Below are 226,934 nucleotides of genomic sequence, written 5' to 3' on the forward strand. Positions count from 1 at the left end.
GTCGCCCGGAGATCAAAACAGCTCTCGTGGAACGACTCAGCGGATACTGAGTACGCACGGTTGTACTCGATTACGCTGGGGCTCATGACCAGTGGAGAACCAGTACTCATCCCGGCCGGAACCGTGTTCACGCCGGAGGACCTGACGTTCTATGCCGATCGCGACTCCCGCAGTCTCGACGACGCCATCGCCGAAGCCGACCTTCTTGTCAGTTGCCCACACTCGGGTTCCGCGATTCCAGCAGAACTCTCACGTTTTCTCGCACCCGAGTTCACACAGCGGCTGCAATTCGACTTCACCGACATGTCCACCAGTCCCATCGTGCGCCGTTGGGCCGAAATCGATTCGCGCATCGTATACGTGGAGAATCCGCACCCTCGCATGATTCGCGATCCCAACCGTGCGAAGCCCGAAAACCTGGAAGCGTCACTGCGCGAAGCATTCGCCCGCGTCCACAAGGCCGGTGCAGGCAACAAAGCAGACCTCACCGGCGTCGACGCAGTTCGCCCTGTCACCTTCTCGTTCTACCCCCTGCTGCTCGAGCCGACCGACGACGCGGGTTGGAAGGACCTCGCCGAGACCTTCACCGAGACAGCTGAACACGGTTTGGGCGTCTACGAGAGAACTCGCGACGCACTGATCGAAGCCATGGTGGCGAAGAGCTTCGAACTCGGTCGATCGTTCACGACCTTGTCGTTCCACGACACGATGAACCACACCACCCGGCAGGACGGCGCCGTCAATGTCGAACGGCCGGAAGCAGATCGGCTCCCCGACGTCGTCGCGCTCTCCAATCGTGGCGACCACGACGGCAATCGACGCGGCGACAATCCCGTGACGATGGATCCGGAGCTCATTCGCACACTTGCGATCTCACATCGCAAGGGATTTCAGGTCGACGATCCGGATGCCGTCGCTCTCAATCAGCCGTACCTCGGCAGTTTCGAAATCATTCGAGCCGGAGCCAGATTCGCCGAATTGAGCGCCCGCGCCGCCGAAGCCGGGATCACGTTGAGCGCGGTTCAGGCCGAATTCAAACGAGAATTCCTACTGGGAGACGAACTGGCCGCCTACATCATGGAACCCGGCGTCGACTGGCCTACACCCGACGCCGAACGGGTGGACCAGCTCGCCCACGCGTGCAAGGCGAGCTGGGACCACTACCGCAACAGCTGACTCAGCGCTGTCACTCAGGGCTGACTCAGTCGCAATACTCAACCGAGCACCACTCCGAACAACGCGCCGGCCGCAATCGTCGTGACGGCCAAGATGATGGTCGGCAGGAAGAACGAGTGGTCGACGAGCTTGGAACCGAGCTTCGTGCTGCCCGAGAGGTCGAAGTTCGCAGCCGCGATCTGCGAACCGTTTGTCGGCAACAGATAGACGCCGGCAAACGCTCCGGCCCACATTCCGCTCACCAGACCGGGTGCAATCCCGGCAGCGAGACCGATCGGCACGATGGTCCTCGTAGCGGTCGACTGACTGGTCGTCAGTACACAGACCAGGAAGACACCGAGCGCGAAGATCCACGGCGCGGCGTTGACCCAGTCGCCGACGGTGCTCGTGATCAGCTCGGAATGGGCGCTGATGAACGTGTCCGTCAGCCATGCCAGACCGAACAGCGCGATGGCCGAGACCATACCGGCACGGAACACCGTCGACGACGGCACGTCGGCGACATTCGGGCGGCACACCAGCAGGATCAACGTACCCACGACGAACATCAGCATTTCGATGATCGGTGTCATCCCCATCGGAGTACCGTCGGCAGCTTCGGGACGAATCCCCTTGAACAGGCCGAAGATCACGATAGCCAGGACGCCGGCGAGGAAGATCAGTGCCGCGTTTCGTCCGGTCTTCGTCGAGACGAGTTCGGTCTTGGAGGCTGCACCAGGTCCGGCCAATTCGCCCGACTTCATCTTCGCCTGTATCTCCGGGTCGTCGTCGAGATCTTTGCCGAGTCGGTTGACCGCGATGGAGGAAAGGACGATGCCGACAACAGCGGCCGGGAAGGTGATCTTGATGATGTCGATGAGTTCGAAATCGTAGGGCGGCACGTCGGTCAGCGTGACCATTGCCGCCATTGCCGCGGACACCGGACTACACGCGAGCGCCACACCGGTCGAGACAACTGACAGCGACAGCGGTCGTGACGGCCGCACACCGTTCTTGTACGAGACGTCGTAGATGACGGGGAGCAGTGGGTAGAGGATGTTGGACGTGCCGGCACCGACCGAGAACAGGAATGACACCAACGGCGCGATCAGCGTGATCTGTTTCGGGCGAGATTCGATCAACTTGGCCGCGATGGTGACCATCCAGTCGATACCACCGGCCGCCTGCATCATCGACGACGCGAGGACGACGGACAGGACGATGAGGAGAGCGTCGACCGGCGGACTGCCGACGTCCTCTCCGAAGACGAACACGAGGACGGCAACACCTGCGCCGCCCCACAGACCGAGAGCGACACCGCTCGATCTGGTACCCATGACAATCGCCCCGAGCACTACCGCCAGCTCGAGGACAATCTTGACTGCTTCCATCAGGCACTCGCCTTCTCGATAACAAGAGAATCGCTATAACAGGGCAAATAGTATGCTCTGCGCTTCGGCTGCAGGCACGAACACGCTGTCGGTGGGAAGGGGCAATATGGTGGTCGTGACCAACGTCCTCGGTAGGTTCTCGCCCGCCACACGCGAGTGGTTCGGCGGGGCTTTCAGCGCGCCGACTGCTGCGCAGCTCGGTGCCTGGGAATCCATCGCGAGTGGCTCTCACACTCTTGTCGTCGCACCCACCGGCTCCGGCAAGACATTGTCGGCGTTCCTGTGGGCGCTCGATCAACTCGCCGCCAAGGACGAAGGCGAACGCGCCACCAAAGTCCTCTACATTTCGCCGCTCAAAGCGCTGGGTGTGGACGTCGAGCGGAACCTTCGCGCGCCGCTGGTCGGCATCACGCAGACGGCGAAGCGTCTGGGCCTCACCCCGCCCGAGATCACCGTCGGTGTCCGTTCCGGCGATACGTCCCAGGCCGATCGACGCTCGTTGATCAAACGTCCTCCGGACATCCTGATCACCACGCCTGAGTCGTTGTTCCTGATGCTCACCTCCGCTGCCCGGGAAACACTGGTCGGTGTCGACACCGTGATCGTCGACGAGGTTCACGCGGTGGCGGGTACCAAGCGTGGCTCGCACCTTGCGCTCTCACTGGAACGCCTGGACGGCTTGCTCGAGCGTCCGGCGCAACGCATCGGATTGTCGGCCACTGTCCGTCCGCACGAGGAGATCGGGCGGTTCCTCGCCGGTTCGGCACCGATCCGAATCGTGGCACCGCCTGCCGCCAAGACATTCGACCTCACGGTCCGTGTTCCCGTCGAGGACATGACCGAACTGGGGATCGCGACGCCGGACGACGGTTCCGAATCTCCCACCCCGCAAGCCGGTTCGATCTGGCCCCACGTCGAGGAACAGATCGTCGACCTCGTTCTCGACCACCGATCGTCCATCGTGTTCGCCAACTCTCGCCGCCTCGCCGAACGATTGACAGCCAGGCTCAACGAGATTCATGCAGAACGCATCGGTCTGGCCGTCGAGAAAACATCTCGCCCGCCCGCGCAGATCGGGGCTCCCACCGAGGTCAACTACGGCGCAGAACCCCTCCTTGCTCGCGCCCACCACGGATCGGTCAGCAAAGACCAGCGAGCCCTCATCGAAGACGACCTCAAATCGGGTCGATTGCGATGCGTCGTCGCCACCAGCAGTCTCGAACTCGGAATCGACATGGGCGCCGTCGACTTGGTCATCCAGGTGGAGGCACCGCCTTCTGTTGCCAGCGGCCTGCAACGTGTCGGTCGCGCCGGCCACCAGGTCGGCGAGATATCGCGAGGCGTCGTCTTCCCCAAGCATCGCACCGACCTGATTCATTGCGCGGTGACCGTCGAGCGCATGGTCGAAGGCAAGATCGAAGCGATGGCCGTTCCGGCCAATCCCCTCGACATCCTCGCTCAGCAAACTGTTGCGGCCACCGCTCTCGAACCGATCGACGTCGACGACTGGTTCGAGACGGTGCGCCGAAGCGGTTCCTTTGCAACGCTTCCCCGTTCGGCGTACGAATCGACTCTGGACTTGCTGGCGGGGCGGTACCCCTCGGACGAGTTCGCCGAGTTACGTCCTCGCCTTGTCTGGGATCGTGAGTCCAACACGCTCACGGGCCGCCCGGGTTCGCAGCGTTTGGCCGTCACTTCCGGCGGCGCAATCCCCGACCGCGGCCTCTTCACCGTCTACATGGTTGGCGAGAAAGCGTCCCGCGTCGGCGAACTCGACGAGGAAATGGTCTACGAATCCCGGGTCGGCGACGTCTTTGCGCTCGGCGCCACCAGTTGGCGGATCGAGGAGATCACCTTCGATCGGGTTCTGGTCAGCCCCGCCTACGGCATGCCGGGTCGTTTGCCCTTCTGGCACGGCGACGGACTCGGTCGCCCCGCCGAACTCGGACAGGCGTTGGGGCAGTTCGTCCGCGAAACGGCTCTCGGCAACGAAGCCGACGTCGTCGAGCGTTGCCGCGTGGGCGGGCTCGATCACAACGCGACTACCAACCTGATCCAACTCGTCGGTGAGCAGAAAAATGCCACCGGGCAGGTGCCGTCGGATCGAACCCTGGTGGTCGAACGCTTCCGCGACGAACTCGGTGACTGGCGTCTGGTGCTGCATTCCCCGTACGGCCAACGGGTTCACGCACCGTGGGCCCTCGCCATCGGGGCGCGCCTGCAGGAACGATACGGCGTCGATTCCAGCCCGACGGCCTCCGACGACGGCATCATCATCCGACTCCCCGACACCGAGAACGAACCTCCCGGCGCCGAACTGTTCACCTTCGACGTCGAGGACATCGAAGATCTGGTCACCCAAGAGGTGGGCGGCTCCGCGCTCTTCGCTTCCCGATTTCGCGAATGTGCCGCCCGCGCACTGCTTCTCCCCCGCCGCAATCCCGGAAAACGTGCACCACTGTGGCAGCAGCGTCAGCGGTCGGCGCAACTGCTGGACGTCGCCCGCAAGTTCCCGACCTTCCCGATCCTGCTCGAGACCGTACGCGAGTGCTTGCAGGACGTTTACGACCTGCCTGCACTGAAGGAATTGTTCGGCAAGATCGAGAAAAGGCAGATTCGAATCGTCGAGGTGGAGACGGCCTCTCCGTCTCCGTTCGCCAGTGCGCTCCTGTTCAACTACGTGGGTGCGTTCATGTACGAGGGCGACAGCCCCCTCGCCGAGCGACGCGCCGCCGCTTTGTCCTTGGACTCCACGCTGTTGGCCGAACTCCTCGGCCGCGTCGAACTACGCGAGCTCCTCGACGCCGGAGTGATCGAGCAGGCCGAACGTGAACTGCAACGGCTCGTCCCTGACCGAAAGGCCAAGGACCTCGAGGGTGTTGCCGACCTCCTCCGCATGCTCGGCCCGCTGACCACCGAAGAAGTCACCGAACGCTGTCTCGAGGACCCGGTCTCATGGCTCGAGAAGTTGGTTACGGACAAACGCGCCCTCCACGTCTCGTATGCGGGCGAGAGCTGGTGGACCGTCGTCGAAGATGCAGCGCGGCTTCGCGATGGACTCGGCGTTCCCCTACCCATCGGCGTTCCGGCCGCGTTCATCGAGCCGGTCGATCAACCACTCGACGACCTCCTGAGCCGGTACGCCCGCACCCACGGTCCCTTCACTCTCGCCGACGCGGCTGCACGCTTCGGTCTCGGAGTATCAGTCGCGCGTGACGTTCTCGGTCGGCTCGCGCTCGAAAAGCGGGTGCTGGAAGGTGAATTCCGCCCGTCTGCAACCGGGAGCGAATGGTGCGACGCCGAGGTCCTGCGTCGCTTGCGGCGTCGCTCGCTCGCCGCGGCACGGCAGGAGGTCGAGCCGGTCAGCACCGCGACGCTCGGACGATTCCTTCCCAGTTGGCAGCACGTGGGCGGCACGCTGCGAGGAATCGACGGTGTTGCAACGGTGGTCGATCAACTTGCCGGCGTTCCGATTCCGGCGTCCGCTCTCGAATCGTTGATCCTGCCGAGCCGAGTTGCCGACTACTCTCCCGCGATGTTGGACGAACTCACGTCGACGGGTGAAGTCCTGTGGTCCGGATCGGGAGCTATCTCGGGCAAAGACGGGTGGGTAGTGCTGCACCCCGCCGATCTGGCACCGATCACGCTCAATTCGCCCGCCGACACCGACGTCTTGGAATTGCAGAAGCGCATCCTCGACCTGCTGTCCGGCGGCGGTGCCTACTTCTTCCGCCAGTTGGTCGACGCGTTGCGAACTACGGAGTCGGCTGCGGACACGGTCGACAGTGCGGTGACGACGGCACTGTGGGAGTTGGTGTGGCTCGGACACATCGGTAACGACACCGTTGCACCGCTGCGCGCACTTCTCTCCGACACCACCAGAACAACAACCAGTCACCGATCACCTCGCCGTGTTCCGCGGGCCCGTCCGTACCGCGGAATGGCCCGCGCTTCCACGCCCGCGCGCACGGGACCGGCAACTGCCTCCGGTCGGTGGTTCCAGCTGCCAGGTATCGAACCTGACCCCACTATCCGGGCGCACGCCACGGCTGATCTGCTGCTCGAACGATACGGCGTCGTCACCCGCGGTTCGGTGATGAGCGAGAACGTGCCGGGCGGTTTCGCGTTGATCTACAAGGTACTGAGCACGTTCGAGGACAACGGGCGCGCTCGACGCGGATACTTCGTGGACACCCTGGGCGGCGCTCAATTCTCCACGCCTCCCGTGGTGGACCGCTTGCGGATGTTCGGTGATTCCATCGAGGGGCGCCACACCTCCTCGGCTGCAGTCACTCTCGCGGCGTGCGACCCGGCAAACCCGTACGGCGCGGCGCTGCCGTGGCCGGCGTCGAGGGGCGAAGAGTCACCAGGACACCGACCCGGAAGAAAAGCCGGCGCACTGGTAGTTCTGGTGGAGGGTGAGTTGGTTCTGTTCGTCGAGCGCGGCGGTCGCACGATCCTGACATTCACCGACGACGGCGGAACGTTGCGCCTGGCAGCACTGTCACTTGCTCAGAAGGTGACTTCTCGCGCCATCGACAAGTTGGTAGTGGAGAAGGTCGACGGAGAGACCATCCACGGCAACGATTTTGCTCCGGTCCTGGTCGAAGCCGGCTTCGCGGCCACCCCTCGCGGATTCCGGTTGCGGTCATGAGGATTGGGGTCATGATGATTGAGATCGTGGAAGTTGAGATCCTGAAGTGTGGGTGCGGCGACCATGCCTGAGGGCGATACCGTGTGGCGGGCCGCCAATGAACTGCGCGCTGCCCTGGCCGAGAAGGTACTCACCACCTGCGACGTCCGCGTTCCTCGTTACGCCACGGTTGATCTGTCGGGCCATCGCGTGGATTCCGTCGCCAGCCGCGGAAAACATCTCCTGATCCGAGTGGGCGAAGCGTCCATTCACACGCATCTGAAGATGGAAGGTCAGTGGCAGATTTATCGCCCCGGCGAGCGCTGGCGCCGACCCGCCCATCAAGCGCGCATCATCTTGGCCACCGAAGACTCTGTAGCAGTTGGCTTTTCACTGGGAATCACCGAGATCCTCGAACTCGGGCAGGAACAGGAGGCCGTCGGACATCTCGGACCGGATCTGCTCGGGACCGATTGGGACAGTTCCGTGGCCGCCCGAAATCTTCGGGCCGCCGACTCCGTACCGATCGGAATCGCGCTCCTGGATCAGCGGGTGATGGCCGGACTGGGCAACGTGTACCGAAACGAGATCTGCTTCCTACGAGGTATTCACCCGAAAACGCCGACACATCTCGCGGGGAATCTCGACGCGATAGTGGATCTGTCTTTTCGCACCATCAACGTCAACAAGTCGCGTCGCATCCGGGTCACCACCGGCGACACCCGCCCCGGCAGGCAGACATGGGTGTACGGCAGACGCGGAAAACCATGCCGCCGTTGCGGAACTCGCATCAGAGAAGACACCCTCGGACCGGATCAGCTCACCGAGCGAAATATCTTCTTCTGCCCGGCCTGCCAGCCCTTCACGCCTGATTGGCGTTGATCAGCAGCCTGACGCAGTGGCGGACAAATCGATCACGGTCCACGACGATCGTGCCGTCCAGATAACCGATGAACAGTGTGAACAATGCCCCGACCAGCCCGACTGCCACCAGCTGCTTGTCCACCGGATCAGCAATCTCGGACAACTGGTCGTACACCAGGTCCACGAACGCCGGCATCGATTCGATACCGCGTCCGCTCAGCACCGGCTCCGAGAGCGGAGCGATCAGAAGCACTCGCCCCATTGCCGGGTCGTCGACCATCAGCTTGACGAAAGCGTCGACCGCAGCGGTGGCGACTGCCTCGGATGTCGTCTCGGACTCCACTGCTGTGGCGAGCGCCGACTGCGCGCGCTCGGCGACAAACGTGTGGACCGCGACAACGTACTGATCGCGATCGGTGAAGCTTTCGTAGAAGTACCGCTCGGTCAGACCAGCGGCCTTGCAGACCGCTCGCACATTGACGGCCGGACCGTCGACCGCACCGAGCAGTGTCACTCCGACGTCGAACAACGTCGCCTTTCGAGTGGCCCTGCGTTCTTCGATGCTCACAACTTCCCCACTTCGCCGACACTTGTTCTTCAATGCACCCGGTATTCGATCCTTGACTACCGCTGTTGTCGATCCTAATCTGACAACATGCGTAGTCAACTTGACGACAGCAGCACCCCGGTTCCCCTCGGTCCGGATTCCCTGACGTGGAAGTATTTCGGCGACTGGCGCGGGATGCTGCAAGGCGTCTGGGCCGGTTCGATGCAGAACATGCACCCCGGCCTCGGCGCCGGAGTCGAGGAGCATTCACAATTCTTCGACGAGCGGTGGGAACGGCTGTACCGCTCGCTGTATCCCATTGCAGGCGTGGTCTTCGACGGCGATCGCGCGCAGCAGACAGCCGAAGAAGTCCGCGGCTATCACACACGAATCAAGGGCGTCGACAAGTTGGGGCGTCGGTATCATGCACTCGATCCCGATACTTTCTACTGGGCGCACGCAACGTTCTTCATGGGCACCATCGTCACTGCCGAGAACTTCTCCGGTGGCTTGACCGAGGCCCAGAAATGTCAGCTCTTCACCGAGCACATTCAGTGGTACCGCCTGTACGGGATGAGCATGCGCCCTGTTCCCGAGACCTGGGAAGCATTTCAGGAGTACTGGGACCACATGTGCCGCAACGTACTCGAAGACAACAAGGCGACCCGCGACGTCCTCGACCTGTCGGGACTCGGCAAGCCCCCGTACATGACGTGGCTACCCGATCCGTTGTGGCGGCTCGCCCGAATCCCCCTCGCCCGCGGATTCGTGTGGCTGACGGTCGGAATGTACGACCAACCGGTTCGAGACCTACTCGGCTACTCGTGGACCAGTCGCGATCAGAAAATTCACAACGCTGTCGGCCGCACCGTCAACGCCGTCTTCCGTCTGGTGCCGTGGCGATACCGGTATCAGCCACGTGCTCGCGCGGGATGGGATCGAGCTGACGGCCGAATCCCCGCCGATGCACCACTGGTCCACACACCGGCGCGCAACCTGCCCCCGCTCGAGCAGCGAGATAACCCGATGCACTACAGCCCCAGGGTCTGATCTGCCATGCTCTGAACATGGAGTGGGACCTGCGAACCCTGCTGAACCGTCCGATCACATCTCACGGTGCGCCGCTGGGACAAGAACGTGTGGCGGCGAGGACCACCGCGTACATCTACGGCAACATTCTTGTCCTCGCCGCACTCATACCGGTGACGAAATCTCAGGAATCGCTCGGCGCCGCGATTGTGGTCGGCACGGCATTGTCGACATACATCGCCCACACATTTGCCGAGGGCGTCGGCGAGAGCATTCGCAACGATCGCCGACTGACGACCGCGGAGAGAATCGACTCGCTTCGCGATTCCGTCCCGATCCTCACCTCTGCGGTTGTTCCTGTCGTCATTCTCGCGACGGCGTGGTTCAACTTCCTGGAACCACGGACGGCGCAGTTGATCGCGGAAATCGTCTTGATCCTGCGGATCGGTTCCACCAGTTACGTGATCAGCCGACTGCACGGCGAGAAAGTCAGTACGAACACCCATCTGGCAGCCTTCGGCCTCGCCGCCGTCGCCACTCTCATAGTCGGGTTGAAGATAGTGCTCACTCATTGACGAGCCACAAGTGCAAAAGAAGTCAGACCGGTCGTATATAACTAAGACGGGCAATTCGCAGAAACCTGACAATCGGTAATTTCGATGTGCGGTGATCGACGACTAACTCGGCCCACTTCTATCAAGTAGGCAGAGGAGCAGCCCGCAATGACAACACCACAGTCGCCGTATCCCTGGAACAACGACCCCAACCACACGACACCTCTCCCTCCGCCCCCTCCTCCGCCGCCGGGCATCACACCCGGTCAGGCTCCGTACTCGGGACATCAGCCTGCTTACACCCCGCCCCGGCCCCCATACGGTCAAGGCACTGGATATTCGCCGATGCCTCCCCGCCCACCGAAATCGTATGCATGGCTGTGGGTCCTACTGGGAGTTGTCACAGTCGCACTCGTCGCCGTCGTGGTCTACGTATGGGTTCTCCCTCTCGTCTTGAACGACAATTCCGACGAGAACACCGCACGCACGGAAACCGTGGTGATCACCTCACCTGCGGCCGCGCCGCAGAACGGCGTCGTCACACCCGCGCCCAACGAGTCGGTCCCTGCCAGCGCAGCGCGTTGTGGATCGGTGTTCTCGAACAACGAATTCACGACGTCCGCCGTCGGCACCAGCGTGACGTCCTGTGAGTTCGCCGAAGAAGTGCGCTACCAGTACGTGAGCCAGGGTCGACGCGGCGGCCCGGTCTCCATCAGCGCGGTCAGTCCGGTCACGGGAACTCGGTACTCGATGAACTGCGCCGGCAACAAAGTCGTCACGTGTACCGGCGGAAACAACGCGGTGGTCTATGTCTATTGAGCAGTGCGTCGAGGCTCGTAGCGGGACCCGCCGACGACTCCTGGCGGTTGCACTCGCCACTGCTTCTGCAGCAGCCCTCGCGGGCTGCACGATTCCGACGCGAGACGAGTCGTCGGAGAAGGTCGAGACGATCACCGAGATCGTCGTCGTTCCACCGGAGCCGACAGAGACTCCTGCCGCCCCGGGCAACGGTGTCGGCCCGCTCGCCGGATTCGAGGCCCTGGGCAACACCCTCGGCGGCGCCGTGGGTATCGCACTCGTGCCCGTCGGCGGAGGTCAGTCACTCGTTGCCGGCGAGTGGCAGAACGGAGTCGCCTGGTCCACCATCAAAGTCCCACTGTCCATCGCAGCCCTCCACGAAACCGACAACACAGAACTCACAACGGTCAAGCAGGCGATCACCACCTCCGACAACGAATCAGCCGAAGAACTGTGGCGAGGCCTCGGCGATCCGACCACTGCCGCAGCGAAGGTCGAGTCAGTCCTCGTGGCCTCCGGCGATATGTCCACCACCGTGGAATCACGCACGCTACGACCAGAATTCAGCTCGTTCGGTCAAACACAATGGCCACTTGCCGTCCAAGCGCAATTCGCCGCCACCCTGCCATGCCGGAGCGACGCCACCGAAGTCTTCGGGCTCATGGGCAGCATCAGCCCCGACCAACAGTGGGGCCTGGGAGTGATCCCAGCCGCTCGATTCAAAGGTGGGTGGGGGCCGGACGACGACGGCGGCTATCTGGTCCGCCAATTCGGGATCATCAGCAGCGGCACCGGACAACTCGCTGTCGCCATCGCAGCCAAGCCGGACTCGGGCACTTTCGCCGACGGTACTGCGATGCTCAGCGACATCGGCCGCTGGGTAGGCGAACGAGCGCAGGCTTTACCCATCGGCGGCACCTGCCAACCGAGCTGAAGTACTGCCGGTCGAGGGAGGTACTGCCGTTACCCGGCTGAGCAGTCACTCCCGCCGAACCACCGGCCGCCGCTACCGTGGACGACATGAGCATCCCGAGTCTGAAACTGAACAACGGCGTCGACATCCCCGCACTTGGCTTCGGCGTGTACCAGACGCCGCCGGACGAAACACTCGCCGCCGTCGAGTCCGCGCTGTCGACGGGTTATCGCCATATCGACACTGCCGCGGCCTACGGCAACGAGAAGGGCGTCGGTGAGGCGATCCGGCGATCCGGACTCGATCGCGCGGACATCTTCGTCGAGACGAAGGTCTGGATCACCGACTACGGATACGACGAGACTCTGCATGCCTTCGACAAGAGCGCAGGCAAACTCGGTGTCGAACAACTCGACCTCCTGATCCTCCACCAGGCGTTGCCGAGCGAGTTCGAGCGCACGATCGACGCGTACAGGGCGTTGGAAACGCTTCTGGACGACGGCAAGGTCCGCGCCATCGGAGTCAGTAACTTCATGCCGGATCACCTCACCCGACTCCTGGACGCAACGTCCGTGGTGCCGGCGGTCAACCAGATCGAGGTTCATCCGTACTTCAGGCAGTCGACTCTGCTCGAGGCCGACGCCGATCGCGGGATTCTGTCTCAGGCATGGTCACCGATCGGCGGAATCACGTTCTACCGCGACGGCTCCCACGGCTCGACCCTCGAGGACGCCACCATCGGCGCCATCGCGACCGCTCACGGCAAGTCGCCTGCACAGGTGATGCTGCGCTGGCACCTCCAGCAGGGCCGCCAGGTGATCCCCAAGTCGGTGACTCCCTCGCGGATCGCGGAGAACTTCGACGTGTTCGACTTCGAACTCACCGCCGAAGAACTCTCCGCAATCGACGCACTCGACACCGGAGTTCGCGGCGGTCCCGAACCCGAGGTCATCACCCGCGAGAAGTTCGGAATCGAGATTCCCGAAGCCTGAACCCGGCAGCTTGAACAACACAGCAGCCCCGTGATCTAGCTGGCGCTCCACCCGCCGTCGATGGTGTACGAAGCCCCCGTCACCATCGACGCCTCGGGCGATGCCAGCCACCCCACCAGCGATGCCACTTCTGCGGGCTCGACCATCCGTTTGATCGCGCTCTCGGTGAGCATCACCTTCTCGACAACCTCGGATTCACTGATTCCGTGAACCTTTGCCTGGTCGGAGATCTGGGATCGCACGAGTGGTGTCAGGACGTAGCCCGGATTGACACAGTTACTGGTGACACCGTGTGGGGCACCCTCGAGCGCAACAACTTTCGACAGGCCTTCGAGTCCGTGCTTTGCCGTGACGTACGCACTCTTGAATGCCGAAGCGCGGAGCCCGTGGACCGAGGAAATGTTGACGATGCGCCCGAATCCTTTGCGGTACATGTACGGCAGGGCAGCTCTGACCAGGAGGAACGGCGCTTCGACCATGAGGCGTTGAATCTTCCGGAAGTCCTCGACGTCGAAATCCTCGATGGGACTGACCCGTTGAATGCCGGCGTTGTTGACAAGTATGTCCGTCTCGAGTGCCAGATCCACGAGTTGGTCGGTGTCGAGGAGATCGACGGCCCACGCAGTGCCGTCGATCTCGTCGGCCAGCGCCTTCGCGGCGACGTCGTCGAGATCAGCGACGGTGACGTGGGCGCCGCGGGCGGCAAAGAGTCGAGCACACGCCTCGCCGATACCGCTGGCACCACCGGTGACCAGTGCCGTTTTGCCGGAGAGCATCATGCGGAAACACCGGCCCGCTCGTCGGCGAGCACTCGTGCGTCGGCAGCATCGACGGACTCGAGCGAGATTCCCTTGGTCTCCCGCGCGAAAACGACTGCGACGATAGTGACCAGGGATGCCAGCAGGAGATAGATCGCGATGGGGACCGAGGAGTCGAACTTGCTCAGCAGTCCGGTCGCGATGATCGGAGCCAGTGAACCTGCCACGATCGACGTGACCTGATATCCCAGGGAGACACCGGAATAGCGCATCCGGGTCGGGAACATCTCGGCCATGATCGCGGGTTGGCCGGCGTACATGAACGCGTGGAACACAAGCCCGATGATGATTGCCGACAAGATGACTGCATTGTGCCCGCTGTTCATCATCGGAAAGGCGAAGAATCCCCATGTTCCAGCGGTGACGGCGCCGATCATGTACACCGGACGTCGACCGATCGTGTCGGACAGTTTGCCTACCAACGGAATCACTGTGAAGTGCACGGCATGTGCCATCAGCATCCACCAGAGGATGTGCGCCGTGTCCGCATGAACGACGACCTTGAGGTAGGTGATCGAGAAGGTCACCACGAGGTAGTACATGACGTTTTCGGCGAAACGCAGGCCCATCGCGGTCAACACTCCGCGCGGGTAACGCTTGACCACCTCGAAAACGCTGTACGAGGTTGCCTTGACCAGTTCTGCTTCCTTCTGCGCCGCAATGAAAATGGGAGCGTCGGTGACCTTGGTCCGAACGTAGTACCCGACCAGAACGATCACCGCGGAGAGCCAGAAGGCAACGCGCCAGCCCCAACTCATGAAGGATTCGTCCGAGAGCGTCGACGTCAGGATCAACAGCACGACAGTGGCCACCAGGTTGCCCATGGGTACGCCGGCCTGAGGCCAGGACGACCAGAACCCACGAGATCGATTCGGGCTGTGCTCGGCGACAAGGAGTACCGCCCCACCCCATTCGCCGCCGACAGCAAATCCTTGGATGAAGCGCAGCGTGACCAGCAGTGCCGGCGCCCAGTAGCCGATCTGACCGTAGGTCGGTAGGCAGCCCATCAAGAACGTTGCGGCGCCGACCAGCAGCAAACTGAACTGCAACAACTGCTTCCGGCCGAACTTGTCTCCGAAATATCCGAAGACGATTCCGCCGAGTGGCCGGGCGGCGAATCCGACGGCGTAGGTGATGAAAGCCGCGATGATCGCATCCAGTTCGTTGCCGCCGCCAGGAAAGAAGACTTTGCTGAAGACCAGAGTGGCCGCCGTGCCGTACAGAAAGAACTCGTACCACTCGACCACGGTGCCCGCCATCGAGGCGCCGACCACCTTCTTCAGCCCCGATGGTGGGGCTTGGCTCTCGGGTTTCGGCATGTTGTCGACGCTCATCGTGGACTCCCTCGTCTTCAGTTCGCGATTCGCCTGCTCTTCACGATCAGGAATGTGACCGCTCGCACATTTTTTGTGACTCGATGAGTATCGGTGCAGATTCTTGGCACGACAATGACAAATCTCGCACCATACAGGTGCAAAAATGCAGATATGACACTCGGACTGAGCCCGGACGACCTACTGGTGCTTCTCGCGGTCGGTCGCACCGGCCGCTTCAACACCGCCGCCGACGACCTGGGCCTCAACCACACCACCATTTCGCGCCGCATCGCCTCGCTCGAGAAGAGCCTCGGCGGCCGTGTACTGGTCCGCTCGTCCGGCGGCTGGGAGTTGACCGACCTGGGCAGACAAGCCCTCAGCGCGGCCGAGCGCATCGAGGCCGCGGTGAACGAACTGGCACTCGACTCCACCGGTCAGCAGCAACTCGACGGCGTCGTGCGGGTCTCGGCCACCGACGGCTTCAGCGCATACATCGCGGCCCCCGCCGGCGCAGCGGTTCGCAGACGCCATCCTCGCGTGAGCGTGGAGATAGTCGTCGCGACCAGAAAGGCGTCGCAGATACGCTCGGGGCTCGACATCGAGGTTGTTGTCGGCAAACCTCAAGTTCACCGCGCCGAGGCCGTCCATCTGGCCGACTACGCGCTGGGTTTGTACGCCTCCCGAGAGTATCTACGTCAGAATTCAGTTCCCGAAAGTGCCGAAGATCTGGCCGAACACTCGCTCGTGTATTTCATCGACTCGATGCTGCAGGTCGACGAACTCGATCTGGCCCGCAAGCTCACGGTTTCCATGCGCGAGGCCGTCACGTCCACCAACGTGTTCGTCCACATCGAGGCAACGCGCGCGGGTGCCGGCATCGGCCTGCTCCCCTGCTTCATGGCTGAGCAGCACGACGATCTGATTCGCGTGCTGCCCGCTCACATCGAAGTCAGACTTTCGTACTGGTTGGTGGCTCGTTCTGAATCCTTGCGCCGCCCGGAAGTCGCAGCGGTGGTGACAGCTCTTCGAGAGACGGTGGATCGCAAGCGATCTCAACTCCTCGGCTCCCCCGGGGCGAACGAAGCGCTCAGTCCAGAGTCGAACGATGCTGGACGATGACCTTGCGCGCCAACTCGGCGATCTTGACGTTCATGTTCTGCGAGGTTCGCACCAGAATGTCGAAGGCCTCGTCGTCGGACACCCGATGCAATGCCATCAGCAGACCGACGGCCTGACCGATTTCGCGACTGCTCGCCAGGCCTCGCCGCAGCGAGTCGGCATCCTCTCCTCGGTTCAGTGCGGTGACGGCCACGGATGCAAACGATGCCAACATGATCGCGTGGTCGGCAACAGTTTCCGTGAATGCTCCCGGAGTGTCGGAGAAGAGGTTGAGGGCACCGAACTTCTGACGATCGACCATCAGTCGGAACCCCATCGAGCCACGAATGGGTGTCTCTGCCACTACTTTCCGAGCGAACTCGGGCCACTGATTCGGAGTGCGAAGATCTGACTCGAGCTGCGGCGCCTCCGTGTCGAGGGCGTCGATGCACGGCCCCTCACCAGTCGCACGTTCGAGATCGTCTGCATGCTCGGCGATCTCATCGCTTGCCGCTACCGTGACGTTGGTGTTTCCCCGTCGCAGCATCAGGCTTGCGTGATCGCAACCGGGAATCAACTCGACAGCCGCCGAACAGATCGCGGAGTACACCTCGGCGCTGTCTGCGGCGGAGTAGAGGATCTCCGCCAACGCCGCGAACACTGCCGTGGGTTCTGTCAGTGCTTGGTCGCGCTCAGCCATCTCCATACACCTCGGGGTCTACCGTTCATCGAATTCTTCACCGAACGGTACAAACCTTACTTACTCGAGCGGATGGGGTCGCCGCCGCTCGCCGATTCCCGCCCGTCCGTCCCCTGAAAAGCTTCCGTGGCCGCGCGGTGATGCAGAGCCGTGACGGTGGTGATCTGCTTGGACACCAGGTCGTTGAGCTCGCGGTACTGCTCCTCCGTCTCCCCGGCCGGAATGTCTCTCAGGACCTCCCACATCGCACTCTTGCCGCACAGAGCGGTCCGCATGATCTCGAGAGTTGCCAGCTTCACGAGACGGTTGCGCCAGATGGCGTCGACATGGACGAGGCGCCTGATCCGATTGACCGTCGCGTCGATCTTGGAGTACCGCGGCAGAGATATGCCCTGGGTGTCCTCGATCAGTTGCAGCAGCTGCTCGATCTCGTACTCGAGCTCACCCGGCAACGAGTCCAGCTCACCGTCGGCCCACGCGCCGTACGAGTCCGAGAGTGACCGCGAGAGTTGCAGCCCTACCATCGCTCCGCACAGGTGAGTGACCAGATAAGCGGTGGCTATGTGTTCCTCAGCAGATCTCGACCGACTACCGAACATTGGGATCCTCCTGGGCGACGCTCGACCGGTCTGTGCTGACACGGGTGGTGATTCGACATCCGCCTACCCGCGACAGACCGAGAACAAACGACGGGCGACTCAGACCCGATCCGGCACCACGACGACGGGTTCGAGGATCTCGGCCCGAGACTCCGGCGCTGCGGCGCGCAAGGCGTCGGCCGACTCGTCGTCCGGCTGGGTCTGCGACTCGATCTCCGCTTCGACGCGCGCTCGGTACGTGTCGACCTCGCGCTCGACGGTGGCGGCATCCCAACCGAGAATCGGAGCAACCAATCCGGCGACCTGTTGCGCACAGTTGACACCACGATGCGGGTACTCGATTGCGATGCGCATGCGACGAGCCAGGATGTCGTCGAGGTGCAATGCACCCTCGGCCGCGGCGGCGTACACAGCCTCGACCTGAAGGTAATCGGGGGCATCTGTGATGGGCTGCAACAACTCCGGCGTCTGTCGGCCGAGTTCGAGGACCTCCGTGATGAGTGAACCGTAGCGGTCGAGCAAGTGCTTGACGCGATACGGATGCAAGCCGTACTGCTCGCCCAGTTGCACAGTCTGATTGATCAACGCGAAGTATCCGTCGGCGCCGACGAGCGGCACCTTCTCCGTGATCGACGACGCCACTCGCGCCGGAATGTCTTCTGCTGCGACATCGACGGCGTCTTCCGCCATGACCCGATACGTCGTGTACTTTCCACCGGCGATGGCGACCAGGCCTGGAGCCACACGGGCAACGGCGTGCTCGCGCGAGAGCTTCGACGTCTCGTCGCTCTCACCGGCAAGCAGCGGACGCAGGCCTGCGTAGACACCGTCGATGTCGGCGTGCGTCAGCGGCGTGACCAGAACGGAGTTCACGTGGCCGAGGATGTAGTCGATATCTGCTTTGGTTGCCGCTGGGTGAGCGAGATCCAAGTTCCAGTCGGTGTCCGTGGTCCCGATGATCCAGTGACTGCCCCACGGAATGACGAACAGCACCGACTTCTCGGTACGCAGGATGATGGCGGCTTCACTGACGATGCGATCGCGCGGGACGACGATGTGTACGCCCTTCGACGCTCGCACCCGGAACCGTCCGCGCTGACGTGAGAGGGCCTGGATTTCGTCCGTCCAGACACCGGTTGCATTGATGACGACGTGACCCTTGACCTCCGCGGTACGGCCGTCTTCGCAGTCGCGAACACGAACTCCCGAGACCCGGTCCGCTTCACGCAGAAATCCCACGACCTGCGTCGATGTTCGGACGACCGCGCCGTAGTGCGCGGCGGTCCGTGCAACGGTCATGGTGTGCCGAGCGTCGTCGACGACGGTGTCGTAGTACTGGATGCCACCGGTCAGTGAACTGCGCTTGAGGCTCGGCGACATGCGCAGTGCGCCCGCCCGCGTCAAGTGCTTCTGGGAGGGGACCGATTTGGCGCCGCCCATCCGGTCGTAGAGGAAGATTCCCGCGGCCATGTACGGGCGTTCCCACACTCGGTGAGCCAAGGGGAACAGAAACTTCAGCGGCTTGACCAGGTGCGGAGCGAGCGTGGTCAGCGAGAGTTCGCGCTCACGCAACGCCTCACGAACGAGGCCGAATTCGAGTTGCTCGAGATAGCGGAGACCGCCGTGGAACATCTTCGACGAACGACTGGACGTGCCGGATGCGTAGTCACGGGCCTCGACCAACGCAACCTTGAGCCCGCGGGTGGCCGCATCGAGGGCCGCTCCGACACCGACAACACCGCCGCCCACCACGACGACGTCGAATTGCTCGGTCTGAAGTTGTTCCCAAGCAGCTTCGCGCTGCTGCGGGCCGAGAAACTGCGCACCTTGCTGCTTACTCAACCCGGTCTCCTGTAAGTCGACGACGAATCCGTTTACAGGCTAGTAGCTTGATCCACATACTGCGACAGCGCACGGATTACTGCGAACACGCCCGAACCTAGGAGCACAGTGAATCAATACATCGCCGCCATCGACCAAGGCACGACGTCGAGCCGCTGCATGATCTTCGATCACGACGGCGCCGTGGTGAGCGTTGCGCAGAAAGAACACGAGCAGATTTTCCCGCGAGCAGGTTGGGTCGAGCACGATCCGGTGGCGCTGTGGATCAACACTCGGGAGGTGGTGGCCGGCGCTCTCGCGAAGGTCGATCTCACGCGGGCCGACATCGCTGCCGTCGGAATCACGAATCAGCGTGAGACGACCGTCGTTTGGGAACGTTCGACGGGTAAGCCGATCTACAACGCGATCGTGTGGCAGGACACGCGCACGGATCAACTGTGTGTCGAACTGGGCGGCGACGAGGGTCCGGACAAGTATCGAGACAAGACCGGACTACCACTCTCGACCTACTTCGCCGGGCCGAAGATCCGCTGGATTCTCGACAACGTCGACGGTGCGAAAGCAAAAGCGGAGGCCGGCGAATTGTGCTTCGGCACTGTCGACACGTGGATCGTGTGGAACCTGACCGAGGGCGTCCACGTGACAGATGTCACCAATGCGTCACGCACGATGCTGATGGATCTCGAGACCCTCCAGTGGGACGAATCGATCTGTGCGGACTTCGGAATCCCGATGTCGATGCTCCCGGAAATCCGTAGTTCCTCAGAGGTCTACGGCACAGGACGTCCACGCGGCAATCTCGCCGGTGTGCCGGTCGCCGGAATCCTCGGTGACCAGCAGGCAGCCACATTCGGCCAGGCCTGCCTCTCCGAGGGTGAAGCCAAGAACACCTACGGCACCGGCAATTTCATGCTTCTCAATACTGGCACGAAGCCGGTGCACAGCAAGCACGGACTACTGACGACCGTCTGCTACAAACTCGGCGAAGCCCCTGCCGTGTACGCACTCGAAGGTTCCGTCGCCGTGACGGGTTCCTTGGTCCAGTGGCTTCGAGACAATCTCGGAATCATTCAGAACGCCAAGGACATCGAGCCGCTCGCCGCAAGTGTCGACGACAACGGCGGCGCCTACTTCGTGCCCGCGTTCTCCGGGCTGTTCGCACCTCGGTGGCGACCGGATGCCCGGGGTGTCATCGTCGGTCTGACGCGCTTCGTCAACAAGGGACACCTGGCCCGCGCAGCGCTCGAGGCGACGGCATACCAGACCCGCGAGGTCATCGACGCCATGCGAGCGGATTCGGGAGTCGAACTGTCCGCACTGAAGGTCGACGGCGGCATGGTGGTCAACGAAACCCTGATGCAGTTCCAGTCGGACATCCTCGGAGTTCCCGTCATCCGCCCGGTGGTCAACGAAACGACAGCTCTCGGTGCTGCATACGCAGCGGGCCTCGCCATCGGTTATTGGGCCGACACCGAAGACATCCGCAACAACTGGGCCGTCGGCCAAACCTGGGAACCGGCGATGGACGAGTCCGAAAGGTCACGGCTGTACGCGGAGTGGAACAAGGCCGTCGAGCGGACGTACAACTGGTCCGAGTAATCACCCCGATCCTTCCATACCGGAAGAGCTGATCATGGTCGCCCATTGATACTCCTGAGGTATCAATAGGCGACCAAGTTGGTATTGGACGTGACCTACACCACTCTGCGAATCTCATTCAGGCACGCCACGTTTCGGCGCCGCGAATGTTGCAGAGAAAGGTCGCCACGCATGAGTTCACCCACTCGCAGTTCCGAGGAGATCAACGCCAAGGCGCGAAGAGCCGGTATCGCTTCGTTCATCGGAACCACTATCGAGTGGTACGACTTCTACATCTACGGCACTGCCGCTGCCCTGGTATTCGGCGACATCTTCTTCTCCGACACTCTCCCGAACGGAGTCGGAACTCTCCTCGCCTTCATCACACTCTGGGCAGGCTTCCTCGCCAGGCCGATCGGCGGGATCATCTTCGGTCACCTCGGCGACCGGATCGGACGCAAGAACACTCTCGTCATCACCTTGATGATGATGGGTGTCGCCACGGTAGGCATCGGACTCCTCCCCACCTACGCACAGGTCGGGATCTGGGCGCCGATCGGTCTGGTCACCCTTCGCGTCATCCAAGGAGTCGCGGTCGGTGGCGAGTGGGGCGGCGCAGTGCTCATTGCCAGCGAGAATGCACCGAAGGGCAAGAGCATCCTCTACTCCGCGTTCGCCCAACAGGGCTCACCCGCCGGAAATCTGTTGGCCACCATCGCGTTCTTCCTTCTGTCCTCGATGCCGACGCCGTCGTTCCTCCTGTACGGATGGCGCATCCCGTTCATCATCTCGGCGGTGCTGGTCATTCTCGGGATGATCATTCGCCTCAAACTCGAAGAGTCGGACGAGATGAAGGCCGTTCTCGCACGCAAGAAGGTCGTCAAGCTTCCGCTCGCCGAAGTCTTGCGCAAGCACTGGGTACTGGTTCTCCTCGGCGCCGGCGCACTCCCCCTCGCCCAGGTCACCTATTTCAAGAACACCTTCGCATTGTCCTGGGCTACAAAAGAACTCGGATACGATCGAGGAACCTTCCTGGCCGCCATCGCGATCGCGCTCGTCGTGCAGTTCATCGTCCAACCTTTCGGTGCCGTCCTGGTCTCCAAGATCGACATGCGAAAAGCCATGTGCCTGATGGTGATACCGGAGTTCGTCCTCATGCCCGCCATGTTCTTCGCGATCCGAACCGGGAACTTCACCATCGCAGTCGTCGCGATGTGTCTGGCCACGATCCCGCACTCGATGTTCTACGGCGCCATCGCCGGCGTTCTCGCTCGGGCCTTCCCCGCCAACATCCGTTACACCGGTCTGTCGACGGCGTACCAATTGTGTTCCCTTGTCGTCGGCGGCGGAACTCCCGTACTGGCGCAGTGGATGCTCAACACGTCAGGCAATATCGTCGGGGTCGCGATCGTATCCGGGCTGTACGCCCTTGTCTCGCTGATCTGCACCCTGCTCCTGCTCCGACGTACCGGCTACAACGCGGGCGAACTCTCGACGGCCGAACAAGCGGACTACGACGAACTCGAACTCGAAAACACTCTTGTCGATATTGCGAACTCGCCGAAGTCCGAAGCGGGTGAGATTCCTACCGGTCGGGCAACCGTCTAGGCCAGGGACGGCAGCGCCTGCTCGGACAATTTCAACACTTCGAGAAGTGCAGGTCTGTCGTCTCCCTCTCGCCAGGCGATACGCAGTTGAAGAGGAGGAGGTGGGTCCATGACCGGAACAAAGACAACATCAGGATTCACGATGCTCTGGGCCACCGAGGAAATGGTCAACGAGCATCCGATTTCCGCGGACACCAGCGCGATCAACGACATCGAATCCGGTGCCGTCTGCACGATGCGAGCCAGGAACCCTGCGTTCTTCGAGGCAGTGAGCAGAGACTCCCGCAGAATCGAACCTGGCTCCGCCGGAAGCGTCACCCAATTCTCGGACTCCAATTCGATCAACCGAACCGAGTCCCTCGACGCCAACGGGTGGTCTTTGGACATGGCCACCAGAAAGTTCTCCTCGGCGATCAATCTCGACGTGATCCCGAGCGGCGGTACGGTCCACCGCACCATCCCGATGTCGAGTCGTCGATCGAGCAGCATCAACAACGCCTCGTTCGCGAAAGCAGAACTGTCGAGCACGAATTCGATACCGGGATTGGTCTTTCTCACCAATTTCGCCCACCGCCCGACGAGCAGATGCGAAGAAGTCCCCGCGAAACCCAGGCGAACGCGACCTGTCGTTCCCTTGCCTGCCGCAGACACCGCGATCTCGGCCATCCGGCACGCGTCCAGAATCTCGCGCGCCGGAAGCAGCAGCGCTTCACCGGCAGCAGTGAGCCGCACAGTTCGAGTGCTCCGATCGAACAACGGCGAACCGAGCTGTTTCTCGAATTGCCTGATCGTTCGACTCAGCGGCGGTTGCGCAATCCGAAGCCGCTGCGCCGCACGGCCGAAATGTAGCTCCTCAGCCACCGCGAGAAAAGCGTTGATCTGATGAATTTCCACCCGACATTGTTGCGCCACACCGGCCGAACATGTCAAGTTCCGAAACCGACCGAGTGCGCGAAAGAACAAGAAGAGGTACACACGTGGACAAGACCCTCTCGATGAAAGAGGCCGTCGGCCGATACGTCGAAGACGGGATGACCGTTGCGCTGGAGGGATTTTCGCATCTCATTCCTTTTGCCGCGGCACACGAGATCATCCGGCAGGGCAGAAAGGACCTCACGCTCTGCCGGATGACGCCGGACATCGTTTCCGATCAACTCGTCGCCGCCGGCTGCGTCCGAAAGCTGGTTGCCTCGTTCTTCGCCAGCGGCTCCGCAGGTTCTCTGTACGAGTTACGCAGACGCATCGAGAACCAGGACCCGCTCCCCCTCGAAGTCGAGGAATACAGCCATTACGGCATGGTGTGCCGGTATCAGGCGGGAGCGGCCAGACTTCCCTTCTTCCCGCTGCGGTCGTACGCCGGTAGTGATCTACCCGCACTCAACCCACAACTGAGACTCGTCGAGGATCCGTACGGAGGCGGGAGCGTCTACGTTGTGCCGCCGTTGAATCCGGATGTGACGATCATCGGCGCACAGCGAGCGGACACGTCCGGGAACGCACAGATCTGGGGCATCGCCGGGGTGCAGCAAGAAGCCGTTTACGCCGCGAAGAAGGCGATCGTCGTTGTGGAAGAGCTTGTCGACGACGAGGTCATCAGGTCAGATCCGAGCCGAACTCTGATTCCCTCGCACGCCGTCGACGCGGTTGTCGTCTGCCCGCGCGGCGCGCACCCGTCGTACGCACAGGGATACTACGACCGCGATTGCGGCTTCTACCGACGCTGGACCGAGATTTCCAAAGACCCTTCGTTGCTGAGAAATTGGCTCGACGAATGGGTGTACACACTCGGCGATCACGACGAATATCTCGCCAAGCTCGGAGCCGACTACTGGTCGGATCTCGAGGTCGGATCAAAACTCTCCACACCTGCCGACTACGGGAGCAGACTGTGACCACCACGATTGTCAGCGGTAACACCACCTCCACCGAAACGATCGTCGCCGTCGCGGCACGCGAGTTGGCGGGTAAGCGCCGGGTCTTCGCCGGAGTCGGGCTCCCCACGCTCGCAGTCGATCTCGCGCGCCACACGTCGAATCCGGACGTAGAACTGATCTACGAATCCGGAGTGTGCGGCGCGCATCCGTCGGCGATGGCCGAAGGTATTGCCGACTCCGTCGTGGTCTCCGGCGCCGAATCCGTGCTCAGTATGGCCGCACTCTTCGGTTATGTCCTGCAAGGTGGCAACGTCGACGTCGGTTTTCTCGGGGCCGCTCAAATCGATCGAACGGGAAGCCTGAACACAAGTTTCATCGGTGACTGGAAGAACCCGACGGTCAGACTGCCCGGAGCAGGCGGGGCCGTCGAGATCATCGCGAACGCGGCCGAGATCTTCGTCGTGATGCGTCGCCACGACCTCAGTTCCTTTCCGGCCGCGCTCGACTTCTGCACCTCACCCAGCCCCGCCCGCGCCCACGCCAGCGGAAAGGGCATCATGCCGGCAGGTGCAGGAGTGACAAAGGTGTTCACCAACCTCGGTGTCCTGACACACCAGGGCCCCGGCGGCGAGTTGGAGCTCACCAGTGTCCACGAAGGCATCTCGGTCGATCAGGTGCGAGAGGCGACGGGATGGGATCTGGCCGTCGCCGACCACGTCACCGTCACCACCCCGCCGTCCGGTACGGAGATCGATCTGCTCCGCAACACTATCGACAAAGTCAGGCTGTACCTGCGGTGACACTGTCCCGGAGCCTGCCGACGGCGTCGACCAGCACGGCTTCGGGATACGTCGCGAAACACAGTCGAGCGCTTCGACCAAGGTCCGCTTCGACCGCGAAGGCCGAACCTGGGACAAATGCCACGCCATGCGCGAGCGCGGCACCCAGGAGTTCGGTGGTGTCGACGTCGTCGAGGAAATCCATCCAACAGAACATCCCGCCGCGGACCTCGGAAAAGCGTGCACGCCCACTCAATTCCGTCTCGGCGGCCGTGACCAACGCCTTCGCCCTCGCGCCGTACCCCGCTCGAAGCACGTCGAGATGCGCGTCGAACCATTCGACGTCGGAGAAGAGGTCTGCGGCGATCTGCTGGGTGAGCGAAGACCCGCACAGGTCAGCGCCTTGCTTGATCAGTTCGACCGCCTCGCAGACCTTTCGGTCGCCGTGCAGCCAGCCGACGCGCAGCGCCGGTGCCAGCACCTTGGACGCACTGGACAGCCGAATCACCCTGTCCGACAACGCCGCCAGCGGTGCGGGCGGTTTCTCGCCGAAGTACAGTTCGCCGTACGGGTCGTCCTCGAGAACCCAGAACCCGTATCGGTCCGCCAGTGCCGCCAAGTGCGCTCGCCGCTGCGCCGAAAGCACCGCGCCGCGCGGGTTGTGGAAATTGCTCACGGTGTGAACAACTTTGGGCCGAAGACCGGCGTCGAGTTTCGTCTCGAGCGCGTCGGTGTCCATTCCGTCCTCGTCGAGCTGGACGGGAACGAGACGGGCCTGCGCCGTTCGAAAGACCTGCAGCGCACCGGTATATGCCGGTTCCTCCACGACCACGACGTCACCGGCGTCGAGGAGGACCTGCGCGAGCAAGCTCAAACCTTGCTGAGAACCGTGTGTGATCACAACTTCGGACACGTCGAGTGTCCGCCCGATCTTGGAGGATTCGTGCTCGGCGATCACCTCACGGAGGCGCAGCAGGCCGGAGGTCTCGCCGTACTGAACGGACGAGGGGTCACCGAGTGCGTCGTGGGCTGCCTTCGAGATTCGCTCCCGCGGAATGAAATCGGGATCGGGCAGTCCGCCGGCCAAGCTGATGACGTCGGGCCGGGCAGTCAGGGTGAGCAGATCGCGAATTGCAGAACTACGGAGTCCGTCCATGCGAGCGGACAGCGCGGCGTGTGTCATATGAAGCTCCCAGGCACGCAGAATGAAGGTCAGAGGAAAAACACCCTGAGCCGTCCTGGGTCAACGGGGCGGGAGAGCGCCGAGATACCGACCCTTGATTCGGTCGGTATCTCGACTATCCCACCAATACTTCAGTATGTGAAACAGAGTTCCCACATTGTAAGAAGACTCTGGTCGGTTGTCAGTCCAGGTCGTCGTGACGCATGAGCTGACGAGCAGCCTCGGTGATCGATCCGGTCAGCGACGGGTACACCGAGAACGTCTGCGCCAGGTCGTTGACCGTCAGGTTGTTCTGTACGGCGATCGCGATCGGCAGGATCAATTCCGAAGCAGTGGGTGCGACCACAACACCGCCGATGACCACGCCGGTAGCCGGGCGGCAGAAAATCTTCACGAATCCGCGACGCAAACCGGACATCTTGGCGCGCGGGTTGGTGTTGAGCGGCAACATGACGGTGCGCGCAGGCACCTCTCCGTTGTCGATCGCTGCCTGCGAAACACCCACCGTTGCAATTTCGGGGCGTGTGAAGACGGCCGACGCGACGGTCTTCAACTTGATCGGGCTGACGCCTTCACCCAGTGCGTGGTACATCGCGATACGTCCCTGCATCGCAGCCACCGACGCGAGCGGGAGCAGTCCGGTGCAGTCACCGGCAGCGTAGATACCGGAAACCGTGGTGCGCGAGACCCGGTCGACACGCAGGTATCCACCCTTGTCCAACTCGATGCCGACCCGCTCCAGGCCGAGACCGTTGGTGTTGGGGACGGAACCGACGGTCATCAGAGCGTGGCTTCCTTCGACCGTGCGGCCGTCGGAGAGCTTGACGACGATGCCCTTCTCGGTGCGCTCGACGGCGTCCGCGCGGGCGTGCTTGACGAGGGTGACACCGCGCTCGGCGAGGGCGTCCTCGAGCACGAGCGCCGCATCGGCATCCTCGCCGGGCAGAACACGGTCGCGACTGGACACGAGCGTGACCTTGACGCCCATCTCGGTGTACGCGGAGACGAACTCGGCACCGGTGACACCGGAACCGACCACGACCAGGTGCTCGGGAAGCTCGTCCAAGTCGTAGAGCTGGCGCCACGTCATGATTCGCTCACCGTCGGGCTCGGCTCCCGGGATGATGCGGGGGCTGGCGCCGGTGGCGATCAACACGACGTCTGCGTCGATGGTCTTCTGCTCGCCGCTTCCGAGCGTCGCGCGAACCTGGTGTGCTGCCATGCCGAGGAGTGGATCGGTCAGTTCGGCGGTGCCGGAGAGAACCTCGACGCCTACCGTCTGCAACCGTGCGCGAATGTCCGAGGACTGGGACAACGCGAGACTCTTGACTCGGGAGTGGATCTTCGGCAGTGACACCGAAGCCTGCTCCGGATCCAGAGTGATGCCGAGGTCGGATGCACGACGCATGTCGGTGCGGATTCCGGTGGACGCGATGAACGTCTTCGACGGGACACAGTCGAACAGCACACACGCACCGCCGACGCCGTCCGAATCGACCAGGGTGACCGTGGCCCCGTGCTGCGCGGCTACCAGTGCCGCCTCGTAGCCGGCGGGTCCGCCACCGATGATCACGATCCGGGTCATGTGTCCTCCAAGTCCTCGCGTGGCCGGCAGGGGTCTCCCGTCGACCAGTGTCACGCTATTCGAGCACCACGTGTCGCGCAGTGCTTGTACCAGATTACTTGCGTCCGGTGGTCCGCTTCGCCACACCCTCGGACCACGGTTTAGGCTTGCGCCCGTGTCGATTTATGCCGCCTACGGTTCCAACATGCATCCCGAGCAGATGTTGTTGCGCTGCCCACACTCCCCCATGTCCGGGACAGGGTGGCTGCGAGGCTGGCGCCTGACCTTCAGCGGCGAGGACCTCGGCTGGGAGGGTGCTCTCGCCACCGTGGTCGAAGATCCCGATTCCAGTGTTTTCGTGGTGCTCTACGACGTCCCGGAAGAGGACGAAGTGAGTCTGGACCGCTGGGAAGGTGCCGAACTGGGTCTGCACCGCAAGATCCGCGTGCGGGTCGACACCGCCGGCGACGCGGTACTTGCGTGGCTCTACGTCATGGATGCGTACGAAGGCGGGCTGCCGTCGGCCCGCTACATCGGTGTGATGGCCGACGCTGCCGAGATTGCCGGAGCGCCGGCCGAGTACGTACGAGAGTTGCGGACGAGAAACAGCCGCAATGTCGGTCCGGGTAACGGTGTTACCGATTAGATAGCTGCCCTGCTCAAAGCAGCAGGAAATACGCGAGCACTGCCAGTGCTGCGAGCACCACCACAACCGTCACGCCGATGAGCACACGCTTGGAACCGCGCGACTCCGATTCGCCTGCGACAACTGCAGTTTCCGGCTCGGCGGTCGCCACCCCGGCAGCGGTTTCTGCCGCCACCTTCTCGCGTCCCAGGGTGTCGAACACCTCGGTCACGTCGTGTGAAGGCGGCAATCCGATCGGCACGATAGTGTGCGACGTCGAGGTGAATCCGGCAGCCAGAATTGCGGCTCCCAGCGCAGCCGACTGCTCAGGTCCGGGACCGAGTTCACATCTGACACCGAGCTTTTCGGCAATCCCGGCCGCTATGGACATCATGGCCGCTTTGTCTGTCGCCGGTTCGCCGTCACCGGTGACGACTACGGCGTCCAGGTTCTCCGGCATCCAACCGAACGCACCCAGAGCCGTCGCGAGGCGTGAACTCGGCGAACTCCCGTCGCCGGCAAAGCCGAATGCACGGCCGGCCGCGACACCAGAACGCACGAGGGTGACCGCTGCCCCGGTGTCGTCCACGTGATAGATGCCGATGAGCGTGCCGGCGAGTGCCGCGATTTCCGACTCGAACCACGCCGACACGGCCTCGGCATCCGAGACGAGTGTGACCCGTTCGAGGCCCGCGTAGACCAGCGAATCCTGCATGAGGGCCGCCGTCGACGAGTCCCAGCGTGACGGGTAGGTCGCGACGATGTCGGGCGCTCCCCCGCTTCGACCACCACGATCGGGCAGCGGCTCGCATTCCTGCAACAGACAGCGAATCGAGGTCGCCACCAAATCCTCGGCGCGGTAACGAGTATCGGCAGTTCCCGCGACGCCACTCGGGTCCCCGACGCGACCGACAAAGCCCGACCAGCTCTCGGCGAACTCACGGCCGGCACCCAGTTGCTCGGTGCCACCGAGCACCGTCGTTCCGTCCTTGCGTTGATTGAGGATCGTGTCCCGAACCAATACCACCGGATCGGCCGAACCCGGATCGTTCGACGCAACGACAGCCGTCGACACCAATGTGCCGATTCGCACTCCCACACCTATGGACATGCCCGTACCTTCACTCGAACGACACGAAAAACGGTACCCCCGACGGGAACCGGAACTATCCCAGAACCAGGCTCGTCAGAACCTTCACACCGACGCCGAGTGCTCGCTCGTCGAGATCGAAAGTGGGTTGGTGGATGTCGAGCTGATCGCCCTCACCCGACCACACGCCGAGCCGCGCCATGGCACCCGGCACGGTTTCGAGGTACCACGAAAAGTCTTCGCCACCACCGGATTGCGGGGTGTCCGCCAAAGCATCTTGTCCGACGGTCGCGATGGCGTCCTCGAACATCCGAGTGGACACCTCGTCGTTGACGACCGGAGGCACTCCGCGACGATAGTTGAGTTGGTAGCGAACTCCGGTGGGTGCGAGTAGTCCGTGGACGATTTCTTCCACGAGCGGTTCGAGCAACTCCCAGGTGTCGTGATCGCCGGTACGTACCGTGCCCGTCATCATGCCGGTCTGCGGAATCGCGTTGGGCGCCTGACCTGCGCTGACCGCGCCCCACACCATGACGGTTCCGGTACGCGGATCGATACGACGGCTGAGCATTCCCGGCAGCCCGGTCACGACGGTGCCGAGCGCGTAGATCAGATCCGTGGTCAAATGCGGCCGCGACGTGTGCCCACCCGGAGAGTCGAGGACGACCTCGATCGTGTCGGCAGCAGAGGTGATCGCGCCCAGGCGCATTCCGACCTGGCCTGCCTCGAGTCGCGGATCGCAGTGCAGAGCAAAGATTCTGGACACACCGTCGAGCGCGCCCGCGGCGATGACGTCGAGTGCTCCGCCAGGCATGACTTCCTCGGCGGGCTGGAATATCAGCCGAACCCCGACGGGAAGTTCGGGCAGCGTGGCCAGAGCCAGTCCGGCGCCGAGCAAGATGGTGGTGTGGGCGTCGTGCCCGCATGCATGGGACACACCGGGGACCGTGGACGAGTACGTCGCCCCGGTCGCTTCCTGCATCGGCAAAGCGTCCATGTCGGCGCGCAGTGCGATTCGTGGACCCTCCGGTCCGATATCGCACGTGAGACCGGTGCCACCGGGAAGGATCTTCGGCGACAATCCAGCGGCAGTGAGGCGGGTGGCGACGAATTCGGTGGTCGCGTATTCGCGGCGAGCCAACTCCGGGTTGGCATGGATGTGTCGACGCCACGCGACGAGGTCGTCGGTGTGCGCGTGAATCCACGTGTCGATTGCCGCGTTCACCGGCGATCTACCCCTTCCAACAGACGGGCGCGTTGTTCTGGATCGGACGCTACCCGGACAGCAGTGCGGGCCAACGCAATTGCACCGTCGACTACCGCTCGATCTGCGGAGGTGGTGATACACGCAGCCGCGAACTCCGGCTGATGTGTCACTGCCCCCGATGAATCCAAGCCTATGACCGGGTGAATTCCCGGAATCACATTGGTCACATTACCCATATCCGTACTACCCAGTGGACGGGAGCGCTCCCATTCCGCTGCCAGTGGCACCCGCCCGAGATCGACGATCTGTTCACGGTACGCCGCCGCCAGCCACGGATCGGGGGTCAACTCGGTGTAAGTAGGCGATACCGTGCGGATTTCGTGGGTGCACCCGGTGCCGAGTGCACCCGAGGCGAAGCACGCGTCGGCACGCTCGGACAGATTGGCCAACGACGCGGCCGTTTCGGCACGCAGGTAGTAGAGCAATTCGGACCGAGCCGGAACGATGTTGGGAGCCGTGCCGCCGTCACTGACGATTCCGTGAATCTGCTGACCTGGCTGCAGGTGCTGACGCAACAGTCCGACCGCCACCTGAGCGAGCGTCGCTGCGTCGGCGGCGTTACGCCCGAATTCCGGCGCAGCAGACGCATGCGCCTCGCGACCGTGATAGCTCACGGCGATGTCCGCCAAGGCCAGCGAGGTCGCACCGATGATGTCGATCGGCCCTGGATGAACCATCATGGCGGCGCCGACGCCGTCGAAGGCACCACGCTCGAGCATCAGGACCTTGCCGCCACCGGTTTCCTCAGCCGGAGTACCGATCACTCGGATGGTGATCCCCAGTTCGTCGGCCACGGTAGCCAACGCGATGCCGGCCCCGACCGCGGCGGCGGCAATGATGTTGTGCCCACAGGCATGACCGATCTCGGGCAGCGCGTCGTACTCGGCGCAGATCGCGATGACCAACTCTCCGCTGCCGTAGGTGGCATCGAAAGCTGTCGGCAGATCGACGATCCCGCGAGTGACCGCGAAACCGTGCTGCGCCAGCAGGTCCGACACTTTGGCAGCGCTGCGGAACTCCTCGAAGGCGAGTTCCGGGTCGCTGTGAATCGAATGCGACAGCGCGATCAGATCGGCCTCTACGGACCTGACTGCGCTGTCGACATTCTGGTTCACGCGATCATTGTCTCACCCGAAGGAGAAGTTGCTCTTGTCAGTCACCTGAGCGAGGTCTGCAAGAGCATCGCGGTGGATGCCTGCCTTGATTCCCGCCAAGTTCTTGCCGTGAGTCGACGTCAGTGCCGACGCCTTGGCCACAGCAGCGGCGAGTACTCCGTCGCCGTCGACCGTTTCCTGCACGATGCCGGCAGCGAGTGCGTCGGCGCCGCCGAAGCGACGCCCCGTCGTCATGGCATCGACTGCCGTCTGCTTGGGCAGACGACTGTTCAGCAGTGCAGACATCCCGACAGTGAACGGCATGTTCAGTCCCACCTCGGGCAGGCAGTAGAAGCCGCGGTCCGCGCGCATGATCTGGAAATCGTGCGAGGACGCGAGCATGGCGCCGGCGCCGAACGCGTGCCCCTGCACGGCCGCGACCGTGGCCATCGGGAAGGTCAGCAAACGGCTGTAGATGGTGTGGACCTTGTCCAGGTAGCCGGGGAGACCGTCGAGATTGCCGAAGATCCACGTCGTGTCCAGGCCGTTCGTGTAGAACTTGCCCGTCGCCGTCGTCACCAGGGCTGCGGGCCCCTCGTGCGCTTCGACCTCGTCCAACTTGCTGTGAACAGCGTCGATCCACTCAGGGCCGAAGCGGTTCTCGTTGTCCGTTTCGCCCTCGTTGCCGAGGTACAGGATGAATACGTCGCCGTCGCGTTCGAGATAAGGCATGGATGGGAGAGTAACGCCCGCCAACTCACCCGGCGAACCGACCCGACTCCTCAGTAGGGTTGCTCACATGGGAACGATCGCCGAGGCCGCCGCCGCTGCTCTGTCCGCCATGACTGGCTCTTCGTCACCGTCAGTCGCCATCGTGCTCGGGTCGGGGTGGACCGATGCCGCAGACGTGTTCGGCGACGCCGGTGCGGACGTGACAGCCGAAGTCTCGATGGCGGATCTTCCTGGCTTCGCCCCACCGTCCGCTCTCGGCCATGCGGGCACCATTCGTTCGGTGCGCGTCGGAAACACCGAAGTCCTGCTGCTGCTCGGGCGCGCGCACGCATACGAGGGCCACGATCTCGCCACCGTCGTCCACCCGGTCCGGACAGCCATTGCTGCCGGCGCCGACACCGTCATCCTCACCAATGCGGCCGGCGGTATCCGCGAGGACTACGCAGTGGGACAACCAGTGCTGATCAGTGACCACCTGAACCTGACGGCCCGCTCTCCCCTCGTCGGCGCAGAGTTCGTCGACCTGGTCGACGCCTACTCGCCGGAACTGCGTGCGCTGGCTCGCTCGATCGACCCGGACCTTGCCGAGGGTGTTTACGCCGGGCTTCCCGGTCCGCATTACGAGACTCCGGCCGAGATTCGAATGCTTCGTACACTCGGCGCCGATCTGGTCGGCATGTCGACGGTTCACGAGACCATCGCGGCCCGCGCGCTCGGCGCCCGCGTTCTCGGCATCTCCATGGTCACCAATCTGGCCGCCGGAATCACGGGCGCCCCACTGGACCATCAGGAGGTGCTGGCGGCAGGCAAAGCCTCGGCGGCCCGGATGGGAGTGCTGCTGCGTCAACTGGTCGAGCAGCTGTGACACCACTGAACGTCACAGAGTGGATCGACGCCGATCCGGACCCGGTTACCCGCGCAGAATTAGCAGCCCTTTCGGAACATGAACTGACCGAACGCTTTTCCGCACCACTGACGTTCGGCACTGCTGGGCTTCGCGGGCCGGTGCGCGGCGGACCCAACGGAATGAACCTCGCGGTCGTCATCCGGACCACGGCCGGTCTGGCGGCCTGGCTGACAGCTCGCTGCCAGGGCGGGTCCCGCGTTGTGGTCGGCCGCGACGCCCGGCTCGGTTCAGAGGCATTTGCTCTGGCCGCCGCCGAGGTCATGGCAGCCGCCGGGTTCGAAGTGACCCTGCTCCCCCGCCCACTGCCGACACCGCTGGTGGCGTTCGCGGTGCGCAGGCTCGGGGCAGCGGCAGGTATCCAGATCACCGCCTCCCACAATCCTGCCGCCGACAACGGTTACAAGGTGTATCTCTCGGGCGGAGCGCAACTCGTCTCCCCCGCCGATCGTGAAATCGAGAGCGAGATCGCTCGCATCGGTAGTGCCGCCGACGTCGCGCGAGCATCGGTGATTCCGGCCGACGATTCTCTGGTCGAGCAGTACATCGCCCGCATCGCGACCCTCCCTCACGGCGACGCCCGCTCGATCCGGATTGCGCTCACGGCAATGCACGGCGTCGGGGGTGAGACTGCGACCGCGGCTCTGCGAGCAGCAGGATTCGAGGACCTGCACGTCGTGGCGGAGCAGTTCGATCCCGACCCCACGTTTCCGACCGTCGAGTTCCCCAATCCCGAAGAGCCCGGCGCCGCAGACCGCCTGCTCGCCCTTGCCCGACGTGTCGACGCGGATCTGGCGATCGCACTCGACCCGGATGCCGACCGCTGCGCCGTCGGAGTTCGCGACGGTGATCAGTGGCGCATGTTGCGCGGCGACGAAACCGGGGTGCTCCTGGCCGACCACGTACTGAGCACGGCGCCCGAAGATTCGTTGGTGGCGACGACGATCGTCTCCTCGACCCTGCTCTCGAAGTTGGCGAAAGCCCGCGGAGCCAGGTTTGCGCAGACACTCACCGGTTTCAAGTGGCTCACGCGTGCCGGCGACGGACTCGTCTACGCCTACGAGGAAGCGATCGGGCACTGCGTCGATCCGGATGTGGTGCGGGACAAGGACGGAATCTCGGCTGCCGTGCTGGTGGCCGACTTGGCTGCCACCCTCGCGGTCAGCAACAGAACCCTGCTGGACGTTCTGGGCGACTATGCCGTCGAATTCGGACTGCATCGTGGGGACCAAGTATCCCGCCGCGTCGAGGATTCGAGCGACATCGCCGAAATGATGAAACGACTACGCGCCGATCCGCCAAGCCAACTCGCGGGCGAGCCGGTCACCGTCGAGGACTTGGCCGAGGTTCGCGGTGGTATGCGCACGGACGCAGTGATATTCGACGGACCGTCGATCCGCGTGGTGGTGCGACCGTCCGGAACCGAGCCCAAGCTCAAGTGCTATCTCGAAGTTGTCGTCCCGGTGGCGAACCGCGACGACCTCGCGAACGCAGTAGAGCCGGCGAAGGCCCGGCTCGCCGAACTCCGAACCTTCGCCCTTTCGCTCTAGCGGGGTCCGAACTGCCGATCGCCGGCGTCACCGAGACCGGGGACGATGAAAGCGTTCTCGTCGAGTCCGTCATCGATGCTCGCGATGACCAGACGAACCGGGTGGCCGGACGCTGCCAGCGCGTCGACGCCGGCCGGAGCGGCCACGACGCACACTGCCGTGACATCCGTCGCGCCACGCGCAACCAGCAAGTCGATGGTGTGCACCATCGAACCACCGGTGGCGAGCATCGGATCGAGCACGAACACCGGGATCCCGGACAGATCCGCCGGCAGGGATTCGAGGTACGGAACCGGCTGATGAGTCTCTTCGTCACGTGCCATTCCGACAAAGCCGACGCCGGCCGACGGAATCAGCGCACTCGCCTGTTCGACCATGCCCAGACCGGCCCGCAGCACCGGTACCAACAACGGCGGCTTCGCGAGCCGGATGCCCGTCGTCGCTGCTACCGGGGTGTCGACCGGAAATTCCTCGACCTCCGCGTCACGCATGGCCTCGTAGACCAGCATGTGCGTGAGCCTGCGAAGTGCGGAACGAAAAGTTGCGTTCTCACTGCGTGCATCACGCATTGTCGTCAAGAGGGCCGCCGCGAGCGGATGGTCGACTACGTGCGTTTGCATGACCATCAGAATAGTTCCTCGGGAACCGGAGCACCCCGCGCGGCGTCCAAGAAGGAGTAAGCGCAACGGGGGGAAGACAAGTTGACAAATCTGGATCTGGACGCTGAAAGCATCGCGGAGTTCGCCAGGCGGTTGGGCACTGTTGCCGACAACGTCGCGCAAGCTCGACAGGACGCAGCGGGTGGCGATCACATGGCTCTGTCCGCTGTGCTCGGGCTGATCGGCGGCGACTTCGTCGGCGTCGCGGGCCGGGCACAACAAGCGCACATCGACGACATCGATCGACTGTCCACTGTTATTTCCAGTGTCCGGTCGGCCGCCCTCGACGCTCATGCCGTCTATCTCGACTCCGAGGAATCGGTACGAAGGGCTCTCACCGAAGCCGCACGCTCATGATCGACGTCGACGCACTCGCACGACCGATCATCGATCTGGTCGACACTGTCGGGACTGGTGTCCCCAGCACAAATGGACCCGACGTCGGCATCCGAATCGCCACGGACGCCCTCGAGATCGCCTACCAACTGGGAAGCGCGGCACTGAGCGAACTGGCGTCCTCTCAGAGTTCGTCGACTGCCCTCACTGCTGCGGTGACCAAAACCGAGCAGACGCAGACGTCGACGCGAAACCTCGCCGATCGCGGAAGCGACATCGCCGGCGTCGTGGACGAAGCGACAACGTCCGTGTACGCGGGAATGACCGAACTCGGTGAGATTCTCCAGTCCTTTCTGACACTCGCGATCAAGGCCGGGCCGACGCTGATGACACCGACGGGCCAATTGATGTTGTTGTCGGCCGCGTTGGAGCACCTCGGACGCGCGGTATCGGTTATCGAGCGGGTACGCGGTGAGTTGGCCGGGTCGACCGACAAGATGTCCGCACTCGTCCCGTCCGTCCCGATACCCGATCCCGCACCTGGGGTCTCCGAGTCGGCGGGTGGTTCCGGTTCCGCAAGTGGTTCCGGTTCCGCAAGTGGTTCCGGTTCCGTCGGTGGCGTTGAGGTCGAACTTCCCGACGGCTCGATTGCCACCGCACCGAACGCCGAGGCCGCTGCTGCCGTACGCAACGCGCTCACTCAACAGGGTGTCCCGTACGCCTGGGGAGGCACGACACCCGGAGTCGGTCTGGACTGCAGTGGTCTGACGCAATGGGCGTACGGCCAGGCCGGAGTCGATATTCCGAGGTTGGCTCAGGAACAGGGAATCGGGAACCAGGTCGATCAGAACAATCTGATGCCGGGCGACCTCGCGGTCTGGGACGGACACGTCGCCATGGTGATCGGCAACGGTCAGATGGTCGAAGCCGGCGATCCTGTCGAGATCAGCGCCATCCGAACCACGAACAGCGGCATGGGCTTTCACGGCTTCTACCGTCCGACGGAATGACAGGGAATCATGCCCGAGAACAAGCGCGAATCACCGCCGATCATCACAGCCGTAGCCGTCAACCGCAACGGAACCATCGCGGTCCGTGCCACGGAGCACGCCGTGCCCGTGGACCTGAGGATCAGCCAGGACGAACTGCGGTACGGCGGGCAGCGGTTGGCGCAGCAGATACTCACGCTGTGCTCACATGCAGCAATCGAAGCCGGCGCCCGCCATCGTGTGGAGCTCGAGGAGACCGGAGTCCCGGCAGCGATCCTCGATCGGCTCGGTCTCCCGACCCGAGACGAACTGGCCGATGTCGACGCCGCCGAGGGCCAGAACCTTCCGTCGAGCTGGATGCGTTCGATATGAGCGAGATTGATCGAATCATGGAGCTGGCGAAACACCGGACGGGACTCTTGCAGGACGCCGTCGACGGGGTCGGCGCTCTGCGGGTAGTCGTCTCGAGCGAGGGTGGGATAGTCACGGCGACTGTCGACGGGCTGGGCGCTCTGGTCGACCTACGGATCACCGACGCAATCACCGCGATGAATTCTCAGACGGTGGCCGCATTGACGGTGGCCACGATTCACCAGGCAGTTCAACAGTCCAACGACGAACGCGAGCGACTGGTCAGTGAGCTCCGAGTAGCCCTGAAACAAACGTGACGAACCCCCGCTATGCCTTTCGCGCTGCGGTGGATAGGCTTCCGCCCATGGCTGGAGACATCGTCCCTATCGAAATCGGACTCACCGACGGAGACCTCGTCACTTTGTGGGCACCCCGCTGGCGCGAGGGCGACGACGAGTGGGAAGCGTTTCTCGGCCATGAGGAAGACCTCTACGGGTTCTCCTCCGTCGCGGAACTCGCGGCCTTCATCCGAACGGACTCCGACAACGACCTGGTCGAGCATCCGGCGTGGGCCGTCGTCTCCGGACTGTCGGCAGCCGAGTTGGAACCGGAAGAGAACTTCACGTTCGACTTCGTCGGCGTGCCGGAACTGGCCGCAGGTGACCCTGAGGCACTGGTGGTCTCGGAACTCGAAGACACCCTGAACATGGCTCGCAACATCGGTGAGGTGTGCGAACTCGACGCGGTCATCCGCTTCTTCAGCGGCCATCCGGTACTCGGCGCGCTTGCCACCGGCGCCGGCACCTTCGAAGGCCGCGAAGGCCTGGAGCTGTGGGACCAGGTCGGCGCTGCGATCGTCAAGGACTGGGACGCCGTTCTCGACGCCATCGACAAGGTGGTCACCTCCCCGAAGGTCGATGCAGCTGCTGTGGCGGTCGCCGAAGCTGAACTGCTCGCTGCCGCCGAGAACACCGTCGACGCCGACGATGTCGCCGAGGAGGGCGAGGACGAGGAATTCGACGAAGACGACCTCGAAGAGGACGAAGACGAAGTCGAGACCTTCTGGGGTGAGGTCGGTGTCGACCCGATCCGCATCATCACCTCGGCCGAGACGTTCTACACTCTGCGCTGCTACATGGGAGATCAGGCGATCTTCCTCGGCAAGGACGGACTGATCACCGTCTTCCGTAGCGAGCGCGCACTCGCTCGCTACCTCGCCGACAACCACGAACACGATCTCTCGCAGGTCAGTACGTACGGCGAAATTCAGAATGCGGCCGTCGACGGTTCACTCGAAATCGAGGTCACGGACGAGAACGTCTACGTTCTGCCCGGTATCGCCGACGACCTCGCCCAGGGCCCGGACGTCGTAGATGCCGAGCAGCTGGAACTCGCAGTCGAATTGTTCACCGATGCAGCAGATTTCGCCGACGACGACTCCACCGAGGAGGCTCTGTCCGCGTCGAACGAGCTGGGTTGGTACGTCTCGTACCTCCTCAACCCCGATCCGTCGCGGATGGCTCCGAGTGCGCCGTTCACCAAGGAATCCGAGGCCTGGCGCGAACTCGAACGCGAGTTCGAGGCCCGGCTTCGATCTGAGTAGTCGGGCGCACGTCATCTAGCCGATGAGCACGGCGTAGCCCGGCTTGATGACGTCGTCGATCAACGCGAGGCGCTCGTCGAACGGGATGAAGGCCGACTTCATCGCGTTGATGGTGAAGCGTTCGAGATCGGTCCATCCGTAACCGAAGGTCTCGACCAACGCGGCCATTTCCCGACTCATGGTGGTGTCGCTCATCAGCCTGTTGTCGGTGTTGACGGTCACTCGGAAGCGCAAGTCCGCCAAGAGTCCGAACGGATGGTCCGCCAGGGCGGCTACGGCCCCGGTCTGCACGTTCGAACTCGGGCACAGTTCCAGGGGAATGCGCATGTCACGGACGTAGTTCGCGAGCCGACCCAACTCTGCCCCACCTTGCACTCCTACGTCGATGTCGTCCACGATCCGCACGCCGTGGCCCAACCGATCCGCTCCGCAGAAGGCGATGGCTTCGTGGATCGACGGCAACCCGAAAGCCTCACCCGCGTGAATCGTGAAGTGAGCGTTCGCATCACGCATGTACTCGAAAGCATCGAGGTGCCGGCTCGGTGGGTTACCGGCCTCGGCACCGGCGATGTCGAACCCGACAACCCCGCGGTCCCGGAATCGCACCGCGAGTTCGGCGATCTCCCGCGACCGCGCGGCATGCCTCATCGCCGTGAGAAGACAGCCGATGCGGATCTCCCGTCCCGCGACCCTGGCAGCGGATTCGCCGGCCCGGAAACCTTCGAGAACGTGCTCGACGACCTCGTCCAAACTCAGGCCTTGTTCCAGGTGCTGCTCGGGCGCAAAACGGACCTCGGCATAGACGACGTTGTCGTCGGCCAGATCCTCGGCACACTCACGTGCCACCCGTGCAAGCCCTTCGGGGGTCTGCATCACGGCGACTGTGTGCGCGAACGTTTCGAGGTAGAGCTCGAGCGATCCACTGTCAGCGGCAGTTCGGAACCATTGCGCCAGTTCGGATGCCGTATTCGCCGGCAGCTCGTCGTAGCCACATTGCTCGGCCAGTTCGAGAACGGTCTCGGGTCGGAGTCCTCCGTCGAGATGATCGTGGAGAAGAACTTTGGGTGCGCTGCGGATCGTGGTCAACTCCGGTGCGTTCATTCGCCAACGCTAACGCGAATCACCCACAATTCGCTCGATGAGCAACGGTCGCGAAACGGTGTCGGAATCGGTCCCGATCGACCATCCACCGCCGAGGCTTCGTCGCGCTGCATCAAATCTCTCGGGAGTGTCGGTGTGCAGTGTCATCAGCTTCTGCCCGGCACGGACCACGTCGCCAGGCTTTGCATGCATCTCGATGCCGGCACCGGCCTGAACGGCTTCGCCCTGCCGTTCGCGTCCGGCTCCCAGTTTCCAGGCCGCGATGCCCACCGCCATGGCGTCGAGTCGGGTCAGTACGCCGTCTCGGTCCGCGGTGACGACGTCGCTGTGCCGGGCCACCGGCAGCGTCGCGTGTGGGTCCCCACCTTGGGCGGCGATCATCGCGCGCCACCGGTCCATTGCCGTGCCGTCGGCCAGTTTGTCGGCGGGGTCGATACCGTCGATCCCAGCCGCTGACAGCATCTCCCGAGCCAGGACCAGGGTCAGCTCGACGACGTCCGACGGCCCGCCGCCTGCCAGCACCTCGACGGATTCACGTACCTCGAGGGCGTTGCCCGCCGTCAATCCGAGCGGGGTGTCCATCCCGGTGATGAGAGCGCTTGTACGCACGCCGGCGTCGTTGCCAAGCTCGACCATCGTGCGTGCCAACTCTCGCGCGTCGCCGAGGTCCTTCATGAACGCTCCGGAACCGACCTTGACGTCGAGCACCAGGGCGCCGGTTCCCTCGGCAATCTTCTTGCTCATGATCGAACTTGCGATCAGCGGAATGGATTCCACCGTTCCGGTCACGTCGCGCAGCGCGTAGAGCTTCTTGTCCGCGGGGGCCAGATTCGCTCCGGCAGCGCAGATCACCGCGCCGATTTTCGGGTCCGAGAGAATGTCGACCATCTCCGTCGCCGTGAGCTCGGCTCGCCAACCTGGAATGGCCTCGAGCTTGTCGAGAGTTCCACCGGTGTGGCCGAGTCCGCGGCCCGACAACTGCGGGACTGCAAGACCACAGGCAGCGACGAGGGGTGCAAGCGGAAGGGTGATCTTGTCCCCCACTCCACCGGTCGAATGCTTGTCGACGGTGGGCAGCGGCAAGTCCGAAAAGTCCATCCTCCCGCCGGATTCGATCATCGCCTCGGTCCATCGACCGGTCTCTGCTCGCGACATTCCGCGGAAGTAGATCGCCATCGCGAGCGCCGACATCTGCTCGTCACCGACGATCCCCTGTGTGAACGCCTGAACTATCCAGTCGATCTCGGTTCCCGACAGCTCGCGGCCGTCACGCTTGGCGCCGATGATGGAAACTGCGTCAAACATGGCGGAGCCCCTCTGCTTGTTCCGGCCCGAAAGCATCAGGCAACAGCTCGCTCAGCGGCTTGAACCCACTGCTCGTGTCGACAAGCATCTCACCCCCGCCGTGCTCGAGGAGAAGCTGTCTGCACCGGCCGCACGGCATCAGAATCGAGCCCTTCGCGTCGCAGCACGTGAAGGCAATCAGCCGCCCGCCCCCGGTGGCGGCCAAGTTACCGACGAGTCCACATTCGGCACACAGGCTCAAACCGTATGAGACATTTTCCACATTGCATCCTGAGACGATCCGACCATCGTCTACCAGGGCAGCTGCACCCACTGCATAGCCCGAGTACGGTGCATAAGCCTGCCGCATGACCACTTGCGCGTTGTGCCGCAACAACTTCCAGTCGATGTCGCCCATGGTTCGTTATCCAATCACGCCGACTGAATGGATGCAGAAACCACGCCGAAACAGTCTCGGCGAGATTGGAAAGGCAAACCTTACAAAGAGTTTGGTACGCGTACGAATCCCGCATCTGATTAGTTCCCGGTTTCACATAGGTTTAGAGTCTGAGTCAAGTCGGTTCAGGATCCCGTCGAGCCCGGGCTGAGGTACATCGAAGCTCTCTGCAGGCTCGACGCGTCCACCAATGACGTTGGAGGCACAGCACTCGATGAGTACTACGACTGAAGCCGCTCCTCAGAAGGAGCGCACGAGGTCGCTTTACCGGGGCGACCCCGGAATGTGGTCCTGGGTTCTACACCGGATCACAGGCGTCGCTACTTTCTTCTTCCTATTCGTACACGTTCTCGATACGGCACTCGTTCGGGTCAATCCCGATACGTACGACGCCGTCATCGACACGTACAAGAACCCCCTCGTCGGCCTCATGGAGATCGGCCTCGTCGGCGTAGTCCTCTACCACGCCCTCAACGGCGTGCGCGTGATGTTGGTGGACTTCTGGTCGAAGGGCCCGAAGTACCAGCGCGTCATGCTCTGGACCATTCTGACGATCTGGTTCCTGGTGATGATCCCAGGCGCCGGACGCATCCTCATCAACATGTTTGCGGAGCACTGACATGGCGACTACTCACGGACCCGAAGCCAAGAGCCTGGGCACCTCATACGACCGTCCCGCAAGCCTGGACAACCCGCGGTCCCCGCGCGCGAAGGCTCGGAACAACTTCGAGTTGTACGCATGGCTGTTCATGCGCTTCTCCGGCGTCGCCCTGATCGTTCTGGTCCTGGGCCACATGTTCATCATGCTGATGCTCGACGGTGGCGTTCACCGTCTGAACTTCGCGTTCGTCGCAGGTCGCTGGTCCAGCCCGTTCTGGCAGTTCTGGGATCTGACGATGTTGTGGCTGGCACAGCTGCACGGCGGTAACGGTCTGCGCACGGTCATCGCGGACTACTCCCGCAAGGACTCCACGCGCTTCTGGCTGACCACGATCCTCGTTCTCTCGATGATCCTGATCATGGGCCTGGGCACGTACGTCATCTTCACCTTCGACCCCAATATCTCGGCGAGCTAGGGGAGCACAGACTTCATGCAGGAACATCGTTATGACGTGGTCATCGTCGGCGCCGGTGGCGCAGGCATGCGTGCGGCAATCGAAGCTGGCCCCCGTGCCCGCACGGCCGTACTGACCAAGCTCTACCCCACCCGCAGCCACACCGGCGCGGCCCAGGGCGGCATGTGTGCCGCACTGGCGAACGTGGAGGAAGACAACTGGGAGTGGCACACCTTCGACACCGTCAAGGGCGGCGACTACCTCGCCGACCAGGACGCCGTCGAGATCATGGCCAAGGAGGCCATCGATGCGGTGCTCGACCTCGAGAAGATGGGTCTGCCGTTCAACCGCACGCCCGAAGGCAAGATCGACCAGCGTCGATTCGGTGGCCACACACGCGACCACGGCAAGGCACCCGTCCGCCGTGCGTGTTACGCCGCCGACCGCACCGGTCACATGATCCTGCAGACGCTCTACCAGAACTGCGTCAAGCACGACGTCGAGTTCTTCAACGAGTTCTACGCCCTCGACATCGCCATCACCGAGACCGAGGACGGCCCGGTTGCCACCGGTGTCATCTGCTACGAGCTCTCGACCGGCGAGCTGCACATCTTCCACGCCAAGTCGATCGTCTTCGCGACCGGCGGCTCGGGACGCATGTACAAGACGACGTCCAACGCGCACACCCTCACCGGTGACGGCATGGGCATCATCTTCCGCAAGGGCCTGCCCCTCGAGGACATGGAGTTCCACCAGTTCCACCCGACAGGACTCGCCGGTCTCGGCATCCTGATCTCGGAAGCCGTCCGCGGTGAAGGTGGCATTCTCCGTAATGCCGATGGTGAACGCTTCATGGAGCGTTACGCACCCACCATCAAGGACCTCGCTCCTCGTGACATCGTGGCGCGTTCGATGGTCCTCGAGGTTCTCGAAGGCCGCGGCGCCGGCCCGAACAAGGACTACGTCTACATCGACGTGACGCACATCCCCGAGGAAGTTCTCGACGAGAAGCTCCCCGACATCATGGAGTTCTCGCGCACCTACCTCGGCGTGGACCCCGTCAAGGAGCCCGTGCCCGTCTACCCGACGTGCCACTACGTCATGGGCGGTATCCCCACCAAGATCAACGGTGAGGTGCTGCGCAACAACGACGAGATCGTCAAGGGTCTGTACGCGGCCGGCGAATGCGCCTGTGTCTCCGTACACGGTGCAAACCGTCTCGGTACCAACTCGCTCCTCGACATCAACGTGTTCGGCCGTCGCGCCGGCATCGCTGCCGCCGAGTACGCGAACTCCACCGAGTTCGTCGACATGCCGGAAACCCCGGCCGCGATGGTCGAAGACTGGGTCGGCGTCATCCTGTCCGATCACGGCCACGAGCGCGTTGCGGACATCCGCACCGAGCTGCAGCAGTCGATGGACAACAACGCCTCCGTCTTCCGCACCGAAGAGCGCCTCACCCAGGCTCTCAAGGATGTGCGTGCTCTCAAGGAGCGCTACAACCACATCACGGTCCAGGACAAGGGCAAGCGCTACAACAGCGACCTGCTCGAGGCCATCGAGCTGGGCTTCCTCCTCGAAATGGCAGAGGTCACCGTCGTCGGCGCCCTCAACCGCAAGGAATCGCGCGGCGGCCACGCTCGCGAGGACTTCCCGGATCGCAACGACGCCGAGTACATGAAGCACACGATGGCGTACAAGGAGGGTGACGGCCTGCTCTCCGACATCCGTCTGGACTACAAGCCGGTGATCCAGACCCGCTACGAGCCGATGGAGCGTAAGTACTGATGTCTGCGCCTGCTGTAGATGCACCCAAACTCCCCGCTGTTCCCGAGGGGGCCGTCATGGTCACTCTCAAGATCGCGCGGATGAATCCCGAATCGGGCGAGGGCCAGCACTGGGACAGTTTCCAGGTCCCGGCACTGCCCACCGACCGTCTGCTCAACCTGCTGCTGTACGTAAAGGGTTACCTCGACGGCACCCTCACGTTCCGTCGCAGCTGCGCACACGGTGTCTGTGGATCGGACGCCATGCGGATCAACGGTGTGAACCGTCTGGCCTGCAAGCTGCTGATGAAGGACATGCTGCCCAAGGACGGCAAGCCGGTCACCATCACGGTCGAGCCCATCAAGGGCCTGCCCGTCGAGAAGGACCTGGTTGTCGACATGGAGCCCTTCTTCGACGCATTCCGCGCCGTGAAGCCGTTCCTCATCACCAGTGGCAACGAGCCCACTCGTGAGCGCATCCAGAGCCAGCACGACCGTGCTCGTTTCGACGACACCACCAAGTGCATCCTCTGCGCATGCTGCACCACGTCGTGCCCCGTGTACTGGAGCGACGGCAGCTACTTCGGTCCCGCTGCCATCGTGAACGCACACCGGTTCATCTTCGACAGCCGTGACGAGGCCGCTTCCGAGCGTCTCGACATCCTGAACGACAAGGACGGCGTGTGGCGTTGCCGCACCACGTTCAACTGCACCGACGCGTGCCCCCGCGGCATCCAGGTGACAAAGGCTATTCAGGAAGTCAAGCGAGCACTGCTCTTCGCTCGATAGTCAGGCCTTCGGCCCTGTGCGCGGTTAGGGAGTCTCCGGACTCCTTAACCGCGCACAGCTATGTCGGGGGCATGTTGAGCGGTGTCACGACTTGAACCGGTGACGTCGTAAAGCCGAAGTGAGCGCCCATGGCGCCGTGTTCCTTCATGACCACCTGACAGGCAGTGCGAACATCCGCCCGCAGATCGTGGTGGAGCACCGCTGATATTCGCCTCTCCCCCAGCAACTTTCGATTGTCACCGTCGAGATCGTGGGCGATGAAGACACTGCACTCCCGGTTCAGTTCGTCGAACGCGTCGACCGTGGCCAGGTTGCCACCACCGATCGAATACACGGCACGGATCTGCGGATCGGATTCGAGTGCCGCTCGCACCAGTTTCCTACTCGTCTGATCCAGACCGTCACTGTTCGGAATGTCGATCAACCGTCGATGCGGAGCTGAGACTCGCATGGCGGAGCGAAATCCCATCTCCCGTTCTTCCTCCCCGCGGAAGAACCCGCTGCTCATGCTGACCAGCACGTTGCCTTCCCGATCCCCCAGCCACTGATCTATCAAGTACGCGGCGGTGGCCCCGGCGGCTCGGTTGTCGATGCCGATGTAGGCGGCTCGCCTGCTGCCGGCAACGTCGGTCACCAACGTGACGACCGGAATCCTTGCCGCCACCAACCGGTCGATCGCCGACACGACTTCCGGAGTGTCGGGAGCCTTGACGATGACTCCGTGGGAGCCGCGCCGGCGAATCTTGTCGAGCGTCGACGTCATCGCTTCTACCGAACCGGTTTCACGAAAGTGAAACCTGGAACGAACAACAGCGGGTGCAAGGGTGGGCAGTTCGGCCTCGAGCGCGTCACGGACGGCGTCGGAAAACCGTGCAGGAGTTTGCAACACGACGTCGACGATGAACGTGCGACCGACCAGTTTCAGTTGCGAGCGTTGACGTTCCAGGTCCGTGATCGCCTGGCGAACCTCCGATCGTGTGCCGTCGCGAACTCCAGGACGGTCGTTGAGCACCCGGTCGACGGTGGCCTCACTCAGGCCCGACTGCTGAGCGATCTCCCGTACTTTGAATCGATGCGCCACAACTACCTCACGATGATGGATATTTGATGGTTTTTTGCTGTTGCTCGAGGTCTTCGTCACAGCCAGACTAAACCCATGACTTCTACGCCGGGCGTAACCAGGCCCGCACTCCTGGCCGACACCGTCTTACTGGTCAGTGGCGGCTCGCAAGGCGTCGGCGCCGGAATCGTACGCGCCGCAGTCCGTGAGGGCGCTCAGGTGGCTTTCACCGGCCGACGCCCGGACGTCGGAAAGGCTCTCGAGACAGAACTTCCGGGAACTCACTTCATCGAAGCCGATGTGGCACAAACGGATTCCGCGCTCGACAGCGTGGCCGAGACGATCTCTCACTTCGGCCGCGTGGATGCTCTGGTCAATTCCGCCGGGCTCACTTCACGCGGAACGCTGCTCGACACCACCGAAGAACTCTTCGACCAGCACATCGCGGTGAACCTTCGCGGTCCGTTCTTCACGATGCAGGCAGCAGCCAAAGACATGCGCGAGCGTGCGGTCCCCGGGTCCATCGTCAACATCATCTCCACGTCCGAACTCGGCGGGCAGCCGTATCTCGCGCCGTACGTGGCAGCGAAGGCCGGGCTGGCGGGGCTGACCCGCAACGCCGCCCATGCGCATCGCTGGGATCGTATCCGGATCAACGGTCTCGACATCGGGTGGACACAGACCGAGGGTGAAGACCTCACGCAGAGAGCTTTTCACGACGCTGGTGACGACTGGCAGGAACGTGCGGGCAGCACCCTCCCCATGGGCAAGCTCGGACAGGTCGACGAAATCGCCGACTTCGTCGTCTTCCTGCTCTCCGATCGCAGCGGAGTCGTGACGGGTTCGATCATCGACTGGGACCAGAACGTCTTCGGAGGGCTGGACTGATGGGCGCTCGCATCGGAGTCGTCGGCCTCGGACGAATCGGCAGCTACCACGCCCGAAATCTACTGACACTAAACGGCGTCGACGCACTGGTTGTCACCGATGTCGACGCACGTCGAACCTCGGACGTGGCAAGCGAACTCGACGTGGAGTCCGCTGCCGATCCCGACGCGCTTCTAGCGTCGGGCATCGACGGCGTTCTGATCGCCGCGTCGTCGAGTTCACATGCCGATTTGATCGAAGCCGCTGTCCGCCGAGACATCCCGACGTTCTGCGAAAAGCCGGTAGCAGACTCCATCGAATCCTCCGTTCGTGTACTCGCGACTGCCGAGCAGACGTCGGTGCCAGTCCAGATCGGATTTCAGCGCCGATTCGACCCGTCATTTGTGGCGGCGTACGACGCGGTTCGATCTGGAGAACTCGGTTGGATCCACACTCTCCGATCGACCACCCTCGACCCCGCTCCCCCGCCGATCTCGTACATCGAACACTCCGGCGGCATCTTCCGCGACTGCTCGATCCACGACTTCGACATCGTCCGGTGGATCAGCGGCCGCGAAGTCACCACTGTTTTTGCCACCGGCTCGAATCAGGGTGATCGCGGGATCGCCGATGCCGGTGACGTCGACACCGCCGCAACGGTTCTCACTTTCGAAGGCGGAACCATCGCGGTCGTGTCGAATACCCGCTACAACGGCCGCGGCTACGACTGCCGACTCGAGGTACTCGGCTCGGCGGACTCCGTCGTTGCCGGGCTGGACGACCGCTTGCCACTCCGCTCTCTCGACCCCGAAACATCGTTCCCCTCGAAGGAGCCGTACACGTTCTTCATGGACCGCTTCACGTCCGCCTACCGTGCGGAACTCGAAGCATTCCTCGGCGTTGTCGCCGGGCGTCGGGAATCACCGTGCACGCCCGCAGATGCGGTCGAGTCGGCCTGGATCTCCGAAGCTGCAACGCACTCTCTGCGCGAGGGTCGGCCCGTCACGATCACCGAAGTCAAAGATCTGTTCCTTCACGACAAGAATGAGGCACACACATGAGCACTCCTCGCATCGCCGGCGCACCGATCTCCTGGGGCGTGTGCGAAGTCCCGGGCTGGGGCTACCAGCTCGACCCTGCGCAAGTCCTCCGGGAAATGCGCGAAGTCGGTCTGGCGGCAACGGAAATCGGACCGGAGGGCTTTCTGCCGACTGCACCCGCCGAAATGGCCAAGGTGCTCGCGGATCACGATCTGAGCGCAGTCGGCGGGTTCGCACCGGTACTGCTGCATGATCGCGATCATGATCCGGTTCCCGGCATCTCCCCCATCCTCGATGGTTTCGTCGCCTCGGGTGCCGAAGTTTTGGTCCTGGCCGCCGCGACGGGTTCCGACGGCTACGATTCACGCCCGGAACTGGACGAGCAGAGTTGGAAAACCCTGCTGCACAATCTCGATCGCCTCACCGACGCCGCGGCCGAGCGCGGAATCAGGGCAGTTGTCCACCCTCACGTCGGAACGATGATCGAGCAGCGCGACGAGGTCCTGCGAGTGCTCGACGGCTCGGCCATCCCCCTGTGCCTGGACACCGGCCACCTGTTGATCGGCGGCACCGATCCGGTCGACCTGGCGCGTCAAGCTCCCGAGCGCATCACCCACGTGCATCTCAAGGACGTCGACGATGCCCTCGCATCACGCGTTCGCAGAGGTGAGCTCACCTACACCGACGGCGTGAAGGCGGGAATGTACCGTCCACTCGGCGGCGGCGACGTCGACATCGCCGGTGTCACAGCCATATTGCAGCGCCACGGTTTCGACGGGTGGTACGTGCTCGAGCAGGACACCATTCTGGCCGAAGCGCCGTCGGACGAGGGACCGGTGCGCGATGTGCGAGCGAGCGTCGAGTATCTGCGGTCGGTTCTGTGACACCTCCTACCCCGCTGCGGATAGGCATTCTGGGAGCCTCACGCATCGCCGAGAACGCGATGATCAAACCTGCAACGGCCACCGGGCACCGCCTGGTGGCCGTTGCCGCACGCGACCCCGAGCGTGCCAGAGCCTATGCGGCCCAGCATGGGATCGAACGGGTGGTCGGTTCGTACGCGGAACTGATCTCGGATCCGGAGGTGGACGTCGTCTACAACGCGCTGCCCAACAGCCTGCACGGACCATGGAATCTCGCCGCCGTTCAGGCCGGCAAGCACGTGCTGACGGAGAAACCGTTTTCGAGCAATGCGGTGGAAGCGCGTGCTGTAGGCGAGGCAGCGCGCGTGAGCGGAGTGACGCTCCTCGAGGGGTTCCACTACCTCTTTCATCCGGTGAACCGGCGCCTGCTGGATGTGGTTCGGAGCGGCACAGTCGGCGCGGTCACTCGGGTGGAAACCGTACTGCGGATGCCCACACCATCCGAGAACGACCCGCGGTGGGAGCTCGCATTGGCAGGCGGGTCACTGATGGACCTGGGCTGCTACGGGTTACATGCCTCCCGGACGCTGAGTGACGTCTGTGGCGGTGCGCCAGTGGTGACCGGGACCCGCCACGAGGAATACGCTCCGGGGGTCGATTCGTGGTTCGACATCGAACTCGAATACCCCAGCGGCGCCACGGCATCCGTGGTGACCACGATGTTGGACGAGCGGTATCACTTCACCTTCCGAGTATTCGGCACTGAAGGAGACGTCCTGGTGCACAACTTCCTGCAGCCGGACATCGACGACCGTGTCTCCGTCACGGCCGGTGGGCGCACGAGCGTCGAGCATCTGGGCACGAAGTCGTCGTACACCTATCAACTCGAAGCGTTCGCCGATCATCTGTCCGGGGTCTCGGCGCTGCCGATCGGCCCGGGCGACGCGGTAGCCAACATGACGATGATCGACGAGGCGTACATGCATTCCGGCCTCGGGGTTCGGCCGACGACCATCCTGTGACGAAACGACTACAGCCTCGGTTCGATTCGAACCGAGGCTGTAGTCGCGAGGTTTTGATCTAGCGGCGAAGCTCGTGGGTCAGCGTCTCGAGCTCGTCACCGCCCGCCATCTCCTTGGTCAGTTCTTCGAGTGAGATGTCGTCGTACTTGGCGTCGAGCTTCTGCCTGCCTCGGTTGAGGAGCACGAAGTGATCGCCGACCATGTACGCGTGGTGCGGATTGTGCGTGATGAAGATGACGCCGAATCCCTGTTCCTTGGCAGCGGTGATGTAGCGCAACACCATTCCCGACTGCTTGACGCCGAGCGCTGCTGTCGGCTCGTCGAGAATCAGCACGCGCGCGCCGAAGAAGATGGCGCGGGCGATGGCAACACACTGACGCTGACCGCCCGAGAGACTACCGATCGGTGCGTCGACGTCAGGTAGTTCGATGCCCATCTTCGACAGTTCCGAAAGAGTCGTCGCGCGCATGGCGTTGGCGTCGAGCGACTTGATCAGACCACCCTTGCGCAGTTCCTGCCCGAGGAAGAAGTTGCGCCACACCGGCATCAACGCAACGACGGCGAGGTCCTGATAGACCGTCGCGATGCCTTTGCCGAGAGCTTCTTTCGGCGAGTGGAACGTTGTCGGTTCGCCGTCGACGAGTAGTTCACCTTCGCTCTGCTGGTGCAGACCCGCGATGATCTTGATCAGCGTGGACTTGCCTGCGCCGTTGTCACCGAGCACGCCCGTTACTTCACCCGCACCGACGCGCAGGTTGATTCCCTTGAGCGCGATGATGTTTCCGTATTGCTTACCGACGTCCTTGAGCTCGATCAGTGGCACGTTGCCGCCCGAGTTCGAGAGAGCGGGAACTTCAGCTGTGGTACTCATGTGTCACCTTTTCGCAGCGTAGTTGCGGAATGCGTTGTTGGCGATGACCGCGAAGAGCAGCATGGCGCCGAGGAAGAACTTGAACCAGTCCGGGTTCCAGCCTGCGTAGACGATGCCCTGGTTGGTCATACCGAAGATGAATGCACCGATCGCAGCGCCGATCGCGGTTCCGTAACCACCGGTGAGCAGGCAACCGCCGATGACTGCGGCGATGATGTACAGGAACTCGTTACCGACACCCTGACCGGACTGAACGGTGTTGAACGAGAACAGCAGATGCATGCCCACGAACCAGGCAGCAAAGCCGACGGTCATGAACAAGCCGATCTTGACTGCGGTCACCGGCACACCGATCGCGCGGGCACTGTCCTGATTGCCGCCGACCGCGAAGATCCAGTTGCCGATCTTGGTCTTGAACAAAACAAATGTTGCAATCGCGGTGAACAGCAGCCACCACACGACCGTGATCTTGACGGACACCCCGAAGACCGAGAACGACGACGCGAATACCTTTTTGGCGGAATCGAATCCAGCCATGTCGGAGACGCTGGGTGTGGCCACCTGACCACTCACGAGCTTGGTGACGGCCAGGTTGATACCGGTCAACATCAGGAAAGAACTCAAGGTGATGAGGAAGCTGGGAATTTTCGTCTTCATGACGAGGTAGCCGTTGAAGAATCCGACGGCGAGCGAGACGACCAGCGCCAGAATCGCGCCCACCCACAGGTTGAGGTGCAGGTTGTAGGCGATCATCGACGCGGCGAGCGAGGACGTGGTGACTGCGACGCCGGCGGAGAGGTCGAACTCGCCGCCGATCATGAGCAGGGCGACCGCGCAAGCCATGATGCCGATCGTGGAGCTGGAGTAGAGCACTGTCGCAAGCGCTTCCGGCGTACGGAACGGTGCCGCGACGATACAGAAGAAGATGAAGATGGCGATGGCGCCGACAAGTGAACCCATCTCCGGGCGGAGCAGCAGACGCTGAATGCGCTTTTGCTCCTTCACCCGTTCATCGGTCACGACTTTATGGGCGGCAAGGTCGAGATCTGCCTGAGTGGACATGATTTCCCTTCCGTGCTGGACAGGCGCACGGAGGGCGGACTCTCAGCCCTCCGTGCGCCCGGATCAGCGAGTTCCGTTCTTGGCGTACTCGGCGACCGAGTCGATGTTGGTGTTGTCGATGAACGCGGGTCCGGTCAGGGTGGGCAAGCCACCACCGATCACGTTGCCGTTGTTGAGGTAAAGCCACAGCGAATCGATGGCGAGGTAGCCCTGCAGGAAGGGTTGCTGGTCCACTGCCCACTGCACGTCACCGGATTTGATAGCGTCGACGAGCGCCGCGTTGGTGTCGAAGGTGACGACCTTCGCCTTGCTGCCCGCATTGCCGACCGACGTCACGGACGTCAATGCGAACGGCGCACCGAGCGCGAGAACTCGATCGATTGCCGGGTCCTGTTGAAGTTTCGCGGTGATGGTCGACTCCACCGACGGCATGTCCTTGCCGTTGACGTTGAGAATCTCCGTCGTTCCCTTGAACGACTTCTTCACACCGGCGCACCGTGATTCGAGGCTCACGTTGCCCTGCTCCTGAATCACGCACAGCACCTTGGTGGCACCTTCGGTGTTGAGTCGCTCGCCGGCAGCTTCACCGGCAATCGACTCGTCCTGACCGAAGTACTCCTTGACGCCCATGTCCTTCCAGGTTTCGAGGCCCGAGTTGAGGGCGACCACCGGAATGCCCGCGGCGGTGGCACTTTGGACCGCTGCAACCATGGCGTCGGGCTTCGCGAGCGTGACGGCGATCCCGTCGACCTTGCTGTCGATCGCACTCTGAACCAAGTTGGCCTGGTTCGGTGCCTCGGGATCGGCGGAGTACCGAAGTTCGATGTTGTCCTTGGCCGCTGCGGTTTCGGCGCCCTTGCGCACCAGATCCCAGAACGTGTCACCGGGAACTTCATGGGTGATCATCGCAATGGTGGCGCGGGGCGTGTCCGCCGTACCCGCGCCCATTCCGGATCCGGAAGAATCCGGCTTACCGCCGGTGCTGGAACAGGCGGCCAGACCCAAGACCACGACTGAGGCTCCGGCCAGTACGGCAACGCTCTTGCGTCCCGTGAGAAACGACATGTGAACTCCCTCTCGACATCAACCAACGGCCCGCGAACGGATGGTGCTCGGTTGTATGTGAAAGATGTAATACCCGTCACAGTCGAATGTCAATAGTTTGTTCTGACATTAGGACTGCTTATCAAAGACCGGACAACCTAGTTTAGGTCGAAACGCCAGGTCAACGCCCTACGAGTCCAGTTGAACCTCGAACTACAAGTTGTGGTTGCGCGACTATGTCCCTGCCCAAGAGTCCACTTCCGGCGTCGAGACGTTCGGAGATTCGCTCCACCGCGGCGCCACCCAGAAACGCCGTGTCCTGCCCGACACTGGTCAGATCGATGTGCGCCAAACCTGCCAATGCACTGTTGTCGAATCCGATCACGGAGACGTCGCCGGGCACCGAGACTCCCGCACGCAAGAAGACGTCCAGGACTCCTAGCGCGCAACGATCGTTGAAAGCGAAGACCGCACCGGGAATCCCTTGTTCGACCATCGACCGCGCGGCGTCCGCGCCGAACTCCTCCGTGAGGCCGCCGGGAAGTATCCGCGATTCCAGTCCGGCCGCCCGCATGGCCTTCCGGTAGCCCTGACGCCTCTCCTGGGCGCCCGGACCGCGTCCGCCGTCGACATGGACAATCGAGCGGTGCCCGAGTCCGACGAGATGATTCACGGCCATCACGGCGCCCGCCTCGTCGTCCGTGCGGACAACGTCCACATGTACTGAGGGCATCTTCCGGGCGAGCACGACGACGGGAACCTTGGCCGCCAGGTCGACGATCTCCGATTCCGGCGCCTGCGAACCCAACAGCAAGATCGCCTCGCATCGGTCGTCGAGCAGGGTGCGCACGGCGCGCGAGCCAGGCCTGCGGTCCGAGACGGCACTGAGAACGACGTCGTAGCGCAAGCGTTCGGCTGCGTCGTAGATCTCGTCGAGCAGCTCCGCGTGAAAGGTTTGCGCGGCAACATAACTGACACCGATCAGGCGGCTGCGATGCTGGCGCAGCAGTCGCGCCGCGTTGTCGGGTCGATAGCCGAGTTCGTCCGCGGCCGCCTTGACCCGTACCCGCGTCGCATCGCTGGCACCCGGGACATCACGAATGACGATGGACACCAGTGCGCGTGACACACCGGCCAGGTCTGCTACGTCTTGCAAGGTGGGGCGTCGACTGTTCACCTCCACAGACTAGATCGTTCCAGCGAATACACGCCGAAACGTTGACGCACGAGGCAACCAGCGCTTTACTGACACGACTAGAACGATCTAGTTCCTCATCCTCACTCCGAACGGAGCCCCCATGTCTGCCTCTGTTGCAGTCGGTCTGATCGGCGCTGGATGGATCGGCCGTTTCCACGGCGAGTCCGTCGCGCTGCGTATCCCCGGCACCCGTCTCGTCGCCGTCGCCGATCCTGCGCCCGGCGCTGCGGCGTCGTTGATCGAACGTGTCAGTCCCGACGCCCGCGCGTACACCGACGCCCTTGAGCTGATTGCCGATCCGACCGTCGAAGCGGTGCTCATCAGTACGCCCGCATCAACTCACACCGATCTCGTGGTAGCAGCAGCGGAGGCCGGCAAGCATGTCTTCTGCGAAAAGCCGATGGCTTTGACACTCGAGGACGCCGATCGCGCAATCGGCGCATGCGCCGCGAACAATGTTGCGCTGCAGGTCGGTTTCAACCGGCGCTTCGCCGCCGACTTCGCCGCGGCACACGACGTGATCACCTCCGGTGGGATCGGGACACCGCAGCTACTTCGCTCTCTGACTCGCGATCCGGGAATCACCGCCGACGTCGCCTCTCGAGTCAAGCCGTGGACGATCTTCAACGAGACACTGATTCACGACTTCGACGCCCTGCTCTGGCTCAACCCGGGGGCACGCGTCGTCGAGGTGTTCGCGCAGGCCGATGCTCTCGTCCATCCGCAGTACAAGGAGCAGGGGTACCTCGATACGTCGATGGTTCAGTTGCGGTTCGACAACGGCGCCTTCGCGTCGGCCGAGGCCAACTTCCAGGCCACCTACGGTTACGACGTTCGCGGCGAGGTTTTCGGTTCCGGTGGAATGGTGAGTGCAGGCGAGGTCACGCGGACCGCGATGAGTCATTACAGCTCACCGGGCGTTCGGGCCGACACACCTCGGGTGAACATCGAACTGTTTCACGACGCCTATGTTGCCCAGCTAGCGCACTTCGCAGACTGCATCCGCTCCGGCAGCGCGCCGTCGGTCGACGGTCTCGATGCTCGCAACGCCCTGGAAATCGCACTGGCTGCAAAAGAATCCGTGGAAACCGGACTGCCCGTATCGCTGCTGTCGGTGCCGCAGTGAGCCCCTTCGATTTGGCAGTCTCTGCCGAGATGACGTTCACCGAACTCCCTGTCGTCGAACGCATTCGGCGGATCTCGGAGGCGGGGTTCGCAGCCGAGATCTGGAGTTGGCAAGACAAGGACCTCGATGCTCTGGTCGCCACCGGGGCTCGGTTCTCCTCGATGACCGGCTATCTTCACGGCGATTTGTTCGACGAAGCGGGCAGCGCCGAACTCGTACGTACAGCGGCGCTATGCCTCACGCCGGCAGCGAAACTCGGCGTTCCTCGGCTGAACTTCCATACCGGCGAGCTGATCGACGGACAGGCCGCGCGCCCGCAGTATCGAACTACGGGAGCGATGTGGCTGACGGCCCAACGCGCTCTCGAGAAGATCGCGCGACTGGGTGAAGACGCCGGAGTCGTCTTCTGCCTCGAGAATCTCAATACGATCGTCGATCACCCTGGCGTACCGATGGCCAGAGCCAAAGACACTCTGGCACTGGTGGAATCCGTCTCACACCCCAACCTCAAGATGATGCTCGACCTCTACCACGCACAGATCGGCGAAGGAAACCTCATCGAACTCGTGCGGCGTTGTGGTGACAACATCGGCGAGATTCAGGTGGCCGACGTACCCGGCCGATGCGAACCCGGAACCGGCGAGATCAACTACCCAGCCATCGCACGCGTTCTCGCCGAGCAGGGTTACACCGGCACGATCGGATTGGAGGGCTGGGCATCCGGAGACAGTGACACCGCACTCACTGCTTTCCGGAACGCCTTCACTCTCTAACTCTCACCCAGGAACGTGATCCCGTCGTAGCGCGCAGATCTTCCGTCACCGGTCGAGTCCACGGGGAGCGCTTCCTGAGGTCTTTTTGATGGATTTCAGGGGTAGTTTCGATGGCTTTTCCTTGGCAGTCTTTGAGTCACAGCACATCGTGAACTCCGCAGGAAGGCCCCCGAATGACTCCAGCACTGACCGACCACACCGTGCCGTTCGCGGGTAGGTTGCACCGAGAAGACTGCAACATCGACGACCTCGCCGCTTTGGTCGCGCACCGCACAGACCTCGCCGAATACCCATACGCCCATTCAGTGGCCGACGGGGTTCTTCTGTACCACTCGGCAGCATTGGTCGACAAATTGTCGAATCCAGAAATCCGGGCCGAGATCCAAGACGAGATCGCCCGGGCGTTACTCACCGGCCCCGGCATCACAGTCTTTCAGGGCGCGTTCGACGCGGAGATACTGGATCGCGCCAGCGAGATCTTCCGGCAACTCATTGCGCGCCAACACGAAGCCGGCGCGGTGTCCGGAGATCACTTCGCCAAACCCGGTGCCAATGACCGAATCTGGGGCGCACAACTGAAGTTGGCGCTCGAAGATCCCAAGACCTACGTCGACTACTACGCAAACAGCATTGTCGCTTTGGCTTCGGAAGCGTGGCTTGGCCCCATGTATCAGGTGACGTCGGACGTCAACGTCGTCAATCCCGGTGGCGCCGCACAGAATCCACATCGCGACTACCACCTCGGCTTCATGTCGAGCAACGTAGCCGCGAAGTTTCGGGCGCATGTGCACCGCTTGACCCCTGCCCTCACCTTGCAAGGTGCAGTCGCCCATGTGGACATGCCGGTCGAGACGGGCCCGACGAAATATCTGCCGTACTCCCAACAATTCGAATCCGGATACCTCGCGTTCGAGCGTCCCGAGTTCAAGGAGTTCTTCGAGGCCCATTACGTCCAATTACCTTTGGAGAAGGGAGATGCCGTCTTCTTCAACCCTGCACTGTTCCACGCCGCCGGCCACAACAAATCCGCCGACGTCCTGCGCATGGCAAATCTTCTTCAGGTGTCGTCAGCCTTCGGTCGCGCCCTCGGAACCATTGACCGGGACGCGCTCGTCAACGCGATCTATCCGGCACTGCTCGCCCTCAGCGAAGCAGGTTCCGACGAGTCCGTTCGCTGTGCCGTCGCCGCTTCCGCTGAGGGCTACGCCTTCCCGACCAATCTGGACCGAGACCAACCGATCGACGGCCTCGCGCCTCAGACGCAGGCCGAACTAGTGATGGAGGCGGTTCGCGAGCGGATCTCGCCTGACCATCTGGCCGAGTTGCTGAAGGCACAGTCCGAGAGACGAATGGCCTGAGGGACGACAGCGCTGACGAGACTTGGACCGCCCAATGCCGGTCAGTCGGTACGCTCGTGGCATGGGGTGGGACTTGTTAGTGCTGTTCGCCATGATCGGCCCGTTGGCGGTGTTCGGGTGGGCGGCTGTTCGGGCAAGGCGCCGCGGGCTTGGGGGGTCGTTCGTCGGGCCGTTTCAGGAGATGTTCGATCCCGGTGCGGCGCGAGCACAGACTGTCATCGAACAGATCGCGGAACTTCCGGATCCTGCGGACTCCGGCGACCCGGACAACGACGACGATGTGCCGTACACAGTCGCCTACGAGGGTGTTCGGCTCCACATCAACCCCGGTAAGGCTCGACAGCGCGGAGGCGACGGGACCACCAAGCGAGCTCAGTGAAAGTCGGACCGGATACAACGCGAGGGAGAACTGGTTCAGTCAGGGCCGGCGAAGTTGATAGGTGACACCGTTCTCCAACTCATCTGAGCTGAAGGACTCCGGAGAGAAGTGGCCCAAGCTCACCTCATAGTTTCTCTGGTTTGCGGGGACGGCATCAAAATGTGCGGTGTAGGAGCAGGTGCTCATTCCGTCGGGAAGTTGATCGATTGCCTCGACCTCGAGTGCCGACCTTGTGGATGCAGCGCCGCTGCCCCCGAAAATATCGATTTGGTCGTTCGGAGCGACACGGATCGAGTCGATCACGCACTCTCCGGAGCCCGTCTCGACCTGCTCTGCCTGACCGGTCACCGTTATCGTGGCGGCAAAGGTTTTCGGTACATCGACATTGGTTGCGCAGCTTGTCAGCAGCAGCGCTCCCGCACAGCTCGCAGCCGCAACCTGTGCTGACCTTCGCCTCATAGTCGTCAACGGTAGTGCGTCCGAGACGTCTCGGTGCTCGGTTGCCGAATCCGAAGAGTCACACGGGGCCCGTCGCCGGCCGACCGAACCACGTGGACAGCTGAGTATCCAACTCCGCCTGTGTATCCCCGACCCATGCCACGTGACCGTCCGGTCGAAGCAGGACAGCCGGTGCGTCCAATTCAGTGCTGGTGTCGACCACGTGGTCGACTCGATCGCTCCAACCATCTACCGCCAGTTGGCTACCCTGGTCGAGAAGAAGTCCGCGGCCGGATCGCATCAGGTCGTACAGGTTGCCGCGGGTCAACGCGATGTTCCGCAGCCGCCGACCGAGTAAGTCGTCGCCTTCGCCGAAATCGTAGCGAATCGAGATCGCAGTGATCTTCTCGGTCAGATAGCGCTTGACGTCTTCGAATTCCATCAGCTCGGAGATCAAGCGCCGCACGGCTTGTGGACCGGCTGCGGTGGAGATCAGCTCCGCCTGCGCGCGCGTGTTGTCGAGGACGTCGGCAGCCACCGGACGCCGTTCCGATTCGTAAGTGTCGAGCAGGCTCTCCGGCGCCCAACCGTTGATCTCTGCGGCGAGCTTCCAGCCGAGGTTGAAGGCATCTTGGACACCGAGATTGAGGCCTTGTCCGCCCATCGGTGGGTGGATGTGTGCGGCATCGCCGGCGAGGAACACCCGGTCGCGCCGGTAGTGCTCCGCCAGACGGGTGGCGTCACCGAAGCGCGAGAGCCACCGCGGTGAGTGCACACCGAAGTCGGTGCCCGCAATGGCCAGTAGCTGTTGCTTGATGTCGTCGAGGGTGGTGGGAACCGCGCGACCGTCGGCAACTTCGGCCGCGGGGACCACGACGCGAAAAGCACCATTGCCGGCGGGACCGACTCCGAATCGTTTGTGCGTTTCCCGGATTTCGGCGACAACGGCGGCCAGTTCATCAGCGGGCATGGTCACGTCCATTTCGCCGATCAACGTGTCGGCGCTCGACGGCTCGCCGGGAAACCCGACGTCGATCAGCTTCCGAACAGTGCTGCGGCCGCCGTCGCAGCCCACGAGATAACGCGCGTGAAGTGTTGTGCCGTCGGACAATTCCGCTGTGACGCTATTGGTATCTTGACGGATCGCGACGACGCGCTTCCCTCGCTGAATGTCCGCACCGACTTCGGTGGCATGTTCGGCAAGAATCCTGTCGATCTCGGGCTGAGGTATTCCCAGTACGTACCCGTGGGCAGTATCGAGGTGCGCGGGTGCCGGTTTGCTGATCCCCGCGAAGAATCCACCGAGCGGATACTTGCGGCCGTGCGCGAGGAACTTGTCCAGCAACCCGCGCTGCTCCATGATTTCGATGCTGCGCACATGGATGCCGAGGGCACGGACGAACTGAGTCGGCTCCTCGTCCTTGTCCACGACGACGACATCGACGCCCTGCAGCCGGAGCTCACCTGCCAGCATCAATCCAGTTGGTCCAGCACCGACAATGATGACGTCACTCATGCGATCCCCTCCTTCGGGCAAGGCTTTTGCTTGCTCGCAGCAGAGGAGTGTGCACCATCACCGGGGCCTTGCCGCAAGCCCCGGGTCCCGCGTTATGATGAAGGTGGCGGAAGACGCTTCATCATCGGCGCACCAACACCACAGCACCTGTATCGCGTGGGAGCCGCCAACTCTCGATCACCGTCGGCACCAGCATGGCCCCGAGAACACCCAGCGTCAGAGAAAACGGCACTCCGCCGCTCAGATCCCCCGACACCGCCAACGGTGTGCAGAGCGTGATCACCAACGCGGACAGTGCAATACCTAGACCGGATGCCAACTCTTGCAGCGTTGCATGCAGAGTATTTGCATCGGTCAGCTCACCCGAGTCGACGTCGGCGAACGCCAAGCTGTTGTACGCGGTGAACCCGATGGATCGCAACGCGCCACTGACAAACAGTGCGACAGCGATAACGACGTCCGGTGTCGTCGACGAGATCAGTACCAGCGCACCGAAGCACACCACCGACAGAACTCCGTTTCCCACCAGAACTAGTCTGATCCCGAATCTGCGCATGAGCGGAGTGGTGAGCGGTTTGATGGCGATATTCCCCGCGAACAGGGCCATCACCAGCAGACCGGCCTTGAACGCCGACATTTCGAATCCCACTTGGAACAACAACGGCAGCACAAACGGCACGCCCATGATCACGAGCCGGTACAGCGAGCCGCTCGACGCGACGAGCCGAAACGATCGAAGTCGGAGGACGCCGAGCGCGATGAGCGGATGATCCGACCGGACGAGGTGAATGACGTTCAAGCTCAACAAGATCAGAGCCGCAACGATCCCGAGGCCCACTCGTAGCCAGTCGGTTCCGGCACTGTGCACGTTGTCGAGCGCCACGACAAGCACTGCGACGCCTGCTCCGATCACCACCAATCCCAGCCAATCGAGGCTCCGTTTCTGCGCCTCCCGAATGTCGGGCACCATGCGCAACGCCAGCAGAAACCCGACGATCCCGATCGGAACGTTGATCAGAAAGATCCAGCGCCACGAAGCGATCGACACGATGGCTCCACCCACAGCGGGCGCAAGAACCGGCGCTGTGAGCGCCGGCCACGTCAAGTAGGCGATAGCCCGTACGAGTTCCGCCTTCGACGTCACCCGCAATACTGCGAGCCACCCCACCGGCACCATCATGGCGCCGCCTACCCCTTGTAAAGCACGCATTCCCACCAGCATCGGGAGGGAGGTGCTCAGTGCACATCCCACCGACGCCACCGTGAAAACGGCTATGGCAGAGATGAAGACACGTCGCGTTCCGAATCTGTCGGCCATCCATCCGCTCGCCGGGATCAGGACGGCCAACACCAGGAGGTACGAAGAAACGGCGACATTGACGTCGACGGCATCAACTCCGAAAGATTGGGCGATCGACGGCAGTGCCGTTGCGAGAATCGTCGCGTCCAGCATCTCCATGAACAGCGCTGCTGCCACGAGCAGCGCCAGTCCGCGGGGAAATGTCACTGCACCAGAGCCTTTCGGAGGAGCTGTCGATCAGCCGAGAGAAATCCAGCTGCCGGAGATCACCGAGGCGACCATCGCGTCCAGAGCCTGTGCGGACGCGACTGCATCAGCGATGGTCGCGCCCTGCGGCGCTCCGTCCACGATCGAGGCGATGAAATTGCGAGCCTCGATCACTTTCAGGTCGTCGTAACCCATCGCGTTGGCCGCGCCAGGCTGGAAGCGGCCGAACTCACCGGACTCGGGGCCGACCAGAACCGTCGTGACGGATTGGTCCTGGTACTTCGAGCCGAGGCTGGTGCCCAGTTCACCCATCCGGCGGTAGTCCCAGAACACGGCACCTTTCGTGCCGTGAATCTCGAATCCGTAATTGTTCTGCTCTCCCACGGCGACGCGGCATGCTTCGAGGGTGCACCGGCCACCCGAGCCGAGGCGCAGCAGTGCGCTGACGAAGTCTTCGTTCTCGACAGCCCCCATCTCCCCACCGCTGGCCCGCGCATGTCCACTGGTAGCGGCGGACGGACGCGCACGCTCCGGGATGAAGATCGCAGTATCCGCAACGAGAGCGTCGACGTCACCGAGAAGATGACGAATCAGATCGATGCCGTGCGAAGCCAAGTCGCCCAGGACGCCGGCGCCGCCGCGCTCACGCTCGTATCGCCAACTCAAAGCACCTTCAGGGTGGGCCGCATAGTCGCTGAGGAAACGAAAACGCGAGTGCGTGATCGTGCCCAACTCCCCTGAGTCGATCAGGCTCTTTGCCAGGGCCACAGCCGGCGCGTTTCGGTAGTTGAAGCCGACGGTCGACTGCACACCGGCCTTCGAGACTGCTACGGCAACAGCTTTGGCGTCTTCCGTGGACAAGCCGACGGGCTTCTCGATCCAGATGTGTTTGCCGGCCTCTGCCATTGCGACGCCGATTTCACGGTGCAAGAAGTTCGGGGCCGTGATGCTCACCGCGTCGATGGCCGGATCGGCTGCGATATCACGCCAATCCTGGGTGAAAGCTTCGAAACCGAACTGGTCCGCTGCTTCCTCCCCTCGGCCCGGCACCTCGTCGGCGACGGCGGCCAGGCGGATCACGGGAAGCTGCGGATAGTGCTGCCGCAGACGCAGATACGCCTGCGTGTGGACGCGGCCCATCCATCCGAATCCGGCAACTGCTACTGAAATGCCTGTCATGAGGCTCCGTTCGGGTCAAATGATCGAAGGATCGCAGAAATGCTGGGATCACAAATCACCCCCACTGACTCGGTCAGGCGGGTACTCGTGTCACCGGGATCGAGATCTAGCGGTCGACCACGGTGGTGTCGAAGTAGTAACGCGACGCTCGGTAGCAGTGGCTGCCGTACTCGACGGCGCTACCTGAATCGTCAAATGCAGTGCGGCTCATGGTCAAGAGGGCAGCACCCACTTTCTCGTCGAGCAATCCTGCTTCTTCGCGAGTCGCCGCCCGAGCGCCGATTCGCTGCCGCGCGACACGGATGTGAACGCCGCGAGTTCGCAAGGTTTGGTACAGCCCCTGCGTCTCCAACTCCTCGGGATCGGGTGCGATGTCCACCGGAATGTAATTGGTCATCACGGCAAGCGGTTCGCCGTTGGTGCTTCGCAGACGCCTGATGGTGGCCACTTCGGCGTCAGGTTCGAGGTTGAGTTCCGCGGCAACGTCCTCGGCGGGAACTCCCACCGTGAACTCGAGCAGCTTGGTCGTCGGCGCCTGGCCGGCCCTCGCAAGGTCGTCGAACAGGCTGGTGAGCTCGACCGGGCGGTGCACCGGACTTTGCACCACCTGAGTTCCGACTCCCCGCTTACGAACAAGTAGTCCCTTGTCCACCAGTTCCTGGATCGCACGTCGAGTGGTCGGACGTGAGAGATTGAGCCGCTTGGCCAACGCCAGTTCGTTCTCGAAGCGATCACCTGGGGCAAGTTCGCCACCGAGAATAGCGCCCTCGATTGCCTGGGCCAGCTGAAAATACAGCGGCACCGGGCTCGAGCGGTCCAACTCGACGGCGAGTGCTGCGACCACGGCCAACTCCGATCTGTCTTGGGAAGGCGCCGTATCGACGCTACTTCTCTCGGCAGTGTATGCGAACACTAACATTCACTTGACCGCAAGTCATAATGTCCAGACAAACTATTGACAATCGCTGTGTCGCGGCGCACAGTTTCAGTCATACAACGGTGCCCTGCGCGGGCAGCCCACCACGAACTCTCGGGAGTCAGTCTTGACAAGCATCAACACTCACCAGAGCGGGTCACACATCCCTGACGCACCATTCGACGTGCTTGCCATCGGCCGATCAGGGGTAGACATCTACCCACTTCAAACCGGTGTCGGACTCGAAGACGTCGAGACGTTCGGCAAGTTCCTCGGCGGCAGCGCAGCCAATGTCTCGGTGGCGGCCGCGCGCCTCGGTCGGCGAGCAGCATTGATCTCCGGCGTCGGCAACGATCCCTTCGGGAAGTTCGTCACACGCGAATTGGCACGTCTCGGTGTCGACAACAGGTTTGTCGTCACCAATTCCGAGTACCCGACACCGGTGACGTTCTGCGAGATCTTCCCCCCGGACGACTTTCCTCTGTACTTCTATCGCAAGCCGCATGCGCCTGATCTTCGGATCACCCCGCAAGACATCGACCTCGACGCCGTTCGAACAGCGTCCCTCTACTGGTCGACTGTGACGGGGCTGTCCGAAGAACCTAGCCGCAGCGCACACTTCGCCGCTTGGAAAGCCCGCGAACGCCGCCCGCTGACCGTTCTAGACCTGGACTACCGCCCGATGTTCTGGTCGACGCCGCAGGACGCGACCACGCAGGTACAGCGCGCCCTCGCACACGTGACGGTAGCCGTGGGGAATCGTGAAGAGTGCGAAATCGCTGTCGGTGAGACCAACCCGAACAAGGCCGCGGACGCGCTTCTCGACCTCGGAGTCGAACTGGCCATCGTGAAGCAGGGCCCGAAGGGTGTACTCGGCAAAACACGAAAGCAATCGATCACCGTGCCGCCCAACGCCGTCGACGTGGTCAACGGGCTGGGAGCAGGCGACAGCTTCGGGGGATCACTGTGCCACGGACTGTTGGCCGGGTGGCCGCTGGAGAAGGTACTGCGGTACGCCAACGCGGCCGGCGCGATAGTCGCATCTCGGCTCGAATGCTCCACTGCGATGCCGACCGCCGAAGAAGTCCACGATCTCGCCGAAGCCACAGCCACGGAGGCAGTCAATGTCTGACAAGCTCGCCGCCCGCCCCCTCGCCACCACCTACGCCGAAGTGACGGAACTGCGTGCGAGCGATCCGCAGATCATCGAAAAGGCCTGGGCAGCGCGAACTCCTCGCGCCACTGTTCGAGGCAATGGTCGACTGATGATCGTCGCTGCCGATCACCCGGCCCGTGGGGCACTGTCTGTCGGTGGCAAGCCGACAGCGATGAACAGTCGTACCGATCTGCTCGACAGATTACGCACTGCGCTCGACAATCCCGGAGTCGACGGCGTTCTCGGCACCGCGGACATTCTCGACGATCTGCTCCTCCTCGGCGCCCTCGACGACAAGGTCGTCTTCTCGTCGATGAACCGCGGCGGCCTGGCAGGCGCGAGCTTCGAACTCGACGACCGCATGACGGGATACACCGCGGCGGGCACCGCGAAGTTCGGAATGAACGGCGGAAAGATGCTGCTACGCATCGCACTCGACGACGCGGGCACACTGCCCACCATGACGGCATGTGCCGAAGCCGTGGACGAACTGGCCGCGGCCGGACTGATCGCGATGCTCGAGCCGTTTCTCTCCAGTCGCGTAAACGGCAAGGTGGTCAACGATCTCAGCCCTGACGCCGTCATCAAATCCATCCACATCTCCCAAGGTCTCGGCTCCACCTCGGCGTACACGTGGATGAAACTGCCGGTCGTCGACGAGATGGAACGCGTCATGGATGCGACCACCCTCCCGACGCTCCTCCTGGGGGGAGATCCGCAGATCGCGCCGGAAGAAACGTACGCAAAGTGGGACGCTGCACTTCAGCTGCCGTCTGTGCGCGGACTGATCGTCGGACGCGCGCTGCTCTACCCACCCGACGGCGACGTCACCGCGGCCGTCGACACCGCAGTCAAGCTCGTCCACTAGAAGCGACCTGGCAGGAGCAAGATGTTCAGCAAGTACTACGTCCCCGCCGGATCGTCCGCCGACGGTGATTTCACGACAGTGGTCACGCCGGAGTCCGCCGGGTGGACCGAATCCAGCTTGTGGACACTCGAACTCGCCCCTGGCGCTGACGTCCACCTGCAGTCCGGCGATAACGAGATCATCGTCGTTCCACTGGCGGGTTCGGCCGTGGTTGTTGCCGAGGGGACGGAGATTCCCCTCACTGGCCGCGCATCGGTTTTCGACGGCCCGAGCGATTTCGCGTACGTCGGTCGCGACGCCGACTACTCGGTCAGCAGCGCTGACGGGGGCCGCTTCGCTCTGTGCGGAGCACGCGCCGGCGCAAAGCTCCCCCATCGATACGGTCCCGCATCAGGAGTTGCGGTCGAGCTCCGCGGTGCCGGGAACTGCAGCCGACAGGTTCACAACTTCGCCACCGCAGACACCTTCGAGGCCGACTCCATCATCGCGTGTGAGGTCATCACCCCCGGCGGGAACTGGTCGTCGTATCCCAGCCACAAGCACGACGAGAACAGCGACGTCGAATCGGCCCTGGAAGAGATCTACTACTTCGAGATCGACAGAAGCCCCACCGGGACCGAAGGTTTCGGCTACCACCGCGTGTACGGAACCGCCGAGAGACCTATCGAAGTGCTCGAGGAAGTCCGCTCGGGCGACGTCGTTCTCGTGCCGCACGGCTATCACGGCCCGTCCATCGCAGCGCCGGGCCACCACATGTACTACCTCAATGTCATGGCAGGTTCGGGCGAGATCCGGGCGTGGAACATCTGTGACGATCCGCAACACACCTGGCTACGTGGAAGCTGGGATCACCAGGACATCGACCCTCGACTGCCGTTGCAGTCCCACAACTGACGGAAGTGAAAGCTGTGGCACCCACCAATAACGCAACCGGCAATCGTCCACCTCGCGACGAGCCGACCGTATACCTCACCGTTTCTCAAGCTGTCGTCCGCTTCCTCGCCAACCAGTACACCGAACGCGACGGCCAGCGCACCAAGCTGTTCGCCGGCTGCTTCGGAATCTTCGGGCACGGCAACGTCGCCGGACTGGGGCAGGCACTCTTGCAGGCCGAGATCCAGGATCTCGACGCCGGCCGTGAGCCGACACTCCCCTACGTGCTCGGCCGCAATGAACAGGCGATGGTGCACTCGGCTGTCGCGCACGCCCGCATGAAGGACCGCCTGCAGACGTGGGCGGTCTCGTCCAGCGTCGGCCCCGGTGCCACCAATATGATCACCGGCGCGGCACTGGCCACCATCAATCGTCTACCTGTATTACTCCTTCCCGCAGACACTTTCGCGACCCGCGCCAGCGCCCCCGTCTTACAGGAACTCGAACTCCCGTCGAGCGGCGACGTCACAGTCAACGACGCGTTCAAACCGGTCTCACGATACTTCGATCGGGTATGGCGCCCGGAGCAGTTGCCGAGCGCTCTGCTCGCCGGGATGCGCGTTCTCACTGATCCCGTCGAGACCGGCGCAGTCACCATCGCCATCCCGCAGGACGTGCAGGCCGAGGCTTTCGACTGGCCCGAGTCCTTCTTCGCCGAGCGAGTCTGGCACGTGGCCCGCCCGCTCCCCGAACGATCGGTGATCGAACGCGCCGCCGCGATCATCCGCTCGGCTCGCAAGCCACTGATCGTCGCCGGCGGCGGCGTGATCTACAGCCAGGCCAGCGACTCTCTATCAGCGTTCTGTGCGCAAACCGGAATCCCCGTGGGGCAGAGCCAGGCGGGGAAGGGTTCATTGGTCTACGACCATCCACAATCCGTCGGGGCGGTGGGGTCCACCGGCACTACGGCTGCAAACGCACTGGCCACCGAGGCTGACGTCGTCATCGGTATCGGCACGCGGTACAGCGATTTCACGAGCGCGTCCCGCACCGCGTTCACCAATCCCGACGTTCGCTTCGTCAACATCAACGTCGCATCACTGGACTCCGTGAAGCAGGGCGGAGTCAGCGTTGTCGCCGACGCACGTGAGGCACTCGACGCGCTGGCACTTGCACTGAACGACTACCGGGTGGACGACGAATACGCGTCCAGGATCGGTGACCTCGCTCGCGATTGGGATGCGATCGTCGAATCCGTCTACAACCCAGCCGAACCCGCTGCCGACGGGTCACTGAATCAGAATCAGGTGATCGGCCTGGTCAACACACTGTCCGATCCACGTGACGTCGTGGTGTGCGCTGCCGGGTCCATGCCGGGTGACCTCCACAAGCTGTGGCGAACCCGTGATTCCAAGGGGTATCACGTCGAATACGGGTACTCGTGCATGGGATACGAAGTTGCCGGCGGTCTAGGCGTCCGCATGGCGTGCCCCGATCGCGACGTGTTCGTGATGGTCGGAGACGGTTCCTATCTGATGATGGCCACCGAATTGGTCACCGCCGTACAGGAACGCCTCAAGGTCATCGTCGTCCTGGTGCAGAATCACGGATTTGCCTCCATCGGTTCACTGTCCGAGTCGCTGGGTTCCCAGCGCTTCGGCACGCAGTACCGCTACCGCTCGAATGACGGACGTCTCGACGGAGGGGTTCTCCCGGTCGATCTGGCCGCGAACGCTGCCAGCCTCGGTGTCGACGTCATCCGCGCCAACACCGCTGCCGAGTTCGCCGACGCGATCAAGGTTGCCAAAGCAAGCGACACCAGCACCGTCATCCACGTCGAAACCGATCCGCTGATCGGCGCCCCGGACAGCGAATCCTGGTGGGATGTACCGGTATCGGCCACCTCCGAACTGGAGTCCACCAAGAAGGCACGGACAACTTACGAGTCCTGGAAGAAGATCCAGCGACCGTACCTCCGTCCATCCGAATGAAAATTCCGCACAACCACACCCCGTAAAGCTTGCCCGCGAAAGGAATCTAGACATGAGCGCAATTCGCGTCGGATCAGCCCCCGACTCCTGGGGCGTGTGGTTTCCGGACGATCCACAGCAGACCCCTTACACACGATTCCTCGACGAGGTATCCGCGTCGGGATACGAATGGATCGAACTCGGCCCGTTCGGATACCTTCCGACCGATCCAGCCAAGTTGACGGACGAACTCGGCGCCCGCGGCCTGAAGCTTTCGGCCGGTACCGTTTTCGAACACCTGCACCAGGACGATTCCTGGGATGCCGTCTGGAATCAGATCAAGGACGTCGCCAAGTTGACCGCAGCCGTCGGCGGCAAGCACGTGGTGGTCATCCCTGAGATGTGGCGCGACCCTTCCACCGGAGCGGTACTCGAAGACCGCAATCTGACGCCCGAGCAGTGGCGTAAGAAAACCGACGGCATGAACGCTCTCGGGAAGGCAATGCTCGAGGAGTACGGCGTCATGGCGCAGTACCATCCTCATGCCGACAGTCACGTCGACATCGAAGACAACGTCTACAAGTTCCTCGAAGGGACCGACGAGCGTTTCGTGAATCTGTGTCTCGACACCGGCCACATCAGCTACTGCGGCGGCGACAATCTCGCAATTATCAACAAACATCCGGAGCGCATCGGGTACCTACACCTCAAACAGGTGGATCCGGCGATAGTCGCCAAGGTTGAGGCGGAGGACCTGCCGTTCGGTGAGGCCGTCAAACTCGGTGCCATGATCGAACCGCCGCGCGGAATCCCCGACATGCCGCCGCTTCTGGAGGCCATCGAGAAGCTCGGCATCGACGTGTTCGCGATCGTCGAGCAGGACATGTATCCCTGCCATCCCGACACACCGCTGCCCATCGCAGCGCGCACTCAGAAATACCTGTCCACCTGTGGCGTCCCCGCCGTCCGTTTCAACTGAGCAACACAATCGAGGAGTACCACCGCATGTCTGACAACCAGGATCTCCGGATCGCAGTGCTCGGCGTCGGCATCATGGGGGCCGATCACGTCGACCGCATCACCAACAAAATCGGCGGTGCCCGCGTCACCGTCGTCAACGACTACTCTCTCGCCCGCGCCGAGGAAATCGCAGCACTGACGCCAGGGGCGCGCGTCGTCGTCGATCCGTTCGATGCCATCGCAGCCGAGGACGTCGACGCCGTTGTTCTCGCAACCCCGGGCCCGACCCATGAGAAGCAGGTTCTTGCCTGCCTCGAAGCGGGCAAGCCTGTTCTCTGCGAAAAGCCGCTGACCACCGACGCGGACAGTTCGCTCACGATCGTCAAAGCCGAAGCAGCGCTGGGAAAAAGACTGATCCAGGTTGGTTTCATGCGCCGGTTCGACCACGAATACACCCAGCTCAAGGATTTGATCGACAGCGGCGATCTCGGTCGCCCTCTCGTTGTGCACTGCGCTCACCGCAATCCTGCGGTTCCGAACGGCTTCGACAGTGCGATGATCGTCAAGGACTCACTCGTCCACGAGGTCGACGTGACACGATTCCTGCTCGACGAAGAGATCACCTCGGTGCAGATCATCCGACCGGCCGCGAATTCGCTTGCTCCCGAGGGCATTCAAGACCCACAGATCGCGATATTCGAGACCGAGTCCGGCAGACACGTCGACGCCGAGGTGTTTGTCACCACCGGAGTTGCCTACGAGGTGCGCACCGAAGTTGTCGGCGAACTCGGAAGCGCGATGATCGGACTCGACGTGGGACTGATCCGAAAGACCAAGCCCGGCAACTGGGGTGGGCAGATCACCCTAGGATTCCGCGAACGCTTCGGGCAGGCCTACGACACCGAGTTCGCCCGGTGGATCAAGGCAGTGAAGACGGGCGCCGGCACCGGCAACTACATCGACGGACCAGGTGCTTGGGACGGGTACGCCGCGGCCGCTGTCTGCGCCGCCGGCGTGAAGTCTCTGGAGACGGGTCAGCGCGTCGTCGTGGACATGGTTGCGCGCGACTCTGTGGCCGGAGCTTAGCGATGAAGGTCGCACTCGACCCCACACCTTTCCATCACGATTACTCACTACTCGAGCTACCCCGAGTTGTTGCCGATCTCGGGTACGAGTACCTGCAGCTCACACCGCACGTCGACATGATCCCGTTCTTCAATCACCCGAAAGCCGACGACGCGCTCGTCACCGAGTTCCGGAAGGCCTGCGCGAGTGCGGGAGTCGGCATCGCGTCGGTGCTCCCGGTCCTTCGGTGGTCCGGCCCGGACGAGGACGCTCGCGAAGCAGCCGTGCGCTACTGGAAGCGGGCCATCCAGATCACGGTCGATCTCGGTGTCAACGTCATGAACACCGAATTCTCCGGCCGCCCCGAAAAGGCCGAAGAGTCCGAGCGTGCGTTCTATCGTTCGATGGAGGAACTGGTTCCGATCATCGAACGCGAGGGAATCGACGTCCTGATCGACCCCCACCCGGACGATTTTGTCGAAGACGGACTAGCCGCGATCCGCACGATCCGTGGTGTGAACTCCAAGAACCTCGGCATGGTGATCGTGGCGTGCCACCAATTCCACATGGGTGGGGACCTTCCCGCCATCATGGAGGCCGCCGGCGACATGGTCCGACTCGTTCACGTGGCGGACACCATGGATCATCACCGTTCCCACGGACTGCGCTACATCACCAACCCGCCAGGCAATGCCGTTCGAGTGCATCAGCATCTCAAAATCGGTGACGGAGACGTCAACTGGGACGAATTCTTCGGCGGTCTCGGCAAACTCGGCTTCTACGAACGTGAGAACACCGTGATGGTGTCGAGCGTCTTCGCCGAGAACGAAAACGCGCACGAGGTTTCCCGGTACCAGCGCGAGACGATGAACGACTACGTCGCCAAGTACACCTCCCCGAACTCCTGAGTCACCAGACCACTAGGAAATACCATGACCAGCACTGATACTCGCGTCATCGCGCACTGGCTGGACGGCAAGCCGTTCGCCGGAACGTCCGAGGACACCGCCACCGTCACCAACCCCGCCACCGGACAGATCACCGGCCGACTGGCCCTGGCGAACCTCGAGGACGCCCGCGCTGTCATCGACGCGGCTGCGGCGGCCTTCCCCGCCTGGCGTGACACCTCACTGGCCCGGCGCACACAGGTACTGTTCAGCTTCCGCGAACTCCTCAATGCTCGCAAAGGTGAACTCGCCGAGATCATCACAGCCGAGCACGGCAAGGTTCTCTCCGACGCCCTCGGCGAAATCAGCCGCGGGCAGGAAGTTGTCGAATTCGCTTGCGGAATACCGCATCTCCTCAAGGGCGGATACACCGAGAATGCATCGACCAAGGTCGACGTCTACTCCATCCGCCAACCCCTCGGCCCCGTCGGCATCATCTCGCCCTTCAACTTTCCCGCGATGGTCCCCATGTGGTTCTTCCCGGTCGCCATCGCCGCCGGGAACACCGTGATTCTCAAGCCCTCGGAGAAGGACCCCACCGCGGCGATCTGGCTCGCCGAACTCTGGGCCGAAGCCGGTCTGCCCCCCGGCGTCTTCAACGTCCTCCAAGGTGACAAGCTCGCCGTCGACGAACTTCTGGAAAACAAAGCAGTCAAAGCGATTTCGTTTGTCGGATCCACCCCCATCGCCCAGTACGTCTATGCCACCGGCACCGCCAACGGCAAACGCGTGCAAGCACTCGGCGGCGCCAAGAACCACGCCATCGTTCTACCGGACGCCGACCTCGACCTCGCCGCCGACGCAATGGTCAACGCGGGATTCGGCTCCGCGGGCGAACGATGCATGGCGATCTCCGCCCTGGTCGCAGTCGGCGACATCGCCGACGAACTGGTTGCCAAGATCGTCGAACGCACCACTCCCCTCGTCACCGGTGACGGCACCAAGAACTCCGACATGGGTCCGCTCGTCACCAAGGCCCACCGCGACAAGGTCGCGTCCTATGTCGATGCCGGCGAGAAGGACGGTGCCACGATCGTGGTCGACGGACGCACAGTTCAGGCCGATGGTGGACCGGACGGCTTCTGGCTCGGGCCCACCCTCATCGACCACGTCACCACCGACATGTCGATCTACACCGACGAAATCTTCGGACCTGTCCTCTCCGTCGTGCGTGTCGATACCTACGACCAAGCCCTCGAACTGATCAACAACAACCCGTACGGAAACGGCACCGCCATCTTCACCAACGACGGCGGCGCTGCCCGACGCTTCCAGAACGAGGTGGAGGTCGGCATGATCGGCATCAACGTCCCCATCCCGGTTCCCATGGCCTACTACAGCTTCGGCGGCTGGAAGAACAGCCTCTTCGGTGACACCCACGCTCACGGGACAGAAGGTGTTCATTTCTTCACGCGAGGTAAAGCCGTCACCAGTCGCTGGCTCGACCCCAGCCACGGCGGAATCAACCTCGGATTCCCCGAGAACAGTTAGCCGGCAAGACATCTGTGGCCGAGACTCTCGAAGAGTCTCGGCCACAGATGTTTTCGAGAGGTCTACGCGACCGTGGGGTGGTACGTCAGTACCTGAACTCCGGATTCGTACCGACGATCGTCCTTCAACTCGAGGACGATCTTGTCGGCCGATTCGGGGAACACTCTCCCGCCGGACCCGAGAATGACCGGGAAGACCATCAGACGAAGCTCGTCGACCAGACCGGCCAGCAACAACGCGTGGACGAGCGTCCGACTTCCCGCGACCAAGATCTCGCCGTCGATCTGCTCCTTGAGCTTCGGGACAGATTCCTCGATGGGACCGTCGAGCGCCGTCGAGTTGTTCCATTCGAGCGGTTCGGTCGAACTCGTGACGACGTACTTGGGCATCTCGTTCATCTTGTCCGCAAAGCCTTGGTCGTCCTCGCGCTCGGGCCAGGCACCGGCGAAGCTCTCGTAGGTCCGCCGCCCGAGCAGAAGGACGTCCGCGGCGAGGGTTTCGTCGAGTTTGAACTTCATCTGATCGCCCTCCTGGTACGGAAAGACCCATCCAGTGTGCGCATAACCCGGTTCGCCACCGGGAGCTTCCATCACCATGTCCAAGGACACGAATTCTGTCACCACGATCTTGCCCATACCGATCCCCTGTCGTCAGTGCGTGTGCGCCATTCGAGTAGCCGACTACCCCACTGTTACAGACTCTGCGTGGTGGTGGAACTCATCGGCGGCGATCGTCCACTATGACCGATGTACAAACCGAATCGCCTGTTTTCGATCCCTCTGCTTGCGTGGCGATTCGGACGTTCCCTCAGGTTCGCATACCCTCGTATATCGATGATGTGGCGTCGAAAGTGTGCAGTGGCAGTAGCCGGAACAGTGCTCTCAGGGAGCATTGCGTTTACCGGTGTCGTAGGGACCTCGGGAGTGGCCGGCGCCCAACCGGCCCCGCCGCCGCCCACCACCACCGAAGCGCCGTTCACAACACCCAACACCGACAGCTGCCCTTTCACGAGTAGCCCGGCACCGGCGATCGATCTCTCCGAAGCACCCGCGCCCGGATCTACGGCCCCGACTGCTGTCCCGATTCCGGAAAGCCCTGTCGGTGGAGGCAAGCTCGGCGAGTGCGGTGTTGTACTCCCTGACGGCGCTCCCCCGCTCCCGGCGGATATCGCGGCATCCGGATGGGTACTCGCGGACGCCGAAACCGGTGAGGTCCTCGCCGCGAAAGATCCGCATGGTCGCTACCGACCGGCCAGCACCATCAAGATGCTCTTGGCTCTTGTCGCGCTCGACGAACTCGATCTCGACACCGAAATCACCGCAACGGCCGAAGACGCGGACGCTGAAGGTAGCGCTGTCGGCATCGGCAAGGGCGGCAAGTACACCAACCGGCAACTGATGCAGGGTCTGGTCATGGCGTCGGGAAACGATGCCGCGCATGCTCTTGCCCGCCAACTCGGCGGTGACGCTGCAGCCGTGTCGAAAATGAACGCGCTCGCGGCCGAACTCGGCGCCCTCGACACTCGCACGGCAACTCCATCCGGACTCGACGGCCCGGGGATGAGCAGCTCGCCGTACGACCTGGCCGTGATTTTCCATACCGCCCTGCAGAATCCGACGTTTGCCGGTCTGATCCATACCGAGACCGTCGAATTTCCCGGCTTCCCCAAGGATCCGACGATTCCCGACGATCAGGACCGCCCCGGATTCACTCTCGCCAACGACAATCAGCTGCTCTACAACTACGACGGCGCATTGGGCGGCAAGACCGGCTTCACCGACGACGCCCGCCACACGTATGTGGGTGGCGCGGAGCGTAACGGCCGGAAACTACTGGTGACATTGATGGGCGGCGAAGCCAAGCCGATCCGTCCGTGGGAACAAGCTGCCCGTCTACTCGACTACGGATATGCACTCCCCGCGAGCACAACCGTCGGCTCGTTGACGGACCGATCCACCGACGATGCCTCGCCCGAGGTCACTCGCACACCGTCTGCCGCTGCACCAGGCTCGATCTCGGCTGCACCCACCGCTACCGACGCCGAATCCGACACCACTGACCGCATACTCATCGGTGCGGTCGGCGGAGTAGTGGTGATCGCGCTGGTGGCGGGAGCCGTTGCCCTCAACCGTCGGAGGCGCTAGCGCGGCCGACGACGCATGAAGCCCGAAAGACCCAGGCCGGCAACCGCACCCGTGGCGATCAGCGCAGCCACGCGAGACGGTGAAGCACCGTCACTGACAACGATTCGCGGCGAGATCACGGCGGGATCCGGCGGCGGAACGAACGCCAGGGCCATACTTTCCTTGGTCGTCGCCGCCCACGCCGTGCAGAACAGCAGCATCCGTGACGCCGTGAACACGAACACGAGCAAACCGATGATCGGACCGAATGCCACGCCCGCTGGTCCGTTGGTGACGGCAGCGAGGTAGATCGCACCCACCTGCTTGAAGATCTCGAACACAACTGCGGCGATAAGCGCTGCCTGCGCAGCGCTACGCAGCGTGACAGGCTCGCGCGGCAGCCGGGCGATCACCCACAGGAACACCGCCCACGTCGCCAGGAGTGAGAGCAACAGTGAAATGACTCTGAGCCCCACGCCGACACCGGTGATGTTCTCGAGGTTGAGCCATTTCACGATCTGAGTCGCAACCGGCCCACTGCTCAGCGCCGACATTCCCAGTGAGACGACCATGGCGAGAGCCAGACCGACGAGGGCCCCCGCGTCACCAAGTTTGGTACGTACGAAACCCTTCGGCTCGCGCTTGCTCTCCCACATCGCCGTCAGCGCGTCGCGAACGTTTGCCATCCAACCGAGACCCGCGTACGCGGCACCCAGGAGACCGAAGATTCCGACGCTCGCGCGCGAGTCGATGGCCGAATCGATCAGCGTGTTGATGGTGTCACCCAAGCTGCCCGGAATGCTCTTGGTGATCTGCTCCTGAATCGACTCCAGGTACTCGGGATGCCCGGCCAATACGAAACCGGCCACTGCAAACGCGACCATCATGATCGGAATCAACGCGAGAACGCTGAAGTACGTGATACCAGCAGCGTAATAGTCGCCTTTTTGCTCTTGAAACCGTCCGGCCGCGCGAACCAGATGATCGAGCCAGGGTCGCGCTGCCCGTTGCTTCTCGAGAAAGCTCGGTGCGTCGTCGTCCGTGTCAGCCATTGCCGTCCCCCTCATGTTCGGTCAGGCGTCGTGAGTCCGAATTCGCGTAAGTCAGCCCTTCGGTGCCAGGAATCCGACCTTGTCATAGACAGCGGCGAGAGTGCGTGAAGACACCTCACGGGCGCGGTGCGCTCCAGCCGCGATGATGCGATCCAGCTCTGCCTCGTCGGCAAGGTAACCGTCGACCTTCGCCTTGAGTGGGGTGACGAACTCGGTCAGCACGTCAGCGGTATCGGTCTTGAGGTCGCCGTACCCCTTGCCCTCGTAACCGGCCACCAGAGTCTCGATCGGTACTCCCGAGAGAGCCGACTGAATGGTGAGCAGGTTGCTGACGCCCGGCTTGGCCTGCGGGTCGAAACGAATCTCGCGCTCGTTGTCGGTGACGGCCGACTTGATCTTCTTCGCCGACACCTTCGGATCGTCGAGCAGATTGATCAGTCCGGCCGCACTGGCAGCGGACTTGCTCATCTTCGCGGTCGGATCCTGCAGGTCGTAGATCTTTGCCGTGCCCTTGATGATCTGCGGCTCGGGAACGACGAACGCCTTGCCGTAGCGGGTGTTGAACCGTCCGGCCAGATCGCGTGCGAGTTCGAGGTGCTGACGCTGATCCTCACCCACCGGAACTCGCTGCGGGCGGTACAGAAGGATGTCCGCGGCCATCAGAACCGGATACGTGAACAAGCCGACACTGGCGTTGTCGCTGCCTTGCTTGGCGGACTTGTCCTTGAACTGCGTCATACGGCTGGCTTCACCGAAACCGGTGATGCAGTTCAGGACCCACGCCAACTGTGCGTGCTCGGGAACCTGACTCTGTACGAACAGCGTCGCCCGATCCGGATCGATCCCCACCGCAAGGAGCTGAGCCACCGCAACCTTGGTGCGACGACGCAATTCCTTCGGGTCCTGCGTCACCGTGATGGCGTGAAGATCCGGAATGAAGTAGAAAGCGTCGAAATCGTCCTGCAACGGAACCCACTGCTGCAGCGCACCCAGGTAGTTGCCGAGGTGGAAAGAATCCGACGTCGGCTGGATTCCGGAAAGCACGCGAGGCTTTGCGGTGGGCTTCTGTTCTGCAGGGGTCGACATGGTTCCGATCTTTTCACGAGTGGAAATCAGTGCAGTGGCGTGGTGCCCGGGTAGTCGAGTTCGACGAGGTCTTCACCGTGGGCGGTGAGGTCCTCCGCACCGAACTGGTAGACGGTCCGGAAAACGACGGGTTCCCATTCTTCGGCGTAGAAGTCCATCGTTTCGCAGAACCACTCCAACTGATCCTGTTGCTCGGACAGTAGAGAACCCGCGCCTCGGACCACAACTACATATCCGGCGCCGAGTCCGAGGACGTCGTCGAGATCGCGCATGACGTCGTCGAAAGCGTCTTTATTTCGCCCGAAGTGGGACGGAAACTGGAAGGCTGCCGCAAACTCGTCGAAGACCTGCGCCGTTGTCCGCATGTTCTCTCCGCGAACCACCCGAACGACAAAATTCTCGGCACGGAGTTGACGTGCAAGATCATCTGCAACGGCCGGGTCGCTCTGCAGCGCCACCGAAGCCACATCCGAAGACGGATCCAGCCACTGCGCCACGCTGACCGTAGACGAATCGGACATCAGCGAATCCTCACAAACGTGTCGTAGTGATCGAGGGTGTACCACGCCGAACCGTCGTTGCCGGTGACGATTCGCTCGGCGTCGCGTCCTTGGCCGTTCTTCTTCGGGTTCACGTCCCATTCCTGATAGACGACACGTCCGCCACCGGCACCGACAGCGGGTAGACGTCCTTCGCTGTTGCGGAAGGTGATGCCGCCCTTGGTGCCCGGCGCATTGGCGGAATCCGGCCACCTCCCGGCGTCGATCTCCACCAGCGTGGCGAGCACTCGCGCCGGCGCATCGCTGTTCGTCTGCTGCGTTGTCTTGACAGCGGAGCTCGAGGGCACGGAACTCGACGGCGCAGCCTTGGTGGTGGCGCCAGGCTTGGCTTGAACACTCGAGGACTGGGCACTCGAGGACTTCGTCACCGACGACGCCGAACTGTCGGAGTCACGTGAAGAAAGGGTGACCGCCAGCACGAGCGCAACCACCGCCACCACGACGGTGATGATGGCGTTGCGCGTCTTTGCGCTCGGCATTTTCAGACCTTCAGACATACGCGTCTCTATCGGTACGAGACGGTGACAGGCGCATGATCCGACCAACGGAGGTCGTAGGACTCAGCGCGTTCCACGAGCGCGACCTTGGCCCGCTCGGCGTATCCGCGAGTGGCAACCTGGTAATCGATACGCCAACCCGAATCGTTGTCGAATGCCTTTCCGCGGTACGACCACCACGAATACGGGCCGTCGACACCCGGATGGAGGGTGCGGAAGACGTCCACCCACGCGGAATCTTCGGCGAACAGCAGATCCATCCAGGCGCGCTCCTCGGGGAGGAATCCCGAAGACTTCTTGTTGGTCTTCCAGTTCTTGAGGTCGAGTTCGGTGTGCGCGATGTTCCAATCGCCGCTGACCACCACGTGACGATCGGCAGCCTCGGCCGCCGCAGCGGTGGTAGCGAGGTGAACTGCGAAGGACGCCATGAACCGCTCCTTCTCCTCCTGCTTCGGCGTGAGCGCCTCACCGGAGGGCAGGTACAGGCTCGCGACGGTCAGATCCGCGAAGTCGGCTTCGATGTATCGACCGGCGTCGAGAAACTCGTCGTCCCCGTGACCGATCCGCACCGCGTCAGGTTCCATGCGTGAGAGCACCGCGACTCCGTTGCGTCCCTTCGCGGACGGCTCGGCGGAGACCAGGAACCATCCGTTGCCGAGTGCCGGCTCGAGGGTCTCGCGAAGCTGGTCGTCCGACGCACGCGTTTCCTGAAGGCAGATGAAATCCGCCGACGTCTTCTCCAGCCAGTCGAGCATGCCCTTGCGGGCCGCTGCGCGAACGCCGTTGACGTTCACGGACGTGATGGTGTGGGGCGCAAGAATGTGGGAGTCAGCAGTTTGTGGCACGGCAAGCACCGTAGCCGATTCCACCGACGCGGATGGGCGCCCAGGTCAGCGCGCGGCCCTACGCTGCAGAATCACCGCTACCGACAGCACGACGAGACCCGCGACGGCCAGCAACGACCCCACCGCTGCCGGCGCGGTGTACCCGTAACCGGCTGCGATGACGACGCCGCCGATCCACGCTCCGAAGGCGTTGGCGATGTTGAGTGCGGCGTGATTGAGAGACGCGGCCAAGGTCTGAGCATCCTCGGCGACATCCATCAACCGTGTCTGGAGGCCAGGCACCATCGACGACCCGGCGAGCCCGATGAGGAAGACGAAGACGAGCGCCGTGTACGGATTGCGCACGGCGATAACGAAGATCGCGAGGATGACCACGAGGGATCCCATCGACAGGAACAAGCCCTTCATCAGTGCGCGATCCGCGAGGTATCCACCGACGAAGTTGCCGGCCACCATGCCCAGTCCGTACAGCATGAGTGCGAGGGGAATGAACGAAGCGCCAAGCCCGGACACGTCGGTGAGAGTCGTACTGATGTAGGTGTAGACGGCAAACATCCCGCCGAATCCGACCATGCCCACGATCAGGGTCATCCACACCTGAACGCGGCCCAGTGCCCCGAGTTCGGTGATCGGATTCGTCACCGGCATGCCGTCCAAACGCGGAATCCAGACGAAGAGCGAAGCAACGGTTGCCACTCCGATCACGGCGACCAAGGCGAAGGCGCTGCGCCAGCCGAGTGCCTGGCCGATCCAGGCCGCGACCGGTACCCCGATCACGTTGGCCACGGAAAGACCCATCATCACCATGGCGACGGCCTTCGCGCGTTTTCCCGGTTCGGCCAGGTGAGCTGCGACCAGTGCGGCGACTCCGAAATACGCGCCGTGCGGCAATCCGGCGACGAAGCGGGCCATCATCAGCGTCGTGTACGAGGGCGCGAAAACCGTGGCGGCATTGCCGACGGTGAACGCGACCATGAGTGCGATCAACAGGGTGCGGCGCGGTACTCGTGCGGTGAGTGCAGCGATCAGCGGAGCGCCGACGACAACCCCGAGCGCGTACGCCGAGATCACGTGACCCGCGACGGGTTCCGAGACACCGAGTCCGGATGCCATTTCCGGGAGCAACCCCATGGCGACGAACTCGGTTGTGCCGATACCGAAACCGCCGAGAGCGAGAGCGAGCATCGCCGGACCTCTGGCGGAACGAACCCCGGGTGTCGAGGTGTCAGAACGGGAGAGGGTAGACGAAGTCACTGATCAATTGTGGTCTCACATCTGGTTGAACTTCCAAGTGAGAGCGGGTGAGTTCACTCACGTGAGACCGCGAACACAAATGGGACGCCTGGTTTCCCAGACGTCCCATTTGACAGGTGAAGCGGTGAATCTACTTCGCGGCCATGGCCTTCTGCAGGTTCACGTCGAGCGCGCCGAGGAACTCCTCGGTGGTCAGGTAGCCCTGATCGCCGCCGACCAGCATCGAGAGGTCCTTGGTCATCTGGCCGCTTTCGACGGTCTTGATGACAACGTCTTCGAGCGCCTGCGCGAAGCCGATGACCTCAGGGGTGCTGTCGAGCTTGCCACGATGCTCGAGCCCGCGGGTCCACGCGAAGATGGACGCGATCGGGTTGGTCGAGGTGGGCTTGCCCTGCTGGTGCTGACGGTAGTGACGCGTCACGGTGCCGTGAGCAGCCTCTGCCTCACAGGTCTTTCCGTCCGGTGTCAGCAGAACCGACGTCATGAGGCCGAGCGAGCCGAAGCCCTGGGCCACGGTGTCGGACTGGACGTCGCCGTCGTAGTTCTTGCATGCCCAGACGTATCCGCCCTCCCACTTGAGTGCGGAAGCGACCATGTCGTCGATGAGGCGGTGCTCGTAGGTCAGACCTGCAGCATCGAACTCAGCCTTGAACTCGGTCTCGTAGACGTGCTGGAAGATGTCCTTGAAGGCACCGTCGTACGCCTTGAGAATGGTGTTCTTGGTGGACAGGTACACCGGGTAGTTCTGCTGCAGTCCGTAGGTGAGCGACGCGCGAGCGAAGTCACGGATGGACGTGGTGAAGTTGTACTGCCCCTGGACGACGCCGCCCTCTTCGGGGAAGTTGACCAGTTCGTGCTCGATCGGTGCGCTGCCGTCCTCAGGCGTGTAGGTGATCATCACCTTGCCGGGGCCGGGGACCTTGAAGTCTGTGGCGCGGTACTGGTCGCCGAATGCGTGACGGCCGATGATGATCGGCTTGGTCCAGCCCGGAACGAGTCGCGGAACGTTGGAGATGATGATCGGTGCGCGGAAGATCGTGCCGCCGAGAATGTTGCGGATCGTTCCGTTCGGGGAACGCCACATCTTCTTGAGACCGAATTCCTCGACACGTGCCTCGTCCGGCGTGATCGTGGCGCATTTGACGCCGACGCCGTGCTTCTGGATCGCGTGCGCTGCGTCGATGGTGACCTGGTCGTCGGTCTCGTCGCGGTACTCGATACCGAGGTCGTAGTACTCGAGGTTCACATCGAGATACGGATGGATCAACTTGTCTTTGATGAACTGCCAGATAATGCGCGTCATCTCATCGCCGTCGAGTTCGACGACGGTGCCCTCAACCTTGATTTTGGACATGGGTGCTTCGCGTCCTCCTAGGAAGTTTCCCTGGTTACACGGTTGCGGTCACACTTTGTGAGTGGGTCCGCGAACGGTTCGATTATCAAACCTAGACGGTGTGGACTGATCTCGGGAGATGAGTCCCAAACAAGACAAGCGTACTGCTAACCCGTGAGGCCGCAACCGGCAGGTCCACTCATCGGTCTCTACTCGCGAGTAACTTTTGCCTGCTAGTGGGCTGCGTCGCTCTGCCTCGCGTGCGGTTGCGGCTCACATTTCGCCCCGTGTCAGGACTGCGCTCACTTCCCGGTAGAATCCGACTTGGTCATGAGTGCCAGCGTCAAGCCCCGGCTCGCTGGACGGCAACCCTCCAACCGCGGTGGGGTGCCCCGGGTGATGACCAGGTTTCCCGACGTGGATCTGCTCGCGCAGTTCCACCGCAATTCGGGTGACAAGCGCGGGTCCGACAGGGACGGACCCCAGACCGGGCCGAGCCCCACGGAGGTATTTCAGTATGTGTCGCACTTGTAGATAGACCCCAGCACGGGGCGGCGATCATTCGCCCCCGTCCGACATCTATCCGTCAGACCACTGGAGTGAACAAATCATGACCGACAACACAGCCGACGCCGCAGCAACTTCGGATCCGACCGCGAACTGGTCGTTCGAGACCAAGCAGGTGCACGCCGGACAAACAGCGGACACCGCCACCAACGCGCGCGCTCTGCCGATCTACCAGACCACCAGCTACGTCTTCGACAGCACCGATCACGCTGCGGCACTGTTCGGCCTCGCCGAGCCGGGCAACATCTACACGCGGATCATGAATCCCACACAGGACGCCGTCGAGCAGCGCATCGCTGCCCTCGAAGGCGGAGTCGCCGCACTCCTCCTCTCCTCGGGTCAGGCCGCCGAGACCATCGCGATCCTCAACATCGCCGAGGCCGGCGACCACATCGTCTCCAGCCCGTACCTGTACGGCGGCACGTACAACCTCCTGCATTACACCCTTCGTAAGCTGGGCATCGAAGTCACGTTCGTCGAGGATCCCGACAATCTCGAGCAGTGGCGCGAAGCCATTCGCCCGAACACGAAGGCGTTCTACGGCGAAACGATCGCCAATCCGAAGAACCACATCCTCGACCTACCCGGTATCTCGTCACTGGCCCACGAGAACGGTCTTCCGTTGATCGTGGACAACACAGTCGCGACGCCGTACCTGCTTCGCCCACTCGAACACGGCGCCGACATCGTCGTTCACTCCGCCACCAAATACCTTGGTGGACACGGCACCGCGATCGCCGGCGTCATCGTCGACGGTGGCACTTTCGACTGGACGCAGGGTCGCCACACGAACTTCACGACGCCTGATCCCAGCTACCACGGCGTCACCTTCGCGGACCTCGGCGCGCCGGCGTTCGCACTCAAGGCCCGCGTCCAACTGCTGCGCGATCTCGGTTCCGCCGTGGCGCCGTTCAACGCGTTCCTCATCGCGCAGGGTATCGAAACCTTGAGCCTGCGCATCGAGCGCCACGTATCCAATGCACAGAAGGTCGCCGAATTCCTCGACGGTCACGTCGAGGTCGCCTCCGTTTCCTACGCGGGACTTCCCTCCTCGCCATGGTTCGAACGTGGAAAGCAGCTGACGCCCAAGGGAACCGGCGCAATCGTCACCTTCGAGCTGCCCGGCGGTATCGATGCGGGCAAGACGTTCGTCAACGCCCTGACGCTGCACAGCCACGTCGCCAACATCGGTGACGTTCGCTCACTCGTCATCCACCCCGCGTCGACGACACACTCGCAGCTCACCCCCGAAGAGCAGCTCGCCTCCGGTGTCACCCCCGGGCTCGTCCGCCTCGCGGTCGGCATCGAAGGAATCGACGACATCCTCGCCGATCTCACCGTCGGCCTGGCAGCGGTGGCAAACTCGTGACCGTGAACGAATTGGAGCCCAGGATCGACCTCCTGCCCCCACCCGACGGCCAGGTGGGGTTCGTCGACATCGGTGCCTTGGAACTCGAGAGCGGCGCGGCAATCCCATCGGTTTCGCTCGCCGTTCAGCGGTGGGGTGAGCTTTCCCCGAACCGCGACAACGTCGTACTCGTCGAGCACGCACTGACCGGAGACTCACACGTCACCGGACCGATCTCCGCGAATCAGCCCTCCCCCGGCTGGTGGAACGGGATGGTCGGCCCCGGCGAACCGATCGACACCGGCGAATGGTGCGTCATCGCAACCAATGTCCTCGGTGGTTGTCGCGGCACGACCGGTCCCAGTTCGCCGGCCGACGACGGCAAGCCGTGGGGCAGCAGGTTCCCGGAGATCTCCATCCGGGATCAGATCGCGGCGGAGAAGAAGCTCGTCGATCTCCTCGGGATCGACCAGTTGGCCTCGGTAGTCGGCGGATCCATGGGGGGCATGCGCACCCTCGAATGGGCAGTTACCTACCCGGACGGCATTCGCTCCGCGTTGGTTCTCGCAACCGGTTCACGGGCCACTGCAGATCAGATCGGCACCCAGACGACGCAGATCGCTGCCATCGTCTCCGATCCGGATTGGCAGGGCGGTGACTACCACGGAACGGGGCGGGCACCTCGCGCCGGACTCGGCATCGCCCGTCGCATCGCGCACCTCACGTACCGCACCGAGGCCGAACTTGACGCACGCTTCGAGAACTCCGCTCAGAACGACGAAAATCCTTGGAACGGTGGACGATACGCCGTACAGAGTTACCTGGAACATCAGGCAGACAAGCTGGTCGACCGCTTCGACCCGAGCACGTACGTCCTCCTGACCGAGGCCATGAACCGGCACGACATCGGTCGTGGACGCGGCGGTGTTGCGGCGGCGTTGGCATCGATCACGGCACCGGTCGTGGTGGGCGGCGTCGACTCGGATCGGCTGTATCCCCTTCGCTTGCAGGAGGAGATCGCCGACGGAATTTCCACGTGCAGCGGCCTCGAGATTCTCAAGTCCAAGGACGGCCACGACGGCTTCCTGACGGAGGCGGACGCCGTCGCCGGACTGCTTCGCCGAACGATGGAGTTCGCGCGTACGGCTCGCTGATTCGGCACAGAGCCACGTTTTCAGGATTCGTCAATGTCGGGAAAACCACAGCTGATCTGCGGGTTTTCCCGACATTCTCATTGGCGAACGTGAGCCGGCGCGGCTAGCATCGGCGAACGTGAATCAGCCATGCTCGACGCGCCTGCAGGCTACGTACATTCCCGAGCACATGTCCTTCGCGTTCTGGGGTGACGCAGACCCGGCAACGCGGCTGTCGGCACTGGGGATGCCGACCGGGTCGCCGGGCGTGTGCAGGCTTGCGATCCCGGTCGACGAGTCGATCACAGCAACCGACGTCGGAGCGCAACTGCTCGACCTCACCACCGCGATCGACGCGTTCCACAACCTCGATGCTGGTCGCGGCGACCTCGGATCGTCGCTGCTCGCGTGGAAGCGCGTCATCGACACCGGCGCACATGACATTCCGACCGCAGCGCATGCCGCTATCGAGCGCGACGACACGAAGATCCGAAGCGCCGCGTCCACGGTGCGGTTGTTCACGGAAGCGCGCGCAGCCATCGAGAGTCTTCGCCGAGCAAAGATTCAGGCGACTCTGCGCCCGTATCAAATGCAGGGAGTTGCCTGGCTGACGGCTCTGTCGGGTTCGGGCGGTGGGATCTTGGCCGATGAGATGGGTTTGGGTAAGACACTGCAAGCGATTTCGATGATCGCGATCCGCGCCGGCGACGGTCCGCATCTGGTTGTGTGTCCCACCTCGGTGATAGGAAACTGGCGCCGCGAGATCGAGCGATTCGCTCCGCATCTGCCACTGCACGTTCATCACGGGGCCGCCCGTGCACTTCCCACTCGTATCCCCGCCGGCACTACGGTTCTGACCAGCTACAGCGTCTTGCGTTCCGACGCAGCCCAATTGGCCCCGGTCCATTGGAGTTCAGTGGTCTTCGACGAGGCGCAACAGATCAAGAACCCCGCTTCCCTCGCCGCGAAAGCAGCAATGCAGTTGTCGGCGGACGTCAAGGTAGCGATGACCGGCACGCCGGTGGAGAACCGTCTCGAAGAATTGTGGTCGCTCTTTCGCGTCGCCAATCCCGACGTCCTCGGAACTCGCGCACGGTTTCGTCAACGCTTTGCCGTACCGATCGAATCCGGTCGATCGGCCACCGCGGCGACCAGGCTTGCCGCGGTCATCGATCCCTTCATTCTGCGCAGAACCAAAGACACAGTGGCAAAGGATCTTCCGCCCAAGCAGTTCTCCACGGTCTCGTGCACTCTGACGTCGGAACAGGCGCGCATCTACCGGTCGGCAGTTGCCGATGCGTTCGACTCCGGATTGGGCACGGGAATTGCCCGGCGTGGCAACATCCTTGCGCTTCTGACCACTCTCAAGCAGGTATGCAATCACCCGGCGCAGGTCACCGGCGATACGGACGACCTCTACGGAAGATCCGGAAAGCTCGACCGCGCAACGGAAATGATCGCCGAGATCGTCGACGACGGCGATCGCGCGCTGATATTCACGCAGTACCGGACGATGGGCGAGATGCTCTCGCGACACCTGGGAGCCGAACTGGGAATCGGCGCCGTGCCTTTCCTCCACGGCGGCCTGAACACCGACAAACGAGACGCGATGGTCGACGCGTTCCAGAACGAGACGGATTCACCACCGGTTCTGATTCTGAGCTTGCGCGCCGCCGGCTTCGGCCTCAACCTCACGCGCGCAAGTCATGTCGTGCACTACGACCGGTGGTGGAACCCAGCCGTCGAGGATCAAGCAACCGACCGGGCACACCGCATCGGCCAGAAACGCACCGTCAACGTCCACACCTTGGTGACGGGCGGTACCGTGGAGGATCACATAGCAGCGATGCACGAGTCCAAACGAGCTGTGGCCGATGCTGTCTCCGGGAACGTCGAGGCCGCGCTGGCCGATCTCCCCGACACCGAACTGCGTGAACTTCTCGAACTCGACGGCGCGGTGATCATCTGATGGCCAACGAATTCGGCGTCACCGCTTGGGGTCGAGCGTGGCTGCGCACGGTGGAGCGGACCGCGGCGTCCGGTCCGAACCCGTCCCTGCCGACGGCTCGCACCCTGGCACGCAACGGTTCCGTGGAGTTCACCGTCGTCTCGTCGGGGACCGTCGTCGCCGAGGTGAGCACCAAGGCAAAAACTTCGTCAGTGAGGATTGGTGTCCCGCTCTGGACCAAATCCGAGATCGCTGCAGTGAAGAGCCTTCTCCGTTCGGCTGGAAAGGCGAACAGATCCGTCTCCACCGGCGAACTGCCGGACAGCATCGTCACCGAACTGCAGGCTCGAAATATCGCAGTAGCCGTTGATCTTTCGGAGTGCACTGCCAGCTGCGACTGCTCAGGTAGACGCTCGCCGTGCGTTCACCATCTCGCCGCGATCTACGCCCTCGCCGGGCGAATCGACGAGGAACCTGCACTTGCGGTGACGTTACGGAGTGCAACGGTCAAGGCTGGAAAGAAGTCGACATCCGCACATTCACCGGAGTGGATCCCTTTGAGTGATATCGATATTCGCTCGTTCTACGGGGACTGATCTTCTCAGTCGGTACCGAGCGGATCGATGGTCAGGGCGAGCGTCGCGATCAGCACACCCATAACGCCCATCGCCGCAGTGTCGAAGACCCTTCCACGCACCGCGAGCAACCCCACACGGTTCTCGGGAACGAACCACCGAGCGGCAGCTCCGATGATGACGGCAACACCGAAGACGAGGGCGCCGCGGCGCCACCGGTCGGCCAGCACGAGAACCACGGCCGCCGCGATCACGGCGAGGACCGCGAGCATGGGCAGATTCTTCTTCGCGAGGCCGACCAGTGAGGACATCGGACTCAGACTCCGGCCAGAACCCGCTCGGCGCGCTCGACCACGTTGGTGATCAGGAACGCGCGGGTCAGCGGTCCGACACCACCGGGGTTGGGTGAGACGAAGCCGGCGACCTCGTTGACGTCGGCTGCGACGTCGCCGCGCAGGCCGTCGTCGGTGCGACTGACGCCGACGTCGAGGACCGCTGCCCCGGGCTTGACCATGTCTGCGGTGATGAGGCCGGGAACGCCGGCGGCAGCGACGATGATGTCGGCGCGGCGAACCTCGGCCGCGAGATCGCGGGTACCGGTGTGGCAGAGCGTGACCGTCGCGTTCTCGCTACGACGCGTCAGCAGCAATCCGATCGGGCGACCGACTGTGACGCCTCGTCCGACTACCACCACGTGTGCGCCTGCAATAGGGACCTCGTAGCGGCGCAGGAGATGCAGGATTCCGCGCGGGGTGCACGGCAGCGGGGCTTCCTTGCCCAACACCAGTCGACCGAGGTTGACCGGGTGCAAGCCGTCGGCGTCCTTGTCGGGGTCGATGCGCTCGAGGGCTGCGTTCTCGTCAAGGTGCTTGGGAAGCGGCAACTGCACGATGTAGCCGGTGCACTCGGGATTGGCATTGAGCTCGTCGATCGTCGCATTGAGCTGCTCCTGCGTGATGTCGGCAGGCAGGTCGCGTCGCAAAGAATTGATACCGACCTTGGCGCAGTCGTTGTGCTTGCCGCGCACGTAAGCCGCGGATCCGGGGTCGTCGCCCACCAGGATGGTGCCCAAGCCGGGTGTGATGCCCTCTGCCTTCAGAGCGCTCACCCGCACCTTCAGGTCTTCGAAGATTTCGTCGCGGGTAGCTTTGCCGTCGAGGATCGTTGCAGTCACGGCGACCATTGTTCCAGGTTAGGGTCGATGAGTGACAACGGCTCCGGAACTACGCGGCCCGAGGGTGCTCCTCTCCCCCGTCGCGCCCGATCATCACGCCCGTCTGCGAGCAATTCACCTGCACCCGGACGTCGTGCACTGGTGGCAAAATCCCGACGACGACTGGCCTGCAGCGCCGGAGGCTGGCACCACGCGCTACAGCATCTTCCACGGCGACCACCTGATCGGCTTCATCCAGTGGTATGAGGCGGAGGACAACCCCGACTTCCGCCACGCCGGGCTCGACTTGTTCCTCGATCCCGACTTCCACGGCCGAGGGTTCGGTCGCGAATCGATTCGCGTGCTGTGTGCCCACCTGATCGACGACCTCGCATTCCACCGTCTGGTCATCGACCCGGAAGTCGACAACTCCGTCGCCATCGCGTGCTACCGATCGGTGGGGTTCAAAGACGTCGGGGTGATGCGCGAGTATTCGCGAGATCGCCATGGTGTGTGGAAGGACGGGCTGCTGATGGATCTGCTCGCACGGGAATTCATCCGCTGATCGACTGGGACGAGTTCGAAAGGACCGACATCATGTTGCTGGACAAGGAATTCACGGCCTCCCTGCAGAAGAGCGACGCCAAGGGCGGGTGGACTTATGTGATCTGGCCGGAGTCCGCCGAGTTCTTCGGCACCCGCGGCCTGGTCAAGGTACGCGGGACGATCGACGGACATCCGTTCCAGAGTTCGTTCATGGCGTTGGGAGACGGTAACCACAAGCTGCCGGTCAAAGCCGATCTTCGCAAAGCCATCGGCAAGGAGACCGGCGAGCTGGTGACGGTGCGCCTCGAGGAGCGCTTGGAGAGCTAGGCGCTGCTACTTCATGTCGACGACAAGACCGTGCGCCGACGCGTACGCCACCGCCTGCATCAACTCGATCTGCGCGTTTCCGACGGACGCGGACGTCCACAGGCTCGGATCGATCCGTGCACCGCGCAGGTCTGCACCTTCGAGTTTGAGTCCACCCGTACGAGCACCGGACAGATCCGCCGACGCCAGCACCGCGCCCCGCATGTCGGCCCGAACCAGGTTCGCTTCACGGAAGCGGCATGAGGTGAAGTCGATCTTTCTCAGGTCCGCCCCGCCGAGTGAGGTCAACGAGAAGTCGACTTCGTCGAGCGTCAACGGCCGGATGCGGCAACCGTCGAACGTCGACCCGAGCAGACTGCAGTTTCGGAACGTGCTGTGCCACAGGCTGGTCCGGGCAAAATTGCACGAGCGGAACGCAGTTCCCGTGTGCACGGACTCCCCCAGATCGGTGCCGGTGAAATCACAATCCGTGAACACCACCGACTCCGTCGTGAGTCCGGTGAGGTCGGCGTCTCGGAAATTGCAGTTGGTGAAAGTGCGCTGACGCCACTTCTGCCCGGCCAGCCGCGCGTCTGAATAGTCTTCGCCGACGACATCGTCGGATTCTTCGGGGAGCATGCCGTCCATACTGCCCCGCCGCACCGACACCGGTTCGATCGCCTAGGTCTCGCAGGCCACGCCGTCACCGTCACGATCAAGCTTGGACGAATAGCCGGGATCGCCGCGGTAGATCGGGGCAGCACCGGCCGCTCGCACGGCTGCACAGTTGGCGTAATACACCCCCGCGTCGGGCACCTTGGCCGGCGGCGGAACGTACGCCGGTTCCGTTGTCTTCGGCGGTGTGTACGCCGGAGCGGGCGGAACATACGGCGTAGTCGTGGTCTCCGGGACCTGCGGAACCAGCGGCACTATTGCCACGGTGGTTGTCGTCGGTGGCGGCACGATCGTTGTCGTCGTCGGCAAGAGGGACGAAGTCGTGGTCTTCGTCGTCGACGGGACCGTGCTTTTGGTTGTCGTCGCTGCAGCTGTCGTCGAAGAGGTCGCAGCAGGCGTCGTCGATTCTTCCGACTTGCCCGCTCCCGTCGCCGCGGCGATGGCAACCAGCCCCACGACTGCCGCGCCGGCGATCCACGGCCACTTACGCCGCGTCTTGCCTTCCTCGGCGCTAGTGACCGGCACCGCCGATCCGGGTGCGCCGAAGACCTGCGTGGGAGTGCCGAAAGCCTGAGTGGGTGCGTCGACGCCCTTGGGCCGTGTCTGCGCGGTCCACTGCTGACCGTCCCAGTAACGGTCGATCGTGGGGTCGAAGGGGTCGGGGTTCCAACCGGCGGGAGGGTTCATCAAAATGTCCGTTCTGCGAAGAGTGCCGGAAATAGATTCGCACGGACTGGCCGGTTTGTTACCAATTCGCCCACACTTCCCGACCGGGTCTTCTCACGGACGTGGGCACCGATACGTCGCCCGGTACAGTTCCTCGAGTGTTCCGAGTGATGTTCCACGAGCCCCGCATCCCACCCAACACCGGAAACGCGATCCGCATGGTCGCGGGCACCGGTTGCGAACTCCACCTGGTCGGCCCTCTCGGGTTCGACTTGTCGGAGCCGAAGCTCAAGCGCGCAGGCTTGGACTACCACGACCTGGCGACTGTCACGGTCCACGAAAACCTGACCGCTGCCTGGGAAGCCGTCACCCCCGCTCGCGTATTCGCCTTCACCGCGCACGCGACCACGTCGTATGCCGATATCGCCTACCAACCCGGCGACGTCCTGCTGTTCGGGCCCGAACCCACCGGACTGTCCGAAGAAGTATTGGCGGATGAACACGTCACCGAGCGCCTGCGTATCCCGATGCTGCCCGGACGCCGGTCCCTCAACCTGTCCAACGCTGCCGCCCTCGTGACGTACGAGGCCTGGCGTCAGCACGGGTTCAAGGGCGCTGTCTGATCGACGTCAGTAGACGTCCCGGACATAGCGCTTCTCCGCCGAAAGAGCCTTCACGTACGCCTCGGCACTGCGAGGTGCCAGTTTTCCGTGCTGAGCGACCACCCCGTTGAGGGCACTGTCGACGTCCTTGGCCATCCGGTTGGCATCGCCGCAGACGTAGAAGTGCGCTCCCTTCTGCAACCACTCCCACAGCAGCGCACCCCGCTCACGCATCCGGTCCTGCACATAGACCTTGTCGGCTTGATCCCGGGAAAACGCGAGGTCGAGTTCGGTGAGGAATCCGTCTTTCCGCAATTCTTCGATTTCTTCGCGGTAGTAGAAGTCGGTCGCGGCGTGTTGTTCTCCGAAGAACAGCCAGTTCGGGCCCGTGTGCCCCAATGCCCGCCGCTCATGCAGGAAGGCACGGAACGGTGCAATGCCGGTCCCCGGACCGACCATGATCATCGGGGTCTCGGGATCGGAAGGTGGCCGGAAGTGGGTCGACTTCTGCACGTAGATACCGATGTCGTCATCGTGAGCGTGGTCGGCGAGGTAAGTCGAGCACACTCCACGCCGTGGGACACCCGCAACGTTGTATCGCACCGCGGACACCGTCAACTGCACTTCGCGTGGGTTCTCCTTCGGACTGGAAGATATCGAATACAGCCGCGGCTGAATCGGTTTGAGCAGCGAGAGCCATTCGTCTGTCGAGGCACGAACGGGCGACTGCGCGAGAATGTCGACGGACTGTCGTCCCCACGACCAGTCTTTGAACGTGGAGACATTCTCCGGCTTCAACAACTCGGCCAGGTCCGAATCGCGGGTTCGTTGATGCACGAATCGAATCATGTCGGTCGAGATTCGAGTGATCTCCAGGCGCTCGGTGAGCGCGGTACGCAGCGTCATTTCCCCGTACTGCCCCAGTTCGACGGTCTCGTCACCGTCGAGGCCAGTAAGGGTGAGCCACTCGTCGACAAACGGAGAGCTGTTTCGGGGCCAGACTCCGAGAGCGTCGCCGGCTTCGTAACTGACCGTGTCACCTGGAAGGTGAAAGCCCAACTGCCGCACGTCTTTGGAAGAACCCGGACGGTTGAGCACGACATTGCGCGTCAAGGCTGTGGTCAGTGGCGCCTTCTTGTTGTATCGCAGCGGCGGCGACATCGCCGGTGAAATCGGCTCGGCTGCAACGGTTGTCCCAGAATTCTTCTTTGCAACGAGAACGTCGGTCGTCTCGCCGGCCACCGAGCTCCGAAGCTCAGCCGTGACCGCCTCCAGCCATCCAGCAGCGGTGTCCTCGAAATCGGGCTCGCAGTCGGCGCGATCGACGATACGACTGGCCCCCAGTTCAGCAAGGCGGGCGTCGAGCTTTCGTCCGTGTCCACAGAAGTCGGCATAGTTCGAGTCGCCGAAAGCGATTACTGCATAACGTGTCTCGGACATGCGGGGCGCCGTGTCAGCAGACAACGCATCCCAGAAACCGCTGCCGTTGTCCGGAGATTCGCCGTCACCGGAGGTACTGGTGATCAGCAGGACCTCTCTGGTAGCTGCCAGGTCGGCGGCGGGAAACTCGTCCATCGCGTGCATCACCACGGGCAGGCCGATTCCCCCGAGACGAGTGGCGCACTCAGCAGCGAATTCTTCCGCGTTTCCGGTCTGGGATGCCCAGAGCACCACGATCGGCGCGCGCTCGGATCCAATACTCGGACTCGATGACAACGCAGGCCCGTCGGTGTCAGGAAGTGAGATCCGCGAGTACAGGCCGGCCAGAACACCGTCGACCCACATCCGCTTTTCGGCATCGAAGGGTGCCGTCGACGGCAAGGTAGGTACCCCGGCAGTGCGATCGGCGTCCGCACGCAACGCAGCGAGAAGGCCGGCCAGGTAGCTCTGCTGGAGCGCATCGAATACCACTGCAGGTGTTCCTGTTTGACCGAGGACATCTGCGAGGACATCGGTTCGCGACAAAGCCCGATCAGCTGGCGCGGGAGCCACCAGCGCCGCCTCGGCGAGCACTGTTTCAGGTGTGTTCACGACGACCTTCGTCATAGTGACAGCGCAGGCTTTGAACTCCGGTTGCTGCGAGGCAGGGTCGATGGCGTCGTTGGTGACGGCGTTGATGGACAGATATTCACCGAAGGCGTCGTTCCAGTGAAATGGGGCAAAGCAGTTCCCCGGACGCACTCGGTCGGTGACAACAGCCGGAAGCACAGCGCGACCGCGGCGTGAGGCAACCTCGATCGCATCCTGGTCGACGATGCCGAGCCTGGCGGCGTCGTCGGGATGGATCTCGACGAAGGGACCTGGGTTGAGCTTGTTCAACTTGGCCACCTTGCCGGTCTTGGTCATGGTGTGCCACTGGTGCGCGAGACGACCGGTGTTGAGCAGGAAGGGGTAGTCGTCGTCGGGCATTTCGGCGGGAAGCATGTGCGGCCGTGCGAAGAACATCGCACGGCCAGTGGCGGTGGGAAATGCGAGCCTCGGAGTGCTGCCGTCCTCGCGGATCAGGAGTCTTTGACTGACACCGTCATTGACGTATCGGATGGGATGACGGTCCTGATCACTGTCTGGCGGGCATGGCCACTGGATCGATGTCTTGCGGAGGCGCTCGTAGGTGACGCCGCGTAAGTCGTAGCCGGTCTTCGGATTCCAGAACTGCTTGATCTCTTCGAACACCTCTTCGGCACAGGTGTAGGTGAACGCTTCGGCGTACCCCATCTCGCAGGCGATCCGGGCGATGATCTGCCAATCAGGCAGCGCCTGCCCAACCGGATCCAGTGCCTGCTGAAAGAGCGTCAGGTTGCGTTCGGAATTGATCATCACTCCGTCGGACTCTGTCCACAGCGAAGCAGGCAGCAGAACATCGGCGTATTCGTTGGTCTCGGTGCCCAGGAAAGCATCCTGGGTGATGACGAGGTCGGCCTTCTCCAAGCCGTCGATGACGGTCTTGCGGTTGGCTACCGTCGCAACGGGATTGGTGCAGATGATCCAGCACGCTTTGATGTCACCCGCCGCCATTCGGGAGAACATGTCGATGGTGCCACCGCCGATGTCGGTGCGCAGCGAGCCCTGCGGGATCCCCCATCGGTCCTCGACGAAGTCGCGATCGGCGTCGACCATCACGGCGCGCTGACCTGGCAAACCTGGCCCCATGTAGCCCATTTCACGCCCACCCATGGCGTTCGGCTGACCGGTCAACGAGAACGGACCGCTGCCGGGCTTGCAGATCGCACCGGTCGCAAGGTGAAGGTTGCAGATGGCGTTGGTGTTCCACGTGCCGTGGGTGCTCTGGTTCAAACCCATTGTCCAACAGCTCATCCAGTTGACGGCCTCACCGATCCACTGCGCTGCCGTGTGGATGTCGGCTTCGGAGATACCGGTGATCTCGCTGACCTTCGCAGGCGTGTACTCCGCGAGGAAACTGGGCATGACCTCCCAGCCTTCGGTGAAGTCGGCGATGAAGTCCGGATCTGTGTGGCCGTTTACGACGAGCAGGTGGAGTAGTCCGTTGAGTAGCGCGAGATCGGTGCCGGGAGCGATCTGCAGGAACAAGTTCGCCTTGTCGGCGGTGGCGGTGCGTCGAGGATCGACGACGATCAGCTTCGCGCCTGCCTTGACCCGCTCCTGCATTCGGAGGAAGAGGATCGGATGGCAGTCCGCCATGTTCGCGCCGGTCACGAAGAACACGTCGGCATGTTCGAAGTCCTGATAGGAACCGGGCGGTCCGTCGGCCCCGAGCGATTGCTTGTATCCGGTGCCGGCACTTGCCATGCACAAACGGGAATTCGATTCGATCTGATTGGTCCCGATGAAGCCCTTGGCCAGTTTGTTCGACAGGTACTGAGCTTCGAGTGACATCTGCCCGGACACGTACAACGCAAACGCGTCGGGACCGTGCTCGTCGATGATTGCCCGCAGGCGCTGGGCGGTGTCAGTGATGACTGCGGCCATGTCCGCCGCTTCGATCGCATCACCTCGGCGCGGACGGCGATATGCAGATTCCATGCGCCCCGGGCCTGCGAGCATGTCTGCGGTCGTGGTGCCTTTGGTGCACAGACGCCCGAAGTTGGTGGGATGTGTCTTCAGACCGGAAGACTTCGCAGCCTTCCGACGTCCCGTCTCCGGATCGGTGATGATGTCGAGGACAAGACCACAGCCGACCCCGCAGTACGCGCAGAGTGTGTCGACACTGGTGGTGGTGAGTTGAGCGCCCATCGATTCATGCATCCCTTCGACCGAGGATCAAGGTCGACTTCTATCTTCGGATGCAGTTGTTTCGGGAGTTCATGCCCGATGTTGCGTATCAATCACTCTTTCCTCACCGCGACCTTCGGACCGATGTGCGGTCCCGGGACCAGCGGTCGTCGACGTGCAGCTGTACGCGAATGCCCAGTTCTACGCTCTGCCGCCGAATCGAGCGATGTAGTGCCAAACCTTCTTGACGTCCTGCGGATCGAAGGATGCACCCCGTGCGAGCCCCAGGACGGCAGGCGTCAGCCGCCTGCCGTGCGCAATTTCTCGGGCAAGGTCGATCACGGCCGCTCCCCGGTATTCGGGATGTTCGGCTATCTCGTCGACATCGACCGCGTATCCCTCGTGCCACAGCACCGGGCACGTGAGCGAGTGGGCGATCTCTTCGATCCGTGTGCCCCGGTAACTCGGATCCAGAACGAGCGCCTCGACGTCCGTCCCGATGTCGACGGCGCCGTGGACGTGCGCCTCGATGTAGTGGTCGAGCGGATCGTCGAGCTCGGCAGCCCGTGCGGCGTCGACCAAGCTCATCGCTTCGGCCGTTCCGAATAGATCAGGCTCGAAGACGCTGTCGGGAAAGCAGAAAGTGGTGCGGTCGAGCGTGTGCTCGGCAAGCCGGAAGTAGGACGAGCCGAACCGAGGGGATGCCCCGTAGGGATCGGCGGAGAAGTTCAACGATCCGTACTTCGGCCGTTCCGAGGGCTCTCGCTCGTCGTAAGCTCCGCCGAATATCCGACTCTCCCAACGCCAACGATCGCCGCCGTGATGCGCCGTCAGTCCGCCGTTGCTCGTTCGAGTCTCGAACTGGGTCACATAGGTGCCTTGACGTGCGATCGAGGCCAATGTCAGACCACGTTCAGACGGGAGGTCCGGATGAAAGTGCAACGTCACCCGGTGATTTCGATCCAACGGGCCGCCCTTCGAGAGACCGCTCACGTGCGCAATCGCGGCAGACCAAGGAGTGGAATCAACAGGCATTCGCCCATTATCCGGATATGGAAGCAGCGCCGGTGAAGAAATCGACCAGTGAATACGGTGTGCCTTCACCGAGGCAGAGATCAAGGATCACGTGCGAGTCCGCGGCCTCGGATGCGCTGCGCACGAACATCGCTTCTTCGTACTCGGCGAGTGCCCCTTCGATGTCGTCGGGGTGCGTGGCGATCGCCTTTCCCAGTTCGGCGCCGTCGAACATCGCCAAGTTCGCACCCTCACCGGACGGGGACATCAGGTGCGCCGCGTCACCGAGGAGCGTCACCCCAGGCACGCGATCCCATCGGTGCTCGTCGGGAAGTGCATGGATCGCGCGCGGAATCGGAGCGGTTTCGCCATCGGTGATCAGCGCCGTGAGTTCCGGTGCCCAACCGTCGAACTCGGCCGCGACCCGCGCTGTCGCAGCGGCGGCGTCGGTGAAATCGATACCGGCAAACCACTCCGCCGGACGGTTCAGCTGAACGTAGGTGTGCACGATGTCTCCCGCCTCTCGATGCGCGGCGATCGCATTTCCTGGTGCGGGCGCGTACATCGCCCCGTCCCCGACGGCTTCGGCTGCAGCCGAATGCTTCTCGTCGACGTCGTAGAGGTAGGTCTCGACGAACGTGGTGCCGACGTATTCCGGCTTCGCATCGGAGAGCAGCGGCCGGACCTTCGACCAGGCACCGTCTGCACCGACGAGAAAGTCGGTGGTCACTGTCGAACCGTCGACGAAGGTCAACTCGTGGCGATCATCTCCGAGCGAGCGCACAGTGTCGACTTTGCGTCCCCATTCGATCGTGTAGTCCGGAAGGGAATCAATCAGGATTCGACGGAGGTCGCCGCGCAGCACCTCGGGACGTGCTCCCGTGCCGTCGTCGGGTTCGTCGAGGAGCACGGCGGCGTGTTGATCGAGTACGCGCGACGCGGCGCCGCCCGCGTGGATGATCGCGCGGAACTCGTCGGTTAGGCCGGCAGCGTCGAGCGCGGCCTGACCGTTGTGTTCGTGGATGTCGAGTTGACCGCCCTGCGTGCGAGCTTCTGCCGACAGTTCCGCCTCGTAGATCTTCGACCGAATTCCATGAACGTGAAGGACACGCGCGAGGGTCAGACCGCCGAGGCCCGCCCCGATGATCGTTATCGAGTTGCTCATGTTTGTTTCCTTTCAGGCTTCGATTGGAACGTCGTTCCAATGACATCTTGGAACGGCGTTCCAGATATGTCAAGATGGTTCGCATGGCGACCAGGAATCAGCGGACCGAACGACGTACGGATGCGCTCTCGAAGGAGCGAATCGTCGAGGCTGCGATCGAGATCCTCGACGACGAGGGCGAAGCCGCGCTGACATTTCGCGCACTCTCCGCACGCCTGGCAACAGGTAGCGGGGCGATTTACTGGCACGTTGCCAACAAGAGCGAACTGCTCGCCGCGGCGACCGACGACGTCATCGCCCGCGTGACAACCGGTGCAACCGAAGGCGCAGCCCCACGGGAGGCGATCCGGACCATCACCCTCGGCGTGTTCGACGCGATCGACGCCCACCCCTGGGTCGGCACCCAACTCTCACGTGAACCGTGGCAATCAGCGGTGATGCAGATCTTCGAAAGTCTCGGCGAGCAACTCCAGGCGCTCGGCGTTCCCGAATCGGCACAGTTCGACTGCGCGTCCGCGCTCCTGAACTACGTGCTCGGTCTCGCCGGACAGTACGCCGCGGGCGCCCGTCTGCTCCCCCGTGAGACAGATCGGTCCGCTTTCCTCGCGGGCGTCGCCACGCGATGGGAAGAACTCGACTCTGCGAAGTACCCGTTCCTCAATCAGGTGACGGCGCAGTTGCGCGACCACGACGACCGAGAACAGTTTCTGGCAGGCATCAACCTCATCCTCGCGGGGATCGACACCGTCCGATAGCGGCCGTAGCCGTCAGCGTGAATGAACAGCGGTGTTGGATCCGAGCGCTATATCGAGGAAATCTCTTGCCGCACCGCGCAATCCGCGATCGGGATCCCAGACGGCTTGGAGTCGACGCGGCATCCGCAAGCCGTCGACGTTGACCGCGACCAGTCGGCCGTCCGTCAGGTCGGCGGCAACTGCCAGCGACGACAGAACAGCCGGGGCGTTGCCTGCCACCACCGCAGCCTTGACAGCGGTACACGAGGTGAGCTCGAGCAGCGGCGGCACACAATCGGGAACAGCATTCTCGAGCGTCAGGCGCGTACCGGACCCTGATTCTCGCTGAATCAGCGGTGTGCGTGCGAGTTCCTCGACCGGAACGGGCACACCATTCGCCCAGTCGTGTCCCGGCGGCACAACCACGACGAGGTGATCACGCGCTACTTCGCACGACGCGAGCGCCGACGGCACATCCGGCCCTTCGACAAATCCGATATCGGCCTGGCCGGCCTGAACTTGAGCAGAGACGTCCGAGGAATTGTGCAAGCTCACCGACGCCACGACGTTGGGGAACTTGTGCCGCATCGCGACCGTCCATCCGGGAACCAGATACTCGGCGATGGTCATGCTGGCGGCAACCGTGACGGCAGCATCACGTTCACCGCGAAGTGCGGCAACTCCCGATGCCATTTCCTCGGCACTGACGAGGATGTGACTTGCCCACTCGAGAATCAGACCGCCCTCGGCGGTGGGACGAACACCGGTCGCCGCTCGATCGAACACCTTGATTCCGAGTTGGCGTTCGACCGAACGCACCCGGGCGCTGACCGCCTGCTGACTGAGTCCGTGCTCCCGGCCGGCAGCACCCATGCTGCCCAGACGCCCCACGGAAAGGAGGACGTCGAGGGCACTGAGTTCCGGCACCCGAGGAGACAACGACATAGTCCCAAGATTAGACCCACAAGGCGAGTTTGTGGGCATTCAAGAACAACCGGTCTACCGGTACGGACCGGATGAGACGACAGTGAAATACATGACCACCACAACGAGTTCCACCTTCGCCCACATCACTCCGAACTGGTTCGCGGCAGCGATGGGAACGGGAATCGTGTCGGTGGCCGCCGCTTCGCTCGAACCGGAGATCGAGGGCTTGAAACTGGTCTCCGAGATCTTCTGGGTTCTGGCGGTTCTCGTACTGTGCGCCTTGATCGGAGCATTTGCCACCCATTGGTCACAACATCGATGTCAGGCCCTCGCCTACCTGCACAGCCCCGCGATGTTCCCCTTCTACGGCGCCGTCGCAATGGCACTGCTGACCGTGGGATCCGCAACCGGCATCACCGGCCCGGACTTCCTCGGCCACGACGTGGCGATCACCGTGTCGCTGACACTGTGGACACTCGGCACGGCACTCGGCCTGGTCACCTACGTCGTGATGATGATTCGACTCGTTCGAGATGCCGGGATGGCGACGGCAATGCCGTTCTGGCTCATGCCCGTCGTACCTCCGATGGTCTCGGCCACCACCGGCGCAGCGGTCAGCACCCACATGCCCGAAGGCGCTCCACGCATCGCGGTACTGGTTTTCTGCTACATCCTGTTCGCTCTGGCGCTGACCGCCGCCATCGGCATTCTGGTAGCCGTCGCCAGGCAGTTCGCACGCAACCGTTCGGCCGGCGTCGACGTGATCCCGTTCAATGCCATTCCCTCACTGTGGATTCCGTTGGGCGTGATCGGACAGTCGATCGCGGCATCCAACCTGTTGGCCGCCGCCTCACGGCATGCACTCAGCCCCGAGCATGCCGACACCCTGCACGAATTCGGGATCGCCTACGGAACCGTCGTCGGAATCATCGGCGTGATCGCGTTTGTCACCGTCACCGTCGTCACCATCCACGCACTGCGCCGCGGCTTGGACTTCTCGCTCGGCTGGTGGAGCTTCACCTTCCCCATCGGAGCATGTGCCGTCGGAGCGAATGCCTTCGGAGTCGCCACCGGTTCCACCCTGATCCTGGGAATCGCACTTGCCCTGCTGACCGTACTGATCCCCATCTGGGCAACCGTCGCGGTCAGGACCGTCCGGTCGATCCGCAGTGGAGTTCTACCGGCGGCTGCATGAATTCGCACCGATGAGTTTTGGCTCGCCGTACGGTCTGTACTCACGTAGACCATTGTCGAGAGCAGGAGTACACGGTGAGTCAGTTATTGCGAGTGCAGAATTTCGGCGTTTCGAGTGACGGAATAGCCTGCGGTCCGGACCAGAGCTTCGAGAGCCCGTTCGGCCTGGACCACGGTGAAATGTTTGCGTGGGCAGGAGCTACGGCCAGCTGGCCCAATCGCACCGATCCCGGCGGCAGCCGAGGCCTCGACGACTATTTCACGCGGGACTTCTCCAACAACATCGGCGCCGAAATCATGGGCCGCAACAAATTCTCACCGTACCGCGGCCCTTGGGAGAATCTCGAGTGGCAGGGCTGGTGGGGCGACGAGCCACCGTTCCACACCCCGGTTTTTGTCTTGACCCACCACGTGCGGCCGTCGTTCACGCTATCGGACACGACATTCCACTTCGTCGACGCCGACCCCGCGACGGCCCTCGCGCAGGCACGTGAGGCAGCGCAGGGCAAGGACGTTCGACTCGGCGGCGGAGTCAGCACTATCCGTGAATTCCTCGACGCCGATCTGGTCGACACGATGCACATCGCTGTCTCCCCGATCGAATTCGGATCCGGTCTACGACTGTGGGAGACACCTGACGAGTTACTCGACCGCTTCAACCTCGACGTTGTGCCGAGCCCGAGCGGCGTGACGCACCACCTGTTCTGGCGGAAGTGACGTGTTGGGGCAGCTCCGTAAACGGGAGCTGCCCCAACAGTTACGCACTATTCGCCGGTCTCGACCTGGCGCCCCGACTGGTACCACGCCATCGTTCCACCGGCCACCGAAACGGCATTGATGCCGCGAGCCTGCAGATACTCAGCGGCTTGCAAGCTCCGACCACCGACGGCGCAGATGATGTACACCGTTTCCGCGTCCGGAATTTCACCCACGCGAGAGACGAATTCACTGAGCGGAATGAGCGTCGCACCGGGAACTCGGACCTGAGCGAACTCGTCGGCCTCACGGACGTCGATCAACGGCTCACCCGCTGCCAAAGCCGTGTCCAGTGCATTCAAATCGACTTCCAACATTTCTTCTGCGCCTGCCTTCGTGTTCGCTGCTGTCCGAATAGACGGTACCCGCGCGTTTTCGTGCAGCTCCCTTTACGATCTGACAATGACCAATACGGTTCCCGAAAAGTCCGGTTTTTGGAGTCGCCCCACCGTATGGAAAGTGCTCCTGCTGATAGTCGTCTACCTGGCGTTCTATCTTGCTGTCGGGCAGGTTACCTCCCGGGTTTTTGCAGACCAGATCGATACGGACAATGTCGTGGCAAGCGCCTCCAGCATCCTCCTCGGCGTCGCATTGCCCATCGCGATCGGCGGGATCGCCCTGCTGGTTTTCACGACAAAGGTCGGCTGGCTGCGCGGCGTCTTCGGCCCACAACCCATTCGTGGGCGCGGTTGGATGTGGATCGGTCCGATCATCGTGGTCGCCGCCATTGTTGCGCATCTGGCGGGAACCGATTGGAGCGCCTGGACCACCGGCGAGGTAATCGCCCTGCTGGTGCTCGGTGCGTGCGTCGGCCTGACCGAGGAATTGGCCACCCGTGGCCTGGCAGTGAAGATGCTGCGCGACGCCGGCCACCGCGAGCGCTTTGTCGCCGTCGTGTCTTCACTGGTGTTTGCACTCATGCACACGGTCAACCTGATCGCCGGGATGAAGCCGTCGACCGTCCTTGTCACCGTGGTCTACACCTTCGGTTTCGGTATGTGCATGTACCTGACAATGCGTGTGACGGGCACGATCTGGGCCGCAATCGTGTTACACGGCCTCACCGACCCCACCACAATTCTCTCGACCGGCGGGCTGGACACTTCGGTGACCACGGAAGTGAGCGGCGCCGCCGCCATCACCTCTCTACTGACGGTCCTCTTGGTCGTCTTCGGGGTGATCGCCGTCTTCCTCATCCGAGATCGAATCGGCGAAGAACGGCACACACCCGTCTCGGCCTGACCGACCGCGACCGTACAAGACATACTTGTGCCCATGCCTTCTCGAACCAAGTACTCGTTCGCCGTCGTGACTGCATCGTGTGTGCTGGCACTCTCCGGTGCCGTCACTCATGCCACCGCGGGGGTTCCGACAACTCCCGAAGTCGCGACCACCGAATCCATCGCGTCGGAATCGATCAGCGATCTGTATGCATCCAAGGGTGTGCATGAAGTGGCTGCCGATTCAGTTCCCGGGTACCAACTGTTCTACCCAGCCGACTTGTCGTCTGATGGCAATCGGCATCCCGTCATCACCTTCGGCAACGGCAGCTACGCGACTTACGAGGAGTACGAAGCGCTCCTGCAACATCTCGCTTCTTGGGGTTTTGTCGTGGTGGTGGCCGACAGCAGCGTGACCGGCGACGGTACCGAGATTCTGGGTGCCGCCCAGTACGTCGTCGATCAGAACACCAACGCTGACAGCATTTTTCACCAGAGGATAGACACCGAAAACATTGCCTCGGTCGGCCACTCCCAGGGGGCAGGCGGCGCGATCAACGCTGCAACTCAGTCGGCGAATCTGATCACCTCCACAGCGGTGCTCGATTTGCCGGACCCGTGGTGGGCCTCGCGACCTGTCGACGTGATCGACGTGACCCAGTTGACCGGACCGACGTTCTTCATGACCGGCGCCGACGACCCGGTCTCCACCGCCGATCCGCAAGCTGAGTACTTCGACAAAACCGCCGGACCGGCGGTCCGCGGCAGACTGCTTGGCGTCGGCCACAATTGGGCCGCAGATGGCGAAGGATTCCGGGGCTACCTCACCGCATGGCTGAGATTCACCCTCAGCGGCGACCAGACTGCCGCACGTGCATTTGTCGGCGACTCGGCGGAAATCCTCACCGATCCCCGTTGGGACCGGCAAGCGATCAAGGGTTTGTGATGACGATCTTGCCGTAGGCCTGCCCGGATTTCTGCTGCTCGAAAGCGTCAGCGAGGCGGTCGAGGCTGTAGGAAGAATCTATGACGGGACGAAGCGCCAGGCTCTCCAGCCCGGCGACCATCTCCTCCTGATGTGCACGACTGCCCACCAGAACACCTTCGATGGTGACCTGTTTGGTCAGTAGCGAAGTCAGGTCGATCGACGACGAGGGGCCGTTCATGATGCCAAGCGCGCAGATTCGCCCGCCTGGTCGGACTGCCGCCAGAGATTGGCCGAGGGTGGACGGCCCGCCGACGTCGAGGACGAGGTCGATCCCGCCGCTGAGCCGCATCGCTTCCGAACCCCAGTCCGGGCGCTCACGGTAGTTGACCACGTGATCGGCACCGAGCTCGACCAATCGTGCCATCTTGTCGGGGGCCGACGACGTTGCGATCACCTGAGCTCCAACAGCTTTGGCCAGCTGGACAGCAAACAGCGCCACCGTGCTGGTCCCAGGGATCAACACCGACGACCCTGGGATGATCGGGACTCCGGCAAATAGTGCGCGCCACGCTGACAAACCTGCGGTGGGCAAGGTAGCGGCTTCCTCGTAGGTGTAGTTTCGCGGCATCACTGTCACAGCAGATACCGGCACGGTGACGGTGTCGCGGGCGAACCCGTCGACACCGTCACCCGGCGAATTTCCGAATCCGTCGAAATCCGGTGTGCCGCTCCGCCAATGCGGCAAATAGGTGCTCATCACGCGATCTCCGACGCTGAACTGCGTTACGCCGTCTCCGACCGCAACGACCTCCCCGGCAGCATCGGACAACAGGATCCGCGGACCGTCGGTTGCTATCTCTCCGGTCGCCACGAGGTAGTCATGGTGGTTGAGCGAATTCGCGTGGATCGCGATCGTCACCTCACCCGCACCCGGGCCCGGGGTCTCGATCGTCCTCGATTCGAGGTTGTTCAATCCTCCAGGCGGGAGTACGTACACGGCGCGGTTGGTCATGGTGTGGATCCTCGCACGAATGGTGATCGGGTGACGTTCGGAAAGGGTTCTGCTGCTCAGAGGAGAGAAGCGGTGAACCCTCCGTCGAGAACCAGGCTGCTGCCGTTGCACCACGACGACTGGTCGCTCGCAAAGAACACTGCGGCGGCGGCAACTTCCTCGGTCCGGCCGTAGCGCGTCTGCTTCGTGACCATCAAGTCGTCGAATCCCCCGGACTCGAGGCCGAGGGCATTCTCGAAATCCTGCTGGTGACTCTTGACCAGGTCGGTATCGATGAATCCGGGCAGCAATGCATTCGCGCGGATTCCGTGGAAGCGAAGTTCGGCTGACAGGGTTTCGGTGAGATTGCGAACTGCTGCTTTGGCTGCGGCATAGCTGCCGATCAAAGGCGAGCCGGTGGTCGACGAGATCGACGAGATGTTCACGATCGAACCGCCACCGGATGCGACGAGAGCGGGCAGCGAATGACGCACTGTCAAGAACACTCCATCGAGGTTGACCGACATCACTTTCCGCCAGTCCTCGAACGAGGTCTCGATCAGCGGGGTCGTGGTGGCGATACCGGCGTTGGGTACTACGACGTTCAGTCCGCCGAACTCTTCGACCGCTCTGGCGACGAGATCCTTGACCTGCTGTTCGTCGGTGACATCAGTTGTGACAGCGATAGCTCCGTCGATCGAGTCCGCCACTGCCTGTGCTCCGCCACCGTTGATGTCGGAGACCACGACCCTCGCGCCCTCCGCCCCGAACGCCCGGGCAATGGCGGCGCCGATTCCGGCACCTGCGCCGGTGACAATTGCAACTTTGTTCGCGAGAAGATCGGACATGTCAGCGTTCCCCTTCAATTCTCGGTCGGGACGTAGAAAAGCAATTCGGGTCCGGTGTCGCCGGTGGTCGCGATGGCCTCGGACATGTCGAGAGTTCCGTCGCCCAAAGCACTTCCCAACGCCTGAGCGGTGCCCGCGAGATCTTCCGTGTCGAGTTGATAGATGCTCAGGTAGCGGCGCGCGGGCAATGCATCCTCGGGCAGCAACTGCACATCCGCCAGGAAGAATCTGGAGGCGGAGACAACTCCGGGCACTCGTTCGACGACCTGCGGAATATGCACGTCGTCGTACCAACGGTTGAACGCATCCTCCGAAGACGGATCGGCGGGGTGTACGTGTGCGACGAGAATCGCTGTGCTCATGAAGTTCCTCTTCGACTCGAAGTGCTTTTGGTTCAGCGCGTTTGGAAGGCGACGATATTCACGCGCAAGGCAACTGACCGCGGCTGCGTGTGGTGATCGATCGCGCTCAAGCGACAACCCTAGGGAGCAAATGTGACCCGCACCATATGCTCGGAGGTCAGAGTTGAGCTCCACATTTGTCCTCTCGGCACAAAACTGTCTCTCGGCACTAACACGGTGGCCAGAATCAGGCGTTAACGGAAGTCTCGCGATTTGGCCGTGACTCGCAGATCCATCAGCTGCATCCGGTCTGCCACGACGGTGACAGCGCCTTCTGCATTCTGCACCTTCCCTCGAATAAGCAACGCCGGCGCCGTATTTGCCAATTTTCGGTACTTTGCCCACAACCCCACCGAACACACGACGTTGACCATGCCGGTTTCGTCCTCGAGGTTGATGAACGTGACGCCCGCAGCTGTGGCCGGACGCTGCCGGTGTGTGACTGCTCCCCCCACCAGCACACGGTCACCGTCCGGGATGTCGAGAAGTCTCGACGCCGGCACCACGCCGAGCGCGTCGAGCTGTGGGCGGAGGAATTGTGTCGGGTACGTGTCGGGAGATACTCCTGTCGCCCAGACATCCGCCGCCGCCAATTCGACGTCGCTCATGCCGGGCAAGGTGGGAGCTGTGACCGACGCACCGATACCGGGCAAGCGGTCGGGGCGCTCCCCCGCCGCAGCGCCCGCTGCCCACAGCGCTTCTCTACGCGAGATACCGAAGCTGGCTAGCGCACCGGCGGTCGCCAGCGATTCAGCTTGTGCGGTAGTCAGTTCCACCCGCCCCGTCAGATCGAGAAACGACGTGAACGGTCCACCGAGGTCGCGCTGTTCGACAATTTTCTCGGCGAGTGCATCGCCGATGGTGCGCACTTCCCCCAGCCCCAGCCGAACCTCGAATCCACCTGCCTCGACGGTGGCATGCGCGAGGCTGACATTGATGTCTGCACCGTGTACCTGCACTCCGTGCCGGCGCGCATCGGCAACCAAGGACTGCGGCGAGTAGAAACCCATGGGCTGCGCGCGCAGAAGTCCGGCGCAGAACGCAGCGGGATGATGAAGTTTGAACCACGAGGAGTAGAAGACCAGCGCGGCAAAACTCTGTGAATGGCTTTCCGGGAAACCGAAATTAGCGAATGCATACAGCTTTTCGTAGATCCGGTCGGCAACCTCGTCACCGATGCCGTGTAGGTCTCGCATGCCCTGATAGAACCTCGCGCGCAGTTGTTCCATCTTCTCGGTGGAGCGTTTCGATCCCATTGCCCGACGCAATTGATCGGCCTCGGACGGCGTGAAGCCCGCAACGTCGACGGCCATCTGCATCAACTGTTCCTGGAACAGCGGAACCCCCAACGTGCGTTCGAGTGCCTTCTCGAGCGACGGATGGTCGTAGGACACAGGTTCGAGTTTGTTGCGCCGACGAATGTACGGATGCACTGATCCGCCTTGAATCGGCCCCGGACGGATGAGCGCGACCTCGACTACCAGGTCGTAGAAGTTTCGAGGCTTCAGACGCGGCAGTGTCGCCATCTGCGCACGTGATTCCACTTGGAACACCCCCACCGAATCTGCCCGCTGCAGCATCTCGTACACCGCCGTTTCCGACAGATCGAGTTGCGCCAGATCGACTGTGATGCCTTTGTGTTCGGCCACCAGATCCATCATGTAGTGCAAAGCAGAAAGCATGCCGAGACCGAGCAGATCGAATTTGACCAGCCCAGCGGCAGCACAGTCGTCCTTGTCCCACTGCAGGACACTACGATTGGCCATCCGCGCCCACTCCACCGGGCAGACGTCGGCGATGGGACGATCACAGATGACCATGCCGCCTGAGTGGATGCCCAGGTGCCGCGGATAGCCTTCGATCTGCGCCGCCAGTTCGAGTACCGGACGCGGAATATCGGTATCCGCGTTCTTGTCGATACCACCCCACCGGCCGACCTGCTTACTCCACGCATCTTGCTGGCCCTGCGAAAAGCCCAGCGCCCGAGCCATGTCCCGCACTGATGATTTTCCTCGATAGGTGATGACATTGGCGACCTGCGCGGCATACGTACGCCCGTACTTCGCGTACACGTGCTGGATCGCCTCTTCCCGGCGGTCGGACTCGATGTCCACGTCGATGTCGGGCGGGCCGTCACGTTCGGGCGCAAGAAACCTCTCGAACAACAATTTGTTGCGAACCGGATCGACATTGGTGATGCCGATCGCGTAACACACCGCCGAGTTCGCAGCGGAACCTCTTCCCTGACAGAGGATGTCGTTGTTCTTGCAGAACGACACGATGTCATGCACCACCAGGAAATATCCGGGAAAGTTCAATCCCTCGATGATGGCAAGTTCATGTTCGAGCTGTTTGTATGCCTTCGGTGCACCTTCCGGCGGTCCGTAGCGTTCCAGCGCCCCCACCATGGTGAGCTCACGCAACCACGACGCCTCGGTATGCCCGGCTGGCACGTCGAAAGGTGGCAATTTGGGCGCGATGAGCTTGAGATCGAAAGCGCACTCACGACCAAGATCGGCGGCACCACTGACAGCCTCGGGATAGAGCGAGAACAGTGCCGCCATCTCCGCGCCGGACCGCAGGTGCGCTCCGCCGGTAGGGGCCAACCATCCTGCTGCCTCGTCCAAGCTTTGACGCGACCGCACAGCCGCCATTGCCATGGCGAGGCGTCGACGCGGAGGAGCGGCGAAGTGCGCGGCGGTGGTCGCCACCGTACGTAGTCCATGCTCTCTCGCCAATTCGGCCAGAACGGCATTGCGCTCGTCGTCCTCCGCCAACCCATGATGAGTGAGTTCCACCGACACTCGCTCCGCCCCGAAACGCTCGACCAGATCCTGCAAAGCCTCCGTCGCCGCGTCGCGACCACCCGACGTCAAGGCTTGCCGCACATGACCTTTCCGGCACCCGGTCAGGATCTGCCAGTGGCCACCGGCCGCTTCGGTCAGCACGTCGTAGTCGTACTGCAGTTTGCCCTTCTCGCCGCCCGCCAGATGCGCGGCGGCGATCTCCCGCGAGAGCCGGCGATACCCTTCCTGCCCACGGGCAAGTACCAGGAGGTGCGTTCCACCGGGATCTGCCGTGCCGGTTCTGGGTACCGAATCCAGAGACAACTCGGCCCCGAACACGGTGCGCATTCCCCATTCACGTGCGGCTTCCGCAAACCTCACCACGCCGTAGAAGCCGTCGTGATCGGTGACGGCGATAGCTTCGAGCCCGAGACGCACTGCTTCCTCGACCAGCTCTTCCGGCGGTGATGCACCGTCGAGGAAACTGAAGGCCGAGTGAGCGTGCAGTTCTGCGTAAGGAACTACACCGGCACCACGGGTGAGCTCGCCCGCGTGGTACTCGCCGCGCTTTCTTGACCAGGCGGGGCTGTCGCTTCCATCGCCCGGAAACAAATCCTCGTGTTCCACACGGCCGGGTCGTCCGGAAAGCACCCGTTCCATCTCGGACCACGTCGGCGGCCCATTTCCCCAACCCACACTGACCTCGCACCTGATCGAGTCGGCCGTCAGGGACGACCGACTGCTCGAGGATGCCGAAAGGGAAGACGCACCACATGCATCGAACTGATGTTCGATGCAGATTCAGTCTGACAGGTCACTCACCCACAGTCAACAGAGCGAATCTCAACCCTCACCGTCTCGTCACATTCAGATGTACGCATGTCTGCACTCCGTTCACTTTCGCCCCAGATCATTAGCGGCGTTCATAATCTCCATCCATACTGTTTCCAGGAGTACTACTCGTATGTCGTTCTCGCGCAACACACGTAGGTTGACGGCCGTCGCCGGCGCCGTCGCCGTTCTGGCCGCTGCCGGCTGCAGCAGCAGCGCCGACGAGGCCACCGGCTCGAACGGCGCGACCGTCGATCGCGCCGCGACCGGCGAACTGTCCTCGAACGGTGGCGCTCGTCGCATCGACGGTGATCAGTCGGCCGCAGTGCGCGACGCCGTCAATGCCTCCGGCGCGAAGAACGTCATCCTCCTGATCGGGGACGGCATGGGCGACTCGGAGATCACCGCCGCACGCAACTACGCCGAAGGCGCTGCGGGCAGCTTCCCCGGCCTCGACGCCCTGCCGATCACCGGCCAGTACACGCACTACGCACTGACCAAGGACGGCAAGCCCGACTACGTCACCGACTCCGCAGCCAGCGGATCGGCATGGTCCACCGGCACCAAGACCTACAACGGCGCGATTTCGGTCGACATCAAGGGGCAGGCCCAGTCGACCGTCCTCGAGATCGCCAAGGCGAACGGCAAGGCCACCGGCAACGTCTCCACCGCCGAGGTGCAGGACGCCACCCCCGCAGTGCAGGTCGCGCACGTCAGTGGCCGCAAGTGCTACGGACCGGAGGCGACGTCCAAGTCCTGCCCGGAGAACGCCCTCGAGAACGTCGGCAAGGGATCGATCAGCGAACAGCTCCTCGACACCCGCGCCGACGTCACCTTTGCCGGCGGCGCCAAGTCCTTCGCCGAGACTGCGAAAGCCGGTGACTGGCAGGGCAAGACACTCAATGAGCAGGCCGCCGCCCGTGGCTACCAGCTGGTGAAGAACGCCGCCGAGATGAACGAGGTCGGCAAGGCCGATCAGGATGCACCCGTGCTCGGCTTGTTCGCCGACGGCAACATGCCCGTCCGCTGGGAAGGCTCTGTCGCCACCCGTGACGGTTACCTGCAACCCGCCGAAACCTGCGTCGACAACCCCAAGCGAACCTCCGACGTGCCCAAGCTCGCGGACATGACTCAGAAGGCCATCGACCTACTGAAGGTCAACGACAACGGATTCTTCCTCCAGGTCGAAGGTGCCTCGATCGACAAGCAGGATCACGCAGCCAACGCATGCGGTCAGATCGGTGAAACCGTCGACCTCGACGAAGCTGTGCAGAAGGCACTCGAATTCGCGAAGACCGACGGAGAAACCCTGGTCATCGTCACAGCCGACCACGCTCACACCAGCCAGATCGTCACCAATGTCAGCGCCGACGACATCGCCACCATCGCCAAGGACCAGAACATCCCGGTCGAGCGCGCCCAGGAAATCGTCTACCCCGGCCTGACCCGCAAGCTGACCACCAAGGACGGCTCGGAGATGACGATCAGCTACGGAACGTCCGAGGATCCGGCCGTCGAGTCCGAAGGACACACCGGAACTCAGTTGCGCGTAGCAGCTTTCGGCCCGCATGCGGCCAACGTCAGCGGTCTCACGGACCAGACCGATCTGTTCTTCACGATGACCGACGCGCTGGGACTCGACCGTTCCAAGGTCGCAGCTCACTGACCTGACAACACCCGACCCGGTAAAAGCCTGGGTCCAGTCACACCAGAGCAGCCAAGGCGCGCACCCGATCTTCGGGTGCGCGCTTCGGGCAACTGGTGCACTTACCTTCACCGGGCACCTCGTAAATCAGGCAGCACGACGCGCGCTGCGTGAATCTGCGTCGCCCGGATGCCACCGGTGTCAACGGATTAGAAACGCGCACAACACTTTCATTGCGGCCGACATCGACGAAACGCGGAACCGGAATGCCCGGGTTCTCACCGCGGAGAACATCGATCAGGCCGGCAGCAAATGCACTTCCGCGTTCCCTCGCGCTACCGGCGGCGTCGAGGCTGCGATTGGCGATGGAGTCCGTCGCGATCGCCCACAGCGCCTGCTGCCGAACGCCGGACACCTCGGCGAGTACCTCGATCACGGGACTGAGTGAGCGGAACATCGCGTGGCCCAACTCCGCCACACTCCGCGAGATCGGAATGACCGATCCGGCAGCAAACCCGCCCAGATAGCCGTTGTCACGCAAGAAGATCCGCCCACCGTCCAACGATGGATCGGCCGCGAACCCGGTGACCATCCCGGTTCCGATCGGAATGCCGGTCAGCGTCGAGCTGGCCGAGTACCACCACAACGTGCCGTTCACTCGACTGTCCGCACTCCCCCATCGCTCTGCCGTATCGGCGACACGTGCTGCCAACCACTGGGGGTCGGTCATCAACGCCGCGGGCACCGTATCCGGATACGCGCTCAGGTTGTCGAAGAACGGCACAGCTACTGCCATACGGGCGTAGATCCCGGCCACCGATTCCGTCATGCCAGCCCCAATATCTCCATCCGCGGACGTACTCCGCGTTCGACTCGCGCCCTGATGCCGAAAACCTCGGCCAACAACGGCTCGTCCAACACCTCGACCGTAGACCCACACGCGCGGAGTTCACCTTCGGTGAGCACGACAAGGTTGTCGCAGTACTCGACTGCCAACCGTAGATCGTGCATCGTGACCACAACTGCGAGCCCCGCCGACGCAAGTTCGGTAAGCAGTTCCATCACGATCAACTGGTGACGAAGATCGAGATGATTGGTCGGCTCGTCCAACAACAGAACCTTGGGCTCCTGAGCCAATGCGCGAGCTATCGAGACACGTTGCCGCTCACCACCCGACAGGGTCGATACGTCTCGTCCGGCAAGCTCGACCAAACCGACCTGCTCGATGCACCGGTCCACGATGGTGGTATCGCGCTCCGTGCTTCGGTCCAACCAGCTGCGGTGCGGAGTTCGTCCGAGCGCGATCGATTCACGAACCGAAAGTCCTGCCGAGACAGTGGGTTCCTGAACACTTGCCGAGACAGTTCGGGCGATGTCCTTACGCGAGAGCGTCGTCGAGTCGACTTGATCGATCAGAACTGCGCCACCTGTCGGCGTCAAAGCGTTGTAGCAGCAGCGCAGCGCCGTCGTCTTGCCACTGCCGTTCGGCCCGACCAAGCCCAATATTTCACCGGACTTGACTGCGAAAGTGATGCCGCGCAACACTTCGCGATTTCCGAGCCGCGCCCGGGTCTCGACGAGTTCGAGCAGGGGCGCAGTTTCGGAGTCTTTCGGGAGTGTCACTGTTCTGGCCTGTGTCACTGTTCGAGCCTCCGATACTGCCGGTAGAGCATCCAGACGAAGATCGGTGCACCCACGAGGGCCGTGATCACTCCGACCGGAACTTCAGTGGATTGTGCCACCGAGCGCGCAGCGGTATCTGCGGCAACCATCGCGACGGCGCCCAGCAGGGCTGCAGCAGGGAGCAGTCGAATTGCTCTGGTGCCGACGATGAAGCCGGCCAGATGCGGGATCAGCAGACCGATGAAACCGATTCCACCGGCAACGCTGACTGCTGCGCCCGCCAGTACGGAGACCGCGAGCAAGGACAACACACGGAACCGTCGGACGTTCATACCGAGTGCAGCAGCCCCGTCGTCACCGGTCTGCAAAACGTCCATCCATCGCGAACTGAACAGAAGGGCTGTGCCGACGACGGCCAGTGTGATCGTCGGGAAGATCAGCGTCGACCATCGTGCATCACCGAATCCGCCGGCAATCCAGTGCATCACCGACGTCACGTGCCGATCATCGGCCAATACCAGGATGCAAAAGGTGATGAGCGCCGAGAATATCTGGGCGAGCGCGACACCCACCAAAATGATCGCGGTCGGCTGCGGATACCGGCCGCCGATCAGCAGTGCGAGAAACAACGGGATCATCGCCCCGACGAATGCTGCGACCGGAATCGTGAAAACCCCGAGGAGGCCGGCGCCGAAACCCAGCACCGACACGAGCACCACCATGAATCCCGCGCCCGACGAGACTCCGAGCAGATACGGATCGGCAAGCGGATTACGGGTGACAGCTTGAGCAACTGCACCTGCCATGGCCAACGAAGCACCCACTACCGCGGCAGTGAGTGCACGTGGCAGGCGGGAGTCGATCACGATCGACTCCCGCGCCGCGGTCCACCACGTCTCGAAAGTCCCTGGCGCCAAACGGGCTCCGACTATCGCCCAGACGTCACCGACGGGAATGCGAACCGATCCCAAGGAGACGGCCAACCCCAGGACGATCGCCAAGGCGACCGCCAAGCCGACAAGCAGGGCGCCGTACCCGTAACGCGTGCGGGTCACTTCGCCGCGTCAGCGCCTGGATGGAAGGCTGTTGCGATGGTCTGTGCCGAACGCACCAACCGTGAACTCTCGAACAGGTCAGCGAGAGGAACCACGACGAACCGGTTCTGCTGCACAGCAGGGGTGGTCGCCATCAACGGCTGGGCACGGAGGAAGTCGATCTTCTGCTCGGCTGTCTTGTCGCCGTAGTCGATGACCACGATTGCCTGGGGTGCACGCTCGGCAACAGCTTCCCACGATGCGTCGATGTAGGGCTTTGTCCCTTCGGCGAAGATGTTCGAGACGCCGGAGTATTCCGCGACCAATTGACCGACGCCGACTCCGCCGATGGTCGTCGGAACCTGGTCACCGCTGTCGTAGAAGAAGGTCAGTACCGGCGCCGCGTCTCCGACCGAAGCGCGGACGGAATCGAGACCATCGCTGATCTGCTCTGCGACCTCGCGGGCGGAATCTTCGACGCCCAGGACTCGACCGAGTTGCGTGTAGTCGTTCTCGAGCAATCCGATGTCGGGGAAACCGGTGCCACAGTATTCCGAGAAGAGGAAGGTGTTGATTCCGCGCTCGCCGAAAGCGTCTCGGGAACGGCCTTGCTTCTCGTTGAAGGCACTGGTCATTCCTCCGACCACGAAGTCCGGATCGACGTCGAGGACCTGCTCCATGCTGGGGAACGTATCGGAAAGGCTGGGAATCTTGTTGAATACATCGGCGGTCTCGGCAGTTGGCGGGTTGTCGCTGTACGCCCGCCCGACAATCCGATCACCCGCGCCGATCTCGATGAGGGCTTCGGTGACGTGTCCGTTCAAAGACACGATGCGCTGCGGCGGCGAATCGAAGGTCATCTCGCGATCGCAGTTGGTCACGGATACCGGCTGTGCGAAGGATTCCGCAGCAGACGCCGACTCTGATTCCTGACCTTTGGAACAACCTGCCGAAACCAAGGCGACCGCGATGAGAACAGCGGCGGCGCGGGACGGGGAGAACTGAAGTGACACGGGGACCTCGTAAGGGCTCTGAGCCACGAATGAGAATCCGACAGACAACTCCGCCCGCACGCTGATCCTCGGCCAGAGCTCCTGCTGGACTTCCTTTTCGTAGACCACGACGAATGGATGTCGCACACCGCGCGGCGGGTAATCGGGCTTGCCGACACTCGGTGACTACCGAGAATCGACCTACCGTTGCGGGTCAGCGCCGGATTCGGACCGGCTTCCCCCACACGCGTGGCTTGCAAGTGCTTCGAGCAGTATGCATGACGTTTCCGATTCAAGACCAAACGCCCACTACAGTCGATCTGGCCAGACGCCCCCACACACCGGAGTTGATACATGACACGCTGGGCCCAAACCGTCGTCGCCCGGAAATGGTGGGTACTGAGCCTCGCGGTTCTGATAGTTCTCATCAGTGGGGTGTGGGGACTCGGAGTGTTCGGCAAGCTCAGCCAGGGCGGCTTCATCGATCCGGGCAGCGACTCCGCGAAGGTCGCCGACATCATCGAAGACAATCTCGGACCGCAGACCCCGGACATCATCGCGATCTACTCGCCCACGGACGGCAAGACTCTGGACGACATCGGGCCGGCAGTGACAGCCGCCGTCGACCAATTCAAAACCGAAGTGCCGACCGCTTCGGTGAAATCGTATTGGGGAACAGACGCCGCAGCGAAGGCCAGCCTGCTCTCGAACGACGGATCCATGGCGGCCGTTGCGATCACGTTGGCACCGGACTCGGGCGTCACGCCCGCCACTTTCGCCGATCTCCTGCCGAAGCTCGAAGTCGAAGGTGCCGAGGCACAATTCGCGGGTAACACCGTCGTCGGCGTCGCATTCAACACCAAGCTCGAGAAGGACCTGGTGGTCGCCGAAGCCATCGCCATTCCGATCACTCTGGTGCTGTTGGTCTTCATCTTCGGCGGCATCGTCGCTGCTGCCGTGCCCGTGTTCGTGGGTGTACTCAGTGTCCTGAGTGCTTTGGCGGTTCTGCGAATCCTCACGCTGATCACCGATGTGTCCTCGTTCTCGATCAACGTCGCTTCTCTTCTCGGGTTGGGACTGGCCATCGACTACGGACTGTTCGTGGTCGGTCGGTTCCGTGAAGAACTGAATTCGGGCTCGGACCCGGGAGCGGCTGCTCAGCGGACAGTTCTGACGGCGGGTCGCACCGTCATGTTCTCGGGTCTACTGCTGATCTGTGCGTTCAGCGGCATGCTCGTATTCCCCCAGGCCGTCATCCGGTCTCTGGGCTTCGGCGCGATCGCTGCGGTATTGAGCGCGGCCGTCCTGTCGCTGACCGCTGTGCCTGCGCTACTTGCCATTCTGGGGCATCGCATCAACGCCCTGACATGGCGCAAGGATGCGGCGCAACGCGGCGAGGAACGCTCGCGCAAGTTCTGGGGCCGCGTCGTCACGTGGGTGATGAAGCGTCCGGTCGCAGTCTCGGTGACGATCGTGGCCGTGCTGCTCGTGATGGCCTCGCCGCTGCTCGGCGCCCGGCTGGGAGAACTCTCGTACACCGCACTACCGGACAACGACCCCGCTCGCGTCGCAATGGACACGTTGGTCAACGACTTCCCGCAAACCGGAAACGGCGCAACGATGATCCTTCAGGCCGAGGACGGGAACACTCTCACCCCGGCCGAAGGTGCAGCGATCGCCGAGTCCGCCGGTCAAGTCGAGGGCATCGGTCAGGCGACCGTCGTCGCGAGCACCAATCAACTCGTCGCGGTTCAGGCTCTCTACAGCGAGGGCTCTACACCCCAATCACAGAGCGCCGCAGTGACAGATCTGCGTGCGATCTCCGCTCCCGACGGAACGGTGCTGCTTGTCGGCGGCGGTCAAGCCATGGTCGACGACGGCAACAACGCCGTCCTGCATTGGCTACCGGTGATGATCCTCATCATGGTCGGATCCACCCTGATCCTGTTGTTCCTCGCGTTCGGTTCGGTGGTGCTGCCGATCAAGGCGGTGCTGATGGCAGCCCTGAGCCTCGCGACCACCTTCGGTGTCCTCACCTTCGTCTTCCAGGACGGACACGGCGTCGAACTCCTCGGGGTCAGTCAAACTCCGCTGGAGGCTACGTTTGTCGTGCTCATCCTGGCGGTGGTCTTCGGATTGTCCACGGACTACGAGGTTTTCCTGATGTCACGAATGGTCGAGGCCAAGAACGCGGGAGCGACGACAGAGGAAGCGGTCAAGTTCGGAACCGAGCGCACCGGCCGCATCGTGACGGCTGCCGCCTTACTCCTGATAGTGGTGACGGGGGCCTTCGCAATGTCAGGGCTGTCAGTGATGAAGTTCCTGGGCGTCGGCATGATCGTCGCGCTGATCGTCGACGCGACCATCATCCGCATGTTGCTCGTGCCCTCGCTCGTGAAGCTGATGGGCGAAGCGAACTGGTGGGCTCCTGTGTGGATGAAAAAGGTTCACGCGAAGGTCGGCATCGGCCACTGATCGCGACTGGATCATGTCGCTGAAGAGTGCCTGGGATCCTGCGGAGAGCCGTGTTTGACTAGGGGTCGTGGGTGACTTACCTGAGAGTGTTGTGGTCGGCTCAGCAGTGTTTTCGCGTGTCGACTCGGACGATTCGTTGGCGTGCTGGACATCGATCATCGATGTCCAGGGGGTCGGTGACTCCAGGCCGGTGAGTCTGGTTATCGAGCCGGCCACCGTGCCGGAGTCTGCGGTGTGTGAGCTCGCTGCGACCGTGATGGCCCGGTTCGGTGAGTTTGCCGAAGTCGCCGCCGATTACCTGCGTCAACAGCTGCGTGGGCCACAGTTCGGCCTCCGCCACTCCGAACTCGTGGAGTTGGACGCCACGGAGTCACTGTTCGGCGAACCTGAGGCGGTGATCTGGGCTGACGGAACCTGGCTGCTGCGGTTCGCTGAGTCAAAGCTCGAGATGGCCGATCCTTTCGGGATCGGTGTTCTGTTCGAAGGAACGACTCCGTATGCGGTCGAGGACTTGTCGGGCGCTGAACCGGCCTAGGGTTTGCCGGCCTGTCCACGCCATCGCCTCGACGATGGTGCGCCGGTCTACTGGCGGACGGCGCATGGCCTTCACACCCTCGGAACAACGGCCGCCCACATCTCATCCGAAATCACGTCACGCGACGCAAGGACGAGCGCGCACCCCACTGCGCCCGAAACTCTTCAGCAACAGACCTAGTGGATTTCCCTGATCGGGCAGTCGTCCTCGAGGATGACTGCCCGATCGTCTAAATCGCTCCGCAGGGCGATGTTCTCCGAAGCTGATTTCGTCAGACTTGGAGCATGACAATTTTCGAATGGATCCTTGCAATCCCCGCTCTTGCGCTTGCCGTCGCGTTCTTGTTCTCCGGAATCATCTCCGCGGGCATCGACTTCGACGCCGAGGACGGTGTCATGACGCACTGATGTTCGTTTCCCTCTAGCCGCTGATCTTACTTTGGAGTAAGTTACCGACTATGGCCACATACATCGTCACTGGCGGTACCGGATTTCTCGGACGAGCTGCACTGCCACTCCTGCTCGAGCGTGATCAAACTGCTCAGATCCATGTGCTGGTCAGAGCCGGTTCTGTCGCCAAACTCGAAGAACAGGTGTCGGCAATTCCCGGCGGCGATCGCGTGCATCCGCTCATTGGAGATCTGACCGAGCCTGGGCTGGGCATCGATTCTCCCCCACCTGCCGACGACGTCCTTCACCTCGGCGCGATCTACGACATCACCGCCGGAGACGAGCAGGCTTCGACGAATGTCGAGGGCACACGCTCCGTGGTCGAACTTGCTGCGAAACTGGGAGCCACCCTTCATCACGTGTCATCGGTCGCAGTCGCAGGCGACTATCCGGGCACGTTCAGCGAGACCGATTTCGATTGCGGCCAAGGCTTTCCGACGCCCTACCACCGAACCAAGTTCGAGGCCGAGAAGCTCGTTCGAGAACGAGAAGGCCTCACCTGGCGTGTTTATCGGCCGTCTGCCGTGGTCGGCAACTCCGTCACCGGGGAGATGGACAAGATCGACGGTCCGTACTACTTGTTTCCAGGACTGGCGCTACTCTCGAAACTACCTGCAGCACTCCCCGTCCCGATCCCCAACCTCGGCGCAACCAATGTGGTGCCCGTCGATTACGTAGCCGCCGCCCTCGTCGAATTGATGCACGCGCCCGGCCACGACGGCGAAGCATTCCATCTCGTGAATCCGAAACCTCAACCGGTACGCGAAATCTATGCCGGACTCGCCAAGGCCGCCGGAGCACCCCGGCCCGCACTCAGCCTTCCGGGCGTGATCGCCAAACCCTTTGTCTCGCCCTTGCCGATGGACTCGGCAGAATCGGCACGGAAGGTCTTCCTCGATCGCATCGGCATGCCTGCAGCATTGCTCGACAACATGACGATGGCGCCGACCTTCACCTCGGAGAGAACCGTTGCCGCCCTGGCCGGATCGGGACTGGCGGTCCCCGAGTTCGGGTCGTACTCCACTGTGTTGTGGAAGTACTGGCGCGCAAACCTCGATCCCAATCGCGCACGACGTAACAGTGCCGAAGGACCACTCGTGGGTCGGATCGTTCTGATCACCGGAGGCTCTTCCGGAATCGGCAAGGCATCGGCCATTGCCGCCGCTCAGAAAGGCGCCACCGTTCTCCTGATCGCACGCCGCACCGACGAACTCGATGCCGCGGTACAGGAGATTCGATCAGCCGGAGGCAAGGCGTTCGGTTACCCCTGCGACATCACCGACGACGAGTCGGTCCAGCACACGATCAAAAGCATTCTGACAGAACACGATCACGTAGACATGTTGGTAAACAACGCCGGCCGATCCATCCGGCGCGGCATTTACCACTCCACTGATCGTTTCCACGACTACGAACGAACGATGGCCGTGAACTACTTCGGCGCTGTGCGATTGGTGCTCGCCTTGTTACCGACCATGCGTTCTCGCCGCTTCGGCCACATCGTGAACATCAGCAGCGCGGGAGTCCAGGCGGCAACGCCTAGATTCTCGGCCTACGTGGCGAGCAAGGCCGCCCTCGACGGTTTCTCGGACGTAGCCGCCTCTGAAACCCTGGCGGACGGAATCACTTTCACGACCATCCACATGCCGCTGGTCGAAACACCGATGATCGCTCCGACCGGCGAATACAACAACGGCCCGATCACCAGCCCGGAAAAGGCTGCGGCAATGGTGATCCGCGCGCTGATCGACCGCCCCAAACGCATCGACGTACCACTGGGAACCCTGGGCGATCTGGGAACCCTGTTCGCACCGCACACCAAGGACCGAATTCTCAACCAGATGTACCAGGCATTCCCCGACTCTCCGGCGGCAAAGGGTCAGGTAGACAAGGAAACTCCGGCAGACGCTCCGGCAACACCGACGCGACAGCACCACTCGCGCTCGCGCATCCGCAAACTCGGCCGTCGTGCCGCCCGACTCGTGCCCGGTACGCACTGGTGACCGGTGGTGTGACTTCGCCTCGGAGCGTTTCGGCCAGCGGAACGAGTCTGCAATGCTAGTCATCAGAATCTATCCAGACCATGGTCATCCCAGTTCGCTGTGGCCGTCGAAGGAATTGATTGTCATCCCGCCGCAACGGTTCCCGCAGGCATACGTTCTCCCGAGCCAAATGGGGATCGACGACGAACTCGGAGAGAAGATACTGGCGTGGACTGATCGCTTCCAAAAGTTCTTTGTGACCGAGATCGACGGCTTCGCGATACGACCGCGGTGGAATCCAGGGATCAACGTTTTCGACTGGTACGACGAGGGCTATCAGATCGTGGGCAAACTTCGGGCACAGTTTCCGGACGTGCACGTCAAGCCTGAATTTGCCCAGTACGTCTTTTCGGTCAACGAGCGTCGGGAAAGCATGGGGCTTGTGCCGGTCAGCCTTCCGAACGAACCCAAGGCCGGGCATATGAGCATCACTGAACTCCTGCACCCCACGTGAGTTTCAGAGCCATGGCGATAAATGCGATCGATACTGCGGCAGTGATCGAGTTTTCCCATCCGAGGGCGAAGTAAACTGCGGAAGAATCGAAATCCACTGCCTTGCAAGAGGCTACGGGAAACGGGATCCAAGCCCATCCTGCTTCTTCGAGCAATCCGCTTCCATACGAACTTGATCTACAAAGCTCCGATGCGGACGCTGGGAACCCCCAACGTGAGGTCACTCCGAAACTTGCGATCAATCCAATGACCCCGACTACCAGCATGAGTGCGGGAACATTGCGAGTGATAGGTGACTTGTCTCGGGGTGAAGTCATTGGAACACCGTACTTCGGCTTTCCGTCAGTTCGCTGACACTGCACATTGTTCCGAGTACGAGATGAATTAGCCGACGACCCTGCGGATCTCACTCTCGGAGGCATTGGCGCCCGTGCAGACAACAGCAACGCGCTTGCCAGCGAAGGTGTTCGGATGCGCATAGACCGCAGCAAGTGCGGCCGCACCGGCGCCTTCGCTCAAAGTGTGAGCGTCGTAGAGCAACGCCCGCTGCGCGAGGGTGACGTCGTCGTCCGTGACGAGCAGGAATCCCCCGAGGCGTTCACGCAAGACACGTTGAGTGAGTGCGAACCCGGCACCGGTCGCAAGCCCTTCGACACGGGTGGTGTTCGGGCGCTCGACGCACGTGCCGGAACTCCACGAGTCATGTGCGGCTCGTGCGGCCTCAGACTGCACTGCGAACACCTCGAGGTGCGGTGCAAGCGCACTGGCGACGAGACACGCCGCCGCCGCACCGCTGCCGCCACCGACTGGGACCACCACCGCGTCCAGATCAGGTTGTTGTTCGAGGAGTTCGACGTAGGCCGTTGCAACACCGGCGAGGATTGCCGGCTCATTGGCGGCGCTCACGAGACGCAGGCCGTCACGTTCGCTGATGAAATCGGCATGAGCACGTGCCTCGTCGAAGTTCACACCGTGCTCGATGTGCTCGGCTCCGAGCATGCGGACAGCGTGAGCCTTGACTGGATTCGCCCCAACCGGCATGACGATCACACACCGCACGCCCGCACCCGCCGCGGCATACGCCAAGGATTGAGCATGGTTTCCGGTCGAGTAGCCGACAATCCCCCGCGCCCGCGTCGCCTCATCCAGTCCTGCCACCAGGTTCAGTCCGCCGCGAACCTTGAACGCACCCGTGGGGTGCACGTTCTCGTGTTTGACGAACAATTGGCTGCACGAGCCCGCACCCAAGGTCGGGTGCGATATCAGGGGCGTGACCGGTAGATGCCGACGGACGACCTGACTGGCACGCTCGATGTCTGCCCATACGGGTGGATGTAGCTGGTTTGATGCCGTGAGATCAGATGCCGGTGCCATGTGATTCACCCTGCCAAACACCGATTCATAGATCCAATACGTGTTTTCGTCCAAAGCATCGAAATCTTCTATGATTTTGGCATGCTCGATCTAATTCGGCTGAGGGTCCTGGTCGCTGTTGCACAGGAAGGGTCGGTGACAGCCGCCGCCGATTCTCTCGGTTACGCGCAGCCCTCCATCAGTCACCACCTTCGACAGCTCGAATCGGAAGTCGGGGTTCCACTGTTCCAGCGAGCGGGTCGCGGACTGCGCCTGACGGACGCCGGCGCAGTGCTGGTTCGGCGAGCCACCGAGATCCTCGGCCACGTCGACGCAGCGGTAGCCGAAGTCCAGACGTACGCAGGACTGAGGGCCGGGCGGGTACGACTGGCCGCATTCCCGTCAGCCCTGGCGAGTTTGATTCCGCAGGCGATGGCAGCGTTCACGTCCCAGTACCCCGATGTGTCCATCAGCCTCGTTGATGCAGAACCACCCAAAGCACTTGCACTGCTTCGTAACAACGATGTCGACGTAGCTGTTGTCTTCGCGCACGAGGACACCCCTGAAGTCGGGCTCAAGCATGTCGCGCAGACGACTTTGCTGGAAGATCCGTTGTACCTGATCACATCTACGCGGAATGCAGATGCCGCCAACGAGATCACGGACTACGCCGGTGAGACCTGGATTGCCGGTTGCCCGAGCTGCCGAGCCCACCTCCTCACCGCTTGCAATCGAGCTGGATTCATTCCGCGGATCGAGTTCGAGACCGACGACTACGTCGCCGTCCAAGCCCTGGTCGCCTCCGGAAGCGGGGTAAGCACCCTTCCGGCCCTCGCCCTCCAGGCACATCAGAACCCGAGTATCCGCGCACACCGCATTCCCGGCGAGCGACGCACTGTCTCCGTCGCAACCTACGACAAACCTCCACTTGCTCCCGCGATCGACGCGTTCGTCAGAACTCTGACAGCGATATCCGAATCCATGCGTGAGCGCGTCGAATTGGATGGGCACCAAGATAACCGGTGACCTCAGGTCCGGCCGACCACCGTGACTATCAGTGCGGCAAGTTCGCTTCGAGCATCGTCGGGCGAGAGCGCTCCCGCTACCGCCGCATGCGAGAGTGCCTCTGCAGCACCGAATATTGCGGTCATCGAAGGTTGCGCAAGTCCTCCGCCCGCACCAAAGGGAGTCAGCACCTCCCGACATCGTTCGGAATAGGCGTGTTCCGATTCACGCTTGACCCGCTCCAGCTCGGGCGAACCCTCCAGCGCTGCAAGCACACCCGTCAGTTCACGCCCCTGCGCCAGCGAACATCCGACGTAGGAGTCGGCGATGGCATTCGCGCGCCCGTTCAGAGACTCATCCGCGGCATCGAGATACTCCTCGAGCATCACCGTCTGACGATCGTCGAATTCCTTGAAGAGCGCTGCCAACAACGCGGCGCGAGAGGCGAAATGGCTGTATACAACTGGCTTTGCAACGCCGGCACGTTCAGCCAACCGACCAAGGGTCAGCGCGTCCGCACCCTCCTCTCGCACCAACGCCCACGACACCTCCACGAGTTGTTCGTACCTGCCGGCTCGCGACAGTCTCGTACGTGCCATCGGACACCTCCTTGCGCTATATACCAATAGTAACCTACTCTTAGTACATAAGCGCACCATCTACCGAAGGACGCTCATGACCACACTCGTCGTAGTCTCCCACCCCGATCCCCAGTCACTTACCCAGCATGTCGCCCGTTCTACCGCCGACGCGATCCGCGACCTGGGCGGCGACGTCGACTTCGCGGACCTACATGCCGAGAATTTCGATCCCCGATTCGCCGAAGCCGATGTGAACCTGTTCCGCGGCAAAGGGACTCCCCCGGCCGACGTTGTAGCCGAGCAGGACCGAATCGATCGTGCAGACGATCTGATTCTCGTGTTTCCGATGTACTGGTGGTCGATGCCCGCACTACTCAAAGGTTGGATCGATCGAGTCTTCGTCAGCGGATGGGCGTACGAATTCACCCCGGGAAGCGAATTCGTGAAGAAACTGGACCGACTCACCGTCCACCTGATTCCAGTCGCAGGTGACGACGCCGAGAGTTTCGAACGACACGGCGTGTACGAGGCCTTCCGGACACAGATCGAACGCGGAATCATCGAATATTGCGGTGCCACACTGGGATCGACAACCTTCGTTTACGAGTCGGACACGAAGAGCCGAGACGTCCTCGCCGCAGAAATCCACGACCTCAGCGAAAGCATCGCGTCCCGTGTCGCCTACCCTGCGACCGCGACTTCCCGTTGACGGTCAAAAACGGTCAACTGGCGCTTGACCGGCCCGTGGCCGCCCAGTAGCGAAGCGTGTCTCCCGAATGGCCGAGGTTGCGCGACAACTGATCAGCTGGGCGCACGCTATCGAGAAGTCCCCCGCACGCTTCGATTGCCCTACGCGAACCCGCGTTGGTCTCGTCGCACGTAATCAGGACGCCACTGAGCCCCACCGGGTCGCCGGCATACGTGAGCACTTCCCGCAGAGCAGCCGACGCTATCCCTTTCCGCCGTTCCGACGGCCGAATCCCGTAGCCGATATGACCACCAAGATCAGCCAAGAACTCATTCAAGCTGTGCCGCAACTGGATAGCACCGAGATACCTGCCGTCTCGAACGATCCACCAGTTGGTTGCCGGGACAATGTCGGGACCCGGTAACGCCTCGGGCTGCGCCAACAACTCCTGAACCCACTGCCCGAATCCATCGCGGGAGGCAAGGTCGAGATCCAGACGTTGCGCAACTCCCAACGCCGAACCGGGCTGATCCGCCTGCGGTCCACCCCACTCGTCACGCGACTCCAACCAGGACACCCACAAGGCCTCGTCAGGCGCAACCAAATCGACTGTCATAGCAGCGATGCTACGTCGCACCCGCAATGGTCGAGACTTCGCCTCAATCCATCGCAAAAGCACATAGTGTCGATGTATGAGTGGACGATTCACAGCTGGGGTCTTTATCGTCGTCGTCAGTGTCGTCGCCGTTGCGTTGGTTTGGACCGGCGTTCGAGACTATGAATCTTTCACTCCACCGGTCGCGACGGCGGTCGATCGGGCAGACTGCCTCGCCCCTGATATCACCGCCGCGCTCGTAGCCCCCGAGGCACGCGACAGCAGCATCGCACTTCGCCCCGAGGGAAGTGGTTACCCGCCTCCTGATTTCAGCCCCGTTGCCGTTGTTCGATGCGAACGCGGAGAAACGTCCGACGGTGGGTTGACCATCGACTCCGTACGCCTCGAGGGGGACATCCACGCGGTGGACGATGCATTCCGCGAACAGTCTCGTCGATTTCCTGCCAACGTCCGGGCCGACTGCGCGTACCGTCTCGTCCCGCCAGCCGGTTTGTGGCTGGTAGACGAAGCAGGAGCAGCCATACGCCCTACCTGGCCGACCGCGCCCTGTGGACTGCAAGAGAAACCACACGCAGCCCTGAGCCAACTACATGAGATCAGCCGCGCGCAGCATCCGGTCGACGGCATCTCCTCCGATGACGCCGGAACCTGCGCGGAGTCGACCGGACAACCGTTCGCGACGACCACTGAAGCTGACATGAGTCGCATGGCAGAACACGAAGACACTCACGCGCGCCCACTGACGGAAACAGCTTTGGCTACACCGATTTCCGACGTCGGCAGACTACTGGTGTGCCGCTATTCCACCGAACCGCCGCTGCCCGAGTCCCGAATCCGCTTGTCACGCCAGCAGAGTACTGATCTGATGGAGGTTGCATCCACCGCGCCACCTGCAGGCCCATGCGATCTCGTCGCCCATCACATCGCTTCGATCGACGTACTTCGTCCCGACGGATCGGGCGGCACGCGGATGGCAGTCGAACTCGACGGATGCCAACGCGTAAACCTCCTCGGACAACGTCAATTACCGCCCGCAGTCATTGCGCTCCTGTTGCAGTAGCGATGACCCACACCCGAGTTCATCGAGACTGATCGTAGAAAACCGACGATGAAATCACAGGTCTCGAATCGACGTGACGACAACCGGCCTGACCGGCTTGGGCGCCGCGCCGCAACTCGGTGGACGCGGCGCGAGTTCGGAGACTGCAGTCTCCACGGCCCATTGCCGGCCGTCCACATGTGCGACGACGCATGTCCAGTCACTCGCCTGCTCGATGACAGCCAAGTCGTCGATTCCGCAGGTTATTTGCTGTCGCACAGCAATTTCCGAAGCCTGCCCCGCAGGAGACCAACAACTCCGTCCACGCAGGCCTGGCAAATGGACCTGATCTCGGGAAGCCACCTCCACGGCCGTGACACTCTCACTTGCCGACAGACGGCCGTACGTATTGCCGCTCGGCAACAGGATCATCGACGGCGCGAATCGGTGCCCGCCGGTATGCGAACACTCCCACACCTGGGGTCCGAAGGACGACATCAGCGCTGCGGCGATCGGCCTGCCGAATACAGCGCAGCACTGGTCGCGCTTGCCGTGTGCGCAAACCAATACGACTGGCTCGGTCACTTGCTCGCCCAGTCCTGGTGGCGGCCCATCCAACAAGAAGAAATCGACGTCGAGTAATTCCATCGGCGAATCGATGTGCAACCTTTCACACCATGAGTCGCTCGGATCGGAGCGCGCAAGCAGGACGGTGTGTCCATCAGTCATCGGATCGGTGCGCCCGGGTCGCCGAACGAACATGATTCGTACGTTCGCTGCATCGGCTCGGCGGCTCAGCTCGGCGGCAAGCTCCTCCCCCAAGGCCGTACCGTCCAACACGTCACGACCCCACGCGGCATTGAATTCGAGGCATACCCAGCCCTGCACGACGGCAGCGCTGCCTGCCAGCGGCTCATCGACAGCAGACAGTGCGGAACAGGTTTCGGCTTCGATCACGAGGCCCATTGTGTCAGCCTCGCTGGGTGTCGATTAGCAAGTCCCTGTGGCCCAGTGACGCGGCAGCTCAATAGAACTTCTTGCCCTCCGCAAGCTGGTTCACGAACTTCTCGATCCGCCTGGCTCGCGTCTCCGGACGCTTTGCCTCCTGCAGTCGGTACGCGATGGTGAATCGGTTGGTGGAATTGAGCGTCGCGTAGAACTCACGAGCCTTCGGGTTTTCCGCGAGCGCATCGAGAAAGTCTTTCGGGACCTCGGCCTTGGCTGATCCCTCGTACGCGCGATCCCATCGACCGTCGGCCTTGGCCTTCTCGATCTCGGCGATGCCGGAAGGCTCGAGAAGTCCCGCAGCGTCGAGGCGGGCGACTATCTCGACGTTGCGTTTGGACCACGGACTCCGCGCGGTGCGTCGCGAAAACTTCTGTACGAAGAAATCGTCGTCGATTCGCCGTGCGAGGCTGTCGATCCAGCCGAAGCACAGGGCAACGTCCAACGCTTGGTCGTAGTCGATCGAACTGTGCGACGAGGTCTTCTTGGCCATTTTTAACTCGACCGGGCCGACATCGACGCCGTCACCGCGGCCCACCCCCGTCCGGATTTCAAGAATCAGATCTTGAAGGCCTTCACCGACGGCTTCAAGCACCGTCCCGAAAGTACGTTCGGGACGGTGAACGCTGACGTACTCGAACATTTTGTGCCGGGATTTCGGCACATCGATTTTGTCGAGGTCATCCAGAACTCGGCTTGGCCCCAATAGAATTCGCAGTCATTTGGCCGCCTCACTCATCGCAGCGGCATCTTCTGCCCCGAACTTTTCCTCGAGGGTCTCCGGCGAATAGTCGAGGTCGATCTCGGCGACGTCGCGCCCGCGTGCAGACTCGATCGCCGAAAGTCGGCGCTGTGCACGGTCTGCGGCATACTCGAGGAACTCCTGATTGTCCAAACCGAACGGCTGCACCTCGAATTGATCGTTGACCCAGTTGATCATTCCGAGGGCCGTGGGCATGAGTTCACCCATCCGCTGCTGGACGACGTCCCAGTTGTGATCGTCGGCGGCGACGTGCCTTCGGCAGGTGAACGTCCCCCAAGCCATGTGCCGTCGTTCGTCGTCACCGATCTTTCGCACCAATTGCTGCATGCCAGGGAGGATTCCGCGCGTCGCACAAACTTTCTGCCAGGCGTAGTAACCCGTCAGCGCCAGACTGCCCTCGATGACGTGGTTGTACGTGACGCTGGCACGCACCTGGTTGACCGGGCTGGGGTCCGTCTCGAGAATGCGTAGCGACGACGGCAGCTCCTCGTAGAACAGTTGCCGGTAGTACGGATTGTCAGCGACGTAGGAATGCAGGTCACTGGTCAATCCCACTTCGTCCATCCACAGCCGAAACACCTGGGTGTGCTTGGCTTCCTCGAAACAGAACTGCGTCAAGTACATCTCGTCGCCGAATCGTCCCTCGGTCGACATTGCTTTCATGAACGGTTGAATGTCTTCGGTGACGGCTTCTTCACCGGCGATGAACTGCGCACACAGGAAGGTGGCGCTGCGCTGTTGTTCGCTGGTCAGCTCCTGCCAGTCACGGGCATCCTGCGAAAAATCGAGGTCGGTTGGGTTCCAGAATTTGGCGTTTCCCTTGGTGAACAATCGGAGTGGGAACGAATCCCAGTTCAACCCTCCCGACCGAAGAGAACTGAAACCTTCTCGCCCCGGCGAGGTGACAGTCATGACATTCCTTCTTCCCGAACCGAAGACAGATGCCCCACCAGCATGCCCGCAGAACTGAAACGTGAATCAGTTTTGACGAAATTCGATCTATTCCTTCAGGGAAACACCCTTGGTCTCCATCACTGCGAAGAGCTTGGCGTTCATCTGAGCTGCCAGATCCGGCCGATACGAACCGATGTTGAGCGGATTGGCGAGATTGTTCAGTTCCAAGGGGTCGGCTTGTAAGTCGTACAGTTCGTATTGCGGCGCAGCAACTCCCGCAGGATCGAAGTACATCGTGTACTTCCAGCGGCTCTCGCGTATGCACCGAATGTGGTTGGGCTGCGTGACGATGTTCTGACCGTCGGGCGTCGCACAGTTCTGATCGTCGTAGGTGAACAGAATCGTGTCCTGAACCTGCGCGCTGGGACTTTTCGGATACGCCGCAGCGTCGACGATGACCGGTGTCAGATCGGTACCCAGGAAGTTCCACGATTGACGCGCAGGCACTTGGGCGAGTGTGGCGAGAGTGGGCATCACGTCGATCAACGACGCCAGGGCGTCGGTGCGAACGGGTTCGGGAAACAGCAAGGGGTTGCTGATGACCAGTGGAACGCGCAGTGTTTCCTCGTAGGCGTTGAACACTTTCTGCCGCAAACCTCCGTGGCTCATCCCCATCTCCCCGTGATCGGACATCCGAACGATCACCGTGTCGTCGAGCATCTGTGGAGTGGCTTCGATCGCGTCGAGCACGCTGCCGATGTGTTCGTCGACCACCTTGTGCATATAGGCGTAGAAGTTGATGTAGTTACGCGCCTGATCGGGTCCGAGCAGCGGCCCGAGCCCGGCTGCCAACAGCAGTTCCGACTGAACCTGGGCTGTCGGTTTGTGATTGAGCGCCAGGATCTCGTCGAAGGTGGGCGGCAAGTCGATACCCTGCTCGAAGGCGCCCGGCGCGTCCGATCCGTAGTTGTCGCACGTGCCGTTCATCGCGTTCCACGTCTGGGGGTACGCGAGGACATCGTGCGGGTTCACGAACGAGACGATCAGCGCCCAAGGCTGTCCGGATGCGACTGCGGGTCCGGAGAGAAACTCGACAGCTTCCTCGGCGACACGGCGATCATGGTCTGCGCACCCGCCACCGAAATGATCCGGATTGGTGTCCTGGCCCGCGTCCGGCGGAATCCACCCCTCGAAGCCGAATCCTGCCACGTCCTCGCTTGTCGGATCACCACCCTCGACGCCTTTGCTCAGATGCCATTTCCCCCGGTACTGGACGTTGTAGCCGGCCGACGCCAGCAGCTTTGCCATGTTCTGTTCGGAGACCTGCAACTGTGGCTCGGTGGGTGAGACAGTGCCACCTTCGGTGAGCGTTCTGGTGACCCCGTGCTGCGCGGGGTAGAGGCCGGTGAAGAACGTACTGCGACTGGGCGAGCACATCGCGGTGTTGCACACTGCCTGGTCGAAACTCAGCCCGTGATCGGCAATCCTCTTGCGGTTGGGCAGATTCTGTTCAGCCCAGCCTTGGGGCCAGTACATCGGCCGGCGTTCCTGATCGGTGACGATGACAACGATGTTGGGTTTCTGCGGAAACCGATCGGCGGGTGCTGCTTGTACCGGCGCCGCGCTCACCGCGCCGGCCGCGACGTCTGCCACTCCCGCGAGGACAAGGGCACCGACGCCACCGAGGAACGTCCGGCGCGGCAATGAATGACAATGCGGGGCTGGAACGTTGTCTGGGTTCACGGGCGTCGTCCTCTCGGAGGCGTTGTCGCCCCAGAGTTGACCGAATCACTCTTCGCTACACATGCGCGAGCAAACTGCCCGTGCGCTGATCAGTTCGATAACCCGATCCGCACAGCGCAGCGGATCCGGTGTCCGGCCGATACCGAGGGTGTCGACTATCGAAATCGTCCTTCGCACATCAGCCTCCTCGACACCCCACGACCAACCGAAGTCGTGATTCCAGAGCAGAACTGCGTTCTTCCCCGGATGGTGCCTGGCATGAACGGGAAGGACGATCACCGCATCCATGCTCGGCCCCTGCGGCCATCGGACGGTCTCACCGTGAACGGACCGTGCTACCGCGTCGATGTATTCGTGTGCGGACCAGTCGTTGCCGTTGGTATGCATGGAAGTACATTCGGTGCCACACACGTTTCGGATGGGTTCGTGGCATCACCGATCGAGTATTGCGCTTTCAGGAAATGAACGGCAACACAACGGATTCGAATTGGCGATGACCGTCGCGGTGGACACTGTGGCCGGTACGGAAAGAGACCAATTCGCAGCGTGCGACGGTGGCTGCAACAGCGTCGAGGCGAACAGGATCCACCATCCCGCCCAGACCTCCACGCAGGAACAACATGTCAGCCTCGATGAGCGGCAACCGATCCCACCACTGCGGATCCGGTCGGCGGAACTGCTCGAGCGCGGACCGCGTCATCGAGCGATCGAACGTCAACGCGGCTCGCGGATGCCGCACCAAACTTGTTGTGGCGTGCCACAGTTCTGGGACACTCGGCAATTTCCTCGCGAACACCTGTTCCGGGTCACCCGCGCGTAATGGTAACGGCGCTTCCTCGATGACCAACTTCCGCACCGCAGTGGGACGTTTCTGCGCGATCAACGACGCCGCGTGCCCGCCGAGCGAGTGGCCGACCAGATCCACCTGCTCGAGTTCGAGATGATCACACACGTCCATGACGTCGTCCGCGAACTCCTCGAACAGATACGACGACGCACGAGCGCTCCGGCCGTGGCCGCGAAGGTCGACCGAGACAACTCGCCGGTTGCGTGATCGCAAGGTCCGCGCGAACTTGTCCCAGGTACCGCTGTCGCCGCCCATCCCGTGCACGAGGACTACCGGAGGCAGATCGGCCACACTGGGATGCGAGCCGGAATCGCGGTAGCTGATCTGGACCCCGCCGGCACTTCGTACGTTAGCGACACTCACGAGTTCCCAGGATAGACCCGTCCTCGCGGATTGCTGACGCGGTCAGCCGAGGCTGCAACTCCCCTGGTCGCGTGACCTCGTCGTAGCGACCGAGTCCGATCCTCGCGATGTTTCGCAGCGACTCGCTTGCATCGGCGAAGTAGCCGCAATGCCCTCGAACGGCTCCGGTACCGAAAACAATGGCTCCGTGCTGCGCCCGAACTGGAGACGGGCCGTGGCCGATGCGGCCGATCTTGACGCGTGGGAAATAGCGGATCCAGTCCGACGGACCAAGCGCAGCCCAGAGATTTCCGGCAAAGCACAGGTCTTCGCGCGAACTGGTCCCCATCCCCGGACTACCCAGCACCACGCAATCGTCCACTCGCGCCGACGGGAGAGCGAGTCCGCACACCACGGCCCCGTAGCTGTGTCCGACGAGCGTCACATGCGCCGATCGCGGCAGGATACGAGTCAACCGCGCCAGATCTATCGCACCAAGTTCTGCAAGTGTCCGGGAGAACGACTCGAGAAATCCCCACGGCGTCCGATAACCGACCCACACGATCACCGCGACGCGGTCGTTCGGCCCGAGCGTTCGGAGCATCCTTCCCAGTGTCCATCCGCTCGCGCGTGGTCCTGTCGGACGGTTCTCGTCGAAGTAGTTTCCCAGTCCGTTGTCGTTGCCCGGCACGAAGATCATGATGTGCTCGGCTGTGGCGACATCGCCGAACACCTCCACGATCCGGCCTTCGCCGGTCTCGTCGTACGCCAGAAGTTGTGCGTCGCGTAGCTCCATCGACTCGTAGTGAAGTCGATCGGTTCCGGAAACGTCAGCTCGACCCGCCGTTTTCATGACACTCCTCGCGAAGAGTTGCAACGACGAGAATCATTGCAACAGTGAGTTTTTGAATGTCATCAACGCTAGGCGCCCGATGGCGTCAGTGCGATGGCGCCAGCGCCCCTACTGTTCGTACAGTCGACTCGACCATGTCCGGTACAGCTGGCTGTACCTACGAGCTCATTCGTACACGCCCTCCACCGACCATCCACCGCCTTCACAGATCATCAGCAACGCCCGCGATTCCTCCAACAGCACCTGAGCCCGCGCGGCCGTGCGCGCCGAGGCTGCGTCCCACCATCGCTCGTCCACCGGCCAGGGCCCGGCCCATCCCTGCACTGCCCATTCCTTGCTCCCCCACTTCAGCCTTCCCGGCTGCGAGCTGAAGACACCGCGCTCAGTGACGTACACGGCGTTGCCGGCTACATCCTCCAGCCATACCTTGGGATTGTCGACGAAGATCGACCCCGGAGACGGCTGCGGCAGACGACCAGGCCACGGGGCTGTCGGATCATGAGCAGCTACCCGCTCGTCACCCAAGGGCAACAGGGTAATTCGCTCCGAGGGCCCTCGACCACCGCTCAGGACACCGACCTGAACCGATTCGCCGCCCAGAAGACCTTGCACGCGCACCAATGCTCGCCTGGCCCGCTCCTCCTCGTCGCCGACACCGCCCCACAGCCCCAACTGCAAAGCGCCGGCACTGACCACCTCCACCGGTTCCAGACGCAACACCGCTATGCCTGCGGTCGGCCGGGTCTCACTGCGCCCGGTGAGCCAGCCGTCCAGTTGCCATCGCACTCGATCGGCCGTTCCCTCCGGTGTCAGAGGTTCGGCGCAACGCCAAGTCCGAGAAAGATTTTCACCGTTGCCCGTGCTGGCCGAAATCGACAGGCGGGTACACGCCACTGCGGCAGCCGACAATTTGTCGTGCAGGAGACTCGCCAAGGCGCGCCCGGCAAACGCTGCGGCATCCACCCGCTCGATCGACGGATCGTAATGCTGCTCCACTTCCAGATCCGGCGGAAGCGTCCGCGCCGACGGTGGCCGCTCGGGTTCACCGCGCGCCGCACGATGCGCGAGCACCGCATCGGCCCCGAAACGCGAAGCGACGTCCACTGCCGGTAAATCCGCGAAAGCACCGATGGTTCTGATCCCGAGCCTGCGCAGCAGATCCACCAACTCCCCGCGATGCGGCGCAGACAGACTGGGCTCGGCCGCCAACTCCGGCATGGGTAGCGGCGCCAGAAACCGTGCCCCCTCCCCCGGCGGCACCAGCGCTGCCCGGCGCGCGGCAATGACCGCTGTGGACAGTTGATCCGCCACACCCACCTGACTCTCGACGCCCGCAGCAGATGCCTGATCCACCAATCGTTCCGCCGCGGCTTCCTCCGAACCGAAGTACCGACTGACACCTCGCGCACTGAGCACCAACAAACCAGGACGAAGTACCTCGACGCCCGGTGCCACCGCATCGATGGCCGCGGCGACCGGCTCGAACAATCTGGCGTCGCGTTCCGGATCTGCCATCGCCACATACAGTTCCGGGCAGCGGGCCTGCGACTCGCGTCGGCGCAGGCCTCGTCGCACTCCCTCCGCGCGGGCCGTCGCCGAACATGCGATCACCCGATTACCCGAGGTGACCGCGACAGGATGCGTGGCAGGAAGATCGGCAAGCGCTGCCGCTGCCACCGCCGGCCAGTCCGGGCACCACAACGCCAGAACTCTGCTCACAGTGACACCACCCGCGACGACACCACCTGCTCCGACACCACCTGCTCCGACACGGCCTCGACCGGCCGGGAAGGTACCCACTCGACCCGCCCGGCTGCACTACAGATGTCCAGACGCGTGGTCCGGGGCTGGAACGAGCGCCCCCGAGCACGAACCGCGAGGCTCAGGGAACTGAGCCGACCACGCCCCAACTCACGGCCCTGACCGAACCCACCGTAACCATGAACCCGAGCGTCCAACCGAACTTCGGCCCCGTCCCAGTGACCTTCGGTGACAACAAGAGTCGAGCCCTTGCTCCGGGCGCGCGCCACCACCGCTCGCGCACGCGACGGGGATACCGACGCACCCGCCAATCCCAGAATCACCAGATCCATACCGTCGAGCAGCACAGCAGCGATCTCGACCGGATCCGGCCCAGGCGCCGGAATGAGCGCCAGACGTTCCAGTTGCGCACCCATCTCGTACGCCGCCAGCAATCCCAGTCGAGGTTGCCCGATGACTGCCACATGCCCCCCGGACGCCGTCACCGACGCGACCAATCCCAAGAGCAAGGAAGCAGCGCCCTCGACGGACACCACGGTTCCGCGCACCAAACCGCCCTGCGGTAGCAATGCCCCGATACCTTCCGGCACTGGGAGAACACCAGCCTTGTGCGCGCGGTCCACGACCGGCATTTCCCGGTCGGCAACACTCTCGAAGGCTGCTGCACTTGTCCCGGAAACACCAGCCACGGAAACACTCGGTCCCGAAAACGACGTATCGCCGCGAGAGGGAATGGACGCGATCTGTCGGCGGAGCTGTGCCAGCCGATCCTGACGGGACAACCCCGCCGCATCTGCCGACAGCTCCAACTCGGTCACCTCGGTCATCCCCATCCTCCGGAACACCGGAAAAACTCACTCGGCAGCAATCCATAACCAGCCGGCAAACCGCGGGGAAGTCGGGTCTGACATGCATCCAACGAACAGCAATTTCGAACATATTTTCGAACTGTTTTCAGTAAACCGTGTCACCCCCGACACGTCAAGCAGAGCAAAAAACCCAGTTCACAGGAGCCTCGAGCGTCACAGTGGCATCAATCCATTAACCTTGAGATGTGACAGCTCAGGAGCAGACCGGGAGGGGCATCGGGCCCGAATACCTGCTGGCGGGGCGGTACCGACTCCGCTCCAAGATCGGCGACGGAGGCATGGGCGCCGTCTGGCTGGCCCGCGACACCCTCCTCAGCCGTGACGTCGCGGTGAAACAGGTCACAAGCACGGAAGGCCTCGACACCGAAACGGCCGAAGAGGTCCGTGAACGTACATTGCGCGAAGGCAGGAACGCCGCAAAGCTCACCCACCCCCACTCCATCGCCATGTACGACGTCGCGATCGAGTCCGGTGAACCGTGGTTGGTCATGGAGTACTTCCCCGCCCGCAGCCTCGCCCAGGCGATGAACCTGGCCGACACGTTGCCACCGCTGGAGGTCGCGCAGATCGGCGCGCAGATCGCTGCGGCACTCACCGAGGCGCACGCCGCCGGCATCGTCCACCGCGACATCAAGCCCGGCAACATCCTGATCGCCGACCGAGGCAAGTCTCTCGGCACCGTCAAGATCAGTGACTTCGGCATCGCCCGCGCAAAGAGCGACGTATCCGACACCCAGGACGAGGTCATCACCGGCACTCCCGCGTACTTTGCACCCGAAGTTGCCCGCGGCGACGATCCCACCGAGGCCAGTGACGTCTTCTCACTCGGGTCGACGCTCTACACGGTGATCGAGGGTCAACCGCCCTTCGGCATCGACTCGGACGCCATCGCTCTACTGCATCGTGTCGCCAAGGCCGAGATCTACCGACCCACCAAGTCCGGACCGCTCACCGACGTTCTCCTTCAGCTCCTCGAGCCGGACCCCACCCGTCGGCCGACGATGGCTCAGGCACGCGACGCGCTCGCTGCAGCCGCGACGGGCGGTGGCACGATCGAGCAGTTGATCGACGCTCCCGTCTACTCGTCCGAAGGCGCCGTGCCGGCGTGGGCTCACCGCACCACACAACTCGCCGACCCACACCGCCGCAATCGCCTGACCGGCTCCACGATCACCGGACTGCCTGCAGTGCAACAGAACACGCCACTGCGGAACGTTCCCAGCCCCATGGACATGTTCTCCTGGCCGCCGCGGATACCGACCGGCCCCGCCGATGCCAGCACCCGCGACAAGGTAGTGGCTTGGGCTCCCCTCGCCATGACAGGCATGGTTGCCGTCATCATCTTGGCCGCACTGATCGTCGTCATCCTGGTGTTCACGGCCTGACCGGACGCTCTACGCGGGCAGAATGTTTGCGTTGAGGTGAAACACGTTGTCCGGGTCGTACTTCGCCTTGACGGCGGACAATCGCGCGTACTTCGCCGCACCGTAGGACGCTCGCACTCGGTCCTCGTCGACATCGGTCATGAAGTTGACGTACCCGCCTTGATTGGACGAGAACGGACGCAAGGCTTCCCAGGTCTCACGCACCCACGATCGATCCAATTCCAGTGTCCCGGCATCGGTGGCCGTAGCCGTCATGTTGCACACGTAATGTGGTGTGCGAGAACCACCGAACGCAGTGTCGTCCTCCCCGACGGAGGTGAAAGCTCCCTGCAGCGGAAAGATCGGCATGAAGGACATCGGCGACGATTTCTCGCCCGCTTGCTCGGTCAGAACATCGATCACGTCGTCGGAGAAATTCACCAGGTCCAAGGCCTTCTCATAGGCGTATGCACCCCATGGTTCCGATTCGTCGAGCATCGACTGTAAACCGATGTACGGGAGCGGGGTGACGAACTCGAACAGCGTCGGCACGCCCTCTCGAATCGGCGCAATCGCGTTCGAGTGTTCCTCTTCCGATCCGAAACCGGCTACCAGCAACGCGTATCCGGGCAGCAGGTGAAACTGATCCGGAACAAACGGTGCCGGAGGCGCGGACAAACCGACGGCAACCATCGCTCCGGCATTTCTCGGCAGGGCAGGCACCACTTCGCGGCACAGACGAAGCGCTGCGGGTCCGTCCTCCATCCCCCAGAAGAACAGTCCCAGATGCACTTCCGGACCGATCTCGCTCAGACGGTACTCGAACTCGGTGACCACTCCGAAGTTTCCGCCGCCGCCGCGCAGCGCCCAGAACAAGTCGCTGTGATCGTTCTCGGAGGCCCGCACGATCGAACCGTCGGCGAGCACCACCTCTGCCGACACCAGATTGTCGATCGCCAGGCCGAGCGTGCGCGTCAACCACCCCATGCCGCCGCCGAGGGTCAGGCCACCGACGCCGGTATCACTGATCACTCCACCGGTCACTGCCAATCCGTGTTCCTGCGTCGCGGCGTCGAGGTCGGCAATCGTCGCACCACCACCGACCCTGGCTCGCTTCGCGGACGGGGCGACACTGACTACGTTGATCGCACTGAGATCGATCATCACACCGCCTTCACACACCGAGGTACCTCGGTAGGAATGCCCACCACCTCTGACCGAAACCTCCAACGAATGGGCTCTGGCAAATGCTAGTGCCACAGATACATCCGACGCCGACCGGCACCTGGCGATCACCGCCGGACGATGATCGATCTGCCCGTTCCAGATCGACCTGGCGTCGTCGTACTCCGGATCTCGGGGGCTGAACACAGAACCCGTGATCGCCGATTTCAGTGGCGCGAACTCGACCGTCGTCATCATGCACCGCCCTCGTCGGGTGTCGCGGTGAGAAGCAGGTATTCCCACTCCATCACGAACGGCTCGCTTCCGCTGCCGTACTTCTTTGCCAACTCGAGCAGATCGCGATCGAGCGCCTGTGTGCGGTCAGGATCGCCGGCGATGTTCCGGTACACCGCGATGGTCGGGCCGTAATTCTTCTTGAAGAAATCGCGGAAATCTTCCGGCCCGCTGAATGTGTCCACACGAAGTACGTCTTTCCTTGCGGCAACATCGCCGAGCAGATCACGAACATGGTTCTCGTCGCCCCACAAAGGCGCCGGCTGCGAACCAGGAGGCGGGGGCGGTGCATACGGCTTCATCGTTTTGAACATCTCGCCGATGAACCCCGTCGGAGTCCAACTCAGCACTCCGATCTTTCCGCCGGGTCGGCATACTCGCAAAAGTTCGTCCGCGGCGCGCCGATGATGCGGGGCAAACATCACACCGACGCACGAGAGCACTACGTCGAACTCGTTGTCGCCGAACGGAAGAGCCTCGGCGTCGGCCTCCTGCCAATCGAGTTCGACACCCGCGAGTGCCGCGGCCTCCCGTCCTGCCACGAACAGTTCGGGAGCCAGGTCGGTGGCGATCACCTGCGCACCCAGCGCAGCCGCCGGAATGGCGGCGTTGCCGGACCCCGCCGCGACGTCGAGCACCCGATCTCCTTTCTGCACGCCGCATTCACGCACCAATACAGGTCCGAGTTCCGCGATGACCTGCGTCGCCACCGCCGGATAGTTACCGAGCCCCCACATTGCCCGGTGCTTGGCCTTCAGCTCCCGGTCCAACCCGAGAGTCCCCGTTGATTCACTCATTACCGTTCTCCTTCAATAATTTTCGTACTCGGAGCCCGACAGCGTTCATGCCGTTACTCCGACGCTACGACGACGGTTCGCTCCTCTCCAGTACGAAATCTGTACCGGAGCACCCCGGAGGCCTACGATCGAGAGATGGGGTCCTCGTACCACCAGTTCTGCCCCGTCGCCAAGGCGATGGAGCTACTCGACGAGCGGTGGACACTGCTTCTCCTCCGCGAACTGATCATGGGAAGCGAACATTTCAACGATCTCCGCCGCGGGCTCCCGCGAATGTCACCGACTCTGCTCTCGACCCGGCTTCACCAACTCGCGGTCGCCGGCATCGTGGAGCGAGAAGAAACCGACTGTGTCGTCAGCTATCGTCTGACCGACGCCGGCCGCGAACTGCGCCCTGTGGTCGAAGCTCTCGGCATCTGGGGTACCAGGTGGATCGGTGAACTGGGCGACGAAGATCTGGATCCGAAGCTGCTGCTGTGGGACATGCATCGCCGCGTGGATCATTCCGTGGTGCCTGAAGGCAAGACCGTGGTGCACTTCGCATTCTCCGGAGTACGTGGACATTCGCGGAACTGGTGGCTCGTCATCAATTCCGGTGAGGTGGACATGTGCGATATCGATCCGGGTTTCGACGTTGCAGTGTCGGTCTCTGCGGGCTTGCGACAGATGACCGAGATCTGGCGAGGTAACCTGACCTGGTCGGACGCCATACGGTCCGGTGACGTCACCATTTCTGGGCCTACTGCGTTGCGTCGTAGCCTGCCATCGTGGTTCGAGCTGTCGACTTTCGCGTCGATCCCGCGCCCCGCGTAGCGCGCGCTCACCAGCCCCGTTCCGTCCTGTTACAGAGCTGTTGCAGACCGTGACACCGTCGACGAACGGTGACCACCTGCCGGTGACACTGACCGAGAAGTCTCTGTTGTATGCCCAGCCACCGCGGAATCATCCGCTTCATCGCACTCGGTGCAGTCGTGCTCGGTGCGGTCGCGCTCAGCTCCTGCTCGTACACAGAAGAAGCACAACCGAAGAGCGGTAACTACCTTGCCACTCAGCCTGATTCAGGACCCTCAGGCGGCGAGATCGAGGACGGCATCAGCTTGCAGGACACTCATGTGCCCGCGCTTGCCCGTCTCGATTCCGCACTGCTCGCGGCGCTCCAGTCGGCAGCGGCCGACGCACAGGCATCCGGCGTGGACATGCACGTCACGTCGGGTTGGCGGTCCGCGGCATACCAACAGCGACTGTTCGACGAAGCCGTCGTCAAGTACGGCAGCGTGGACGAAGCGTCCAAGTGGGTGCACTCGCCGAGCCTGTCCAAGCATGTCAGTGGACAGGCCGTCGACATCGGACCGACCGACGCCGACGACTGGCTCATTCAGCACGGCAGCGATTACGGCCTCTGCCAGACCTACGCCAACGAGATGTGGCATTTCGAATTGGCAACCACTCCTGGCGGGGAATGCCCGCCACAACTGAGCAACCCCTCGGACGAGAGAGCGGAAGGCTGATCATGACACGAGTCAAACCAGCGAGACTGATTGCCGCACTGGCACTCTTGATCCTCGGAGTCGTCGAATTCGAATTGGCGGTCAACACGACCGGTGGTCAGATCGTCGATCAACAACTCATGGTGGGCGCGGCCACCTCCGAACGCCTCAGCGTGTTCTCCGCCGAGTTCATCGGCCTCGTCACCCCGATACTGATAGTGGGAGGAGTGCTCGTGGCGCTCATGATCACATTGCGCAACAACCCGATTGCGCTAGCTTTACGCGTCGTCGTCGTGACCCTCGGCCCCATCACGACAGCCTGGGTTCTCAAACAATCGCTGGATCGACCGGACCTGAACGGTCTGGTGATGCACAATTCCTTCCCCAGCGGCACTTTGACGGCCATAGCTGCTCTGGTCTGCGCGATCGTGATCGTCACGCCCTCGAGGTGGCGGGCGGTCGTTGCGGTCAACGGTGCGCTGATCACCATCGGAACCGCGATCTCGGTAGTCGTGCTGCAATGGCACCGCCCGAGCGACGTGATCGGTGCACTACTGCTCGTCGGCTGCTACACCCTCGCTGTGTCGGCATTTCCGTTGAACACCAGCGTCGCCCGGCATGCGGTGCTGGCAGACTCAGGCAACGAGCGACTCTCGCGAGTGTGACCCCTGTACCCTTGGCTGACCGAGATTTCTCCGACCGCAGAAGGCCCCTGATCATGGCGAGTCCAAGGTGAGCTCATGGTGAGCATTCTTTTCATAGAAGACGATCCAGCCGTGGCCGAGGCAATCACGTTGGGACTGAACCGACTCGGGCACAACGTCAGCCATCGCCCCGACGGTAACGGTGATTTCGACGACGCCCTGGGTGCCACGGACCTCGTCCTACTCGACCTCGGGCTGCCGGGTGCCGACGGTTACGAGATCTGCCGACGTATCCGCACCCGAAGTTCGATCCCGATCATCATTCTGACCGCCCGATCCGACGACATCGACACCGTCGCCGGCCTGGAAGCCGGTGCCGACGACTACGTCGTCAAACCGGCCAGTCCGCGCGTCCTCGACGCTCGTATCAAAGCCGTCGTGCGGCGCTCGGCACCGGCAACGACGCGCCCGGATGCGACGCCGGGTGCAGAGACGTTCGGCGACCTGGAATTGGATCGGTCGTCGCTGCAGGTCCGCAAGGCCGGGATGCTGCTGACCCTCACCCCGACCGAACTCCGACTGATCCTGGCGCTGACCGAGAACCCCGGACAGGTCCTGAGCCGCCGACAGTTGTTGTCCGCAGCCTGGGACCAGGAGTATCTGGGTGATTCCAGAATCGTCGATGCAGCAGTGCAGCGGCTGCGCGGAAAGATCGAGGACGACCCGGCCGCACCGACCGTCATCGAAACGGTGCGCGGGTTCGGGTATCGCTTCAACACCAGCCCAGCCCGATGAAACCGACCTGGCTTCAGGTCGACGGTCTGCGAACCAGGCTCGTGCTCGTGTTCATCGCAATCGTCGTGATCATCGCCGGGGCAACCGCGGGTGTCGTCTCGTTCATGGCACGGTCGTGGATCTATTCCAACGCTCAGGATGTCGCGACCGCACAATTTCGCGACGAACTGCAATACGTCAACGGAACACCGGTAGAGGAGTTGACGCCTGCCAACCTCCAACAGATCTTCCAGTCCGACATGACGCTGATCGTCGACGGCGAAGTCATCCGTCAAGGATCCGTGGATGCGGCGACCATTCCGCCCAGCTTCGACGAAGGTTTGGACAGTCCGAAGCTGATCCGTTTCGAGAGGCTCGACTCCCAGCGCATCATGTTGGGAATGTCCGTCAATGTCGTGGACATGAGCGCGGACGACAGCTACGACAACGAGACATTGGTCAAAGCCGTCACCATCCGGCCGCTGGTAGGAGTGCAGGACAAGTTCGACGACCTGCTTCGAGCTGTCGGCCTCACCCTCGCCGCCGGTGTGTTGGTGAGCGGACTACTCGGGCTGTGGATCGCGTCGACGCTTGTCCGTCCGCTCAAACGCCTGGACAAGGCGGCCGCCCGTGCTGCCGACGGCGACCTCAGCGTCCGACTCCCCGAAGACGGAGTAGCCGAACTCGCCCAGGTCACAACAACGTTCAACAACATGGTCGCTCGCAACGAAGCGGTCATCCGAGGTCTGGAAGAATCGGAAGAGCAGTCGAGAAGGTTTGTCGCCGACGTCTCCCACGAGCTCCGGACGCCGCTCGCAGCACTGGTGCCGGTCAGTGAGATCCTCCGTGAAGAGATCCCCAATCTTCCGCCCGACGCCGCCGCTGCCGCGCGCATCGTGAGCAGTGAGATCGGCAAGCTCACTCGACTTGTCGAAGACCTCATCGAAATGTCTCGCCACGACTCTCAGCAAGCGCACCTCGTCCTCGACGACGTCGACCTCGTCGAATTGACCGAGCGCACACTCGAGAGCCGCGGATGGACAGATACCGTCGAACTGCGCGCACCCGAAAGTGTCAGCGCCAGAGTCGATTCGCGTCGGATCGACATTGTCGTCGCCAACCTCGTCGGCAATGCACTGCGCCACGGGGCACCCCCGGTTCGCGTCGAGTTGAGCGTCGAATCCGGTTTCTCCGTCATCACCGTCGTCGACCACGGCCCCGGCATCTCACCCGAAGACCGGCAGGCGATCTTTCGGCGGTTCTACAAGGTCGACACCGCGCGCGGACGCAGCGAGGGCAGCGGACTCGGACTCTCGCTCGCCGTCGAGAACGTGCACCTGCACGGCGGCACCATCGGCGTCGACCAGGTGGATGGTCGCACGGTCTTCACGGTTCGCCTGCCCCGTCGCTGACCCCTTCCCGAGCGAACGTACCTTTCGGCGCACCCAAGGCGATCGTCGTACCGTTCGCTCGAAAAGGGGTGGGCACTTCGCACCCTGAACCGTCCGCGTTTGACCAAATAGTGGGATTCTGGTTTCAACATGTGAAACCACGCGAGTAGCGTCGGCATCGTCGAACAGCGTAGAGATCGGAGGGCACCATGACGCAGGCGTCGCGGCTGGAAAAGACGGCCGTCTCCCCGAAGGCGTGGACGATGCTCGGAATCGGCGTCGCAGCCCAGGCCGCAGGCACCGTCTTCGTCAGCACCCCCGCCTTTTTGATCCCGCTGCTGCATTCCGAGCACGGCCTCTCGTTGACGCAGGCCGGAACTCTGGCCGCTGCACCCACTTTCGGCATGGTTCTCACGCTGGTGGCGTGGGGAGCGATGGCTGACAGATTCGGCGAGAAATGGGTCATCTCCATCGGGCTCGGCCTGACGGCGATCGCCGCGCTGGCCGCGACCACCACCGACAACTACACCCTCCTCGGGATCGCATTTCTGCTGGGCGGAATGGCTGCGGCGAGCACCAACGCTGCCAGTGGACGTGTTGTGGTCGGCTGGTTTCCCAAGGATCGGCGCGGCCTCGCGATGGGAATCCGGCAGATGTCACAGCCCCTGGGCGTGACCATCGCGTCGCTGACCATCCCGACTCTCGCTGCTAACGTAGGAATCGGTTCGGCCGTCGGACTGTCGGTAGCTCTCAACGGCGTTCTCGCCCTGATCTGCGCCGTCGCATTGATCAATCCCCCGCGGCCGGCGGCGCGGCCCACAGACATCCCGGTCGAAACGGTAAATCCTTATCGCTCGAACTGGTTCCTGTGGCGCATTCACGTCGTCTCGGCACTGCTGGTGTTTCCGCAGTTCACCCTCTCGACATTCGGTCTGGTCTGGCTGATCAGCGAGCAAGGATGGGACGCTGCGCCCGCTGGGCTCCTGATCGGGATCTCCCAGTTCGTGGGTGCACTCGGACGCATCGTTGTCGGCATCTGGAGTGATCGCGCCGGAAGCAGAGTAGGCCCGCTGCGGTTGGTTGCCGTCTCCGCGTCTGCGGTCATGTTGGCAATGGCGGCAGCCGGCGCAGCGCCTTGGGGCGTTCCCGCCTTGATCCTGCTGCTGGCAACCACTATCAGCGTCGCCGACAACGGTTTGGCATTCACTTCCGTCGCCGAAGCTGCCGGGCCGAAATGGCAAGGAAAAGCATTGGGCGCACAGAACACCGGGCAGTTCATTGCCGCGTCAGCAGTGGGCCCGGTGGTCGGTGCGCTGATCGGCGCGGTCGGCTACCCGCTCGCCTTCGCGATAGTCGCGGCATTTCCCGCCGCAGCAATTCCCTTGGTGCCCAGCCGCGATCGCGACATCAGCGTCTAGTCCCTCATCGGATTCGGTTGCACTGCAGGTCCCGTCAGATCACAATGCGGCTTGCAGGCAACCGAATCCGCTTCCTGAACAGGCTCTACTGTCGGAGTTCGGATCAGCGTCGCGGCGATCGCTGCACCGATCAACAGCAGTGCCACACAGATGTACATCGCGTACCGGAACCCGTCGGAGAAACTCGTCGGATCGACCAGACTTTCGGCGTCGATACCCACGAGGGCAGGCAAGGCCGCGACGGCAAGAAGTTGGCTCGTGCGAGCAACGGCATTGTTCACACCGGATGCGATTCCGGACTGCTCCACCGGTACCGAACCAAGCACCGCGGCGGTCAACGGCGCGACCATCACCGCCAGGCCGAGCCCGAACACCAGAACTCCCGGCAGCACGACGGTCAGGTACGACGCATCCGGGCCGATCCGCGTCATCAACACCAACCCCACCGCGGCAACGGCGGGCCCGACCGTCATCGGCAATCGCGGTCCATGCGTCTGCGCGTAACTGCCCGCGCGCGAAGACAACAGCAGCAATGCCACGGTGATCGGTACCGTTGCGACGCCGGCAGCCACCGGCGAGTACCCGGCAACCAATTGCAGTTGCAGCACGAGCAGGAAGAACACACCGCCCAGCGCCGCATAGACCGCAAGGGTCACCAGATTGGCCGCGACGAACATCCGCGAACGGAACAGGGACGGCGGCACAAGGGCACTCGGTGAGCGTCGTTCCACCACGACGAACAGGCAGAGCGCGATCACTCCGATCAGCCCGACTATCAGGTTGACCTCGATCAGCCCGTACGTCAGTGCGCCGAGACCGACTACTGCGCAGGCAGATCCGACCACGTCCAGGTGCTCGGGCGGATGCGGGTCGCGGCTCTCCGGTACATGGCGCACCGCTACCCACACCACGACGATCGCCAGCGGGATATTGAGCAGGAATACCGATCGCCATCCCGCCACTTCCACCAGCCAACCACCGAAAAGCGGTCCGATGGCGCCGGCAACACCACCTAAACCCGACCACAATCCGATTGCCGCGCCGCGGTCCTCCTCACGAAGTGACGCGGAGATGATGGCAAGGCTGCCAGGTGTCAAGAGCGCAGCTCCCACTCCCTGCAGGATTCGTGCAATCACCAGAAACGTGATGTCCGGTGCAATTCCGCAGAGCAACGACGCGACCGCGAACCAGACCGTCCCCCACACGAATACCCGTCGCCGACCCCAACGATCACCGAGCGCTCCCCCGAGCAGAATCAGCGACGCCAAGGCCAAGGTGTAACCGCTGAGCGTCCACTGCAGTCCGGCGACACCGGAACCCAGTTCTTCACCGATGTGAGGAAGAGCAATGTTGACGACAGTGCCGTCGAGGAGAGCCATGCTCGAGCCGAGAACGGTGGCGGCGACAACCCAACGCCCACGCTTCGACGCGAGCGCCAGTGGTTCCGTCATCGGTCCATGGTGCGCCTTCACACGCAATCGCGAAAGAGCGCGCGGGAATTCAGTCGATCTGGCGGCGATGTGCCCAACGCGTCAACGCATTGCGATTGGACTGCTGAGTCTTTCGCAGGACGTTCGATGCGTGAGTCTCGACCGTCTTCACGGAAATCACCAGGTCCTCGGCGATTTCACGGTAGGTGTACCCACGTGCCAGCAATCTGAGCACTTCGAGTTCTCGCGGAGTCAGCGAGTCGAGTTCCGGATCGAGTTGCGGCTCGGGTGCGTTGGAACGCCCGGTGAAGGAGTCCAGTACGAAGCCTGCCAGGCGAGGCCCGAACACTGCGTCACCACCGGCAACGCGTCGTACACCCTCGGCCAGCTCGGATCCCGAGATCGTCTTGGTCACGTACCCGCGCGCACCGCCGCGGATCACCGCGATCACGTCCTCGGCCGCATCGGAAACGCTGAGCGCCAAGCACACCGGGCCGGAATCGATTCCGCGCAGAACTGCCACTCCACCACCGTCAGGCATGTGGACATCGAGCAGAACGACATGCGGTTTCGTCGAGTTGATACCCGCGATCGCCTCAGCGACGCCACCGGCTTCACCGACTACGTCCATGTCTGCCTCGCGCGAGAGTTCCGCCCTCACCCCGGAGCGGAACACTGCATGATCGTCGACAAGAAATACGCGGTACGGGGGCGGCGCAAGCGAAGTCACTGGGGCTGTTCCTCGGGGTTGTCGACACGGTCAGCAGTCTGGTCCCACTTTAGAGCAGAGTCACCGAGCGGCATGTGCACGCGGATCTCGGTGCCCTTTCCGATGTCGGATCGAACCACGACGCGGCCACCCCGTCGCTCGATGCGACCACGAATCGACTTGGCCAAACCCTGACGGTCCTCCGGCACCGCATTGACGTCGAATCCGACTCCGCGATCACGAACGAACACACTGACCTGGTCGCCCTCGACCTCGGCGAAAAGATTGATTTCCTTCTCCCCCGAGTGCTTTGCCGAGTTCACGAGAGCTTCACGCGTCGCACCGAGGAGCGCGGTGAACGCTTCCTTGGGCAGACCGTTCTCGACGCCTTCGCCTTCGAGTTGTACGTCGCCGACCGTGACGGGCCGGACCGTGACGCCATGCTGGTCCTCCACTTCACCGGCGATGATCTTCAGACCTTCGGTCAGGCTCGTGTGGTCGATATCCCCGCCGCTGAACAACCACTTGCGCAGCTCGCGTTCCTGACCACGGGCCAGGCGCGCCACCTCTTGCGGATTGTCGGACTGCTTCTGAATCAGCGCCAACGTCTGAAGTACGGAGTCGTGCAGATGCGAGGCGATCTCTTCACGTTCGTCGTTGCGAATTCGGGCCGCACGCTCGGCGCCGAGAGCCCGCCACATCCGCAGCCACAGCGGCACCGTCAACAAACCGACACCGATCAGCGTCACAACCACGGCCAGCAGGGACGAGCGCAGTGCTTCGAGGTCGACCTGAGCGAGGACGACGACGCCGAGACCCAAGATGATCAACGTCGCTCCCCCGACCACCCGCGCCCACGTGAGAACGGTAGGCCGCTGCGGCAAGCCGATGACGGTCCGGGGACCGTCGGAGTCGAACTCGCGCCACACCAAAGCGGCACCGATCGCGACGACGAAGAACGGTGCGAGCACCGAACCCGCCGTGCCGCTGAACAGCCAGGACAACGCGGCTGCGCCGCCCAATCCGAGTGCGATCAAGCCGTACGCCCGCTGCCGCTCGGCCGCGGACGGCTTCTGGGTGTCCGTGCCGGCGGAGGTGAAGATCCAGAGGGCGCCGTAAATCACGATGCCGGATCCAGCCATCGCCGCCAGAATCGCGAAGGCGACTCGAACCTTCAGAACGTCGATCCCGAGATGATCGGCGATACCGCCTGCAACACCGGCGACGATGCGACCGCCGGAGCGCCGCTCCAGCTTTCGCAATGGAACACCGCCCGGGATGGGCACACCCTTCTTCATGGGTACGGCATGCACCGGTACCCCGTTGACGGGCGGGCCTCCCGTGAACCCGGGAGCGGGACCGCTGACGAACGGCGGATCTGACAGATATTGCACATAGTCGATACTGGCACGAACCACTCGGACTCACATCAGGGTCCAACCCTGAATCAGGGCGGCGCCCCTGGCCCCGATCGTCACAAAGATCAGGGTTGGCCCTGATGCGCGGAGGCCGCCCCGGAAGCCAGGATTGATTCATGAACAATCCGACTTTCCAAGAACAGATCCAGGATCTGTGGCGGACCCGCCCCGTGCGTCTGCCGGCACAAGGTCACGTGGCCGGGGTATGCGCCGGAATCGGATACCGGTACGGCATCGACCCCATTCTGGTACGTGTCGCGTTTGTGGCCTCCACTATTTTCGGCGGCTCAGGCATCCTTCTCTACCTCGCCGGGTGGTTGGTACTCGCCCGCGCCGGTGACGGATCGTCCCCCGCACAGTCGTTGATGGGCCGCGGACACAGCTCCGATTCCAGTACCAAGACCATCGTCTTGTTGGTGGCTCTCGCCATCGCGGCTACGACCGTCGGGCCTGTCGGCGTCGGCCTGGGTGGTTCCGGTCTGATCGGGCTGATTCTGATGGTCGGAGGCCTGTGGCTGCTCTACCAACGAGCGCCGGTCCCGCCTGCGCTGCCACAGAGCACGTCACCGTACGTCGGCGCGGGTACCGCGTATCCAGGCACGGGATTCACGCCCGGGCCGTTCACTCCCGGATACTTCGCACCCAATCGGCCGCCCGTGTACACGCCGTACACAAAACTCCCCGACACCTACGTGCCCGAGGAACGGCCGGCCGAACAGTCACCGCAATCTCAGGCCGATCATCCGACGATCAACCTGTCGAAGGACCCGAGCGCTTCAGCCGCCGCCAATCCGACCGAGGTGATCGGCGAGGCCGCCATCACACCGCCCTCCTGGGATCCGCTCGGCGTCGCTCCGTTCGCCTGGGATCTCCCGGACCCGGCAGTCAAAGCCACGCCGCTGCTGCCTTTGCCACCACGTAAGCGTCGCTCGCGATGGACGCTGACAGTGCTCGGACTCGCGATCATCGTCGCCGCCGTCACCGGGGCAGCGGGCGCGGCAACCGGCAACGAGTGGTTCACTCCCGGCCGAGTCGGTGCTGTCGGACTCGCCGTCATCGCGCTCGGCCTGATCCTCGGGGCATTCTTCCGCAAGGGGTACGGCCTGCTGGTCGTCACCGGACCGCTCGTGGGTTTCGTGCTTCTCGCCTCGTTGGTCTACCCGATCGATTTCGACGCCTCGGGTGAGCAAAGATGGACTCCGGCAACCGCTTCCGAGTTGGATCCGTCGTACTCGGGAGCCTTCGGAAGTTTCACTCTCGACCTCAACGGGGTCGACTTCACCGAGGACAAGACCATCGACGTCGCGGCGTCGTTCGGTGAGTTCGTCGTCATGGTGCCACCAACCGTCAACGTCAAGAACAGCTGCACCGTCGTCATGGGTGACGGATCCGGTTGCCTCGACGGCGGAGTACACCGGGGCCGCGAGGCGACACCGGATTCGCCCACACTGACCATCAACGCCAAAGCAACGTTCGGCAGTCTGAAGGTGACGCAATCATGAGCGAATACGACGAGACCACAGAGCACGACGAGACCCGAGAATCCAAGCGCCCCTCGGCACTTCTGCTGATCGCCGGACTGGCCGCACTTCTGGTCAGTGTGTGGGCGTTGGTCGGGCCGTTCTCCCTGGCGCCGGCAGCGAACATTCAATTCCGTTGGCTGTTCGTCGGTGCCGCCGTCGTGGCAGGACTACTGCTGGTGATTCTGCCGAATCGGCGCAACCGGAAGTAAAACTGCTGTGCGCCTTTATTAACCGCGGGGGGTTAATAAAGGCGCACAGTTGTTTTTACTCCCACTCGATAGTTCCCGGCGGCTTGCTCGTCACGTCGAGGACTACGCGGTTCACGTCCGCAACCTCGTTGGTGATTCGAGTCGAGATGCGCTCGAGGGTCTCGTACGGCAGACGCGTCCAGTCCGCGGTCATCGCATCTTCACTCGAGACCGGACGCAGCACGATCGGATGACCGTACGTCCGGCCGTCACCCTGCACGCCCACGCTTCGGACGTCGGCAAGGAGAACGACCGGGCACTGCCAGATGGTTCCGTCCAAGCCTGCAGACGTAAGCTCTTCGCGCGCAATGGAATCTGCCTGACGCAAGATCTCGAGGCGATCGCGGGTGACCTCACCGATGATGCGGATACCGAGTCCGGGACCGGGGAACGGCTGGCGTCCGACGATCTCTTCGGGCAGGCCGAGTTCGCGGCCCACTGCACGGACCTCGTCCTTGAACAGCAGACGCAACGGTTCAACCAACTTGAACTGCAGGTCTTCCGGCAGCCCGCCGACATTGTGGTGGCTCTTGATGTTTGCAGTTCCCGTGCCGCCGCCCGACTCCACGACGTCCGGGTAGAGCGTGCCCTGGACGAGGAAGTCGACGGTCGCACCATGAGATGCGTTCTCGCCCAGAACATCACTGACTGCGCCTTCGAAGCTGCGGATGAACTCGCGGCCGATGATCTTGCGCTTGGTCTCGGGATCGGTGACGCCTGCCAGCTCACCGATGAAGGTGTCCGCGGCATCCACGGTGATCAGACGAGCGCCGGTTGCCGCGACAAAATCCTGCTCGACCTGCGTGCGCTCACCGGCTCGCATCAAACCGTGATCGACGAAGACGCATGTCAACCGGTCGCCGATTGCGCGCTGAACCAAAGCCGCAGCGACAGCGGAGTCGACGCCACCGGACAGACCACAGATGGCGTGTCCGTCTCCGACCTGCTCGCGAACCTGCTCGATCAGCGCATCGGCGATGTTCGACGCCGTCCACGCTGCCGGAATACCGGCAATCTCGTGCAGGAAGCGGCTCAGGACCTGCTGACCGTGCGGGGAATGCAGAACCTCAGGGTGGTACTGCACACCGGCGAGCTTGCGGGCGCGGTCCTCGAACGCCGCGACGGGAGCACCGTCGCTCGTCGCGGTCACCTCGAAGCCGGAAGGCGCTTCGGTGACGGCGTCACCGTGGCTCATCCATACCGGCTGCGTCGAGGGAAGACCGTCGTGGAGCAATCCGCCGGATACCGCGATGTCGGTACGGCCGTATTCGCGGGTACCGGTCTCGGCGACGGTGCCGCCCAGGGCGCCTGCCATTGCCTGGAATCCGTAGCAGATTCCGAAAACCGGAATGTCGTGATCGAACAGTGCGGGATCAAGCTTGGGAGCACCGTCTGCGTAAACACTCGAGGGCCCACCCGAGAGCACAACAGCCAAGGGGTTCTTGGCCACGATCTCCTCGACGGTCGTGGTGTGCGGAATCACCTCCGAGTAGACCTTGGCTTCGCGAACTCGCCGTGCGATCAACTGCGCGTACTGCGCCCCGAAGTCGACGACAAGAACTGGTCTCTGCTGCTCGATATCTGCCACAGGTGCAGTCTAATCGCCGCAGCCAGCGCTTCTGCGCATGCATGGACTCAGCCCGCTACTCGACCGAGCGAGCGCGAGGTACGTCACTACAAAGGCCGCCCCTCAGAACTGCGCAGCGACCTCGCGCGGATCTAGACCACCGTCCAGGTCAACGGCGCCCCAATCACCCGCACCTTAGCTTCGGCAATCAATTCGGCAGCATCATCGCAGGCCAGAGCCCGAAATGGACGAAGGGTGAATTTTCTGGACGTTTGACCGATTCGCCTCAACCAAACGTCCAGTAAAGGTAATCTCGCCCGTCAAGTGATCAGGATCACGATCGCAAACGGCCGGCGCCGCCGAACGGCGCTCACCTCGAGGAGGACCTGTGCGTCGATTCATACGACGACTCGCCATACCTGTCGCGGCTGTGACGGCTGCCGCCGGACTTCTAGTCCTCGGCACGCCGGCCACTGCTGACGAAGCCCCGCCGACCACTTTCACCGGCACGACCGACAACCTGATCTTCACGAAGAGTGTCATCGGGAACGCGGCAGTTCACCCAGGCGACACCGTCACGTACAAGACCGAGATCAAGCACAACGAAAGCGGCATCGAACGGTCGATCGCAAAGATCCGTGACATCCCGCCCGCAGGATTCGTCCTCGTGCCGGGCAGCGCCAAGGCCACCTACCTGGGGGTGACCAACCGGGCCACGATCAGCAACGAATCAGATGGCGGAGTCTCCGCGAAGTGCTCGAGCGGCTGCACCTTCCTGGTCGGTGGATTCGTCGTCAAGAAGAACCAACCCGTCACGCTGGAAGCGACCTACACGGTCCCCGTCGGCACAGCATTCGGGACGTACGACAGCGGCATGCTCTTCGACGTCAACGCCTTCAGCACACAGCAGGGTCTCAACCCGATCAACGTCAACGTCCAGGTAGTCGACCCGTCTGTCGCCACCGGAACCACACTGGTTGCACCGGCAACGGCGAAGGTCGGCACGCCGGTCGACCTGACCGCGACAGTTTCTCCGTCCGACGCGAGCGGCACCGTCCAGTTCAAGGACGGCGGCAACGACATCGGCTCGCCGGTCCCGGTCTCGGGCGGTAGCGCCACCCTCTCCCACACCTTCGACAGCGTCGGCGCCCACGACATCACCGCCGCGTACAACGCCGGTCCGGGATTCCACAGCTCGACCTCCGGAGTCCAGACCGTCGACGTCTCCGCGGACACCACCACCACGATCTCGGCCCCGAACGCCGCGCTGGTAGGTGACAGCATCACCGTGAGCGCTGTCGTCACACCGGCAAACGCCGTGGGCACGGTGCAGTTCAAAGACGGCGAGACCAACCTCGGCGCACCGGTGGCTGTAGTCAACGGGACGGCTTCCCTGACCCGCAGCTACGACGCTTCGGGCACCCACAGCTTCACCGCAGTGTTCACCGGCGAGGCCGGTTACGGCGATTCCGTCTCCACCGCAACCCAACTCGACGTCAGCGATCCCGACTGGGGAACCACGACCACAGTTGTCGAACCACTCACCGCTGTTGTCGGTGAACCGACCAACCTCTCGGCCACCGTCTCCCCCATCCCGAGCAGCGGAACCGTGACGTTCAAGGTCGACGGCGCCGAGGTCGGTACCGCACCGGTCGGCACGGGTGACGGCGTCGCGATCCTCCCGCACACCTTCGCATCAGCGGGCGCTGCAGCCGTGACGGCAGAGTTCTCCGGCGGAACCGGATTCATCGGCTCCACGTCCACGTCGTTCACGGTGAACGTGACCGATCCCGAACCCGCGCGCGCCGACACCACGACGTCTCTGACCGTCAGCGGCTCGGCTCAGGTCGGAAAGGCATTGCAGCTCAAGGCCACCGTCGCACCCGGAACAGCAAACGGAATGATCCAGTTCAAGTCCGGCACGACGCCCATCGGCGCACCCGTTGCCGTCGTCAACGGCGTCGCGACACTCACGCACACCTTCGACGACGAGGGAACGTTCGGCCTCACTGCCAACTTCGTCGGCGACGCCGGTTGGAAGAACTCCGTCTCCGGCCCGACCGTCGTGCAGGTCGGCACCGCACCGACCGACGGCGGCGGCACCGGAAGCGTGGACACCGGTTCGCTCAGCGGCCTCATCCCGCTCTTCGGAAGCTAGTCCCCCACATCAGCTTTGGACACCACTCCCGTACCCAGCTCAGGAGAATCCATGTTCGTGTACTCCAGACGTCGCATCGCGGCGCCGATCGCCGCCACGGCACTCGCCAGTGGCGTCATCCTCGCGGGAATCCCCGCATCAGCGGCCCCCGTGACAACAACCTTCGGCACGAGTTGCCTGGCAACCCCGTCCGCTGTCGCCGGTCCGACCACGCAGTCACAGTCCGGCTCGGTCATCGTCGACGCACCGGAATCCATCGGCGCCGGTGAAACCTTCGAAGTCACCATCCAACCCGGCCCGATCGCCTTTCCCGGCTCCGCTTCGGGGGCGACCGTCCAGAACGTCTCCCGCATCAAGGTCGACGTCGACGTTCCTGCGAACGCCACCCTGGTGGAAGCCACCATCGTCCCCGGCACTTCGGCGGGGCTCAGCGGTGTAGCGCCGAACATCCTGCGCGTCAACGAGAACGGCAACGTCGATCCCAACGGAACGATTCTGCGCCTCTCCGGAAACAACCAGGTCATCGGAAACAGCCCCAGCTCGAGCATCAACTCCGAGGGCGGCATCGTCGTCAAGGCGACCGGCAAGAACGTCGATGGTTCCAACAATGCCGACGGCTACACGCAGTTCCAGCTCCCCCAGGTCAAGGCAGTTCTCAAGGCCGGCGATTCAGGGGACGTCGCGATGAAGGTACGCACCGGCGGCAGCGCGGGAGCGTGGAACAACGATCGCAACTTCCTCACGTTCCTCCCCAAGGCCACCCTGGTCATCACCGCCTGGGCACCCACGCGATGCACCCCGCGTGACGCCGAGAACGGTCCGCTCAACAGCGGCGCAGGCCCCCTCGCCACGACGCGGATCATCGAGGCGGACAAGGCAACCACCACCACAGTCGTCGGACCGGCCAACGCCAAGAACGGAACTCCCGTCACCCTGTCAGCCAACGTGAGCGGCGGCGCAAACGGTGGAACCGTCCAGTTCTTCGACGGCGACAACCCACTCGAGGACGCCGTGCCGGTAACCGGAGGGTCGGCCAGCATCTCCCCGACCTTCACCGAGGACGGACCGCACTCCATCACCGCGAGCTACAGCGGAGCCCCCGGGTTCCTGGCGTCGACGTCGGCGTCGGCCAAGATCGTGACCGTCACGACCGATGCACCGCCGGACGCCGTGACCACTACCGCCACGGTGTCGCCGTCGACCGCGAAGGTCGGACAGGACGTCAACCTGACTGCCAAGGTCGATCCGCAGGGTACCGGCGGCACCGTCGATTTCATCGTCGACGGCACCGAAACGGTCAGTGCTCCGGTCGGAACCGACGGAGTTGCCGTCGCTCCGTACACCTTCACCTCGACCGGAACGCACAAGGTTGTCGCGAAGTTCACGGGCTCACCAGGATTCGCGCCGTCCGCTGCCCCGGCATTCCCGGTCAGTGTGACGACGCCGGCTCCGGCTGACGTCGAGACGACCACGGTTCTCGACGCTGTCGGAACTGTTCAGAAGAACACCCCGGTGACGCTCAAGGCAACGGTCGATCCGTCCGGCGCCACGGGCAAGGTCCAGTTCAAGGTCGGTGACACCCTCATCGGTGGACCGGTCGACGTGGTCAACGGTGTCGCAACGGTACCGGCCACCTTCTACAACTCCGGGACCTACAGTGTCACCGCCGAATTCGTGGGCGCTTCGGGCTACACGGCCTCCGCATCCGCGCCGCAGACTCTGACCGTCCCCGGCGATACGGACGGCGGGCCCGGAGGCGGGACGGGCAGCCTCGACCTCGGCACTCTGTTCGGGTCACTAGGAGGCTGACACTCTGAAACAGAGATGGGGCGTGTCGTCGAATCCTCGACGACACGCCCCATCTTCGTTCGCGGCGAACTATCCGGCTGCCGGCTCCGCCGGAACAGCGGTAGCTGTCTTGCCGCCGGTGATCTTCACGATCGGCAGGACCAGCGCGGCCGGAGCCGACGCCGGCACCACAGGCGACTTGGGTGCAATCGGAGCCAAACGCTCGTAGCCGCTGCCCTGGGCGGGACGCAGGTCGGTCTCCCCCTTGTTCGGCCACAGCGAGGCCGAGCGCTCGGCCTGAGCGGCAATGGTCAGCGACGGATTAACTCCGAGATTGGCCGAGACCGCTGCGCCGTCGACGACGCTGAGCGTCGGGTAGCCGTACACGCGGTGGTACGGATCGATGACGCCGTGATCGGAATCCGACGCGATAGCGCAACCGCCGAGGAAGTGCGCCGTCAGTGGAACGTTGAAGATCTCGCCCCACGTGCCGCCCGCGACGCCGTCGATCTTCTCGGCAACTCGACGCGTCGCCTCGTTGCCTTCCGGGATCCACGTCGGGTTCGGCTGACCGTGGCCCTGCTTGCTGGTGACCTTGCGTCGACCGAACAGGCCCTTCTTCGTGTACGTGGTGATGGAGTTGTCGAGGTTCTGCATGACCAACGCGATGATCGTGCGCTCACTCCAGTCCTTGACCGTCAACATGCGCAACATCTGGTACGGATTCTTCGCAACCACACCGAGGAACTTGATCCATCGGGGCGTCTTGCCGCCGCCGTCCGTCATCAAGGTCTGCAACAGGCCCATCGCGTTCGATCCCTTGCCGTAGCGGACCGGCTCGATGTGGGTGTCGCTGCTCGGGTGGAACGACGAGGTGATCGCCACTCCGCGGGTCAGGTCGAGTGCGGGATCGACCTTGTACTTTCCTGCGCCGACAATGGATTCGGAGTTCGTTCGAGTCAGCTCGCCGAGCTTGTCGGAGAGCTTGGGCAGCGCTCCGGTGTCCTTCATGTCGAAGAGCAGATGCTGAGTGCCCCACGTTCCGGCCGCGAGAATGACGTTCGCAGCCGTGTAGGTGCGGCGGTTCTTTCGTCCGAATGCACCGGTTCGCTCGGTGAACACGTCCCACGAACCGTCGCGAGCCTCACGAAGCCCGGACACGGTGGTCATCGGAATGATCTCGGCGCCGGCTGTCTCGGCAAGGCCCAGATAGTTCTTGAGGAGCGTGTTCTTCGCTCCGTGACGGCAGCCCGTCATGCACTCGCCACACTCGATGCAACCGGTGCGCTCGGGTCCGACGCCGCCGAAGTACGGGTCCTTCGCTTTCTTGCCCGGCTCACCGAAGTAGACGCCGACAGGGGTCTGGATGAACGTGTCGCCGACGCCCATGTCGTCGGCGACGGACTTCATGATCTCGTCAGCGGGCGTCATGTGCGGATTCTGCACGACGCCGAGCATCTTCTGAGCCTGCTCGTAGTACGGGGTGAGCTCGCTTCGCCAGTCAGTGATGTGCGCCCACTGCTTGTCCTGGAAGAACGGCTCCGGCGGCTGGTACAGCGTGTTGGCGTAGTTCAACGACCCGCCGCCGACGCCTGCGCCCGCGAGAATGAGGCAGTCGCGCAACAGGTGCACGCGCTGAATGCCGAAGCACCCCAGCTTCGGAGCCCAGAGGAACTTCTTGAGATCCCAACTGGTCTTCGCGAAATCTTCGTCGGCATACCGTCGGCCGGCTTCGATGACGCCGACCTTGTAGCCCTTCTCCACGAGACGAAGCGCGCTCACGCTTCCGCCGAACCCGGATCCGACGATCAGTACGTCGTAGTCCGTTGCCCGTTGCTTGCCCATCAGGACACCTCCACCGTGAACCGTAGTTACCCGCCAGTATGCACCTATCCCTTGTGACTACCACCACAAGGGGCCCCATAAGCGTAACCGCAAGTATCAGGAACGGGAGAAAGTCCTGCACAACGAACTGTGGCCCCGGTTCACGAAGAACCGGGGCCACAGAAAGGTACAAACTACGCGCGGACTGTCAGCCCGACCTTCTGGAACTCCTTGAGATCGGAGTATCCGGCCTTCGCCATCGACCGACGGAGACCACCGACGAAGTTCAGCGAACCGTACGGATCGTCCGAAGGGCCGCTCAGAACCTGGTCCAGACTCGGACGCTCACCATAGGAAACCGGAAGAAGTGCTCCACGCGGAACCGAAGGATGAGCCGCAGCGGACGGCCAGTACCAGCCACCACCCGGCGCCTCGGCGGACACGGCCAGCGGCGTGCCCAGAACGGCAGCGTCGGCACCGCAGGCGATGGCCTTCGCCAGATCACCCGAAGTTGCGATGTCACCGTCGGCGATGACGTGGACGTAGCGTCCACCCGTCTCGTCGAGGTAGTCGCGCCTGGCTGCTGCAGCATCGGCAATGGCCGTGGCCATCGGAACGCCGATGCCCAGGACCTCACCGGTGGTGGTTGCACCCTCGGTAGACCCGTACCCGACGATGACACCGGCAGCGCCGGTACGCATCAGGTGCAGCGCGGTGCGGTGGTCACTGACCCCACCCGCGACAACCGGAACGTCGAGTTCCGAGATGAACGTCTTGAGGTTGAGCGGTTCCTGCTCGGTGTGCACGACGTGCTCGGCCGAGATGATCGTGCCGTGGACGACCAGGAGGTCGATTCCCGCCTTGATCAGCTCCGGCGTCAGTGCGCGCGCATTCTGCGGGCTGACGCGAACGGCAGTGGTGACCCCCGAATCACGGACCTGCGCCACCGCAGCTGCCAGAAGACCGGCCTGCAGCGGAGCCGCATGCAGCTCCTGCAGGTAGCGGATGGCCGCGTCGACGCCACCGTCCTTCTCGGCGATCTCGACGAGACGCCGGAGCTTCTCCTCGACATCAGGGTGACGGCCCCACAGGCCTTCACCGTTGATGACACCGAGGCCGCCGCGCTTACCCAACTCGATCGCGAAAGTCGGCGAGACCAACGCGTCGGTGGGATGTGCGAGGACAGGAATGTCGAACCTGTAAGCGTCGAGCTGCCAAGCAGTCGACACCTCCTTCGACGAACGAGTTCGCCGGGAGGGAACGATGTTCACATCGTCCAACTCGTAGGTACGTCGGGCCGTTCGACCCATGCCGATCTCAACGAGGTCGCGCACGCGCGCCCCTTTCTCGTGTACTGGTTGCTAACGAGCGGTGTAGTTGGGTGCTTCGACAGTCATCGTGATGTCGTGCGGATGGCTTTCCTTCAAACCCGCCGCCGTGATCTGGACGAACTGAGCGTTCTGCAGGTGCTCGATCGTCGCCGACCCCGTGTATCCCATGGCAGCGCGCAGACCACCGGTGAGCTGGTGCGTCACCTGCGAGAGCGGGCCACGGAACGGGACACGTCCTTCGATGCCTTCCGGAACCAACTTGTCCTCGGAAAGCACGTCGTCCTGGAAGTACCGATCCTTGGAGTACGACTTGGCCTCGCCACGCGACTGCATCGCGCCGAGCGAACCCATTCCGCGGTAGCTCTTGAACTGCTTGCCGCCGACCAGAATCAGTTCGCCGGGCGATTCAGCGGTACCGGCCAGGAGTGAACCCAGCATGGCCGTCGACGCACCTGCGGCAAGAGCCTTCGCGATGTCACCGGAGAACTGGAGTCCACCGTCAGCGATGACGGGCACACCGAGAGGCTTGCACGCGGCAACCGCTTCCAGGATGGCCGTGACCTGAGGGGCACCGACACCGGCGATGACGCGGGTGGTGCAGATGGAACCAGGGCCGACTCCGACCTTGACGGCATCGACGCCGGCTTCGACCAGTGCCAGAGCACCCGCGCGCGTAGCGACGTTGCCACCGATGATCTGAACCCGCTCGCCCAGTTCACGCTTGAGCTTGGCGATCATGTCGAGAACGTTGGACGAATGCCCGTGCGCACTGTCCACCACGAGTACGTCCACACCGGCATCGGTGAGCGCCATCGCGCGCTGGAAGGCGTCATCGCCGGCACCGACTGCAGCGCCGACGAGCAGTCGACCGTCACGGTCCTTGGTGGCGTCGGGATGCTGCTCGGTCTTGACGAAGTCCTTGACCGTGATCAGACCGGTGAGCTTGCCGTTGCCGTCGACGATCGGCAGCTTCTCGATCTTGTGCCGACGAAGAAGGCCCAGTGCCACGTCAGCGGTGACGCCTTCCTGAGCGGTGATCAGGGGCATCTTGGTCATGATCTCCGCGACCGGGCGATTCTGGTCGACCTCGAAACGCATGTCCCGGTTGGTGACGATGCCAACCAGCTGGCCGGCGTCGTCGGTGACAGGCAGACCCGAGATGCGGAAACGAGCGCACTTCGCATCGACCTCACCCATCGTGTCGGTCGGCTTACACGTGACGGGATCGGTCACCATGCCGGCCTCGGAACGCTTGACCGTCTCGACCTGTCCTGCCTGGACCTCAACCGACGAGTTGCGGTGCAGAACACCCATGCCGCCGGCGCGTGCCATCGCAATTGCCATGCGCGACTCGGTGACGGTGTCCATCGCAGAACTGACCAACGGAATCCGCAGACGGATGTCGCGGGTCAGTTGACTGGACGTGTCGACCTGGCTCGGGATGACGTCGGACGCAGCCGGCAACAGCAGCACGTCGTCGTATGTCAGTCCCAGCATCGCGACCTTGTTGGGGTCGTCTCCTCCGGTGTGTACATGTCCTGCAGAACTACTCATGCGGTCAGGACCCTCCATGGACCTAGATTCGCCCAGGGCGACCGCTGTAGCAGCCGCCTCGAAACGGATTACGAAAGCTGGATATCGGATAGAAGGCGCCTGCACGGAAAGAAATTCCTGGCACCTTTTCCCGGCGTTGCACACCATGGTATCGGCTCACTCAAAGGTCCGAACCATCCCACCCACGCTGCGGGTACGCGTAACAAGTGGCGCTGACCCCCCTGACCTGCGTACCGTGGTGCTGTGCGTGATCAACTGCCCCCCGGTCTGCCGCCAGATCCCTTCGCCGGCGACCCAGCTGACCCCTCCGCGGCTCTCGATGCCATCGAGCCGGGCCAACCACTCGACCCCCACGAACGCCAAGCGGTCGAGGAGGATCTCGCTGACCTCGCTGTTTACGAGGCACTCCTCGCTCACCGCGGTATCCGCGGTCTCGTAGTCTGCTGCGAGGACTGCCAACAGGATCACTACCACGACTGGGACATGCTGCGCGCAAACCTGCTGCAGCTGCTCGTGGACGGAACCGTCCGCCCTCACGAGCCTGCCTACGACCCGATGCCTGAGGCATATGTCACGTGGGACTACTGCCGTGGATACGCCGACGCGTCGATGAACGAGGCGATGCACGGCGACGGTTTCGACAGCTGAGCGAAACCTCACCCAAGCTCGTACGAAAGTGGCCGACAAGCAATTGCTTGTCGGCCACTTTCGTTTGAATTCAGATCGGAACGGTGCGATCAGGGCGGGGGTGAAGAAGAATCACCCGACGGAGACGAGGCCGGCGCCAGAGGCGTCGTTGTCGTGGTTGTCGTCGTTGTTGTCGTGGTCGTTGCCGTGGGCGACGATGACGGTGTCGACGACGCCGCGCTTGGACCAGGCGCCTGCATGATTCCAGGATTGGGCGTTGTCGTCGTGGTCACACCCCCAGGCAGCTGAGGGTTCGCCGGATTGACGGAGATCCCCGGAATCGCCGTGGGAGACGTGGCAATCGAGGACTGCTGGTCGGTCGTCGACGGCGGCACTGCGGGTGACGTGGTCTCCTGGACCTGCGTCATCAACTTGCCCCAACGCTCGACGAGGTCGGTCTTGTCCTGCGAGTCCTTGACCGCATCGGCACGGTGAGCTGCGTTGTCCAGCACCATCTTTGCCGCAGGAATGTCTCCGGCAGCCAACAGCCGCTCGGCCTTTTCCAGCTCGGAAGTCGTGTCGATCTTCGCAACTGTCGAGTTGGCCTCGTCGGCGAAGACGACCTGCTTGACGCCCCACAGGGCATCGCCGGGCTGGGCGTCGTACGCCATCGCCGTCGCGCCACCGAAGACCACTGCTGCAACAGCTGCAGCGGCGGCGATCGGACGAACCACACGCAATCGAGAACGGGAACGTGAACGCTGACGATCGGAGAAGCCGGACGGCGTCGCTGTGATTGCAGCGATGACATCGTCCAATAACGGACCCTCGGGCATCGGAGTCGCAACGACATCGTCACGCCATTGCGAGAGGATCAACGCAAGTTCGTACTGTTCGGTGCTATCGGTTGCTACCGGCCCACCATTCGAAATGGATTCGATCAGCGCATCGTCACGCCGAACCGCAGCCAAATCCACTGGCGTACCGTCGTCGGCGAGATCACCGAGATTCGAAGCGTCATGCCCCTCGTCTCTAGCCAAAGCTCTCACCTGCTTTCGTCACTTCTTTTTTCAGTTTCGCGATCGCTCTGTGCTGAGCGACTCGTACAGCTCCGGCGGTACTACCGACGGCGACGGCCGTTTCCTCGGCCGACATCCCGACCACCAGGCGAAGTATCAAGATTTCTCGATGCTTCTCCGGAAGTGTGCCGAGAAGTTCGTGCATCTGTCTGCTGGACTCCGAATCGAGAGCTCGCTGTTCGGGACCATCATCCAGTGCTATTACATCCGGTACTTCGGAAACGGGCTCCGACTTGTTACGGGCGGAGCTTCGATGTGCGTCCGCAACCTTGTGCGCGGCAATTCCGTACACAAAGGCCATGAACGGGCGTCCCTGGTCCTGATATCGCGGCAGCGCGGTCATCACGGCCAGACAGACTTCCTGTGCGACGTCGTCAGCGGACAGGTGTCCTCTCTCGGCCGCACCCACTCGACCGCGGCAGTAGCGCACCACCATCGGTCGGATGTTCTCCAGAACCAAAGCTAGAGCTGTACGGTCGCCCTGCGCAGCAGCGGCGACCGCGGTGTCCAACTCATCGCTCGTATTTGTCATCGTCAGCGAAAATCCTGGCGTTACAGTGGCACCTCCCGAGCGGGTGTGCTCCCGCTCTCAGCGGAACCCTCTAAGAGTAACCATCCGGACCGACTGGTCTCCGCATACCTGCCCAGCAGTCGCGATATCGATACAGCTCCTTCTGGAATGTTCTCCGGAGACTTCGGTGGAGTGGTTACGACAAAGGTAGGAGTGATCCACCACGCATCGCAATCAGATCGCCGATCTCCCGGGCACTCGGTGAGGTTCTCTCCCCGCTGACACCTTCGATCAACAGAGACGACGCCCAGGCCAGGGGCAGCAGGCCGTATTGCCGGCACCGCGCGAACACATCTGCTGCCATCTTCACGGCTGCGCTCGCGTCTGTTCCGGTCAGCGCGGCGCTACGCAGCAGATCCGACTTCACGCGGTGCCGCACAGACTCCGATTCCGCTGACAATTCGACGGCGCGTTCTGCGTGTCTGCGGGCACGAGCGAAGTCGCCTCCCGCCAACGCCAATTCTGCGGAGACCCATTCGATCCGAATTTCCTGCCGCCACAGCCCGCCCTCGGCATCCAGACGCGCCCGACATTGCGCCAGCAGGCGCCAGCCGAGCGGGAGCCTGCCACAGCCGAGGGCGTCTGCGGCCAGACCGGTCAGAGCGTCACAGGCAGCCTCTGGATCACCTGGCAGGCCGCCGACGATCGCCAGTGCGCGCCCGTCCCACGTGGACGCGAGTGCATGGCGTCCGCTCTGGCGAAGAAACGACGCCCTCGTGCTGGCAGACAGAGAGGCAAGAACCCGATCCGAGTGCGTCGAGAACCCGGCCGTGAGCCGATCGAGGACATCCAATGCAGCCCGCGCTCTTGCGTAGTGGCCCTGACCACCCAGCACTACTGCCGTTGTCCACCAATCTCGGGTAGAGCAAGGCGCCGGGAGGCGGTCGAGATCCGGATCCGCACCGAACGCGGCAGACTCGAGGGACCCTGGAAGTGCAGTTGTTTCGTTGGGCACAGGTGATTGAGGGCGCGCAGGTGTCGACACAGGTTGATCATCGCAGCAGCACGAGCAGACATTCGCACGACCGGCGTCACACCAACGATGCCAAAAGTCGCACGAAACACGAAAAGGCAAGTTTGTCGGAGTTAATCAGATATTCAACTGAGATTTGCCAAATGTACTCGTAATGATATTTAACGGGCATATATCCGTGACGTTAACTGCGCATTACTTATTGGACGGATGTCCTAGTTGAAACTTGGGCACTAAGTCCCGAAATGGAGCGCAACCCCGCCCACGCAATATCGGACAAATGACGCAAACCGAGCCGAATGACCGAGTGATTTCGCCGGGCGATCAGCCTCGAACATATCCCTGATCTGTGGGTTTCGCATCTCGAGCTGCCAGGCTTGCCGGCCGCCACCTCGATCGACCCAATTTCGACATCGGCGCAGAACAACGCACGAGGGGCCCGAAATGTAAATATATACTTCGTTAACTCTCGCATTTCGATATATGCCGATCGCCACTGAACGAGCCTATTGACGCGATTTACTCAGCACCCTTACGGTTAGCAAGCGTGAACGATTCAGAAGGCCCGGATAACCTCCGGGCAACTTGGTCCGCTCGTTGATCAACGCGAGCTTGCAGTAAGGAGTCAACATGCCTGCACCGAATCACCTTCCAGGCCCCAACGCAGACATCTGGGACTGGCAGATGCACGGTCTGTGCCGCGGAGTCGACTCCTCCATGTTCTTCCATCCCGATGGCGAACGCGGTAGAGCACGTGCCCAGCGCGAAACCCGCGCAAAAGAGATGTGCCGTCAGTGCCCGGTCCTGATGCAGTGCCGCAGCCACGCGCTGACCGTCGCCGAGCCGTACGGCATCTGGGGAGGAATGTCGGAAACCGAACGTGAACTACACGCGCGCCACCGTCGCACCACCCGCATAGCTTCCTGATACACGTAGGTAGAGCGCACTAGGCCCCCGAGAGTTTTCGGGGGCTTTTGCGTGTGGACGGGACACCGTCGAAAAGAATTTCCGACACGACCCATCCGACCGACGCCTGCCTCCGAATGCCTTCTGACAGTGCACCTCAGCACATCCCTTCAGGAAGGCAGACCCATGAACACCTCTACTCGAGTTCTGGCAGTCACCGCAGCAGCCTCTTTCGCCGTCTTCGGCGTGGTCGGTTGCTCCTCCGACGACAACGATTCGTCGACCGACACGTCCAGCGCCGCCATGACGTCTTCTGCCATGGGATCGAGCATGTCTCCCAGCAGCGCGATGGCGGAGCCTGCTTCCGATCTGGTCGGTGCCGGTTGTGCCGACTATGCAGCTGCAGTGCCGAGCGGCGCCGGATCGGTCAGCGGAATGGCCCAGGATCCGGTTGCCACAGCGGCGTCCAACAATCCGTTGCTCACCACCTTGACCGCGGCGGTCTCCGGCCAGCTCAACCCGGACGTCAACCTGGTCGACACTCTCAACGGTGGCGAGTTCACCGTCTTCGCACCGATCGACTCGGCATTCGCCAAGATCGACCCCGCCACGATCGACAGCCTCAAGACGGACAGCGCCACGCTGACCAAGATCCTCACCTACCACGTGGTTCCCGGCCAGATCGCCCCTGACGCGATCGACGGAACTCACCCCACCGCCGAGGGCGGAACGGTTACCGTCACCGGATCCGGTGACAACATCAAGGTCAACGACGCAACTGTCGTCTGCGGTGGAGTCAAGACCGCAAACGCCACCGTCTACCTCATCGATTCGGTGCTGATGCCGCAGTAGTCCCCACCTGCTGTGCGCCTTTATCAACCCCCCGCGGTTAATAAAGGCGCACAGCGGCCAACGGCGGGCCAAGAGAAAAGAACCGGACATGCACGCTACGGTTGTACGCGATGAAGCGAGACAACTCTTCGTGAGCGAGCCAGACCATGCGTCGGATGCGGCCGACGCATGCCCGACGGACAATTCTGCGGCCCGCACCGCGCGAATCGCGGAATCACGCGAGCTGGCAGTGATCCTCGCGGACGTCGCCGGTGGCGACCAGAGCGCCTTCGCCGAGTTCTACGACCGAACCAGCTCCCGTGTGTACGGCATGGTTCTTCGTGTACTCCGTGATCCAGGTTTCTCCGAGGAAGCGGTCCAAGAGGTCTACCTCCAAGCCTGGAAATCAGCCGACAGCTTCGACCCCGCCAAGGGGTCCGCGCTCTCCTGGCTCCTGACACTTGCCCACCGGCGCGCAGTGGATCGCGTGCGCTCCGAACAGTCGAGTTCGGATCGACAGGCTCTCTACGACACCACCAATGCCACTCCCGAATTCGACGTCGTCAGCGACGAAGTGACACGAAGAGACGAGCATCGTGCTGTCACCGACTGTCTCGAAACGCTGACGGACACTCAGCGCCAATCGGTGACTCTCGCCTATTACGGCGGCCGAACGTACCGCGAGGTGGCCGAAGATCTCGGCGTGGCGATTCCCACGATCAAGTCGCGAATTCGCGACGGACTACTGCGCCTACGTGGATGTTTGGGGGTGATGTGAGATGGACGAAGAGCTGATCGACTACGCGTACGCCTACGCGATCGATGCGTTGGACCTCGACGAGCGCCGTGAGGTCGACAAACGACTTGCCGCTTCGGACTCCGCGACCCACGCCGAATTCGACGCCCAGGTCCGGCTCACCGCCGAAACCATGGCCGCGATGACCGTCGTCGACGCCGTCGAGCCCCCGCCGTCGCTGCGCAGCAGCGTCCTTGCCTCGATCGCAGAGCAGGCCGCTGCTCCCAATGCCCCCGTTTCGCTGGCCGAGCGCCGTAACCGTCGACGCCCGTGGACCGTGGCTCTTGCGGCGGCCGCCGCAGTCGCAATCCTGGTCGGCGGCATCGGAATCGGACGCACGCTGTCCGACAACACGCCGCCGCAGAACGCCGCGTCCGAAATCATGGCAGCACCCGACGTTCATGCCACGACGCGTGACATCCCGGGCGGCGGTAGTGCCACGACGCTGTTCTCGCCCTCCGAAGACGCCGCAGTCCTCGTGATGAACGATGTGACTCCCCCGAGTCCGGATACCGTCTACCAGATGTGGCTGGTGCCGGGCGACACCGACGACACCACGATGATCCCGATGGGGACGATGGCTCCGGGTGACGTCAAACCCACTACTCAGGTGGTGCTCGACGGCATCGGTCCGAATACGAAGTTGGCGTTCACTGTCGAACCGCCCGGCGGATCGCAGCAGCCGACGAGCGAGCCGTTCGCAACGATCCCGCTCATCTGATCGCCAGACGAAAAAAGATCCCCCACCGGAATCCGGTGGGGGATCTCTTCTTTGTCGAAACTACGAGCAGCGAGTCAGTGGCTGTGACCGTGTCCGGTGTCGGCAACTTCCTCGGTCGGCTTCTCGACGACGGCGCTCTCGGTCGTGAGGATCATGCGCGCGACGGAAGCGGCGTTGACCACTGCCGAGCGAGTGACCTTGACCGGGTCGACGACGCCGTCGGCAAGCAGGTTGCCGTAGGTGAGGGTGGCAGCGTTGAAGCCTTCGCCCTTGGTCATCTCGGCGACCTTGCTGACAACGACGGAACCGTCGATGCCTGCGTTGCTGGAGATCCAGAACAACGGGGCGTTGAGGGCTTCGCGGACCACGGCAACGCCGGTGGCCTCGTCACCCGTCAAGCCGAGGTTCCCGATCAGAGCCGTACCGGCTTGAACGAGAGCCGATCCGCCACCGGGGACGATGCCCTCGGAAACTGCTGCCTTGGCTGCGTTGACCGCATCCTCGACGCGGAACTTGCGTTCCTTCAGATCGGTTTCGGTGGCTGCGCCGACCTTGATGACGGCCACGCCGCCGGACAGCTTCGCCAGACGCTCTTCGAGCTTCTCGCGGTCCCAATCCGAATCGGTGTTCTCGATCTCGCGACGCAGCTGCGCAACGCGGGTCGCGATGTCGTCAGCGGTGCCTGCACCGTCGACGATGACCGTCTCGTCCTTGGTGACGACAACGCGGCGAGCGCTGCCGAGCAGCTCGAGGCCGGCTTCCTTGAGCGAGAGGCCGACGTCGGTGTTGATGACGGTGCCTGCCGTGACGACTGCGAGGTCGTCGAGGAATGCCTTGCGACGATCACCGAAGAACGGCGCCTTGACGGCGACGGCCTTGATGGTCTTGCGGATGGAGTTGACCACGAGGGTGGAGAGAACTTCACCCTCGACGTCCTCGGCGATGATCAAGAGCGGCTTGCCGGATTCGGCAACCTTCTCGAGCAGCGGAAGGAAGTCGGGAAGTGAGCTGATCTTCTCGCGGAAGAGCAGGATCAGCGCGTCTTCGTAGACGGCCTTCTGCGCATCGATGTCGGTGACGAAGTAGGGCGAGAGGTAGCCCTTGTCGAACTGAACACCTTCGGTGACAACGAGTTCGGTTGCAACGGTGGAGGATTCCTCGACCGTCACGACGCCGTCGGTTCCGACACGGGTGAGTGCCTCGCCGACGAGCTTGCCGATCTCTTCGTCACGCGAGGAGACGGTGGCGACCTGAGCGATCGACTTCTCGCCCTCGACGGGGGTGGCTGCGGCGAGCAGTTCCTCGACGACCTTGTCAGCTGCGGCGTTGATGCCGACGCCGAGAGCCATCGGGTTCGCGCCCGCTGCGATGTTCTTGAGTCCGCCGCGGACGATGGCCTGGGCCAGAACGGTCGCGGTGGTGGTGCCGTCGCCGGCAACATCGTTGGTCTTGGTGGCGACGCTCTTGACGAGCTGTGCGCCGAGGTTCTCGAAGGGATCTTCGAGCTCGATCTCACGGGCGATGCTCACACCGTCGTTGGTGACGGTGGGGCCGCCGAATGCCTTGGCGAGCACGACGTGGCGTCCACGCGGGCCCAAGGTCACCTTGACGGCGTCGGCAAGCTTGTCGACTCCGGCTTCGAGAGCGCGGCGTGCGGTCTCGTTGAACGCAATTTGCTTGGACATCTGTTCTGTCAGCTCCTGAATCTTCGGGGCGTGAACGCATTCCGCCCCGGGATCCTGGGTGGACTCCGGGGCGGATCACGTGTGTCTTACTTGGAGACGACAGCCAGCACGTCGCGTGCCGACAGGATCAGGTATTCCTGGCCGGCGTACTTGATCTCGGTTCCGCCGTACTTGGAGTAGATGACCGTGTCACCCTCCTTGACGTCGACCGGGATGCGGTTGCCCTGCTCGTTGACGCGGCCTTCGCCGACTGCAACGACGGTGCCCTCCTGGGGCTTTTCCTTGGCTGTGTCAGGAATGACCAGGCCGGAAGCCGTCGTCGTTTCAGCCTCGTTGGCCTGGACGAGGATCTTGTCCTCGAGCGGCTTGATGTTGACGCTCGCCACGATGAGCCCTCCACTTTGGGGTATGTGCGTCCGAGGCGATCCTCGGACAGCTGTTTGGGTATGCCGTTTACGGCGCGTCACTGCAGTCCCGTCGTCGCGGGTGCCGGAACTCGATCAGCGCCAATTGGCACTCTATACGTGAGAGTGCCAACCCTCAAGGACTGGGCGCATTTTTCTCTTCGTCCAGAGCGAAACAGGACAGCCGTCCACCACGTTCACCTATTGTTCACTTCGTGACGAACATCAATCGCCGTAGTTTTCTGACCTTCGCCGGACTCGGCGCCGTCGGCGCGGTCAGCCTTGGCAAGCCGTGGGGCCTGCAATATGCAGGCGCGTCGACCATTCCGACGTCAGGTCCTGGCACCACTCTCGAGTCCGTGTCCACCCCCGTCAGCAGCAGCGGCTACACCAAGCTCACCGCCGGACCCGGTTGGGCGAACATCGTGCGCAGCGAGTTGGCCGAGCCGAAGTCGGGACGCGAGGACCGACGCACCGCGCTCGCCTCACTCGTGCAGTTGACCGACGTCCACATCGTCGACGCCCAGTCCCCCATGCGATTCGAGTACGTCCACCAGATCACCGGCTCGGCGTTCCGTCCCCAGGAGACCCTGACGGCGCACGGGCTGATTTCACTTGTCCGCCGGGTCAATTCGATCGGCAGTGGCCCGCACACGTCGCGACCCTTCGATGCCGTCGTCACCACCGGCGACAACACGGACAACAAGGAATTCGCCGAACTCGACTGGTTCCTCACCTCACTCAACGGCGGAACCGTCGTCGCCAACACCGGTGCCAAGGACCGCTACGAGGGTGTACAGAACTCGGGTGCCGATCTCTACTGGAACCCCGAGTCACCGATGCTCGACATGTACAAGAAGGCCGGATTCCCGGAGATCCCCGATTTCTTCGGTGCCGCTTTCACGCCCGTGTCGAGCCCCGGCCTGAACACCCCTTGGTACTGCGTGTTCGGCAACCACGACGATTCGGTGTCCGGCACGGTGCCCAGCGGCATCCCGCCGCTCGAAGCGATGTACACGGGATCTCTCAAATTCGAGGTGCCTGGTTCACCGGAGCAGGCCAAGCAGATCGACGTCGCCACCAAGTTCGATCCCAGTGCGATACCCGGAATCCTGTCCGCCTTCACGACGCCGCCGCGCCAGGTCACCCCCGACCCGTCGCGCGCGCCGTTCACACCGCGACAGTTCATCGCCGCACATCTTGATCCCGCGCACACCGGTCCCGGCCCCGTCGGACACGGTTTCGCCCCCGACGCCGGCGAAACCGGTATCGGTTACTACTCGTTCGAGATCGCACCGGGCGTCGTCGGCATCAGCATGGACTCCACCAACCGCGCGGGCCTCGTCGACGGTTCGCTGGGCGCCGCTCAGTTCCAGTGGATCGAGAACACCCTGCGCGCCGGCAGCAGCACCTACTACGACGCCGCGGGCTCTCGCGTCACCGAGTCGCGAGGTGACACGTATTTCGTGCTGTTCAGTCACCACACGAGCGACACGATGGACAATCTCATTCCCGACCCCGAGAACGTCCTCGAGCCACGCCTGCGCGGTTCACAGCTTCTCGACTTGCTGCATCGTTTCCCGAACGTACTTGCCTGGGTCAACGGACACACCCACGAGAACAAGATCACCCCGTGGCCCGGCGCGACCCCCGAGCAGGGCTTCTGGGAGATCAACACCGCCTCGCACATCGACTACCCGCAACTCGGACGCATCATCGAGATCGCGGACAACCATGACGGAACGGTGTCGTTGCTTGCGACGCTCTTCGAGGCGGAGAGTCCCAATTCCGTCGACTACAGCGACAAGTCGGCAGCCGGGCTCGCCTCGCTGTACCGCGAACTGTCGTTCAACGACATCCACCGCGACCCGAAGCTGACGGGTACCGGCGTCGACCAGAACGTCGAATTGTTGGTCCACACCGGACGATGACTCCGATTGCCGCAGTGTCCTAGGTGATTTCAGGTCCGCTCGAAGGCGAGCGGTGCGCTTTCGCCCACGACACTGCGGCAACGACGAATCGAACGCCGAATCCGATCAACACCAGATTGCAGACGATCTGAAGGCTCACGAGCCCCCGGGCAAGGTCCGTCTGCGCGGCGATGTCACCGAATCCGACTGTCGAGAAGACGGACAACGAAAAGTACAGCGCCGCCATACGCGACAGCGGTTCGGTGAAACTGCCAGGGCTTGCATGCTCGACCGAAAAATAGGTGATGGACACCAACAACAAGTACGTCGGCATCACCACCGCCACAGCTTCGACCGCCTGCAGAGATGGCACATCGGAACGCAGAATTCGCCACACCTGCCAGGTGGTCACGGCAAGTACCGCGGCGCCTCCACCGATCAAGAGGAAGATTGCACTGGCGGTATGTACATCGATCCACGGCAGAAAGAAATACGCGCATCCGAAGGCGATCACCGTCAGCGTGGGTCGAAGCACTGCACCACGGATCAGCGCGCGTCGTCGTTCCCGGTCGATGTGGGGAGAATCGCCTTTTTTCCGCATGAATCAATGATCGACAATTTCGCAGGTAAAACCACCCTTTCGGTCCGAAAAGGACGTCACGGAGACGAAAAGCACTGAGCAATCCTCACGAACCTTCTGTAACGTTCATATAACGGCGGTCGATTGAACATTGACCGGTATTGACTGTGAGGAGGTGTGCGATGAGTTGTTCACTGGGAATTTCCACTGGATCTTCCGGTGTCTATTCAGCACTCGTCGACACCGATACCAGCACAAACGCGCCAGGCGCCGTGCCTGCCGAGACTCGCTTCGTCTCGGCGGATCAGGCCAATTCCAACGTCGGTGACCTTGTCAGAGCATCCATCAAGCTGATGACGACGCAGGTGACGGACGGATCTGAAGCGCCGCGCTCGATCGGTGTCAGCTATCGCACGGACGATCAACTCGCGAGCATCAGGTCATCTCTTTCGCGCTCGCCGAAGCAGGTCCGTGCAATCCCCGAGCCTGCCGCCGTACACGCGTATCTCGCCGAGACAGGGAAAACCGAGCGGTACGACACGACAGCTCAGGTGGACGTCGGCGATCAAGGTCTGACGGTGTCCGTCGTCGACCACACCGGTGAAGTTCTGCACTCCGACCGTATAGACGCCCTCGCAGGGGCCGGAATCGACCGGGCATTGGTCGACTTCGTGACGGAGAAGGCGCCAGGGCACTTGCGCCGGTACACCGACGCGGAACTTCTTGCCGCCCGGTGCCATGTCGCCAAAGAGCAACTGTCCACGTCCACCAAGGTGACCGTCGACCTTCCGATCGACGCGATGGCGATCACGCGCGACGAGTTCGAGGCCATCATCGCCCCGGATATCGAGCGCGCCGTCACCTTCATCCGTGAAGTCGTGAAGGGCTCACCGCGGCCCGTCGGTGCCGTTGTACTCATCGGAGGTGGCGCACATATTCCGGCCGTGCGGTCCGCCGTCGCCGCTGCCGTCGACGTCCCCATGGTCGAGATCGTCGAGCCCGAGACTGCGGCAACCAAAGGTGCTGCACTCCTGGCAGATTCGATCACCGCAATTCGTTTCCCGCTGCTGGGCTCCGGAAGTGACCAGCGCTCCGGATCCACCGCCAAGGTCTCGGGAGCGTTGATCGGTGCGCTCGTGGTCGGCGGACTGGTACTCGGTTACGGCGCAAAGGAATTGGTGCCGACCGACGACACCGCGGTCTCGCCCGTCGGAACCGGGTCGACCACGACGACGGTGAGCCCCGAAGCGACACCGAGCACCGGATCGACGATCATTCCGTCTCATGATCCTCTGCCTTCGGTAGCCGGCAGCACGTATCCTCGGTACGGGTATCCCACCACCCCGTTCGACTCGCAGCCTTACGACACGCACTCGTACACAACGCATCAGTACACACTTCCGCCTGCGCCGATCCCGGACACCTCGACGACAACCACGCCGCCGACCACGACAACGACCACTCCGAATTGGCCGACCATTCCCGGAATCACACTGCCCGATCCACCGGCGTGGTGGCCGACGCTACCGGACACCGAGGCGACGCCCCCGGTCGATCCGACCGAGGCAAACCCCGGCGGCGGTCTCGGCCCGGGTGAGAGCGGCGGCGAGAACCCGACGACGCCGGAGACTCCTGGATCCGGTTCCACCGAAACCGAAATCACTACCCCTGGTGGTGGTGATCCGACGACGAAGCCCGGTGAACCGAATACCTCGATGCCCGAAAACGGTCCCGCGACCACACCGGATCGGGAACCGGCCCCGGTCGGCTGATTCTCAGTCGGCCGATTTTCAGTGCATCAGCTGGCTGACGGAGACCGACAGCCCCGGGTCCGTCGCAACACTCAATTCCGAAGGGCCTGCGCCGTTTCCGATCAGGTGAGCGGCCAACGATGCGATCATCACGCCGTTGTCCGTGCACAGTCGAGGTTTCGGAATGCGCAACGTGATGCCTGCTTCGGCGCAGCGCTGCTCGGCGAGTGAGCGGATGCGCGAATTGGCCGTGGCGCCGCCGCCGAGAACCAACGTGTCGACCCCGACGTCCTTGGCTGCACGCACTGCCTTCATCGTCAGGACGTCTGCAACCGCTTCCTGGAACGAGGCAGCGATGTCCGGGATCGAAAAGGTCTCGCCTGCGCGCTCTTTCGATTCGACATAGCGCGCGACGGACGTCTTGAGTCCCGAGAACGAGAAGTCGTGCCGCGAATCGCGCGGCCCCGTCATGCCGCGAGGGAAGGCGATTGCGTTCGGATCTCCCTCTTGCGCAGCAGCATCGAGTGCCGGTCCACCGGGAAAGCCGAGTCCGAGCAGTCTGGCCACCTTGTCGAAGGCCTCACCGGCGGCGTCGTCGACAGTCGTGCCCAGTTCGACAATGGGCTTGCCCAGATCTTCGACGTGAAGCAGGTGTGTGTGACCGCCGGAGACCAACAATGCGACGCACGAGGGCAACGGACCGTGCTCGAGAGTGTCCACCGAGACGTGACCGCCGAGATGATTGACCGCATAGAACGGGATGTTCCATGCTGCCGCATAGGCTTTCGCTGCGGCTACACCGACCAGCAGCGCGCCGGCCAGTCCGGGTCCGATGGTGACGGCCAGCGCGTCGGGCTTCTCGATACCGGCGGCAGCAAGGGCACGGCGCATCGTCGGCACGATCGCCTCGAGGTGAGCCCGCGAGGCCACTTCGGGAACCACTCCCCCGTACCTGGCGTGCTGATCCACGCTCGATGCCACCTCGTCGGCCAACAATTCGCAGGTTCCGTCACTGTTCCAGCGGACGATACCGACACCTGTTTCGTCGCAAGAACTTTCGACGCCCATGACGATCATGCTTGCTGCTCCTCAATTTCGCGGACACCGAGCACGGCAGGCCGTCTCATCGTGTACGCATCTGCCCCACTGGGCTGGTAGTACTTCTTTCGTGTTCCGACGATCTCGAATCCTTCGCGCCGGTACAGCGCGATGGCAGGTTCGTTGTCGGTGCGCACTTCCAGGAACACCGGGCACTGCCGTGAATCCGCCAGAGCCAGAAGCGCATCGAGCAACGCGCCGCCGATTCCGAGTCGCTGAGCCGAGGGATCTGTACCGATGGTGTGAACCTCGGCCTCCATGTTCGGCGACGCCCCCAACAATGCGACTCCGGCGTAGCCGAGGACGTGACCGTCAGGCTCCCGGGCAACGAAGTAATGATTATGTGCGCCTGCAAGTTCCGAGACGAACGCTTGTGCGCTCCAGGGTCCGTCGCCTGCGAACAACGCGCGCTCCAACTCCGCGCACCGTTCGGCGTCATCGACGTTCATCGGCTCGATGCTGTACTTCATCTGCTCTGTCTCACTTGCCACGTTCTGCAAGGGTCTTCGCGTCCGGGCGTCGGAGGTACAGCGGCTCCAGCGGGGCCGGAACCGAGCCGGCCAGGATCTCGCGAGCAGCGACTGTCACCAACCCGGCCGGTGAAGGTGTCTCCGCCGGGTCGACGGGTAGATCGAAGAAGTCCACGTGCGAAGCGGAACCGGCAATCAGCGTCGAAGGCGAAGGATCGACGTCGCCGGCGGAATTCACAGCCGGTCCTTCGACGCGCACTCCGCCGTCATAGCGCGCCCAGTAGATCTCGCGACGCCTCGCGTCAGTCACGACGAGCAGGCTCTGTGTGGTCGGTACCGCAGCCGCGATCGCATCGAGACTGCACACGCCATACACGGGAACACCGAGTGCGTCACCGAAGGCAGCGCCCGTCGCCATGCCGACACGCAGTCCGGTGTACGGCCCTGGCCCGACACCCACGACGACGGCGTTCAAGTCGGCCGGTGTGAGCCCTGCCTCGGCGAGGCATTCGAGGACGTGAGGGGTCAAGACCTCGGCGTGCGCACGAGGATTGACCGTGACACGCACGGCAAGCGTCTCCACTGTGTCCGGTGACTCTGCGTCCGGTGCCACTGGGTCCGGCGACGAAGCCGACAGGGAGACGACTCCGGCAGTGACTGCCGGAGTGGAGGTGTCAATTGCGAGAACAAGCACGATTTCTCAGGGTACCCGCACGTGAAGAACTACTTCCGGCCCGGGAGGGTCACGACGTCTGTGACACGAAACGCCGTTTCACGACGTCTGTGACACCAAACTCCCTTTCACGACGTCCAGGACCAACTCGCAGTCCGCACATCCGATTCGGGTTCCCGATGAAGCTGCACTCGCAGGTGCCGTTCGACGAGCCTTTCCACGACGTCACCACCCCATTCGACCACCACCACTGCATCGGTGAGTTCGGTGTCGAGGTCGAGGGCATCGAGTTCGTCGAGCGCATGCGGTCCGCTGTCTCCCAGCCGGTATGCGTCGACGTGGATCATGCCGACGGGAACTCCGCCGCCAGGGCGGATGCCCGGACGATGCTCACGAGCGATGACGAACGTCGGGGACGTCACCCGGCCCTGCACCCCGAGCCCGGCGCCGATTCCGCGCGTCAACGCGGTCTTGCCTGCCCCGAGTGGACCGTCCAGCACCACCAGGTCGCCGGCAACAAGTCCCGCCGCCAAGCGTCGGCCGAAAGCCTCGGTATCCTCGGCCGTTTCCAACGTGATCTGTCCGGACACGGGAAGTCCCGTGGAGTTCTCAGCCGACATCGGACCGCTCTTCTACCTGCGCTCGCTGCACCAACTTGTCGATTGCGTCCGTCACGATCGCCGGGAACTCGAGCTGCACCAGATGGCCGGCCCCGTGAACTCGCACGAGTTCGGATTCGGGGAGATCGGCGGCGAGACGCTTGGAGCTGATGAACGGAATCATCATGTCTTGATCGCCGCAGATCACGACTGCCGGTGTGTGCGCGAGGACCTCGAGAGAAGCGGACTCGTCGTGCAGTTCCAACGTCCGCAGGAAATTGACGATGGTCACAACCGAGGTGCGGTCGAGCATGCCGTCCGAGAGTTCATGCAGCCGTGGGCTGACATCGGTGCCGTACGAGGCCGCACGCAGGATCGGCGTGATCAATACTCGCGCAGCGCCCCGGGCATGCTGAACTACTCCTGGTGAGGTGCGCACTGCCAACCGGAATCCGTCGATGATCGGATTCTGCAGATTGCGGGTCAGGCCGGTCTCCGCCAGGCCTGCCGCCGTCGTCGCGACCAGCCCCACGCCGATGACTCGGCCCTCGAACCATTCGGGTCGCTGACCGGCGAGCGCGAGTACCGTCATGCCGCCCATCGAGTGACCGACCAGAACTATCGGCCCCTTGGGTACCTTGGCCTCGACGACGGTCGCGAGGTCGCGGCCGAGCTGAGAAACCGTACAACTCTTCGAACGCGGCATGCCCGAGTCTCCGTGTCCGCGCTGGTCGTAGAACACCATGCGAACCTTGTTGCCCCATCGCTCTTCGAGCTGGCGGCGCTGGAAATGCCAGGACAGCGCACTCAGGCAGTATCCGTGCACGAAAACGACTGTCAGCGGAGCGTCGTCCGGTCCCACTTCGCGAACTGCCAGCTCGACACCGTCCTCGGTGCGCACCGTGCTCTTGCGGTCGCGCGTCATGAGGTCGAAGTCCTCGTCCGCGTAGATTTCCCGGCCCGGACGCGTCGCGGTCTTGAATGCGTTCACGCCGGCCATCGAGCCGAGCGCCACGGCGCTGAGCAGGCCACCGAGAATGCTCATCTTTCCTGCAGTCTTCATGACGTCTCTCCCCCGATGTACGTACGCACAGTGCGTCCACGTATCCCGGTCACGACCTCGTAGTGAATGGTGTCGAGTACGTCGGCCCAGGCCTGCGCGTTGGGTTCGCCGTGATCGCCGTTGCCGAAGAAGATCGCGGTGTCGCCTTCGCGAACTCCGTCACCGTCCGGACCCAGGTCCACCAATACCTGGTCCATGCAGATTCGCCCGACAGCCTGGCGACGCTTACCGCCCAACTGCACTTCGAACTTGCCACTCAGTGCGCGAGACAAACCGTCGGCGTAGCCGACGGGAAGCAGCGCAAGAGTGGTGTCGTGCGGTGCGACCCACTGATGCCCGTAGGAGACGCCCTCTCCGGCGGCTACCTTCTTCACCAGAATCACCTTCGCTCGCAGCGTCATCGCCGGTCGTAAACCGAAATCTCCGAGTTCGGGCACCGGAGACAATCCATATATCGCGATTCCGGGCCGAACCATGTCAAACCGCAGGTCAGGACGGGTGACTGTAGCAGCGGAGTTGGAAAGATGAACGACTTCGGGGTCGAATCCGCGAGCGCGGACGTCGGCAACCGCGTCGATCAAACGCTGCTTCTGCATGTCGATGACGTCGTGATGCGGTTCGTCCGAGTGCGCGAGGTGAGAGAACACTCCGCGCAGCCTGATCGTGCCCTCGTCCCGCGCAGTGGCGAGGTCGTCGAGCATCTGCGGCCACTCGGTTCTCGATACGCCGTTGCGATTGAGACCGGTGTCCACCTTGAGCGTCACCGTCGCCTGTTGTCCCAGAACCCGTGCCGCGCCGACGACAGCGGCCAGGTGTCGCGGGGAGGACACGCCGATCTCGACGTCCGATCGGATCGCCGAGGCGAAATCGGCGTCGACGCCGTGCAGCCAGGCAAGGACGGGAGCGGTGATGCCTGCCTCGCGAAGGACCAGTGCCTCCGCGATGGTGGTGACGCCGAGTTCCCGGGCTCCCGCCGAGAGCGCCGTCCGCGCCACCGCAACTGCGCCGTGGTTGTATCCGTCCGCCTTGATGACCGCCATCAACGCTGCATCCCCGGCAAATTCACGCAGAACACGCACGTTGTGCGCGATCGCGTCCAGATCGACGACTGCCTCCGTCTGCGGCCCTACTGCGTCGTCGAGTCGGCTCGCCTTCCCCTCCGCAGGCTCCTTCGGTGCTCTTCCCTGGGCAAGCGTCATGGCGACAATCCTGCCACCCACGCAGAATCGGACACGTGTTCGGGTTTGAACACCCTCAATCGAGGGCAAAAGAGCGAAGCACACGCACCGATTCCCGCAGACCTCCCAGCAGGGGTGAAGCCGAAATCGGTGCTCCGGCGACATCGCTCTGACCGCCGGCAGCGGCGATGTTCGCAGCCAACGCGTGAGCCCGCGCCCCGACGGCCCCGGCTTCGAGAGGGCTCAGACCCGCCGCCAGCAACGCACCGATCACACCGGAGAGGATGTCACCCGAACCTGCCGTCGATGCCCAGGAGCCGCCGGCGTCGTTGACCAGCACCTCACCGCCGGGATCCGAGATCACCGTCGTATGGCCCTTCAGCAGGACCGTGACTCCGAGGCGTGCGGCAAGAGCACGCGTGGCCGCGATCCTGTCGTCGCCAAGAGTTGTGAATCGAGCGAACTCGCCGGCGTGGGGCGTCAACAGTGTCGGCGCGGTCCGGGCTGCGACAAGTTCGGGACGCTGAGCGAGGAGGGTAAGTCCGTCCGCATCGACAACAACGGGTACATCAGTAGCCAGCACCGACGCCAGAAGTCGCGCGGCGTCGTCGTCGGTACCCATACCGGGGCCGACCACCCACGCCTGAACTCGCCCGGCGGCTTGGAAGGTCTCACTCGCAATCACCTCCGGGAACCGGGCGAGCACCTCGGTGGCGCCGTGCCCGGCGTAGCGGACCAGGCCGGCGGTCGCGGTCACCGCGGCACCGGTACAGAGCACGCCCGCGCCGGGATACTGCTCACTTCCCGCAACGATGCCCACCACACCCTGCGAATACTTGTCGTCCTCCGGACCGGGCACCGGCCACAGCGCACCGACCTCCGCCGGATCGAGCGAACCGAATTCGGGTTCGCTGATGCTCAATCCGATGTCCACGAGTTCGACACGACCACACAGCGGAGCCGCGAGTACGTGTACCGGCTTGAGCGCACCGAATGTGACCGTCACATCAGCGGTCACCGACGGGCCGTCCACTGCGCCGGTGTTCGCGTCGACGCCGCTCGGAAGATCGACCGCCACGATCGGTGCATCCACCTGGCCGACGAGATCGGCCGCGTCAGGCCGTAGACCGCCGTGCCCGGAAATCCCGACGATGCCGTCGATCACCAGATCCGGCGACCCGACTTCGGCGGCGACTCGGCCGCCGGCCGTCAAGAGAGCATCGAGGCCCGCCCGATGAGCGCGCGCCGGATCGAGCAACACGGCCCGCACGCTCACACCTCGTTTGCGGAGCAACGCACCGGCCCACAGGGCATCACCGCCGTTGTCGCCCGTACCGACCAGAAGCGTCACCGACCGATGCGCGACCGACCCTGTACGGGAACGCAATTCGTCCGCGACTACTCGCGCAAGACCGTACGCCGCTCGACGCATCAGCACCCCGTCGGGCAGCTTGTCGAGCAGCGGCGCCTCAGCTGCTCGCACCTGATCGGCTGTGTAGTACCCACGCATGTCGGAACCCTTCAGTTGCCGTCGCTACCCTCGAAACCATGAAATCACGTCTTCGCCCGGCAATCGCGGGTCTCGTGCTCGCTCTCGGTCTGGTCGGGTGCAGTTCCGGCACCGACTCCACACCACCGGCTCCGGAAACGACGGCCAGCGGACCCGTGGTGACCATCTCCGGGATGGCGTACTCCCCCGCGTCCATCACCGTGAATGTCGGCGAGACGGTCACGTGGGTGTTCGACGACAACGGAATGGCCCACGACGTCAACGGCCTCGGGGACGCCAAGGGCAAACTCCGCAGTCCGCTCAAGAAATCGGGAACCTACACCTACACGTTCACCGAACCCGGAACCTACGACTACACCTGCACACCGCATCCCGAGATGCGCGGAACCGTCGTCGTCGAGACGCCGTAACGCGCTCGGGCCCCACAGTCTTGCGACTGCGGGGCCCGATTTTCTAGCGAAAGCTACTCGACCGTAACCGATTTCGCCAGGTTACGCGGCTTGTCGACGTCGTAGCCACGCGCCGCGGCAACCTCGGCCGCAAAGATCTGCAACGGAACCGTGGACAGCAACGGCTGCAGCAGAGTCGGTGACGCCGGAATCTCGATCAGGTGATCCGCGTGCGCCGCGGCGACGGTGTCGCCTTCCTCAGCGATGACGATAGTCGTCGCCCCGCGCGCCTTGATCTCCTGAATGTTGGACACCAACTTCGAGTGCAGGACAGCGCGGCCCTGCGGCGACGGCATGACGATGATGACCGGAAGGTCCTCCTCGATCAAGGCGATCGGGCCGTGCTTGAGCTCACCGGCGGCAAAGCCCTCGGCGTGCATGTACGCGAGCTCCTTGAGCTTGAGCGCACCCTCGAGCGCCACCGGGTAGCCGACGTGACGCCCCAGGAACAGCACGGTCGACGCGTGCGCGAACTGGCGCGCCAACGCGCGCACCGGTTCTGCCGTCTCGAGTACCTTGCTGACCAATGCGGGCATCGCTTCGAGGTCGGCGTACTCGCGGGCGACCTCGTCCGGATACTTGGTTCCGCGAGCCTGCGCCAAAGCCAAACCGACGAGGTAGTTCGCGGTCACCTGCGCCAGGAACGCCTTGGTGGACGCGACCGCGATTTCCGGTCCTGCCCGGGTGTAGAGGACTGCGTCGGCTTCACGCGGGATCTGTGCACCGTTGGTGTTGCAGATCGCCAGGACGCGTGCCTTCTGGTCCTTGGCGTGCTTGACAGCCTCGAGCGTATCAGCCGTTTCCCCCGACTGCGAGATTGCGACAACAAGCGTCGAGCGATCGAGAACCGGGTCGCGGTAACGGAATTCGCTGGCGAGTTCGACCTCGACAGGTAGACGCGTCCAATGCTCGATCGCGTACTTCGCCAACAGACCGGAGTGGTAAGCGCTACCGCAAGCGACAACGAACACCTTGTCGACGTCGCGCAGTTCCTGATCGGACAACCGCTGCTCGTCGAGGACGATCTTCCCGTTCTCGAAGTGGCCGAGGAGCGTGTCGGCGACAGCGGTCGGCTGCTCTTCGATCTCCTTGAGCATGAAGTAATCGTGACCACCCTTTTCGGCGGCCGCGAGATCCCAGTCGATGCGGAACGGGCGTCCTTCTGCCTCGTTACCCGCGAAGTCGGAGATCCGGTAGCTGTCGGCAGTGATCACCACTGCCTGATCCTGTCCGAGTTCAACCGCATCGCGTGTGTGCTCGATGAATGCAGCGACGTCGGAGCCGAGGAACATCTCGCCCTCACCGACACCGACTACGAGCGGTGTCGAGCGGCGCGCGGCGACAATCGTGTCCGCATGATCAGCGTGCGTGAAGACGAGCGTGAACGCACCTTCCAACCGACGAACCACCGACAGCGCACTCTCGATGAAATCACCTGCCGTCGGCCCCTGGGCGTACGCCCGGGCGACGAGGTGAACCGCGACCTCGGAATCCGTGTCGCTCTGCAGTTCGACGCCTGCAGCCTCGAGCTCCGCACGCAGCGGGGCAAAATTCTCGATGATTCCGTTGTGAACGACAGCCAGCTTGCCCGAGGCATCACGATGCGGGTGCGCATTGCGGTCCGTCGGACGCCCATGCGTCGCCCAACGGGTATGGCCCATACCGGACGTACCGACGAAGTGATCCGCACCGTACTCGCCGAGCTCCGCCTCGAGGTTGGCCAACTTACCGGCCTTACGCTCGATCTCGACCCCACCGGTTCCGTCGAGAATCGCGATTCCCGACGAGTCGTACCCGCGATACTCCATTCGTCGCAAAGCCTCCACCACAACGCCCAGAGCTGGGCGGTGGCCGACGTATCCCACGATTCCGCACATGGTGACTCAGGGTACTTGGACATCGGCGGTGGGCGCATTTTGCGGTTCCCGCACCTGGTTGCGGCGTCCGCTCCGCATACACGAGGCGGCTCATCGGATAACGTCTTCAACCGTGGCACCGAAACTGAAGACACTGACCCGTGAGCTGTCCAAGCGCGGCCCGCACCGAGTTCTCCGCGGCAACCTCGCCCTGGCCGGACAGCCGGGTGTCGTGTACACGCCGGAAACCGGTTTCAATCTCCCCGCCGTTGCCTTCGCGCACGGGTGGATGGTCGGGTCCCACAAGTACGAGCAGACACTCCAGCACCTCGCTTCCTGGGGAATTGTCGCAGCGGCGCCCGACAGCGAACGCGGTCCGGTCCCGTCACATCTCGGATTGGCTGCAGATCTTCGAGCGACGCTCGACATCTGCGTCGGCGTGCGACTCGGCCCCGGCCAGATCAGCGTCCAACCCGATCGGGTCGCCTTTGCCGGTCACGGCATGGGCGCGGGCGCGGCGGTACTGGCCGCAGCGCAGCGCGGGGATGTCGGTGCGGTAGCCGCACTGTTCCCGGCCCCGACAGCACCCAAGGCGGAGAACTACGCGTCGAAGATCACAGCGCCCGGATTGATCCTCGCCGGCGAAGACGACGTCGATTCCTTGACCAGCAATGCCCGGCCGCTGAGCGTGGAGTGGGGCGGTCCTGTCATCGCACGTACCGTGAACGACGCCCAAGACGCCGGACTGATCGAAGGCCGCCGACTCCTCGGCGCCCTGGGCCTCGGTGGATCCGAGCGCAAGACACAGGCCGCCACACGGTGCCTGCTCACGGGCTTCCTGTTGTTCCATCTGACCGGCGACAAGAAGTACAAGGATTTTGCTGATCCCGACGTCGAGATTCCGCACACGGCGCCGTTGCTGCCGGTCGAACCTCACTCCGACGCGCGGGCCAGCCAGCTGTTGCGTAAGTAGGAGTCCGTACTCGCCACCGACTCCGGCGGCGAGCACGGCGGCGTCGGCGTCGGCTCTGACGCGGATCGCAGATACGGGCCGGCTCTCACGGTCCCATCCGTGTCATTCTCGGCGGATGTCGTTTCGGACGGCGGCTCCTGGCGCGATTCCGCGCTCGCTGCGGCCACTCTGCGCTCACGGAAGTCGTCGAGTTGAGAGTCGAGGGTTCGACGGATCGCTTCGAACGGCGCGTGAACGGACTTCACAGCGGACCAGCTCCGGCCAACTCAGCGCCCGTCTCTCCGTCGGGAGCCACGATCGACTCGTCGGGGACTGTGGAAGGCGGCTCCGGGTCCGGCGCGGGCGAGACTTCGGCGGTGGTTTCGACCGGCACCTCGTGCTCGCGAATCTCAGGGTCGGGAGTTTCGGGCTGGAGTGTCGCAGGCTGGGACGCTTCTTGCGGGCGCGCCTCGTGCAGCGACATCTCCGGATCGGCATCGAGCACTATTCTCGGCCAACCATTTTCGCTCAACTCCAGGGTGGCCGACACAGAGTTCCCGTCAGCACCTGCAACATCCAGACTCACCCCACGACCGTCGGACGCAATCGAGAAGCCCCAAGTGTTGCCGCCGATCGAGAAAGAGACAGGAGCGGCGGCGACACCGGATGCACTCGGCTCGGCGATCGGAAAGGTTGACGTGAACGCGTCTGTCACCCACTGGGTCGCGGCGTCAAAAGCATGACCAACCGCGCTCGCGCACTCCGCACACGCCCTGTCGAATTCATCGCGAGTATCGAGATACGCCGAACGAAAAACCGTGTCCAGCCATGGCGCCGCACCACGACCGGTGGAAGCGACGTGAGTCAGCTGGTCGATCTCCCCCGCACCCAGACCGCCGATCGTCGCCCGGTCGAGGCTTGCCACCTTGAAAGCCTTGTCTGCCAAAGCCGTTCGAACCGTCCGCGCGAACTCGTCGGCCAGCGTGATCAACAGTGGCGCCGAATCCGCATCGGACCGAGCTTCACGCCGCGCCGCGAAGGCATGATCTACGACCGCACCCACGCGGGAAACATTCCACACTGCAGGAAGATTCTCCGCCAGGGTCGTCAGCATCGCGATCTCGGCGACCGAACCGTCCACCGCTGCGGCCATGTCCGACGCATCTCGCATTAGTGCATCGAAATCGATACCAGCCTCTGCGCGATACGCATCCTCGTAGGACGTAAGCATCCGTTCTTCGAAGCCCAACCGAGAGGCCAGGTCGTGAAATCGATCGAAGAACTGCAGTCCCCTCGCACCAGCATCCAGGATTTCGTCAGGACGCACGCGTGAATCACGCAGTGCAAGAATATCTTCGACGCAATAGTAGCTGTTTGGTACTGCCTGTGCGGTACCGCTCGTCCGTCTCATGAGACCGACCCGCTGGAGTCTCGCAATCGCTGCGCACCCTGACCGTCCACCTCAGCGATCACCTCAGCCGAAGAGGAAAGCCGACGCGCCAACGCATCGAGAAGATCCGCACGGCCAGTCAAGCGAGAATTCAGGACCGCCAATGCCGACGCCAACGCGGCTCCATGCTCGGCGTAATCACGGCCCGAAACGGCACCGCTGAATCGCAGACGCCTGATCGGGTCCGCAGAATCGCGCAGAGCCTGGGCCACCGACACCGCTTGGCGTGCCAATTCATCTGTTCCAGCGCGGTCGACATCCACGAGCGCCCCCAAGTTTCAGCGGAACCACTCGCACGTCGAGCGGCCTTTGACTCCTTGGACGCAGCAGGGCGCAATTACGTTCCCTCAAAACGCGAACGCGTAATGAGGGGCTAAACCGAACCGACGATCTCGGCCAACTCGTCGGCCAGCTTCTGCGCGAGCGGAAGTTCGGTGGCCTCGACCATGACGCGGACCAGTTGCTCTGTCCCGGACGGGCGCAGGAGCACGCGACCACCGTCACCGAGGACGCGCTCTGCGTCCGCGACTGCTGCGAGTACCGACGGCGATGCTGCGACTGTCGCCTTGTCCCCGACCTTCACGTTGATCAGAACCTGCGGAAGGGTTGTCATCGTTGCGGCCAGTGCGGATGCCGACTTACCCGTGCGAGCCATTCGTCCGAGCAGCCGGAGGCCGGTGAGAATCCCATCGCCCGTGGTGCCGAACGCCGGCAACACGACATGGCCTGACTGCTCGCCGCCGAGGCTGTATCCGCCCGCGCGCAGTTCCTCCAAAACGTAGCGGTCGCCTACGGCAGCAGTCACGATGTTGATACCGGCCTCGCGCATCGCGATGTGCAAACCGAGATTGCTCATGACAGTCGCGACGAGAGTGTTCTCGACCAACTCACCGGCGTCGTTCATCGCGATCGCCAGAACTGCCATGATCGCGTCACCGTCGACCACCGCTCCGGTCTCGTCGACGGCCAGGCAGCGGTCGGCGTCGCCGTCGTGCGCGAGGCCTAGGTCCGCCCCGTGATCGACTACGGCTTTCTGAAGATTCTCCAGGTGCGTCGATCCGCAGCCGTCGTTGATGTTGAGGCCGTCGGGATCGGCGCTGATCGCGATGACGCGAGCGCCCGCTGCCGCGTAGGCAACCGGTGCGAGCGCGGAAGCAGCGCCGTTGGCACAGTCGACCACAACGGTGAGTCCAGCGAGTGGCTCGCTCGCCGCGCTCGCCAGATGCGCAAGGTACAGCTGAGCGGCGTCGTCGACCGTACGGACGCGGCCGATCCCGGCACCTGTCGGTAGGACGGGCGGTGCAGTGCCCTCGAGTGCATCCTCGATCGCCACCTCGACAGCATCATCCAGCTTGTGTCCACCGGCTGCGAAAATCTTGATTCCGTTGTCCGGCATGGGATTATGCGATGCAGAGATCATGACACCGAGACTGGTGTCGAGCTTTGCCGTCAAGTATGCAACTGCCGGAGTCGGAAGAATACCCACGTCGAGCACGTCGACACCCGCGGAACTCAATCCTGCGGTCACCGCGGCTTGAAGCATCTCACCGCTGGCGCGAGGATCGCGGCCGATCACGGCGGTCGGACGTGCGTCCGAGGTGTCGGCTGTCAGTACGCTCGCCGCGGCAACTGCCAATCTCAATGCAAGATCTGCAGTCAGATCCGAATTGGCAAGTCCACGAACACCGTCAGTACCGAACAACCGACCCATAGAACGACTCCTGAATCCTGTGAACCTCGAGAAGGGAACTCGAGAAGGGAATTTCTCCGAGAAACACAAGAGCGAGCGTCCGGTAACGATGGACGCCCGCTCTTGTGGTGAACAGGTGCCGAAGCAGACCCGTCGGGTCAACCTCGGCAAAGCATCAGCGCTTGGAGTACTGCGATGCCTTACGGGCCTTCTTCAGGCCGTACTTCTTACGCTCGACCGCGCGGGCGTCACGCGTCAGGAAGCCTGCACGCTTGAGGGCCGGACGATCATCAGGGGTTACCTCGATGAGTGCGCGCGCGATAGCCAGACGCAGTGCGCCTGCCTGACCGGACGGGCCGCCACCGTGCAGCAGTGCAATGATGTCGAAAGACTCGGGACGCTCGACGAGCACCAGCGGAGCCTTGATCAGCTGCTGGTGAACCTTGTTGGGGAAGTAGTCCTCCAACGTACGACCGTTGAGCTTGAACTGACCGGTACCGGGAGCCATCCGGACGCGAACGACAGCCTCCTTGCGGCGACCGACGGTCTGGACCGGGCGATCGAGGACGATCGGTGCGAGCGTAGCTGCAGCAACCTCTTCGACGACCTCGACTGCGTCAGAGACAAGCTCTTCCACTGCTTCGATGTTCTCTTCGGACACGTTCTGCTCTTCCGGCGATGTCACTGTGCGACCTGCTTGATCTCGAACGGCACCGGCTGCTGCGCGGTGTGGGGGTGATTCGGGCCCGCGTAAACCTTGAGCTTGCTGCTCATTGCGCGGCCGAGCTTCGTCTTGGGGAGCATGCCGACAATGGCCTTCTCGACGAGACGATCGGGAGTCCTGTCGAGGACCTCACCGACAGTGCGGGACTTCAGGCCACCCGGGAATCCGGAGTGGTGGTAAACGTTCTTGCCCTGCAGCTTGTTGCCGCTGATGGCAACCTTCTCTGCGTTGATGATGACAACGAAGTCACCACCGTCGATGTGCGGCGCGTAGGTGGGCTTGTGCTTGCCACGCAGCAAGTTCGCTGCCTGAACGGCAAGACGGCCGAGCACCACGTCAGTGGCGTCGATGACGTGCCACGTGTGGGTCACATCTCCGGCCTTCGGGGTGTACGTAGACACAGATCTTCCTCGTCTTAATTCATTCCACTGCTGACCATGTGCGTATCGCGTAAACGATCCTCGGCGGCCAGTTGAGACCCGAGAACCGCCGGTCTCCACGCATCTCTGCCGGAGCCCTACGGCACGCCACCGATAGACGATACCGGTCTACCCGCTGCCAGGTCAAAGCGCAGCCATTCCTGCCAACAGCATCATCGTCCAGCACAGCGATGCGAGCGATCGACATGCGCCTGCCCCGGCAACCTGACGGTACCGGGGCAGGCGGGGTGTCATCACGGCATGGGATGTTGTCAGCGACCGAACCCGTTTGCGGCGATCCGATCAGCTTCCTGCATCTTCTCCGAGCCGCTCGCCGTCGCTCCGGCGATCTGCGCGAGAACCAGGTTCAGTTCTTCGGAAGCCTGGGCCCAGCGACGCTGTGCGTCGTTCCACGCTTCGGAACCTGCCCCTTCCCAGCCTGCTTGCAGCTTGTCCACGACGACCTTGATGTCGCCCTGTTTGTCGTTGATCGCTTTGGCCTGCTGTTTCATCTGATCGGACAGCATTGCGAGGCCGCCGAAGTCGTACTTGATCCTGTCGGACATAACTGCTCCCGGTTCGGTGTGACTGGAGAGAACTTGTGAGAACTAACTTGTGAGAACTACTGGCTGAGGATTGCTTGATCGGACGATGAAGAGCTGGCGGTCAGGACATGTTCACCGTCGCGCCGCGAAGCGAGCTGACGTTGTCGTCTTCGGTCGAGTCGAAGGTTCCCGCGGCCTGTTTGATCTGCTCGCAGATGTCGGTCAGAGCTGTGTCCAACTTCAGGGCCGCGCTGTTGTATCGCTCCATGATTCCTGCGTATTCGACCTGCGCCGCACCGTTCCACGAATTGTGCGAAGCGTCGGCCTCCGACCGAACAGCGTTGACCAGCCCCCTGATGTCACCGAGATGTCCGTCGATGGTCCCCGCCGAATCGATCAATTCAGCGGTAGTTGCGGTAAAGCCCATGTCGTCCCCCTGGATTCGGTGAGTACCGTTCGGTATCGGCGATCACACACAACGGGCTTTGTCCGTCGGATGTGCACCGGGGTCGAGCGGAACTCCCTGATGTGCGCTACACATACTTTGACGCGACCTTCGTACCAACGGTTCCGGCCCGACCGAAGAATATTTTCAGAACCGACCGATCCGGTCACGGTGTGAATTCGACCGACTGCCACATCCGCAGGCAGTCCGCTTCGAGACTGCCCCACTCACCGACCAGATACTGGCAGCCGATACTCACTTGCCGTCCGTTGTCGACGTACACGCGCCAACGCACCTCGGAGAAATCGTCCGGAAACTCGACGTACACCACTGCCCGTTTTCCTGCGGCATCGTCGAGCACAGCAAACTCTGCGAACCGCAAGGGGTCCTCGAACGTCGAAAACTGCTGACGCAAAACAGCTTCGACGGAATCGAATCCCACACCTTCCGCAAGACGTTTCTCGATGACCACGATCTTGCGATCCGCACCCGAACCGGGTACCAAATCGGTACGCCCGCTCGAGGTCCCTCGCGACAGAAGCTTCCAATCGGAAGGCACTTCTGCCGCAACGCTTCCCACGTCCACACGAGTAAGTTCCGGCGTGGCCCCGGACTCGATCGACGAGATCGAAGTCTTCGGTGCAGGCGTTTCCTGCTCTTTCGACGCCTCCACGATCTCGACTTCGACTTCCGCCGTGGCTGCGACCGACCCCGCCAACCGAGAATCGCCTCGATCGCGAGTGGACACCACGACCGTTGCTGCGACCGCACCGGCGACGGCGACCACCGCAAGCGCCGCCGCGAACCATCGACGGCCTCTTCGCCGCCCGCCGACGCGACGCGGCGAAGAGGCATTCGAGTCCGCGCCAGAAATCGACTTCGCGCCATCCGTATCGCCTACCCACCCGGCGCCGAAAGCCGAATTGTCGACGATTCGTCCCGAACTGTCCCGCGCGGTTGTCTGGCGAACGAGCGTCTGAGGATCCACCAGAGACGCAGCCACCCGGCTCTCGTCCAGAATTCGGATGCTCGCGTGGCCGTGAACATTCGTCGACCCCCGTTCGAGCGAAGCCGCAACAGCATGAGAGCTCGGCCCGACCAACACCACAGCGTCCCGAACCGATAGATCCCCGATTGCGGAAAACAACCCCGCAACGTCTGCGATCTCCGAACTTTGTGTTCCGTCGATTCGGAGTTCACCGTCGACCTCAGCGACAACAGAAGCGACCACCGTTCCGCCTCGCAGTTCGAGGACGACACACCGCGATCGCCAAGCCGTATGAGCCGACCTCGCCGCCGCGATCGACGTCGGAACGAGTACGACGTCGTGCGCCACTCGACGTGCGGCATCGAGCAATCGCCGCCTGCGTGGGGCACCCCAATCCGAGGGATGACTGAGATGAAGAATGTCTGCGTCGACGATTCCGCACCCGTCCATCGCACTGGAGATCAGCCTGGCCACCTCCAAGACTGTCGGGACAACCCGACCATCCACGTCGACATAATCGTCGTCGATGTAATCGATCGCATTCTTACCGGCCGCACCGGGGCCCGACGTCGGTTCGCGTCTGAGGTCTGCACTGCAACAGAATTCGCGTTGACCCGATACGACCCAGATATTCGATGCACCCCAATGTAACGAGACCGACACTGCGGACGGAGCGGTCACAGCGGTGGCATCCACGGAACTTGGACAAGTTGGGTTTGCGAGCGGGAAACGTAAACCCCACGGCCTTCCGGCATCGCCGACGCGCGGACAGTGCCGACGAGATTTCCCTCGTCACGACTTCCGCTCATGATCAATCCGGCCGGCGCCATGTCGCGAATTCTCGCAATGACCGGCTCGTACAGTGCTCTGGCCGCACCACCGGAACGGCGGGCAATAACCAGGTGCAAACCGATGTCCTTGGAGTGCGGAATGTATTCGAGCAACGGCGCCACCGGATTTCCACTCGGTGTGGCCACAAGGTCGTAGTCGTCGATCAGTACGTAAATCTCCGGCCCACTCCACCAAGATCGTTCCCGCAATTGCTGCTGCGTTGTTCCGGCGTTCGGCATTCTGGCAGCGACGATCCGAGCCAAGTCGACCATCAACTCACCGAAGGTCGTCGACGACGCCGAGTACCCGCCGAGGTGATTCCCTTCGACAACGCCCAGCAGGGAATGCCGATAGTCACCGATGATCAGCTTGGCCTGGGCCGGTGTGTTCGACGCGATGATCCCTTCGGCTATTCCACGCAGGAGAGATGTCTTCCCACACGCGGTGTCGCCGAATATCAACAGGTGCGGGTGTTCCCGGAAGTCCATGTACACCGGGGCGAGGTCGGTCTCACCGAGCCCGATCGGCACGGTGAGGCACCGACCGTCGGCCGCACTCGGTGAGGGCCACCGGGTCCCGACAGCTTCGAGAAGTTCTGCCCGCGAGTAGGAATCCGGGAGCATCCGCACGGTGGGTGCCGGACGCGAATTCGACATGGCTGCAATACGTTCGACCGTCGCCACCACAGCCGTACTCGAGTTCTCACTACCCGGTAGGCCGTCGATTCGAGGTAGTCCGGTGAGAAGGTGGAGTCCGTCGCGAGTGATGCCACGACCCGGTCGACCTTCCGGCACCAGGCCGGCTTTCCGGCGACCCGCATCCGAATCTCCCGGATCACCCAAACGAAGTTCGATGCGAGTACCCAGTTGATCCTTGAGTGCCGGCCGGATCTCGGCCCACCTCGACGTCGTGACGATCACGTGTACACCGAAGGACAAACCTTGACCGGCGAGCATGTTGATCTGGGGCTCGAGTGATTCGAAATCCGAACGAACGCTTGGCCAACCGTCGACGACGAGGAAGACGTCACCGTACGGGTCCTCTCGGAGTCCCGCAGCCTCACCTTCCCCGGTGGGATCAGCTGTTCGCAATCTACGGAAATCGGCCATCGATTCGATGCCGAGGTCACGAAACAGTCGCTCCCGTTTGGCGACCACACCGAGTACCTCGGCAACTGTGCGCCGGACGCGGTCGGAATCCAAGCGGTTTGCCACCGATCCGACGTGCGGCAGATCTTTCAATCCGAGGAGCGTTCCACCGCCGAAGTCGAGGCAGTAGAACTGAATCTGTTCCGGCGTGTGCGTCATGCTCAGAGACAAGATCAACGTGCGCAACGCCGTCGACTTTCCCGACTGCGGGCCGCCGACAATCGCGAGGTTGCCAGTCGATCCGTTGAGATCGGCGACGAGTAGATCGCGGCGCTGATCGAACGGCCTGTCGACTATGCCGAAGGGTGCGCTCAGATTTCCGCGAGGTTGATCACCGGTCGCCCACCGCGGCAACAACTGGTCAAGCGTCGGAGATGACTCGAGCGGCGGGAGCCACACTTCATGCGCACGTGGACCGTGACCGCGCATGCGGTCTACGAGGACTCCCATGAGAGTACGTGCATCGTCACCGATTTCACCCATGTCGACGACGTCGGGCTCGACGGGAACGACAACGGCCTCTGGTCCGGTCACGGGCTTCGCGGTAAACGGCAGCGGCGCCAGTTCGACGGGGGAATCGACCGAGAATCGAGTGGGCACGATCCGCTCGCCCTCGTACGGGCCTGACACGTACGCACCTTGGAAGCGAACGATCTCAGCAGAATCGGACTTCAGGTATCCCGCACCGGGTGTGCCCGGAAGGTGATAAGCATCGGGAACGCCGAGGACGGAACGAGACTCGTTCGCCGAGAACGTTTTCAACCCGACGCGATACGAAAGATGGCTGTCGAGGCCCCGAAGCTTTCCTTCGTCGAGTCGCTGACTGGCCAGCAGCAGGTGAATGTGAAGTGACCTGCCCAATCGCCCGATGGCCACGAACAATTCGGCAAATTCCGGCTGCTGACTGAGCAGTTCGGAAAACTCGTCGACAACCACGAAGAGTGCCGGCAAGGGATCTAGTGCAGCGCCGGCCAGCCTCGCCTTCTCGTAATCGGACACGTTTGCGAAGTTTCCTGCCGCACGCAACAGTTCTTGTCGACGATTCATTTCGCCGGCGAGCGCGTCCTTCATACGATCGACCATCGCCAATTCCTCGGCAAGGTTGGTGATGATCGCAGCAACGTGCGGCGCCTCCTCGAGGCCGAGAAAGGTTGCACCGCCTTTGAAGTCGATCAGGACGAGGTTCAGTGCGTCGGGAGAGTGGGTCGCGATCAGGCCGAGCACCAAGGTTCGCAGGAACTCCGACTTGCCAGAACCGGTGGCTCCGATACACAGCCCGTGCGGACCCATACCGTTCTCGGCCGACTCCTTCAGATCCAGTTCGACGGGGTTTCCGTCTTGTCCGACACCGATCGGCACACGGAGTCGGTCGCGCCCCTGACGTGGAAGCCAGCCATGCTCAGGATTGAACCTCGCAACGTTTCCTATCCCCAACATCTGGCTCCACGTCCGAAGGGATCGGTCGTCGTCAGCTGCGTCGACGGCATTCTGCGATGCCGCACGGAACGGTGCGATGCGACGGCCGAACGCCTGCGCCAGGCTCGTCGTCGCAGCGTCAGGCCTCGCAAAGTTCTCAACTCCTGCGCTGCTCACCGCGCCGATCTGATCGCTACTGACGACCAGTCGCAAACCACGCGTCGCCACCAGCCGCGGGCAGAACCCGCACAGGTCGAGGACGGTCACCGAGTCGAGCCCGGATTCGGACAACAGGCCGGTGTCACCTTCGAACAAGCCACCGTCCACGACCAGCACGAGATGCGGAACGCCCGCACTGGCTGGAGTGTTGCGAGCGAATCGAGCACGCATCGAAAGCGGTTCCCCGAGGGAACTTTCGAATTCGAGATACGAACCGAACACCATGCGTGCAGTGCCGGTGCCGTCCTGAGACTGCGGGTGTTGCGCGTGCGGGAGCCACTTGACCCACTCCCACTCGGATTCGGTATCGGGACCGCACACCACCGCAACTTGGAGCGTGTCCGGACCGTGGAATGTGCACAGTTGCATCAACATCGAGCGGACAAGCGCACGAGCGGAATCTCTCTGCCCCTCGATGGACATCGCAGCAAATCCGCGAAGCGAGACGGCGGTCGGCAGGTCCTGCACAACCGAATGTGCACGGACGAATCGCCGAAGTGAGACAGCAGCGACGGGTTCGAGATCCTCGACCGGCCCGGTCTCCGGAGACACGAGTCTGGTGGCCAATCGCTGTGTACCCAGACCTACCCGAACGTGGCAGTAGTCCGAGTCGGTGATCTGACGCTCCCACATCCGCACAGTCCCGGCCAGTGTCCAGAGCAGCGACGGCTCGGGATTGCTCCACTCGAGAGCAGCACGCTGCGCACCAGTCGTCGCAGCAACATCACTACGCATCTGATCCAGGTACCGGAGGTAGTCCTTGCGGTCCTCGTTCGCTTCGGACGCTCTTGCTCCACCGCTACGACCGCCCCCGGCGAGCATTCCGAGCATCGACACCATCATCATGACCGGAAACAGCAGGGACATCGGATTGCGCGCCATGCCGGAAGAGAACATCAGCGCCACCATGCCGATCATGGCAACCACCATGATCACCGGAAGTAGTTTGGTCAGTAGGTTTCCCGGCGTGACGCGAGGTATCTCCGGTGGGGGCTGAAGCGTCACCTCGCCGCCCGGTGTGCGCGGCGATTCACGGCGTGCTCGACGCGCAAATCTGACAGTGCTCAATTCACCCACCCCCATCGGTGCTGCAGCTGTTGCCGCCAGACGCCTCGTCCGACTACCGCCGGCCCCCCAAGGCGTACTCGCGCAATTGCAAGAGAGTAGATCACAACACCGACACTCGGGTCGGTGCCACCTGTTGTCGGCGCTGTCTCCGATACAGGCGCGCAGTTCATGTCGTATTGTTCGGGTGAACTGGGGTGACGCGAAGGGGGAATCGCGTCATGGGAGGGGACAGATCTTGACCAGCACCACTACAACCAGCGCTGCGAACACCGGAAACGGACGAGGCGCGAGTCATTCTGCCGAACTGTGCAGGTTGACGGTACTTTCAGCCCATTCGCAGGTGGATCTTGCGGTGCCGCTTCGTGTTCCACTCACCGTGGTCATTCCGGGCATTGTGGACACAATTGTCAACCACAGCAATTTCAACGAGTTCGACCACACCACCGAACAATTCGAGCCCGTCGACTGGACTCTGTCGAAAGTCGGCAGGGCACCGCTGGCACCGACGCTGTCGCTGCACGAGCACGGAATCCGCGATGGAGAATTGCTCGTACTCGAGGCCTCGGACACCGCTGCCCCGCCCCCACTCTTCGACGACATCATGTACACCGTCGCGGCCACGGATGCGGACGTCTACCGACGCTGGACTCCGGTCACCGCGCGCATTGTCGGCTCGACCGCCGCCCTCGTCGCTGCGCTCGTCGCGGCCCTCGCCCTGGTCCTCGGCGACACGGGACTGATCGGCGCCGTCTGCGGCGGAGTGACGTCTTTGGTGCTCACCGTCGCCGCCGTCGTGGCAGCGCGGGTGTACGGAGACTCTGGAAGTTCCGTCACGCTCGGATGCGCTTCGGTGCCACTGGCGTTCGTCTCCGGCGCACTCTGCGTGCCCGGCACTGTTCTTTCGGCTCATCTGCTTCTCGGTTCGGCATCTGCCGCTGCGGTAACTCTGATCTGCTTCCGCTTGTGCGGCACCGGATTAGCTGTCTTCACAGCACTTCTCGTCGTCCTTCTCGCGGCGGTGGGCACCTTTGCCGTCACTACCACGCTTCCCGAGGCGCGCACCGCGACCGTCAGCGGCGCGGTGATTGCCGCCGCATTGATCGTTCTCACGTTCACCGCTCGACTGTCGATGTTGTTCGCGCGACTACCGCTTCCCCCTGTTCCGACGCCGAGTAATCCCCTCGACGACGACCGCGACGGACTGCCCGAACCCGAACTACCCGGGCTGACCGAGTTGGCGGAAAGGGCAGGGCGGGCGCGTAGCTATCTGACTGGGCTGATCGTGGCCACGTCAGTGGTCGCGCTCGTCGCTGCCGTCGCACTCGCGTGGTCCTGGCCTGGTCAGGGGATCGTCTGGCCGAATCTTGCTCTCGCATTCGCGACGGCCGTCGTGCTGATGTTTCGCGGGCGCACCTACGCGGGCGCACAGCAGGCTGTGCCACTCATCGCGGCAGGCATCTCGGTGATTCTCGTTCTCCTGGGCGACATGGCATGGACCCATCGCGACCATGCATTGGTCGTCTTCGCCATCACGATGACCGTTCTCCTCCTGGCACTGGTTCTGGGAATCCTTGCCCCCCAGAACACATTCAGCCCCGTGATGCGACGCGCTGCCGAGCTGTTGGACCTCGCTGCGATTGCAGCAATCGTTCCGCTGATCTGCTGGGTCAGTGGCCTCTTCGCGCTCATGCGTGGCCTCTGAGCGATCGGTGATCGATGGTGATTCGACGTGCAACAAACATCTGCGCCAGTCTCGTGATCGTTGCCTTCAGCGTTCTCGCCGGGGCAGGTGGCGCATCGAGCGCGGTTCCCTCCCCCATCGATCCTGCAATGCTGCCCGAGGACGGTCCGCCTGCACCTCCACAACCCACCGAACAACGAACCCTGTGCGTCCCAGCCGTGGCAGGTGGTGACGGTGCGGACATTCCACGTTCTCAACGAGATCTGGGATTCGATTCTGTGTGGCCGATCACCAGAGGGGCAGGACAGCGAATTGCTGTCATCGACACCGGTGTCAGCAGACATCCCCGGCTGCCATCGCTCGACGGCGGCGGTGATTACGTCGGTACCTCCGACGGCACCGACGATTGTGACGCACACGGAACTGTCGTGGCCGGTCTCATCGCCGCCCAGCAAGTCGAGGGTTCCGGATTCTCCGGAGCTGCGCCTGACGCACAGATAATTTCGATCAGGCAGTCCAGTGCCGCCTTCTCGGTGGCCGGCCAACGCGAAGACCCTGCTGTAGCCGAGAACTCATCCGGGTACGGAAACGTCGACACCAGGGCATCGGCCGTCCGTCACGCTGCGGACATGGGTGCAAGCGTCATCAACATCTCCGAAGTCGCCTGCAAGCCTGCCGGGGACGGGATCAGCGACCAACGACTCGGCGCTGCAATCGAATACGCCACGATCGCGAAGAACGTCGTAGTCGTCGCAGCTGCAGGGAACGTCGGATCCGGAGGTTGCAAGAACCAGAATCCGCCGCCGGATCCCCTCAATCCCCTGGCCGATCCATGGAACTCGGTTGTGACGATTGCCAGTCCGGCTTGGTACGACGACTATGTCCTCACAGTGGGGTCGGTAGACCCCAATGGCGCCGCCAGTTCCTTCAGCCTCGGCGGTCCATGGGTCGACGTGGCGGCGCCCGGCACCGGAATCACCTCACTTCACCCGACGTCGCCCGGTCTGACCAACGGGGTGTACGGCTCCGACGGCGCCGTACAGTCGTTCAACGGGACCAGTTTCGCTGCGCCCTTTGTCGCGGCAACCGCCGCACTGGTCCGGTCGGTTCACCCGGAACTGACGGCGCTTCAGGTCATGCAACGTATCGAAGCCACCGCCCACGCTCCGGCGCAGGGTTGGAATCCCTACGTCGGTCACGGCGTCATCGATCCACTTGCGGCAGTGACGGGCGAATTGGCCCCAGGAGAACGCGTCAAGGTCAACCATCAGTCGGTGTCGATCGATCCCCTACCCACGCCGCCGACCCCCGACAACCGATCTCGCGACACGGCACTCGTCGGAGCCGGAACGGTCGGCACCCTCGCCCTACTGACGCTGTTGGCATCGATGCCTCTTCGTCGAGTAATTCGTCGGCATCTTCCCGAACGCCAGAAAATCGATCCCTGAACCGTCAGCAGTGTTCAGTTCACCGGAGCGGCCGGCGCTGTATCGGGGGCGACTCCGTCGTGAGCTATCAGTGCATTGCTCTTCTCGAGCGCGGGGCCTGATGCAAGTAGGTCGAGCATCTGCCAAGGCGCGCGATCAGGCGTTCGCGTCAATCCGAGCGCGCGAGCGGAGGTTTCGTCCGGTACGCCGTACTTCACACCGGTATCGGCTACGTAGAACACTCCGTCGTGCCTGGTGCTGTTCGTCTCGATTCCGGTCGCTTGAACAAATCCGCCGAATCCCTGTTCGACATGGACGTTGTCGAGATTGTCACCCGATCCGTCCGCCTGCGCCAAGGACACCAACTTGCCACCCTCCGGGATCGGAACCTGCAATCCAGCGACAAGTTTCAGCGTTGCAGAACTACTTTCGCCGCCCTCGACTGCAGGTGCGGGAGCCCATTCCAGACAGCCGACAGGTGCGCCGTGATCATCGACGATCTCCGGAACCACCCGCGGCAACAAGTCGACGGCCAGCTCACTCACCGAGGGAATACGACTGATGGCATCAGGGGTGACGCTCGCGATCCCGGTGGCGCCCTGCGAATCCGAAAAGTAGATCAGTTGGGCGAGCGCCGCACCGATCTTCTGGATCCCGTTCTCGAGTACCACGTAGTACTGCGGGTCCGCACCCACCGAAACCTGGACGACGGAGCCGACAGTCTTGTTCTGCAGAGGAAACCGGGGCGCCGATCCCAGTTGGCGGATTCGCGGAGCCTCGATGCGCGGAACTTCGGGAATCGAATTGAGGAATCCGATACTGATCGGTCGCGCCTGTGCTCCTTCCAGGCCCAAAGCCCGCATGATCGCCGGATCGTCCACATCGATTTCCGCTCGCTTCCCGTCGTACACGAGAAAGTGATCGGAACCCGACTTCACCAGGAATGCACGGTCATTCGTCAGATATGTCGTGTTTTCGCCGACATTGGACGAGCCGACCAGGACCGAAGTCGTCAACGATTTTCTCCCGTCGGATCCGACGGAATCGCACACCGTCCACGCGGCGTTGGTAGGGTCGGCCGATTCCGGCAGCGCGGACGGTGCGCCGGGAATGCCGACGAGCGCGCCCCGGGGTTTCGCCTCGACCTCGGATGCCTTGACTATTGCCGGTTTTCCTGGCGAACCCAGAATCAGTCGTGCGGAGGCCAAGTTCAGCACAGGGCGAAACGTACCCTCCATGGCGACGAACATCGCGCCCGATTCCTTTGCAACGACGATCTCTGCATCGCCGATTCTGTCCTGTGGCCGAAACAGAGCGAGTACAGCGCAACCCGCCAATCCCAGTGCAGCGAGGACTATTCCGACGGTGAACGCGCGCGACTGTGATCGCATCGGATCGTGAAGCATCCGCACGTCTCGTCTGACCAGCGCATGTTCCATCCGCCTGACCAAGAATCGGTACCCGTTGACCTGCCAGCGCGTGGTAGGTGTCGCAGCCATCATTCCCCCCGTGCCTTACATCCCCTTGCGAAGACACAGTACAGTTCCGCTGGGGCGGAAATTTTCGGGTAGTTCGCAGGTCAGGTATCGGGGAGGAACCGTGGACCGATCGCGGTTGAAGCATTGGCCGTCGTCACACAGGATTTCGACGCGCGAGTTCGTGCCGGCACAGATTTTCGGAATCGGTGCGGGCGGAATCGCGATGGCCAGTGGGCTCGATTGGTTCTGGGCGCTGGCAATCGGTTGTGTGGTTGCCGGATCAATGCTGCTTCATGTGGGCGGTTGGTCGGTAATGTCCTGGATTGTCAGGTACTTTCGCTATCTGCACCGCAAGGACGTCGACCGCAGCACGATCGTCAGTTTTCACACTCCCTCCGAGCAGTCCATCGGGCTCCGAGTGGACGGATCTTCGCTCGTCGCTGTCGTCGAGATCGCTCCCCCACGCGACTACCTGACCAGGATCGGCCGTCATTCGTTCGACGCTTCCCACCTTCTGCCCACGGCAGCCCTCGCCAATTGTCTCTATCAGCACGACATCTCACTCACCGGCATCGACATCGTCAGTCACGGATACCGCGCCGCGTCGGGAACGCCTGCCACCGAAGTCTACGAACGTCTCATCGGACCACTACCAGCCACCGCCACCAGAAGTGTTTGGCTTGCACTACGTTTCGACGCGCTGGAGGGTGGTGCAGCAGTCGAACGCCGGGGCGGGGGCGAACAGGGCGCCGGCCGCGCGATAGCTGTTGCCGCCAATCGTGTCATCCGGGTGCTCGATTCAGCGGGGTGCAAGGCGCGGATCCTGACCGCACCGGAGATCGCGTCGTCCACTGCCCAGGTGACAAGAGGAGTGGCCGGCCACGAGGTCACCGAAACGTGGCGAAGTACCCCCTTGCCTGGCGTGTCCAACGTCGGATTTGGGATCGAACCCCGTTTCATCACCACTGCGACCCTGACCCGAGTGTGGGCAGTGGCAACGGTCGGGACGTCCGTGACAATTCGGTTACGACCCACCGGACAACGCGGAGAGGCGAAGGTCAGTGCGACATGTCGCTTCACCACGCGCAATCCACCTGAGAACGCACCGCTGGCCGGTTTGGTCTCGCTACGTGGGCGCCAGCGCGACGGATTGCTGACCAACTTGCCAACCGCATTGGCCGCGCTGGACGGCATCACGCCGGGCGTTCGCATGGACGGGGGCACACTCGACTCACTCGCTCTACCCCTTGCCGGGTGCGGCCAACTCATCGGCTCGGACCGAAACGGGCACGGTGTCGCGGCCAGAATTTCGGGGCCGGGCGTCAACACCGTTCTTGTCGCCGGCGAACTCTATCTGGCTCAGCAGTTGATCTTTCGAGCCATCGCGACCGGCGCACTGGTACTCGTCCACACCGATCGACCGCAAGCGTGGACCGCGCTCACCGACTCGATGGGAGTGCCTGACCGACTCCGCGTGTCCGGGCAGGGCGGTGGGCCTGAGGGCGCCTTCAACACTGTCGTGTTCGACGGCGTCGAGGGGTTATCTCCGCGTGCCGGCGTGACCGCAATCTATGTGTACGGACATCCACGCCAATGGCCTCGGGTCGACCCTGAAATCTCGATAGTCCAGCCATTCGCACTCGGTGACAAGATCACGGTCGAAACCGGCCGTACACGCGTCGACCTGACTCTCGTGACCATCGCTTCCGAGACATCGTTCATCGGCCGTCCACGAGCCGGCGACGCTCACCAGATGGCGTGATCGCGTATGTCCAAGATCAGCCGGGATAGGGATCACTTGCACGTTGCATCCGCAATCCGCTTCCCCACCAATCCAATTCACGAATCATCTTCTCGCTTGCATCGATCGCAATCGAATCCACGCCGTACGGCTCGTGTCCGAATTGCTTACGCACCCGGTGAATGGTCACGCTTTGACGCACCGAGACCATGTGCAACTCCGCCACCACTTGCCTCAGTTGCTCGACGGCCCGAACACCACCTGAAATCCCGCCGTAGGACACGAATCCGATCGGCTTGGCACGCCACTCGTGTTTCACCGAATCGAATGCGGTCTTGAGAGCAGCCGGATACCCGTGGTTGTATTCGGAGGTCACGGCGACAACAGCGTCGGCGCGCCCGATTCGCCGGCGGAAAACCTCCGTGGCAGGTGAATCCGAGAAATCCTGGGGCAACGACAGCTCTCTGAGGTCGATCACCGATACGTTCCACGACGGGTTCGCGGTTGCGCGCTCGACAAACCAGTCCGCCACTGCTCGTCCCATTCGCCCCTCGCGGACCGAACCTACGATGACTTCGACGTTCAAAGGTGCCATGAACGTCGATGCTAGCGACTGATCACGCAGTGATCCCGTCCGTGATGAGTGCTGCCAGTTCCCGATAAGCGCTGGCATCGTCCAGACCAGTTGCCCGGTAGACCGCGCGTTGCTGGATCCGAACCATCGTCGCCGCAGCGGCATCGGCGACAAATGATGCGTGTACCTGCCGGAATGCGCCCGAATCGACCCCCTCGACGATGAGCGATCGCACACGATCAGCAGCGATCGACGTGTTCTTCTCGTAGACCTGGCTCGCCGACACCGATTCGGCCAGGTCTTCCATGAACTGACTGGACGCCGCGGACAGCCGATCACCCACTGCTTCGAGATACACCGCGACTCGACGAGTCGGGGCCGTTTCGGCGGCGACTGCACTCTCCACTGCATCGGTCGCCGCCCGGAAGAAGTGCACTGTCACCGCCCGCACCAGGTCCTCTTTGCCGGCCGCCACGGTGTACAAGGTGCTCTTGGAGCAGTGCAGACGAGCTGAGATCTCGTCGAGCGTGAGGTGGGCGAAACCCTCGCTCAAGAACAGTTCGACCAATTGATCGAACAACTCTGCCCTGCGCGCAGTCGTCTTGTGAACCAGCCTTGCCATACCTACAACAGTACTGCAGTATCGTTCTCAGTACTATTACCTAGCTAGGAGCCGACCGTGCCCGTCGAACGCCTGATGCCCAGCCAAGAAGCTCGCGATCTCATCGAACTGACGCGTGATGTCGCGGACAAGGTACTCGCGCCCAAGGTCAACGAATACGAGAAGGCCGAGAAGTATCCAGACGGAGTGTTCCCCGCACTCGGACAGGCGGGTCTGCTGAGCCTTCCGTATCCCGAGGAGTTCGGCGGCGGCGATCAGCCGTACGAGGTGTACCTCCAAGTGCTCGAAGAGATCGCCTCACGCTGGGCAGCGGTTGCAGTGGCGGTGAGCGTGCACAGCCTGTCGTGCTTCCCGCTGTTCACCTTCGGCACCGACGAACAGAAGAACCGCTGGCTACCGGACATGCTGGGCGGCAACACCATCGGCGCGTACAGCCTTTCCGAAGCGCAGGCCGGATCCGACGCCGCCGCGTTGTCGTGCAAGGCGACGCCCACCGACGGTGGCTACCGCGTCAACGGTTCGAAAGCCTGGATCACCAACGGCGGCAAGGCGGACTTCTACAACCTCTTCGCACGCACCAGTGACGACGGTTCACGCGGCGTCTCCTGCCTCCTGGTGGACAAGGACACCGAAGGCCTCAGCTTCGGAAAACCCGAAGAGAAGATGGGGCTACGCGCGGTCCCCACTGCCTCCGCGAACTACGACGACGCCTTCATTCCTGAGGAGCGATTGATCGGTCAGCGCGGCCAGGGGCTGCCGATTGCCTTCAGCGCTCTCGACTCCGGCCGACTCGGAATCGCTGCCGTTGCCGTCGGAATCGCTCAAGGCGCGCTCGACGACGCGGTCGCTTACGCGAAGGAGCGCAAGGCATTCGGCAAGCGGATCATCGATCACCAGGGACTCGGTTTCGTGCTCGCGGACATGGCTGCCGCAGTCGACTCCGCGCGAGCCACCTACCTCGATGCAGCCCGCCGCCGCGACGCCGGAGTTCCGTATTCACGCAACGCGAGCGTCGCCAAGCTCGTGGCCACCGACGCGGCAATGAAGGTCACCACCGACGCCGTTCAGGTATTCGGCGGGTACGGATACACCCAGGACTTCCCGGTCGAGCGCTACATGCGCGAGGCCAAGATCACGCAGATCTTCGAGGGCACCAACCAGATTCAGCGATTGGTCATCGCGCGCCAACTGGCGGGATAGCCCCCCCGATACGAATGCCCTCCCACACAGAGTGGGAGGGCATTTTGCATGGTGAAGTTCAGTCGCCGCAGCATCCACCCGAAGACGGAATCTCGCGGGTCTCACGGGTAATCGCGTTGCGGGCAGCCAGTTCCGAGTAGTCGGGGTAGTCCACGCGGACCAACGAAAGTCCGTGCGCCGGCGCAACGAGGATGGAACTGGATCGCGACGTTTCGTCGAGCAAACCTGCCACCCAGTCGGCGGTGCGCCGTCCCTCACCGACGGAGAGGACTGCGCCGACAAGACTGCGAACCATCGACCAGCAGAACGCATCGGCATTCACGTACGCCGTGAACACCGTGCCCTCTTGGCTCCAGTCGAAACGCTGCAGCTCCCGCACCGTCGTGGCGCCTTCTCGACGCTTGCAGAATGCCGCGAAGTTGTGCAGACCCAGCAGCCGATTCGACGCTTCCTGCATCGCTCCGAGATCGAGTGGTTTGGGATACGAGACGGTGTCGCGTGCGCGTAGTGGCTCCACTCCGAACGCCGCGTTGGTCACCCGGTACTCGTAATAACGTCGCATCGCGGAGAAGCGCGCATCGAAGTCACCCGGAACCACCGATATCTGTTTGACCCGAACGTCCTTGGGCAGAAATCGTGCAAGTCTGCGCACGAGTCGCGACGGATCGTCCGGGAGCAACTCTCCCGGAACGTCGACGTGCGCTACCTGACCGGTGGCGTGGACACCGGCGTCGGTTCGACCGGCAACGGTCAACTGAACCGGGTGTCGAAGCACCGTTCCCAACTTGTCTTCGATCTCACCGCACACGGTGCGCAGATCGGTCTGGCGGGCCCAACCCGAGAAGTCGGTGCCGTCGTAGGAGATGTCGAGCCGCAATCGAACGAGCCCGCCGTCCCCGATGGGGGCGGCGGGCTCGTTCGATTCAGCGTGTGCCGAAACCAAGGGAGACTAGTCCTTCTTGGCCTCTTCGGCCTCGGGAGCGTCGGCCGCAGTTGCGGTCTCGTCCTCGATGGCCTCGACGACTGCGTCAGCGTTCTCGACCTCAGCGTCGGTCGCGTCGGCCTCTACGGCCTCGACGACGTTCTCTGCGGCGGGAGCTTCCTGCGAGGACTTGACGCGACGAGCGCGGTCAGCCTCGGAGGTGACGGTCTTTTCCTTGACGAGCTCGATGATTGCCATCGGAGCGTTATCACCCTTGCGGGGGATCGTCTTGATGATGCGGGTGTATCCACCGTTACGGTCCGCGTAGAACGGGCCGATCTCGGCGAACAGGGTGTGAACGACATCCTTGTTGCGGATGACCTTCAGCACCTCACGACGGTGAGCCAGCGTGCCGGCCTTCGCGTGCGTGACGAGCTTCTCGGCGTAGGGGCGCAGTGCCTTGGCCTTGGACTCGGTGGTGGTGATGCGACCGTGCTCGAAGAGCGCGGTAGCCAGATTGGCGAAAATCGCCTTCTGGTGGGAAGCCGACCCGCCGAAGCGGGCACCCTTCTTGGGCTTGGGCATGATGATCTCCTAGTAAAGGACCTGAGCTGCTACAGCTGTTCGGTCTCGGCGTAGTCCTCGGTACCTTCGGCATCGCCGAAGGAACCGGCATCAGTGTCACTCCACGTTCCGGTGGCGGCGTCGTAGCCGGCAACGGTGGTGGGATCGAAGGATGCGGGGCTGTCCTTGAGGGACAGGCCGAGCGAATGCAGCTTGACCTTGACCTCGTCGATGGACTTCTGTCCGAAGTTGCGGATGTCGAGCAGATCGGACTCGGTACGGCCGACAAGCTCACCGACGGTGTGAACACCTTCGCGCTTGAGGCAGTTGTAGGAGCGGACCGTGAGGTCCAGATCCTCGATGGGGAGTCCGAAGGAAGCGATGTGATCGGCCTCGGCAGGCGAGGGTCCGATCTCGATTCCTTCTGCTTCGACGTTCAGCTCACGGGCCAGGCCGAAGAGCTCAACCAGGGTCTTGCCCGCCGAAGCGAGCGCGTCCCGTGCGGTGATGGAGTTCTTCGTTTCCACGTCGAGAACGAGCCGATCGAAGTCGGTGCGCTGTTCGACGCGAGTGGCCTCCACCTTGTAGGTGACCTTGAGCACCGGCGAGTAGATCGAGTCGACCGGGATACGGCCGATCTCTGCGCCGGACGCCTTGTTCTGAACGGCGGGGACATAGCCGCGACCGCGCTCGACTACGAGCTCGATCTCCAGCTTTCCCTTGTCGTTCAGGGTGGCGATGTGCAGATCAGGGTTGTTCACGGTGACGCCTGCCGGGGGCACGATGTCGCCTGCAGTAACAGCGCCGGGGCCCTGCTTGCGGACGTACATGGTGACCGGCTCGTCCTCTTCGGAGTTCACGACGAGGCCCTTGAGGTTCAGGATGATGTCGGTGACATCTTCCTTCACGCCCGGGACGGTGGTGAACTCATGGAGGACGCCGTCGATACGGATGCTGGTGACAGCAGCGCCGGGGATCGACGAGAGCAGCGTGCGGCGCAGCGAATTGCCGAGCGTGTACCCGAAACCTGGCTCCAGGGGCTCGATGACGAACTTCGAGCGGTTATCAGCGATGACCTCTTCGGTCAGCGTGGGTCGCTGAGAAATGAGCATTGGTATTTCCTCCTGTACGGACGTCCACTATTTGACGCCCACGATGGGAAAGGGCCTGCGGCCCTGTGAGTGGTTGAGGAGTCCGGAGACTCCTCAACCACTCACGGGGTGCGAAGCGCCTTACTTCGAGTAGTACTCGACGATGAGCTGTTCCTGCAGAGCGATGTCGATCTGCGCGCGCTCGGGAAGCTGGTGAACCAGGATCCGCAGACGCGAGCCGACAACCTGCAGCCACCCGGGAACCGGGCGATCGCCAACGGTCTCACGCGCAACCTGGAACGGAAGCGTGGAGAGCGACTTCTCCTTGACATCGATGATGTCGTACTGCGAGACGCGGTAGCTCGGGATGTCGACCTTCTTGTTGTTCACGAGAAGGTGACCGTGCGTGACCAGCTGACGTGCCTGACGGCGCGTGCGAGCGAGGCCTGCGCGGTACACGACGTTGTCGAGACGCGACTCGAGGATGCGAAGCAGGTTCTCGCCGGTCTTGCCGGGGCGGTTGTTCGCCTCCTTGTAGTACAGGCGGAACTGCTTCTCCATGACGCCGTAGGTGAAGCGAGCCTTCTGCTTCTCCTGCAGCTGGAGCAGGTACTCGCTCTCCTTGATACGCGCGCGGCCGTGCTGTCCGGGCGGGTACGGGCGACGCTCGAATGCCTGGTCGCCTCCAACGAGGTCGACGCGCAGACGACGCGACTTGCGGGTGATGGGTCCGGTATAACGTGCCATTTTCTTCTACCTATCCTTCCCGCTATACCCGACGCCGCTTGGGCGGACGGCAGCCGTTGTGCGGCTGGGGGGTTACATCGGAAATGGTGCCGACCTCGAGGCCAGCGGCCTGGAGGGAACGGATTGCGGTCTCGCGACCGGATCCCGGTCCCTTGACGAAGACGTCAACCTTCTTGACACCGTGCTCCTGCGCCTTACGGGCAGCGCTCTCAGCAGCAAGCTGAGCGGCGAAGGGAGTCGACTTACGCGAACCCTTGAAGCCGACGTGTCCCGAAGACGCCCAGGAAATGACATTTCCGGCGGGGTCCGTGATGGACACGATGGTGTTGTTGAAGGTGCTCTTGATGTGAGCGGCGCCGTGCGGGATGTTCTTCTTATCCCTGCGACGCGTCTTCTGGGTCTTCTTCGGACCGGTGCTACGTGACTTCGGGGGCATTACTTCGCCTTCTTCTTGCCGGCAATGGTGCGCTTCGGACCCTTACGGGTACGGGCGTTGGTCTTGGTGCGCTGACCACGCACGGGCAGACCACGACGGTGGCGCAGGCCCTGGTAGCAGCCGATCTCGATCTTGCGACGGATGTCGGCCTGAACCTCGCGGCGAAGGTCACCCTCGACCTTGAGCGACTCCTCGATGTACTCGCGGAGCTTTGCCAGGTCCTCGTCCGAGAGGTCCTTGCTCCGGAGATCCGGGCTGACGCCGGTGGCGTCAAGGATTTCCTTGGAGCGGGTACGGCCGATGCCGTAGATGTATGTCAGTGCGATCTCCATGCGCTTTTCGCGAGGAAGATCAACACCAGAGAGACGTGCCATGGTGGCATTTCCTTATCGGTGTGCGGAGGTCTGCTCCCAGCCCTTCCCCTGTGCCTCTTGCCGAGTACCGACGCCCGAAGGCGCAGATGATCTCATCAACTAACTCAGTGGGGCCCCGGCCTCCGTGCCGGGGGTGAACCATTGTCCGACCTTGGCGATCGGTGAACGATCGCGTGGGGTCTCGTCAACAATGGCTGGTACTGGGAGGTCTTCTTTGCTTGTTGCCAAGCAGATCTTCGAAAAGCTAGATCTAGCCCTGACGCTGCTTGTGACGCAGGTTCTCGCAGATCACCATGACTCGACCGTTACGGCGAATCACTTTGCACTTCTCGCAGATCTTCTTGACGCTCGGCTGAACCTTCACGTCTTCTGATCTCCTGTTTTGTCGCAGCCCGCCGCGATGAACCGCAGCAGACATACTTCTCCCTGACCCAGGTCAGGTCCGGGAAGTTCGTTACTTGTAGCGGTAAACGATGCGTCCGCGCGACAAATCGTAGGGCGAGAGCTCTACGACAACGCGATCTTCCGGGAGGATGCGAATGTAGTGCTGACGCATCTTTCCGCTGATGTGGGCGAGGACCTTGTGGCCATTCTCGAGCTCAATGCGGAACATCGCATTGGGCAGCGGCTCGACTACTCGTCCTTCGACCTCGATGGCCCCGTCTTTCTTAGCCATATCCTCCGCGATCCGTTTGGTTTGGCATGCTTCGTGCATCGGCTTCCGTTACATTGGCACGCAATGGAAAGATCGTCGGCAGTTCGAAAGCCCGATCCCGGAGCGATCCGGGCGTAGGCACAAGAACTATCGACGCGCATAGCGCACCGCCTAGCCATGTTACGCGATGTAAACGACCAGGCCAAATGCGCCTCCGGTCAGGGTGACGACGCACACCGCTCCCCCATCGAAAAAGTCCCAGCCTCGAAATGAGGCTGGGACTTCTCGAACATGAATCATGCTCGCTGCCAACACTTGTCAGCGACTGTGTCGACTACTCCGGCCGGAGTGTCAGAATCCGCGGACCGTCTTCGGTCACTGCGACAGTGTGTTCCCAGTGCGCCGCACGGGACCCGTCGGTCGTCACAACGGTCCAGTCGTCGTCGAGAATCACCGTGTCGGTGGTGCCGAGCGTGAGCATCGGCTCAATCGCCAGGCACGATCCGACAACCAGTTCAGGACCCTTACCCGGGGCACCTTCATTGGCGAGGAACGGATCCATGTGCATTTCCCGGCCGATTCCGTGTCCGCCGTATCCGTCGACGATGCCGTAGGAACGACCGTGCAACTTCTCGGCGGCATGAGTACCGACCTCGATCGCGTGCGAAACATCCGTCAGACGGTTGCCGGCGATCATTGCCGCGATCCCGGCTTCCATGGAAAGCCGAGTGGCTTCGCTGAGCTCCTGATCGGCGACGCTGATCTCACCGACACCGAACGTCCAAGCGGAGTCACCGTGCCAACCGTCGAGGATCGCGCCACAGTCGATGGAAACCAGGTCGCCTTCAGCCAGGATGTCCTGAGCAGAAGGGATTCCGTGAACGACGCGATCGTTGACCGAAGAGCAGATCGAGCCGGTGAAGCCGTGGTACCCGAGGAACGAGGGCACGGCGCCGGCGTCACGAATGACGGATTCAGCGACCGCGTTCAATTCCAAAGTGCTGACACCGGGCTTCGCCGCAGCGCGAACCGCCACCAGAGCCGAACCCACGATCGCGCCGGCAGCAGCCATCGCGTCGAGTTCGCCCGCGGAGCGGAACGGAACAACCTTGCGTTTGCGCCCGAAGACCATTACTTACCCAACGCTGCCAGTGCGCGAGCGTTGACCTCTTCGACCTCGCCGATCGCGTCGACGGAGACGATGCTGTCCTTGTAGTAATCGAACAGCGGTGACGTCTCGTCGCGGTAGACCCGGAGTCGGTTGCGAATGACGTCCTCGGTGTCGTCGGCACGACCGCGGGCGAGCATACGCTCGACCACGATGTCCTCGTCGACGACGAAGGAGAGGACACCGTCGAGCTTGGTGTCGAGATCCTTCAAGATTCCCTCGAGTGCCTGAGCCTGTTCGACCGAGCGCGGAAACCCGTCGAGAAGGAAACCGTTTGCTGCGTCCGGTTCTGCGACGCGAGCCTTCACCATGTCGTTGGTGATCGAGCTCGGTACGAGTTCGCCGGCGTCGATGTACTTCTTTGCTTCCACACCGAGAGCGGTGGCCTGACCGATGTTCGCGCGGAAGAGATCACCCGTGGAGATATGGGGAACGCCGAACTTCTCGGACAAGATAGCGGCCTGGGTGCCCTTGCCGGCACCGGGAGGACCAAGGAGGACAAGTCTCACTTGAGGAACCCTTCATAGTTACGCTGCATTAGCTGACTCTCGATCTGCTTCACGGTGTCCAGGCCGACGCTGACCATGATCAGCACCGCGGTGCCACCGAACGGCAGGTTCTGCGCGCCGCCGCCGTTCCCGATGTCGAGGAACAGGTTGGGCAGAACAGCAATGGTGCCGAGGTAAATCGCACCCGGAAGGGTGATGCGACTCAGCACGTAGTTGAGGTAGTCCGCGGTCGGCTGACCGGGTCGGATACCGGGGATGAAGCCGCCGAACTTCTTCATCTCGTCGGCGCGCTCTTCGGGATTGAAGGTGATGGCGACGTAGAAGTACGTGAAGAAGACGATCAGGCCGAAGTAGATCGCGATGTACACCGGGTTGGCCGGGTTCACCAGGTAGGTGTTGATGAGGCGCTGCCACCAACTGGGGTCGACCGCTGTACTGGCCGAAGTCAGCTGTGCAATCAAGTTCGGGAGGTACAGCAGTGAAGACGCGAAGATCACCGGGATGACGCCGGCCTGGTTCACCTTCAGAGGCAGGTACGTCGAGGATCCGCCGTACATCTTGCGTCCGACCATCCGCTTCGCGTACTGCACCGGGATACGACGCTGACCCTGCTCGACGAAGACGACACCGGCGATGATCAGCAGCGCTGCGAGGCAGACGAAGGCGAAGACCAGCGGACCACGGCTGTCGAGGATTGCCTTGCCCTCGCTCGGGATACGCGATGCGATACCGGCGAAGATGAGGAGGGACATACCGTTGCCGACGCCACGTTCGGTGATGACCTCGCCGAACCACATGACCATGGCAGCACCGGCAGTCATGACCAGCACGATGATGACAAGACCGAAGATCGACTTGTCGGCGATGATGTCGTCACAGCCCTGGAGCAACTGTCCGCGTGCCGCAAGAGCGACGATGCCGGTCGACTGCAGGATTGCCAGAGCAATGGACAGGTAACGCGTGTACTGCGTCATCTTGGCCTGGCCGGACTGGCCTTCTTTCCGAAGTTCCTCGAACTTCGGAATCACCACGGTCAGGAGCTGCACGATGATGCTCGCCGTGATGTACGGCATGATGCCGATCGCAAAGATCGACATCTGCAGCAGAGCGCCGCCGGAGAACAGGTTGATCAGCGAGTAGATACCTGCTGAGTCACCGGAGTTGGCGATATCGATGCACTGACGCACACGGCCGTAGTCGACACCTGGGGACGGGATGAGAGCGCCGACCCGATACAGAGCCACCAAGCCGAGGGTGAAGAGGATCTTCCGCCTCAGGTCTGGGGTCCTGAGGGCCGAGACGAAGGCGGAAAGCAAAGATCCTCCTGGCACGACGGTAGGGAGACAGATCGTTTTGACCTGTCGAACTTTTGAACTCTAACAGTGAGCATTTGGGAACTAGGCGGGCAGACCACGAAAACCGGGTAAGCCGAAGATACATTTGCCACTCGGTGACCAGAATACTGGCCCGTCCGAGCATGCACGACCAATCTGTGACACGACCTCGTACCTGTGACACGACCTCGTAGACGCCGATGGCCGCACCGCAGCAAACGCTGCGCTGCGGCCATCGGACTAGCTACGCGTGATCACTCACAGCTCGGTGGCGGAACCACCGGCAGCAGCAATCTTTTCCTTGGCGGAACCGGTGAACTTGTCGACGGTCACCTGAACGGCAACTGTCAGTTCGCCGTCGCCCAGAACCTTGACGAGCTGGTTCTTGCGGACTGCGCCCTTGGCGACGAGATCCTCGACCGTGATTGCTCCACCTTCGGGGAACAGACGGGCGATGTCGCCGACATTGACGACCTGGTACTCGACGCGGAACGGGTTCGTGAAGCCCTTGAGCTTGGGCAGACGCATGTGAAGCGGCATCTGTCCACCCTCGAAGCCCACGCGCACGGTGTTACGTGCCTTGGTGCCCTTGGTACCGCGACCTGCGGTCTTACCACGCTTGCCGCCCTCACCGCGTCCAACACGAATCTTGTTGGACTTGGATCCCGGAGCGGGGCGCAGGTGGTGCAGTTTGATGGTCATGGTTAGACCTCCTCAACTGTTACGAGGTGGCGCACCACGTTGATCAGACCGCGGTTCTGTGCGTTGTCCTCACGAACAACGGTCTGACGGATGCCCTTGAGACCCAGCGTGCGCAGAGAATCCTTCTGGTTCTGCTTGGTCCCGATGATGCTCTTGATCTGAGTGACCTTGAGATCTGCCATTACTTCACACTCCCAGCAGCCTGTGCGCGAGCGCGAAGCATGCCGGCGGGTGCAACCTCTTCGAGGGTGAGGCCGCGGCGAGCCGCAACTTCCTCGGGACGCTGCAGACCCTTGAGCGCAGCAACGGTCGCATGCACGACGTTGATGGCGTTGTCGCTACCGAGCGACTTCGACAGGATGTCCGCGATACCAGCGCACTCCAGCACGGCGCGCACAGCGCCACCGGCGATAACACCGGTACCGGGGCTTGCCGGGCGAAGCATGACGATGCCGGCAGCAGCCTCACCCTGAACGGGGTGAGTGATGGTGTTGGCGATCATCGGGACGCGGAAGAAGCTCTTGCGAGCCTCCTCGACACCCTTCTGGATGGCCGCGGGAACTTCCTTGGCCTTTCCGTAGCCGACGCCGACCAGTCCGTTGCCGTCTCCGACGATCACCAGAGCGGTGAAGCTGAAGCGACGACCACCCTTGACGACCTTGGAAACGCGGTTGATCGTGACAACGCGCTCGATGAACTGTGACTTCTCCGCAGCGTTTCCGCCACGGCCACCGTCGCGACGGTCACGGCCGCCACCACGGTTGTCCCCACGAGCGTTGCTGTTGTCACCGCTGTTGGGGCCATTCTGTCCGGCGGGTCCGCTTCCGCCGTCACGCCTTTGACGTCCCGGCATCAGGCTGTCCTTCCGTTGAAAATGTTGGTCATCAGAACTTCAACCCGCCTTCGCGAGCCGCGTCTGCCAGGGCCGCGATGCGACCGTGGTAGCCGTGTCCGCCGTGGTCGAAGACAACTGCTTCCACGCCGGCAGCCTTGGCGCGCTCGGCGATCAGCTGACCGACCTTCGCGCTCGCAGCCTTCTTGTCGCCTTCTGCCACGCGCACGTCTGCTTCGATGGTCGACGCGGAGGCCAGGGTGTGGCCGGCCAGGTCGTCCACGAGCTGGACGTGGATGTGGCGCGAGGACCGGTTGACGACCAAGCGGGGACGCTCGGGCGTGCCGGAGACCTTCTTGCGGAGACGGAAGTGACGACGCGTCTTCGAGAGACGACGCTTGGTGGACGCATCCTTGCCCAGCGGAATCCGCTTGGCTTTCTGGTTTGCAGTCTGGCTCATATCACTTACCCGTCTTTCCGACCTTGCGGCGGATCTGCTCACCCTCGTAACGCACGCCCTTACCCTTGTACGGGTCCGGACGACGGAGACGACGGATGTTGGCCGAGATCTGCCCGACCTTCTGCTTGTCGATGCCGGACACCGAGAACCGGGTGGGCGACTCGACGACGAAGGTGATGCCTTCAGGAGCCTCGATCGGCACCGGGTGGCTGAAGCCGAGCGCGAACTCGAGGTCCTTGCCCTTCAGTGCCACACGGTAACCAACACCGTGGATCTCCATCTTCTTCGTGTAACCCTCGGTGACACCGGTGATGATGTTCGCAACCAGGGTCCGCGACAGACCGTGCAGCGCGCGGCTACGACGCTCGTCGTCGGGGCGCGTGACGCTCAGCGAGCCGTCCTCTGCCTTTTCGATTGCGATGGGCTCGGAGATGGTCAGCGCGAGGGTGCCCTTGGGACCCTTGACGGTGACATCCTGGCCGCTGATCGTGACGTCAACGCCCGCGGGGACGGTGACCGGAATCTTTCCAATACGCGACATTGTGGTGGCCTCCCTTACCAGACGTAGGCGAGGACTTCCCCGCCTACTCCTTGATTGGCCGCCTGGCGATCGGTGAGCAGACCGGACGACGTGGAGATGATGGCCACGCCGAGGCCTCCGAGGACCTTGGGCAGGTTGGTGGACTTCGCGTAAACCCGGAGACCGGGCTTGGAAACGCGACGCACGCCGGCGAGGCTACGCTCGCGGCTGGGACCGTACTTCAGATCGACGATGAGGGTCTTGCCGACCTCTGCGTCTTCGGTACGGAAATCGGAGATGTAGCCCTCGCGCTTGAGGATCTCGGCGATGTTCGCCTTGATCTTCGAGTGGGGAAGCTTCACCTCATCGTGGTACGCCGTGTTGGCGTTGCGCAGACGCGTCAAGAAGTCTGCGATGGGGTCAGTCATGGTCATAGGTCGACCTCGACACCTTTCTCGCTGTGGTTCCCATGCAACACCGGACGAATCCGATCGTGGGCCTCCAGCAATTCGGCTGGGCCGTCCGACTTGTGTCAGACGGCGTAAGTTACCGCACCGAGCTGAACGCATGCGTCAGCCACGGCAACCGCTCTAGTGTAGGGAACTTTGGCGCAAGTGTCCACCGGGATCCCATGTCGCCTCCCCCACTGCCGCCCGAAGGATGCGATCGGGAAGCTATCGACGCACCCCGAAATCTGAACTGCTCGTTCGGCACCGAAGAACGACACCGACGAACGATGATCGCTTTCAACCAGAGTCGCAGCGGGGCAGTTCTTTTCAGGATCGGCACGATTCACATCTCGATGAAAACCACAAATGGGCGTGGGTTCCAAAGGAACCCACGCCCATTCACATGCGTGGTGTGACGAAGCCCGAGGGCCTCAGATCACCAAGAGCTCTTGCGAACTCCGGGAAGCTCGCCGGCGTGAGCCATCTCGCGAACGCAGATACGGCACAAGCCGAACTTGCGGAACACCGAGTGCGGGCGACCGCACCGCTGGCAGCGGGTGTAGGCGCGAACCGCGAACTTGGGCTTCTTGTTGGCCTTGTTGACCAATGCCTTCTTAGCCATGCGCTCAGTTCTCCTTGAACGGGAAGCCGAGGTGCTTGAGCAGTGCACGGCCTTCTTCGTTGTTGGTTGCGGTGGTCACGACGGTGATGTCCATGCCGCGGGGGCGATCGATCTTGTCCACGTCGATCTCGTGGAACATCGACTGCTCGTTGAGGCCGAACGTGTAGTTGCCGTTGCCGTCGAACTGGTTGCCCGAGAGACCGCGGAAGTCGCGGATACGGGGCAGAGCGACAGACACGAGGCGGTCCAGGAACTCCCACATGCGGTCACCACGGAGGGTGACGCGTGCACCGATGGGCATACCTTCGCGGAGCTTGAACTGCGCGATGGACTTACGTGCCTTGCGGATCTCGGGCTTCTGGCCCGTGATCAGCGACAGGTCATGGACAGCGCCGTTGATCAGCTTGGCGTCACGGGCAGCGTCGCCGACGCCCATGTTGACGACAACCTTAACGACGCCGGGGATCTGCATGACGTTCGAGTAGTCGAACTCGCTGTTGAGCGCGTCCTTGATCTCAGCGCGGTAGCGTGCCTTGAGGCGCGGCTGGACCTTGTTTTCGGTGGAGGTCATGTCAGATGTCCTTCCCGTTCTTCCGGGAAATCCGAACGCGCTTGCCGGACTCTTCGTCGGTGCGGTACCCCACGCGGGTGGGGTTTCCGTCCGAGTCGACGACTGCAACGTTGGAAACGTGGATCGGGGCTTCCTGCGTAACGATGCCGCCGGAGGATGCTCCGCGCTCGTTCGCGGAAACCGCGGTGTGCTTCTTGATTCGGTTCACGCCTTCGACGAGGACCTTGTCGGTCGCGGGGTAGGCCTGAATGACCTTGCCCTTCGCGCCCTTGTCCTTGCCGGCGATGACCAGAACGGTGTCACCCTTGTGCACCTTCATCACAGCACCTCCGGGGCAAGCGAAACGATCTTCATGAACTTCTTCTCGCGCAGCTCACGGCCGACGGGTCCGAAGATGCGGGTTCCACGGGGATCACTGTCAGCCTTGATGAGCACTGCAGCGTTCTCGTCGAACTTGATGTAGGAACCGTCCGGACGACGGCGCTCCTTGGTCGTGCGAACGATGACGGCCTTGACGACCTCACCCTTCTTGATGTTTCCACCGGGGATTGCGTCCTTGACGGTGGCGACGATGACGTCACCGATCCCGGCGTAGCGACGTGACGAACCGCCGAGAACGCGGATGCAAAGGATTTCCTTGGCACCCGTGTTATCAGCGACGCGAACTCGCGACTCCTGCTGAATCACTTGATCTCCCTAGACCTGGAATTTCGTGCGCAACGGATTACCGACCCGGTGCGCGCGGTCATTGTTGCCACCTGCGTCGTGTCTGAGCTGCAGTCCCACCGACTGACGTCGGGAGACGATCACTGCAAGCACCGTTCGAGCTGCGCACGTGAAGACACACCTCTGCCACAGGCAACCGTTCTATTGTAGGGAAGGGTTCACCGAATACCAAATCAGCCGTACTCGACGCAACTCGAACCCTTCGCCCGGAAAGCCCCGAAAGCCCCCGGAAAGCCAAATGGCCCACTCCCCCAAGGGGAAGCGGGCCATTCGGTGATACTCGATCAGCTCGAGGATTCGATCAGGCTTACTTGGCCTTTTCGAGGACCTCGACCAGACGCCAGTGCTTCGTCGCGGACAGCGGACGGGTTTCCATCAGCTGAACGCGGTCGCCGACGCCGGCAACGCCGTTCTCGTCGTGCGCCTTCACCTTGGTCGTACGGCGGATGATCTTGCCGTAGAGCTTGTGCTTGACGCGGTCTTCGAGCTCGACCACGATCGTCTTTTCCATCTTGTCGGACACGACGTATCCGACACGGACCTTACGGCTCGCGCGCTCTTCTGTGCTCACTGCTTTTTCCTCACTCATGCCGCGTCACCTGCATCCGGACCCACAGCGAGTCCGAGCTCACGCTCACGCAGGACGGTGTAGATGCGCGCGATCTCGTGACGAACGGTGCGCAGTCGTCGGTTGTTGTCCATCTGGCCGGTAGCCATCTGGAAACGAAGGTTGAAAAGCTCTTCCTTCGACTCACGGAGCCGGGTGACCAGCTCGTCTTCACTGAGCTCGCGGAGCTCTGCTGCTGGGGTTCCAGTAGCCATCAGAACTGCTCCTCTCTGGTCACGATCCGGCACTTGCACGGGAGCTTGTGCATCGCGCGGCGCAGGGCCTCGCGAGCAATCTCCTCGTTGGGGTATGTCATCTCGAACAGAACGCGTCCGGGCTTGACGTTGGCAATCCACCACTCGGGCGAACCCTTACCGGAACCCATTCGGGTTTCGGCCGGCTTCTTCGTGAGGGGGCGATCCGGGAAGATGTTGATCCAGATCTTGCCGCCACGCTTGATGTGCCGAGTCATGGCGATACGAGCGGACTCGATCTGCCGGTTGGTGATGTAGGCAGGCTCGAGAGCCTGGATGCCGTAGTCACCGAAGGTCACCTGGGTACCGCCCTTGGCGGCACCCGAACGGCTCGGGTGGTGCTGCTTGCGGTGCTTGACCCGCCGTGGGATCAACATGCGTCAGCCCTCCTGATTCTGTTCAGTTGCGGGAGCATCGGCGGTTGCGGTCGCTGCGCGGCCGGCCTCGGTGCTGGTCGCAGTGGTACCGGTGGCACCGGAACGACGCGGACGGCTCGGACGCTCACGACGCGGGCGATCCCCGGCCGGTGCGGCCGTGTTGGCGGCGAGCTCACGCTTGCCACCGACGATGTCGCCCTTGTAGATCCAGACCTTGACGCCGATGCGACCGAAGGTGGTCTTGGCCTCGTAGAGGCCGTAGTCGATGTCCGCACGAAGCGTGTGCAGCGGCACACGGCCTTCGCGGTAGAACTCCGACCGGGACATCTCGGCGCCGCCGAGACGACCGGAGCACTGAACGCGGATTCCCTTGACGTTGGGCTGACGCATGGCCGACTGGATGGCCTTGCGCATTGCACGACGGAAGGCAACGCGGTTCGAGAGCTGCTCGGCCACACCCTGTGCGACGAGCTGTGCTTCAGCTTCTGCGTTCTTGACCTCGAGGATGTTCAGCTGAACCTGCTTGCCGGTCAGCTTCTCGAGCTCGGAGCGGATGCGATCGGCTTCGGCGCCGCGGCGGCCGATGACGATGCCCGGACGTGCAGTGTGGATGTCCACGCGAACACGGTCACGGGTGCGCTCGATTTCGACCTTCGCGATTCCTGCGCGCTCCATGCCGGTGGCGAGGAGCTTACGGATCGCGACGTCTTCCTTGACGTACTCCGCGTACTGCTTGTCTGCGTACCAGCGAGACTTCCAGTCGGTGGTGATGCCGAGACGGAAGCCGTGCGGGTTGATTTTCTGGCCCACTACTGAGCACTTCCCTTCCGGCGATTACGGGTCGATGTTCCGGTCTTCGGCAGGCTCTCCACGATCACGGTGATGTGACTGGTGCGCTTGCGAATACGGAACGCACGTCCCTGTGCACGCGGCTGGAACCGCTTGAGGGTCGCGCCCTCGTCCACGAACGCCGTAGCAACGACAAGCGTGCTGGGGTCGAGGTCGAGGTTGTTCTCGGCGTTGGCTGCTGCGGAGGCGATCACCTTGGCGACCGGCTCGCTCGCTGCCTGCGGCGCGAACTTCAGGATGTTCAGGGCGTCTTCAACCGAGCGCCCGCGGACCAGGTCCACAACTCGACGTGCCTTCATCGGCGTAACGCGAACGTGCTTCGCTACAGCCTTGGCAGTCGGGTTGGCGGTTTCGGTGTTGCTCATCGCCTCTTCGCCTTCCGATCATCCTTGATGTGACCCTTGAACGTGCGGGTCGGTGCAAACTCTCCGAGCTTGTGTCCGACCATGGAGTCGGAAACGAACACGGGGACGTGCTTGCGGCCGTCGTGAACTGCAAACGTGTGGCCGATGAAGTCCGGGATGATTGTCGAACGACGGGACCAGGTCTTGATGACCTGCTTGGTTCCCTTTTCGTTCTGTACATCCACCTTCGCGAGGAGGTGGTCATCGACGAACGGGCCCTTCTTAAGGCTGCGTGGCATCCTTCACTCCCTCCTAGCGCTTGTTCTTGCCGGTGCGGCGGCGACGGACGATCATCTTGTCGCTTGCCTTGTTCTTGCGGGTACGGCCTTCAGGCTTACCCCACGGGCTGACCGGGTGGCGTCCACCTGAGGTCTTGCCCTCGCCGCCACCGTGCGGGTGGTCGACCGGGTTCATCACGACACCACGAACGGTCGGGCGCTTGCCCTTCCAACGCATACGGCCGGCCTTGCCCCAGTTGATGTTCGACTGCTCGGCGTTGCCGACCTCGCCGACGGATGCGCGGCAGCGCACGTCGACGCGACGGATTTCACCGGAAGGCATACGCAGCGTGGCGTAGCTGCCTTCCTTACCGAGGAGCTGGATGCTGGCGCCTGCGGAACGAGCCATCTTGGCTCCGCCGCCGGGACGCAGTTCCACACCGTGGATGGTGGTACCAGTCGGGATGTTGCGCAGCGGCAGGTTGTTGCCCGGCTTGATGTCGGCGCCTGCACCGGACTCGACCGGTGAACCCTGCACCAGGCCCTTGGGGGCGATGATGTAGCGCTTCTCACCGTCTGCGTAATGCAGGAGTGCGATGTTTGCTGTGCGGTTGGGGTCGTACTCGATGTGAGCGACCTTTGCCGGGATGCCGTCCTTGTCGTTGCGACGGAAATCGATCAGTCGGTATGCACGCTTGTGTCCGCCACCCTTGTGACGGGTGGTGATACGACCGTGTGCGTTACGTCCACCGCGACCGTGCAGCGGGCGAACCAGCGACTTCTCGGGGGTCGACCGAGTGATCTCGGCGAAGTCCGAGACGCTCGAGCCACGACGGCCCGGTGTTGTCGGCTTGTACTTACGGATTGCCATGAGTCTTCTCGTCCTCTATGTCTCGTCAAGTCCCGGCGCTTACGCGACCGGTCCTCCGAAGATCTCGATGGGCTTGCTGTCAGCGGACAGGGTCACGAGCGCGCGCTTGGTGTCCTTGCGCTTGCCGTAACCGAATCGGGTCCGCTTACGCTTGCCCTGACGGTTGGCGGTGTTGACGCTGGTCACCTTGACGCCGAAGACCTTCTCGACGGCAATCTTGATCTGCGTCTTGTTCGAGTCCGGGTGCACCAGGAAGGTGTAGGTGCCTTCCTCGATCAGTCCGTAGGACTTCTCGGAGATGACCGGAGCGAGCAGGATGTCGCGGGGGTCAGCGATGGTGCTCACTTGGCGTCCTCCTTGTTCTGAGCGCTCTCTGCGGGCCCGTGGATGAACGCGTTGAGTGCCTCGACGCTGAACACGACATCGTCTGCATTGAGCACGTCGTAGGTGTTGAGCTGGTCGGGTGCAATGGGATGCACGCCTTCCAGGTTCTGCACGCTCTTCCAAGCGGCTACATCCTGGCGACCCACGACGAGCAGCAGCTTCTTGCGATCCGAAATCTCGCCGAGGAACGCGATTGCGCCCTTGGTCGAAGGCGTCTGCCCTGCAACCAGTTCGGTGATGACGTGGATGCGCTCGTTGCGTGCGCGGTCAGAGAGGGCTCCGCGAAGAGCGGCTGCCTTCATCTTCTTGGGGGTGCGCTGGCTGTAGTCACGCGGCTGCGGGCCGTGAACGGTTCCGCCGCCGACGAACTGCGGTGCGCGAGTCGAGCCCTGGCGTGCGCGGCCGGTGCCCTTCTGGCGGTACGGCTTCTTGCCACCGCCGCGGACGTCGCCGCGGGTCTTGGTGGAGTGGGTTCCCTGACGAGCAGCTGCGAGCTGCGCGACGACAACCTGATGGAGAAGCGCGATGTTGGCCGGAGCGTCGAAGATCTCAGCGGGGAGATCGACGGTGCCGTTGGTCTTGCCGCCGGCGACCTTGACGTCCAGGGTCAACTTGGTCTCGGTGCTGGTCATGCCCGTGCACCACCCTTCACTGCACTCTTGACGATCACGAGGCCGCCCTTGCGGCCGGGGATCGCACCCTTGATCAGCAGCAGGCCGTTCTCTGCATCCACCTTGTGGACCGAGAGGTTCTGCGTCGTGATGCGGTCGCTACCCATGCGTCCGGACATGCGCATGCCCTTGAACACGCGGCCGGGAGTTGCACAGCCACCGATGGAGCCCGGGCGGCGGTGAACAGCCTGGGTACCGTGCGACGCGCCCTGTCCCTTGAAGCCGTGACGCTTCATGGTTCCGGCGAAGCCCTTGCCCTTGCTGGTTCCGGTGACGTCGACGTATGCGCCGTCCTCGAAGACCTCGGCGGTGAGCTCCTGGCCGACCTCGTAGTCGGAGGTGTCCGCAACGCGGAGCTCCACTACGTGGCGACGCGGGGTCACACCAGCCTTGGTGAACTGGCCGGAAGTCGGCTTGTTCACCTTGCGCGGGTCGATGGCGCCGAACGCGAGCTGAACGGCGCTGTAGCCGTCACGCTCTTCGGTACGGATCTGGGTTACGACGTTCGGCCCAGCCTTCACGACGGTGACCGGGACAACCCGGTTGTTCTCGTCGAAGACCTGGGTCATGCCGAGCTTGGTGCCCAGGATTCCCTTGATCTTGGTATCAGTCATTGTTTTTGTCTCCGCCGTCACTGAATGTTCACGTCGACACTGGCCGGAAGGTCGATGCGCATGAGCGCGTCAACCGTCTTCGGCGTCGGGTCGAGAATGTCGATCAGCCGCTTGTGAGTACGCATCTCGAAGTGCTCGCGCGAGTCCTTGTACTTGTGCGGCGAGCGGATGACGCAATATACGTTCTTCTCGGTCGGCAACGGCACAGGTCCAACGACGCGGGCACCCGTACGGGTTACCGTCTCGACGATCTTGCGCGCTGACGCGTCGATCGCCTCGTGGTCGTAGGCCTTGAGCCTGATGCGGATCTTTTGTCCCGCCACGCTTAGTGTCCTTTTCTTGCCGCGTTTCGTAGCCCGCCTGGTCAGGCTCGAGCTACCTCGTCTGCACAGTCCTTGCCTGGACGATGACACGACGAACACTGAAGCGATCGGGACCAAGTCCAAGTTCTCGGGAGTACCGAGATTCGGATCGAGATCAGGATCTGCTGCCGCTGTTCGTTTGTCATTGTTCTCCGGTACACGCGGTCGGGCGTGTCGCCTTCTCACTCATCCTGCGCCGGACAATCTTTCGATTATCTGGCGCGTGATGCGTACCGGACGTGTTCGATGTCGAACACAAAGTAGGTACTGCTTCCGTCCTGCTTTACTTCTCGTCTTGCATGGTCACAGTCGTTGACCCGATTACCCTGACGGGATCTGCGATCGATCGTCTGTGACGTCTTACCCTTACCCGATCACGGCCGCAATCGACCGCGTCCCGGACAAGGCAACCCGACCAGTATGCCGTACCTGGCCCAAATCCTCAACTCCCCCGAACTGCCTTTTCCGAGTGAGCTGCGCGACAACAACCTTACTCAGAAGTAAGATACGCCTATGACTATCTCCAGCCCTACCTATCGCGGATGGCAGAAATTGCCGGACAACGCCCTCGGACATGCAGTTTTCTCGGCGGCGATGTCCATTCGCGTGCCCTATTTCGCCTCTGTTCTCCCCCGGGTGACCAAGTTGGAACCAGGGCTCTGCGAGGTCCGCTCCCCCAAATGGTGGGGCGTCCACAACCATCTCGGCACTTTTCACGCGATCGCTGCCTGCAACCTCGCGGAGGTCGCGATGGGCATGCTGAGCGAAGCGACGGTTCCGAACTCCCACCGCTGGATCCCCAAGTCGATGAAGGTCGACTACCTCGCCAAGGCCGAGACCGGCCTGCGGGCGGTCGCCCGACTCGAGACTTTGCCGGACTTCGCGGCGATCGAGAGTGGCACGGAACTTCTCGTTCCCATCTCGATCTTCGACCGGGGCGGCAAGGAAGTAGTCCACGCCGAAATCACCACCTGGGTCTCCCCCAAGTAGGCACTCACGAACCCGCCTGCATCGCAACCTGATTCGCCCGCCAAACAGGTTTCGCAGAATTAGGCACCACCGCAGGTTTCGGCGAATGACGATCGTGGAACACCTCCCCGAACGGCGATGGTCGGTCGGGGTGCCGGTGTCCGGAGGTGGGTTGCGTTCCGGGCACCACATTGTCGACCTCGCGTCACGCCGAGCACCGGGAGGCCTCGTGGAAGAGTTCTTGACCACAACGAGTTCCGAAGCAGGCACGCAGACCTCGTCGTATCCGGACGAGGCCGAGGGATTGGACAGCTTCCGGCGCGACCTCGACGCCATCGACGCTCTACTTCTCGAGACGGTGCGGCAGCGGCTGGAACTCTGCCTGCGCATCGGCGAGTGGAAGCGCTCCCGCGAGGTTCCGATGATGCAACCCGGCCGCGTGCGCGTCGTGCAGGAGCGGGCGCGTGAATTCGCTCGTAGACACGACCTCTCTCCTGACTTCTTCAACGCCCTGTACGAGCTGATGATTGCCGAGACCTGTCGACTCGAAGACCTGGTGATCAACGCACCTGTTGAGGAGGAGGACACTGTTCGGGAATCCGTCGGACCGAGATCAGGATCATCGACATGAGTTCCCGCACCCTTCTGGTGGACAATTACGACTCGTTCACCTACAACCTGTTCACCCTGTTGACCGAGGTCAACGGGGTTGTGCCGACCGTGGTCCGCAACGACGCGGATTGGGATTCCCTCGATCTCGCGTCGTACGACAACGTGGTCATCTCCCCAGGTCCCGGCCGGCCGGATCGCGACCGTGATTTCGGAATCAGCCGCCGTTTCATCGAAGAAGCGCCTCTCCCACTTCTCGGTGTCTGTCTCGGCCACCAGGGCCTGTGCGAGTTGTTCGGCGCGGACGTGGTGGTTGCGCCCGTACCGATGCACGGCCGAATTTCGCTGATCGATCACGACGGCTCGGGCATTTTTGCCGGACTTCCGTCGCCGTTCCGAGCTGTTCGCTACCACTCGTTGACCGTCGAGAATCTGCCGAACGCCTTCGTTCGTACCGCGTGGACGTCCGACGGTCTGCTCATGGGTGTCCGGCACCGGACCAAGCCGATGTGGGGAGTTCAGTTCCATCCGGAGTCCATCAGCACCGAGTTCGGCATAGATTTGCTCGCGAACTTCCGCGATCTGTCCGTCGGACGCACTCTGGATTCGGTGATCCGACCCGAACCTGTTCCGCAAACACCCGACCTGCGGCCGGCGATCAACTACGACGTCGACGACGTGACTCTCGATTTTGCAGTGGACCCGTCGGCGGCCTATGCAGCACTGTTCGCCGACGGCCCGAACGCGTTCTGGCTGGACCGCGCGGCAACCGCAGAGCCGAGTGCGCGCTTTTCGATTCTCGGCGATTCGTCGGGGCCGCTGGCCGAGTTCATCACGTACGACGTGCAAGCCGAGGTACTGACTGTCAGCCGAAAAGGCTTGTCCGACGAGCACATTCGAGTTCCTTTCTTCGATTACTTGGACGCACAACTCTCGACACGCTTCGTGCCCTCGCATCCGGAACTCGACTTCAACCTCGGCTACGTGGGCTACCTCGGCTACGAACTGAAAGCACAGACCGGAGGAAGGGCAGTCCATCCGGCACCCACTCCTGATGCCGCTCTGGTGTTTGCCGATCGCGCCGTCGTCATCGATCACACCGCGGGCCGCACTCACGTTTTGAGGTTGCGCGAGAAAGTCCGGGACGCCGGCTATGACGATTGGCTCGAATCGACCGTCGACACCCTGGCGCGGATCGGCGCGGACCTTCCGGAACGCACCCCCGTTCCGCTGATCAGCGACACCGTCTGGACGCAGGCTCGCCTTCGGCATGATCGCGATCAGTACCTGTCGTTGATCGGAACGGCCCTCTCGGAGATCCGGGCGGGTGAGTCCTACGAGGTGTGTCTGACCAACATGGCGAGCGTCGACGAGACGATCGATGCACAGCAGGCGTTCGAGTATCTGCGCTCGATCAATCCGACGCCGTACAGCGCACTTCTCGACTTCACCGGCATCTCGGTGGTCTCGGCCTCGCCTGAGCGGTTCCTTCGTGTCGACTCGGCCGGCAACGTCGAGTCCAAGCCGATCAAAGGTACCCGCCCGCGCGGCGTCACCCGAGCGCGTGATGCTGCACTACGGCAGGACCTGCTCGACAGCGAGAAGGACCGCGCCGAGAACCTGATGATCGTGGACCTCACCCGCAACGACCTCACCAAGGTCTGCGTTCCGGGAAGTGTCCACGTTCCGAGGCTGTTCGCGATCGAGTCGTACTCGTCCGTTCACCAAATGGTGTCGACGGTGCGCGGACACCTGAGTCCGGGGTCGTCGGCGGTGGACTGTGTGCGTGCCGCGTTCCCCGGTGGATCGATGACCGGCGCCCCGAAGGTACGGACGATGGAGATCATCGACCGCCTCGAATCAGGCCCACGTGGGGTCTACTCGGGATCGATCGGGTACTTCGCGCTCGGTGGCGCCGCGGACCTCTCGATCGTGATCCGGTCGCTGGTCTGCACCGAGAGCGGCGTGACCTTCGGAATCGGCGGTGCCATCACAGCGTTGTCCGATCCGGAAGAAGAATTCGACGAGACCACGGTCAAGGCGTCCACGCTGCTCCGTGCGCTCGACGCGGTGTCCTCGCGGGTCCTCGAGTACGGCGGGTAGATCCAGCCATGACGGCGTCATCAGGCACAGCGACGGTTGTCGGCGGGCTGGGTGCCGTCGGATCCATGTTCGTCGAACTGCTTCGCGCCGGGGGGTCGACCGTCACCGTCGTCGACCCAGCAGGCATCGATCCCGACGGAGATGTAGTCGTCGGAGACATCACGAAACCCAGTGAGCAAGTCCTCGCGCACGTGGAGTCCTCGCGCATCATCGTGCTCGCGGTTCCCGAACAGGTCGCTCTAGCCGCACTACCGAGCCTTCGGACATCCGGCGCTCTCGTTGTGGACACGCTGTCGGTCAAATCGCGGATGGACGCAGCAATCGCCGACGCCGGCCGAGAAGGGGAATTCCTCGGACTCAACCCCATGTTCCGTCCGTCGCTCGGGCCACGCGGTCGGGCCGTCATCGCAGTGCCGTACGTCGGCGGTCCGCAGTCCGACAGATTCCTCGACATCGTGCGCTCGTGGGGAGCGTCGGTCGCGGTGATGGACGCCGATCGTCACGACCGGTTGGCTGCGGCCACCCAGGTTCTGACACACGCGTCGGTGCTGGCTTTCGGCGTTGCCCTGGCCGAACTCGGAGTTTCCGCGGACGAACTCCTCGCGGTCGCCCCTCCCCCGCATCGGGCCTTGCTCGCGCTCCTGGCGCGTGTAGCCGGCGGCGAACCGGAGGTGTACTGGGACGTACAAGCGGGCAATCCGTACGCAGGTGCGACACGAAAAGCACTGTTCGATGCCACCGCACAGGTGGACAGGGCGGCCGAGACCCTCGGCGACTTCACGACGCTGATGAAAACCGCCGACGCAGCGCTCGACAATCGCTCAGGCGAATTGAACGCGGAGTGCCAGAGCTTGTTCGATCGCATTGCCGAAGGGCACAGAGAGATCGCCGAAGGGCACAGAGAGTAGGGCACGATGAGACCTGGAGTGAGTCCGCCCAGCCTCCCGGAGTACGACGCCTCCGATCCGGTCGAGAGTGCAATCGTCCGCCGCCTTGCGAGCAATTGGGCGCGCCGGGCAACCGTGAAGAAGGCGGAGCCGGAACTGGACGATCTCTTCGATTCGTCGTTGTCCGACTACCCCGAAGCACTTCTCCCGTTCGCGGAGCATCCGATCTACCTGGCATTGAGCCCCGAGCAGAAGCAACGCCTGCAAGCCTGGGCATGGATCGCGTTCAACAAGAACGTCATGGACATCGAGAAGTACGTCGTCAATCCCGGCTTCGACGTTCTCGCCGAAGACCGACTTAACGTCGGTCTCGGAGATTGGGCTGCAGTGGCGGTCAATCAGGCGATGGTCGACGAGCAATATCACACGCTCATGCACTTCAACGCCAGTTCAGCGACCCGTCGAGGCAGGGGCTGGGGGCTGCCGGCCAAGGCATTGCCCGACGTCCTGACGGTCCGCACCCGGGCGCAAGCCCTCGACGCAGCCGAGGGGCCTCGCAAGATTGCCCTGACACAGTTGGCGTTCATGACCGTCGCCGAGGTGTCGATCACCGCATACCTCGACCTGATCTCGGACGATCCGGGCGTTCAGTCGATCAACCGCGCGACAATCCGGTTGCACGCTCGCGACGAGTACTGCCATGCCTCGATTGCCGGGGAACTGGCGGTGCTGGTCTGGGATTCCCTGGATCGTGGAGATCGCAGCTATCTATTGGAAGGCTTCGAGGGCGCCATGCGCGCTTTCAGCGGAACCGACTTCGGCGCGTGGCGAGCAATCATGGAAATTGAAGCCATACCTGGAGGACGGAAGATGCTCGACGATGTCGCATTGGAACCGCACAACGAACTGTTCGTGCAGGACTACAGTGGAATAACGTCCCTGCTCCAAAAGCTACAAGTAACATCAGAAGTAACAATCGCTGCAGATAAATATTCTGCCAGTTAATCCCGTGCAATAAAAGAAATAGTTCGCAACGAACGAGAACCAGCAATAGTCCGCAATTATCGGGCACTCCCGATTTTTCAGCTAGACACGAGCGTTCTCGAATAAATACCTGACGGATTTATCAAGAAAAGACGGGAAGATCCCGCGCCCGCTGCCTCCGACCCAAGACCCGAGACGAGAGTTGTCCGGAATCCTTGTCATAAATTCGATAAAGAGGCCACAAGATTGCATGCAGAATACTGTCTGCTGCAATCAAGAATGTTAACTTCCAATTCGATACACCATGATGCTCGAGGGTTTTCTTCGATGCTCGATTATATCGTGCATACACTCGCGGCGAACTAACTCCACGTCTACCCGAAACCTTTGCGGCCATGCTCGAGATCTGCCCCACTGCGCAACGAACATGCGCCATGCAGAGGGATAGATCGATATCCTCATGAATGTCGGTTCGATCGCTGACCGCACCCCTAACGGCCAACCAAGCCGACCGACGCATCGCCATGTTACTGCCTGGAACTGCAACAACGGGCCGAACCGCCCCCTGAGCCCCGCGACCGAGTCGCCAATTCGTCCATCGGCGCTGAAGGCCGGCGATCGGAGATTCATAAAGGTAAGTCAGGCCAGTTACGCCCGAGAAATCGTCGCGACGCTCGAAGAATTCGTGAACCGCAACGGCCCAGTCTTCCCCCACGATCGTATCCGCGTCGATACGTCCGATAATTTCTCCACTCGCCGCGTCAAACCCTTTGTTTCTCGCATGCACCACCCCGGGGCGGGATTCTTTGAGAAGCCGAACCTTGGGACAACTACTTTGATACTTCTTGATCAACTCGGAAGTGTTGTCCGAGGAATTATTGTCAACGATGATGATTTCGTCGACATATTCACCTTGAGCAATGAGCGCTTCGATGCACGTTTCGATGTATTCAGATTCATT

General features: G+C 62.7%; 225 protein-coding genes, 1 pseudogene and 2 riboswitches (2 of these 228 cut by a window edge). Of the genes and pseudogenes, 94 read left to right on the forward strand and 132 right to left on the reverse strand.

The window, feature by feature from the left end; translation table 11 throughout:
* Together ATN37_RS13070 and ATN37_RS13075 are read left to right on the forward strand one after the other, a co-directional pair.
* Window positions 1-50, forward strand: partial view of an acyl-CoA dehydrogenase family protein gene (locus ATN37_RS13070; protein WP_256933276.1) — the 3' end only. It extends 949 nt beyond the left edge of the window; 50 of the gene's 999 nt are visible here — the last part of the coding sequence; its start codon lies off the left edge, out of view; the stop codon is at window positions 48-50.
* Window positions 51-84: 34 nt separating this feature from the next.
* A complete protein-coding gene (locus ATN37_RS13075; RefSeq protein WP_125050576.1) occupies window positions 85-1,176 on the forward strand; it encodes an N-formylglutamate amidohydrolase in 1,092 nt (363 codons plus the stop codon).
* A gap of 38 nt (window positions 1,177-1,214) precedes the next feature.
* Here ATN37_RS13075 and ATN37_RS13080 read toward each other — a convergent pair whose 3' ends face one another.
* Window positions 1,215-2,546, reverse strand: a complete 1,332-nt coding sequence (locus ATN37_RS13080; RefSeq protein WP_003940851.1) for an anaerobic C4-dicarboxylate transporter family protein — start codon at window positions 2,544-2,546, stop codon at window positions 1,215-1,217.
* A 106-nt stretch (window positions 2,547-2,652) separates the two neighbouring features.
* On the opposite strand from ATN37_RS13080, the gene ATN37_RS13085 reads away from it, so the two are divergent.
* Both ATN37_RS13085 and ATN37_RS13090 read left to right on the forward strand, forming a co-directional pair.
* On the forward strand, window positions 2,653-7,200 hold the full coding sequence (locus tag ATN37_RS13085) for an ATP-dependent helicase (protein ID WP_218695304.1): 4,548 nt from the start codon (window positions 2,653-2,655) through the stop codon (window positions 7,198-7,200).
* A gap of 63 nt (window positions 7,201-7,263) precedes the next feature.
* Entirely contained in the window at window positions 7,264-8,061 is a 798-nt protein-coding gene (locus tag ATN37_RS13090) for a DNA-formamidopyrimidine glycosylase family protein (protein WP_064074959.1), read from the forward strand.
* Here ATN37_RS13090 and ATN37_RS13095 read toward each other — a convergent pair.
* Window positions 8,042-8,611 (reverse strand): TetR/AcrR family transcriptional regulator, encoded by a 570-nt coding sequence (locus ATN37_RS13095; RefSeq protein WP_218695222.1) that lies wholly within the window; start codon window positions 8,609-8,611, stop codon window positions 8,042-8,044. The genes ATN37_RS13090 and ATN37_RS13095 overlap by 20 nt on opposite strands.
* Window positions 8,612-8,698: 87 nt before the next feature.
* Between ATN37_RS13095 and ATN37_RS13100 the strand changes: the two genes are divergently transcribed.
* The 5 genes from ATN37_RS13100 to ATN37_RS13120 all read left to right on the forward strand — a co-directional run bounded on the left by ATN37_RS13100 (window position 8,699) and on the right by ATN37_RS13120 (window position 12,876).
* Entirely contained in the window at window positions 8,699-9,640 is a 942-nt protein-coding gene (locus ATN37_RS13100; protein WP_218695224.1) for an oxygenase MpaB family protein, read from the forward strand.
* 17 nt (window positions 9,641-9,657) lie between these two features.
* Window positions 9,658-10,194, forward strand: coding sequence for a hypothetical protein (locus ATN37_RS13105; protein WP_003940745.1), 537 nt, complete (start codon window positions 9,658-9,660; stop codon window positions 10,192-10,194).
* Between the two features lie 324 nt (window positions 10,195-10,518).
* Window positions 10,519-10,992: a hypothetical protein gene (locus tag ATN37_RS13110; protein WP_007727281.1), complete on the forward strand. Its 474-nt coding sequence runs from the start codon at window positions 10,519-10,521 to the stop codon at window positions 10,990-10,992.
* The gene (locus tag ATN37_RS13115) at window positions 10,982-11,905 is read left to right on the forward strand and encodes a hypothetical protein (protein ID WP_102999358.1); all 924 of its coding nucleotides are present in this window, start codon (window positions 10,982-10,984) and stop codon (window positions 11,903-11,905) included. The genes ATN37_RS13110 and ATN37_RS13115 overlap by 11 nt, the downstream gene beginning before the upstream one ends.
* Before the next feature lie 86 nt (window positions 11,906-11,991).
* Window positions 11,992-12,876, forward strand: a complete 885-nt coding sequence (locus ATN37_RS13120) for an aldo/keto reductase (protein ID WP_065352887.1) — start codon at window positions 11,992-11,994, stop codon at window positions 12,874-12,876.
* Window positions 12,877-12,911: 35 nt separating this feature from the next.
* On the opposite strand, the gene ATN37_RS13125 is transcribed toward ATN37_RS13120, so the two are convergent.
* Both ATN37_RS13125 and ATN37_RS13130 read right to left on the reverse strand, forming a co-directional pair.
* Window positions 12,912-13,655 carry a 3-hydroxybutyrate dehydrogenase gene (locus tag ATN37_RS13125; RefSeq protein ID WP_218695226.1) on the reverse strand — a complete coding sequence of 248 codons (744 nt, stop codon included), beginning with the start codon at window positions 13,653-13,655 and terminating at the stop codon, window positions 12,912-12,914.
* The gene (locus ATN37_RS13130; RefSeq protein ID WP_218695227.1) at window positions 13,652-15,028 is read right to left on the reverse strand and encodes an MFS transporter; all 1,377 of its coding nucleotides are present in this window, start codon (window positions 15,026-15,028) and stop codon (window positions 13,652-13,654) included. Before ATN37_RS13130 ends, ATN37_RS13125 begins: the two co-directional genes overlap by 4 nt.
* A gap of 153 nt (window positions 15,029-15,181) precedes the next feature.
* Between ATN37_RS13130 and ATN37_RS13135 the strand changes: the two genes are divergently transcribed.
* A complete protein-coding gene (locus ATN37_RS13135) occupies window positions 15,182-16,129 on the forward strand; it encodes a LysR family transcriptional regulator (protein ID WP_218695229.1) in 948 nt (315 codons plus the stop codon).
* On the opposite strand, the gene ATN37_RS13140 is transcribed toward ATN37_RS13135, so the two are convergent.
* The 3 genes from ATN37_RS13140 to ATN37_RS13150 all read right to left on the reverse strand — a co-directional run bounded on the left by ATN37_RS13140 (window position 16,098) and on the right by ATN37_RS13150 (window position 19,249).
* Window positions 16,098-16,814, reverse strand: coding sequence for a GAF and ANTAR domain-containing protein (locus tag ATN37_RS13140; RefSeq protein WP_003940742.1), 717 nt, complete (start codon window positions 16,812-16,814; stop codon window positions 16,098-16,100). The two genes, ATN37_RS13135 and ATN37_RS13140, sit on opposite strands and share 32 nt — an antisense overlap.
* Before the next feature lie 50 nt (window positions 16,815-16,864).
* Window positions 16,865-17,407: a hypothetical protein gene (locus tag ATN37_RS13145; RefSeq protein ID WP_003940921.1), complete on the reverse strand. Its 543-nt coding sequence runs from the start codon at window positions 17,405-17,407 to the stop codon at window positions 16,865-16,867.
* Between the two features lie 99 nt (window positions 17,408-17,506).
* The gene (locus ATN37_RS13150) at window positions 17,507-19,249 is read right to left on the reverse strand and encodes a glycerol-3-phosphate dehydrogenase/oxidase (RefSeq protein ID WP_003940825.1); all 1,743 of its coding nucleotides are present in this window, start codon (window positions 19,247-19,249) and stop codon (window positions 17,507-17,509) included.
* Between the two features lie 108 nt (window positions 19,250-19,357).
* Between ATN37_RS13150 and glpK the strand changes: the two genes are divergently transcribed.
* Both glpK and ATN37_RS13160 read left to right on the forward strand, forming a co-directional pair.
* Entirely contained in the window at window positions 19,358-20,848 is a 1,491-nt protein-coding gene (gene glpK, locus ATN37_RS13155; protein WP_042449616.1) for a glycerol kinase GlpK, read from the forward strand.
* Window positions 20,849-21,019: 171 nt separating this feature from the next.
* On the forward strand, window positions 21,020-22,435 hold the full coding sequence (locus ATN37_RS13160) for an MFS transporter (RefSeq protein WP_042449618.1): 1,416 nt from the start codon (window positions 21,020-21,022) through the stop codon (window positions 22,433-22,435).
* On the opposite strand, the gene ATN37_RS13165 is transcribed toward ATN37_RS13160, so the two are convergent.
* Window positions 22,432-23,328, reverse strand: a complete 897-nt coding sequence (locus ATN37_RS13165; RefSeq protein WP_030535055.1) for a LysR substrate-binding domain-containing protein — start codon at window positions 23,326-23,328, stop codon at window positions 22,432-22,434. The two genes, ATN37_RS13160 and ATN37_RS13165, sit on opposite strands and share 4 nt — an antisense overlap.
* An 83-nt stretch (window positions 23,329-23,411) precedes the next feature.
* On the opposite strand from ATN37_RS13165, the gene ATN37_RS13170 reads away from it, so the two are divergent.
* Window positions 23,412-24,326 carry a CoA-transferase gene (locus ATN37_RS13170; protein WP_308125210.1) on the forward strand — a complete coding sequence of 305 codons (915 nt, stop codon included), beginning with the start codon at window positions 23,412-23,414 and terminating at the stop codon, window positions 24,324-24,326.
* The gene (locus tag ATN37_RS13175) at window positions 24,323-25,108 is read left to right on the forward strand and encodes a 3-oxoadipate--succinyl-CoA transferase subunit B (RefSeq protein ID WP_003940707.1); all 786 of its coding nucleotides are present in this window, start codon (window positions 24,323-24,325) and stop codon (window positions 25,106-25,108) included. The genes ATN37_RS13170 and ATN37_RS13175 overlap by 4 nt, the downstream gene beginning before the upstream one ends.
* On the opposite strand, the gene ATN37_RS13180 is transcribed toward ATN37_RS13175, so the two are convergent.
* Window positions 25,089-26,270: a PLP-dependent aminotransferase family protein gene (locus ATN37_RS13180; protein WP_218695231.1), complete on the reverse strand. Its 1,182-nt coding sequence runs from the start codon at window positions 26,268-26,270 to the stop codon at window positions 25,089-25,091. The two genes, ATN37_RS13175 and ATN37_RS13180, sit on opposite strands and share 20 nt — an antisense overlap.
* Before the next feature lie 181 nt (window positions 26,271-26,451).
* A complete protein-coding gene (locus tag ATN37_RS13185) occupies window positions 26,452-27,855 on the reverse strand; it encodes an NAD(P)H-quinone dehydrogenase (RefSeq protein ID WP_003940987.1) in 1,404 nt (467 codons plus the stop codon).
* 154 nt (window positions 27,856-28,009) lie between these two features.
* Between ATN37_RS13185 and ATN37_RS13190 the strand changes: the two genes are divergently transcribed.
* Window positions 28,010-28,480: a gamma-glutamylcyclotransferase gene (locus ATN37_RS13190; protein WP_003940753.1), complete on the forward strand. Its 471-nt coding sequence runs from the start codon at window positions 28,010-28,012 to the stop codon at window positions 28,478-28,480.
* 13 nt (window positions 28,481-28,493) lie between these two features.
* Here ATN37_RS13190 and ATN37_RS13195 read toward each other — a convergent pair whose 3' ends face one another.
* Genes ATN37_RS13195 through ATN37_RS13210 form a run of 4 tightly spaced genes read right to left on the reverse strand, consistent with a single transcriptional unit; the run spans window position 28,494 to window position 32,642 of the window.
* Window positions 28,494-29,570 carry a hypothetical protein gene (locus tag ATN37_RS13195; protein ID WP_030535059.1) on the reverse strand — a complete coding sequence of 359 codons (1,077 nt, stop codon included), beginning with the start codon at window positions 29,568-29,570 and terminating at the stop codon, window positions 28,494-28,496.
* Window positions 29,571-29,625: 55 nt separating this feature from the next.
* Window positions 29,626-30,774 (reverse strand): M20 family metallopeptidase, encoded by a 1,149-nt coding sequence (locus ATN37_RS13200; protein WP_003940741.1) that lies wholly within the window; start codon window positions 30,772-30,774, stop codon window positions 29,626-29,628.
* Window positions 30,771-31,931 (reverse strand): M20 family metallopeptidase, encoded by a 1,161-nt coding sequence (locus tag ATN37_RS13205; protein ID WP_083057788.1) that lies wholly within the window; start codon window positions 31,929-31,931, stop codon window positions 30,771-30,773. Before ATN37_RS13205 ends, ATN37_RS13200 begins: the two co-directional genes overlap by 4 nt.
* A gap of 12 nt (window positions 31,932-31,943) precedes the next feature.
* Window positions 31,944-32,642 (reverse strand): enoyl-CoA hydratase-related protein, encoded by a 699-nt coding sequence (locus ATN37_RS13210; RefSeq protein ID WP_003940710.1) that lies wholly within the window; start codon window positions 32,640-32,642, stop codon window positions 31,944-31,946.
* Window positions 32,643-32,709: 67 nt separating this feature from the next.
* Between ATN37_RS13210 and ATN37_RS13215 the strand changes: the two genes are divergently transcribed.
* Both ATN37_RS13215 and ATN37_RS13220 read left to right on the forward strand, forming a co-directional pair.
* Entirely contained in the window at window positions 32,710-33,507 is a 798-nt protein-coding gene (locus ATN37_RS13215; protein ID WP_064688923.1) for a purine-nucleoside phosphorylase, read from the forward strand.
* The gene (locus tag ATN37_RS13220; protein WP_218695233.1) at window positions 33,504-35,096 is read left to right on the forward strand and encodes a phospho-sugar mutase; all 1,593 of its coding nucleotides are present in this window, start codon (window positions 33,504-33,506) and stop codon (window positions 35,094-35,096) included. The genes ATN37_RS13215 and ATN37_RS13220 overlap by 4 nt, the downstream gene beginning before the upstream one ends.
* Here the strand turns inward: ATN37_RS13220 and upp are convergent.
* Window positions 35,093-35,716: a uracil phosphoribosyltransferase gene (upp, locus tag ATN37_RS13225; RefSeq protein ID WP_007727319.1), complete on the reverse strand. Its 624-nt coding sequence runs from the start codon at window positions 35,714-35,716 to the stop codon at window positions 35,093-35,095. The genes ATN37_RS13220 and upp overlap by 4 nt on opposite strands.
* Window positions 35,717-35,797: 81 nt before the next feature.
* Here upp and ATN37_RS13230 point away from each other — a divergent pair, with 81 nt between their 5' ends.
* From ATN37_RS13230 to ATN37_RS13250, 5 genes are read left to right on the forward strand one after another with little or no spacing between them, the layout of a single operon-like run.
* A complete protein-coding gene (locus ATN37_RS13230; RefSeq protein ID WP_218695235.1) occupies window positions 35,798-36,112 on the forward strand; it encodes a type VII secretion target in 315 nt (104 codons plus the stop codon).
* The gene (locus ATN37_RS13235; RefSeq protein WP_209448544.1) at window positions 36,109-37,101 is read left to right on the forward strand and encodes a C40 family peptidase; all 993 of its coding nucleotides are present in this window, start codon (window positions 36,109-36,111) and stop codon (window positions 37,099-37,101) included. The genes ATN37_RS13230 and ATN37_RS13235 overlap by 4 nt, the downstream gene beginning before the upstream one ends.
* A gap of 9 nt (window positions 37,102-37,110) precedes the next feature.
* Entirely contained in the window at window positions 37,111-37,452 is a 342-nt protein-coding gene (locus ATN37_RS13240; protein WP_050654874.1) for a hypothetical protein, read from the forward strand.
* On the forward strand, window positions 37,449-37,748 hold the full coding sequence (locus tag ATN37_RS13245) for a YbaB/EbfC family nucleoid-associated protein (RefSeq protein ID WP_007727324.1): 300 nt from the start codon (window positions 37,449-37,451) through the stop codon (window positions 37,746-37,748). The genes ATN37_RS13240 and ATN37_RS13245 overlap by 4 nt, the downstream gene beginning before the upstream one ends.
* A gap of 47 nt (window positions 37,749-37,795) precedes the next feature.
* Window positions 37,796-39,034 carry a hypothetical protein gene (locus ATN37_RS13250; RefSeq protein ID WP_003940713.1) on the forward strand — a complete coding sequence of 413 codons (1,239 nt, stop codon included), beginning with the start codon at window positions 37,796-37,798 and terminating at the stop codon, window positions 39,032-39,034.
* Between the two features lie 15 nt (window positions 39,035-39,049).
* Here ATN37_RS13250 and ATN37_RS13255 read toward each other — a convergent pair whose 3' ends face one another.
* Genes ATN37_RS13255 through ATN37_RS13265 form a run of 3 tightly spaced genes read right to left on the reverse strand, consistent with a single transcriptional unit; the run spans window position 39,050 to window position 41,837 of the window.
* Window positions 39,050-40,135: an adenosine deaminase gene (locus ATN37_RS13255; RefSeq protein ID WP_050654872.1), complete on the reverse strand. Its 1,086-nt coding sequence runs from the start codon at window positions 40,133-40,135 to the stop codon at window positions 39,050-39,052.
* A gap of 9 nt (window positions 40,136-40,144) precedes the next feature.
* Entirely contained in the window at window positions 40,145-41,440 is a 1,296-nt protein-coding gene (locus tag ATN37_RS13260; protein ID WP_003940738.1) for a thymidine phosphorylase, read from the reverse strand.
* On the reverse strand, window positions 41,433-41,837 hold the full coding sequence (locus ATN37_RS13265) for a cytidine deaminase (RefSeq protein ID WP_042449639.1): 405 nt from the start codon (window positions 41,835-41,837) through the stop codon (window positions 41,433-41,435). Before ATN37_RS13265 ends, ATN37_RS13260 begins: the two co-directional genes overlap by 8 nt.
* A 253-nt stretch (window positions 41,838-42,090) precedes the next feature.
* Here ATN37_RS13265 and sdhC point away from each other — a divergent pair, with 253 nt between their 5' ends.
* Genes sdhC through ATN37_RS13285 form a run of 4 tightly spaced genes read left to right on the forward strand, consistent with a single transcriptional unit; the run spans window position 42,091 to window position 45,486 of the window.
* Window positions 42,091-42,495: a succinate dehydrogenase, cytochrome b556 subunit gene (gene sdhC, locus ATN37_RS13270; protein ID WP_020969155.1), complete on the forward strand. Its 405-nt coding sequence runs from the start codon at window positions 42,091-42,093 to the stop codon at window positions 42,493-42,495.
* A 1-nt stretch (window position 42,496) separates the two neighbouring features.
* Window positions 42,497-42,952 (forward strand): succinate dehydrogenase hydrophobic membrane anchor subunit, encoded by a 456-nt coding sequence (locus ATN37_RS13275; RefSeq protein ID WP_003940699.1) that lies wholly within the window; start codon window positions 42,497-42,499, stop codon window positions 42,950-42,952.
* Window positions 42,953-42,967: 15 nt separating this feature from the next.
* A complete protein-coding gene (gene sdhA / locus ATN37_RS13280; protein ID WP_003941011.1) occupies window positions 42,968-44,719 on the forward strand; it encodes a succinate dehydrogenase flavoprotein subunit in 1,752 nt (583 codons plus the stop codon).
* Window positions 44,719-45,486 (forward strand): succinate dehydrogenase iron-sulfur subunit, encoded by a 768-nt coding sequence (locus ATN37_RS13285; protein WP_003940925.1) that lies wholly within the window; start codon window positions 44,719-44,721, stop codon window positions 45,484-45,486. The genes sdhA and ATN37_RS13285 overlap by 1 nt, the downstream gene beginning before the upstream one ends.
* Before the next feature lie 58 nt (window positions 45,487-45,544).
* Here the strand turns inward: ATN37_RS13285 and ATN37_RS13290 are convergent, their stop codons facing one another.
* Window positions 45,545-46,567, reverse strand: coding sequence for a LacI family DNA-binding transcriptional regulator (locus ATN37_RS13290; protein ID WP_064688920.1), 1,023 nt, complete (start codon window positions 46,565-46,567; stop codon window positions 45,545-45,547).
* Between the two features lie 75 nt (window positions 46,568-46,642).
* Between ATN37_RS13290 and ATN37_RS13295 the strand changes: the two genes are divergently transcribed.
* The 4 genes from ATN37_RS13295 to ATN37_RS13310 are packed head-to-tail and all read left to right on the forward strand — an operon-like array spanning window position 46,643 to window position 50,338.
* Entirely contained in the window at window positions 46,643-47,434 is a 792-nt protein-coding gene (locus tag ATN37_RS13295) for an SDR family oxidoreductase (RefSeq protein WP_218695237.1), read from the forward strand.
* Entirely contained in the window at window positions 47,434-48,474 is a 1,041-nt protein-coding gene (locus tag ATN37_RS13300) for a Gfo/Idh/MocA family oxidoreductase (protein ID WP_030535066.1), read from the forward strand. Before ATN37_RS13295 ends, ATN37_RS13300 begins: the two co-directional genes overlap by 1 nt.
* Entirely contained in the window at window positions 48,471-49,337 is an 867-nt protein-coding gene (locus ATN37_RS13305; protein WP_007727332.1) for a TIM barrel protein, read from the forward strand. Before ATN37_RS13300 ends, ATN37_RS13305 begins: the two co-directional genes overlap by 4 nt.
* Window positions 49,334-50,338 carry a Gfo/Idh/MocA family protein gene (locus ATN37_RS13310; protein ID WP_082931379.1) on the forward strand — a complete coding sequence of 335 codons (1,005 nt, stop codon included), beginning with the start codon at window positions 49,334-49,336 and terminating at the stop codon, window positions 50,336-50,338. The genes ATN37_RS13305 and ATN37_RS13310 overlap by 4 nt, the downstream gene beginning before the upstream one ends.
* Before the next feature lie 58 nt (window positions 50,339-50,396).
* Here ATN37_RS13310 and ATN37_RS13315 read toward each other — a convergent pair whose 3' ends face one another.
* The 4 genes from ATN37_RS13315 to ATN37_RS13330 all read right to left on the reverse strand — a co-directional run bounded on the left by ATN37_RS13315 (window position 50,397) and on the right by ATN37_RS13330 (window position 54,498).
* Entirely contained in the window at window positions 50,397-51,209 is an 813-nt protein-coding gene (locus tag ATN37_RS13315; protein ID WP_007727336.1) for an ATP-binding cassette domain-containing protein, read from the reverse strand.
* Between the two features lie 3 nt (window positions 51,210-51,212).
* Entirely contained in the window at window positions 51,213-52,271 is a 1,059-nt protein-coding gene (locus ATN37_RS13320) for an ABC transporter permease (RefSeq protein ID WP_003940759.1), read from the reverse strand.
* Between the two features lie 63 nt (window positions 52,272-52,334).
* A complete protein-coding gene (locus ATN37_RS13325; protein ID WP_007727338.1) occupies window positions 52,335-53,336 on the reverse strand; it encodes a substrate-binding domain-containing protein in 1,002 nt (333 codons plus the stop codon).
* Window positions 53,337-53,496: 160 nt separating this feature from the next.
* Window positions 53,497-54,498 (reverse strand): LacI family DNA-binding transcriptional regulator, encoded by a 1,002-nt coding sequence (locus ATN37_RS13330; RefSeq protein ID WP_058039058.1) that lies wholly within the window; start codon window positions 54,496-54,498, stop codon window positions 53,497-53,499.
* A 115-nt stretch (window positions 54,499-54,613) separates the two neighbouring features.
* Here ATN37_RS13330 and ATN37_RS13335 point away from each other — a divergent pair, with 115 nt between their 5' ends.
* From ATN37_RS13335 to ATN37_RS13350, 4 genes are all read left to right on the forward strand, one after another.
* The gene (locus tag ATN37_RS13335) at window positions 54,614-55,639 is read left to right on the forward strand and encodes a Gfo/Idh/MocA family oxidoreductase (protein ID WP_166502034.1); all 1,026 of its coding nucleotides are present in this window, start codon (window positions 54,614-54,616) and stop codon (window positions 55,637-55,639) included.
* Entirely contained in the window at window positions 55,636-56,412 is a 777-nt protein-coding gene (locus tag ATN37_RS13340) for a TIM barrel protein (RefSeq protein WP_080726629.1), read from the forward strand. The genes ATN37_RS13335 and ATN37_RS13340 overlap by 4 nt, the downstream gene beginning before the upstream one ends.
* A gap of 173 nt (window positions 56,413-56,585) precedes the next feature.
* On the forward strand, window positions 56,586-57,770 hold the full coding sequence (locus ATN37_RS13345; RefSeq protein ID WP_166502033.1) for a phytanoyl-CoA dioxygenase family protein: 1,185 nt from the start codon (window positions 56,586-56,588) through the stop codon (window positions 57,768-57,770).
* A gap of 61 nt (window positions 57,771-57,831) precedes the next feature.
* Complete coding sequence (locus ATN37_RS13350) at window positions 57,832-58,149, forward strand: hypothetical protein (protein ID WP_037125592.1); 318 nt, start codon at window positions 57,832-57,834, stop codon at window positions 58,147-58,149.
* A gap of 517 nt (window positions 58,150-58,666) precedes the next feature.
* Here the strand turns inward: ATN37_RS13350 and iri are convergent.
* The 4 genes from iri to ATN37_RS13370 form a co-directional block, all read right to left on the reverse strand.
* The gene (gene iri / locus ATN37_RS13355; protein ID WP_166502032.1) at window positions 58,667-60,103 is read right to left on the reverse strand and encodes a rifampin monooxygenase Iri; all 1,437 of its coding nucleotides are present in this window, start codon (window positions 60,101-60,103) and stop codon (window positions 58,667-58,669) included.
* Between the two features lie 121 nt (window positions 60,104-60,224).
* Window positions 60,225-61,610: an MFS transporter gene (locus ATN37_RS13360; RefSeq protein ID WP_217018657.1), complete on the reverse strand. Its 1,386-nt coding sequence runs from the start codon at window positions 61,608-61,610 to the stop codon at window positions 60,225-60,227.
* Between the two features lie 30 nt (window positions 61,611-61,640).
* Window positions 61,641-62,789 (reverse strand): Gfo/Idh/MocA family protein, encoded by a 1,149-nt coding sequence (locus tag ATN37_RS13365; RefSeq protein ID WP_217018656.1) that lies wholly within the window; start codon window positions 62,787-62,789, stop codon window positions 61,641-61,643.
* Window positions 62,790-62,895: 106 nt separating this feature from the next.
* Entirely contained in the window at window positions 62,896-63,633 is a 738-nt protein-coding gene (locus tag ATN37_RS13370) for a GntR family transcriptional regulator (protein ID WP_003941006.1), read from the reverse strand.
* A gap of 199 nt (window positions 63,634-63,832) precedes the next feature.
* On the opposite strand from ATN37_RS13370, the gene iolC reads away from it, so the two are divergent.
* From iolC to ATN37_RS13410, 8 genes are read left to right on the forward strand one after another with little or no spacing between them, the layout of a single operon-like run.
* Complete coding sequence (iolC, locus tag ATN37_RS13375) at window positions 63,833-64,837, forward strand: 5-dehydro-2-deoxygluconokinase (protein WP_197494203.1); 1,005 nt, start codon at window positions 63,833-63,835, stop codon at window positions 64,835-64,837.
* Window positions 64,830-65,729 carry a hypothetical protein gene (locus ATN37_RS13380; protein WP_021332504.1) on the forward strand — a complete coding sequence of 300 codons (900 nt, stop codon included), beginning with the start codon at window positions 64,830-64,832 and terminating at the stop codon, window positions 65,727-65,729. Before iolC ends, ATN37_RS13380 begins: the two co-directional genes overlap by 8 nt.
* A gap of 21 nt (window positions 65,730-65,750) precedes the next feature.
* A complete protein-coding gene (gene iolB, locus ATN37_RS13385) occupies window positions 65,751-66,623 on the forward strand; it encodes a 5-deoxy-glucuronate isomerase (protein WP_030535075.1) in 873 nt (290 codons plus the stop codon).
* A 14-nt stretch (window positions 66,624-66,637) separates the two neighbouring features.
* On the forward strand, window positions 66,638-68,593 hold the full coding sequence (gene iolD / locus ATN37_RS13390; RefSeq protein ID WP_064074955.1) for a 3D-(3,5/4)-trihydroxycyclohexane-1,2-dione acylhydrolase (decyclizing): 1,956 nt from the start codon (window positions 66,638-66,640) through the stop codon (window positions 68,591-68,593).
* Between the two features lie 52 nt (window positions 68,594-68,645).
* A complete protein-coding gene (locus tag ATN37_RS13395; RefSeq protein WP_007727370.1) occupies window positions 68,646-69,551 on the forward strand; it encodes a sugar phosphate isomerase/epimerase in 906 nt (301 codons plus the stop codon).
* Window positions 69,552-69,577: 26 nt separating this feature from the next.
* Entirely contained in the window at window positions 69,578-70,618 is a 1,041-nt protein-coding gene (locus ATN37_RS13400; RefSeq protein ID WP_217018654.1) for a Gfo/Idh/MocA family protein, read from the forward strand.
* A gap of 2 nt (window positions 70,619-70,620) precedes the next feature.
* Window positions 70,621-71,505, forward strand: a complete 885-nt coding sequence (locus ATN37_RS13405; protein WP_217018652.1) for a sugar phosphate isomerase/epimerase family protein — start codon at window positions 70,621-70,623, stop codon at window positions 71,503-71,505.
* A 24-nt stretch (window positions 71,506-71,529) separates the two neighbouring features.
* Window positions 71,530-73,035: a CoA-acylating methylmalonate-semialdehyde dehydrogenase gene (locus tag ATN37_RS13410; RefSeq protein ID WP_003941032.1), complete on the forward strand. Its 1,506-nt coding sequence runs from the start codon at window positions 71,530-71,532 to the stop codon at window positions 73,033-73,035.
* A 62-nt stretch (window positions 73,036-73,097) separates the two neighbouring features.
* Here the strand turns inward: ATN37_RS13410 and ATN37_RS13415 are convergent, their stop codons facing one another.
* On the reverse strand, window positions 73,098-73,670 hold the full coding sequence (locus ATN37_RS13415) for a dihydrofolate reductase family protein (RefSeq protein ID WP_054800914.1): 573 nt from the start codon (window positions 73,668-73,670) through the stop codon (window positions 73,098-73,100).
* 198 nt (window positions 73,671-73,868) lie between these two features.
* Here ATN37_RS13415 and ATN37_RS13420 point away from each other — a divergent pair, with 198 nt between their 5' ends.
* Window positions 73,869-75,179 carry a D-alanyl-D-alanine carboxypeptidase family protein gene (locus tag ATN37_RS13420; RefSeq protein WP_064688997.1) on the forward strand — a complete coding sequence of 437 codons (1,311 nt, stop codon included), beginning with the start codon at window positions 73,869-73,871 and terminating at the stop codon, window positions 75,177-75,179.
* Here ATN37_RS13420 and yhjD read toward each other — a convergent pair.
* The 7 genes from yhjD to ATN37_RS13455 form a co-directional block, all read right to left on the reverse strand.
* The gene (gene yhjD, locus ATN37_RS13425; protein ID WP_050654860.1) at window positions 75,176-76,210 is read right to left on the reverse strand and encodes an inner membrane protein YhjD; all 1,035 of its coding nucleotides are present in this window, start codon (window positions 76,208-76,210) and stop codon (window positions 75,176-75,178) included. The two genes, ATN37_RS13420 and yhjD, sit on opposite strands and share 4 nt — an antisense overlap.
* Window positions 76,211-76,261: 51 nt before the next feature.
* Window positions 76,262-77,296 (reverse strand): tryptophan--tRNA ligase, encoded by a 1,035-nt coding sequence (gene trpS, locus ATN37_RS13430; protein WP_003941025.1) that lies wholly within the window; start codon window positions 77,294-77,296, stop codon window positions 76,262-76,264.
* A gap of 26 nt (window positions 77,297-77,322) precedes the next feature.
* Window positions 77,323-77,817, reverse strand: coding sequence for a barstar family protein (locus tag ATN37_RS13435; protein WP_030535081.1), 495 nt, complete (start codon window positions 77,815-77,817; stop codon window positions 77,323-77,325).
* The gene (locus ATN37_RS13440; RefSeq protein ID WP_050654908.1) at window positions 77,817-78,335 is read right to left on the reverse strand and encodes a ribonuclease domain-containing protein; all 519 of its coding nucleotides are present in this window, start codon (window positions 78,333-78,335) and stop codon (window positions 77,817-77,819) included. Before ATN37_RS13440 ends, ATN37_RS13435 begins: the two co-directional genes overlap by 1 nt.
* A gap of 26 nt (window positions 78,336-78,361) precedes the next feature.
* A complete protein-coding gene (locus ATN37_RS13445) occupies window positions 78,362-79,207 on the reverse strand; it encodes an exodeoxyribonuclease III (protein WP_217018651.1) in 846 nt (281 codons plus the stop codon).
* 36 nt (window positions 79,208-79,243) lie between these two features.
* Window positions 79,244-80,452, reverse strand: a complete 1,209-nt coding sequence (locus tag ATN37_RS13450; protein ID WP_371748383.1) for an MFS transporter — start codon at window positions 80,450-80,452, stop codon at window positions 79,244-79,246.
* Between the two features lie 130 nt (window positions 80,453-80,582).
* Window positions 80,583-81,806: an NADP-dependent isocitrate dehydrogenase gene (locus ATN37_RS13455; RefSeq protein ID WP_003940772.1), complete on the reverse strand. Its 1,224-nt coding sequence runs from the start codon at window positions 81,804-81,806 to the stop codon at window positions 80,583-80,585.
* Window positions 81,807-82,111: 305 nt separating this feature from the next.
* Window positions 82,112-82,252: riboswitch (SAM riboswitch) on the forward strand.
* Between the two features lie 143 nt (window positions 82,253-82,395).
* Here ATN37_RS13455 and ATN37_RS13460 point away from each other — a divergent pair.
* The 4 genes from ATN37_RS13460 (at window position 82,396) to ATN37_RS13475 (ending at window position 87,377) form a co-directional block, all read left to right on the forward strand.
* The gene (locus tag ATN37_RS13460) at window positions 82,396-83,721 is read left to right on the forward strand and encodes a bifunctional o-acetylhomoserine/o-acetylserine sulfhydrylase (protein ID WP_007727392.1); all 1,326 of its coding nucleotides are present in this window, start codon (window positions 82,396-82,398) and stop codon (window positions 83,719-83,721) included.
* Window positions 83,718-84,854, forward strand: a complete 1,137-nt coding sequence (locus ATN37_RS13465; RefSeq protein ID WP_083057711.1) for a homoserine O-acetyltransferase — start codon at window positions 83,718-83,720, stop codon at window positions 84,852-84,854. The genes ATN37_RS13460 and ATN37_RS13465 overlap by 4 nt, the downstream gene beginning before the upstream one ends.
* A gap of 118 nt (window positions 84,855-84,972) precedes the next feature.
* Window positions 84,973-86,802, forward strand: coding sequence for a DEAD/DEAH box helicase (locus tag ATN37_RS13470; RefSeq protein ID WP_308125211.1), 1,830 nt, complete (start codon window positions 84,973-84,975; stop codon window positions 86,800-86,802).
* Entirely contained in the window at window positions 86,802-87,377 is a 576-nt protein-coding gene (locus tag ATN37_RS13475) for a hypothetical protein (RefSeq protein ID WP_217018650.1), read from the forward strand. The genes ATN37_RS13470 and ATN37_RS13475 overlap by 1 nt, the downstream gene beginning before the upstream one ends.
* Window positions 87,378-87,382: 5 nt before the next feature.
* On the opposite strand, the gene ATN37_RS13480 is transcribed toward ATN37_RS13475, so the two are convergent.
* Together ATN37_RS13480 and ATN37_RS13485 are read right to left on the reverse strand one after the other, a co-directional pair.
* Window positions 87,383-87,667 carry a DUF3017 domain-containing protein gene (locus ATN37_RS13480; protein ID WP_003940740.1) on the reverse strand — a complete coding sequence of 95 codons (285 nt, stop codon included), beginning with the start codon at window positions 87,665-87,667 and terminating at the stop codon, window positions 87,383-87,385.
* 5 nt (window positions 87,668-87,672) lie between these two features.
* Window positions 87,673-88,530, reverse strand: coding sequence for a bifunctional methylenetetrahydrofolate dehydrogenase/methenyltetrahydrofolate cyclohydrolase (locus ATN37_RS13485; protein ID WP_007727401.1), 858 nt, complete (start codon window positions 88,528-88,530; stop codon window positions 87,673-87,675).
* Between the two features lie 31 nt (window positions 88,531-88,561).
* On the opposite strand from ATN37_RS13485, the gene ATN37_RS13490 reads away from it, so the two are divergent.
* Complete coding sequence (locus ATN37_RS13490; protein WP_063836256.1) at window positions 88,562-89,074, forward strand: GNAT family N-acetyltransferase; 513 nt, start codon at window positions 88,562-88,564, stop codon at window positions 89,072-89,074.
* 32 nt (window positions 89,075-89,106) lie between these two features.
* Complete coding sequence (locus ATN37_RS13495; RefSeq protein ID WP_064074917.1) at window positions 89,107-89,382, forward strand: DUF1905 domain-containing protein; 276 nt, start codon at window positions 89,107-89,109, stop codon at window positions 89,380-89,382.
* Between the two features lie 6 nt (window positions 89,383-89,388).
* On the opposite strand, the gene ATN37_RS13500 is transcribed toward ATN37_RS13495, so the two are convergent.
* Together ATN37_RS13500 and ATN37_RS13505 are read right to left on the reverse strand one after the other, a co-directional pair.
* A complete protein-coding gene (locus tag ATN37_RS13500) occupies window positions 89,389-90,009 on the reverse strand; it encodes a pentapeptide repeat-containing protein (RefSeq protein ID WP_003940770.1) in 621 nt (206 codons plus the stop codon).
* 33 nt (window positions 90,010-90,042) lie between these two features.
* Window positions 90,043-90,723 carry an excalibur calcium-binding domain-containing protein gene (locus ATN37_RS13505; RefSeq protein WP_064688905.1) on the reverse strand — a complete coding sequence of 227 codons (681 nt, stop codon included), beginning with the start codon at window positions 90,721-90,723 and terminating at the stop codon, window positions 90,043-90,045.
* Between the two features lie 137 nt (window positions 90,724-90,860).
* On the opposite strand from ATN37_RS13505, the gene ATN37_RS13510 reads away from it, so the two are divergent.
* On the forward strand, window positions 90,861-91,325 hold the full coding sequence (locus tag ATN37_RS13510; RefSeq protein ID WP_007727408.1) for a tRNA (cytidine(34)-2'-O)-methyltransferase: 465 nt from the start codon (window positions 90,861-90,863) through the stop codon (window positions 91,323-91,325).
* 6 nt (window positions 91,326-91,331) lie between these two features.
* On the opposite strand, the gene ATN37_RS13515 is transcribed toward ATN37_RS13510, so the two are convergent.
* The 3 genes from ATN37_RS13515 to ATN37_RS13525 all read right to left on the reverse strand — a co-directional run bounded on the left by ATN37_RS13515 (window position 91,332) and on the right by ATN37_RS13525 (window position 97,674).
* The gene (locus ATN37_RS13515) at window positions 91,332-95,516 is read right to left on the reverse strand and encodes a bifunctional nitrate reductase/sulfite reductase flavoprotein subunit alpha (protein ID WP_218695239.1); all 4,185 of its coding nucleotides are present in this window, start codon (window positions 95,514-95,516) and stop codon (window positions 91,332-91,334) included.
* Window positions 95,517-95,696: 180 nt separating this feature from the next.
* Window positions 95,697-96,530 carry a DUF3626 domain-containing protein gene (locus tag ATN37_RS13520; RefSeq protein WP_030535092.1) on the reverse strand — a complete coding sequence of 278 codons (834 nt, stop codon included), beginning with the start codon at window positions 96,528-96,530 and terminating at the stop codon, window positions 95,697-95,699.
* A gap of 7 nt (window positions 96,531-96,537) precedes the next feature.
* Window positions 96,538-97,674, reverse strand: a complete 1,137-nt coding sequence (locus tag ATN37_RS13525; RefSeq protein WP_063316679.1) for an NAD(P)/FAD-dependent oxidoreductase — start codon at window positions 97,672-97,674, stop codon at window positions 96,538-96,540.
* 74 nt (window positions 97,675-97,748) lie between these two features.
* Between ATN37_RS13525 and ATN37_RS13530 the strand changes: the two genes are divergently transcribed.
* On the forward strand, window positions 97,749-98,429 hold the full coding sequence (locus ATN37_RS13530; protein ID WP_063316756.1) for a TetR/AcrR family transcriptional regulator: 681 nt from the start codon (window positions 97,749-97,751) through the stop codon (window positions 98,427-98,429).
* 12 nt (window positions 98,430-98,441) lie between these two features.
* Here the strand turns inward: ATN37_RS13530 and ATN37_RS13535 are convergent, their stop codons facing one another.
* The gene (locus tag ATN37_RS13535) at window positions 98,442-99,353 is read right to left on the reverse strand and encodes a LysR family transcriptional regulator (RefSeq protein ID WP_030535095.1); all 912 of its coding nucleotides are present in this window, start codon (window positions 99,351-99,353) and stop codon (window positions 98,442-98,444) included.
* A 91-nt stretch (window positions 99,354-99,444) separates the two neighbouring features.
* On the opposite strand from ATN37_RS13535, the gene ATN37_RS13540 reads away from it, so the two are divergent.
* Window positions 99,445-100,530, forward strand: a complete 1,086-nt coding sequence (locus tag ATN37_RS13540; RefSeq protein ID WP_042449826.1) for a TDT family transporter — start codon at window positions 99,445-99,447, stop codon at window positions 100,528-100,530.
* A 74-nt stretch (window positions 100,531-100,604) separates the two neighbouring features.
* A complete protein-coding gene (locus ATN37_RS13545) occupies window positions 100,605-101,246 on the forward strand; it encodes a dihydrofolate reductase family protein (protein WP_003940771.1) in 642 nt (213 codons plus the stop codon).
* Window positions 101,247-101,293: 47 nt separating this feature from the next.
* On the opposite strand, the gene ATN37_RS13550 is transcribed toward ATN37_RS13545, so the two are convergent.
* Window positions 101,294-101,602 carry a rhodanese-like domain-containing protein gene (locus ATN37_RS13550; protein ID WP_003940684.1) on the reverse strand — a complete coding sequence of 103 codons (309 nt, stop codon included), beginning with the start codon at window positions 101,600-101,602 and terminating at the stop codon, window positions 101,294-101,296.
* A gap of 85 nt (window positions 101,603-101,687) precedes the next feature.
* Between ATN37_RS13550 and ATN37_RS13555 the strand changes: the two genes are divergently transcribed.
* Window positions 101,688-102,527 carry a CPBP family intramembrane glutamic endopeptidase gene (locus ATN37_RS13555; protein WP_003941033.1) on the forward strand — a complete coding sequence of 280 codons (840 nt, stop codon included), beginning with the start codon at window positions 101,688-101,690 and terminating at the stop codon, window positions 102,525-102,527.
* 33 nt (window positions 102,528-102,560) lie between these two features.
* Window positions 102,561-103,451 carry an alpha/beta hydrolase gene (locus tag ATN37_RS13560; RefSeq protein WP_218695241.1) on the forward strand — a complete coding sequence of 297 codons (891 nt, stop codon included), beginning with the start codon at window positions 102,561-102,563 and terminating at the stop codon, window positions 103,449-103,451.
* Here ATN37_RS13560 and ATN37_RS13565 read toward each other — a convergent pair.
* From ATN37_RS13565 to ATN37_RS13580, 4 genes are all read right to left on the reverse strand, one after another.
* The gene (locus ATN37_RS13565; protein WP_007727420.1) at window positions 103,438-104,445 is read right to left on the reverse strand and encodes an NAD(P)-dependent alcohol dehydrogenase; all 1,008 of its coding nucleotides are present in this window, start codon (window positions 104,443-104,445) and stop codon (window positions 103,438-103,440) included. The two genes, ATN37_RS13560 and ATN37_RS13565, sit on opposite strands and share 14 nt — an antisense overlap.
* Before the next feature lie 56 nt (window positions 104,446-104,501).
* A complete protein-coding gene (locus tag ATN37_RS13570; protein WP_030535097.1) occupies window positions 104,502-105,272 on the reverse strand; it encodes a glucose 1-dehydrogenase in 771 nt (256 codons plus the stop codon).
* Window positions 105,273-105,286: 14 nt separating this feature from the next.
* On the reverse strand, window positions 105,287-105,634 hold the full coding sequence (locus ATN37_RS13575; RefSeq protein WP_007727425.1) for a hypothetical protein: 348 nt from the start codon (window positions 105,632-105,634) through the stop codon (window positions 105,287-105,289).
* A gap of 233 nt (window positions 105,635-105,867) precedes the next feature.
* Window positions 105,868-109,155, reverse strand: coding sequence for an error-prone DNA polymerase (locus ATN37_RS13580; RefSeq protein ID WP_218695243.1), 3,288 nt, complete (start codon window positions 109,153-109,155; stop codon window positions 105,868-105,870).
* A 268-nt stretch (window positions 109,156-109,423) separates the two neighbouring features.
* On the opposite strand from ATN37_RS13580, the gene phoA reads away from it, so the two are divergent.
* The gene (phoA, locus tag ATN37_RS13585; protein WP_218695245.1) at window positions 109,424-110,956 is read left to right on the forward strand and encodes an alkaline phosphatase; all 1,533 of its coding nucleotides are present in this window, start codon (window positions 109,424-109,426) and stop codon (window positions 110,954-110,956) included.
* A gap of 37 nt (window positions 110,957-110,993) precedes the next feature.
* Here phoA and ATN37_RS13590 read toward each other — a convergent pair whose 3' ends face one another.
* From ATN37_RS13590 to ATN37_RS13605, 4 genes are read right to left on the reverse strand one after another with little or no spacing between them, the layout of a single operon-like run.
* Window positions 110,994-111,764, reverse strand: a complete 771-nt coding sequence (locus ATN37_RS13590; protein ID WP_214514483.1) for a (2Fe-2S)-binding protein — start codon at window positions 111,762-111,764, stop codon at window positions 110,994-110,996.
* Window positions 111,761-112,576, reverse strand: coding sequence for an ABC transporter ATP-binding protein (locus ATN37_RS13595; protein WP_374103513.1), 816 nt, complete (start codon window positions 112,574-112,576; stop codon window positions 111,761-111,763). Before ATN37_RS13595 ends, ATN37_RS13590 begins: the two co-directional genes overlap by 4 nt.
* The gene (locus ATN37_RS13600; RefSeq protein ID WP_116056951.1) at window positions 112,573-113,613 is read right to left on the reverse strand and encodes an iron ABC transporter permease; all 1,041 of its coding nucleotides are present in this window, start codon (window positions 113,611-113,613) and stop codon (window positions 112,573-112,575) included. Before ATN37_RS13600 ends, ATN37_RS13595 begins: the two co-directional genes overlap by 4 nt.
* On the reverse strand, window positions 113,610-114,605 hold the full coding sequence (locus ATN37_RS13605; protein WP_218695311.1) for an ABC transporter substrate-binding protein: 996 nt from the start codon (window positions 114,603-114,605) through the stop codon (window positions 113,610-113,612). Before ATN37_RS13605 ends, ATN37_RS13600 begins: the two co-directional genes overlap by 4 nt.
* Before the next feature lie 115 nt (window positions 114,606-114,720).
* A riboswitch (cobalamin riboswitch) is annotated at window positions 114,721-114,867 on the reverse strand.
* A gap of 71 nt (window positions 114,868-114,938) precedes the next feature.
* Between ATN37_RS13605 and ATN37_RS13610 the strand changes: the two genes are divergently transcribed.
* From ATN37_RS13610 to ATN37_RS13625, 5 genes are all read left to right on the forward strand, one after another.
* The gene (locus tag ATN37_RS13610) at window positions 114,939-117,059 is read left to right on the forward strand and encodes an MMPL family transporter (protein ID WP_003940878.1); all 2,121 of its coding nucleotides are present in this window, start codon (window positions 114,939-114,941) and stop codon (window positions 117,057-117,059) included.
* Window positions 117,060-117,126: 67 nt separating this feature from the next.
* Window positions 117,127-117,594 (forward strand): hypothetical protein, encoded by a 468-nt coding sequence (locus ATN37_RS13615; RefSeq protein ID WP_308125212.1) that lies wholly within the window; start codon window positions 117,127-117,129, stop codon window positions 117,592-117,594.
* Window positions 117,595-117,878: 284 nt separating this feature from the next.
* Complete coding sequence (locus ATN37_RS32500) at window positions 117,879-118,001, forward strand: hypothetical protein (RefSeq protein WP_003940840.1); 123 nt, start codon at window positions 117,879-117,881, stop codon at window positions 117,999-118,001.
* A gap of 50 nt (window positions 118,002-118,051) precedes the next feature.
* Window positions 118,052-120,046 carry an SDR family oxidoreductase gene (locus tag ATN37_RS13620; protein ID WP_218695247.1) on the forward strand — a complete coding sequence of 665 codons (1,995 nt, stop codon included), beginning with the start codon at window positions 118,052-118,054 and terminating at the stop codon, window positions 120,044-120,046.
* Window positions 120,047-120,098: 52 nt separating this feature from the next.
* Window positions 120,099-120,539: a hypothetical protein gene (locus ATN37_RS13625; RefSeq protein ID WP_252194339.1), complete on the forward strand. Its 441-nt coding sequence runs from the start codon at window positions 120,099-120,101 to the stop codon at window positions 120,537-120,539.
* Between the two features lie 383 nt (window positions 120,540-120,922).
* Here ATN37_RS13625 and ATN37_RS13630 read toward each other — a convergent pair whose 3' ends face one another.
* Window positions 120,923-121,912, reverse strand: a complete 990-nt coding sequence (locus ATN37_RS13630) for a threonine/serine dehydratase (RefSeq protein WP_218695249.1) — start codon at window positions 121,910-121,912, stop codon at window positions 120,923-120,925.
* Window positions 121,913-121,993: 81 nt separating this feature from the next.
* Here ATN37_RS13630 and ATN37_RS13635 point away from each other — a divergent pair, with 81 nt between their 5' ends.
* Window positions 121,994-122,917 (forward strand): LysR family transcriptional regulator, encoded by a 924-nt coding sequence (locus ATN37_RS13635; protein ID WP_218695251.1) that lies wholly within the window; start codon window positions 121,994-121,996, stop codon window positions 122,915-122,917.
* Window positions 122,918-122,919: 2 nt separating this feature from the next.
* On the opposite strand, the gene ATN37_RS13640 is transcribed toward ATN37_RS13635, so the two are convergent.
* The gene (locus tag ATN37_RS13640) at window positions 122,920-123,495 is read right to left on the reverse strand and encodes a TetR/AcrR family transcriptional regulator (protein ID WP_218695253.1); all 576 of its coding nucleotides are present in this window, start codon (window positions 123,493-123,495) and stop codon (window positions 122,920-122,922) included.
* 76 nt (window positions 123,496-123,571) lie between these two features.
* Here ATN37_RS13640 and ATN37_RS13645 point away from each other — a divergent pair, with 76 nt between their 5' ends.
* Complete coding sequence (locus tag ATN37_RS13645; protein WP_218695255.1) at window positions 123,572-124,186, forward strand: NAD(P)H-dependent oxidoreductase; 615 nt, start codon at window positions 123,572-123,574, stop codon at window positions 124,184-124,186.
* 13 nt (window positions 124,187-124,199) lie between these two features.
* On the opposite strand, the gene ATN37_RS13650 is transcribed toward ATN37_RS13645, so the two are convergent.
* Window positions 124,200-124,781: a GNAT family N-acetyltransferase gene (locus tag ATN37_RS13650; RefSeq protein WP_073512445.1), complete on the reverse strand. Its 582-nt coding sequence runs from the start codon at window positions 124,779-124,781 to the stop codon at window positions 124,200-124,202.
* Between the two features lie 76 nt (window positions 124,782-124,857).
* On the opposite strand from ATN37_RS13650, the gene ATN37_RS13655 reads away from it, so the two are divergent.
* Window positions 124,858-125,841 carry a hypothetical protein gene (locus ATN37_RS13655; RefSeq protein WP_042923451.1) on the forward strand — a complete coding sequence of 328 codons (984 nt, stop codon included), beginning with the start codon at window positions 124,858-124,860 and terminating at the stop codon, window positions 125,839-125,841.
* A 54-nt stretch (window positions 125,842-125,895) separates the two neighbouring features.
* Here the strand turns inward: ATN37_RS13655 and ATN37_RS13660 are convergent, their stop codons facing one another.
* Both ATN37_RS13660 and ATN37_RS13665 read right to left on the reverse strand, forming a co-directional pair.
* Window positions 125,896-126,786, reverse strand: a complete 891-nt coding sequence (locus ATN37_RS13660; RefSeq protein ID WP_218695257.1) for a sucrase ferredoxin — start codon at window positions 126,784-126,786, stop codon at window positions 125,896-125,898.
* A 58-nt stretch (window positions 126,787-126,844) separates the two neighbouring features.
* Window positions 126,845-127,375: a YdeI family protein gene (locus tag ATN37_RS13665; protein WP_374103515.1), complete on the reverse strand. Its 531-nt coding sequence runs from the start codon at window positions 127,373-127,375 to the stop codon at window positions 126,845-126,847.
* Here ATN37_RS13665 and ATN37_RS32505 point away from each other — a divergent pair.
* A pseudogene (locus tag ATN37_RS32505) lies at window positions 127,325-127,534 on the forward strand (diguanylate cyclase); the annotation flags it as partial. The gene ATN37_RS13665 and the pseudogene ATN37_RS32505 sit on opposite strands and share 51 nt — an antisense overlap.
* Window positions 127,535-127,543: 9 nt before the next feature.
* On the opposite strand, the gene ATN37_RS13670 reads toward ATN37_RS32505, so the two are convergent.
* The 7 genes from ATN37_RS13670 to ATN37_RS13700 all read right to left on the reverse strand — a co-directional run bounded on the left by ATN37_RS13670 (window position 127,544) and on the right by ATN37_RS13700 (window position 134,855).
* Window positions 127,544-128,500, reverse strand: a complete 957-nt coding sequence (locus ATN37_RS13670) for a R2-like ligand-binding oxidase (protein ID WP_217018641.1) — start codon at window positions 128,498-128,500, stop codon at window positions 127,544-127,546.
* 87 nt (window positions 128,501-128,587) lie between these two features.
* A complete protein-coding gene (locus tag ATN37_RS13675; protein WP_218695259.1) occupies window positions 128,588-130,225 on the reverse strand; it encodes a sulfatase-like hydrolase/transferase in 1,638 nt (545 codons plus the stop codon).
* Window positions 130,226-130,270: 45 nt separating this feature from the next.
* Window positions 130,271-130,612, reverse strand: a complete 342-nt coding sequence (locus tag ATN37_RS13680) for a DUF6292 family protein (RefSeq protein WP_003940902.1) — start codon at window positions 130,610-130,612, stop codon at window positions 130,271-130,273.
* 67 nt (window positions 130,613-130,679) lie between these two features.
* Entirely contained in the window at window positions 130,680-131,435 is a 756-nt protein-coding gene (locus ATN37_RS13685; RefSeq protein WP_030535116.1) for an alpha/beta fold hydrolase, read from the reverse strand.
* Window positions 131,422-132,267, reverse strand: coding sequence for an alpha/beta hydrolase (locus tag ATN37_RS13690; protein WP_054828055.1), 846 nt, complete (start codon window positions 132,265-132,267; stop codon window positions 131,422-131,424). Before ATN37_RS13690 ends, ATN37_RS13685 begins: the two co-directional genes overlap by 14 nt.
* Window positions 132,268-132,432: 165 nt before the next feature.
* Entirely contained in the window at window positions 132,433-133,986 is a 1,554-nt protein-coding gene (locus tag ATN37_RS13695) for a DNA polymerase Y family protein (RefSeq protein ID WP_003940966.1), read from the reverse strand.
* Window positions 133,983-134,855, reverse strand: a complete 873-nt coding sequence (locus ATN37_RS13700; RefSeq protein ID WP_218695261.1) for a hypothetical protein — start codon at window positions 134,853-134,855, stop codon at window positions 133,983-133,985. The genes ATN37_RS13695 and ATN37_RS13700 overlap by 4 nt, the downstream gene beginning before the upstream one ends.
* Window positions 134,856-135,082: 227 nt before the next feature.
* Between ATN37_RS13700 and ATN37_RS13705 the strand changes: the two genes are divergently transcribed.
* The gene (locus ATN37_RS13705; RefSeq protein ID WP_003940952.1) at window positions 135,083-136,282 is read left to right on the forward strand and encodes a serine/threonine-protein kinase; all 1,200 of its coding nucleotides are present in this window, start codon (window positions 135,083-135,085) and stop codon (window positions 136,280-136,282) included.
* A gap of 9 nt (window positions 136,283-136,291) precedes the next feature.
* Here ATN37_RS13705 and ATN37_RS13710 read toward each other — a convergent pair whose 3' ends face one another.
* Window positions 136,292-137,683, reverse strand: a complete 1,392-nt coding sequence (locus ATN37_RS13710) for an FAD-binding oxidoreductase (RefSeq protein ID WP_208689691.1) — start codon at window positions 137,681-137,683, stop codon at window positions 136,292-136,294.
* The gene (locus tag ATN37_RS13715) at window positions 137,680-138,516 is read right to left on the reverse strand and encodes a class I SAM-dependent methyltransferase (protein WP_047270192.1); all 837 of its coding nucleotides are present in this window, start codon (window positions 138,514-138,516) and stop codon (window positions 137,680-137,682) included. The genes ATN37_RS13710 and ATN37_RS13715 overlap by 4 nt, the downstream gene beginning before the upstream one ends.
* 135 nt (window positions 138,517-138,651) lie before the next feature.
* On the opposite strand from ATN37_RS13715, the gene ATN37_RS13720 reads away from it, so the two are divergent.
* The 6 genes from ATN37_RS13720 to ATN37_RS13745 all read left to right on the forward strand — a co-directional run bounded on the left by ATN37_RS13720 (window position 138,652) and on the right by ATN37_RS13745 (window position 144,230).
* Entirely contained in the window at window positions 138,652-139,329 is a 678-nt protein-coding gene (locus ATN37_RS13720) for a helix-turn-helix domain-containing protein (RefSeq protein WP_003940889.1), read from the forward strand.
* Between the two features lie 110 nt (window positions 139,330-139,439).
* Window positions 139,440-140,024, forward strand: a complete 585-nt coding sequence (locus ATN37_RS13725) for a M15 family metallopeptidase (protein WP_218680941.1) — start codon at window positions 139,440-139,442, stop codon at window positions 140,022-140,024.
* A gap of 2 nt (window positions 140,025-140,026) precedes the next feature.
* Complete coding sequence (locus tag ATN37_RS13730; protein ID WP_047270193.1) at window positions 140,027-140,668, forward strand: phosphatase PAP2 family protein; 642 nt, start codon at window positions 140,027-140,029, stop codon at window positions 140,666-140,668.
* Between the two features lie 75 nt (window positions 140,669-140,743).
* Window positions 140,744-141,442, forward strand: coding sequence for a response regulator transcription factor (locus tag ATN37_RS13735; RefSeq protein WP_003940940.1), 699 nt, complete (start codon window positions 140,744-140,746; stop codon window positions 141,440-141,442).
* Window positions 141,439-142,833 (forward strand): cell wall metabolism sensor histidine kinase WalK, encoded by a 1,395-nt coding sequence (locus tag ATN37_RS13740; protein ID WP_218695263.1) that lies wholly within the window; start codon window positions 141,439-141,441, stop codon window positions 142,831-142,833. The genes ATN37_RS13735 and ATN37_RS13740 overlap by 4 nt, the downstream gene beginning before the upstream one ends.
* 188 nt (window positions 142,834-143,021) lie before the next feature.
* Window positions 143,022-144,230, forward strand: a complete 1,209-nt coding sequence (locus ATN37_RS13745) for an MFS transporter (RefSeq protein WP_030535124.1) — start codon at window positions 143,022-143,024, stop codon at window positions 144,228-144,230.
* Here ATN37_RS13745 and ATN37_RS13750 read toward each other — a convergent pair.
* The 3 genes from ATN37_RS13750 to ATN37_RS13760 are packed head-to-tail and all read right to left on the reverse strand — an operon-like array spanning window position 144,227 to window position 147,667.
* Window positions 144,227-145,681 carry an MFS transporter gene (locus ATN37_RS13750; RefSeq protein ID WP_218695265.1) on the reverse strand — a complete coding sequence of 485 codons (1,455 nt, stop codon included), beginning with the start codon at window positions 145,679-145,681 and terminating at the stop codon, window positions 144,227-144,229. The genes ATN37_RS13745 and ATN37_RS13750 overlap by 4 nt on opposite strands.
* A gap of 49 nt (window positions 145,682-145,730) precedes the next feature.
* Window positions 145,731-146,390: a response regulator transcription factor gene (locus ATN37_RS13755; protein ID WP_003940972.1), complete on the reverse strand. Its 660-nt coding sequence runs from the start codon at window positions 146,388-146,390 to the stop codon at window positions 145,731-145,733.
* The gene (locus ATN37_RS13760) at window positions 146,387-147,667 is read right to left on the reverse strand and encodes an ATP-binding protein (RefSeq protein ID WP_037125680.1); all 1,281 of its coding nucleotides are present in this window, start codon (window positions 147,665-147,667) and stop codon (window positions 146,387-146,389) included. The genes ATN37_RS13755 and ATN37_RS13760 overlap by 4 nt, the downstream gene beginning before the upstream one ends.
* A 236-nt stretch (window positions 147,668-147,903) precedes the next feature.
* Here ATN37_RS13760 and ATN37_RS13765 point away from each other — a divergent pair, with 236 nt between their 5' ends.
* Together ATN37_RS13765 and ATN37_RS13770 are read left to right on the forward strand one after the other, a co-directional pair.
* Window positions 147,904-149,289 carry a PspC domain-containing protein gene (locus tag ATN37_RS13765; RefSeq protein WP_218695267.1) on the forward strand — a complete coding sequence of 462 codons (1,386 nt, stop codon included), beginning with the start codon at window positions 147,904-147,906 and terminating at the stop codon, window positions 149,287-149,289.
* The gene (locus ATN37_RS13770) at window positions 149,286-149,519 is read left to right on the forward strand and encodes a hypothetical protein (protein ID WP_003940832.1); all 234 of its coding nucleotides are present in this window, start codon (window positions 149,286-149,288) and stop codon (window positions 149,517-149,519) included. The genes ATN37_RS13765 and ATN37_RS13770 overlap by 4 nt, the downstream gene beginning before the upstream one ends.
* 55 nt (window positions 149,520-149,574) lie before the next feature.
* On the opposite strand, the gene guaA is transcribed toward ATN37_RS13770, so the two are convergent.
* Window positions 149,575-151,146: a glutamine-hydrolyzing GMP synthase gene (gene guaA / locus ATN37_RS13775; protein ID WP_007727510.1), complete on the reverse strand. Its 1,572-nt coding sequence runs from the start codon at window positions 151,144-151,146 to the stop codon at window positions 149,575-149,577.
* A gap of 367 nt (window positions 151,147-151,513) precedes the next feature.
* On the opposite strand from guaA, the gene ATN37_RS13780 reads away from it, so the two are divergent.
* Together ATN37_RS13780 and ATN37_RS13785 are read left to right on the forward strand one after the other, a co-directional pair.
* Window positions 151,514-153,283, forward strand: coding sequence for an Ig-like domain-containing protein (locus ATN37_RS13780; RefSeq protein WP_063316691.1), 1,770 nt, complete (start codon window positions 151,514-151,516; stop codon window positions 153,281-153,283).
* Window positions 153,284-153,334: 51 nt separating this feature from the next.
* Window positions 153,335-155,092 carry an Ig-like domain-containing protein gene (locus tag ATN37_RS13785; RefSeq protein WP_003940813.1) on the forward strand — a complete coding sequence of 586 codons (1,758 nt, stop codon included), beginning with the start codon at window positions 153,335-153,337 and terminating at the stop codon, window positions 155,090-155,092.
* 69 nt (window positions 155,093-155,161) lie between these two features.
* Here the strand turns inward: ATN37_RS13785 and ATN37_RS13790 are convergent, their stop codons facing one another.
* From ATN37_RS13790 to guaB, 3 genes are all read right to left on the reverse strand, one after another.
* On the reverse strand, window positions 155,162-156,916 hold the full coding sequence (locus ATN37_RS13790; RefSeq protein ID WP_003940689.1) for a GMC oxidoreductase: 1,755 nt from the start codon (window positions 156,914-156,916) through the stop codon (window positions 155,162-155,164).
* A 173-nt stretch (window positions 156,917-157,089) separates the two neighbouring features.
* Window positions 157,090-158,229 carry a GuaB3 family IMP dehydrogenase-related protein gene (locus ATN37_RS13795; RefSeq protein ID WP_003940976.1) on the reverse strand — a complete coding sequence of 380 codons (1,140 nt, stop codon included), beginning with the start codon at window positions 158,227-158,229 and terminating at the stop codon, window positions 157,090-157,092.
* Between the two features lie 27 nt (window positions 158,230-158,256).
* Window positions 158,257-159,780: an IMP dehydrogenase gene (gene guaB / locus ATN37_RS13800; protein ID WP_003940903.1), complete on the reverse strand. Its 1,524-nt coding sequence runs from the start codon at window positions 159,778-159,780 to the stop codon at window positions 158,257-158,259.
* A 243-nt stretch (window positions 159,781-160,023) separates the two neighbouring features.
* Between guaB and ATN37_RS13805 the strand changes: the two genes are divergently transcribed.
* Complete coding sequence (locus tag ATN37_RS13805; protein WP_003940777.1) at window positions 160,024-160,428, forward strand: DUF5319 domain-containing protein; 405 nt, start codon at window positions 160,024-160,026, stop codon at window positions 160,426-160,428.
* Between the two features lie 89 nt (window positions 160,429-160,517).
* Here the strand turns inward: ATN37_RS13805 and ATN37_RS13810 are convergent, their stop codons facing one another.
* The 3 genes from ATN37_RS13810 to ATN37_RS13820 form a co-directional block, all read right to left on the reverse strand.
* On the reverse strand, window positions 160,518-161,447 hold the full coding sequence (locus tag ATN37_RS13810) for an anti-sigma-D factor RsdA (protein ID WP_063836274.1): 930 nt from the start codon (window positions 161,445-161,447) through the stop codon (window positions 160,518-160,520).
* Window positions 161,440-162,018 carry a sigma-70 family RNA polymerase sigma factor gene (locus tag ATN37_RS13815; RefSeq protein WP_003940953.1) on the reverse strand — a complete coding sequence of 193 codons (579 nt, stop codon included), beginning with the start codon at window positions 162,016-162,018 and terminating at the stop codon, window positions 161,440-161,442. The genes ATN37_RS13810 and ATN37_RS13815 overlap by 8 nt, the downstream gene beginning before the upstream one ends.
* Before the next feature lie 175 nt (window positions 162,019-162,193).
* Entirely contained in the window at window positions 162,194-162,892 is a 699-nt protein-coding gene (locus tag ATN37_RS13820; protein ID WP_003940892.1) for a hypothetical protein, read from the reverse strand.
* Between the two features lie 768 nt (window positions 162,893-163,660).
* Between ATN37_RS13820 and ATN37_RS13825 the strand changes: the two genes are divergently transcribed.
* The 4 genes from ATN37_RS13825 to ATN37_RS13840 all read left to right on the forward strand — a co-directional run bounded on the left by ATN37_RS13825 (window position 163,661) and on the right by ATN37_RS13840 (window position 166,284).
* Entirely contained in the window at window positions 163,661-163,957 is a 297-nt protein-coding gene (locus ATN37_RS13825) for a WhiB family transcriptional regulator (RefSeq protein ID WP_003940939.1), read from the forward strand.
* A gap of 165 nt (window positions 163,958-164,122) precedes the next feature.
* Window positions 164,123-164,788 (forward strand): fasciclin domain-containing protein, encoded by a 666-nt coding sequence (locus ATN37_RS13830; RefSeq protein ID WP_007728616.1) that lies wholly within the window; start codon window positions 164,123-164,125, stop codon window positions 164,786-164,788.
* Between the two features lie 88 nt (window positions 164,789-164,876).
* On the forward strand, window positions 164,877-165,545 hold the full coding sequence (locus ATN37_RS13835; protein ID WP_037129124.1) for a sigma-70 family RNA polymerase sigma factor: 669 nt from the start codon (window positions 164,877-164,879) through the stop codon (window positions 165,543-165,545).
* A gap of 1 nt (window position 165,546) precedes the next feature.
* Window positions 165,547-166,284 carry an anti-sigma factor domain-containing protein gene (locus ATN37_RS13840; protein ID WP_217018632.1) on the forward strand — a complete coding sequence of 246 codons (738 nt, stop codon included), beginning with the start codon at window positions 165,547-165,549 and terminating at the stop codon, window positions 166,282-166,284.
* Between the two features lie 74 nt (window positions 166,285-166,358).
* Here ATN37_RS13840 and groL read toward each other — a convergent pair whose 3' ends face one another.
* Both groL and groES read right to left on the reverse strand, forming a co-directional pair.
* Window positions 166,359-167,969, reverse strand: a complete 1,611-nt coding sequence (gene groL, locus ATN37_RS13845) for a chaperonin GroEL (RefSeq protein ID WP_003940715.1) — start codon at window positions 167,967-167,969, stop codon at window positions 166,359-166,361.
* 86 nt (window positions 167,970-168,055) lie between these two features.
* Window positions 168,056-168,355, reverse strand: a complete 300-nt coding sequence (groES, locus tag ATN37_RS13850) for a co-chaperone GroES (protein WP_003940763.1) — start codon at window positions 168,353-168,355, stop codon at window positions 168,056-168,058.
* Window positions 168,356-168,588: 233 nt separating this feature from the next.
* On the opposite strand from groES, the gene ATN37_RS13855 reads away from it, so the two are divergent.
* Complete coding sequence (locus ATN37_RS13855; protein ID WP_007728613.1) at window positions 168,589-170,304, forward strand: TIGR03767 family metallophosphoesterase; 1,716 nt, start codon at window positions 168,589-168,591, stop codon at window positions 170,302-170,304.
* Between the two features lie 19 nt (window positions 170,305-170,323).
* On the opposite strand, the gene ATN37_RS13860 is transcribed toward ATN37_RS13855, so the two are convergent.
* Window positions 170,324-170,884 carry a potassium channel family protein gene (locus ATN37_RS13860; protein ID WP_007728612.1) on the reverse strand — a complete coding sequence of 187 codons (561 nt, stop codon included), beginning with the start codon at window positions 170,882-170,884 and terminating at the stop codon, window positions 170,324-170,326.
* Window positions 170,885-171,045: 161 nt separating this feature from the next.
* Here ATN37_RS13860 and ATN37_RS13865 point away from each other — a divergent pair, with 161 nt between their 5' ends.
* Window positions 171,046-172,635 carry an Hsp70 family protein gene (locus tag ATN37_RS13865; protein ID WP_042449735.1) on the forward strand — a complete coding sequence of 530 codons (1,590 nt, stop codon included), beginning with the start codon at window positions 171,046-171,048 and terminating at the stop codon, window positions 172,633-172,635.
* Window positions 172,636-172,653: 18 nt separating this feature from the next.
* On the opposite strand, the gene tsaD is transcribed toward ATN37_RS13865, so the two are convergent.
* From tsaD to ATN37_RS13900, 7 genes are all read right to left on the reverse strand, one after another.
* The gene (gene tsaD, locus ATN37_RS13870; RefSeq protein ID WP_218695269.1) at window positions 172,654-173,691 is read right to left on the reverse strand and encodes a tRNA (adenosine(37)-N6)-threonylcarbamoyltransferase complex transferase subunit TsaD; all 1,038 of its coding nucleotides are present in this window, start codon (window positions 173,689-173,691) and stop codon (window positions 172,654-172,656) included.
* Window positions 173,688-174,182 carry a ribosomal protein S18-alanine N-acetyltransferase gene (gene rimI, locus ATN37_RS13875; RefSeq protein WP_054831463.1) on the reverse strand — a complete coding sequence of 165 codons (495 nt, stop codon included), beginning with the start codon at window positions 174,180-174,182 and terminating at the stop codon, window positions 173,688-173,690. The genes tsaD and rimI overlap by 4 nt, the downstream gene beginning before the upstream one ends.
* 10 nt (window positions 174,183-174,192) lie before the next feature.
* Complete coding sequence (gene tsaB / locus ATN37_RS13880) at window positions 174,193-174,876, reverse strand: tRNA (adenosine(37)-N6)-threonylcarbamoyltransferase complex dimerization subunit type 1 TsaB (RefSeq protein ID WP_118602439.1); 684 nt, start codon at window positions 174,874-174,876, stop codon at window positions 174,193-174,195.
* A gap of 107 nt (window positions 174,877-174,983) precedes the next feature.
* Window positions 174,984-175,475, reverse strand: a complete 492-nt coding sequence (gene tsaE, locus ATN37_RS13885; RefSeq protein ID WP_218695271.1) for a tRNA (adenosine(37)-N6)-threonylcarbamoyltransferase complex ATPase subunit type 1 TsaE — start codon at window positions 175,473-175,475, stop codon at window positions 174,984-174,986.
* Entirely contained in the window at window positions 175,465-176,517 is a 1,053-nt protein-coding gene (locus ATN37_RS13890; RefSeq protein ID WP_003940782.1) for an alpha/beta fold hydrolase, read from the reverse strand. Before ATN37_RS13890 ends, tsaE begins: the two co-directional genes overlap by 11 nt.
* On the reverse strand, window positions 176,514-177,716 hold the full coding sequence (gene alr / locus ATN37_RS13895; protein ID WP_218695273.1) for an alanine racemase: 1,203 nt from the start codon (window positions 177,714-177,716) through the stop codon (window positions 176,514-176,516). Before alr ends, ATN37_RS13890 begins: the two co-directional genes overlap by 4 nt.
* Window positions 177,717-177,771: 55 nt before the next feature.
* Window positions 177,772-179,205 (reverse strand): NAD(P)H-hydrate dehydratase, encoded by a 1,434-nt coding sequence (locus ATN37_RS13900; protein ID WP_217018628.1) that lies wholly within the window; start codon window positions 179,203-179,205, stop codon window positions 177,772-177,774.
* A gap of 38 nt (window positions 179,206-179,243) precedes the next feature.
* On the opposite strand from ATN37_RS13900, the gene ATN37_RS13905 reads away from it, so the two are divergent.
* The gene (locus tag ATN37_RS13905) at window positions 179,244-179,615 is read left to right on the forward strand and encodes a plastocyanin/azurin family copper-binding protein (protein WP_003940908.1); all 372 of its coding nucleotides are present in this window, start codon (window positions 179,244-179,246) and stop codon (window positions 179,613-179,615) included.
* A 53-nt stretch (window positions 179,616-179,668) separates the two neighbouring features.
* On the opposite strand, the gene glmS is transcribed toward ATN37_RS13905, so the two are convergent.
* Complete coding sequence (gene glmS, locus ATN37_RS13910; protein WP_003940837.1) at window positions 179,669-181,531, reverse strand: glutamine--fructose-6-phosphate transaminase (isomerizing); 1,863 nt, start codon at window positions 181,529-181,531, stop codon at window positions 179,669-179,671.
* Between the two features lie 112 nt (window positions 181,532-181,643).
* On the opposite strand from glmS, the gene ATN37_RS13915 reads away from it, so the two are divergent.
* Window positions 181,644-182,483 (forward strand): dienelactone hydrolase family protein, encoded by an 840-nt coding sequence (locus ATN37_RS13915; protein WP_003941000.1) that lies wholly within the window; start codon window positions 181,644-181,646, stop codon window positions 182,481-182,483.
* A gap of 241 nt (window positions 182,484-182,724) precedes the next feature.
* On the opposite strand, the gene ATN37_RS13920 is transcribed toward ATN37_RS13915, so the two are convergent.
* The 9 genes from ATN37_RS13920 to eccCa form a co-directional block, all read right to left on the reverse strand.
* A complete protein-coding gene (locus ATN37_RS13920; protein WP_217018626.1) occupies window positions 182,725-183,873 on the reverse strand; it encodes a hypothetical protein in 1,149 nt (382 codons plus the stop codon).
* The gene (locus tag ATN37_RS13925) at window positions 183,870-184,175 is read right to left on the reverse strand and encodes a hypothetical protein (RefSeq protein WP_217018625.1); all 306 of its coding nucleotides are present in this window, start codon (window positions 184,173-184,175) and stop codon (window positions 183,870-183,872) included. Before ATN37_RS13925 ends, ATN37_RS13920 begins: the two co-directional genes overlap by 4 nt.
* A 110-nt stretch (window positions 184,176-184,285) precedes the next feature.
* A complete protein-coding gene (gene glmM, locus ATN37_RS13930) occupies window positions 184,286-185,623 on the reverse strand; it encodes a phosphoglucosamine mutase (RefSeq protein ID WP_218695275.1) in 1,338 nt (445 codons plus the stop codon).
* Window positions 185,624-185,777: 154 nt separating this feature from the next.
* The gene (rpsI, locus tag ATN37_RS13935; RefSeq protein ID WP_007728596.1) at window positions 185,778-186,287 is read right to left on the reverse strand and encodes a 30S ribosomal protein S9; all 510 of its coding nucleotides are present in this window, start codon (window positions 186,285-186,287) and stop codon (window positions 185,778-185,780) included.
* Window positions 186,284-186,727: a 50S ribosomal protein L13 gene (gene rplM, locus ATN37_RS13940; RefSeq protein ID WP_003940842.1), complete on the reverse strand. Its 444-nt coding sequence runs from the start codon at window positions 186,725-186,727 to the stop codon at window positions 186,284-186,286. The genes rpsI and rplM overlap by 4 nt, the downstream gene beginning before the upstream one ends.
* 290 nt (window positions 186,728-187,017) lie before the next feature.
* On the reverse strand, window positions 187,018-187,311 hold the full coding sequence (locus ATN37_RS13945) for a WXG100 family type VII secretion target (protein ID WP_217018624.1): 294 nt from the start codon (window positions 187,309-187,311) through the stop codon (window positions 187,018-187,020).
* Window positions 187,312-187,411: 100 nt separating this feature from the next.
* Window positions 187,412-187,717 carry a WXG100 family type VII secretion target gene (locus tag ATN37_RS13950; protein WP_003940986.1) on the reverse strand — a complete coding sequence of 102 codons (306 nt, stop codon included), beginning with the start codon at window positions 187,715-187,717 and terminating at the stop codon, window positions 187,412-187,414.
* Between the two features lie 184 nt (window positions 187,718-187,901).
* A complete protein-coding gene (locus ATN37_RS13955; RefSeq protein ID WP_217018623.1) occupies window positions 187,902-189,404 on the reverse strand; it encodes a type VII secretion-associated protein in 1,503 nt (500 codons plus the stop codon).
* On the reverse strand, window positions 189,401-193,405 hold the full coding sequence (gene eccCa, locus ATN37_RS13960; RefSeq protein ID WP_217018622.1) for a type VII secretion protein EccCa: 4,005 nt from the start codon (window positions 193,403-193,405) through the stop codon (window positions 189,401-189,403). Before eccCa ends, ATN37_RS13955 begins: the two co-directional genes overlap by 4 nt.
* 235 nt (window positions 193,406-193,640) lie before the next feature.
* On the opposite strand from eccCa, the gene eccD reads away from it, so the two are divergent.
* Window positions 193,641-195,107 (forward strand): type VII secretion integral membrane protein EccD, encoded by a 1,467-nt coding sequence (eccD, locus tag ATN37_RS13965; RefSeq protein WP_083057798.1) that lies wholly within the window; start codon window positions 193,641-193,643, stop codon window positions 195,105-195,107.
* Window positions 195,108-195,121: 14 nt separating this feature from the next.
* Window positions 195,122-196,534, forward strand: a complete 1,413-nt coding sequence (gene mycP / locus ATN37_RS13970) for a type VII secretion-associated serine protease mycosin (protein WP_218695277.1) — start codon at window positions 195,122-195,124, stop codon at window positions 196,532-196,534.
* Window positions 196,535-196,548: 14 nt separating this feature from the next.
* Here mycP and eccB read toward each other — a convergent pair whose 3' ends face one another.
* Entirely contained in the window at window positions 196,549-198,015 is a 1,467-nt protein-coding gene (gene eccB / locus ATN37_RS13975; RefSeq protein ID WP_217018620.1) for a type VII secretion protein EccB, read from the reverse strand.
* 97 nt (window positions 198,016-198,112) lie between these two features.
* On the opposite strand from eccB, the gene eccE reads away from it, so the two are divergent.
* Window positions 198,113-199,753 (forward strand): type VII secretion protein EccE, encoded by a 1,641-nt coding sequence (gene eccE / locus ATN37_RS13980; RefSeq protein WP_054188119.1) that lies wholly within the window; start codon window positions 198,113-198,115, stop codon window positions 199,751-199,753.
* Between the two features lie 16 nt (window positions 199,754-199,769).
* Here the strand turns inward: eccE and ATN37_RS13985 are convergent, their stop codons facing one another.
* Window positions 199,770-200,327 (reverse strand): NADPH-dependent FMN reductase, encoded by a 558-nt coding sequence (locus ATN37_RS13985; RefSeq protein WP_003940967.1) that lies wholly within the window; start codon window positions 200,325-200,327, stop codon window positions 199,770-199,772.
* A 22-nt stretch (window positions 200,328-200,349) separates the two neighbouring features.
* The gene (locus ATN37_RS13990) at window positions 200,350-200,928 is read right to left on the reverse strand and encodes a TetR/AcrR family transcriptional regulator (RefSeq protein WP_003940885.1); all 579 of its coding nucleotides are present in this window, start codon (window positions 200,926-200,928) and stop codon (window positions 200,350-200,352) included.
* Between the two features lie 57 nt (window positions 200,929-200,985).
* Here ATN37_RS13990 and ATN37_RS13995 point away from each other — a divergent pair, with 57 nt between their 5' ends.
* The gene (locus tag ATN37_RS13995; RefSeq protein WP_007728582.1) at window positions 200,986-202,128 is read left to right on the forward strand and encodes an acyl-CoA dehydrogenase family protein; all 1,143 of its coding nucleotides are present in this window, start codon (window positions 200,986-200,988) and stop codon (window positions 202,126-202,128) included.
* Window positions 202,129-202,186: 58 nt separating this feature from the next.
* Here the strand turns inward: ATN37_RS13995 and truA are convergent, their stop codons facing one another.
* The 32 genes from truA to rpsJ all read right to left on the reverse strand — a co-directional run bounded on the left by truA (window position 202,187) and on the right by rpsJ (window position 220,382).
* Complete coding sequence (truA, locus tag ATN37_RS14000) at window positions 202,187-203,071, reverse strand: tRNA pseudouridine(38-40) synthase TruA (protein ID WP_217018618.1); 885 nt, start codon at window positions 203,069-203,071, stop codon at window positions 202,187-202,189.
* Window positions 203,072-203,077: 6 nt separating this feature from the next.
* Window positions 203,078-203,635: a 50S ribosomal protein L17 gene (gene rplQ, locus ATN37_RS14005; protein ID WP_007728580.1), complete on the reverse strand. Its 558-nt coding sequence runs from the start codon at window positions 203,633-203,635 to the stop codon at window positions 203,078-203,080.
* A gap of 29 nt (window positions 203,636-203,664) precedes the next feature.
* Window positions 203,665-204,726, reverse strand: coding sequence for a DNA-directed RNA polymerase subunit alpha (locus tag ATN37_RS14010; RefSeq protein ID WP_003941016.1), 1,062 nt, complete (start codon window positions 204,724-204,726; stop codon window positions 203,665-203,667).
* Window positions 204,727-204,846: 120 nt separating this feature from the next.
* Window positions 204,847-205,452 carry a 30S ribosomal protein S4 gene (gene rpsD / locus ATN37_RS14015; protein ID WP_003940769.1) on the reverse strand — a complete coding sequence of 202 codons (606 nt, stop codon included), beginning with the start codon at window positions 205,450-205,452 and terminating at the stop codon, window positions 204,847-204,849.
* 22 nt (window positions 205,453-205,474) lie between these two features.
* Complete coding sequence (rpsK, locus tag ATN37_RS14020; protein WP_003940683.1) at window positions 205,475-205,888, reverse strand: 30S ribosomal protein S11; 414 nt, start codon at window positions 205,886-205,888, stop codon at window positions 205,475-205,477.
* Window positions 205,888-206,262, reverse strand: a complete 375-nt coding sequence (gene rpsM / locus ATN37_RS14025; protein WP_003940834.1) for a 30S ribosomal protein S13 — start codon at window positions 206,260-206,262, stop codon at window positions 205,888-205,890. Before rpsM ends, rpsK begins: the two co-directional genes overlap by 1 nt.
* Before the next feature lie 250 nt (window positions 206,263-206,512).
* Entirely contained in the window at window positions 206,513-206,626 is a 114-nt protein-coding gene (rpmJ, locus tag ATN37_RS14030) for a 50S ribosomal protein L36 (protein ID WP_003938068.1), read from the reverse strand.
* Between the two features lie 90 nt (window positions 206,627-206,716).
* Window positions 206,717-206,938, reverse strand: a complete 222-nt coding sequence (gene infA, locus ATN37_RS14035; RefSeq protein WP_003418601.1) for a translation initiation factor IF-1 — start codon at window positions 206,936-206,938, stop codon at window positions 206,717-206,719.
* 313 nt (window positions 206,939-207,251) lie between these two features.
* Window positions 207,252-208,049, reverse strand: coding sequence for a type I methionyl aminopeptidase (map, locus tag ATN37_RS14040; RefSeq protein ID WP_003940806.1), 798 nt, complete (start codon window positions 208,047-208,049; stop codon window positions 207,252-207,254).
* Window positions 208,049-208,594, reverse strand: a complete 546-nt coding sequence (locus ATN37_RS14045; RefSeq protein WP_003940868.1) for an adenylate kinase — start codon at window positions 208,592-208,594, stop codon at window positions 208,049-208,051. The genes map and ATN37_RS14045 overlap by 1 nt, the downstream gene beginning before the upstream one ends.
* Window positions 208,591-209,910 (reverse strand): preprotein translocase subunit SecY, encoded by a 1,320-nt coding sequence (gene secY / locus ATN37_RS14050; protein WP_003940773.1) that lies wholly within the window; start codon window positions 209,908-209,910, stop codon window positions 208,591-208,593. Before secY ends, ATN37_RS14045 begins: the two co-directional genes overlap by 4 nt.
* 276 nt (window positions 209,911-210,186) lie before the next feature.
* Complete coding sequence (gene rplO, locus ATN37_RS14055) at window positions 210,187-210,630, reverse strand: 50S ribosomal protein L15 (protein WP_003940829.1); 444 nt, start codon at window positions 210,628-210,630, stop codon at window positions 210,187-210,189.
* Window positions 210,631-210,632: 2 nt separating this feature from the next.
* Entirely contained in the window at window positions 210,633-210,812 is a 180-nt protein-coding gene (gene rpmD, locus ATN37_RS14060) for a 50S ribosomal protein L30 (RefSeq protein WP_003940751.1), read from the reverse strand.
* Window positions 210,812-211,483 carry a 30S ribosomal protein S5 gene (gene rpsE, locus ATN37_RS14065; protein WP_003940718.1) on the reverse strand — a complete coding sequence of 224 codons (672 nt, stop codon included), beginning with the start codon at window positions 211,481-211,483 and terminating at the stop codon, window positions 210,812-210,814. The genes rpmD and rpsE overlap by 1 nt, the downstream gene beginning before the upstream one ends.
* A gap of 31 nt (window positions 211,484-211,514) precedes the next feature.
* Entirely contained in the window at window positions 211,515-211,922 is a 408-nt protein-coding gene (rplR, locus tag ATN37_RS14070; RefSeq protein ID WP_003940996.1) for a 50S ribosomal protein L18, read from the reverse strand.
* A 1-nt stretch (window position 211,923) separates the two neighbouring features.
* On the reverse strand, window positions 211,924-212,463 hold the full coding sequence (rplF, locus tag ATN37_RS14075; protein WP_003940970.1) for a 50S ribosomal protein L6: 540 nt from the start codon (window positions 212,461-212,463) through the stop codon (window positions 211,924-211,926).
* A 14-nt stretch (window positions 212,464-212,477) separates the two neighbouring features.
* Complete coding sequence (rpsH, locus tag ATN37_RS14080) at window positions 212,478-212,876, reverse strand: 30S ribosomal protein S8 (protein WP_003940873.1); 399 nt, start codon at window positions 212,874-212,876, stop codon at window positions 212,478-212,480.
* A gap of 451 nt (window positions 212,877-213,327) precedes the next feature.
* Complete coding sequence (locus ATN37_RS14085) at window positions 213,328-213,513, reverse strand: type Z 30S ribosomal protein S14 (protein ID WP_003940698.1); 186 nt, start codon at window positions 213,511-213,513, stop codon at window positions 213,328-213,330.
* A gap of 4 nt (window positions 213,514-213,517) precedes the next feature.
* The gene (gene rplE, locus ATN37_RS14090) at window positions 213,518-214,084 is read right to left on the reverse strand and encodes a 50S ribosomal protein L5 (RefSeq protein ID WP_003940924.1); all 567 of its coding nucleotides are present in this window, start codon (window positions 214,082-214,084) and stop codon (window positions 213,518-213,520) included.
* Between the two features lies 1 nt (window position 214,085).
* The gene (gene rplX, locus ATN37_RS14095; RefSeq protein ID WP_003941019.1) at window positions 214,086-214,403 is read right to left on the reverse strand and encodes a 50S ribosomal protein L24; all 318 of its coding nucleotides are present in this window, start codon (window positions 214,401-214,403) and stop codon (window positions 214,086-214,088) included.
* Window positions 214,403-214,771: a 50S ribosomal protein L14 gene (gene rplN / locus ATN37_RS14100; protein WP_003940951.1), complete on the reverse strand. Its 369-nt coding sequence runs from the start codon at window positions 214,769-214,771 to the stop codon at window positions 214,403-214,405. Before rplN ends, rplX begins: the two co-directional genes overlap by 1 nt.
* Window positions 214,772-215,117: 346 nt before the next feature.
* Window positions 215,118-215,399, reverse strand: a complete 282-nt coding sequence (gene rpsQ, locus ATN37_RS14105; RefSeq protein WP_003941020.1) for a 30S ribosomal protein S17 — start codon at window positions 215,397-215,399, stop codon at window positions 215,118-215,120.
* Window positions 215,396-215,632 carry a 50S ribosomal protein L29 gene (rpmC, locus tag ATN37_RS14110; RefSeq protein ID WP_003940734.1) on the reverse strand — a complete coding sequence of 79 codons (237 nt, stop codon included), beginning with the start codon at window positions 215,630-215,632 and terminating at the stop codon, window positions 215,396-215,398. The genes rpsQ and rpmC overlap by 4 nt, the downstream gene beginning before the upstream one ends.
* Window positions 215,632-216,048, reverse strand: a complete 417-nt coding sequence (gene rplP / locus ATN37_RS14115; protein WP_003940899.1) for a 50S ribosomal protein L16 — start codon at window positions 216,046-216,048, stop codon at window positions 215,632-215,634. The genes rpmC and rplP overlap by 1 nt, the downstream gene beginning before the upstream one ends.
* 3 nt (window positions 216,049-216,051) lie before the next feature.
* On the reverse strand, window positions 216,052-216,858 hold the full coding sequence (gene rpsC, locus ATN37_RS14120; RefSeq protein ID WP_003941003.1) for a 30S ribosomal protein S3: 807 nt from the start codon (window positions 216,856-216,858) through the stop codon (window positions 216,052-216,054).
* Window positions 216,858-217,262 (reverse strand): 50S ribosomal protein L22, encoded by a 405-nt coding sequence (rplV, locus tag ATN37_RS14125; protein ID WP_003940717.1) that lies wholly within the window; start codon window positions 217,260-217,262, stop codon window positions 216,858-216,860. The genes rpsC and rplV overlap by 1 nt, the downstream gene beginning before the upstream one ends.
* Entirely contained in the window at window positions 217,259-217,540 is a 282-nt protein-coding gene (gene rpsS, locus ATN37_RS14130) for a 30S ribosomal protein S19 (RefSeq protein WP_003940820.1), read from the reverse strand. The genes rplV and rpsS overlap by 4 nt, the downstream gene beginning before the upstream one ends.
* Window positions 217,541-217,553: 13 nt before the next feature.
* Window positions 217,554-218,390: a 50S ribosomal protein L2 gene (gene rplB, locus ATN37_RS14135; protein WP_003940895.1), complete on the reverse strand. Its 837-nt coding sequence runs from the start codon at window positions 218,388-218,390 to the stop codon at window positions 217,554-217,556.
* A 39-nt stretch (window positions 218,391-218,429) separates the two neighbouring features.
* Window positions 218,430-218,735 (reverse strand): 50S ribosomal protein L23, encoded by a 306-nt coding sequence (gene rplW / locus ATN37_RS14140; protein ID WP_003940990.1) that lies wholly within the window; start codon window positions 218,733-218,735, stop codon window positions 218,430-218,432.
* The gene (rplD, locus tag ATN37_RS14145; protein WP_003940723.1) at window positions 218,732-219,406 is read right to left on the reverse strand and encodes a 50S ribosomal protein L4; all 675 of its coding nucleotides are present in this window, start codon (window positions 219,404-219,406) and stop codon (window positions 218,732-218,734) included. Before rplD ends, rplW begins: the two co-directional genes overlap by 4 nt.
* Window positions 219,403-220,059, reverse strand: coding sequence for a 50S ribosomal protein L3 (rplC, locus tag ATN37_RS14150; protein WP_003940826.1), 657 nt, complete (start codon window positions 220,057-220,059; stop codon window positions 219,403-219,405). Before rplC ends, rplD begins: the two co-directional genes overlap by 4 nt.
* Before the next feature lie 17 nt (window positions 220,060-220,076).
* Complete coding sequence (rpsJ, locus tag ATN37_RS14155; protein ID WP_003938093.1) at window positions 220,077-220,382, reverse strand: 30S ribosomal protein S10; 306 nt, start codon at window positions 220,380-220,382, stop codon at window positions 220,077-220,079.
* A 552-nt stretch (window positions 220,383-220,934) separates the two neighbouring features.
* Between rpsJ and ATN37_RS14160 the strand changes: the two genes are divergently transcribed.
* The 5 genes from ATN37_RS14160 (at window position 220,935) to ATN37_RS14180 (ending at window position 225,994) form a co-directional block, all read left to right on the forward strand.
* The gene (locus ATN37_RS14160; RefSeq protein WP_058226394.1) at window positions 220,935-221,411 is read left to right on the forward strand and encodes a hotdog fold domain-containing protein; all 477 of its coding nucleotides are present in this window, start codon (window positions 220,935-220,937) and stop codon (window positions 221,409-221,411) included.
* A gap of 85 nt (window positions 221,412-221,496) precedes the next feature.
* A complete protein-coding gene (locus ATN37_RS14165) occupies window positions 221,497-222,021 on the forward strand; it encodes a chorismate mutase family protein (protein ID WP_042922406.1) in 525 nt (174 codons plus the stop codon).
* A complete protein-coding gene (pabB, locus tag ATN37_RS14170) occupies window positions 222,018-224,102 on the forward strand; it encodes an aminodeoxychorismate synthase component I (protein ID WP_007728560.1) in 2,085 nt (694 codons plus the stop codon). Before ATN37_RS14165 ends, pabB begins: the two co-directional genes overlap by 4 nt.
* Window positions 224,103-224,110: 8 nt before the next feature.
* Entirely contained in the window at window positions 224,111-225,010 is a 900-nt protein-coding gene (locus tag ATN37_RS14175; protein WP_165638182.1) for a prephenate dehydrogenase dimerization domain-containing protein, read from the forward strand.
* 6 nt (window positions 225,011-225,016) lie between these two features.
* Window positions 225,017-225,994 carry a diiron oxygenase gene (locus ATN37_RS14180; RefSeq protein ID WP_165638181.1) on the forward strand — a complete coding sequence of 326 codons (978 nt, stop codon included), beginning with the start codon at window positions 225,017-225,019 and terminating at the stop codon, window positions 225,992-225,994.
* A 121-nt stretch (window positions 225,995-226,115) separates the two neighbouring features.
* On the opposite strand, the gene ATN37_RS14185 is transcribed toward ATN37_RS14180, so the two are convergent.
* Window positions 226,116-226,934, reverse strand: the 3' portion of a protein-coding gene (locus ATN37_RS14185) for a glycosyltransferase family 2 protein (RefSeq protein WP_058039007.1). 39 nt of this gene lie beyond the right edge of the window; the window shows 819 of its 858 coding nt (coding positions 40-858); its start codon lies beyond the right edge, outside the window; it ends in the stop codon at window positions 226,116-226,118.

Origin of the sequence: Rhodococcus sp. MH15, assembly GCF_019266045.1 — a bacterium.
In the GTDB taxonomy this organism is placed as follows: Bacteria; Actinomycetota; Actinomycetes; order Mycobacteriales; family Mycobacteriaceae; genus Rhodococcus_F; species Rhodococcus_F qingshengii.

What these genes read in the sequence shown, in the direction of transcription:
- ATN37_RS13075 (WP_125050576.1), top strand. Translation starts at nt 85, where the DNA reads ATGACCAGTGGAGAACCAGTACTCATCCCGGCCGGAACCGTGTTCACG.
- ATN37_RS13080 (WP_003940851.1), bottom strand. Translation starts at nt 2,546, where the DNA reads ATGGAAGCAGTCAAGATTGTCCTCGAGCTGGCGGTAGTGCTCGGGGCG.
- ATN37_RS13085 (WP_218695304.1), top strand. Translation starts at nt 2,653, where the DNA reads ATGGTGGTCGTGACCAACGTCCTCGGTAGGTTCTCGCCCGCCACACGC.
- ATN37_RS13090 (WP_064074959.1), top strand. Translation starts at nt 7,264, where the DNA reads ATGCCTGAGGGCGATACCGTGTGGCGGGCCGCCAATGAACTGCGCGCT.
- ATN37_RS13100 (WP_218695224.1), top strand. Translation starts at nt 8,699, where the DNA reads ATGCGTAGTCAACTTGACGACAGCAGCACCCCGGTTCCCCTCGGTCCG.
- ATN37_RS13105 (WP_003940745.1), top strand. Translation starts at nt 9,658, where the DNA reads ATGGAGTGGGACCTGCGAACCCTGCTGAACCGTCCGATCACATCTCAC.
- ATN37_RS13110 (WP_007727281.1), top strand. Translation starts at nt 10,519, where the DNA reads ATGCCTCCCCGCCCACCGAAATCGTATGCATGGCTGTGGGTCCTACTG.
- ATN37_RS13115 (WP_102999358.1), top strand. Translation starts at nt 10,982, where the DNA reads ATGTCTATTGAGCAGTGCGTCGAGGCTCGTAGCGGGACCCGCCGACGA.
- ATN37_RS13120 (WP_065352887.1), top strand. Translation starts at nt 11,992, where the DNA reads ATGAGCATCCCGAGTCTGAAACTGAACAACGGCGTCGACATCCCCGCA.
- ATN37_RS13125 (WP_218695226.1), bottom strand. Translation starts at nt 13,655, where the DNA reads ATGATGCTCTCCGGCAAAACGGCACTGGTCACCGGTGGTGCCAGCGGT.
- ATN37_RS13130 (WP_218695227.1), bottom strand. Translation starts at nt 15,028, where the DNA reads ATGAGCGTCGACAACATGCCGAAACCCGAGAGCCAAGCCCCACCATCG.
- ATN37_RS13135 (WP_218695229.1), top strand. Translation starts at nt 15,182, where the DNA reads ATGACACTCGGACTGAGCCCGGACGACCTACTGGTGCTTCTCGCGGTC.
- ATN37_RS13140 (WP_003940742.1), bottom strand. Translation starts at nt 16,814, where the DNA reads ATGGAGATGGCTGAGCGCGACCAAGCACTGACAGAACCCACGGCAGTG.
- ATN37_RS13145 (WP_003940921.1), bottom strand. Translation starts at nt 17,407, where the DNA reads ATGTTCGGTAGTCGGTCGAGATCTGCTGAGGAACACATAGCCACCGCT.
- ATN37_RS13160 (WP_042449618.1), top strand. Translation starts at nt 21,020, where the DNA reads ATGAGTTCACCCACTCGCAGTTCCGAGGAGATCAACGCCAAGGCGCGA.
- ATN37_RS13180 (WP_218695231.1), bottom strand. Translation starts at nt 26,270, where the DNA reads ATGACACACGCCGCGCTGTCCGCTCGCATGGACGGACTCCGTAGTTCT.
- ATN37_RS13185 (WP_003940987.1), bottom strand. Translation starts at nt 27,855, where the DNA reads ATGACCCGGATCGTGATCATCGGTGGCGGACCCGCCGGCTACGAGGCG.
- ATN37_RS13195 (WP_030535059.1), bottom strand. Translation starts at nt 29,570, where the DNA reads ATGTCCATAGGTGTGGGAGTGCGAATCGGCACATTGGTGTCGACGGCT.
- ATN37_RS13210 (WP_003940710.1), bottom strand. Translation starts at nt 32,642, where the DNA reads ATGCCTTATCTCGAACGCGACGGCGACGTATTCATCCTGTACCTCGGC.
- ATN37_RS13215 (WP_064688923.1), top strand. Translation starts at nt 32,710, where the DNA reads ATGGGAACGATCGCCGAGGCCGCCGCCGCTGCTCTGTCCGCCATGACT.
- upp (WP_007727319.1), bottom strand. Translation starts at nt 35,716, where the DNA reads ATGCAAACGCACGTAGTCGACCATCCGCTCGCGGCGGCCCTCTTGACG.
- ATN37_RS13235 (WP_209448544.1), top strand. Translation starts at nt 36,109, where the DNA reads ATGATCGACGTCGACGCACTCGCACGACCGATCATCGATCTGGTCGAC.
- ATN37_RS13240 (WP_050654874.1), top strand. Translation starts at nt 37,111, where the DNA reads ATGCCCGAGAACAAGCGCGAATCACCGCCGATCATCACAGCCGTAGCC.
- ATN37_RS13245 (WP_007727324.1), top strand. Translation starts at nt 37,449, where the DNA reads ATGAGCGAGATTGATCGAATCATGGAGCTGGCGAAACACCGGACGGGA.
- ATN37_RS13250 (WP_003940713.1), top strand. Translation starts at nt 37,796, where the DNA reads ATGGCTGGAGACATCGTCCCTATCGAAATCGGACTCACCGACGGAGAC.
- ATN37_RS13255 (WP_050654872.1), bottom strand. Translation starts at nt 40,135, where the DNA reads ATGAACGCACCGGAGTTGACCACGATCCGCAGCGCACCCAAAGTTCTT.
- ATN37_RS13260 (WP_003940738.1), bottom strand. Translation starts at nt 41,440, where the DNA reads ATGTTTGACGCAGTTTCCATCATCGGCGCCAAGCGTGACGGCCGCGAG.
- ATN37_RS13265 (WP_042449639.1), bottom strand. Translation starts at nt 41,837, where the DNA reads ATGGGCGACATCGACTGGAAGTTGTTGCGGCACAACGCGCAAGTGGTC.
- sdhC (WP_020969155.1), top strand. Translation starts at nt 42,091, where the DNA reads ATGAGTACTACGACTGAAGCCGCTCCTCAGAAGGAGCGCACGAGGTCG.
- ATN37_RS13275 (WP_003940699.1), top strand. Translation starts at nt 42,497, where the DNA reads ATGGCGACTACTCACGGACCCGAAGCCAAGAGCCTGGGCACCTCATAC.
- sdhA (WP_003941011.1), top strand. Translation starts at nt 42,968, where the DNA reads ATGCAGGAACATCGTTATGACGTGGTCATCGTCGGCGCCGGTGGCGCA.
- ATN37_RS13285 (WP_003940925.1), top strand. Translation starts at nt 44,719, where the DNA reads ATGTCTGCGCCTGCTGTAGATGCACCCAAACTCCCCGCTGTTCCCGAG.
- ATN37_RS13295 (WP_218695237.1), top strand. Translation starts at nt 46,643, where the DNA reads ATGACTTCTACGCCGGGCGTAACCAGGCCCGCACTCCTGGCCGACACC.
- ATN37_RS13300 (WP_030535066.1), top strand. Translation starts at nt 47,434, where the DNA reads ATGGGCGCTCGCATCGGAGTCGTCGGCCTCGGACGAATCGGCAGCTAC.
- ATN37_RS13305 (WP_007727332.1), top strand. Translation starts at nt 48,471, where the DNA reads ATGAGCACTCCTCGCATCGCCGGCGCACCGATCTCCTGGGGCGTGTGC.
- ATN37_RS13315 (WP_007727336.1), bottom strand. Translation starts at nt 51,209, where the DNA reads ATGAGTACCACAGCTGAAGTTCCCGCTCTCTCGAACTCGGGCGGCAAC.
- ATN37_RS13320 (WP_003940759.1), bottom strand. Translation starts at nt 52,271, where the DNA reads ATGTCCACTCAGGCAGATCTCGACCTTGCCGCCCATAAAGTCGTGACC.
- ATN37_RS13325 (WP_007727338.1), bottom strand. Translation starts at nt 53,336, where the DNA reads ATGTCGTTTCTCACGGGACGCAAGAGCGTTGCCGTACTGGCCGGAGCC.
- ATN37_RS13335 (WP_166502034.1), top strand. Translation starts at nt 54,614, where the DNA reads ATGTCTGCCTCTGTTGCAGTCGGTCTGATCGGCGCTGGATGGATCGGC.
- ATN37_RS13345 (WP_166502033.1), top strand. Translation starts at nt 56,586, where the DNA reads ATGACTCCAGCACTGACCGACCACACCGTGCCGTTCGCGGGTAGGTTG.
- ATN37_RS13350 (WP_037125592.1), top strand. Translation starts at nt 57,832, where the DNA reads ATGGGGTGGGACTTGTTAGTGCTGTTCGCCATGATCGGCCCGTTGGCG.
- iri (WP_166502032.1), bottom strand. Translation starts at nt 60,103, where the DNA reads ATGAGTGACGTCATCATTGTCGGTGCTGGACCAACTGGATTGATGCTG.
- ATN37_RS13365 (WP_217018656.1), bottom strand. Translation starts at nt 62,789, where the DNA reads ATGACAGGCATTTCAGTAGCAGTTGCCGGATTCGGATGGATGGGCCGC.
- ATN37_RS13380 (WP_021332504.1), top strand. Translation starts at nt 64,830, where the DNA reads ATGTCTGACAAGCTCGCCGCCCGCCCCCTCGCCACCACCTACGCCGAA.
- iolB (WP_030535075.1), top strand. Translation starts at nt 65,751, where the DNA reads ATGTTCAGCAAGTACTACGTCCCCGCCGGATCGTCCGCCGACGGTGAT.
- ATN37_RS13395 (WP_007727370.1), top strand. Translation starts at nt 68,646, where the DNA reads ATGAGCGCAATTCGCGTCGGATCAGCCCCCGACTCCTGGGGCGTGTGG.
- ATN37_RS13400 (WP_217018654.1), top strand. Translation starts at nt 69,578, where the DNA reads ATGTCTGACAACCAGGATCTCCGGATCGCAGTGCTCGGCGTCGGCATC.
- ATN37_RS13405 (WP_217018652.1), top strand. Translation starts at nt 70,621, where the DNA reads ATGAAGGTCGCACTCGACCCCACACCTTTCCATCACGATTACTCACTA.
- ATN37_RS13410 (WP_003941032.1), top strand. Translation starts at nt 71,530, where the DNA reads ATGACCAGCACTGATACTCGCGTCATCGCGCACTGGCTGGACGGCAAG.
- ATN37_RS13415 (WP_054800914.1), bottom strand. Translation starts at nt 73,670, where the DNA reads ATGGGCAAGATCGTGGTGACAGAATTCGTGTCCTTGGACATGGTGATG.
- ATN37_RS13420 (WP_064688997.1), top strand. Translation starts at nt 73,869, where the DNA reads ATGATGTGGCGTCGAAAGTGTGCAGTGGCAGTAGCCGGAACAGTGCTC.
- yhjD (WP_050654860.1), bottom strand. Translation starts at nt 76,210, where the DNA reads ATGGCTGACACGGACGACGACGCACCGAGCTTTCTCGAGAAGCAACGG.
- trpS (WP_003941025.1), bottom strand. Translation starts at nt 77,296, where the DNA reads ATGTCGACCCCTGCAGAACAGAAGCCCACCGCAAAGCCTCGCGTGCTT.
- ATN37_RS13435 (WP_030535081.1), bottom strand. Translation starts at nt 77,817, where the DNA reads ATGTCCGATTCGTCTACGGTCAGCGTGGCGCAGTGGCTGGATCCGTCT.
- ATN37_RS13440 (WP_050654908.1), bottom strand. Translation starts at nt 78,335, where the DNA reads ATGCCGAGCGCAAAGACGCGCAACGCCATCATCACCGTCGTGGTGGCG.
- ATN37_RS13455 (WP_003940772.1), bottom strand. Translation starts at nt 81,806, where the DNA reads ATGTCCAAAATCAAGGTTGAGGGCACCGTCGTCGAACTCGACGGCGAT.
- ATN37_RS13460 (WP_007727392.1), top strand. Translation starts at nt 82,396, where the DNA reads ATGACCGACAACACAGCCGACGCCGCAGCAACTTCGGATCCGACCGCG.
- ATN37_RS13475 (WP_217018650.1), top strand. Translation starts at nt 86,802, where the DNA reads ATGGCCAACGAATTCGGCGTCACCGCTTGGGGTCGAGCGTGGCTGCGC.
- ATN37_RS13480 (WP_003940740.1), bottom strand. Translation starts at nt 87,667, where the DNA reads ATGTCCTCACTGGTCGGCCTCGCGAAGAAGAATCTGCCCATGCTCGCG.
- ATN37_RS13495 (WP_064074917.1), top strand. Translation starts at nt 89,107, where the DNA reads ATGTTGCTGGACAAGGAATTCACGGCCTCCCTGCAGAAGAGCGACGCC.
- ATN37_RS13500 (WP_003940770.1), bottom strand. Translation starts at nt 90,009, where the DNA reads ATGGACGGCATGCTCCCCGAAGAATCCGACGATGTCGTCGGCGAAGAC.
- ATN37_RS13505 (WP_064688905.1), bottom strand. Translation starts at nt 90,723, where the DNA reads ATGAACCCTCCCGCCGGTTGGAACCCCGACCCCTTCGACCCCACGATC.
- ATN37_RS13515 (WP_218695239.1), bottom strand. Translation starts at nt 95,516, where the DNA reads ATGGGCGCTCAACTCACCACCACCAGTGTCGACACACTCTGCGCGTAC.
- ATN37_RS13520 (WP_030535092.1), bottom strand. Translation starts at nt 96,530, where the DNA reads ATGCCTGTTGATTCCACTCCTTGGTCTGCCGCGATTGCGCACGTGAGC.
- ATN37_RS13525 (WP_063316679.1), bottom strand. Translation starts at nt 97,674, where the DNA reads ATGAGCAACTCGATAACGATCATCGGGGCGGGCCTCGGCGGTCTGACC.
- ATN37_RS13530 (WP_063316756.1), top strand. Translation starts at nt 97,749, where the DNA reads ATGGTTCGCATGGCGACCAGGAATCAGCGGACCGAACGACGTACGGAT.
- ATN37_RS13535 (WP_030535095.1), bottom strand. Translation starts at nt 99,353, where the DNA reads ATGTCGTTGTCTCCTCGGGTGCCGGAACTCAGTGCCCTCGACGTCCTC.
- ATN37_RS13540 (WP_042449826.1), top strand. Translation starts at nt 99,445, where the DNA reads ATGACCACCACAACGAGTTCCACCTTCGCCCACATCACTCCGAACTGG.
- ATN37_RS13550 (WP_003940684.1), bottom strand. Translation starts at nt 101,602, where the DNA reads ATGTTGGAAGTCGATTTGAATGCACTGGACACGGCTTTGGCAGCGGGT.
- ATN37_RS13555 (WP_003941033.1), top strand. Translation starts at nt 101,688, where the DNA reads ATGACCAATACGGTTCCCGAAAAGTCCGGTTTTTGGAGTCGCCCCACC.
- ATN37_RS13560 (WP_218695241.1), top strand. Translation starts at nt 102,561, where the DNA reads ATGCCTTCTCGAACCAAGTACTCGTTCGCCGTCGTGACTGCATCGTGT.
- ATN37_RS13565 (WP_007727420.1), bottom strand. Translation starts at nt 104,445, where the DNA reads ATGACCAACCGCGCCGTGTACGTACTCCCGCCTGGAGGATTGAACAAC.
- ATN37_RS13570 (WP_030535097.1), bottom strand. Translation starts at nt 105,272, where the DNA reads ATGTCCGATCTTCTCGCGAACAAAGTTGCAATTGTCACCGGCGCAGGT.
- ATN37_RS13575 (WP_007727425.1), bottom strand. Translation starts at nt 105,634, where the DNA reads ATGAGCACAGCGATTCTCGTCGCACACGTACACCCCGCCGATCCGTCT.
- phoA (WP_218695245.1), top strand. Translation starts at nt 109,424, where the DNA reads ATGTCGTTCTCGCGCAACACACGTAGGTTGACGGCCGTCGCCGGCGCC.
- ATN37_RS13590 (WP_214514483.1), bottom strand. Translation starts at nt 111,764, where the DNA reads ATGACGGAATCGGTGGCCGGGATCTACGCCCGTATGGCAGTAGCTGTG.
- ATN37_RS13610 (WP_003940878.1), top strand. Translation starts at nt 114,939, where the DNA reads ATGACACGCTGGGCCCAAACCGTCGTCGCCCGGAAATGGTGGGTACTG.
- ATN37_RS32500 (WP_003940840.1), top strand. Translation starts at nt 117,879, where the DNA reads ATGACAATTTTCGAATGGATCCTTGCAATCCCCGCTCTTGCGCTTGCC.
- ATN37_RS13620 (WP_218695247.1), top strand. Translation starts at nt 118,052, where the DNA reads ATGGCCACATACATCGTCACTGGCGGTACCGGATTTCTCGGACGAGCT.
- ATN37_RS13625 (WP_252194339.1), top strand. Translation starts at nt 120,099, where the DNA reads ATGCTAGTCATCAGAATCTATCCAGACCATGGTCATCCCAGTTCGCTG.
- ATN37_RS13630 (WP_218695249.1), bottom strand. Translation starts at nt 121,912, where the DNA reads ATGGCACCGGCATCTGATCTCACGGCATCAAACCAGCTACATCCACCC.
- ATN37_RS13635 (WP_218695251.1), top strand. Translation starts at nt 121,994, where the DNA reads ATGCTCGATCTAATTCGGCTGAGGGTCCTGGTCGCTGTTGCACAGGAA.
- ATN37_RS13640 (WP_218695253.1), bottom strand. Translation starts at nt 123,495, where the DNA reads ATGGCACGTACGAGACTGTCGCGAGCCGGCAGGTACGAACAACTCGTG.
- ATN37_RS13645 (WP_218695255.1), top strand. Translation starts at nt 123,572, where the DNA reads ATGACCACACTCGTCGTAGTCTCCCACCCCGATCCCCAGTCACTTACC.
- ATN37_RS13650 (WP_073512445.1), bottom strand. Translation starts at nt 124,781, where the DNA reads ATGACAGTCGATTTGGTTGCGCCTGACGAGGCCTTGTGGGTGTCCTGG.
- ATN37_RS13655 (WP_042923451.1), top strand. Translation starts at nt 124,858, where the DNA reads ATGAGTGGACGATTCACAGCTGGGGTCTTTATCGTCGTCGTCAGTGTC.
- ATN37_RS13660 (WP_218695257.1), bottom strand. Translation starts at nt 126,786, where the DNA reads ATGGGCCTCGTGATCGAAGCCGAAACCTGTTCCGCACTGTCTGCTGTC.
- ATN37_RS13670 (WP_217018641.1), bottom strand. Translation starts at nt 128,500, where the DNA reads ATGACTGTCACCTCGCCGGGGCGAGAAGGTTTCAGTTCTCTTCGGTCG.
- ATN37_RS13680 (WP_003940902.1), bottom strand. Translation starts at nt 130,612, where the DNA reads ATGCATACCAACGGCAACGACTGGTCCGCACACGAATACATCGACGCG.
- ATN37_RS13690 (WP_054828055.1), bottom strand. Translation starts at nt 132,267, where the DNA reads ATGAAAACGGCGGGTCGAGCTGACGTTTCCGGAACCGATCGACTTCAC.
- ATN37_RS13700 (WP_218695261.1), bottom strand. Translation starts at nt 134,855, where the DNA reads ATGACCGAGGTGACCGAGTTGGAGCTGTCGGCAGATGCGGCGGGGTTG.
- ATN37_RS13710 (WP_208689691.1), bottom strand. Translation starts at nt 137,683, where the DNA reads ATGATGACGACGGTCGAGTTCGCGCCACTGAAATCGGCGATCACGGGT.
- ATN37_RS13715 (WP_047270192.1), bottom strand. Translation starts at nt 138,516, where the DNA reads ATGAGTGAATCAACGGGGACTCTCGGGTTGGACCGGGAGCTGAAGGCC.
- ATN37_RS13720 (WP_003940889.1), top strand. Translation starts at nt 138,652, where the DNA reads ATGGGGTCCTCGTACCACCAGTTCTGCCCCGTCGCCAAGGCGATGGAG.
- ATN37_RS13725 (WP_218680941.1), top strand. Translation starts at nt 139,440, where the DNA reads ATGCCCAGCCACCGCGGAATCATCCGCTTCATCGCACTCGGTGCAGTC.
- ATN37_RS13730 (WP_047270193.1), top strand. Translation starts at nt 140,027, where the DNA reads ATGACACGAGTCAAACCAGCGAGACTGATTGCCGCACTGGCACTCTTG.
- ATN37_RS13735 (WP_003940940.1), top strand. Translation starts at nt 140,744, where the DNA reads ATGGTGAGCATTCTTTTCATAGAAGACGATCCAGCCGTGGCCGAGGCA.
- ATN37_RS13740 (WP_218695263.1), top strand. Translation starts at nt 141,439, where the DNA reads ATGAAACCGACCTGGCTTCAGGTCGACGGTCTGCGAACCAGGCTCGTG.
- ATN37_RS13745 (WP_030535124.1), top strand. Translation starts at nt 143,022, where the DNA reads ATGACGCAGGCGTCGCGGCTGGAAAAGACGGCCGTCTCCCCGAAGGCG.
- ATN37_RS13750 (WP_218695265.1), bottom strand. Translation starts at nt 145,681, where the DNA reads ATGACGGAACCACTGGCGCTCGCGTCGAAGCGTGGGCGTTGGGTTGTC.
- ATN37_RS13760 (WP_037125680.1), bottom strand. Translation starts at nt 147,667, where the DNA reads ATGAAGAAGGGTGTGCCCATCCCGGGCGGTGTTCCATTGCGAAAGCTG.
- ATN37_RS13765 (WP_218695267.1), top strand. Translation starts at nt 147,904, where the DNA reads ATGAACAATCCGACTTTCCAAGAACAGATCCAGGATCTGTGGCGGACC.
- ATN37_RS13770 (WP_003940832.1), top strand. Translation starts at nt 149,286, where the DNA reads ATGAGCGAATACGACGAGACCACAGAGCACGACGAGACCCGAGAATCC.
- ATN37_RS13785 (WP_003940813.1), top strand. Translation starts at nt 153,335, where the DNA reads ATGTTCGTGTACTCCAGACGTCGCATCGCGGCGCCGATCGCCGCCACG.
- ATN37_RS13790 (WP_003940689.1), bottom strand. Translation starts at nt 156,916, where the DNA reads ATGGGCAAGCAACGGGCAACGGACTACGACGTACTGATCGTCGGATCC.
- guaB (WP_003940903.1), bottom strand. Translation starts at nt 159,780, where the DNA reads ATGAGTAGTTCTGCAGGACATGTACACACCGGAGGAGACGACCCCAAC.
- ATN37_RS13815 (WP_003940953.1), bottom strand. Translation starts at nt 162,018, where the DNA reads ATGACAAATACGAGCGATGAGTTGGACACCGCGGTCGCCGCTGCTGCG.
- ATN37_RS13825 (WP_003940939.1), top strand. Translation starts at nt 163,661, where the DNA reads ATGCCTGCACCGAATCACCTTCCAGGCCCCAACGCAGACATCTGGGAC.
- ATN37_RS13830 (WP_007728616.1), top strand. Translation starts at nt 164,123, where the DNA reads ATGAACACCTCTACTCGAGTTCTGGCAGTCACCGCAGCAGCCTCTTTC.
- ATN37_RS13835 (WP_037129124.1), top strand. Translation starts at nt 164,877, where the DNA reads ATGCACGCTACGGTTGTACGCGATGAAGCGAGACAACTCTTCGTGAGC.
- ATN37_RS13840 (WP_217018632.1), top strand. Translation starts at nt 165,547, where the DNA reads ATGGACGAAGAGCTGATCGACTACGCGTACGCCTACGCGATCGATGCG.
- groL (WP_003940715.1), bottom strand. Translation starts at nt 167,969, where the DNA reads ATGTCCAAGCAAATTGCGTTCAACGAGACCGCACGCCGCGCTCTCGAA.
- ATN37_RS13860 (WP_007728612.1), bottom strand. Translation starts at nt 170,884, where the DNA reads ATGCGGAAAAAAGGCGATTCTCCCCACATCGACCGGGAACGACGACGC.
- ATN37_RS13865 (WP_042449735.1), top strand. Translation starts at nt 171,046, where the DNA reads ATGAGTTGTTCACTGGGAATTTCCACTGGATCTTCCGGTGTCTATTCA.
- tsaD (WP_218695269.1), bottom strand. Translation starts at nt 173,691, where the DNA reads ATGATCGTCATGGGCGTCGAAAGTTCTTGCGACGAAACAGGTGTCGGT.
- rimI (WP_054831463.1), bottom strand. Translation starts at nt 174,182, where the DNA reads ATGAAGTACAGCATCGAGCCGATGAACGTCGATGACGCCGAACGGTGC.
- tsaE (WP_218695271.1), bottom strand. Translation starts at nt 175,475, where the DNA reads ATGTCGGCTGAGAACTCCACGGGACTTCCCGTGTCCGGACAGATCACG.
- ATN37_RS13890 (WP_003940782.1), bottom strand. Translation starts at nt 176,517, where the DNA reads ATGAAGACTGCAGGAAAGATGAGCATTCTCGGTGGCCTGCTCAGCGCC.
- alr (WP_218695273.1), bottom strand. Translation starts at nt 177,716, where the DNA reads ATGACGCTTGCCCAGGGAAGAGCACCGAAGGAGCCTGCGGAGGGGAAG.
- ATN37_RS13900 (WP_217018628.1), bottom strand. Translation starts at nt 179,205, where the DNA reads ATGCGTGGGTACTACACAGCCGATCAGGTGCGAGCAGCTGAGGCGCCG.
- ATN37_RS13905 (WP_003940908.1), top strand. Translation starts at nt 179,244, where the DNA reads ATGAAATCACGTCTTCGCCCGGCAATCGCGGGTCTCGTGCTCGCTCTC.
- glmS (WP_003940837.1), bottom strand. Translation starts at nt 181,531, where the DNA reads ATGTGCGGAATCGTGGGATACGTCGGCCACCGCCCAGCTCTGGGCGTT.
- ATN37_RS13920 (WP_217018626.1), bottom strand. Translation starts at nt 183,873, where the DNA reads ATGAGACGGACGAGCGGTACCGCACAGGCAGTACCAAACAGCTACTAT.
- glmM (WP_218695275.1), bottom strand. Translation starts at nt 185,623, where the DNA reads ATGGGTCGGTTGTTCGGTACTGACGGTGTTCGTGGACTTGCCAATTCG.
- ATN37_RS13945 (WP_217018624.1), bottom strand. Translation starts at nt 187,311, where the DNA reads ATGTCCGACAGGATCAAGTACGACTTCGGCGGCCTCGCAATGCTGTCC.
- ATN37_RS13950 (WP_003940986.1), bottom strand. Translation starts at nt 187,717, where the DNA reads ATGGGCTTTACCGCAACTACCGCTGAATTGATCGATTCGGCGGGGACC.
- mycP (WP_218695277.1), top strand. Translation starts at nt 195,122, where the DNA reads ATGGTGATTCGACGTGCAACAAACATCTGCGCCAGTCTCGTGATCGTT.
- eccB (WP_217018620.1), bottom strand. Translation starts at nt 198,015, where the DNA reads ATGATGGCTGCGACACCTACCACGCGCTGGCAGGTCAACGGGTACCGA.
- ATN37_RS13985 (WP_003940967.1), bottom strand. Translation starts at nt 200,327, where the DNA reads ATGGCACCTTTGAACGTCGAAGTCATCGTAGGTTCGGTCCGCGAGGGG.
- ATN37_RS13990 (WP_003940885.1), bottom strand. Translation starts at nt 200,928, where the DNA reads ATGGCAAGGCTGGTTCACAAGACGACTGCGCGCAGGGCAGAGTTGTTC.
- rplQ (WP_007728580.1), bottom strand. Translation starts at nt 203,635, where the DNA reads ATGCCCAAGCCCAAGAAGGGTGCCCGCTTCGGCGGGTCGGCTTCCCAC.
- ATN37_RS14010 (WP_003941016.1), bottom strand. Translation starts at nt 204,726, where the DNA reads ATGCTCATTTCTCAGCGACCCACGCTGACCGAAGAGGTCATCGCTGAT.
- rpsD (WP_003940769.1), bottom strand. Translation starts at nt 205,452, where the DNA reads ATGGCACGTTATACCGGACCCATCACCCGCAAGTCGCGTCGTCTGCGC.
- rpsK (WP_003940683.1), bottom strand. Translation starts at nt 205,888, where the DNA reads ATGCCCCCGAAGTCACGTAGCACCGGTCCGAAGAAGACCCAGAAGACG.
- rpsM (WP_003940834.1), bottom strand. Translation starts at nt 206,262, where the DNA reads ATGGCACGTCTCTCTGGTGTTGATCTTCCTCGCGAAAAGCGCATGGAG.
- infA (WP_003418601.1), bottom strand. Translation starts at nt 206,938, where the DNA reads ATGGCTAAGAAAGACGGGGCCATCGAGGTCGAAGGACGAGTAGTCGAG.
- map (WP_003940806.1), bottom strand. Translation starts at nt 208,049, where the DNA reads ATGGTCTTCGGGCGCAAACGCAAGGTTGTTCCGTTCCGCTCCGCGGGC.
- rplO (WP_003940829.1), bottom strand. Translation starts at nt 210,630, where the DNA reads ATGACCATCAAACTGCACCACCTGCGCCCCGCTCCGGGATCCAAGTCC.
- rpmD (WP_003940751.1), bottom strand. Translation starts at nt 210,812, where the DNA reads ATGGCAGATCTCAAGGTCACTCAGATCAAGAGCATCATCGGGACCAAG.
- rpsE (WP_003940718.1), bottom strand. Translation starts at nt 211,483, where the DNA reads ATGCCGGGACGTCAAAGGCGTGACGGCGGAAGCGGACCCGCCGGACAG.
- rplR (WP_003940996.1), bottom strand. Translation starts at nt 211,922, where the DNA reads ATGAGCCAGACTGCAAACCAGAAAGCCAAGCGGATTCCGCTGGGCAAG.
- rplF (WP_003940970.1), bottom strand. Translation starts at nt 212,463, where the DNA reads ATGTCGCGTATTGGAAAGATTCCGGTCACCGTCCCCGCGGGCGTTGAC.
- rpsH (WP_003940873.1), bottom strand. Translation starts at nt 212,876, where the DNA reads ATGACCATGACTGACCCCATCGCAGACTTCTTGACGCGTCTGCGCAAC.
- ATN37_RS14085 (WP_003940698.1), bottom strand. Translation starts at nt 213,513, where the DNA reads ATGGCTAAGAAGGCATTGGTCAACAAGGCCAACAAGAAGCCCAAGTTC.
- rplE (WP_003940924.1), bottom strand. Translation starts at nt 214,084, where the DNA reads ATGACCTCCACCGAAAACAAGGTCCAGCCGCGCCTCAAGGCACGCTAC.
- rplX (WP_003941019.1), bottom strand. Translation starts at nt 214,403, where the DNA reads ATGAAGGTGCACAAGGGTGACACCGTTCTGGTCATCGCCGGCAAGGAC.
- rpsQ (WP_003941020.1), bottom strand. Translation starts at nt 215,399, where the DNA reads ATGAGTGAGGAAAAAGCAGTGAGCACAGAAGAGCGCGCGAGCCGTAAG.
- rpmC (WP_003940734.1), bottom strand. Translation starts at nt 215,632, where the DNA reads ATGGCTACTGGAACCCCAGCAGCAGAGCTCCGCGAGCTCAGTGAAGAC.
- rplP (WP_003940899.1), bottom strand. Translation starts at nt 216,048, where the DNA reads ATGTTGATCCCACGGCGGGTCAAGCACCGCAAGCAGCACCACCCGAGC.
- rplV (WP_003940717.1), bottom strand. Translation starts at nt 217,262, where the DNA reads ATGAGCAACACCGAAACCGCCAACCCGACTGCCAAGGCTGTAGCGAAG.
- rpsS (WP_003940820.1), bottom strand. Translation starts at nt 217,540, where the DNA reads ATGCCACGCAGCCTTAAGAAGGGCCCGTTCGTCGATGACCACCTCCTC.
- rplB (WP_003940895.1), bottom strand. Translation starts at nt 218,390, where the DNA reads ATGGCAATCCGTAAGTACAAGCCGACAACACCGGGCCGTCGTGGCTCG.
- rplD (WP_003940723.1), bottom strand. Translation starts at nt 219,406, where the DNA reads ATGACCAGCACCGAGACCAAGTTGACCCTGGACGTCAAGGTCGCCGGC.
- rplC (WP_003940826.1), bottom strand. Translation starts at nt 220,059, where the DNA reads ATGACTGATACCAAGATCAAGGGAATCCTGGGCACCAAGCTCGGCATG.
- ATN37_RS14160 (WP_058226394.1), top strand. Translation starts at nt 220,935, where the DNA reads ATGACTATCTCCAGCCCTACCTATCGCGGATGGCAGAAATTGCCGGAC.
- ATN37_RS14165 (WP_042922406.1), top strand. Translation starts at nt 221,497, where the DNA reads ATGACGATCGTGGAACACCTCCCCGAACGGCGATGGTCGGTCGGGGTG.
- pabB (WP_007728560.1), top strand. Translation starts at nt 222,018, where the DNA reads ATGAGTTCCCGCACCCTTCTGGTGGACAATTACGACTCGTTCACCTAC.
- ATN37_RS14175 (WP_165638182.1), top strand. Translation starts at nt 224,111, where the DNA reads ATGACGGCGTCATCAGGCACAGCGACGGTTGTCGGCGGGCTGGGTGCC.
- ATN37_RS14180 (WP_165638181.1), top strand. Translation starts at nt 225,017, where the DNA reads ATGAGACCTGGAGTGAGTCCGCCCAGCCTCCCGGAGTACGACGCCTCC.